Raw genomic sequence first — 230,686 nt, forward strand, 5'->3', positions numbered from 1 at the left:
CTTGCCCCATTCGCCGGGAGGGCCAGCCAGCAGCAGACCCGAGAAGACGAGGATGACGAAGATGATGCCCAGCCCGATGGCCAGCCAGGGGTTACGGATGCACCACGAGGTGAGCTTCTCGAACCAGGTCTGCGGGGTACGACCGTTACGGCCCAGACCCCAGTCGCCTTCAAGGGATCCAGTCTTCTCCACCGACCGCTCGAAGGGAATCGTGGCGTAGGGAATGATCGCCGACCCGAGGCCCGTGGCGATGCGCCGTTTGCTCCACTGCTGCGAGGCGCCGACGCCGATGACGGCGATGACGAAGCAGATGAAGATGAAGCCGTGGATGCCTCCGCCGATCCGCACTCCCACCTCGGTGGTTTGGGTGACGTATTTGAGGAACATGCCGATCAGCAGCAGAGTCCAGGTGACGGTCTCGGCGATGGCGAAGAAGGTGAAGAAACGTTTGGGAGTCACAGAAGACCATTGTCCCTTGACGGGTTGGGCGTCAGCTGAAGACCGCCGCCGACTGAGCGGAATCGTCTCAGTCCGGAGTTCCACCAAGTCGGAGTCCACTCCCCCGGTCCAGTCAGGTCACGGACACAACTGCGCGGGCCGGTGACCTCCTCGGTCACCGGCCCGCGCAGTTCGTGCCCCTCACCGAGACGGCGCGTCATCGTCGATCAGATCTCGACGAAGCTCCGCCTCGGTGACGGTGTGATTCCTCTGCTCAGCCGCGGCGGCGGCGCGAACCCAGCGTCATCGCCAGACCGAGCGCGATGAGCGCTCCGGCCGACAGGATCAGCGGCAGGGCTTCGTTGCCGGTGCGCGGCAGGTCTCCTCCGCCGCCACCGTTGCCGCCGTCACCGGCTCCGGGTCCGTCACCCTCGGCGACAACTTCGAAGGATCCGGTCAGCGGGTCTCCGCCTTCGCAGTCGACGGTGACATCGTAGGTTCCGATGTAGCTGTCGACCATCGACTCGTCGAGTCCGCGGACTCCGAATCGAGCGGTGCCGTCGTCTCCGACCTCGGCGGTCTGTTCGAACGTCTCGATCTTCCCGTTGTTCGGGGTCACCGTCATCGTCGCCGTGGTGTCAGCAGTGCAGCCGGTGGCCGCGACCTGGACGCCCTTCTCACTGACGAAGTCCGGTGCTTCGATCGTCTTCGGATCGATGCTCAGTGCTCGTTCGTCAGGAGCCTCGGTCGGCGTCTCCGTGGGCGGGTCTGTGGGATCCGTGGGCGGAGTCGTCGGTTCGGTCGGAGGATCCGTCGGCGCGTCGGTGAGGTCGTAGGCCAGCGTGTGGACGGCGAAGCCGATAGCGGGAGCGAAGATGTCGATGGACTCCTTGCTCACGTTCTCGATCGTGTCCGTGGGCTGGTGGTAGTTCGTGTCGTGCTTCTCACCGACGGTGCCGCCGAACATCTCGGCTTCCTCGGCGGTCTTCGTGCCGTCGGCACCGGAGAACAGGCCGCTGGCAGGGATGCCGTTGTCGATGAACGCCTGGTAGTCCGAGCGCCCGGAGAAGTCGGTGCCGACGTTGGGCTGGTCGATATCGGCAAAGTAGTCGGTGAAGACCTTCTCGAGTTCGGCCGAGCCTTCGGGGACGTTGACGCCGTCGGGGATCGGCACATCGGAGCCGTCGGAGTCGAGCGTGCCGACGATGTAGTTGTCAGAGCCGATCATGTCGAAGTTCATGTACGACTTGACCTTGCTCAGCTCAGCATCGTCGAGGCTTGCGACGTACTCCGTCGACCCGACGAGTCCGACCTCTTCTGCGCCCCACCAGCCGAAGCGGATGGCGTTGTCGACCTCGGTCGGCTGTTCGGCGAGCGCTTCGGCCGAAGCAAGGAGTGCCGCAGATCCGGAGCCGTTGTCGTTGACGCCCGGGCCTTCTTCGACGCCGTCGAGGTGGGCACCGAACATCTGGACGTTGTCATGGTCGCCGGCCTTGGTCTCGGCGATGACGTTCCACGTCTCCTTCGTGGTGAATTCGGTCTCGAGCGTGAAGTCGGCGGTCAGGGCCGCAGCTCCGGCGGCCGCGTCCTCTTCTGCAGCCGCATCCGCTTCATCGGCCTCTTCGGCCCCCTGGCCGAGCCCGGCCTCGGCGCCTGCCTGACTTCCGGCTTCGGTGCCTGCGGCTTCGACCTTCTCAAGGAGGTCAGTGCCGACGTTGTAGGTGACCGTCACCGTCGGGGCGCTGCCCTCCATGCGACCGCCGAGGGTGGCGTTGAGCTCTTCGTCGGGGTTGGCTTCATCGTTGTTGTAGATGATGACCGCCGCGGCACCGGCGTCGGTGGCGGCCTTGGTCTTGTCACCGAAGGCGCATTCGCCGCGGGACACGAGTACGAGCGCCCCTTCGGCGCTGTCATCGTAGTCGCTGGCCTGGCAGCCGAGCTGTCCGCCGGCGAAGTCGCTGTTGTCGTCATCGACCGGCAACACGACGGGCAGATCGGTCAAAGGCCCGGTCGTACCCTCGGTGTATTCGGCGGTCGTGACCTTGACCTCTTCTCCGTCGACCTTGACGTCGACGGTGCCGAAGTCCTGGCTCTCGACGTCGAAGGCCTGACGCTTCACGTCGAACGCTCCGGTCGCCTCGAGGGTGGATTCGACGTATTCCACGGCTTCTTCGTAGCCGGGCGTGCCCAGCGCACGGTGACCTTCGTCCGCGTGCTTGGTGGAGATATCGGAGATCTTCTGCAGATGCTCCATCACAGCGTCACCGTTGACGCCCATATCGGTGTGTTCTGTCGGTCCGGCGGTGCCCGCCGCCAATGCCGGGCTCACCCCGCCGAGGACCAGACCGGCCGTGGCGGTGACCGCCAGCCAGCTCTTCGTGCGCAACTTCATGGAGTTCCTTTCGTTCCTTTGTCTGTGTCCAGAGGAATCGCACATGACGGCGCACCGGAAGCGACCGCCACGGCATGACTGCTCGTCCATACCGGTGTCGGCCTCTTTACAGCTGCGCTTGCGGGGAAGCTCGATTCTGACGCTTCGCTATGACTCGTCATTGGTAACGAATCACATGCTTCTATAACGAAACGGTGACACAACTCACATTGGTCATTAATCTAACGCACCACAGCCGGCTTTAAGGTTACGAATTGATAACAACCGGTCACTGATTGGTTTCGCATGCGCGGACTGCCTGCGGTCCGCATGCGGATTCTCTGCGGTCGCCGCGTCCGCACCGACGGTCGCTCCCACCGCTCTCCCCCACCCCACCCCGTGCCGAAACCACACCACCGGATTAGACTTGGACCAGTGACGACCCATGACTCCGCAGGAGGGACTCCGCCCGCCTCCCCCGACAGACGGACCATTCGCCGCTGGCAGCGCTACCTCGCCAACGAAAGGCTCGAGGAGCGCGTGTATCGCAACCTCGCAGAACGCCGCAAGGGCGAGGACCGTGAGATCCTGCTCAGCCTCGCCGCCGCGGAATCCCGACACCAGGAGCACTGGATCACTCTGCTCGGCGAACACGCGGAGAAGCGCCGTTCCGCCGACCTCCTCACACGCTGCCTGGCTTTCCTCGGAGGCATGTTCGGCTCCGTGTTCGTCCTCGCCCTTGCTCAGCAGTCCGAGACGAGCTCGCCGTACGACGAAGAGGAAGCCGCCTCCGCCGAGATGGCCGCCGATGAGCGCATCCACGCCGAGGTGGTCCGTGCCCTGGCCGCCCGTTCCCGCGCCCGCCTGTCGGGGAACTTCCGCGCCGCCGTCTTCGGTGCCAACGACGGCTTGGTCTCGAACCTCGCACTTGTCCTCGGTGTCGGCGCGGCTGGAGTCTCGAACACCGTCATCCTGCTGACCGGCGTGTCCGGACTGCTCGCCGGAGCCCTGTCGATGGGCGCGGGCGAGTACATCTCGGTGCGCTCCCAGCGCGAACTCCTCGACGCCTCCACCCCCGACCCCGAATCCCGGCACGCTCTGGCCGATCTCAACATCGACGCCAACGAGCTCGCCCTCGTTTTCCGCGCCCGCGGAATGGAAGCCCGCGAGGCCGAGGCCCGCGCGCACCGCACCATCGCGGCGGCGAAGAACAAACAGGCACCGAGGCTGCCGAACCTCGACTCCGAAGTCGACCGCGACGAACTGGGCACCGGCCTCGGCGCCGCGCTGTCGAGCTTCTGCTTCTTCTCCTCCGGCGCACTCATCCCGATCCTGCCGTATATCTTCGGCATGTCCGGACTGCCCGCCGTGTTCCTGTCCGCCGGCCTCGTTGGCATCGCGCTGCTGTTCACCGGCGGCGTCGTCGGCCTGCTCTCCGGCAAATCGCCCGGCCCCCGCGCCCTGCGCCAACTCGGCATCGGCTTCGGTGCCGCCGCCGTGACCTACGCCCTCGGTCTGCTCTTCGGAGGCACCGCATGACCGACCTGCTCATCCTCGTCGACCCGGAATCCGGCACGTTCGTGCTCACCGATCTGCGTGCCGCCCAGCTGCCCGTCACTGATCTCTCCGCTCATCGCGGGGACGGCATCTTCGAAACCGTGCTGGTGAGCATGGGTGCGCAGGGTGCCACCGTGGTGTCGCGGGAACGGCACTTCACCCGGTTCCGCGCTTCCGCCTCGGCGCTGGATCTGCCCGATCCGGACCAAGGACTGTGGGATCGGGTCATCGATTCCCTCATCGCCGAGGTGGCCGCCGCCGACCCCGAGAACGTCGAATTCGGGATCCGCTACGCCCTCTCCCGCGGGGAGCAGGGTGCGGACGGGCAGTTCCGACCCCGCGGGTGGGCCTTCCCCGTCCCCGTCGACGACCACATCCGTACAGCCCGAAAGCAGGGGGTCACCGCCGTCAGCCTCGACCGCGGATTCGACGCCTATATCGGCAGCAAGGCTCCGTGGCTGCTCATCGGCGCAAAGACTCTGTCCTATGCGGTCAATCAAGCCGCCGGCCGTTATGCCTCGGCGAACAACGCCGATGAGGCCCTGTTCGTCTCCCACGACGGAATCGTGCTAGAAGGGCCGACCGCAAATCTCATCATCCGCCGAGGCGACCGACTCCTCACGCCGAATCCGGACGCAGGTCTGCTGTCGGGAACGACGCAGCGTCTGATCTTCGATCATGCGGAGGAACTGGGCCTGAGCGCCGAATATGCCGACCTGCGCCTCGACGACGTCAAGGCGGCGGATGCGGCGTGGTACGTCTCGTCGATGCGCACGGCGGTCGCGCTGCGCGAACTCGACGGGAACGCGATCTCTGTCGATGAGGATCTGACCGACCGGTTCCAGGAGATCATCCGCGGACGGTGACGCACCGAGGAGTTTGTGGGGATGACACGCCCTCGACCGTCCAGTCTCCGGGTGCTGTCGGGGATGCGCTGCCCCGAGCTCTTCAGGCTCGGGGCAGAGCGTCGGCGGGTTTCGCCGAGGGGAGAGTGAAGGCGAGAACGAGCCCGAGGATGCAGGCGGCGCAGCTGATCAGCCACACCGGCCAGAAGACGCCGGACAATCCCGGCAGCAGCGCAAGCAGGAATCCGAGGGCGCCACAGACGAACAGTCCGGTGACGACGCGCGTCTTCCACTTCCTCAGCATCGTGTGCCTTTCTCTTCACGTTTCGGCCCAGACCTTCCCTTGCCCGACCGAAGCGTGCTCTTACGCTATCTCCCCCGGCCTGCCCCGCACATCCCCCAAAAGTATGAAATGAGCGAACTTTCTCGACCTCGTTCGATCGCTGATGGCCTCGCACGCATCGTCCTGCGTTAGTGTTGTCTTCGACGGAATACTTTCCCGCGGCTCGTCGGAGTCGAGGGACGTGAGGTTCAAAGGAAAGGACACGAGCATGGGAAAGCTCGCTTGGCAGATCATCGGCGTGGGAGCGCCCATCGCAGCCGCATTCGTCGCTCGCAAGACCCTGACCTTCGCGTGGGAGAAGTCGACGAAGCGCCCGGCGCCGTCGAACCCCGTCGATGACGAGATCTCGATGTCCGAGGCTCTGGCCTGGACGATCGTCTCCGGCGTCGGTGTGGCCGTGGCTCAGCTCGTCGTTCAGCGCATCGCCGCGAACACCGTGCGCAACAGCTTCGGCGAGGAAGCCCTGCCGAAGAAGTTCCGCAAGCAGATCGAAGAGATGACCGATTGATCCTCCGCTGATCTCCAGCATCGAGACGGCCCGCGAAGCACTTGCTTCGCGGGCCGTCAGTCTGTCAGCTGCCTGTCGGCGGGGTCAGCCGGTGACGCGGTCGAGGATCTCGGCGAGGACCACGGCGTCGATCTGCCCCGGTGCCGAGGCCTGACCGATCTGCGCGAATGTTGCGCAGCTGCCGAAGTCGGCACCCATGATCCGGCTCGTCCGCCCCAGAGGTCCCATCGAGATCCCGAGCACGGGATGCGCCGCGGAGACATCCGCCGCAGCGGTCGCCTCGAGGAGACGCAGCACGTCGGCCGGCTCCTGCGGCATCATCGCCACCTTGGCCACATCCGCACCGGCCTCGCTCATCGCGGCGAACGTCCTCAGCAGGCGGTCGGCGGAGTCCGTGGCCTCGAAATTGTGGTGCGAGGCGACGACGGGTACGCCCGATTCCCGCGCCGAGGCGATGAGGGAGTCCGAATCCGCCCGGTCGATCTCGACGTCGACGGCGACGGGAACGCCCGATGCCCCGCTGCCCGGAATACCCGACGCTGCGGCGACGGCCACGGCATCAGCGTCGGCAGCAGTGCCGTCCCCCACCCCGACTTCGGCAATGCCCGCGATCAGCGCCCGCACCGCCTCGGCGTAGTCGTCTTCCGTGATCTCCACCTGCCCGCCTTCGAATCCGGTGCGCACGGTCACGAGGATCGGCAGCCCCGCTGTGAGTGCACGGGGAAGCAGTCGAAGGGCTGCCTCCGCGCGGGTGAGCGCAGAACCGGAACCGGCGGCGAGCAGCGGATCGATGCGCCATTCGACGGCATCGACGATCCCGGTCGCGGCGGCCGCGGCACAATCGGCGGCGAGCCTCTCGGCATCGATCGCCTGGGTGGGCACGATGACGGCCGGTCGGCCGGGATTGCGCGCGGCAGGCGAACCTGCGGCAGGATTGAGGAACGGCAATGATTTCATTTCTCAAGCGTAGGCGGTGACGCGGAGCGCGCGGGCAGGAGGACACGGGTGGAGACGATGCAGGTGGACAGGATCAGCGCACGCGACGGCTTCCCCCTCGAGGTCCAGGTCAGCGGGCCGAAGAACGCGCCCGCGCTGCTCCTTCTGCAGGGTCAGTCGAACTCGCACGAGTGGTGGGACGACCTGCGCGGGGACTTCGAAGCGGACTTCCGCACGATCACCTTCGACTATCGCGGAACGGGCGGCAGCCGGGGTGAGCTCGGCGAACTCTCGACGGCGAGCTTCGCCGAAGATGCCGTGGACGTGCTCGACCACCTCGGCGCGGATCGGGCCGCGATCTACGGCACGTCCATGGGCGGGCGGATCACGCAGATGCTCGCACTCAACCATCCCGAGCGGGTGAGCGCGATCGTGCTCGGGTGCACGTCACCGGGTGGGAAGCACGCCGTGAAGCGCCCCCGTGAGGTCGGCCAGGCGCTGGCCCGGCTGCGCGGTGCCGAGCACACTCAGTACCTGTTCGACCTTTTCTACACACCGGAGTGGACTGTGGCGGCGGAGTACAGCAAGATACTCGGCGATGACACGATGACGGCCGCCGAGTCATCCGCCCACCTGCGAGTGAGCGCCAACCACGATGCGTGGGACCGGCTGCCGGAGATCTCCGCTCCGACTCTGATCATGCACGGCGACGCGGACCGGATGAACCCGGTCGGAAATGCTCGGATCCTCCACGACCGGATCCCCAACTCTCAGCTGCGCATTCTGCCGGAGGGCCGACACGGATTCTTCGAAGAATTCGCCGAGGTGGTCACCCCGGCCGTGATCCGCTTCCTCACGGAATCGCCGCGGAAGCCTTGAAGGAATCACTGTGGAAGCCGTGACGGATTCGCCGCAGGTGCCTTGAGAGCAAGGCCGCCTACTGCATCAAAATCCCATATCCGGCAGCAAATTCATCAACGGCATATCTACATGCTCCAACCGATGATTATAACAATCAAGTAACGCACGGCCATCTGTTTGCCCAGGTCAGAGCGCCAGTCAAGGGTGACGCGCCGCATAATCCCAATAAGATCTCTACCGAAAATCCTGAACAAAACTACAATGGTGGATCAGATATCCGTGTGCGGTGAGGCGCGTGCGCAATTGAGCTATTCGGATCTGATCTGCGAGCACCGAACCGTGCAAACGGGGGTGAAGCCTCTCGTTCTTGCGGACTGCCAAGAATGCAAGGAGGAAGCACGTGAGCGTTGTCAAAGCGTCACACGTCTACAAAGTTTTCGGAAAGCGTGAGAACGAAGTCGTCAAACGACTCGAAGAGGGCGCTGACCGTGATGACCTGACCAAGCTCGGGACGGCCGCCGTCATCGATGCGAGCTTCGAAGTCGAGGCCGGCGAGATCTTCGTCGTCATGGGCCTGTCCGGTTCGGGCAAGTCGACCCTGATCCGCACTCTCAACGGACTCTGGGCACCCACTGCCGGATCCGTGGAGGTGCTGGGCACCGATATTGCGAAGATCGATTCGGCCGCACTGCGCAAGGTCCGCAGCGAGCACATCTCGATGGTGTTCCAGCACTTCGCACTGCTCCCGCACCGCACCGTCCGCGACAACGCCGCCTATGCACTGGAGATCCGCGGCGTCGCGAAGGCGGAGCGGGATAGGACCGCCGACCGCTGGCTCAAGGCCGTCGGCCTCGAAGGCTGGGGCGACAAGTTCCCCGAACAGCTCTCCGGCGGTATGCAGCAGCGCGTCGGCCTGGCCCGCGCGCTTGCGGCTGAGACCGACATCCTCCTCATGGACGAAGCATTCTCCGCCCTCGACCCGCTGATCCGCCGCGAGATGCAGGAACAGCTCGTCGAACTGCAGCGAGAGCTGAAGAAGACGATCATCTTCATCACCCACGACCTCAATGAGGCGATGTTCCTCGGCGACCGGATCGCGGTGATGCGCAACGGACGCATCGTCCAGGTCGGCACCCCGGAGGACATCCTCACCGACCCGGCCAACGACTACGTCGCGCAGTTCGTCCACGACGTCGACCGGGCACGCGTCCTCACCGCCAACAACGTCATGGAGAAGGCGCGTCAGACCGTGACCAACCAGAACGGTCCCCGAGTCGCCCTGCGCACCATGCGTGAGAACAGCACATCGGGCGTCTACGTCACGGACAGGGACCGCAAGTTCCTCGGCCTCGTCAGCGACCGCGACTGCATCGAGCACATCCGGACGGGCGCCACGACTCTCGACGAGATCATCAAGCCGGTCGCCAATCCCGCGTCTCCGGACGACCTGCTCATCGACCTGTTCCTCCCGACCGCGGAGATGCCTCTGCCGGTGCCCGTCACCGATGCCGACGGCGAACTCGTCGGCGTCGTGCCCCGGGCCACCCTTCTCGCCGCGCTCGGCAACCAGAACGGCAATGAAGAGCAGGCCGTGGACGCCGCTGTCGAAGACTGGCCCGAGCCGGTCGATACCGGGATCATCGACCAGGTACTGGCCGAAGGCGATGATGCCGTCGCACGGCAGACCGCCGGCGAAAGGGGTGAGCGCTGATGGAGAACATCAGAATTCCGATCGGAGCCTGGGTCGACACGGTATTCGACTGGCTCAAGGAGAACGTCGCGTGGTTCTTCGATGCCGTCACCTGGCTGTTCAACTTCCTCATCGAGGTCCTCACCGATGTGCTCGTCGACCTCCACCCGCTCGTCATCATCATCCTGCTGGCGCTCATCGGCTGGGTCTTCCGCTCATGGCAGATGGCCGTGGGCACACTCATCACCCTGTTCTTCATCATGACGATGGACCAATGGGTGGCCGCGATGCAGACCCTGGCGCTGATCATCATCGCCGCCGTCATCGCCATCATCATCGCCATCCCCGTCGGCATTCTGGCCGCACGCAGCAACAGAGCCTCAGCGGTCATCAAACCGATCCTCGACTTCATGCAGACGATGCCGGCATTCGTCTACCTCATCCCTGCCGTCACCTTCTTCGGCATCGGCGTCGTTCCCGGTCTCGTGGCAACGGTGATCTTCGCTCTGCCTCCGGGTGTGCGGTTCACTGAGCTCGGCATCCGCGGGGTCGATTCGGAGACCGTCGAAGCCGGACAGTCCTTCGGTGCGACTCCCGGCCAGATCCTCCGCGGAGTCCAGCTGCCGTTGGCCACGCCGACGATCATGGCCGGCATCAACCAGGTCATCATGCTCGCCCTGGCCATGGCCGTCATCGCCGGCATGGTCGGCGCCGACGGACTCGGAAAGAACGTCGTCGAAGCGATCGCCACCCAGAACCTGCCGCTCGGTGTCGAAGCCGGACTCGGTGTCGTGATCATCGCGGTCTACCTCGACCGCGTCACCGCGGCCCTGGGCAATGCGAAGGACTACCCGCACTCGCTCGTGGCGGGGATGCGTCGTCGCAGCGCGAAGAACAAGGCAGCTGCGGCAGCGGCCTGAGTCGATTGACCACACAGTCCTAATAGTCGATCACTAGAGAAAAGGAACACATAATGAAGAGAAGATTCCTCACCCCGTTCGTCGCTGCAGTCGCAGCCCTCGGCCTTGCTCTGACCGGTTGCTCGCAGGAAGCGTCGAAGGACGACGGCGGAGGCGGCGACAAGGGCGACATCAAGCTCGGCTACGTCACCGGCTGGACCGACGGCCAGAGCATCTCGCTCCTGCTCGAGGATCAGCTGGGCAAGATGGGCTACAACGTCGAGACTGAGACCTTCAACGACGCCGCCGTCCTGTACGCCGGTGTCGCCAACGGCGATATCGACATGTACCCCTCGTCGTGGCCCGAGGTCACACACAAGCAGTACATCGACGAGTACGGTGACAACCTCGAAGATCTCGGCGCCTACTACGACAACGCCGTCCTCACGATCGCCGTCCCGAAGTACATGAAGGACATCAACTCGATCGAAGACCTCAAGGGCAAGGGCAAGGACTTCGGCGGAGAGATCATCGGAATCGAGCCCGGTGCCGGTCTGACGAAGGCCACCAAGGCGATGATTCCCGAGTACGGCCTCGACGGCGAATACGAACTCGTCACCTCCTCGACCGCCGCCATGCTCACCGAGCTCGGCAATGCGACCGAAGCTGAGAAGGACATCGTCGTCACCCTGTGGCGTCCGTTCTGGGCGAACAACGAGTACCCGGTCAAGGACCTCGAGGACCCGAAGGGTGCGATGGGTGATCCCGAGAAGCTCCACTTCACCGCCACCAAGGGCTTCAGTGAAGAGTTCTCGGATGCCGCCGACTACATCGGCAACATCAAGCTCGATGACAAGCAGTACGGAGAGCTCGAGGACCTGGTCGTCAACAAGCACAAGGACGATGGCGAGAAGGCCATCGCCGAGTGGCTGAAGGCCAACCCTGATGCCTACGAAGGCGAGCTGCCTGACGAGGAATGATCGCTTCGCCGCGCCGGCCGCTTCGCTGAGGACGACCTCGTCTACTCGGCGGAACGCTTCCCCGCTGCACGGCGCGAGGTCATGAACATGCTGTGCCCTCCCGGTTCGGAAGAGTCGGGAGGGCACAGTCGTATGATCAGACTCGACTGAGCATCGCCGTCGACACCGGGCTCTCTGCTCGGACTGCGAACGGAGGACATCCCATGGCGACCGTCTCGGCAACCGTCGACACCTTCGTCGGCCCCCTCACCGTGGCAAGCGACGGCAGGTCGGTCGTCCGGCTCGAATGGCGCACATCCGCCGAGGCGACCGACGACTCCGCCCTGATCCCCGCTGAGGCGGCCGCCTCCTCGGATCCGATCCTCGCCGAGGCGGTCGCCCAGGTGCGGGCGTACTTCGACGGCCGCCTCGGCGATTTCGATCTGCCCCTGGACTTCGGTCAGGTCTCGGACATCGCGAGGGCCGTGCTGACGACCTTGGCCGAAAAGGTCCCGGCGGGGACCACGGTCACTTATGGTCAGCTCGCCGAAGCCAGCGGCACCGGGATTCCGGCTCGTGCCGTCGGCGGGATCATGGGGCTCAATCCGATCCCCATCATCGTCCCCTGCCACCGGGTTGTCGCCGGTGACGGACTCGGCGGGTACTCGGGCGGACTGCCCGGGCACGAACTCGAGACCAAGAGGCGCCTCCTCGAGTTCGAAGACGCCCTGCCGCAGCCGCTGTTCTGACAGCCTCGGGGTCTGCGAATCGCCCCCGACCGACGCGGCCGCCGTCTCCGCTCAGATGGGTCCGGCGGTCGAGACGGTCTCTCACGCGTCGAACAGCTCCTGTCCGACGTATCCGCCCTCGGTCGCCCCGGGCGGGATCGCCCACACGGTTGACCCGATCGGGGTCGTCCATTCGTTGAGCAGGTCCACTTCGGCGAGGCGGCGTTGGATCGGCAGGAACTGCCGCTCGATATCGGCTTGGAAGGACGCGAACAGCAGCCCGGAATCCCCGCCCGCGCCGGTCTCGTAGTTGAACGTGCGCCGGTGGATCTGCACCTCCGACCCCAGTCCGTCGCGGGCACGAGCGATATGCGCGACCGACGAGATCTTCGTCAGTCCGCGCCGATCGACGGCGGTGAAGTCCGGAACGTCGAACTCGGCCTTGCCCGACAGCGGCGCTCCGCTGTCCATGGTCCGACCGACCGCAAACTCCCGGGCCGGACGGTCGGCCTTGTCCCAAGTATCGAGGTTCATGGCGATATCGCGCAGAACCAGCGTCGTTCCCCCGCGCATCCAGGGCGGCAGGTGCGCACCGAGGTCGGCAGGCGGCTCCCCGCGAGCGGAGAACACCGGGTCGGCCGTCTCGGTGCCCTGTCCCCAGATGATCCGCGCGAAGTCCTCGGAACCGGGGCCCGGATTCGCCGTGCCATCGAGCTGACCGAAGAGATTCCTCTGGGTCTTCCCCTCCCTCGAACTGCCGTAGGCACGTCGGAAACCGTCGCGCTGCCAGGCCACCTCGGCGAACGATCGGGAGTCCTTGAACAGCATGCGTCTGGCATGTGCCAAGGTCAGCGGATCGTCGCCGCAGATCTGCAGGAGCAGGTCGCCCTTGCATCGGTCCGCATCGAGGCGATCGATCGAGAACGCTTCCAAGGGTTTGAGCCAGTCCGGGACGTGCTCCCTTCCGGCCAGGGCGACCAGCTCGGCACCGAACCCGAAGGTCACCGTCAGCCGGGCAGGGTCGACGGCGAGCTCGGATTCGGAATCGGCCAACGGCGCCCGTCCCTGCGTCAGCGCCGCCGCATCCGCGGTGAGCAGCCGCAGCCAGCGCACCGCCTCGGCGGCCTTGATCCCGGGTCTGAGTGTGAACGCGATGAAGTGCGCATAAGCCTGGGCCGAGGTCTCGACCCCGGATTGATGAGTGCCGTAGAACGGCTCGGTCTGCGGCCCGTTCGCCCCGTCCAGATCTCGCCGAGGCGGCCCTCCGTCCCCGTTGGTCGCCGCCTCCGCGCCCGGTCCGCGGCGGCCGATCCCGAACCCCGCGGCGGCTCCGACGATTCCGACACCGCCGGCGGCGGCCGCCGAGGTCAGGAGACCTCGGCGGCTGAAGCCGGAGCGATCAGGCTCAGTGGTCACCGTGATCTCCGTGATCTCCGTGGCCAGAGTCCTCGTGACTTGCGTCTTCCCCGTGGTCGGCATGGGCTGTGTCCTCGCCGTGGTCGGCTTGCTCGCTGTTGTCGGCATGCTCGCCATGGGCCGCATGAGCTTCGTCGTCGCTGGAGCCTTCGGCTTCGCCCGGTGCGTAGTCTTCCTGGGCTCCGGAGTACTCCTTGGCAACGGCCGTGACCTCGACGGCCTCGTCGTCGGCGGTGACGAGATCGAGCTTGATCTGCTCGCCCGGCTTGATCGCCTTCTTCAGTCCCATGATCATGATGTGATCGCCTCCGGGCTCGAAGCGGAGGCTTTCCCCGGCCGGGATGGTGAAGCCGCCCTTCTTCTCCTGCATGGACATTCCGCCCGAGCCGTCGCCTTCGGTTTCGTGGAGTTGGACCATCTCCGCGTCCGCGTATTTCGCCTCGACGAGGTTGATGTCGGCGTCGGTGTTGTTCTTCAGCTCCCCGAAGACTCCGGTCATTCCGTCGTCGGCGGCCTTGACCCAAGCGCCGTCGAAGCTGAGCGCTTCGGCGTCGACCGCGCTTTCCGAGGATTCAGCCGAGGTCGAGCTGCTGCCATCGGTCTGTGTCGAACCGGCGGCCTTGCTGTCGTCTTGGCCGCAGCCTGCCAGGCCGATGGCGACGGCGATGGGCAGGGCAAAGGCCAGGGTGATGTTCTTTCGCATGATGTCTGCACTTTCGTCATTCAGGTGCAGTCGAGCACATGTCGGCGCGCGCCGCGGTCGCCTGTTGGGCCAGGCAGTCCCGCGTGTTCCCCGTCGTCAGACGACGAGGATCTTCGGTCGCAGAGTCTCTGGTGCCCGAAGCTGCGGGCGCTGAGCCGCATCGCGTTCGTCCGTCTGTGTGCAGGGACCGCGGCCGGCCGGCAGCGCTTTCGTGAGCCTCTGCGCCCGTCACGGTTGCCAGCGCGCACCTCGTGCGAGTGCAAGTGCGCAGGGCACGTGTTGGCCAGTGTGCGGGCACGTGTCCTCTGCGCGCAGCGGTGTGCGCGGACGTGTTCGACTGTCACCGAGGGGCGGCCCGCCGCTGTCTGGGCGGTCGTCCGAAGATGGATGGTCACCCGGGAAACCAGGTGTGGGTCGGCGCTGCAAACGCCGATTGGGATGTCAGCCGAGCGCGGGCGGGCCGCGGCGGTAGTTCGGGCCGACCACCGCCGAGGTGACCGGCTGCGGCACCCGGAACGAAGCGCAGAGCTTGCGGAACGGTTCGTCCGCCAGGACTCCGGCCGCCTCGGCGAGGGCTCGCAATGCGCCGATCACCGGGCCCAGGGCCAGCTGCAGAATGCTGAGGACGATGTCCTCACCGCGCTTGAGGATCACGGCGGTGACGAGGACGGCGACGACGTGGGCGATGATCATCCCCACCGAGGTGGCCCCGTGGCTCGCATGCCCGAGCGCGGACGCGGCAGGACCGAGATCAAGAGTGCCAGGGGCTGGCACGATGTGCCCGGCGTGGGCGTGGAGGGCCGCCTCGGCGGAAGTGGATCCGGCACCTGCAGCTCCGGCCTGCCCGCTTCCGGATTGAGCGGTTCCCGCGTGGGCCCCCGCATGGGCGAAGGTGTGTGCGGACCAGCTCATCGTCAGGTGCATGAGCACCTGTCCGAGGCCGAGCAGGCCCGCCAGAGTCAGGTAGCCCAGGCGCCTGCCGGCGACGATCATCGCCGCCCAAAGGACGAGAACGAAGACGACCACAGTGCCCGGAATCGAGACGCCGCCACCGGCACCGAGGTGCATGAGCAGAGCAAGGAGAGTCGTGAAGAGGGCAGCGAAGAGCGCACGTACGGATTTCGTCCATCCGGTCATGGGCCCTCCTCTCAGCTCGCTCCCACATTCTACTCAATGTAGAACAATTTCGGGAAGGCGACTGACCCTACATCCGCAGCCAGGTATCGGCGGTCTTCTTGACCATGGCACCGGCATCAGCGGCAGCATCGCCCCAGGCGACGAGGTTGCCATCGGGGTCAGTGGTGGAGTCGGAAAGGACGACGACGTCGAAGTTGCACACAAGACCCGCCATCGCCGAGGCGTAGACGGCTCCGGGGGTGCCCGCCGAGGAGGCGCCAGCGTCGGCATCGCCCTCTGCCTGGGCGGCGGGGTCAGTGGTGACTTCGCCAGTTCCAGTGCCCGGCTCGCCCGCGGTGGCGTCGGCGCCGGCGATGATGATCCGGTCGACGGAGAGGTCATGCAGACCTGCGGCCAGATCGTCGACGCCTTCGAACACATCCGGACTCGCGGACCGGAGCACGAGATCCTCCTCATCGGGGACGAAGATGCTCAGCTCCTCATCAGGAGTGTCGGCGAGGTCGGCCTTCGTCGACGCGAAGATGAGCACACCGCCCACAGCGCGGGTGCGGGTGACGATATCGCCGAGGGTCTCCATGGCGTCATCGCTGGGGTAGCTGGCGTCGTCGGTGTCAATGAGGAGCAGGGCATCCATACTCCAATCGTGCCACGACCGACTTACACATTCGAAGCCGGTTCACCTCGGCTGCGGCCGACACCACCCCTGACCTGCATGGATTCAAAGAGGCTTGTCAACATTCTCGAACTGTGACGAACATCAGATTTGTGTTCGAAACTTTTATCGATCACCTATGGCATTCAACACATTATGAGCGTACACTGGATTCCAACAACAACGATGTTGGTGAACGGAATTCATCCCCATGACCCTCACTCCCGAACGCAGCTCCGATCATTCCGATCGGAACGCCGACAACTCCCCGCAGACCAGCGGTCACCCGCTGCTGGCCGACGAGGAGTGGGCAGATCTCAGCCGCTTTGCGCCCGAGGTCACCTCTTCGATCACTCAGCTGATGGGCCTCAAAGATGAGCTGCGCTCGTTCGATCGCCCCATGGGACCGGATCAGGCCATCATGCTCGCCGATGGGGTCGAGGCGATCACACGCATCAACGATGCGTTGTCGACGCTCGCACTCTCCGTCTGCGAACGCGTCGGAACACCCATCGATTTCGGCGCCAAGTCGACGAAGTCGCTCATCGAGAACCGATTCAACCTCACCGGCGCCGAGGCGAATCGCCGCACCGATATGGCCAAGAACCTCGGCGGACGCGTCGACATGGCCGGACAGGCTCTGCCGCCTCTCTACCCTGTCGTCGCGGATGCGCTCCATGCCGGCACGATCTCCGCCGCCCAGGCGTCTGTCATCGAAGACTGCATGCGCAAACTGCCCACGTGGGTCAGTCAGACGGTCCGCACCGACGTCGAGACGCGCTTGGTCGACAACGCACCCAATGTCCGTCTCAAGGATCTGCGCGAGATCTTCGGCAAGCTCATGGGCTATATCGACCCGGACGGCGCAGAGCCGAATGACTCGGCCGACCGCTCGGCGTACAACATGTCCATGCGTGCCAAGACCAACGGCGACTGGGAGCTGCGTGGACTGCTCGACCCCGTCACCGGCGGAACTCTCAACGGACTGCTGACCTCACGAATCCAGTCTGCGGGAGAAGACGGCAAGGCCGGTGCCGACAATACCGATGCCGACTCGGCGGCCGGCGCCTCTGGGATCGGGGCCGCGGGCAATCCCGACACCGTAACCGGTGCTTCTGAGGAAACGAGCTCGCCGCTTCCTGACAAAGAGCTGCTTGAGATCGTCGATGCGGTGCTCTCCGGTGACCGATATGACGCGAAGCGAGTTCCGGAACCCGATCTCAACGCAGCTCGCACGAGCGGGAATCCGACTGCCGTCCCCGGCGTCGGCGTTCGTGAGGACGGCGGTTTCGTCGACGTCAGCGCTGAACAGCCCTCGGCGCGCGAATGGATCTACGAACGATTCGCCGGCCTCGTCACGACGATCGACAAGCAGCGGACGGCTGCAGGAGCACCTTATGCTCTCGTCATCAACGCCACCGCCGAAGATCTGGCCAAAGGAACAGGACACGGAACCACGGGCGCCGACAATCCCATTCCCATCAAGGAACTGATGAGAAACGGCCTGAACGGCTCGCTGTTCTTCCACCTCATGAGCGACAGGGCCAAGACGATGCAGGTGGCCACAGAACAGCGCTTCGCCAATCGCAAACAGTTGGCAGTGATCACCGCCCGTGACCGAGGTTGCACCTTCCCCGGCTGTGACGCTCCTCCCGGTTGGTGCGATGCCAACCATGTGTTTCCATGGTCGCTCGGCGGCAAGACGGAGATCAACAATCTCGCGCTCCTGTGCAGCTATCATCACCACCTGCTCGACCGCACCGAATGGGACACGGTGATGCTCTTCGACGGGCGACCCGCCTACATTCCGCCCGCCGCAAAGGACCCGGCTCGTAAGCCGATCCTCCACGCCCGCTTCATCGCGGACGATATCGTCGACTCCCTGTTCGACAAATAGCCGCCCCTCCTTTCAGGGGACAGCTGTGCCCAGTTTCCAAGCGCAAACGCGTCCCTGCTCAGCGCCCGATTCGGGAGCGGCGAAGGCTCATATCAACATCGAGCAGCAGAAGGTCAGCCGACATTCCCGGCGCCAACAGACTGGCAGCATCATCGCGGCCCAGTGCGTGTGCAGAGTCGCCCGGCTCCGGGGCGACGCCCAGTGCGCGTGCAGAATCGCCCGGCTCCGGCAACCGACCGAGCGCACGCAGTGGAACGAGGCTCGCGGACTGCACTGCATCGAACGGGCTGAGTCCCACCTCGGTGACGGCCCGCTTCACAGCCTCGTCCATCGTCAACGTGGACCCCGCGATGGCGCCCTGAGCGCCGTCCGAGGTGACCAGACGAGCCACCGAATCCTTGACCTCGACCGGGAGCGAACCAAGGTGATAGCTCCCATCGTGCAGGCCGGTCGCCGCCATGGCGTCAGTGATGAGAGCGATGCGCCCGGGCACGAGTTCGTGGAGCATACGCGCCACCGGGGCAACCACGTGGACGCCGTCATTGATGAGTTCGACGGTGACATGCTCGGCCTCGGCCGCAGCCAGGACCGGCCCCGGAGCACGGTGATGGATGCCCGGCATCGCATTGAACGCGTGGGTGAGGATGCTCGCTCCCGCTTCGAATGCCTGCGCGGTCAGCTCGTAATCAGCGGCAGTATGACCGACTGCCACACGCACCCCCGCCGCAGAGAACCGAGCGATCGCATCGAGGGCACCGGGAAGTTCGGGGGCGATGGTGATCTGCGCGAGAGTTCCATCGGTAGCCTCGAGGATTGACTCGACCGCCTCCGGAGTCGGCGACGTGAGCACCTCGGGCGCATGCGCGCCCTTGAAATCCGGGGACAGGAACGGACCTTCGGCATGCAGACCCATGACCATCGCCCGATCGCGGACGAGTCCGGCCCCCACGCGCAGCGACCGGCACAGCCCTTCGATCGTGTCCGAGACGTATGACAGTGCAAGCCGGCCGGTGCCATGAGCCCGATGCGCATCGAGGATCGCATCGACCGCCTCGGCCCCGTCCTCGGCACTCGCACCGCCCGCGCCGTGACAGTGGATATCGACGAATGCCGGAGCCACGAATCCGCCGGCCGCGTCGATGACCTCGCCCCTCGCCGAGGCGGCCCTGTCCTTCCAGCCGTCCCCGCGGCCCCGTGCAGCGACTGTTCCGTCGGCGATCGCGATCCATGTGTCGGCGGTCTCCTCGGCGAACGTCGTCCGATCACCGTCGAGGATGCACGCATTGTGGATGACCGCCTCGGTGGGGATCTGTTCGGTCTGTGTCATCGGGGTCCTTCCATCGCTCTGCGCACGCCTCATCCAGGGTACGGAATAGCTTCACGGTCTCCCCACTGCAGGGTGCGGGCAATCCTGCCGACTCACCCCAGGGTGCCGACGAACCGGCCGCCGACCCGTCCTAAAGTGCGGACGTACCGTCTGCCGACTCACCCCAGAGTGCGGACTCGGTTCGCGTCGATGCCGAGCACATGCGTATCGAGGAACGCGAGGACGGTGCGATACCAGACCTCGGCATTCCCGCGGCCGAGGATCCAATGCCCCTCATCGGGGAAGTAGAGGAACCGATGCTGAGTATCGCCATCGGCGTCGAGCGGAGTCTTGGCCTGGGTGAGCAGGTCCAACCACAGCTCCTGCCCCTGTCCGATCGGCACCCGGTAGTCCTTGTCGCCGTGGATGACGAGCATCGGAACCTCGATATCACCGGCGTAGAGGTGCGGCGAGTACTGCGCCGACTGCTCCCGCATCGCCTGATCCCACGACGAATTGTCCGTCGTCCGCCCCATCGACGTGGTGTTCCACAGAGAGGCGTGGGTGACGATGCACTTGAACGCGCTGCCGGTGTGCCCGGCCACCCAATTGGCCATGTATCCGCCGTAGGACCCGCCGGCCAGGGCGACATGTTCGGAATCGATGTCCGCCCTCTCCCCTGCGGCCTCGGTCAGCGCCATGATGTCGGTGAAAGGTGTGCCGCCGAGCTGCTGCTGACCGCGGTCGATCATCGCCTGCCCGTAACCGGTGGAGATCGCCGGATCCGGCAACAGCACCGCATAACCGGCAGCCGCGAACGGACCCGGGTTCCACCGGTAGGTCCACGCATTCCACGAGCCCCACGGACCGCCGTGGGCGAATACGACGAGCGGATGCGGCCCCTCCCCCTCCGGCAGCACCAGCCACGCACGGATCGGCGTGCCGTCCTCGGCTGTGACCTCCACCTCGGTGAGGGTGCCTTCCTCGTCGAGCACCGTCGCCGGATTCGCGAGCTCGCTGATCACGCCGGTGCCGAGGTCGACGGAGATCGGCAGAGGTGCGACATCGATCGCCGAGGCGGTCGCCACGACCGTGTCCTCGCGCAGGGCCAGCCCCGAGAACGAATACTTCTGATCGACTCCCCCGACGAGCCGCCGAGGCTGCGCATCGTCGAGACCGCCGATGAAGATGCTGCCGCGGCCGTGATCATCGGCAGTGGCCACGATGGTCGAATCGTCCACCCAGATCGGGGAGAACCAGAAGTCGGCATCGGGCCACACGGGATTCAGTTCCGCGGTTTCGAGGTCGAGGACCATGAGTTCGGCCGCGAGGTTGGTCTGCGGAGTCCAGGATTGCACACGGGTGACCAGTGCTTTCGACCCGTCCGGGCTGATGGCCTCGATGTCGAAGCTGTGATCGGTCGCCGGCTTCGTCAGACGGTGCAGCTCGGGCTCACCGTCGAGGTCCACGCGCCAGATCTCACTGGCTTCGAGCTGGCCGGGGATCGGCTTCTCCAGCTGGACGAGGACGAAACGGGCGTCATCGTCGACAGCCCAATCGACCAATCGACCGGACGGCAGCGACAGGTAGCGGAAGTCGATGCCCGCCGGCGCACTCAGCTCGTCAGTGACTTCGGGAAAATCGGCACCCACCTCGTCGAGGGTGGCCACGGCCAGGGTCTGCCGGCCCGGCCCCAGATCATGATCCCAGCGGCGGACGGGGAACCCGGTGTGGAGTATTCCGCTGACCTTCGCATCGCTGCGTTCGGCGCTGAATTCCTGGTGGTCGTTCTCGTCGGCGGCCCACGTGTGGACGGGGAACTCGACGATGATGGTCTCCCCTTTGACCTCGATTCGGGAGAAACCGCCCTCGTGATCGGCGAGTTTGCGGGCCTCTCCGTTGTCCGGCAGCGCCCACAGGCTCGGAGACTCGGCATCTTTGCCGTCCTCGCCCTTGCGCTTGGAGGCGAAGACGATCGTGCCGTTCTCGCTCAACGCGGCAGGCCCGATGGACTGGTCGCCGCGGGTGATGCGCCGGGGCGTCTCCCCGCTGATATCGGCGAGGTGGCTGAGGGAAGAATTGCCCTCGGAGTTGAGGAACGAGTATTGGGCGATGACGCGGCCGCTCTGGTTCGTCAAGAGGCCTTGCAGGCGGCGGGCGTCGAGGAGTCGGGTCACTGCGTCGTGGGTCGTCATCTTCCCATCCTAGGTCCCAACGTCGATTCCGGGGTGGTATCCCGAGGACCCCAACTCGCCGAGGCGCCGAGGCGGCCGACCGAGTCGAGGGCCCGAGGCTGCTTACCGAATATCCCGCGCCGCCGAGGTAGCCCGTTGGATCGCGTACGTGTGACCTTCGCGGCGCAGATGACCGACTGCAAAGGCGGCTGGCCGAATCGCTGGCGCCCAACCGCCGCGTCGTTCGATGCCCACGGAAGAGTCAGCGGAAGCTCGGTGCCGGAACCTTCTCGCCGTCGATCGTCACCGTCGGGAGCATCTTCTTGAAGTCCTCCGCCACTTCGGTGTTCGTCTTCGGCGTGCGCATCTCGATCGAGATATTCACCAGACGTCCGTTGATCTTGTACCCCGTCTGCACCCCGAAGACATACGTCGGTTTCTTGTTGAGAGCCATGATCTCGGTAGGACCGAGTTCACCCTGATAGCTCCAGAACTCTCCCGCTGCCAGAGAGCCCGTCTGCTCGGCAATCACCTGCGAGTCCTGTTTGGAGAAGTTGTAGCGTCGTTTCTGGTCGACGACTTCCTGCGCACTGTCGCCGTATTCGTCGGTGCAGTTGACGAGAATGATGTCGGCTTCGGCGCTGTTCTCTCCGTGAGTGAAGACATGGAACTGTTCGGTGCTCCCGGTGCTGTCCCTCCACTCATCGCCGATCGCGAAGCTCAGCTCGACCGGGCAGCTGCTGCCGAATGACACCGAAGTCCTCGTCATCCCTTTGGGGATTCCGGCCTCGGTGGGTTTGCCTGTGGGTTCGGGTCCGGCGGTTTCCTGCACACCGATCCGCATCGGACCGGCAGACTTGTCCTCGGTGCGGATCTGGAAGACCGAACACCCGCTGAGCAGGACGGTCAGTGCGAGTGTGCCTGCGGCCGCGGCTCGCCGCACCGAGGCTGGTCTCGCCGCGACCATTCTCACCGCGGCAGGACCCCGTGAAGCCGTTCGTCTGGTCACCCGTCTCACTGCTGGTCACCCGGTTGGTGACGGTCCGGGTACCCCGCTTCCGGGCCGTTCTGATTCGGCTGTGCCTGCCCGTACCCGTGCTGAGGAGCCTGCGGTCGGGAATTCCGCTGGCCGCCGACAGGAGGCTGGCCTGTGGGCTGGGGTCCGCTGGCAGGCTGACTGCCGACGGGTGGCTGACTGCCAATGGGTGGCGGTCCGAAATTCTGCTGGCCTGAGACGGGCTGGCTGCCGATGGGCTGATTGCCGAAGTTCTGCGGTCCGGAATTCGGCTGATTGCCGACTGATGGCTGGCTGGTCGGCTGGGGTCCGCTGGCAGGCTGGCTGCCCACTGGTGCCTGACCGAAATTCTGCGGGCCCGAGTGCGCCTGACCTGACTGCGGCTGGCCTGATGGCGGCGGGCCGGAATGCTGCGGACCGGAGTTCGGCTGGCTTCCGACTGGCGGCTGCCCGTAACCCGGGTTCTGTCTTCCGCCGTTCGGTGCCTGCCGCGGCGGTTTGAACTGCGAATGCTGCCCGGAATCCGGCGGGAATCCACCGGAGACGGACTCGCCCGTCCGACGATTGACCAGATTTCCATCGACCCGCTCGAGGCGACGCTTCGACGTCCGCCGCGGCGTACCGAGGATCCGCCCCTGCAGTTCGGCCTCATTGGGCTGACGGGGCGGCAGGAATCCGGGCGCCTGCCGCGAATCCGCCTGCTGCATCGGCTGCACCGCATGCGAGCCTGCGGCGACCCGATCCATATGATCGGACATCTGCGGCACGGTCACGGGTGCGGCATCGGCGAGCACAGGGAGGACCATACGCACCGAGGTGCCCACACCCTCCTGACTGAAGAGCTGCACGGATCCGCCGTGGCGGGTGACGATCGCACGCACGAGCGAGAGGCCCATTCCCGAACCGGCGACGGCCCGGACCCGAGAACCGCGAGAGAGCTCGTCCCAGACGTTCTCCTGTTCGGCCAACGGAATGCCGCTGCCGGTATCGGCGACCTCGACGACGACCCAGCGGTGTCCGTCGATGATCTGCTCATTGGCACGCAGCTCGACGACTTCGGCCTGCGACGAGTATTTGAGAGCATTGCCCAGCAGATTGAGGATCGCGGTGAGCAGCAGATCCTCCTCTCCTGCGACATCGGGCAGCCGCCACGGAGCCCGGGCGACGGTCGCCACGATCATCCGATCCTCGGCGCCCGGCGCGGTCGAGGCATCCTCGACGGCCTGGTGAATGAGTGCATCGAGATCGACGCGAGCGTATTCGATGATCCGGGTCTCGACATCGGCGAGCTTGCGCAAGTCGGCGAGCAGTCGGGCGACCCGACGTGAGGACACGTCGACCTGCTTGGCCGCCGGCTCCACTTCGCTCAGGGTGCCGCCGTCACGGACGACCTCGCGGATGCTCGCCGCCGAGGTGCGCAGCGCCGTCAGCGGGTTCTTCAGTTCGTGGTCGAGTCGGATGAGCATCCGATTGCGCTTCGTCATCGAGTCCTCGGCCGCTGCCGTCTCGATGGATTCCCGCAGCGCGGCCTCGCGCTTCTTCAGATACCGCCAGCCGAACCACGCGCCGACGGCCAGACCGCCGAGCACGATGACGAGCAGCAGCAGGAACAGCCACACCTGGATCTCGAAGACAAGGAAGTTCGTCATAGACGGCTCTGTCCGTCCTCGCCGCGGACCTCACCGACGAAACGGTAGCCGCGCCCCTGCATGGTCGCGATCCACCGTGGTTCCGCGGCGTCTTCGCCGAGCACGCGACGCAGTTCGGCGACGCGGGAGTCCACGGCACGGGTGCCCACCGCCTCTTCGAATCCCCACAGCACTTCGAGCAGGCGGGAGCGTTCGATGAGTTCGTCCTTGTGCACCATGAGGTACTCGAGCAGGGTGAAGCCCTTCGGGGTGACGACGAGCTCACGCTGCCCCAGCCAGGCTCGGCGTCCGACACGGTCGACGCGCAGGCCGAAGCTGGACACGAGCACCGGAGCCGTGGCCAGAGGCGGGCCGTCATTGCGGGTGCGACGCAGCACGGCGCGAATGCGAGCGACGAGCTCGTGCGGGTCGAAGGGTTTGTTGAGGTAGTCGTCGGCCCCCTCTTCGAGGGCCATCGCACGCTCGACACCCTCGCCGACCTGGGTCAGCAGCAGCACCGGAACCCAGTTCTCCTCCTGGCGCAGACGGCGCAGCACCTGCCGGCCGTCGGCTCCGGGCATGAGCACATCGAGGACGCACACATCGGGTCGGTGGCGGTGGATCTCGTCGAGGGCGAGCAGTCCGTCGCTGGCGGGCAGCACCCGGAATCCGGAGCGTTCGAGGAACGGCACGACCGCTCCGAGTACGTCGGGCTCATCATCGGCGACTAAGACGAGGGGTTGGGGCTCGGTGTGCTTGTCAGCCGTCATGGTGGTCTGTTCCGGTTCCTCTCTGGCGTTCCCAGGCGATCTCTCTGGCCTCGGCACGGTCGACCGCCTCGGCGAGTTCATCTCGATACAGCATAGATCGACGCAGGTGCTTGGTGCGATAACCGGCGCGGCCGACCATGTGCGTGGCGACGGGGATCGTCACGAGCTGGAAGGAGATGACGATCGCCAGAGTCGTCACCGTCGCCCACGTCGGGAACTGGATCGCAATCGCCACACAGACGAGTATCAGGCCCAGCACCTGGGGTTTCGCACTCGCGTGCATGCGCGAGAGAAGGTCACCGAAGCGCGCGAGACCGACCGCGGCGGCCAGGGACAGGACCGCGCCGAGGAAGATGAGCACGGCCGAGATGATGTCAAGAACCACGGTTGTTCTCCTCCCCGTCACGCGCCGACATGTGCTCGGCGTCGTCGGGCCCCGGGTCGGGTCCGGTGCCCTCGCCCTCTCCGCCGCTGTCGGCGTGGGCGTCGTAGGCGGCGTCCGCGATCTCGGTGACCTCGTCGCTGGGTTGAGCCGGAGGTGTCGGCGTCGATGCGGACTGATCGTGCGGACGGGTCCGGTCGGCCGCCTCGGCGTCCTTCGCCTCCCCGCCCTCGGTCGCCCCAACACCAGTCGCTTCTGGGTTCTGCTCCTCCGCGTCACGGGGCATGTGCCAGTCGGAGGAGCTGAACTCGGACAGGGCACCCGCCTCGGCGCCGGGAGTCATCGAATCGGACTTCGACACGTACCGCGAGACGCTGACCGAACCGACGAAACCGAGCATCGCGAGCACGATCAGCACGGGCAGCAGATCCGTGCGGTCGGACAGGGCCATATACCCGCCGAGGCCGCACATGATCGAGGCGAGCACGACGTCGGTGCCGATCATGCGATCGAGGATCGACGGACCCCGGACGATCCGGAAGAGCGCAATGACCACCGAGGCGGCCAACAGCACCGAACCGGCGATGACGAGTGTGTGAAGGACGATCTCACTCATGAGCGGCCTCCTTCGGTCTCGTTCAGCGGATCCGGCCGGGCACGCAGTGCGGCGAGGTCGCGGTGCGATCCGAGCGTGCGGATGAGCAGCTCTTCGATGTAGTAGACCTGCGCCTTGGCCTTGCGCAGCTTCTCCTCGGAATCGCAGTCGAGGAAGTGCAGGTAGAGCATGCCCATGGCCCGGTCGCTGTCGATGATGATCGACCCGGGGATGAGGCTGGCGGTGTCGGCGATGAGGGTGAGCACGAGGTCCGAGCTCGTGCGCAGGTCGCAGGCGATGACGGACCCGGCTCCGACGGCTTTGCGGCGGAACGCATACCAGGCGACCTCGATGGAGGCGTGGAGGACCGAGTAGAGGAACCACAGACCGAACACCGCCGCATGCCAGACGTTGAACCGTCCGGAGAGCACGATGGGCGGGAGGTAGAACACGCGCGTGACGATGAAGGCCAGCACGATTCCGGTGACCACTGTGACCACCGTGATCGAATCCCACAGCATCAGCCACAGCAGAACCAGCGAGATCAGCAGCACGAGCTGCTGGATGATTCCGCGGCCCCGGCTCATCCGCGCCCGGTTGGGAGCCGGCGCTCGGTTCTGTCCCGGTGCGCGGTCCTGCCCCGGGTCTCGGATCTGACCCTGGTCGCGGTTCTGCCCTCTGTCTCGGTTGGGACTCATGACTCTTCACCTCCGAGCACGTTCGTGACGTAGTCGATCGGTGTCGAGAGGTTCTCGGCCGCCCGGTTCGACATGTCCCACAGTGGTTCGGCGGCGACCGTGAGAACGACGGAGGCGATCACCACCACCGAGGTGGCCACCACCATGGCAGGAGGAACGCCGATCTGAGACGTCCACTTCTTCCCCGCCAGCAGAGTCTTCTTCCGATCCGTGAACTCCTCCACGAGGTCCTCGTTCGGCTCTTCCACATCGGCCGGGTCACGCCAGAACGCGAGGTTGAAGGTACGTCCGATGACATAGAGGGTGAGCAGGCTCGTGACGGTGCCGGCGACGATGAGGACGGTCGGCAGCCACGCATGATCGTCGAAGCCGGCGAGGAAGAGCGCGACCTTGCCGATGAACCCGGAGAACGGCGGAATGCCGGAGAGGTTGAGCGCCGGGATGAAGAAGATGATCGTGATCACCGGCGAGAGCACCATGAGACCGCCCAGCGACCTCGTCGAGGTGGACCCGCCGCGCATTTCGACGAGTCCGATGGCCAGGAACAGCGCGGTCTGGACGATGATGTGGTGAACCGTGTAGTAGATCGCCGCGGACAGTCCGAAGCTCGTGCCCAGGGCCACGCCGAAGAGCATGTAACCGATGTGCGAGACCAGGGTGAAGGACACGATCCTCTTGATCTCCGACTGCGCGATGGCGCCGAAGATGCCCACGAGCATCGTCAGTCCCGCCGCGATGAGCAGCGGCACCCGCAGAGAGGACTCGGCGAACAGCAGGGTCTCTGTGCGGATGATCGCGTAGATGCCGACCTTCGTCAGCAGTCCCGCGAAGACCGCCGTCACCGGTGCCGGAGCCGTCGGATACGAGTCGGGCAGCCAGAAGGACAGCGGGAAGATCGCGGCCTTGATGCCGAAGCCCAGCAGCAGGAGGACATGGAGGATCATCTGCACATCGGCCGGCAGATCCGAGATCCGCTCGGACAGCTGCGCCATGTTCACGGTGCCGCATGCTGCGTAGATGATGCCGATCGCGGCGAGGAAGATCACCGAGGACACCAGCGAAATGATCACATAGGTGACTCCCGCACGGATCCGCTCCGCCGTGGCGCCGAGGGTGAGCAGCACATAGGAGGCGACGAGGAACATCTCGAAGCCGACGTAGAGATTGAACAGGTCTCCGGCGAGGAACGAGTTGGCAATGCCCGCGCACAGCACCAGATAGCTGGGGTTGAACACGGAGATCGGGGTTTCGTTCGAGTCGTCGTTGGCGTCCTGACTCAGTGCGTACACGAGCACGCACAGTGTGACCAGCGAGGACACGATGAGCATGAGCGAGGACAGCCGGTCGGCGACGAGCACGATGCCGGCCGGGGGCTGCCACCCGCCGATCGCAACGACCTGCGGTCCATGGGTATCGACGCCGAAGAGGATCAGCGTGGCGATGATCATGACGGCGACGAGGATCGCGATCGACACGATGTTCTGCGTCCGTGTGTGCTTGGACAGGATGAGTGCGATTCCGGCGCCGATGAGCGGCAGCAGAACGGGCAGGGGAACGAGGACGGGCAGAAGATCGATCATTCGTCGTCTCCCTGCTTCGCGCCCCGAGCTTCTTCGGCGACCTCGGCCTCCTTGGCGCTGCGGGCTTCTGTATGCGAATCCACCGCTTCCTCGGCGATGGCCTCGGCCTCGGCCGGACTCGACGCCTCCTCGATGTCGTCGACGACGTCCCCGCGCTCCGCGGGTGTGCCGTCGTCGTCGAGGTCGATGGCGCCGGTGATCGGGGACTCCGCCTCATCACCGAATTCGGTGTCGTCGTAGTCCGTGCTCGCCTCCGCCTCGGAGTCGATGAGCTTCGTGATCGCCACCTGGAGGTCGGTGTCGTCATCCTGCAGCGAATCGGCGCGCATGAGCCTCCAGGAACGGTAGATCATCGCCAGCAGGAACGCCGTCACGGCGAAGGTGATGACGATCGCGGTGAGGATGAGCGCATGCGGCAGCGGGTCGGACATGCCCTCGGTCGACAGGTTCTTCCCGTCGGTCAGGGGCGGGGAGCCGCGGCCGGCGGTGAGGATGATGAGCAGGTTCACTCCGTTGCCGAGCAGGATGAACCCGAGCAGAACGCGGGTCAGGGAGCGTTCGAGCATGAGGTAGATGCCGGCGGCGAAGAGGACGCCCATGGCCAGGACCATGATGAAGGACACGCTCATAGGCGGCCTCCTTCCGCACCGTTGTCGACGTCGAGTTCGTTGACGCGGTCGATGATCTCGGACACGGCACGGTGTTCGGCGGTGGCGCCCATGTTCTCGGAGAAGTTCACATTGTCGTGGATGCGGTTGGTCAGCATCATCTCGTCGCGTTCCTGGTGCAGGTCGACCTCGGCTCCGAGGGAGCGGAGGATGTCGAGCATGAGGCCGACGACGATGAGGTAGACGCCGATGTCGAAGAACGTCGAGGTGCCGAAGGACAGGTGGCCCAGCAGCGGCAGATCGCCCTCGAGGTAGACGGAGTCGAAGACCGTCTCACCCCAGATCCACCCGAAGATGACGGTCAGGATCGCGGTGACCAGGCCGGTGCCCAGCATGCCCGAGGGAGTGAAGGGAGCCGCCTCGGCGAGTTCGTATTTGCCTCCGGCGAGGTAGCGGACGACGAGCGCGAGACCGGCGACGAGGCCGCCGGCGAATCCACCGCCCGGATGGTTGTGGCCGGCGAAGAGGAGGTAGACGGAGAAGACGATGACGGCGTGGAAGATCAGGCGCGCGGTGACTTCGAGGATGATCGACCGGTTGCGTGGGGCCAGGGTGCGTCCGGCGATGAGCCAGGACGCGCGCTTCTGCGACAGGCCCTCCCCGCGGCCGGAGTAGTGGAGGTCGACGACGTCCTCGGCCACGGGTTGGAAGCGGATGCGACCGGCCGCCTCGGTGCCGTCCTTCTTCCTTTCGAACCGATGCAGGTGGCCTTCGCGTCCGCGCACGAAGATGAGGCCGGCGATACCGGTTCCGGCGGCCACGAGCACGGAGATCTCGCCCATCGTGTCCCAGGCGCGGATGTCGACGAGGGTGACGTTGACGATGTTCTTGCCGTGGCCGAGCTCGTAGGCGAGCTGACCGAAGTCGACGGAGATCGGATCGGCCACGCGCACTCCGGCGGCGATGAGGACCACGAGCATCATAGTGATGCCCACGGCGCCGCCGATGATCGCCCGCCAGGCGGGGGTGAGGCGGCCGGTGGACTCACCGATGCGCGCCGGCAGCCGGCGGAGGACGAGGACGAAGACGACGATCGTGATGGTCTCGACAAGCACCTGGGTCAGGGCCAGGTCGGGGGCGCCGACGAAGGCGAAGTAGGCGACCATGGCATAGCCGGAGATGCCGGTGACGACGACGGCGGTGAAGCGCTTCTTGGCCCGGGTGGCACCGATCGCGACGATGACGAGCACGGCCGCGACGATGAGATCCAGCGGGGTGTCCCAGAGCCGGAAGGTGATGTTCCACGTGTCGTTGGAGATGATCGCCAGGCCCAGTCCGGCGACGAGGACGATGTAGACCACGCCCTGGTAGAACGGCAGCGAACCGCGCTGGGTGCGGGCGGTGACCCACAGCGCCAGGGCTTCCATCCAGCCGATGAGCATCCGGTAGAGCTCGTGGAAGTCCAGTCCCGACGGCAGCGTCGCCTGGACCTTCGCGAAGGGGCGGCGGAAGATGAACAGGGCGACACCTGCGGCGACGGTCACGGCGGTGAAGGCGAGCGCCGGTTCGAATCCGTGCCACAGAGCGAGGTGGTAGTGCCCGTCACCCTCGGCCACGGCCGGCAGCCCGGCGGTCCACGCGGAGAAGTAGCCGTCGAGCAGTCCGACTCCGGGGCCGAGCGCCAGTGTCAGTGCGGTGAGGATGAGCGGGGAGACGACGAGGGTGAGCTTCTCGTCGCGGCGGGCGATATCGTCGACTCCCGGCTTCGTGGAGAACGCGCCCCAGACGAAGCGGGCCGAATAGGCGACGGTGAGGATCGAGCCGATCATGATGCCGATGAAGGCGATGACCGAAGCTTTGTCCGGTGAGGACAGGAGGGTCGAGTACGCGGCTTCTTTCGCGGCGAAGCCGAGCAGCGGAGGCAGTCCGGCCATCGAGGCGGCCGCGATCGTCGCGCACACGGCGACGACGGGGAAGGCCTTCCAACCGCCGGAGAGCTTCGTCAGATCACGAGTGCCGGCACGGTGGTCGATGATGCCGACGCACAGGAACAGGCAGGACTTGAACAGGGCATGGGCGATGAGCAGACCCAGGGCCGCCTTCGTGATGTCCGGAGTGCCGAACGAGGCCATGGTGGCGAGGAATCCGAGCTGGGAGACCGTGCCGAAGGCCAGAAGCAGTTTGAGGTCGGTCTGCTTCAGCGCCTGCCAGCCGCCGATGAACATCGTCAGCAGACCCAGGGTGAGCAGCACCTCGGACCAGCCGGGGAGGTTGTTGTAGCCCGGTGCCAAGCGCAGGACGAGGTAGATTCCCGCCTTCACCATGGCCGCGGCGTGCAGGTAGGCGCTCACCGGGGTGGGGGCGGCCATGGCGCCGGGCAGCCAGAAGTGGAACGGCATGAGCGCGGACTTCGAGACCGCTCCGACGAGGATGAGGATGACGGCGGAGACGATGATCCCGCCGGTGTCCATGCCGGACTGGGCGCGGTCGACCAGGGTCGAGATCTGCCCGGTGCCGGTAGCGGTGATGAGCAGGATCATGCCGACGAGCATGGCCAACCCGCCGGCGGTGGTGACGATGAGTGCCTGCAGGGCTGCCTGCCGCGAGCGGCGGCGGGACTGGCTGTGCCCGATGAGCAGGTAGGAGAAGACGGTGGTGCCTTCCCAGAACAGGTAGAGCATGAGCAGTTCGTCGGCGACGACGAGCCCGTACATCATTCCGGCGAAGGCCATGAAGATTCCCGCGAATCGAGCCAGTCCCGGCTCGTCGGGCGGGAAGTAGCGTGCGCAGTAGACGAAGACGAGGGCGCCGACCCCGGTGACCAGCAGCGTCATGATCCAGGAGAGCACGTCGAGGCGGAAGACTCCGCCGAGGCCGAGTTCGGGCAGCCAGTTGAGGTTCTCGACGATCGGCTGAGCGGCGGGGCCGAACAGATCGGAGATCGTCGACAGGCTCCACAGGAGTCCCGCGAAGGGAACGAGGGCGAGGAAGAAGAAGGCGTTGCGGCCGAGCAGGCGAACCAGAGGGTAGGCAATGACAGATGCCCCGAAGAAGGCGCCTGTCATGACTATCACCGGCGGCCACCTCCGTCATATGCCTGTTTGTGAGAAAGTTTCGTCAAGCCATTTTCGCACGGACAGGCATCGTTTCCCCAATCCCTGGGTGTGAGCTGAGACAGGTTCCGCCCCGGCACGGCACCGATCAAGCGCGCAGCTGTCGACTGGTCACGAGGAAGCCGTTCTCGTCGAGGCCGATGCCGTCCGAGCCGACGAGCAGCTCGGCTCCGATGGAATCGGTCAGCTCTGCCACCTTGCTGCGCATCCGTCGGAAGCGGCGTCCCGGGTTCGGCCGATAGCGCTTCGACTCGGTGTCCATCCAATGCACGTGGTACTCGATCTGCGGGGCATCGGTGTGGGCGGCGACGATCGGCGGAACCCACTCGGCCTCCATCACGCGGATTTCGAGGCTGCCGGCGGATTCGTCGATCTCACCGAGCGGGACGAGCAGGGCATAGCCGTCGAGGATGACCGGGGCGGACGGATCGAAGAGCGGGTCGTCGATGCTCGCTTGGGCCAGCACATCCTCGTCGGGGGTGGGCAGGGCCTGCTGGAAAGCGTGCGGGGCATGCCGGTGCACGAAGTCGAGAGCCACCGGCGGTTCCATCCAGTACGAGGAGTAGATGTAGAGGTCGACCTTCGCCTCGGGGTCGGGGATGATCACCCGCGTCGGCAGCCCCGGCTCATCGGCCAGGCGCACGCCCGTGTGGAGGCGGGATGCGACGGAGAGCATGAGGCTGAGCATCCGCTCCTCCTCCCGGTCCGGCATCCCGTCGGGAAAGGCCTCGTGGAGTCCGTCGGCATCGGCGAACCAGCTCGGCGGCGGAGTCGGCTGCCGGTCCCGGGGGCAGTCGATGACAATGGCGTGCTGGGCCCAGTCGGGAACCTCGAGCGCGGCGGCGTCGGCGGAGTCGAGGGTCGCCCCCGAGCTCAGTCGGGAGTGCCGGCTCAGTCGCATCTGCCCGTGCTCGTCGAGCGTGGGGCGCAGATCGGGCAGTTTGTTGTGGATGAGCGCGAGGACGTCAGAGACCTCGACGGCGTCATCGAGGAGGATGAGATGGAAACCGCGCAGATCCGCCGAGGTGGCCGTGTCCTTGGGCGCGGAGGTGTCACCGCCGTACCCGGGCCGTCCCGTCGACGGCATCCCGGTCTTCCGCCGGCTCGCGGCCTGAGAGTCCGGAGTCTGAGTCTCGGAGACTGGGGCGGGTGCACCGGTCGCGGTCGCTGCCGGAGACACAGAGGTGCCAGCGCCGTGGGCGGCCGGGTCTCCGCTCGCATTCGAAACACCCGTCGCCTGGGCACCCGTCGCTTCAGCGTCGGGGACCTGGTAGCGCTCGGCGTCGGCCTGTTCCCGGGCGGCGCGTTCAGCGGCTTCGCGTTGCAGCCGCAGTTCGCGGCGGGTGATCACATGTCCCTCCGGTAGAAGTTGAGGTGCGAGCGGGAGGCCGTCGGACCGCGCTGGCCCTGGTAGCGGTTGCCCGTGGCTTGGGAACCATAGGGATTCTCCGCCTCCGAGCCGAGTCGGAAGAAGCAGAGCTGACCGATCTTCATTCCGGGCCACAGGGTGATCGGCAGCGTCGCGACGTTCGACAGCTCCAGAGTGACGTGGCCGCTGAAACCGGGGTCGATGAATCCGGCCGTCGAGTGGGTCAGGAGGCCGAGACGCCCGAGCGAGGACTTGCCTTCGAGGCGAGCGGCGACGTCGACGGGCAGAGTCACGAGCTCATGAGTGGAGGCGAGGACGAACTCGCCCGGATGGAGGACGAAGGGCTCGCCCGGAGCGGCTTCGACGAAGCGCGTGAGTTCGGGCTGTTCGAGGCTCGGATCGATGACCGCGTACTTGTGGTTGTCGAAGAGCCGGAAGTAACGATCGAGACACACGTCGACGCTGGCCGGCTGGATCAGCGACGGGTCGTAGGGGTCGAGGGCGATGCGTCCGGAGTCGAGCTCGGCGCGGATGTCGCGGTCGGAAAGGAGAGTCACGTTTCCGATGGTAGTCGTTCCGGGCCTCACACGCTCGCGAGCGCACGACCTGGGCACGCCGAATCCGCGAAAGATTCCGACCGACACGCCCAATCTATGTCACAAAACAATAACGATTATCGGGAATTCTCCTGATTTTTACCCGTGTGTCTCCCCATAGCGGCGGATGAATGCTTTAGGGTAATGAGCTGTACGGACCCGCGCACGATGGTGCCTTCCCCTTCTTAAGCCAAGGAATGCCGGGAGTCCATCGTCTTTCGTGGGTAGACAACAATCGAAAGGCATTACTGTGAAGACCTCGCGTCTTGTGCTTGCCCCCGCAGTAGCCGTTGCATTGACAGGTCTTGCTGGCGCCCCGGCGTTCGCAGCGACAGAGTCCACCGCTACGGTCCCTCAGCAACCGCTGTGCGCCCAGGGTGATCAGCAGTCATCGAACAGCTCCGAATCGGATTCCTCGGTTCCCGACGAGTCGGACCCGCAGGCGACCCTTGCGCAGGCGCAGGTGACCCGCGCCGACATCGCTGACGACAAGAAGGGAATCGGCTTCTCCGGCACCGGATTCACTCCGGACGAGAAAGCCACGGTGACCGTCGTCGGCACCGATGGCACCGAATACTCGCCGGACAAGAAGCTCACGGTCGACGAGGACGGAAAGGTCTCCGGCACCTACTTCTTCACCGTCACCGACGGTGCTCAGGTTCCCGTCGGCGAATACTCGCTCTACCTCACCGACCTCAAGTCCGAGAAGAAGTCCTCGAAGGTGACCTTCGAGGTTGTCTCCAAGGCGTCCGAGGTCGACGACCCGGGTAAGGGCGACAACAAGGACGACGACAAGTGCGACTCCGCCACCGGTCCGATCAAGACTCCGGACGAGACTCCCAGCGAGACGGAGTCCCCGAAGCCCTCGGAGACGAAGACCGAGGAGCCCACCACGGAGGCACCCAAGCCGTCGGAGACGAAGACCGAAGAGCCGACCACGGAAGCTCCCAAGCCTTCGGAGACCAAGACCGAAGAGCCCACGACCGAGGCACCGAAGCCGAGCCCGTCAGAGACCGACGAGGCCGATGACAAGGACAAGGCTCCTGCCGACGACGTGAAGCCGGGACCCGCCGAGGCTCCGGACAAGGAGCCCACCACCGAGGCCCCCAAGCCGACCGAGACCGAAACCGAAGCTCCGAAGGACGAAGAGCCGAAGGTTGACGAGTCCGAAGGCGCAGACGATGCCGCCGAAGACGAGAAGAATGCCGAAGAAGAGGCTCCCGAGTCCACCGGTCCGGCCAGCCCCGGCACCGAGGACAAGAAGCCTGCCGCAGCCGCGCAGGCCTCGATGTTCATCGACCCGACCGAGGTCAGCTCCGAGGACTTCCTCAATGACGGCATCAAGATCGGCGTCAGCGGGGCTCAGCCCGGCGAGAAGGTCTCCATCACGGTCGAGCATGCCCAAGGCAAGGTCGATCGCTACACGATGACCAAGGAAGCCGATTCCGAAGGCAAGGTCACGTTCGGTGTCCAGGCCAAGGTCAAGGCCGTGCTCGGCACCTACAACGTGCGTGCTCAGGCCGAGAGCTTCGATGAGCCCCAGGGCGGAAGCTTCACCGTGCTCACCAACGGCACCGCCGTCGATGAAGGCGGGAACGGAAACGGCAGCGACCAGGGCGGCTCCGGCAGCGACCTGCCGCGCACCGGTGCCGAGATGACCGGACTGGCGCTCGGCGTCGGTCTGCTCGCAGTCGGTGCAGCAGCCGTCATCATCACCCGTCGGCGCATGAACGCCACCGACGATCCCGCGGAGTTCTAAGCTCCATTGAACGATGAATTGTCCCTCGCGGGGCTGCAGCTCGACGGACGCGAGATCGACCTCGGACGTCTGCGAGCAGGGACAATCCTGGGACTCATGGGCAGCCCGGACAGCACCACTTCGGTGGTGCTGTCCGTGGCGTCCCTGCCCCACGTCGCACCGCCACCACACTTCCCGACCGGACGCCGGTCGGGTCGTTCGCGTGTGCGCAGCTGGATGAAGAGCTATCTTCGCGACGCCGATGCCGGATCTGGGGAGGCGGCATCGGCAGCGGACCGATCTGCTGCGCTGACGACATTCGGACTGCGGCCCGACGTTCTGCGCCGCCGCATCGACGACCTCGACGCGACCGATCGCGCCCGCCTCGCCCTGGCCGCGGCTTGGGCGAGCGGGGCGAAATGGCTGACCCTCATCGACCCGTTCGGTTCGGTCCCCGGCCATCTGCGCACCGGACTGCGGAGTCGCTTCGCCGAACTCGTCGCCCAGCACGGCCGCGGGGTCGTCTTCAGCTCGAATTCGCTGACCGACCACTCCATCGCCGAGGCGGGAGTGGCCGATATCGAAAAGGACCAACTCGTCGCGTTCGGCTCCCTTGAGCAGATCGTCACCGAACCGCGCGGTTCCCTGCCGGCCGAGCTCAGCGGGGTCAATGTCTATTCCGGGCTGGCTCGGAAGGGATGGCTGTCCATCGGCCATTCGGCCGTGCGCGCCCGCACCGAACTCGACGGGAAGGTGTTCGTGACTCTCGGCTGGCGTGCCGCCCTCCTGTCACTGGACGAACACGACCCGGCGTTCACCTCGGCGACGGTGTTCGAATCCATCGTCACCGGACTGCGCGATCGCGGCTCCTGCCTGCAGGCGAAGCTCTCACCGGTCGACACGGAGATGGGGCTCGCCCTCGACGTCGACCTCGCCGACCTCGCTGGAGTCCCCGTCAGGCAGACGAAGCCGGAGGACTCGGCGCCATCTGACGCAACCGCCGAATCGGTTGAGGATTCATCCTCAGCCGCCGACGCGGATTCAGCCGCCGCCGATGCGGACGAGAAGCCGACCATCGGATTCGGTGTCCTGCATCCGGGACTCGGCGCGACGATCTCCGAACTGCGTGCCAACGTCAAGGTCGGCACACATGTCTTCGTCGAGGTCGACACCTCCGCGCTGCACGCCTACACGGTTGAGTGACGCGCGGCAGATAGACTGAGAGGTGCCCAGTCCCCCTCAGTCCCCAACCGAATCAGGAGCGCCATGCGAACGTCGCGCCGACTTCTGATCGCAGCGCTGACGGTCGTCGTCCTCACGGTTGCAGCCGTCCCCCTCCTCAACTTCACCGTCTACACCCCTGCGCGCGCTGCCGAGGCCTATATCTCGGCGATCGAACACGGCGATGCGCAGAGTGCCTTCTCCTACCTGTCGACGCCGACTCCGACGTCGACCTTGGCGCTGAGCGACGAGGTCCTCTCGGCGGCCCCCGATCTGCCGCGCGAACCAAAGGCCGAGACCGTCTCCGTCGACGGCGATCATGCGAAGGTCCGCCTCAGCTACATCCTCTCCTCGCAGGAGCAGACCGTCGACCTCGACATGGTGCGTCTGCCCCCCAGTGCGGGACTCTTCAATCGATGGGCTGTCGAACAGCAGGAATGGCCGGCCCTCAGTCTCGACGTCTCCGGATCATCGACGGCGACGGTCAACGGCTACGGCGTCAGTACGGGAGAAGTGCCGGTGCTGTTCCCGGCGAGCTACCTCGTCGGGTTCGATGCGACGTACCTCAAGTCCGACTCCCAACGCGCCGAGGTGACTGCCCCCGGCGACTCCCCCACCGTGAAGCTCTCGCCGGAGCCCACGGCCAAGCTCGAGCAGACCGTGGAAGAGCAGGTCACAGAGCACCTGCAGGACTGCATGAAGTCGAAGACGCTCATGCCCGCCGGCTGCATCTTCGGCTACGACACGGACAACGAGATCATCGGTGATGTGTCCTGGTCGCTCGAGCGCAGTCCGCAGATCGGGCTGACCTCGTCCGGCAACGATCTCGAGCTCACTCCTTCGACAGTCGAGGTACGAGTACAGGGACGCTACCGGGACATCGTCACTGCCGCCGAACACGACTTCGACGAGAAGCTCTCGTTCGTCCTCGGCGGCTCAGTGGTCGTCAAGTCCTCGCAGGTGAGCTTCGAGCCGCGCCGCCTCGGCGACGTCACCATCGCCTGAGCGACGGCTGCCCGGACGCGGCGGGTGGGCCTCGCTCCTCCCTCGATTCACCCCGCCACGGTGGTTGTTGGGTCGATCCACGGCGTTCAGGGAGCCGAAACCACCGTGGATCGACCCAACAATTGCACTGCGAGGGGCTTCAAGCGTGAGCCAAGGAGCCCAACCCGACCATTCTTTCCTGTGGATAAACTCCTCGCTCTGTCGTTGCAGACTGCGACCAGACCGCATATTTGCCAGCGTTGACGAGGGACGCGGCCATTTCTGCGCACTCACGCAGATTCCTGAAGACCGACGAGGAGTTTCCACAGACGCATTCTGTCGCATTCACTGTTCACTGTGTGTGAACGATCCTGTTTTTCATGCACAGGACAATTCGATCGCCTGCCGATTTCCAGACGGCTCCTATCCCTTTTATGCACCGCGATCTCACAGCGCGCGGGCTCACAGAATTCGCGCTCAAAGACGAGTCTCGCTTCCGGCAGGTCTTCCGCGGCGTGTGGGTTGAAGCCGATCCCAGCTCACGAGTTCTCTGCCCACCGTGGGCAGATCAACAGTGGTTGCAGCAACAAGTAAGGCTTTCAGCTCTTCTGCTCCTGCACCCGAATGTCATCGGCTGTTCGCTGACAGCCGCTGTACTCTACGGGCTGCCGCTGCCCAACCAGCCCAAGAACTTCGACACCCACGTCATCAGCGGCGATCGAGGTCTGCGAATTCGGCGAAAAGCCGTGAAGCTCCACCGAGGATCCGGTTTCGACATCACCGAGTTCTACAACCTGCCGCTGATCTCAGCCACCGATCTGTTCTTCGAACTTGCCCCACTGCTCAGCGAGAACGACCTGATCGCACTAGGTGATGCAGCGATCAGCCGACAGAACAGCGGGCCGCTCACCAGTCTCGATCAGCTTCGAGCCAGGGCCAGCGCAAGCCACTACCTCAAAGCTCGAAAGTCAGTGCGGCGGGCCCTGTCACTGATCCGCGAGACGGTCGATTCTCCGCGCGAGACATGGTTGAGACTGTGGATCATTGAGAACGGTTTTCCTGAGCCGGTAGTTCACCCGGAAGTGGAGTGTTCGACAGTCTCGGCGATTCTCCGCCCTGACCTCGGATACCCCGACATCAAGGTCGCCATCGAATACGAAGGTGACCATCACAGGACCTCGGCCTACCAGTTCGGTGTGGACATCGAGCGGCGGCAGCTGCTGGAGGCCGAAGGCTGGGTCGTTCTTCGAGTCTCGAAGCGAACAGACATGGACACGTTCAAGCAGATTCTGGCGACCCACCTCGACTGAGCCCCCCCCGCCCCACGCGAGACACGGCCCGTGAGAGGCAAATCACCCGATTGTTGGGTCGATCCACGGCGTTCAGAGCACTGAAACCACCGTGGATCGACCCAACAATCGCCAAGCATCGGCGCCCCCGAAGTTTCCGACCCCTGATCGGCAGAGACCGGCGAGCTGCGTCGCGCACTTCTCCGACTACTCAGAACTTGCGCAACTGCTCCGGTCAACCCCGGCCTCGGACCCCACTGAGGTCCCGCAGCAGGTCCGAGCCCTGGTGCCCGAGCGCTCAGGCACCGCGGAGGTCGAGGGTGAGTTCGTTCGGCGCCGAGTCCACGAGCTCGACGGGGATTCCCCAGTCCTGCTGGTAGAGGTGGCAGGCTGCGTGCAGCGGGATCTCTCCCCCAGGCTCACCATCGCAGGCAGCGGCCCGCGCGGTCACGTGCAGCACTCCCTCGGTGAACTCGGGATCGATGACGATATCGCGATTGAGCCCTTCAGCTCCGCCGGCCCCGGAGACGATGAGCTCCGGCGGCGTCGCAGACACCTGCAGGAACGTGGGGTCACCCCATCGGTCGTCGAGCTTCTGACCAGCCGGGACGGTGAAGCTCACGGTCAGCGACACCGGACCGGAGGCGATCTCCGTCGAGGGGCGCTTCGTCGTCAGCGCGCCTTCGTCGACCTTCTGAGCGTCCTTGGGCAGCTTCACACGAGTGAGCGCGTGCGCCGCGGACTCGACGACGATGAGTTCGGCATCATCGGGGGTTCCCTCATTGTCGATGAGGACGATGTCCGAGGGTTCGCGCAGGCCGCGCGCCAGGGTCGTGACCTCCTCGGTCTTCGGGTCGAAGCGGCGGATCGCGCCGTTGTAGGTGTCGGCGATCGCGACCGACCCGTCGGGCAGGCTGCGCACGCCCAGCGGGTGCTGCAGGCGCGCCTCGGCAGCCGGTCCGTCACGGAAGCCGAAGTCGAAGAGTCCGACGCCCACCAGCGAGGACACCTCGCCGGTGGCGGGGTCGAGGCGGCGGATCGCCGAGGTCTCGGAGTCGGCGACGAACACTTCGCCCGCGGAGCCGAGGTCGAGACCGGATGACTGGGCGAACCAGGCTGACTCCCCGTCGCCGTCGACCAGTCCTTCGTTCATCGTGCCCGAAAGGATGCGGATCGTGCCGTCCTTCGGGTCGAACGACCAGATGGTGTGGTTGCCCGCCATCGCCACGACCACCTCGGCGGTGGAGGGGACGAAGAGGACATCCCACGGCGAGGACAGCTTCACATCTCGTGCGGGTCCGTCGTATCGTCCCAGTTCACCGGGCTTGCCGCGGACATTGTCGATGGCGCCGACCATGTGCTGCTCGCCTGTGCCGGCGATGGTCGTGACCGTCTCGTTCTCGAGGTCGATGCCGCGCAGGGTGTGGTTGACGGTGTCGGCGACGACGATCTGGTAACCGACTTCGGCGGCCAGCTCGGCAGGCAGCACGGTGATGCCGCCCGGTTCGCTGAAGCTCGCCGAGGCGAAGTCGCCGTCCTCGGATCCGCGGACTCCGGTGCCGATGCGGCGGATGATCGTGGCCGCATCGTCGTCGTACTCGACGAGGCTGTGGTGCCCGGAATCGGCGACGAGGAGGTGACCCGACGGCAGGCGCGTGGCCTTTCCGGGGTAGAACAGATCCGTCTCCGGGGCCGGCGGCGGAACGTAGGGACCGTCGCCCGAATGGAGGGTGCCCTTGGCCGAGTGTTCCTCGATGAGGCCTTCGATGATCTCGGTGAGACCGGCGGCATGGCCTTCACCGGACATGGTCGCCACGAGGTAGCCCTCGGGGTCGATGACGGCCAGGGTCGGCCAGGCGCGGGCGGTGTAGGCCTGCCAAGTGACGAGGTCGGGATCGTCGAGGACGAGGTGCTCGACCTGGTAGCGCTCGACGGCCTGATCGACGGCTTCGACGGTGCGTTCGAACTCGAACTTCGGCGAGTGCACGCCGATGATGACGAGCTCCTTGGAGTACTTCTCCTCCAGGGGGCGCAGTTCGTCGAGGACGTGGAGGCAGTTGATGCAACAGAACGTCCAGAAGTCGAGGAGGACGACCTTTCCGCGCAGGTCGGCCAGGGTCAGGTCCTTGCCGCCGGAGTTCATCCACCGGCGACCGACGAGTTCGGGCGCACGGACCTTGACGTCCCGTGCCGACGAGGTGGCTGACGCGGAGCTTTCTGGACTGCTGTTGTTCATGGCTCTATGATCGCAGATCCCCGCCGAGGCGGCCTCCCCGGTGTCATCAAATGACGGCCCTGTCTCGCCCGATCAGGAGTAGTCGCGGGCGCCGAAGATGCTTGAGCCGACCCGCACGATCGTCGCCCCTTCGGCGATGGCGAGTTCGAAGTCGCCGCTCATGCCCATCGACAGTCCGGTCGCCTCGGCGGGCATGGCCCCGGTTCCGCGCAGCTTCTCGCTGATTTCACGCAGATCGGAGTAGCTGGGGCGGATCTCTTCGGGGCTGCTGCCGGGCAGGCCGATCGTCATGAGTCCGCGCAGCCGCATCCGGCCGAGTTCCCGGGTCGCGGTGATGAGTTCCTCGGCGTCTTCGGGTGCGATGCCGAACTTCGAGTCCTCGCGGGAGGTGTTGACCTGTATGAAGTAGTCGACGGTCTCATCGAGGACGTCGAGGCGGTTGTTGATCTTCTCAGCCAACGGGAGGTTGTCGACGGACTGGATGCACTGAGCGTGGCGCAGAGTGTGATTGACCTTGTTCTTCTGCAGCGGCCCGATGAGGTGGGTCTCGGGGTTGAGGTCGGCGAGCGCCTCGGCCTTGCCGGTGATCTCCTGAACCTTGTTCTCCCCGATGAGGGTGAACCCGTGCTCGAGGGCGACGCGGATCTTCTCGGCCGGCTGCGTCTTCGTGGCCAGCAGCACGCGCACATCGTCACCGCTGCGGCCGCTCGCCTCGGCGGCGGCACGGGTACGGTCGGCCACCTCGTCGAGGTTGCCGGTGATGGCTGCGATATCAGCCGCGGACAGCGAGGAAGAGGAAACAGGCGTACTCATGTCTCCAGTCTTGCATGAGCCGCAGAAAGTTTCAGGTCGCCGAGGATGCCAGAACGGCGGCCGTCTCGCGCCAGGTGTGGGGACAGGGTCAAGCCAGCCGCTGGGACGGGAAACGAAATGCGGACGATCCGGGTCGAGATCATCATGATCCTTCGACCCGGATCGTCCGCAGCTCGGTGCTGCCGTGGTGGGCGAGCTGTGCTTGTTTCAACCGGCTCGGCGCCGGTGCAGTAGCGGTTCAGCGCCGGTGCAGTGCCTACTTCGGCAGACCCTCGGCGTTCGGGTCGATGTTCTTGATCAGCGCGGAGGTGTCGAGACCGCCGAGGTCTTCGTCCATGAGCTTCTGCAGCTGTGCGTGGACGAGGGCAGCGGCCGGGAGGTCGACACCCTGGGTCTCGGCACCGGCGAGGGCGAGGCCGACGTCCTTATGCATGAGGGCGGTGGCGAAGCCGGGCTTGAACTCATTGTTCGCCGCGGCCGTCGTGGTCACGCCGGGCACCGGGTACCAGGTGCGCAGCGGCCAGGAATCGCCGGAGGAGACCTTCGCAATATCGTGGAAGACCTTCGGATCGAGGCCGAAGCGATCGGAGAGAACAGCGCCTTCGACGACGCCCTGGAGGCTGATCGAGAGCATCATGTTGTTCACGATCTTCGCGGCCTGACCTGCGGCGTCACCGCCGGCGTGGAAGATGTTGCCGGCCATCGCCTCGATGACGGGACGGGCCTCTTCGACATCGGCATCGGCGCCGCCGAGCATGAAGGTCAGGGTGCCGGCTTCGGCGCCGGTGACTCCGCCGGAGACGGGACCGTCGATGAGGCGGAATCCTGCCTTGGCCGCCTCGGCGTGGAGGAGACGAGCCGAATCGAAGTCGATCGTCGAGGAATCGATGAGCAGGGTCTTCTGGTCCGCATTGGCCAGGACGCCGTCGGGCTCGAGATAAGCGGTGCGGGCGTGCTCACCCTTGGGCAGCATCGTAAAGACGATATCGGCACCGGCGACCGCCTCGGCGATGGAATTCACGGGGTTCACCCCGTTCTTCGCGGCTGCCTCCACGGCTTCCGGGACGAGATCGAAACCCTTGACGGTGTGACCGGCCTTGACCAGGTTCGCAGTCATCGGGCGGCCCATATTTCCCAGGCCCACCCATCCAATCGTCGACATAATATGCCTCCTCGCATCATGTTCAGCTACTCTGCAGTGTTCTCTCTCACAGTACGCCAGTCGAGGTGCGGACGCCCGGCTGGGAGCCTCACCTATTCCGCACCGATTATGTGCACGTACGCAGATAGAATGGGAACACTATGGCTTCCTATGCACCCGGCAGTTCCGGTCCGCAGATCGCGCCCGAGGATCTGCTGACTCTGCTCGCCGTCGCCCGGCTGGGGAAATTCACGGCCGCTGCGCACAGCCTCGGCCTCAACCACACGACCGTGTCCAGGCGCATCGCTGCGCTTGAGAAGGCATACGGCGATCGGGTGCTCGTGGCCTCCCCCGACGGCTGGGAGCTCAGCGCCGCCGGGCGTCAGCTGCTGCCGATCGCCGAGGACATCGAGGCCGCGCTGGGCCGCATCGACGCACATTCGAACTCGGCTCTGTCCGGGACGATCCGGCTGGCCTGCCCGCAGGCCTTCGCCCTCGAGTACGCCGTTCCAGCGCTCACCGAGCTGCAGGCACAGCACCCGGGGCTGCAGATCGAACTGATCACCGCCACGCAGCGGGCCAGACAGTACCGGTCGGGTGTCGATATCGAGATCGTCGTCGGGCGGCCGGACGCCCCGCGCTCGATCGCCAAGCACATCCGCGACTATCGGCTGCAGCTCTACGCTTCGCAGGACTACATTGCTTCGCATCCGCTGCCGCAGACGCTCGATGATCTGGCCGACCACAGGATGGTCTACTACATCGAGAATTCGCTGCGGGTCGATGATCTCGACGAGGCGGCCGATGCCCTTCCCCGCGGTAAGGGCTTCTTCCGGTCCACCTCGGTGCATGCGCATGTGTTGGCGACTTCGCACGGGGCCGGGATCGGGATCCTGCCGGACTTCCTCGCCTACGGAAATTCCCGCCTGGTGCAGGTGCTGCCGGAGCTGTTCTCCAAACAGGTGTCCTATTGGGCCTCGGTCCGCCACGAGTCCCTGCGCAACGCCGGAGTCCGCAAAGTCCTAGAATCCCTCTAATTGCTACCTGACGGCGGCCCAGATACCTCGCGCGAGGTTGCTGAGCCGCCGTCGGGTAGCAATAAGGGAGGGTGGGTCAGGCGGCGACCCAACCGCCGTCGATGCTGTGGGCGCTGCCGTTGATGACCGCGGCATGCTCCCCAGCCAGGAAGAGCGCGATGGCCGCGACGTCCTCGGGTTCGGCGAGCCTCGGTACCGCGGAATGGCCGAGGAAGACCTGCTCGAGGACCTCGTCCTCGCTGATGCCGTTCGTCTTCGCCTGGTCGGCGATCTGTCCCTTGACCAGGGGCGTGAGCACATATCCGGGGTTGATCGCATTGCACGTCACTCCGTGCGGCCCGGCCTCGAGCGCGGTCGTCTTCGTCAGCCCCATGAGCCCGTGCTTCGCCGCGACATAGGCGGATTTGTTCGCCGAGGCGCGCAGACCGTGGACGGAGGAGAGGTTGATGATGCGTCCCCACCCGCGTTCGTACATCTTCGGCAGCACCGCCTTCGTGAGCACGAACGGCGCCTCGAGCATGAGAGTGTTGATCAGCTGCCAGTCCTCGAGCGGAAATTCCGTGATCGGGTGGATCCGCTGGATGCCGGCGTTGTTGACGAGGATGTCGACGTCGAGATCGGTGCCCTCCAACGCCGAGGTGTCCGCCAGGTTGACGGCCCACGCTTCGCCGCCGATGTCGTCGGCAACGGCCTGTGCCGAGTCGGCGTCGACGTCAGCGACGATGACGGCGGCTCCGGCCTGAGCGAAGGACTGGGCGATCGCTTTTCCGAGCCCGGATGCTCCGCCGGTGACGAGAGCGCGTTTGCTGGTGAGATCTCCCAAGAGATGTCCCTTTCGTGGTTCGGGTCAGTGGTACGGATCCAACTTCCTCCCTGCGGAGGGCGAGGATTCATCGAGGTGGGTGCCGCGCACGGTGGCACGCAATGAGGCGGTGCCGATAGTCACCGACACCGCCCCCTCAAGACGAGCGCTGGCTGGTTTCAGCTGGCGGTGGCAACTCCGCGGCGCACCTTGTCTGCATGGTCGAGAGAGCGCAGGTCGATGCCCTTGGTCTCGCGGGTGTACATGAGAGCGATGAACGAGATGATCGCAGCGGCCAGCAGGTAGAGCGCGATCGGGATCGAGGATCCGAAGGCGTCGAGCAGCGCGGTGGCGATGATCGGCGCGAAGGATCCGGCGACGATCGCCGTGACCTGGTATCCGGTCGAGACGCCCGAGTTGCGCATGCGTGTCGGGAACATCTCGGACATGATCGCCGGCTGACCGGCATACATGAGCGCGTGGAAGACCAGGCCGATGAGAAGGGCGAGGAAGATCATCACGGCGCTGCCGGTGTCATACATCGGGAAGGCGAAGAAGCCCCACGTCGCAGTCAGGATGATGCCCACAGCGTAGGGCAGTTTGCGTCCGATGCGGTCCGTGGCGGCACCGACGATGGGAACGAGAACCGCATGGATCGCGTGCGCGCCGAGGAGGAGGCCGAGGATTTCGGCCGATTCGATCTTCACCTGCGTGGCAAGGTAGGTGATCGAGAAGGTGACCACCAGGTAGTAGTGGATGTTCTCGACGAAGCGCAGACCCATCGCGGCGAAGACCTCACGTGGGTAGCGCTTGAACACGGCCTTGACGCCGTAGTCGACGCCCTCTTCGATTTCTTCTGACTGCACCTCGTCAAAGATCGGAGCGTCGGAGACGCGGGTGCGGATGTAGTAGCCGATGAGGACGATGACGGCAGACAGCCAGAACGAAATGCGCCAACCCCACGACAGGAAGTGCTCTTCGGTGAGCGTCGCGGTGAGGATGAACAGAACTGCAGTGGCGAGCAGGTTGCCCAAGGGAACACCGGACTGCGGGAACGACGCCCAGAAGCCGCGTTCCTTGTTCGGCGCGTGCTCGGCCACGAGGAGGACAGCGCCTCCCCATTCGCCGCCGACGGCAAAGCCCTGGACGACGCGCAGCAGCACGAGCAGGATCGGGGCGAGGTATCCGATCTGGTCGAATGTCGGCAGGCAGCCCATGAGGAACGTGGCCACACCGACGAGGACGATCGAAAGCTGCAGCAGCTTCTTGCGACCGTATTTATCGCCGAAGTGACCGAAGACGATGCCGCCGACTGGCCGGGCGATGAATCCGACCGCGTAGGTGGCGAAACCGGCCAGGATCGGAGTCAGCGGATTATCGGAAGGCGGGAACAGAATGTGGTTGAACACCAGTGTGGCGGCCGAACCGTAGAGGAAGAACTCGTACCATTCGACGACCGTTCCGGCCATCGAGGCAGCGACGACCTTGCGCAGCTGAGCACGGATCGACTTCCTCTCGGCATTGCTCTGAGAACTCATGGGACTCCTTCGTTTCCACAATCCGCGTCACCATTGAATGCGCGAATCGACTTGCTCCGGCGCCGACCGGCTGACGGCTCGGGGTACTCAGACCGCATCGGTGCGGCCGGGGAACCCCTGCTTCAGCGCAGTGTCTCGGGCGCTTGGATATTCCTCATCCAAAGATCAGTGTGCGCCACGTTACAGAGATTTTGGAAACGACCTGGCCATAATCCGAGAATTTCCGGTGCACATTCGTGCACAGCCGATGTGCGACAGTCAGATGAGACTGCCCCAAGCCCGCAAGGCCCATTGCGGCACGCACGGCAGTGCAGGACGGTCCGTCCAGCCTACGAAGAGTCGCCCCGCCAGCTGCCGATCCAACACCGCGGTCCGCACAAAGAGCACGGCCTGTTGAGCTCACCGACGGCGCGGAGGCGACTTCGCATCGCGCTCGGCCATGGACGCGAGCATCGCGTTGTAGGCGCGCAGTTCGGAGTCGTCGGTGCGGTCCTCGTTGCGATCGATGCGCTTGGCCTCCCGGTCCGAGGACTTCGCCCATTGGACGCAGACCATGATCGCGATGAAGAGGGTCGGGAACTCGCCGATACCCCACGCGATGGAACCGCCCAGCTGCTGGTCGTCGATCGCCGTATAGCCCCAGCCTGCGCCGACATTGCCGAACCAATCACCGGCGATCAGCACGTTCGAGCTCATGATCGAGATTCCGAAGAATGCGTGGAAGGCCATCGTCACCAGCAGCATCACGAGACGCATCGGATAGACGGGGCGCTTGACCCCTGGATCGATGCCGATGAGGGCCTGCGCGAAAAGATATCCGGCGCCGAGGAAGTGGGCGATCATCAGCTCGTGCCCGATATGGGTATCGAGCGCGTAGTACATGATTCCCGAGTAGTAGAAGACGACGAGCGAACCCGCGAAGTTCACACTCGCCACGATCGGGTGCGCAAAGAAGCGCAGGTACGGAGTATGGACGAGCCAGAGCACCCATTCGCGAACGCCGGCCGACCCGTCCCGCCGGGCCTTCGTTCCGCGCATGAGCATCGTGATCGGTGCGCCGAGCACCAACGGCAGGGGCACGACCATGACCAGGAGCATGTGCTCGATCATGTGCGCAGAGAACTGCACCTCACCGTAGACGCGGGGTCCGCCCGAGGTGACGTAGACGAGGAAGACCATGCCCACCAGCCAGCTGATGAGTCGCAGCACCGGCCATTTGTCACCCCGGCGGCGGAGGTTGATGAACGCCACGACGTAGGCGATCGAGGCGCCCGCTGCGATCGCGATCCACAGCGGATCCATCGACCATTCGCTGAAGTAGCGGGAGAAGCTGGGCTTCGGCGGCAGCGGATCACCGGTGAGGATCTCGGCCGGGGTGGGGTCGCCCACCGGCTCCTGCGACACCGGCGGCTGCGAGCGGGCCAAGGCCACGGCCATGCCCATCGTGACCCCGAAGAGGATGAATTCGACGGTGATGAGGCGCCAGAACTCCACCGTCGCCGAGGCGGCTGTGCCCAAGCGTGAAATGACGAACTGACGGTGCCAGAATCCGATCAGACCGAGCAAGACCGTCGCGAACGCCTTCGCGAGGATGACTTGCCCGTAGGTGGTCATGAGGTCGTCGAAGTCATGCACCCGCAGGAGCGCGTTGACGACACCGGAGAAGACGATGAGACCGAACGAGATGAGTGCGATCGTCGAATACCGCTCGACGATCGGCTTGGGGTTCTTCGAGACGGCCAGCCGTGTGCCCAACAGGGCAATGACGAAGAGTCCACCGAGCCAGAGGGCCGCACCGAGGATGTGCAGGCCGAGGCTGTTGACGGCCTGAGTGTGCCCGGAGGCCTCCGCGGAGTGGCCCATCAGCGCCAAGGGAAGGATCACGGCGACACTGAGCACTCCAGCGGCGGCGATGCCGATATGCGAGCGGGTACCGAAGCACAGGGTGGAGGCGACGGCGATGAGGACGACGATGAGCACCCACAGCTGCCCGTAGGCGATCTGAGTGACGAAGACGCCGAGCTGGTTCGAGAAATCGAGGTAGGCCTGAGCACCGACGGTGTCGACGAATGAGAAGACGAGCACGGCGACCGCGGACAGCGTCCACACCACCGAGGAGACTTCGGCGATCCGAATGGCTCTCGTCCACAACGGGTCGAGCGGAAGGTCTTCGTCCGCATTCTTCTGTCGGCGGCTGCGGCCACCCGCAGTGCGAGGAAGGATGAGGACGGCGAACATCAGGGCGCCGACGGTCAGCGACATCGCAGTATTGAAGACGAACTTCGCTGCGGGAAGGCCGAAACGGACGACGGAGCCGGGGTCATTGAGCAGCGTCGGGTTGGCTGCTCCGGTGAAGAAGAGTGCGGCCAGTCCAGCGATCGCCCCGAGGAAGACGACGATGGGGACCGCGGCACGTTGCACGAACCGTGTGATCGGTTCGAAACCTGAAGAACTCACTGTGCGCGGACCGCCCCTTCTGACATGAAACCAGGATATCGTTCGGCGTCACTGCACTGCCAACCGGGAGATCCCTTCGTGGCCGAGATCTCGGGGAGCCGCCTCGGCGAGGATGGATTCCGTCCGCTGGGACGACGAATCCGCCCCCTATTCGAAGATGTTCCGAGACAGCAAATGGCCCGGATCAGACGATCCGGGCCATTTAACACTGCTGCGTCGATCAGTTCGGGCTGCCAGCGGCACCCTTCAGCTTCGAACCAGCGGACAGCTTCACGGAGTAGCCGGCCTTGATCTGGATCTCTTCACCGGTCTGCGGGTTGCGACCCTTGCGAGCGGCACGCTCGGTACGCTCAACGGAGAGCCAGCCGGGGATGGTGAGCTTTTCGCCCTTGGCCACGACGTCGGAGAAGACGTCGAAGACACCATCGAGCACGTCCGAGACCTGCTTCTGGGTCAGGCCGGACTTCTCGGCAACTTCTGCAACGAGCTCACTGCGGTTCTTAGCCATAAAAGTGTCCTCCTTAGGACAAGTCGGTAGGTCACCGGTCCGTTTTTCCGATGACGAACTTCCTCGAGATTACCAGCTTGACTTGGTAACGCCGGGCAACTCGCCGTTGTGAGCCATTTCGCGGAAACGAACTCGGGAGAGTCCGAACTTCCGGAGGTAGCCACGCGGACGGCCGTCGACCTGGTCGCGGTTGCGAACGCGAACCGGCGAAGCATCGCGGGGAAGCTTCTGCAGGGCGAGGCGTGCCTCTTCGCGCTGCTCGTCGGTGGAGTCAGGGTGGGTCAGCTGACGCTTGAGAGTCGCGCGGCGCTCTGCATAGCGTTCAACGATGACGCGACGCTGCTTGTCTTTTGCGATCTTTGACTTCTTAGCCATGTGCGCTCAGCGCTCCTCTCGGAAATCGACGTGCTTGCGGACTACGGGATCGTACTTCTTGAGCACGATGCGGTCCGGGGTGTTGCGGCGGTTCTTGCGGGTCACGTAGGTGTACCCGGTGCCGGCCGTCGATTTGAGCTTGATGATGGGACGAACATCCTGTGCCTTAGCCATCAGAGCTTCACTCCCTTGGCGATGAGTTCGTTGACCACAGCGTCGATTCCGCGAGCGTCGATGACCTTGATGCCCTTAGCGGACAGGGTCAGCGTGACGCTGCGGCGCAGCGACGGAACGTAGTAGCGCTTTTTCTGAATGTTCGGGTTGAAGCGACGCTTCGTGCGGCGCTTCGAGTGGGACACGTTGTGTCCGAAACCAGGGACTGCCCCGGTTACCTGGCAGGTTGCTGCCATGTCTCTCCTCCAGTTCACAAGTTACCGACTCTCGAAACAAGCTCCTGCGGGATCACACGTCAGTGTTCTCCCCGCTCGCTTGCGCCGATGTCGGAAGACATCAACAAATTTTCTCGACTGTCACCGTGAAAATTGTGTACGCCAAAACAGGTCTGCCCGTTCGGGCGAGATGTCTCACCAGCGCTGAAGCCGTAGCCTGTGAGAGATGGCCGAAGCTGGAGTGCAGCGGTGGGTGAGCACCATGTTTGTCCTAGCAGATCGATCGGCGACCGGGCTGCTACGACACAACAAGAATCAATCTTACTGAGACGTCGGGTCGGAGGGCAAATTCATCTCGGTTTCCGTGATGGGGTCTTCGTCACTGATTTCGTTCATCTCGAGGGGTTCATGCGGCCTTTGTCGACGGCAGGAGGGACTTTCACAGCTGGGGTCAAGGCAACTCGGGGATTTCCGCAGTAGGCTTTCGTCGGCAACGCGTCCTGTCGGCGATCCTGTTGAACGCCTGCTCGACTCGTGCCAAGGTAAGTAGATGATTGCCACCACATCTGGCATTCAGGAGGACTGATGAGCGACGTTCCACAGAGGCCGCGCATTCGTCCGGCGACTAGCGACGACTGGCACAAGGGTTCAAGTGAATCCGCTGGTCAGAACCCGTCGTACGGGAATGAGGCGGACCATTCGTCTGCCGATTTCGACAACTCGACCTACTACGAGTATCTCGAACGGCACACGGGGGAACAGTCGATCGCGAAAGCTCGCAGCGGCAACGTCTTCGCCCCTGCCGGACACTCACCTTTCGATGACGCACACTCTGCCGGCTCACATCAGTATGCGAATTCTCAGCCGGCGCAACGGTCTGCCGGCGGTGGTGCCGGCAACGGCGTCGGCGGCTCGGCACGAAGTGGGCCTCAGACTCCTCCTCCGCCACAGTTTCCGCCCACCGTCCACAGCGATTCGTCGTCAGGCAATGGCCTGAAGATCACCGTCGTCATCATCGCCATCATCATGATTCTGGCTCTGGTGGGATTCTTCGGCATCCGATGGCTCGCACCCTCGTCGGGCACCGTCCCCGTCGACGTCGGATCCAGCGAGTCGGCAAGCCCGTCACCCAGACCGTCCGACGATCTCGTCCAGCCGACGAAGAGCCCGGAACAGCAGCTCGACGACTATACGGCAGACGGCACCGAGAAAGCCGCCGACCTCGAAGGCAAGTGGGTGACTCAGGTGAGCGCGAAGAACGTCGGCCTCGAGGCAGACGGCAAGACGTGGTCAGCGCAGGACATCCTCAACGAGTACGAGGCCAACAAGGTCAAGTATCCGGGCGCGATCCTCATCCACAGCGGCGACTGGGCCTCGTACAAGGACGGCAGCTACTGGGTCACGGTCGTCGACACCGGCTACAGCGATCCGGAACAGGCCCTCGACCAGTGCCGCTCATGGGGCCTCGACCGCAACCACTGCATAGCCAAGCGCCTCGTCAAGGACGGCAGCCCCAAGGACAACAGCGCCTACCTCGACGGATAGACCGTGAAGTCGGACCGGCCGCGTGCAAGCGGGGTGGCCCGGAGTGCTTGTGCCGGCCCGCGCGCATGGGGAGCGGCCTGGCCCGCTTGGGGAGCGGCCTGGCCCGCTTGGGGAGCGGCTCCGCCCTTGCGCGCGCCGATCGTCACTGTCCTGCCAATCGCTCGCAGCCCAGTTTGAGCTGAATAGCCCATGTTCAAACATGGGCCATCTGCTTTGGAATGGGCCGCGACCGGCAGAGCGAGAGAAATGCCCAGGCCAACTGGGCCCTGACCATCAGAGAGAGTGAAGCGCCCCGGTCTCGCACCTTGCGAAACCGGGGCGTTCGGGCCTCGTTCAAGCCCTCAGCGCCGACGAACAGCCGGCACCGGGGTGAAACCTTAGGCCAACATCAAGGTCGGGTCTTCCAGACCACGTCCGACGTCGGCGAGGAACTCCGAGATGATCTCGCCGTCGACGACACGATGATCGGCACTGACCGACAGCGTGGTGATCTCACGCGGAACGATCTCGTCGCCCACCACCCACGGCTTCTTCCGGACCTGCCCGAACGCGAGGATCGCGGCCTCACCAGGATTGATGATCGGCGTACCGGCATCGACTCCGAAGACACCGACGTTCGTGATGGTGATCGTTCCGCCGGCCTGGTCAGCCGGCGGCGTCTTGCCCGACCGTGCCAGAGCGGTGAGGTCCTGAATGCCCTGCGCCAGTTCGCCCAGACCCATGGCCTGCGCGTTCTTGATGTTCGGCACGATCAGTCCGCGCGGAGTGGCGGCGGCGATGCCGAGGTTGACGTACTTCTTCACGACGATCTCGTCGCCCTCGAGGCACGAATTGATCCGCGGATTGCGCCCCACGGCCCATGCCACGGCCTTGGCGACGATGAGCAGCGGCGAGACCTTGACGTCCTCGCCCAGGAACTTCGTCGACTTCAGCCGGCGGACCATCGCCATCGTCTCGGTGACGTCCACGTCGAGGAACTCGGTGACATGCGGCATCGTGAAGGCCGAATCGACCATGGCCTTAGCCATCATCTTCGTCACGCCCTTGAACGGGATCCGCTCTTCGAGCGCTCCCTGGTCACTCGCCGAGGCGGCCGCCGGTGCCGTCGCACCCGCAGTGGGAGCGGTCGCCTGGTTCGCGGCAGCGTGCACATCGTCGCGTGTGACGTCCCCGCGGGGACCGGTCGGGGTCACCTGGGACAGGTCGACGCCCAGATCCTTTGCAAGCTTCCGCACGGGCGGCTTCGCCAGCGGCTTGCCCGGCGAGGCAGGTGCCGATGCGGGCTGTGCCTGCGCGGCCGGAGCTGCTGCGAGTGCGGGCGGGGCCACCTCCACCGCTGGGGCTGCCGGAGCCGCCGGGGCAGCGGGCGCTGCGGCAGCGGCAGGAGCCGGGACGGAAGCGCCCTTGCGCGGACGCCGCTTCGACGAGGTCTCCTTCGCTCCATATCCGACGAGGGTGGCTCCGCCGTCGGCTTCACCGGACTCCTCGGCCGACTTCTCAGCCGAACCGGAAGCAGGCGCACCAGCGGAGGCGGGGGCCGCCTCGGCGCTGGAATCATCTCCGCCGAACCGGATGATCGGGGTGCCGACCTCGATGGTCTGACCCTCCTCGACCAATAGGGCACCAACGGTGCCGGCCTGCGGGCTGGGCAGCTCGACGAGCGACTTCGCGGTCTCGATCTCGACGAGGATCTGATTGACGGTGACGGTGTCGCCGGGGGCGACCTTCCACGCGACGATGTCGGCCTCGGTCAGGCCCTCACCGACGTCGGGAAGAGGAAATTCGAATGACATTCTTGACTCTCCTCGAAATCAGTAGGACAGGGCCCGATCGACACCATCGAAGATGCGATCGAGGTCGGGCAGGTAGTGCTCTTCCATCCGCGAGCCGGGGTACGGGGTGTGGTAACCGCCGACCCGGATGACCGGGGCTTCGAGGTTGAAGAAGCAGCGTTCGGTGATGCGTGCTGCGATCTCAGAGCCCAGCCCCAGGAAGGTCGGAGCCTCGTGGGCGACGACCAGTCGGCCGGTCTTCGTCACGGACTTCTCGATCGCGTCGAAGTCGATCGGGTTGAGGCTGCGCAGGTCGATGAGTTCGACGCTCGTGCCTTCCTCCGCGGCCGCGGTGACCACGTCCTGCGCAGTCGGAACCAGTGGACCGTAGGCGACGAGGGTGACGTCGGTGCCTTCGGATACGACTCGGGCGTCGTGCATGCCCAGCTCGCCCCGGGCGGAGGTGTCGACGTCCCCGCGCATCCAGTAGCGGCGCTTGGGTTCGAAGAACATCACCGGATCCTCGCTCTTGATTGCGTCCTGGATCATCCAGTACGCGTCATGAGCGTTCGACGGGGATATGAGCCGCAGTCCCGCATGGTGGGCGAACACGGTCTCGGGGCTCTCCGAATGGTGCTCGGGCGAGCCGATGCCGCCGCCGTAGGGCACACGGACGACCAGCGGGATGTTCTCTTTGCCCAGGGTGCGGTTGTACAGCTTCGCCACCTGGGTGACGATCTGGTCGTAGGCAGGGAAGATGAATGCGTCGAACTGGATCTCGATGACGGGACGGTAGCCGCGGATGGCCATGCCGATCGAGGTGCCGACGATGCCGGACTCGGCCAGCGGGGCATCGATGACGCGTTGGGGACCGAAGTCCTTCTGCAGTCCTTCGGTGACGCGGAAGACGCCGCCGAGCTTGCCGATGTCCTCACCGATGAGGACGACCTTCGGGTCGTCCTCCATGGCCTTGCGCATTCCGGCGGTGATCGCCTTAGAGAGGGGAAGTTTCTCCATCAGGCCTCACCCGCATCGGCGAACGAGGCCTGGTATGCCAGGAATTCGGCACGTTCCTCGTCGACGAGGGAGTGGGGTTCCGCGGTGACATGCGCGAACATCTCGACGCCGTCGGGGTTCTCCATGGTCATGCAATTGTGGCGGATACGAGCGGCCAGGGTGTCGGCCTCGGCGTCCACCTCGGCGAAGAATTCGTCGCTGGTCTCGGTGTGCTTGTCCAGGTAGGCCTTGAGACGGGTGATCGGGTCGCGGTCCTCCCAGATCTCCTCTTCGGCCTTGTCGCGGTACTTCGTCGGGTCATCGGCCGTGGTGTGGGCACCACGACGGTAGGTGAAGGCTTCGATGAGCATCGGGCCGTTGCCGGCGCGCACGGAATCGAGGCTGGCGCGGGCGACGGAGTACATCGCGATGATGTCGTTGCCATCGACGCGGATTCCGGGGACTCCGAATCCTTCGCCGCGGGTGGACAGCGGCGCCGCGGACTGGACGTGAGTGGGCTCGGAGATGGCCCACTGGTTGTTCTGGCAGAAGAACAGGACCGGCGCGTGGAAAGCTCCGGCGAAGGTCAGTGCTTCGGAGACATCGCCCTGCGAGGTCGCACCGTCGCCGAAGCAGGCGATGGAGACGGTGTCGCGCTCGATGTCTCCGGTGCCGACATCACCGTCCATGGAGATGCCCATGGCGTAGCCGGTGGCATGCAGGGTCTGCGAGCCGATGACGATGGTATAGGTGTGGAACCGGTGCTCCTGCGGATCCCAGCCGCCGTGATTCTGACCACGGAAGATGCTGAGCAGAGTTTCAGGTTCGACACCGCGGGTGTAGGCGAGGCCGTGCTCGCGGTAGGTGGGGAAGACGAAATCTTGCGGGCGAGCGGCCCGTCCCATGCCGATCTGGGCTGCTTCCTGTCCGAACAGCGGCGCCCACAGGCCCAGCTGTCCCTGACGCTGCAGGGCAGCTCCTTCGGCGTCGATGCGGCGGACCAGGACCATGTCCCGGTAGAAGCCGCGCAGATCCTCATCGGTGAGTTCTGCTGCGAAGGCGTCGTACTCACCGGATTCGACGCGATTTCCGTCTTCGGTGAGCATCTGGATCATTCTGGGTTCCGAGGACTGACTGTGGGCAGCGCCGGTTCCCACTGAAATGTTGGAGGTCATTTCAGTTCTCCTTTGTTCGAGGTCCATCTTCACCGGAGGTGACCAGTGGTGGACCGTGTCCGTCGGGCAGGCCCTCGGAGGTGAGAACTCGCCCTCGAGTGATCTGATTCACAGGTGCTATCACAATACCGAATCCACTCACTGCTTGCCACTCTCCCCATGCGGTTCGAGTATCAAAAGTGCAGGTCAGGAACAGACTATGGCCCGAGCTCGACACATGTGGCCGAGTTCCAAAGCGTTCCGTGGACAATTGTCGATCACGGCAGAGATGCTCCATCGTCCGACCAATGCACATCCGAGCACCGAGGCCGCCCGTCGTCGGATGGTCGAGCTCGGTGTCCGTGAGGTCCGTTCGTCGCCGAGGCGGCCCATCGTTTCGATGGCGAACGCCGTGTCCGCGGGACCGTCCGCGCGACCGAGTTCAGTGGCGTTTGCGCTTGCCCTGGTAGTCGCGCGTCTTCGCGAGGTCACCGGTGAAGAAGCCCGAGTTCTTCGAGGTGAAGCGGTCGAAGCCGGGATTGCCGGCCCGCAGCAGCAGGCCGATCGAAGCAGCATAGGCGACCGACGAGTGTGCCGCCCCGGCCGAAGCGAACATCTCATCGAGCTCGGCATCGGACTTGTTCGCAAGCTCGGGGACCTTGCGCAGTTCATCGGGGTCGTAGTCGACGGTGATCGTCGACCAGTTCTTCGCCGCCGGGTTCTCGTTGCCGTCGAGATCGGGCACGAGGTCCTGTTCATGTTCGATGGAGAGCACGTCGATTTCCGAATCGATGGCGAAATCGGAGACCGGAGCACCGACCGTCATCAGTGCAGTGACGTTGACATCGTCGAGGAACGCCGGGTCCGCGGCCAGAGATCCTGCGGTGATCCCTCCCTGCGAACACCCGACGAGCATGACCTCGGCGTCGCGTCCGATCCCGGCATCGGCGATCGCCTGGCGCACCATCTCACGCATCACGGTGTCATTGCCGGCCATCCCCTGCACGTTCGTCGTCAGGTCCGTCGTGTTGACCCCGGACTTCGGCGACCAGTCGGTGGTGGCCGGAACGTAGACGATATAGCGGGTCGTCCCATCGGGGCCGACGATCTCCTCGATGCGGACCTGTCCGGAATCGGCTCCGCGGTGACAGTTCGCTTCGCGGATGAAGAGGTCTTCGACATCACGCGGCGGCTCCTTGTGCGGCGGAGTCAGCCCTTTCGCCCTCCACACTTCGACGTCGGAGGGCAGCAGCAGTCCGAACGCGTTCGCACCGGCCAGGACCCAGATCGTCATCGACGTCGAGTCGTGCGGCCAGAATGCGTGGTCGCCATCGGCGTTGAGGACGAACGGCGGCAGACCCAGGAACCCGATTACGACGCCCGGAAGCACGTGCTCGATGACGGCACCGGAGACGTCGGACTGCTCGAACGCGAACGTGATCAGCGCTTCCTTCGCTTGCGCCTTCGTTTTGCCCAGGTCGATGCCGAACTGTTTGGTGATGACATCGTCGAGTCCGGTGGCGTCGAGGATCTTCGTGACCACGACGACCTGGGCACCGACGACGAGTGCGACGGGGATGACGACAGGCAGACTGAGAGCTATGACACGGCCGGCAGCGTAGCCGAGGGCGTCGAGCAGTCCGCCGAAGACTTCGCTGATCCCCTTCTCCGCCTGTCGGTAGGCAAAGGCAGCGGCCCGAACTGCGACCAGTGTGGCTTCGAGCTCGAGCACCGAGGCGGCGAGCTGGCTGTGGAATCGGATCCTGCAGGCATCGAGGTTGAGCGCAGTCACGGGGGCCGGGACCTGGGTGAGCAGAGTCGCGAGATCGAAGTCCCCGACAGCAGCGTCGACGGTCAGGTCGCCGATACCTGAGATGACGGTCTGCAGTGCGTCTCCGCTGCCATCGGCGCGTTCGTCGACGGTGATCCCCCCGCCGCCGCGCGTCGTCGAATCGATCATCGCCCGTCTCCCCTCACGCCCCGGCCCGTGCCGGCTTCTTCCGCGTGTCCCGTTCCCCGCCGGGCCCTGAGGCCACGAGTTCCCAGCGGACTCCTGCTGCCGCCGTCACTTCGGGGCTCCTGCCGTCAGCGTCCGGGTGAGCACGGCGCTGAGCAGTTGTCGCACCGCCGCATCTCCCGCGACGACCTCGCTGTCGACGGTGACGGAGTCTCCGGCGCGCTCGATGACCGGCCGAAACCAGACCCCGTCCTTTCGACGGAGGAACTCCAGTCCCGTGCCTCCCTGTCCGGATGCCCAGCTGAGCGTGAGCACGCAATCCTGTTCGACGAGTTCGGCGAGATCCTCGACGACGTGCCCGATCCGTCCCGGTTCGATCCTGCGCAGCAGCTGATGCTGCGCGAAGTCCTCAAGCCCTTCGCCCTGCAGAGCGAGGACCGCGAGCCCGACGCCCGGCCCCAGGCACAGCGCCAGGTGCACGGTTTCGGCTCCCGATGACACGACGACGCTGATGCGCGTGGTCACTCGGTCGAGTTCGGAGGCGAAGCCGCGCAGCCATGCGGTGAGGACATCGATGTCTCGCTTCGCCGTCCCCGTGACCCCGCTAGCCGTCCCCGGCGCCGCGCTGGCCGCCCCAGCGGCGACAGCCCCCGAGGCTGTGGCGGCATCCCCAACCACTGCGTCAGCCGTGCCTGGTTTTGTCCCACCCAGTTCCGTTGCGGCGCTGGCCCTCCCAACCTTCGCCGAGGCGGCTCGGGAGTCCTGTCCGACCCGGCGAGGGAGCAGATCAGGCGGCCAGAGACGACGCAGACGTTCCGGCAGCCTGATGATCCGGTCGAGGTCGACGACGATCCAGCTGTCGATTCCGGCGGTCTCTCGCGCGGCGGGTCGGGCGTTCACAGTTGGATCCGCCCTCCCACCGACACAACCTGCAGGTGGAGGTCATACGCCTCGGCGAGCTTCTCCGCCCGCTCGCCCAGACGGTCGATCGATTCCGCACACGACGCCACCCTGTCATCGAGCAGCTGTCCCGCCGGGGAATCCCAGCCGTCGATCTGACGGCAGCTCTGTGCCAGGGAGCGCAGCACCTCCGCTCGCCGTCTCCACTGCTCGCGATTGCGCTCCAGCTCGTCCGTGATCATGCCTCAGCCCTCCCACCTGTCCGTCCGGCATCTGCGACCGAATCCGGCACCCATGCCCGAATCCGGTGTCCGTACCCGAATCACTCGACCGTAGGAGGGCGCGGGGCAGGGGCGGAAGCCTCGATTTCAGGGCTGGGGAAGAGCGCCGAGCATCCACAAGGCGCTGATGGCGAAGTCATCGCCGAATCCACAGGCGGAAACGCCCGAGTCCAGCTCTCCTTCCGCGTCTACCGGCCGGTAGACCCGGACGGGTGCCGCCCCGGTTCGCCGCTCATGAGAAAATGAGGGCATGCCGACTGTTTCCCTTGCCGAAATCTCGCCCGCCATCGCTCTCGGACCGCTTGATGGTCGCTACCGCAAAGACACCGCTGACCTCGTCGATCACCTCTCCGAGGCGGCTCTCAACCGCAATCGCATCACGGTTGAGATCGAATGGTTCATCCACCTCGCCCAGAACTCGGTGATCGAGGGCGTCCGCACCCTCACCCCCGATGAGGTCGACGGACTGCGCGCCTTCGCCGCCGACTTCGACGCCGACACCATCGCCACGCTGGCCGCTCATGAAGCCGTCACCGTCCACGACGTCAAGGCCGTCGAATACACAATCAAAGAAGCCCTAGTGAAGATCGGCGCCGAGGATCTCGGTGAGCTCGTCCACTTCTGCTGCACGTCCGAAGACATCAACAACCTCTCCTGGGCGCTGGGAATCAAGGGCGCCACCGAACAGGTGTGGTTGCCGCGAGCGAAGGCCCTCATCGACGCTCTCGCCGAGTCCGCCGCGGAGCTGGCCGAGGTGCCGATGCTCGCCCACACCCACGGTCAGCCGGCCACCCCGACGACGATGGGCAAGGAACTCGCGGTCTTCGTCCACCGCCTGCGCCGCCAGTACGAACGCATCGCCGCCACAGAGTTCCTCGGCAAGATCAACGGCGCCACCGGCACCTATTCCGCTCACCTGGCGGCCGTGCCGGGAGCCGATTGGCCGCAGATCGCACGCACCTTCGTCGAAGACCGCCTCGGGCTGAGCTTCAACGCTCTGACAACACAGATCGAGTCGCACGACTGGAACGCCGAACTGTTCGCCGATATCGCTCGGTTCAACAGGATCGCGCACAACCTGGCCACCGACATGTGGACCTACATCTCGATGAACTACTTCAAGCAGATCCCCGTCGCCGGTGCGACCGGTTCGTCGACGATGCCGCACAAGGTCAACCCGATCCGGTTCGAGAACGCCGAAGCGAACCTCGAGCTCTCCTGCGCCCTGCTCGATTCCCTCGGTTCGACGCTGGTCACCTCGCGGATGCAGCGCGACCTCACCGACTCGACCTCGCAGCGCAATATCGGCGTCGCCTACGGACACTCCGTGCTCGCACTCAACAACCTGGTCAAGGGCCTCGGTGCCCTCGCGATCAACGAGGATGCTCTGGCCGCCGACCTCGACGGCAACTGGGAGGTCCTCGGCGAAGCAGTCCAGTCGGTCATGCGTGCCGCCGGGCTGCAAGGCGTGCCGGGCATGGACAACCCGTACGAAACGCTCAAGGAACTCACTCGCGGCAAGCGCATCAACCAGGCCGATCTGCAGACGTTCGTCGACGGCCTCGGCCTGACCGAGGAGCGTGCCGAACTGCTCAAGGCTCTGACGCCTGCCACCTACACCGGTGTGGCCGCTCAGCTCGCCGAGTCCGAGGTGTCTGACTGGAAGGCATTCAGCGAAGGCTGATCCAAGACGTTGACGACGCATCGCGGCCGGACTCCGAATTCGGAGTCCGGCCGCGATGCGTATGTCGCTGATCGGCCGACGCCGCCTGGCTGCAGAACTCACGTGCCGCAGCCGCGGGTCGCGCGGTTGGGCCTCGAGAGTCAGAGAGCGGGGATGTCGAAGGTCTTCGTGAACTCCGGGACCTTCTCGTCGGTTCCCATCACCTTGCCGGGTCCGCGTTCGTAGCGGATCGTGTAGGTGTCCTGCTTCTCATTCGGAACATAGGCGAGCCAGCCCTGGTGCGTTCCGCCGTCGCGGCGATTGATATCTTCCCAGGGCTCGAATCCGGCGGCCCTCATCTCGGCTTCGAGGCCGTCGGTCTGGTCGTAGCGGAAGTTCGTTCCACCGTCCTCTGAGATCTTCAAGGCTCCGGATTGGATGAGTCCGCTGTATTTCTGTCCCGGGGTGACCTTGACTTCGAGGAGGACGACTTCGCCGCCGAGTTCGATCGACGAGGCCTTCTTGGACGAGTCGAAGTTCCGCACCGCCGAGAGCACCTCGATCTTGTCCTGCATCTCCGGATCTTCGAAGCTTTCGCCGATGCTGACCTGGCCCTGGCTGCCGGACGAGGCTCCCGAGTCCGAGCCTGTGGACCCGTCGGCGGATGAAGTCGACGATGACGAAGAATTCGAGGAGTTCGATGCCGACTGATCGGAACTCGAGTCCTGACCGTTGGCTTGGTCCTGGCCGCTCTGGTCGCCCTGGTCCTGGCCGCTCTGCTCCTGACCATTCTGGTCGCCCTGATCCTGACCGTTCTGGTCCTGGTTGCCCTGGTCCTGACCGTCGGCGTTCGTCTGCTCGCCGGTCTGGTCCTGTTCGGGCTGGACGACCTGGCTGATGAGCGAGCAGCCCGAGAAGGTGAGGGTGCAGCTGAGCAGGGCCGCGGCGGTGAAGGTGGCGCGCTTCATGCGTTTCATGATGACTCCTTGATCGGTCTCTCACACCCGGGAGCAGGTCGCCCGAATGCGTGTTCTGAAACCAATCTATGAGCCCGGCACGCTCGAGATGCGCGCATCGTGTGGCAGAACGGCAACGTCTGTCACCGATCCGCCGCAGCCCCTGGAAAGCCGCTGTCGCCGGAGCTCCCTGCCACTGTGAGCGGACCCGCGCAACCTCAGCGCGAACGTCCCTCAGACGGACACGAGATGCTTGTCCTCGTCCACCTCGGCGAGGGTCTTCTTGCCCATGCTGCGGGCGAGGATGAGGGTCGGAACTCCGGCGACGACGATGACGACGGTGGCGTAGATCGCCGGCGCCAGCGTGATGCCCGTCGACGACATGAGTGCCGTGGCGATGAGCGGCGACAGCCCGCCGAAGAGGACGGTGGCGATGTTGTAGCCGATCGCCATACCGGAGAAGCGGCTCGTGCCGGTGAATTGCTCGGGCACCATGGCGGCGGCCACCGCGCTCCACCCGGCCGCGGGAATCGCGAGGAACGCAACACCGAAGACCGCCCCGCCTGAGGAGCTGCCGCCCAGCAGAGCGTAGGCGGGAATGATCGTGAACACGAAGACGGCCATGAGCACCGCCAGGGCAGGTTTGCGGCCGAATTTGTCCGAGGCGAGGCCGAAGAACGGGGTGACGACGATGGCGACGACGGCCGCAACCGTACCCAGAGCCAGGGAACCGGAGTTCGGGACCTTCGCCACCTCCTCGATGTAGGTGGGCACATAGGTGATGTTGAGGAAGTAGCTGACCGAGCCGATCGAGGAGATGAGGAAAGCGACGAGGATCGCCCGCGGCTGCTCGAGGATCGCGGTGATGAGCGGGGAGCGCTCGAGTCCGACGTCCTTCTTCTCCTTCTCCGCTTTCTGCAGCCGCTTGAAGGTCTCCGTCTCCTCCATCATCGACCGCAGCGGAACCATGAGGATGGCGAGCACTGCACCGAGGACGAACAGCAGCCGCCAGCCCCAGGAATCCATCGCTTCGGGACTGAGCGTATTCGCCAGCAGCGCACCGGATCCCACCGCCAGGAGGGCACCGACCTCGCTGTTGGCCGCGGCCCAACTCGCGGCCAGGCCGCGGCGTCCCGGGCCCGCCGACTCCATGAGGAAGACCATGATTCCGGTGTATTCCGCACCGACGGAGAATCCGGACAGGCAGCGCAGGGCCACCATGAGGACGCCCGCCCAGATGCCGATCGTGTCATAGTTCGGGATCACCGCGATTCCAAGCATCGAGATCGCCATGAGGACGGCGGAGATGATGAGCGTCGATCGCCGCCCGATCCGATCGCCCAGGTGGCCGAAGACCATCGCGCCCAACGGCCGGAAGAGGAATCCCGCCGCACCGACCCCGAGGGTCAGGAGCAGAGAATCGGTCTGGTCGCCGAAGAACTCCTTGGTCAGGGTCGTGGCGACGTAGAAGAAGATCGAGAAGTCGTACCACTCGACGACGGTGCCGAAGGCCGCGACGAACATCGACCTGCGCCGGCCTCTCTCCCGCTCTCGGCTTGTTGCCTGGGTGGGTGATGCGGGGTGGTTCCGATCCGACGCGGTCATGACCCGAGCGTACCAGCACGCTCCGACATGGAATCCCGCCGAGAACTGCTGTGTGATGCAGAGATTGCGCCGGAGGATCCAGCTGATTGATGCGGAGGATCGCAATGAGGACGATGCGGACTATGCCGGTACGGACGCCGGCAGCGAGAAAGACATTACCGACCAGTAGCATCCTGACGCCGCGGTGACTACCCTGAAGGATATGGACTCACTTCTCCAGCAGGACGTGCGCATTCCGGTGCAGAGCCGATACGGTTCCAGCGAACTCGAGGGACATCTCTTCCTCCCCGCGGTCGCCCCGCACGCAGTGCTGACGATCCACCCCGCCACCGCGACTCCGGAACGCTTCTACTTCTCCTTCGCCGAGGCGGCTGCCGCGAGAGGGTTCGCCGTGATCACCTACGGCTACCGCGGTGTGGGCGGTCGGACGGCAGCTCGCGCCCATCGGCACATCCGCATGCGCGATTGGATCGCCGAAGATGTGGCGGCCGTGGGCACGTGGGCCGAGAAGAAGTTCCCTGATCTGCCGCATACAGCACTGGGCCACAGCGTCGGCGGGCACGCCCTGCTCCTGGGGCACGGCGGTGAACGGGTGTCCGGAATCGCCACCATCGCCACTGCAATGGTGTCGGCCCGCAAGATCGCACCCCGCAGTGAGCGCTTCCGGGTGGAATTCGGGCTCGGTGTCTTCGCCAGGGTGGCCACTCGGGTATTGGGGTATATGCCCGGCAGCCGAGTGGGCCTCGGCGTAGACATCCCCGCTGCCGCTCTCTATGAATGGACGAACTGGCTGCGCCGTCCGCACTTCTTCTTCGACGACCCGAGCTTCGACGCCGAGGCGCGCGTCTCCCGGCTGCGCACGCCGGTGCTCGCCCTCGGCACTTCCGACGATCCCTGGGCGACAGAGGCGTTCATCGATGCACTCACCGATCGTCTGCGACTTGCTCCGGTGACGCGGCGGACCATTGCCCCTGCGGAGCTCGGCACCGAGACCATCGGCCATCTCGGCCTCATGCGCAGATCCGTCGCTGAAGCCTTCTGACCGGAGATCCTCGAGTGGCTCGAAACGAGAGCCGCCGCAGACAACCGCTAGAGTCCGCTTCTCGGCAGCGGCCCGACAGCTCCTCAGCGACCAGCTACACCGAACAGCGAGTCGGTGAATCGATTGCCGAACATGGCCCCCGGGTCCAGGCGGGACCGCAGGTCACAGAAGTCCGCGAAACGCGGATAGAGCTCATCAAGCTCCGCAGCCGTCCGGGTGTGGATCTTGCCCCAGTGCGGGCGGCCGCCGTGCCGGCACAGAATCTCCTCGACGACGCGGAAGTACTCGGCGAAGTCCTCCTTGATGAAGCGGTGCACGGCGATGTACATCGTCTCCCGCCCCGTCGCCGTCGACAGGGGCACATCGTCGGCGGCGGCACACCGGACCTCGAGAGGGAAGGAGATCGACCACCCCTTGGCCTCGATGACGTCACGGATCTCCCGAATCGCTTCAGGTCCGGACCCGAAGGGCAGCGCGTATTCCATCTCGTTGAACCGCACCCGCCGTGGGGTGACGAACACATCGTGGCCCGGAGCCCGGTAGGTCCGATCAGCCACGACCGACTGGGCGATGCGATTGATCGAGGGCACCACGGCCGGAACCTTCGCCCCGAGCTCGACGGCCAACCGCAGCGCTCCGTTCTCCACCACCTCTTTGTCGAGGAGGTTGAGCCAACGGTTGCGCACCCCCGCCTCGGCGAGGCGGCCCGGCCCGGCCTGCCCGGGCTCCACCCGGGTGTTCGTCTTCGTCAGCACCGAATCGGTGTGCGGGAACCAGTAGAACTCGAAATGGTCGGCCCCGCGCATCCGCTCGGCCAGCCCGTCGAGGAGCTCATCGAATCCGGCCACCCTCTCCTCGGCGATGAGGTCGAATACCGGCACGCACTGGAGCTCGACCTCGGTGATGACACCGAGGACGCCGAGGCTGACCCGCGCGAGGTCGAAGACCTCCGATTCCGCCTCGGCCGAGAGTTCGCGCACCGCACCGTCGGGGCCCATCAGGCTCAGTCCGGTGACGGTCCCGGCGAACCCCGTGAACCCGATCCCGGTGCCGTGCGTGCTCGTCGAGATCGCACCGGCCAGGGCCTGCGGGTTGACGTCTCCCTGATTCTCCAGGGCCAGGCCGACGGGTTCGAGCAGCCCGGGAATGTCCCGCAGCCGAGTGCCGGCGGCAAAGCGCACCCGCTTGCGCGCCTCATCGACGGCGATGATTCCCGACAGACCGTCGAGGCTGACCATGACGTCATCGCCGGCGGCCACGGGGGTGAAGGAATGTCCGGCCCCGACGACCCGCAGCCGGTCCCCCGCCGCCGCAGCGGCTGTGACGATTTCCGATAGTTCCTCCGCCGAGGCGGGAGTGGAGAACGTGTGCGGATGCGCGTGGACGTGCCCGGCCCAGTTCCGAAACGCGTGCCGGCCCTTCGCCGAGCCGCTTTTCGCCCCGCGTCCGGCCCGTTCGCCGCGCCCTGACTGCACTTCTCTCACAGAACGAGTCCCTCTCCTCGATAGGTGGTCCAGACAGCGCCGATGCGGTCCTGGGACACGACCTGGAAGTCATTGAGATGTTCGGCCAGCTCCCCGGCCTTGGCATGCCGGAACCACACGAGATCGCCGATGCGCAGCGCGTCCGTGCCCGGCCCGGTCAGCGGAGTCTGCACCTCTCCGGGGCCTTCGAGACCGGAATACTCGAGGCCCGGCGGCCATGCGATCGTCGGCAGACGGTCTGGAGCGGGGACTCCGGAGGCGATGAACCCGCCTTTGAAGACAGTCACCCAACCGGGACCGGGTCTGCGCACAACGGGAGACACGAAGTACGCGGCCGGACGGTGCCGGAAATGCGTGTAGCCGTCGAAGAGTCCCGGAGAGAAGAGGCCGGATCCGGCGGCGAGTTCGGTCAGTGTGCCTTCGACGGAACTGGACTCGAACGAGCCGGTTCCCCCGCCGTTGACGAATTCGAGGTCGGCGATCTCACGGACCGCGGCGATGACGGCGGCTCGTCGTTCCGCGAGTTCGGCGATCGAGGCCTTCTGCATGGCCCGCACGATCGCCTGCCTGACCGTTCGTCCGGCGTCGGCGGTGCCCGCGATCTGGCCTTCGTAGAACATCATCCCCACGAGGTCGAAACCGGGACGAGCCGCCACCTGCCGGGCCAAGGCGACGGCTGATCGGGCATCCCGGATCGGCGAGCGCCTGGCCCCGATATGGACGCGGTCGCCCAACCAGGACTCGGCCGGTCGATAGGAGGAGTCGACGTCGATGCACACCCGCACCGAGGCGGCTCCCGCCTCGGCGAGGTTCGTCGCGTCCTCCCCCGGAGCGGTCACGTCCGGGACAGTGCCGTCCGGAACGGTCACTTCCGGGGCGGAGCCCGGCCCCGCCTCGGCGAGGGATCTCCGGACGTCGTCGATGATGTCGAGGTGGTCCACGGAATCGATCATCACGGTGATGTTCGAGAGCGCATCCGCCTCGGCGATCATCCGCGCCAGGGCGGGACGGTCGAGGCTGGGATAGCCGATGACGATATCGCGGATGCCGCGGGCGTGGAGGAACAGTGCCTCGGGGACGGAATACGCGAGCACACCGGAATAGCCGGGATGGGCGAGCGCCCGGTCGATGGCGGCGGGCACGCGCAGGGACTTCGTGGCCAGCCGGATCGGCAGTCCGCGAGCGCGTTCGGCCAGGGCGTCGAGGTTGGCGTCGAAGGCGTCGAGATCGAGGACGGCGGTGGGTGCACAGGTTCCTTTCAGCGCACCCCGGAGACCACTCGACACCATATTGGGTAGTCTAGCCTGCGATGACCTACGTCACATGGATTAGGAAGCCGATGACCACAGACACCACTGCCCACGTCTCCGCAGCAGGCACCGCCGGGACCGCATCCTCGCATGTCACCGCGGCGCTGCGGGACTTCCTCGACACAGATCCGTACGAGGATGCCTCCGGTTCGGGCGAGGTGATGCGCGGCGTCGAACCGTTCACCGGCCGAGAGGTCGACCGGTTCACTCGGAACACTCCTGCCGACATCGAAGCCGCCTACGCCACGGCCCGCATCGCCGGCCCCACGTGGGCTGCCCAGTCGGTGGAGCACCGGGCGAAGGTGCTCACTCGACTGCACGCCGCACTGGCTCGGAACGAGGATCTGCTCCTCGACATCATCCAGTACGAGACCGGCAAGGCTCGCATCCACGCCTATGACGAGATCCTCGATACCTACAACGTGCTGCGCCACTACGGGGTGATGGCCGCCCGCTATCTGCGTCCCGAACGTCGGCGCGGGGCGATCCCCGTGCTCACCCGCACCGAGATCACGCACACTCCGCTGGGAGTGGTCGGGTTCATCACCCCATGGAACTACCCGCTCACCCTGGGAGCGACCGACCTGTTCGCGGCCCTGACCGCCGGCAACGCCGTCGTCCACAAACCCGATTCGACCACGACGCTGACCTCGGTGTTCATGCGCAGGCTGGCGATCGCCGCCGGTCTGCCTCCCGAGGTCTGGCAGCTCGTGCCCGGCCCGTCCTCCGAGCTCGGGCACGCGCTCATGGCCGGTGCGGACGGAATCTCGTTCACCGGTTCGACGGCCGCGGGACGGTCGATCGCCGCCGAGACGGGGCAGCGTCTGCTCCCGACCGCGCTCGAGCTCGGGGGAAAGAATCCCCTGATCGTGGCCGCCGACGCGGACCTGGAGAAGGCCGTCGAAGGTGCCGTTCGCGGGTCGTTCTCCTCGGCCGGGCAGCTGTGCATCTCGATCGAGCGGATCTACGTCCACGAGGACCTCTATGAGACCTTCTGCGCCCATTTCGCCGAGGCGGCCCGGGCCTACCGTCTCAGCGCCGAATTCGAGTACGGCCCGGACATGGGCACCCTGGCGGGGCCGAAGCAGCTCGAGACGATCACCAACCATGTCGAACAGGCCCGCAGCGTCGGCGCCACGGTCCTTGCCGGCGGACACCCAGTGCCCGATCTCGGTCCCTATTTCTACGCTCCGACAGTTCTCACGGATGTTCCCGCGTCAGCCGAGCTGCGTCGGGAGGAGACCTTCGGTCCCGTCGTCTCCGTCTATTCGGTCCCGTCCGACGCCGCGGCGATCGCTGCGGCCAATGACAGCGACTACGGACTCTCGGCATCGGTGTACTCGCGCTCCCACGGGCGTGAGATCGCGCGGCAGGTCGAGGCCGGAATGGTCAACGTCAATGAGGTCTACCCGGCCAGCTGGGGGTCCATCGACGCTCCGGCGGGCGGAGTCAAGGCCTCAGGATTGGGCCACCGGCACGGACCCGAGGGCCTCTTTCAGTTCATGCACTCGCACACGATCGCGCAGCAGCGCCTCCACCCGATCGCGCCGGCTGGACCTCTCGACCAGAAGACGTTCGCGAAGGCCATGTCCGGTGCGCTTCAGGTGATGCGGTCGCTGCGCATGAAATAATCCGCGCATGAAGCAGGGGGCGCGTCCCCGTCGGGAGGCGGCGGCCGCAGGTCAGCTGCGGTTGCCGCTCCGCCCGACGGAGCCGCCTCGGTGGTGGTCAGTTGACCTCGTCGAGGAAGTCGTGCGCCACCGGGACGGCCGCCTCGGCGCCGAATCCGCCATCCTCGACGAGGACGGCCACGGCCAGGTCTCCCTGGAATCCGGCGAACCATGAGTGAGTGCGCGGCGGGGTCTCGTCGCCGTATTCGGCCGTTCCGGTCTTGCCGTGGACGGGATCGCCGGGAACATCTTCGAGATCGGTGGCGGTTCCCTCGGTGACGACCTTGCGCATCATCTCGGAGACCTCCTTCGCCGCGTCCGCGTCGAGCGTCGGGGAGTCGCTGTCGTCGTCGGCGCCTTGGCCGCCGTCGCCGTTCTCCGCCTCCTCGACCGCATCTCCGAGGACGAGCTGCGGGGTGATCGTCTCCCCCGCCTCGACCGAGGCGGTCATCGTCGCCACGGCCAGCGGGCTCGACTGCACCTTGCCCTGACCGATCATCTGCGCGGCATGGGTGACCTCGTCATCGTCGGCCGACACCGAGGCCATCTTCGCGCCGATGGCCGAGGCGTCGCCGAGCATGCCGAGCTGGGCGGCAGCATCGGCCAACTCGCTGCCTGAGACCTTTTCGCCGGAGGAGACGAAGGCGGTGTTGCAGGAGTGTGCGAAGTCCTCGGCGAAGCTGACGTTGCCGAGCACTTCGTCTTCGGCGTTCTTGAAGCTCTTGCCGCCGACGTTCACGGTCTTCGGGCAGTCGATGTCGTCATCGGGACTCACCCCGGCGTCGAGCAGCGCCAGCCCCGAGGCGATCTTGAACACCGAGCCGGGAGCGTACTGGCCGCTCAGTGCTCGGTCCCAGGCCGCTCCTCCCGGGTCGTGGTTGGCCACGGCGAGAACATGGCCGTCGCTGGGGCGGATCGCGACGACAGCAGCGGGTTTCTTCGCGGTCGCCGCCGCCTTGTCCGCGGCGGCCTGGATGTCGACGTCGAGGGTGGTCTCGAGATCGTCGCCGTCCTTCGATTCGAAGGCGTGCAGGCTCGTCAGCTTCGTCTTCCCACCCTTGTCGTCGGTCGCATCGCCCTTGGCGAAGACTTCGACGCTGCCGGGACCTGCGAGGCGGGAGTTGAAGGTCTTCTGCAGTCCGGTGCGCCCGACGATGTCACCGGCGATGATCTCGCCCTTGGACTTCTCGATGTCATCGGCGCTGGCGGGTCCGGCCGAACCGAGTGTGGCCTGGGCGAACCCGCGGGAGCGTGTCAGGGTCTGGGTATCCTCGGTGAAGAGGATTCCCGGCAGATCGTGGATGGCGCTCTTGACCTCTTTGTAGTCGTCTTCGCGCAGGATCACGACGGGGACGAGCTGATTGTCCTCGGCGTCATCGACCGACTTCTCGAGGTCATCGGCGTCGAGGTCGAGGGAGTCGACGCCGTCATTGAGCCCCTTGACGAGCTTGCCGATGGTGTCGGGTTCGAGCCGGTTCGGGTGGATGCCGATATCGATGACCTTCCCGTCCTCCATGAGCACTTCGTCATTGGCACCGAGGATCTTCCCGCGTCCGCCTGGATTCGCGCGCAGTGCGAAGCTGCCGCCCTTGCCGAGCTTCGGGTGGATGGCCTTCTCCGTGAGATCCGCCCACCAGAAGAGTCCGCTCTTCTCCAACGGCAGCTGGGAACTGTATTCCCAGGACTCTCCGTCGTTGTTCGCCCAGGTCCAGTCGAGTGTGGCCACGGTGCGGCCATCGGCCTCGGTGATGTCGTCAACGGTGACCGACCGCAGGTCGACCCTCTTGCCCAACGACTTCGTGACCCGGTCGAACAGCCCTTGGGCGAGGTCCTTCTCATGCCAGATGTCCGAGCTCAGCTGCTCTTCGGCGAGGTCGTGAGCGGCCGCCTCGGCGGCGGAGGACTTCGTCATCGGAAGCCGGAAGAGGGCGAAGACCCCGGCTCCGGCGAGCAGCACGATAACGAGTGAGACGGCCAGCCAGACCCGGGACTTCTTCGACATGGAACCATCCTCTACCGGGGGTTCCGCAATGTCCATTGCCATGCGGCAGGTCGGGTGGGCACGCAGAGCCCGCCGCCACGTCGGTCCATGACCGATTGTTAGGTCGATCCACGGCGGTTTCGGCGCTCAGAACGCCGTGGATCGACCCAACAATGCCCACGGCATCGGTCACGGTCACGTATTCCTGCCATCCGGACCCACTAAGTGGTCAAAATGGTCACGCCGACCACGGTTTTTCGTGACCATTTCGCCCACCTAGCGTGACCATTTCGCCCACCCAGCGGTGCAGAATCCGCGGAATAGTCAGCCTGCGTCGGGGACGACGGTGTATTCGAGGACGGGACGTCCGGCCGAACCGTACCGGGGACGCCGCTCGAGCATGCCGGCGTCGGCCATGGATTCGAGATAGCGACGAGCGGTGACTCGGGAGACGCCGAGGCCTTCGGCCAACTCGGCCGCGGACTGACCCGGGTTCTCGTTGAGCAGCTTCTTCACCTCGGCCTGGACCGCATCGGGCACGCCCTTCGCAGTCGCTGCCACGGTGTGGGTGCGCAGAGCCGAGATCGCCTTGTCGACCTCGGTCTGGGTGACCTCGCCGTCGTTCGAATCCCCGCCGAGGCGGTTGCGGAAGGACGAATATGCCTCGAGTTTGGATTTGAAGACGGGGAAGGTGAAGGGCTTGATGATGTACTGGGCGACGCCGTAGGACAATGCCTCCTGCACGATCTGCATGTCCCGGGCGGCGGTGACGGCGATGATGTCGACGTCGACGCGCTGGCCGCGGATGGCGCGACAGACCTGGAGTCCGTGCCCGTCGGGCAGATTCATGTCGAGGAGGACGAGGTGGATGCCGGAGGAATCGAGGCCGTAGATCTGCCCCGTGAGAGCAGCCATCGCCTGAGTCGCATTCTTCGCCACCCCTGCGACGTGATAGCCGTCGATGCGGTCGATGTACTTCGCGTGAGCACGGGCGGCGACCACCTCATCCTCGACGACGAGCACACCGATGCTCGATTCAGGCACAGTTGAGTCCGACATGCCGCCAGTCTATCTGCACCCGTTTGACAGCGTGCCTGATCGTGTTGCAGTCCCGTCACATCGAGCTGTGGCCAGATTGACCTGCACCGGCCGAGTCCGGCAGCCATACCGTGAGCACCGCACCCTTGAATCGGTCGCAGTCCTCTCCACGGCCCTGCACGTCGACGGCTCCCCCGAGGCGGCGGATCGCCTGCACGACCAGGGACAGCCCGACCCCGCGGGTGCCCGTCTGCTGGCGCCCCTGCCCCTGGTCGGTCTCGACACCGTCGTGCTTCGTCGACCAGCCGCGTTCGAAAATCGCGTCGAGGTACTCCTCATCGATGCCCGGACCGTCGTCGCTGACTTCGATCATGAATCCGCCGGGACCGCCGGAACCGGAGAGCTCGACATGGACCCTCTTGTCTTCGGACAGAACATCCTGCCTGCTCAGAGCGTCGAAGGCATTGTCGACGAGGTTGCCGAGGATCGTGGCGAGGTCGCGATCATCTCCGCCGAGGTTGCCCGTGAGGTCCGCGGTGTCCACCGTCATCTCGATGCCCGCCTCGGCGGCTTGGGAGATCTTGGACAGCAGCAGGGCCGAGAGGACGGGGTGGTCGAAGGTCATCGACCCGTCCCCGTTGACCCGGTTGAGATCGTCGATGTCCTTGGCCGCGAAGTCGATGGCCTCGTCGACGTGCCCGGTCTCGAGCAGGGACACGACCATGTGCAGCCGGTTCGCGTATTCGTGGGTCTGCGCGCGCAGGGAATCGGAGAAGGACCGCACGGAGACGAGCTCGCCGGAGAGTTCGGCCAGCTCCGTGTGATCGCGCATGGTCACGACCCACGTATCGCTGGCCGCCTCGGTGGGCTGCTGATTGACGACGAGGACGCGGTCGTCGGTGTAGTGGATCTCGTCGCGGGCCCACCGGCCGGACGCGAGCAGATCGTGCAGCGCCTCGGGCAGGTCGAGTTCGCGCAGCGGCATCTCCTCCGCCGAGGTGGGGCCCGGGTCCGCGTCGTCACCGGCGGGAGGCATGCCCAGCAGTTCCCGGGCCTCGGTGTTGATGAGCACGATCCCGCGGGCTCGGTCGACGAGCAGCAGACCTTCGGAGACCGCCGTGAGCACGGAGGAGTAGAAGTCGAGCATGCTGCGCAGCTCGTCGGCGCCGTAGTCGCCGGTGACCCGGCGCAGGCCTCGCGATGTCACCCACGACGAGCCGATGCCGAGGATGAGGGTGAGCACGGCGATGCCGATGAGCCATTTGCCCTGTGCCATGAATCCCTCGCGGACCGAATCGGCGGAGCTGCCGACGATGACGGCGCCGACGACCGTGTCGGACCTCATTCCGTCGACGCCGACGTGTTCGGCGTAGACCGGGGTGACGACGTACATGGTGCCGTCGGCCGGGCCTCCGTCGTTGATGAAGCGCACCGTCGACTTGCCCTCCTGCAGGGCCTGTCCGTCGACGGCCTGGGCCAGCTGATCGATGGAGTCCTCGGGGATCTTCCCGGAATCCGCCGAGGCGGTCTTCGCTTCCAGCGCCTGCTGGCGTCCGGGAGAGCCCAGGGTCGGCGGGGTGAGCAGGAAGTCGATGGGCACGACCGCGGCGATGTCGAAGCCGTATTGGCTGATGACGTTGTTGAGAAGCGTCTGGACATCGTCGCGGGATTCGGTGTCGAAGTAGTCGTCTTGGCCGACCTCACCGGTGCCGACGAGGCCGAGCGACATCGAGATGTTGTCCGCGGCCGACCGCAGCAGGTCCTGTTCGCGTTTCGTGTTCAGCTGGGAGAGCTGGAGGTAGAGCAGACTCGTCGTGAGCACCATGATGCCCACGAGCATGATCGAGTTCGCGAACATGATCCGCCCGGCCGCGCTGAGGCGGACCCACCGACTCAGGCGGCCCACCGGTCCGGCGGGCCCCTTCGACAGTACGGAACGCTTCTTCTTCGGCATGGAAACCATTGTGCCACCCGGTCGAGCGCCCTCTGCCGGTTCACCCGGCGGGGTCAGAGCGCCGAGTCAGCCTGCCTGGTTAGCCTGCTTGGTCAGGCTGCCGGGTTCAGAGAGCCAGACTGATGGGCCCGGCGGGGACCGCAGAGCATACGAGCACTTCGTCGCTCTCGACTCGGGTGGCCGGTTCGATCGGGTAGAGCACGGATCCGGCGGCCAGGGACACCGAGCAGGTTCCGCAGGATCCGCCTCGGCAGGAGCTCGGTGACCGGAATCCGCGCGCTTCCAGGGATTCGAGCAGGGTTCCTTCCTGCGGTTGCCAGACGAAGCTCGTTCCCGAGTTCTCCAGGGTCACCTCGGCGGGGGAACAGGCGGCGATGGCCTCGCTCATTCCCGTGTTCGGGGAGGCGAAAGTCTCCTGGTGGACGGCGGGAACGCCGGCCTCATCGGCGGCGGCGAGCACGGCCGCGGTGAAGTCGCGGGGTCCGCAGACCATGACGTTGTCGCAGCCGGCCACCCAGTCGACGAGGTCCCGGTGTCCGGGTCGGCCTGCCGTCGCGGTGTCACGGTGGTGGGTCTCGACGGGGACGGCGCCCGAGTGGGCTCGGTCCTGCAGTCGGTTCCACAGGCACGCGGTGCGGTGGTCGCGGTCGACATGGAAGAGTCGGATCCGATCGGTGGCGGGCAGGTCGCCCAGACCGTTGCTGCGCAGCAGTCCGAGGCTCGGAGTGATGCCGATGCCCGCGGTGATCAGCGCCGTTGTGCCGCCGAAGACCCGGGAGGCGGTCATCGTTCCGTGCGGGCCGGAGGTGAGGATCCGCTGTCCCTCTTCCAATGAGGCCACAGCCCGGGAGCCCTTGCCCTGGGTGCGCACGGCGATGCGGACGATGTCGTCCTCGACGTCGGTGATCGTATAGGTCCGCCAGAACGGTGCGCCGAGGTCGAGGTGGACGCGCAGGTTCGTGCCCGGTTCGTCGAACTCGCGGATCCAGCCGAGGTCGTCGCGCAGGGACACCTCGACAATGTCGTTGCAGATCTGCTGACGCCCGACGACGGTCATGAGGCGCGGCGTGCGCGCGACCTTGACGAGTTCGCGCGGGGCTGGGCCTTCGACGGTGATCTCGTCGCCGGCTCTGACATCGCCGGTCTCGAGGATCTGCCCGTAGATTCCGCAGTGCAGATGCCCGCAGGCGGAGTTGAGCAGCCGCGGCACATTGACGTCGACCTCGGTGGTGGTCGGATTGACGGTGGTCGCCGGGCAGCGTTCGATCGTCGAGCGGATTGCCAGGCGCACCCCGCCGAGGCGGATGATCGAACCGATGAGCGCGAATTCCTCGAACGGCGCGAGTCCCTCGACGAGGACATTGCCGCGGAACCTCAGCGGATCGAGTTCATCGTTATCAGTGCCGAGGGCTGCCCGTCCTTCGTCCGTCTCGGCGATCGCGGCGACCGTGGCGGGGTTGATGAGCGAGATCCCCGAGCGCTGCGAGTCGAACATCCCCTGATCGGCGACGGCCAGGCAGCGCGGGAATGTACCCTGAGGGGGTATGCGCTCAGAGAGGAAGCTCGCCGAGGCGGCTCTGCCCTGATCATCGCCCGTGGAGAAGGTCGTCGACTCCCCCGTCGGAGCCGTCAGGGTCACGGTCGCGGAGTCATGGTCGGCCGCCTCGACGGTGGAGTTCCGATCATCAGGACCGGACTCAATCGCGGATTCGGTGTCGGTCGCCTCGGGGAGGGTTGCTGCTACCTGCCATTTCTGCAGGTCGGTGTCGTTCTTGAGCACGGTGAAGGCGGAGTACGAGTGCCAGGCGTCGGCGGGGACGTCGAGGCTGCCGTTGGTGAACGCCGCGATCCGGTCGCCGCGGATTCCGCGGTCCCTGACCACCCGAGCCTCGGTGAGCTCCTCGGCGGGGAATCCCTTGACCGGGAACCGGAACAGTCTGGCAGCACGCATACCTTCGATTGTAGGAGCCGGGCGACACGGAAGGGTCGGGGTGAGAGCAAACGCACAGCCACCTCGGCGAGGGTCGATCTTGATTCATACCCCATAGGGGTATACAGTGTGACCATGACTGAGCAACATGGATACACCCCGCAGAAGGACGCTCTCACGCGGAGGATGAAGCGGATCGAAGGTCAGGTCCGCGGCATCGGGAAGATGATCGATGACGATAAATACTGCATCGACATCCTCACCCAGGTCTCCGCCGCGACAGCCGCGCTGCACGCGGTCTCCATCAACCTCCTCGAAGAGCACATCGCTCACTGCGTGGTCGACGCCGCCGGGTCCGGCGACGAAGAGGAAGCGCGGAAGAAGGTCGAGGAGGCATCAGCCGCCATCTCCCGACTCATCAAGAGCTGAGCCGGACGGCCGCGTCCGCCCGTTCGGGGTGCGACGACGCCTGAGGCCCGGACATCGGGACACTTTCACAGCTGATAGGAGAGCACGATGACGACCACCACCATCACCGTTTCGGGAATGACCTGCGGACACTGCGAAGCCGCGGTCAAGGAAGAGCTCGGCGCACTTGCGGGCGTCTCGGACGTCGCGGTCGACCTCAACGCCGGGGGCGATTCCCCGGTGACGATCACCTCGTCGAACGAACTCGACGATGCGGCGATCCGTGCCGCCGTCGATGAGGCCGGCTACGAGGTGAAGTGATGCCCCGCGAGCTCGAGCTCGACATCACGGGCATGACCTGTGCGTCGTGTTCGGCCCGGATCGAGAAGAAGCTCACCCGCCTCGACGGGGTCACCGCGGAGGTCAACCTGCCGCTGGAGACCGCGCATGTGATCATCGATTCCGAGCTCAGCGACGACGACATCACCGCCGCCGTCGAGAAGGCCGGCTACAGCGCCACGGTGCGCAGCCCCGGCGGAGGCGGCGACGGCCCCGAGATCGTCGACTACGATCCCCGCCATCTGCGGCCGCGCTTCATCGGCTCACTCATCCTGGCGGTGCCGATCGTCGCGATCTCGATGGTCATGAGCTGGCACTTCACCGGCTGGCAGTGGATCGTCGCGATCCTCGCCCTGCCCGTCGTCACGTGGGGTGCGTGGCCGTTCCATTCGGCGGCGTTCAAGGCCGCGCGCGGTGGGTCGACGACCATGGACACCCTGGTCAGCGTCGGCATCACCGTCGCGAGCCTGTACTCCTACTTCACGCTGGGCCGGGCCGTCGCCGATGGCCATGGCTGGGCGATCCCGGGCGATTACCACGTGTGGTTCGAGGCGGCCGCGGCGATCACGGTGTTCCTGCTCATCGGCAAGCTCACCGAAGATCGGGCGAAGAACCGGGCGACGGCCGCGCTCAAGGCACTCCTCGACCTCGGCGCGAAGTCCGCGACCGTGCTGCGCGAGGGTGCCAGCACGGATGGAGTTGGCGCGGAGGGGGCTGCAGCTGATGCCGCTCCCGCGAGCGCGGGCCGTGTCGAAGTGCAGGTGCCGATCGACGAGTTGGTCGTCGGCGATGTCTTCCTCGTCCGCCCCGGCGAGAAGATCGCCACCGACGGTGAGGTGCTGACCGGTCATTCGGCCATCGACGAGGCGATGCTCACCGGCGAATCCGTGCCGGTCGAGGTCGCTCCCGGCGATTCCGTCACCGGGGCCACGATCAACACCTCCGGCGTGCTCGGGGTCCGTGCCACCCGAGTGGGTGCGGATACGACGCTGGCGGCCATGGCCGATCTCGTCTCTCGTGCACAGAACGGCAAGCCCGCCGTGCAGCGGCTGGCCGACCGGATCTCCGCGGTGTTCGTGCCGATCGTCTTCGGCATCGCCGTCGTCACCCTGCTCATCTGGGGCTTCGTCACCGGCGATTGGGCGGCTGGACTGCATGCCGCTCTCACCGTGCTCATCATCGCCTGTCCATGTGCCCTGGGCCTGGCTACGCCGACGGCTCTCGCGGTCTCGTCCGGGCGCGGATCCCGACTGGGCATCCTCGTCTCCGGGCCCGAGGCGCTCGAGTCGACGCGGTCGATCGACACGGTCGTCCTCGACAAGACCGGCACGCTGACCACCGGCGTGATGAGCCTGACCGGAACCGAGTTGTCCCCTGCGGACTTCGATGTCCTGGCCCGACTGGAATCGCGCAGCGAACATCCGATCGCCCGCGCCATCGTCGCAGCCGCCCCCGAGATCGTCGGGGCGGGTTCGGCGGGAGCTGCGGCTGGGACTGTCCCGACTGGAACCGTCCCGGCTGAGCCCGATTCGATGGGATCGGTCGAGGAATCGGCCAGGGCCGCCTCGGCGGGGTCGATGGAAGCGTCGGTGGAGTCATCGGTCACGGAATTCGACAACATCGCCGGCGGCGGACTGCGGGCCACGATCGACGGCGCCGAGGTGCTCGCCGGTCGCCCGGACCTGCTCCGGGAGCGCGGAATCGCGGTCGACTATGCGGCCGATTCGGTTCCGCGTGGGGCCACGATCGTCGCGTTGGCGATCGACGGGCGCTTCCACGGTCTGAGCTTCGTCTCCGATGAGGCCAAGCCGACGGCCAAGGCTGCGATCGCCGAACTGCATTCGCTGGGGCTGAGCACCGTGCTGCTGACCGGGGACAATGCCCAGGCCGCCGAGGTGGTCGCCGAGGCTCTCGGGATCACCGAGGTCCGTGCGGATGTCCGCCCGGAAGGCAAGGTCTCCGTGGTGAGCGAACTGCAGGAGCAGGGCCGGGCCGTGGCCATGGTCGGCGACGGGGTCAATGACGCCGCCGCTCTGGCCGGTGCGGATCTCGGCATTGCGATGGGGTCGGGCACTGATGCGGCGATGGCGGCCTCGGACGTCACCATGGTCAGGTCCGATCCGCAGCAGATTCCGCAGGCGATCAGGCTCTCACGCCGGACCTTGGGGCTGATCAAGGGCAACCTGTTCTGGGCCTTCGCCTACAACACTGCGGCGATCCCGATCGCGGCATTCGGACTGCTCGATCCGATGATCGCCGGTGCTGCAATGGCGTTCTCGTCGGTGTTCGTCATCCTCAACAGCCTCCGGCTGCTGCGCTTCAAGTAGCTGCGGTGCGAACGGCGGGGCTGGTCGGCTTCCCGCGCAGACCACACGACTGGCTCTCCCCTCGACCGCGAGAATCCCTCATGACAAGCGCCATAACTCCCTGCTCCTGCAGGGCGTTATGGCGCTTTCGGTGTCTGATGCCTCAGCAGCTGTAGGAAATGACAGTCACGCGAGGTTATGCGAGCAACGAGCTGTCTCGCATGCGAAGCACGCGGTAGGGCGACTCAGCGCATGACGGGGTAGGACTGGTTCTGGTTCTGCGTGTCTTTGCGCATCACCCAGTTGAGGTAGCTCGTGAAACCCGACACCAGCACAAATGCCGCTCCGGCATAGATGAATGCGTAACCGAAGGCACGGCCGTCCTGCCACGCTCGGGTGACGATGATCGCGAGGACGAGGGTGACGATTGCGCAGACGGCACCGACCTTGAGCGCGTCCTTGTAGGACACCGTGCTGGTGGGCTTGCCGCCTGTGGACTTCTTCTTCGGGGTGTTCGTGGGCGCCATGCCCGCCATTCTACCGGTCAGACCTGAGAGCCAACCCATCCTGTGGCCGAGATCAAGTCGTGGACTGCCCCACCTGGAAGCTCGATCCCCTCGGCACCGTGGTGGCCGTGCCTGACCGTCCATCCCCACGACACCGAGGTGGCCACAAGAAGCCTTGAACCCAACGGAGAACGCGGCGACCAGCCGATCCGGGGCCGGCCCAGACCCGCCTGCGCCGATGATCAGGTGGACTACAGGCTCCGAACAGGCAAAAATGAGGGTGTGCCAGTCACCGTCAGACGCGCCTCCGGGGAGGCGCTGTGCTCTTTTCACTCCAGCCAGGCCCCGCCTGGCCGTGAGCCATGCGCAGACGCATCGGCCCCGACGGCAACCTCTACGGGCACCACAGCAGTCGGACCAAGCCCCCTCGACAATCCCCACTCGACATCCCTCCGTCGCACCCTCCGCACCTTCACGGCGCTCCTCCTTGCGGCAGTCATGACGTTCACCGTCACAGCGTGCGGACCCGATCGCGGCCTCAAGGTCTCGCCCGAGGGCAACCCCTCCCCCTCGCTCTTCGCCCCCAACACCGAGGCCGCCGGCGAGCCGAACGAGCCGTTCTCGCTCGACGAGGTCCGCAAGGCCATCGAATCGTCGTCGGGCAACGCGGTCACCGGCAGCGCCACGGAGACGGCCGAGGTCATCGCCGATTGCAAGGACTGCCTGAAGTTCTCGTCGCCGTTCCTCAGCGGCGAACAGAAGTTCCAGCTGGTCACGGTGGCCAACCCCAAGCAGCGGGATGAGACCATCGCCGGCGCGGTCGTCAGCGAACACAGGGGCGAGCCCCGCCTCGAACTCATCGCCACCGGCAATCAACTCAAGGTCGATCCCGGCAGAAATGGGACACTGGTGGTGCAGGAGGCCATGTTCGCCGACGGGGACAAAGCATGCTGCCCATCCGGCTGGTCGGTGCAGGTGTATCGCCTGCACGACGGTAGGTTTGAACCAGGTCAACGCTTCACGCGGCTTAATGGAGAAACGTAATGCATATAGTTCTGGTCGAGGATGATGAGGTCATCCGCGAAACGACGCAGATCGGACTCGAACGATTCGACTACACGGTCTCGGCATTCGCCGACGGCCGCGAGGGGTACGAATTCGTCTCCGCCAACGGCGCCGACGTCCTCCTGCTGGATCTCATGCTGCCGACGATGAACGGCGCTTCCATCTGCCGTGCCGTGCGCGAGCGTTCGACGATCCCGATCATCATCATCTCCGCCCGCTCCGATGCCATCGACATCGTCCAGGCCCTCGAGGCCGGCGCCGACGACTATCTCACCAAGCCGTTCGACATGCAGGTGCTCAACGCCCGCATCCGTGCGGTCGTCCGCCGGTTCATCACGACCGGCACAGACCGGTTCGGCTACTCCCCCGCCCCCGAGGCGGATGAACACCACGACACCGTGATCGGCCCCGGCGGCATGGTCACCGGCGACGGCATCCCCGAGGTCCTCGGCGCCAGCCCCGGAATGGACACCCGGGATCGGCTGCGAGCGCAGCTCGAATCCGATGACACCTACCTCGGTGCCGGTGGGAAGTTCACCACCGCCCCCGAGGCGGACGACGACGAAGAGGCGATCGGCGGCGCGGTTCCGCCACGTCCGAGCGGCTCGCCCACGGTGGCCGCGGAAACGTCCGGATCCGACGGCGGGCTGGGTCCGTTCCGCACACGACTGGGCTCCCTCGTCCTCGACACCGGCCGGCTGACGGTCGAGGTCGACGGGGAGGAAGTCCACCTCACCCCGACCGAGCTGCGTGTCCTCCTGCTGCTGACCGAGCAGCCCGAGCACGTGTATTCGCGGGAGAAGATCGCGTTCACGGTCTGGGGCTACGAATGGGCCGGCGACTCCCGCGTCGTCGACGTCCACATCCAGCGCCTGCGGAAGAAGATCGGGGCGAACATGATCGAAACCGTTCGCGGATTCGGTTACCGCTTCGCAGGCTGATTAGATGTCGCTGCGCTGGAAGATCTCTCTGCTCATCGTCGCCTCGGTGATCATCGCCGTCCTGTCGTGCTCGATCGTGCTGCGCCAATCCGCGGCCCGGGCCGAGGACGACCGCATGCGGTCGACGGTGACCGAGCAGCTGACGAACGCGACAGCCATCTTCTCCGAGACCGGGGTGCTCACTCTCAACGCCCGCATCGATGATCCGGAGCTGCCCAAGGAGGCGCGCAAGTCCGCGCTCAAGGGGCAGAGCGTGACGATCCGCTCCGAGGTCGACGGTGAGGAGATCGTGTGGGCAGCGGCCCCGATCGAGGTCGGCTCGCATACCCAGGTGATCTCCGTACGCGCTTCGACCAAGGACAGCCAGGAGCTCATCGGCCGCATCGACCAGGCACTGCTGGTGGGCATGATCGGCTCCGCCCTCGTCGTCGGCGGTGTCGGCTCGATCGTCGCCGGCCGCATCTCCCGCAGGCTGACCCTGGGCGCGCAGGCCGCCCGGAAGATCGCCGGCGGGGACACGACGACGCGCATCGCCGATGTCATCGACGAATCCGATCAGGAAGTGTGGGCCTTCGCCACGGCAGTCGACACCGCTGTGGCCCGCCTGACCGAACGCATCGACTCCGAGCAGCGCTTCACCGCGGACCTCGCGCACGAGATGCGCACCCCGCTGACCGGGCTGGTCAATGCCGCGAACCTGCTCGAAGAGGATTCCCGCCCCGCCGAGCTCGTCAAGGACCGAGTCGTGCGCATGCAGGTCCTCGTCGAGGATCTCCTCGAGGTCTCCCGTCTCGACGCCGGCCGTGCCAATCCCGAGTTCACCCGCGTCGACGTCGATCAGGCGATCCGTTCCCTGCTGGGCACGATGGAGGCCTCGGGCGCCCTGGCCGGCCACCAGATCGACACTCATCTGGCGGCGCTGAATTCGACGCTGGTCACCGATGTCCGCCGCTTCGAGCGCATCGTGTCGAACCTGCTGGTCAACGCGATCAAGCACGGCGGGGATCCCATCCGCCTGGAGACGAGCACGCGCAGCATCATCGTCTCCGACTCCGGTGCCGGCTATCCGCCGGATATCGTCAACACCGGCCCGACCCGCTTCGTCTCCGCCGGAGGCGGCGGAATGGGCCTCGGCCTCGTCATCGCGCAGGGGCAGGCACGCCTGCTCGGCATCAAGCTGATCTTCAGTAACGATCCCGTAACAGGGGGCGCACGGACGGAAGTGGTCTTCCCCGACGAGGAAGCCCAGGAACGCGCGCTCCGGCAGTACGTCGAGAGCCGATCCGAATAACCTCGCCGCGGCGGGGCCCTGTTTACCGTAAGGTGCTGACCTCGGTCGATGCTTGGTTTCCAGAGGTTACGCTGAGGCCGGCCTGAGCGTCGGCTGACCGCCCATGAGTGCGACTCGTCACTTAAATATGACAGGTCCTATACATTCCCGTTACAATTTTGTGATGTTGCATTGAAGTCGTCGTAACCTCGGCGGTCTTCGCGGAATCACACCAAACGGAGTTTTATGTCAGAGTCATCATCGAGCACAGAACCACAGGTGCGTCGACGGGATCTGCACAGGCGTCGCTCATCGTCCCCATTCTCTCGCGCTCGCACGTCGAAGCGCGAGACCGGGACACCCACCGCCCCTGCTGCCGCTGACTCCGGGACACCGACCGCTTCTGCATCCGCTGCCAGCACGACCGAGACCCTGTCGCCCAGGCGCGCAGCGATGGCCGCCGAGGCACGTGCGGCACAGACATCTCCGCGGCGGAACGCGATGGCTCGTGAAGCCGCCACAGTCCCGACGACCTTCGGTTCTCCGTCCGCCTCGTCGATCCGCCGGGTCAGCGCAGGAGCCGCCGAGAGCCGCGGGTCCGATGGCGCGCTGCTGAAATCCGTGCGCAAGCGGAAGCTGCGGACCGCGTCCACCCTCGCCGCCGTCTCTGTGGCAGGCGCCGCCACTGCAGTGACCATGCTGGTCAACAATCTCAGCGGAGGTGCCGAGGTCAAGACCGACCCGTCTGCCGCCAGTGAGCCCTCTGCCATCAACGCGGAGAAGGTCAACGCCGACGTCCCCGAGGTCAAGGGCAAGTCGGCGATGGAGATCGGCGTGCCCAGCGCCAAGCAGAAGAAGGTCGAAGCCGCGTCCCGCGCAGTCGAGAAGAGCGCCCTGCCCGGCTGCGATGAGAAGCAGAACTTCGACCAGTCCGCCGGCAACGGCGAGCTGCCCGATGAGTGGCTGTGCGACCTCGGCAAGGAAGATCACCGACTCCGTGCCGACGCCGCCGTCTCCTTCGCGAAGATGAACGCCGCCTACAAGAAGGACACCGGCAAGGAACTCGAGATCACGGATTCCTACCGCGACATGGCCGGCCAGCTCTCTGTGGCCAGCCGGAAACCGGGACTGTCGGCTAAGCCGGGCACCTCGCTGCACGGATGGGGTATCGCCCTCGACCTCGGCGGCGGAGTCGCCAACAAGACCGGAGCCTGGGGCTGGCTCGTCGAGCACGGTGACGAATACGGCTGGGAGAACCCGGACTGGGCCAAGGCGAGCATGTACGAACCGTGGCACTGGGAATACACCCCGGCCCGCGACTCGATTCCCGGCAACTGACCGATCAGCAGCCCGTCCGGCAGTTGCCTCAGCGTTGCCGGATCAACTGCGCACGGCCCGCTGCGAGGCACCCTCATCCGCTTTCGAAGTGAGGTGACCTCGCCCGACGAGCGCTTCTCGCTCATCAGCGCGCCGGATCAGCTGCGCAAGGCCCGTCCGTAGCGTCGCCGATAGATGATCTGAGCGATGCGGACGAAGGGTTCGCCGAGTCGCCAGATGCCCAGCCCCGCTCGCGAGACCGACCTCAGAATGAGGAACACTCGGTCATCGGCGGTGCGGATGAGGATGCAGGACTCCTCTCCGGTGATCGGATGTCCCGGCTTCGTGCTGTAGGTGAAACCGCACCGATCCTCGGTTTCGAATACATCGATGACGCGAGACGGCTCGAGCAATCGGAACGGTCCGAGTCGCACCCGAATCGTCGGCTCCTGCCCCCGCTCCACACGGGGCGGTCGACGCGCAGTCTTTGCTGACGCACCGCTGCCGGACGCGCGGTCGCTGCTATCCGAACGTCCATCCACGTCGATATCGAAGCCGCTGCGGATCTTGACCTCCCAGTGCAGGACCTCCTCGGCGCAGCGATCGAACGTGTCCCGGCCACGGCCAACGAAGTACGCGGATTCGAAGTGACGGTATCCGTCGGGACGCTCCAACCACCTCGGCGAGAGAGGATGCGTCAGCGTTTCCGGACGCTCCTGTGGATCTTCGGCCATGTCACCAACCTAACGGACTCAAGTCGCGCGACTCACAGTCCGGACGGTGGGGTGGCGTCGCACGGCCCGCCACGTATGATGCCAAGAACGGCGGACCTCAATCGAATGTCCGCTCAGCATCTGAGCCAGGATCAAGGGAGAACCACGTGCGCACAATCAACGGCATCGACGAGTTCGAATCGCTCATCGGCCAGGAGCTCGGCACCTCCGAGTGGCTGACGATGGACCAGGACGCCATCAACACCTTCGCCGACGTCACCGGCGACCACCAGTGGATCCACGTCGACGAAGCGCGCGCGGCCGAGGGCCCCTACGGTGCGACGATCGTGCACGGATTCTTCACTCTCGCGCTGATTCCGAAGTTCTCCTCCGAGGTCTTCACCATCGAAGGCGTGTCCATCCGCGTCAACTACGGCCTCAACAAGGTCCGCTTCCTCCAGCCCGTCGTCGTCGGCTCGCGCCTGCGCGGAAAGGTCGAGGTCAAGGACGTCATCCGCGGGGATAAGGGCACGCAGGTCATCCTCCAGCAGACGATCGAGATCGATGGCCAGGAGCGGCCCGCCTGCATAGCCGAGGTGGTCACTCTCCTCGTCGAGTGAGGCTCGGCCCTCCGACGAAATTGAGTCGATAGTGGCGAAAAGTCTGAAATTCCCAACTATCTCCGACTTTTCGCCACATCCAAATCAGCTCGACTCATAACAGACCTGCACGGCGGAGATGATGTTCGACGATTCGACGGATGTCCGCCCAGTTCGAGCGTTTCGAGACTCTGAGAACGAACCACCCTTCGGCCTCCAATGCGGCGATTCGCCGATTGTCTTCAGCGAACTGCAACGGTGAGGTGCGATGATGATCGCCTTCGTACTCGATGGCGAAGCGGATTGCCGGGTATACCATGTCCGGATGCAACACCGAATCGATCAGGCCACAGTACACAGCCGGATGCACGGACGGCTCGGGAAATCCGGCGGCGATCAACTGCAGGCGAAGGCGCGTCTCCGGGGGCGAATCCACATCCTCTCGGACCAATTCGATCGCTTTCTGTGCCGTCTGGCGTCCGACCAGCCGGGAACGAGCGGCCAGTTCAGCGCGGATCTCAGCGATCGTCGTGAGTGGGCCACATTGCCATCTGCCCACAGCCGCATCGCCGAGCTCGACAAGTTGCTCGGTCGTCAGCGCTCCGGCGAGTTCCGCGAATAGTTGTGGCACCGAGATGAGCGGCAGGCCGAAGAAGTCGTCCGCCCGCAGCCGGACATAACGGTGCAGGACAGCATCCCGCCGGCGCCGGGAAGCGTTCATCTCGCCGAGCGCCACGTGCAGACGCTTATCGGCCGAGCCCGGCAAGGGCAGCCCGTACAACCGGGCCGCAGTGACATTGCACCCGACTGATCTGGGATCAATGCCGATGCCCGCAGTGAGCCTGACCTGTTCCAGCGCCCAATCATCGTCTGCCCAGATCGGGGCGATGATGTCGGTTTCGGGTTCCGTGTCTATCCACATTCCATGAGTGACCTGTACATACCGCGAGCTGGTCAGCAGCTTGTGACGGGTCACCCCACGTGCGGCCGCCTCAGCGCGAGAGAAGGGCACCGGCGCCCTCATCAGCTTCCGCGGTTTCTCAGTCCAAGGCAGGATCGGCCATTTCCTCGCAGGTTCCCTACCCGTGGGCGACAGTCCCGATACCGGTCTGGTCGAAGTTGCTGTCCTCTGCAGTCGTCCCGAGTCCATGACGACTGATCGTGCACGTTCGGGCTGCCTCACCGCTAGCGCTGGAGAACTGCCTGTGGACAGCGGTTGCGCGTCCACAGGGCGCAGCACACGAGTGGAGCACGGAGGAGAACGCTAACGAAGGACTGTTCAATCCACGCACGTACCGTGGAAATCGACCTCCGGAGAGGGTTCAGGGCCCGACAAACCTCACCAATCCCGGCCCCGGCTGAATACGAATGTGGCGAAAAGTCTGAATCCGCCGCGAATTTCGGACATTTCGCCACTATCAACTGGCGAGCGCGGGCAGGTGAGTCCACAGCCACTGCACCCCAAGTGTCACGCCCGACCGCGTCCGGCCCTCAGCTGAGGCGGAGGGCGTCGAGCTGCTGGGCGACGCGGATGTAGCCGAGGTGCGAGTACGCCTGCGGGTGATTGCCCAAGTGCATCTCGGCGACGGGGTCGTATTCCTCCGACAGCAGTCCGGTGGGCCCGAGCAGAGCGTCGACCTGCCGGAACAGATCCCAGGCATCGTCGATGCGGCCGACCTTGATGAAGGCTTCGATGAGCCACGTCGTGCAGATGTGGAACCCGCCCTCGAGTCCGGGCAGCCCGTCATCGTAGCGGTAGCGGAACACCGTCGGGCCGACCCGCAGCTCCCGCTCGATCGCGTCGACCGTGGACACGAACCGCGGGTCGTCGGCGTCGAGCAGTCCCGAGAGTCCGACGAACAGGGCCGCCGAATCCAGGTCCGTCTCACCGTAGGCGACGGTGAACGCCCCGACCTCCTCGTTGAACCCATGCGTGAGCACATCCTGGGCGATCTCCTCACGCAGCTGCCGCCACGCGCCGGGCGGCTCCCGATCGAAGCGGTCGGCGATGCGCAGCGCCCGGTCGACCGTCACCCAGCACATCACCCGCGTGTACACGTTGTGCTTCGGCGGACGTCTGGCCTCCCAGATCCCGTGATCGGCCTCGAACCACCGTTTGCCCACGGCTTCGACCATCTGACAAGTGAGCGTCCAATAATCGTCAGGCAGCTCGCCGAGGTGGTCGCTGAGTTCGTCGAGGAGCTCCGTGACCGGGCCGAACACGTCCAGTTGGACCTGGTGTTCGGCGGCGTTGCCGACCCGCACCGGCCGTGATCCGGCGTATCCGGGCAGGTGGTTGAGCACCGCCTCGGTGGTCAGAGCCGAACCGTCGACGGCATAGAGCGGATGGAGCTGTTCGGGAGAGACCGTGTGCTCAAGGATGCCCGAGAGCCAGGAGAGGAATCCTTCGGCCTCACCGGTGGAGCCGAGGGCGAGCAGGGCGCGGACGGTCATCGATCCGTCGCGCAGCCACGTGTACCGGTAGTCCCAGTTGCGGACTCCGCCGATGCCTTCGGGCAGGGAGGTCGTGGGGGCGGCGAGGACTCCGCCGGTAGGTTCGTGGCAGAGAGCGCGCAAGGTGATCGCCGACCGGATGACCTCTTCGCGGTGGTGGCCGGGCAGGGTGAGCGAGTCGACCCAGTTCGTCCAGAAGTTCAGGGCGCGTTCGCGCACATGATGCTCCCCGCCGGTGGCCATATATCCGGCGTCTCCGGTACCGGTCCCGCAGGCGAGGACGAGGACGACGGATCCGCCGGGCTTCTGCGAGGGTACGACGGTCGCCTCGGCGGTGTGGGAGTCTCCGTTCTCGATGAGCTCGAAGTCGATGCCGGGGGCGTGGAGTTCGATCGGCTCCGCGGTTCCGAGCACCGCCACCCCGTCATCGGTCCTGGTCATGCGGGTGGGAACCGTGGCGTAGTCGAGCCTGGGGGCGAAGCGGATGCGGGTGGGGGTGTCGCCGGTGAGCACGCGGACGACGATCGTGTCGTCGCTGTGTCCGTCGACGGGTGCGAGGTAGTCGACGCAGCTCAGTCCTGCCCATCGGGTCTCGAGCAGGGTCGAGTTCCCGAGGTACCGCTGGGTCAGCGGGGCCGCCCCGTTTTCGGGGGCGACGGCGAAGAATCCGGCCGCCTCGGTGCCGAGGACCTCGGAGAACATCGATGCCGAGTGCGGCAGCGGGTGCGGCATCCAGCAGATGCTGCCGGCGGGGTCGATGAGCGCGGTCGACTGTCCGTTTCCGATGAGGCTGTGCCGCTGGATCGGGGTGGCACGGCGCCCGAAGAGCCAGGATTTCCGCAGCTCGAACAGTGCACTGAGGACGATGGAGACTTCCGCCGGTGAGTCCAGTCGGAAGTCCGCGTGAGTGGGCGCGGCTTCGGCACCGACCTTGAGCCCGAGGTCGTCGGCGCCGAGTGTCTCGAGCGCGAATTCGTCGGCAGTGTCATCGCCGATGAACACGACGGCTTCCGCTCCGGTCTGGCTGCGCAGCCGGGTCAGCGCATCGGCCTTCGAGGAGGGCACGACGGACAGGTCGATGACCTGTTTGCCGCGAGTGGGGTGGATCGGGTGAGCGGACGCGAGCTTCTCGACGGCGGCTTCGATCTCACGCCGGTCGGTCTCGTCGAGTCCGCGCAGGTGCACGGCCGCGCCCGTAGTCTTGTGCTCGATGACATCGCGCGGCAGGGTGCGGGTGAGATCGGCGCGGAAGTCGGCGAGGACCGTTCGCTGCGCTTCAGTGAGGGTGTCGATGGTGAATGTGTCGGTCTCACCGCCGTGAGACCCGAACAGGTGGACCTCCCGGGGCAGGCGTGACATCGCCGCAAGGTCGCGCAGGCTGCGACCGGAGATCACCCCCGCCGAGGTGGACGGAAGCAAGGCGAGCGCGCGCAGTGAATCGACCGAGCCCTCCAAAGGGAAGGCCTGGCCGGGAACGTCGACGATGGGGGCGATCGTCCCGTCGTAATCGGTGGCCACCAGCAGGGATGGCGACCGGGAGAGTTCGAAGAGCCGCCGGAAGAGAACGGGGTCGAGTGCTCGGCTCGCTTCGGCCAAGTCGCCCAATAATTCGGAGGACCTCACCGAGGCGGCAATGGTGGCCAATCGGGATTCGGTTGCGCTCTCGTGCTCGACAGTGCTCATCTCACCTCGGATGTCTCGGTTGGCTCGGGTGCCGGTCAGGGCTCTTTCGTCACGCGGGTGTCGCTGTCCGGATCGTCCGGATCACCGGAATCGGCCGTGCGATCGGCCTCGCCGTCGGGGTCCGTTGAGTCGGGCGTGTCCGCGGCATCGGACCGGCTCGTATCGTCGGCGGCGTCAGCGGCACCCGCGGGGGCAGCGTCGGCGCGGTCGGTCGCCTCGGTGGGGGTATCGATCTGTTCGGGCAAGGCACCGAGCTTTGCCAGCTGGCGGCCCTTGCTCAGGCGGGAGTAGCCGCCGATGATGAAGATCACGCCGGCGATGAGGGTCGCCGCTCCCGTGAAGCCGAGGATCGACAGGGCCTCCATGCCGTCGCCGAAGACGAGGATGATGCCGAGCAGGACGTGGACTCCGGAGGCGATGAGGAAGTCCGAGGCCATGGGCTGGGACCGCAGCTGCCGGTAGGCCCAGAATTCGAGTGCGCCGTGCAGCAGGGCCCAGATGCTCAGGGCCGCGCGCAGTTCGGCGGGCTGGTCGGCGAGGAAGAGGAAGACGATGGCCGGGATCGCGATGACGGCCTGTCCGAAGATCGCGGTGCGCACGTTCAACGGCGAGCGCACGGCCTGGAAGACCAGGGCCACGGCGAAGAGGATGAGGTAGCCGATCGCGAGGTGGTCGACGACGTCGGTCGGCAGGCTCAGCTGCAGCGGATTGCTCGAATCGCGAGGCCAGAAGACGGTGACGATGCCGAAGGCGACGCCGAGGATTCCGCGTACGACCATGGGCCAGCCGAGTCGACTCGCTGCGGCAATGGCCTGCGGGGCGGCCTCGTTACGCGGGGCTGTGGATTCGGTGCGCGGATCTTCGGTACTCATCACGGCACCAGTCTAGGTCGCCTGCCTGAGTCTGTCCGGTCAGCGTCGACTCAGGCGCGGGGTGGCGACGGCTGCAGGGCAGGGGCGAGGCCGCGTGAGGAATGGGACGAAGGGGCAATCGCTTCATTGCATGTATTTACGTAATTACGTACTTCCAGTATTGTCGAAGCATGGAACCAACACCGTCGGCAGAAGATCGCCTTTCCGCTCTCGAACAACGAGTCGCCGAACTCGAGGCTGCGGCCGCAGAATCCTCTGCATCGCAGGAGCCCGGCGCGACGCCGCAGAAGGCGGACGGAACGTCGTCGATCAGAGCGGAATCACCGGCGCCATACGGTTTCCCGGAATCGTCAGTCCAACCCGCCGCCGGGAACACAGCCCTGCCGGGCGACACCGAGACGTTCTGGGCGCTGCACGGGCTCGTCGACCACGTCGGCGAGGAGGGCGGAGTGACCTACACCGGGTACACGACTCCTCCGGGCGGCAGCGGTCCCGTGGCGTGGCAGATGGGCCTGAGCAGCGCAGGGCTGGCGCAGATCGATTTCGCCGAGGCGGCCGGATCCTTGGCAGCGCTCGGTCACCCGGTCCGCCTGCAGCTGCTCCAAGCGATCTATGAGGGCACGAGCACGGTGGCCGAACTGGGCAAGGACGAACGGTTCGGCACGTCCGGGCAGATCTATCACCATGTGCATGCCCTCGCCGGCGCCGGCTGGTTAGAGAGCGCCCGCCGCGGGCACTGGCGCGTTCCCGCTCAGCGAGTCGTTCCGCTGCTCACCCTCGTCCTCATCGGAACGCACTGACAGAACCTCTCGCCGGCGGGCCGCACGCCCACCGCGCGACCCGAACCCGACCACCACACATTCCACCCCTGCCGACCAGGAGGAACGATGAACAGCCCCAACGCCAACCCCACATCTGCGGCTGCGGGACGGCCGCCTCGGCGAGTGTTGATTGCCGTCATTGCGGCAACCGTCACGGCCGCTGTGCTCGCGGCGATCACCCCGTGGCCGCGCGGCTTCCAAGGCACGCCGACAGGGGACGCCGAGCTCATGACCGAACTCGAGGACGCGCTCGGCAGTCAGCATTGGCAGCATGTGGCCGCGGCCCGCATCGACGGCGACGAGGTGACCTTCGCGGGCGCCGGAGCCGATGAGCACACCGAGTTCGAGATCGGCTCGATCACGAAGACATTCACGGCCGCGCTCTTCGCCGAGGCGATCGACCGGGGCGAGGTCGAGACGGACACCCGCCTCGGCGAAGTCTGGCCGAACCTGGAGGGGAAGGTCGCCGAGGTGACGCTCGAGTCGATTGCGATGCAGCGGTCGGGGCTGCCCTCCCAGGAACCCGCTCCGAGCTTCGGCGACGGGGTGATGACCATGCAGTCGAACTACGTCCACACCGACCCTTACCGCGGGGACGCCGGGGACATCGTCGCCAGCCTCAACGACCTGGACGTGGGCGAGCCGGAGCCCGAGTATTCGAACTACGGGTTCGCCGTCCTCGGCCAGGCCCTCGCCGAGGCGGCCGGGCAGGACTATTCCGAACTCGTTCGCGACCGCCTCACCGAACCTTTGGGGATGAATGAGACATTCGTCCCGGGGTCCGCTGACGGTCTGTCCCATGGGTTCACGGCATCGGGGCTGCCGGCCGCTCCGTGGACTCTCGGCGGCTCGGCGCCAGCCGGCGCGATTCGATCGACGACCCATGACCTGTCGATCTGGCTGCGAGCCGTGAGCGACGGAGCCGCGCCCGGCGCCGAGGCGGCCGAACCTCGAGCCGACTTCGAGGACGACCGCATCGGCTGGGCGTGGTTCACGACGACGCACGACGGCTCGACCATCACCTGGCACAACGGCGGCACCGGAGGGTACCGGTCGTACCTCGGATTCGACAGAGAGAGCGGTGGCGGCATCATCGTCCTGAACGACTCAGCCAACGACGTCGATGAGGCCGCGAGTCTTGTCTCGACGAAGGGAGAACGCTCATGAGTCCCGAACTCGTCTCTACTGTCATCGGGGCCCTCATCGTGGCGTGGGGCGCATTCACCGCGTGGCGAGCGCCCCGCGCAGCGTCCCGGATCGGGCTGCTCTCGGGGATGGTCACGGCGGTCGTATTCGTGCTGCTCATCCGCCTCATCACACCGTTCGGAGGCTGGGAGAGCTGGTTCTTCTACGTCTGGCTGGCCGGAATGCTCGTCATCGTCGTCTCCGTCTTCCGGGCCGCGCTCGTCTGGGCGGACCTGCCGTGGCGATCCGACGATGCGAAGGCCCGCCGGAACGAAGCGAGCGGGCTCGGCTTCTCGGCCCTGCTCGCGCTCCTCATCGCCGGCGCCCTCGTCGTTCCCGGGCTCTTCCTCTGACGGAGTGTGCCCGGCTCCGCGAACGGCCGACCACGACGGGTTGCGAAGGCCGGCGTCGGCCTGAGTCGGTCTCTACGTGCCCTACTGCCCCTTGACGGTCAGTGTGCCGCCGTTTTCGGAGACCTCGTACTTCGCCAGCGGCTCCTCGGCCGGCCCGGAGATCACCTCTCCGGTCGTGACCGAGAAGTTCGAGGAATGGCATGGGCAGACGATGGCCTCCTCGGTGACCCGAGTGACCTGGCAGCCCTGGTGGGTGCACACCGATGAGAACGCGAAGAACTCGCCTTCCTTCGGCTGAGTGACGACGTAGGTGTCCTCGATGACGGTGCCGGAACCGACGGGAACGTCGGAGGCCGGCAGACTTGAGTCCTTCGTCGGCTCCGCCTCCTCGTCAGACGAACACGCCGAGGTGGCCGCCACAGAGCCGCCGATGACCGCAACCGTTCCGGCCACGCCCGCCGTCTTCATCACCCGGCGCCGGGTCGGGTCCGCCGGTGCGGTCGAGTCGGCTTCGGCGGGGCTGTTCGGGGTCGTCGTCATCGGAATCTGCTCCTTCTCGCGGGTGCGCACAATCCGCCATGTGCTCACGCAGGCATGGACTCGTAAGTACCAGCGTACAATTGCAGTCGGTTCACCGGCTGCAGGCACCTGTCAGGATCGAATGGCACCGGACCGATCCTCGGACGATCGGGGCGATGGGCGCGGTGGGCGCGGTGGGCGCGGTGGGCCGCCTCGGCGAGGGACGATTTCAAACGGAAAAGGGGTGCGGCAGTGGCCGACGAGACGGCAGCACACCAGCGGCGCCCGGATCTGCGCATCGCGACGGGATGGGGCCTGGCCGCCTCGGTGTACGTATTCACCGTCGTCATGATGGGCACCACCCTGCCCACGCCCCTCTACCCGCTCTATGAGGAGCGGTTCGGGTTCGGCACCGCATTCACCACTCAGCTCTTCGCGATCTACACGATCGGGGTCATCGGCGCGCTCATCATCTTCGGTCGGCTCTCCGACGGACTGGGGCGACGGGCGGTGCTCAGCCTCGGGGTGATCTTCTCGATCGCCTCGGCGGTGCTCTTCCTCATCGGATCCCACATCGGCCTGCTGCTGACCGGCCGAATCCTGTCCGGTCTGGCCGCGGGGATCTTCACGTCGACCGCCACCGTCACCGTGCTCGAGAACGCGCCCGCCGGGCGCGAACGACTCGCCGGATCCTTGGCCACGGCGGCGAATATGGGCGGGCTGGGACTCGGGATCCTGTCCTCCGGACTGCTCGCCCGCTTCGCTCCCGCTCCCCTGCTCACGCCGTTCCTCGTCAACGCGCTCATGCTCGTCATCGCAGGCTTGGCGCTCATCTTCGTGCGGGACCGAACGCGCGGCGGGGCGACGGCTGTGCGGTTGCAGCTGCCGGGGATTCCCGCCTCGGCGAAGCGCATGTTCCTGGCCGCCTCACCTGGGGCGATCACCGGCTTCTCGGTGTGCGGGCTGTATTCGGCGATCGCGCCGAGCTTCATCGGGCAGACCCTGCACGTGACGTCGACCGCGATCACGGGCGCCGTCGTGTTCCTTCTCTTCGGCGCCTCGGCGACGGCGCAGGTGCTGCTGCGCGGGTTGAGCGACCGTCGGCTCATCATCGGCGGGACCGTGACCATGATCGTGAGCATGGGTGCTCTCGTATGCGCGCTCATGGCGGGGTCGCTGCCGGTGCTCATCGCCTCCGCAGCGTTGGCCGGTGCCGGGCAGGGGCTCGTGTTCATGACCGGGATGCGTGCGATCACCGCGGTGACCGCGCCGGAGCACCGCACCGAGGCGACCACCTCGTACTTCATCCTTGCGTACGTGTTCATATCGGTGCCGGCGATCGGTGCCGGATTCCTCGCCGCCGAGGTGGGACTGGCGAACGCGACCGTGATCTTCGCCGTCGCGGTGGCCGTGGTGTGCGTGTTGGGACTCGTGGCGGCCCGGAGGTTCAGGTCAGTGACGTGAACTAGGGTGGGTGCCATGACCTCCGCAGCCACGACCTCCGCCCTCGATGTCCTCCACGATATCTTCGGCTATGAAGAGTTCCGGGGTCAGCAGGCGGCCATCGTCGACCAGATCGTCGGCGGCGGGGATGCGGTCGTACTCATGCCCACCGGCGGCGGAAAATCCCTGTGCTATCAGATCCCTGCCCTGGTCAGGCCCGGTACCGGCGTGGTCATCTCCCCGCTCATCGCGCTCATGGCCGATCAGGTCGCAGCCTTGGAGAACCTCGGTGTGCGGGCGGCCTACCACAACTCATCCCTCGATTTCGATACCGCGCAGCAGGTCGAACAGCAGCTGCTCGCCGGTGAGATCGACCTGCTCTACCTCGCGCCCGAACGTCTCGTCCTACCGAGGACGATGCGGCTGCTCGAACAGGCGCAGATTTCCCTGTTCGCCATCGACGAGGCCCACTGCGTGTCTCAATGGGGCCATGACTTCCGCAGCGACTATCTGGGGCTCGGCGTTCTGGCCGAACGGTTCCCCGACGTTCCGCGCATCGCTCTGACGGCCACGGCCACTCCGGCCACCCATGCCGAACTCACCGAACGCCTCCACCTCCAGGATGCCGAGCACTTCGTCGCAAGCTTCGACCGTCCCAACATCACGTATCGGATCGAGCCGAAAGCTTCGGCGAGGTCGCAGCTGCTGAACTTCATCACCACCGAGCACCCCGGCGATTCGGGCATCGTCTACTGCCTGTCCCGGCGCGGGGTCGACCAGCTGGCCGAAGCGTTGGCGGCCCGCGGCCTCACGGCCCTGCCCTATCACGCGGGTCTGCCGAGTGAGGTACGGGCGGAGAACCAGGCGCGCTTCCTCCGCGAGGACGGCATCGTCATGGTCGCCACGATCGCCTTCGGCATGGGCATCGACAAGCCCGATGTCCGCTTCGTCGCCCACCTCGATCTGCCCCGGTCGGTCGAGGGCTACTACCAGGAGACCGGTCGAGCCGGCCGTGACGGACTGCCCGCGGATGCGTGGATGGTCTACGGCCTCGGCGATGTCGTCTCCCAACGTCGACTCATCGAATCCGGCGAAGGCGACCAGGTGTTCAAACGCCGCCAGATGAGCCACCTCGATTCGATGCTCGCCCTCTGCGAGACCGTCGACTGCCGACGTGTGCAGCTGCTGCGGTACTTCGATGAGGAATCCGCACCGTGCGGCAACTGCGACACCTGCATGACACCCCCAGTGACCTGGGACGCGACCGTGGCCGTGCAGAAGCTTCTGTCGGCCGTCATCCGCCTCGACCGAGAACGCGGGCAGCGTTTCGGTTCGGGCCAAGTCATCGATGTGCTGCGCGGCAACGACAATGACCGGTCCCGGGCCTCGGACCATGAGAGCTTGAGCGTCTGGGGCGTCGGCGAGGACCTGTCCGAGAGCCAGTGGAAGACCGTCATCCGGCAGGTGCTCGCTCGCGGCCTCCTCGAATCCCATGGTGACTACGGTGTGCTTGTGGTCGGCGAGAACGCCGGCCCCGTGCTGCGCGGAGAGGAGGAGATCTCACTGCGTGTCGACCCGGTGAAGAAAGCCGGAGCGAAGAAGGCCGGATCAAGTCGCCGAGGCGGCCCCGAGGTCGAGCTCGACCCCGCCGATGCCTCCCTGTTCGAGGCACTGCGCTCCTGGCGAGGAGAGCAGGCGAAGGAGCAGGGCGTGCCCGCCTACGTCGTGTTCCCCGATGCCACGCTCTACGGCATCGTCGAGGTCAAGCCGACGACGATCAGCGAACTCGGTCAGGTCAGCGGAGTGGGTCTGAAGAAGCTCGACCGCTACGGCGATTCCGTGCTCGAAGTGCTCGCCGCCCACGCAGGCTGAACCGCCTCGGCCCCTCAAACACCCCATTTGCTACCTGACGGCGGCCCAGCAACCTCGCGCCGGGTTGCTGGGCCGCCCTCGGGTAGTCCTGGGAGGTCAGTTGGTCTTCGTGACGGTGACGTCGATCGGGGTCGGGTTGGTGAAGATGTCGAAGACGGGGCAATGAGCGTCCACGGTCTCCTGCAGCTTCTGGTAGTCCTCGTTGCTGTCGGGTCCGGCGATGTTGACGCTCACGCGCACGGACGAGAATCCGGGGCGCACGGTCTCATCGGCGCCGAAGAGTCCCCGCACATCAAGGTCGCCTTCAGCGCTGACATCGAGTTCGTCGATGGTCAGTCCGAGGTTCTGGGCGTAGAGGCGGTAGACGACGACCTGGCAGGAGATGAGTGCGCCGAGGGCGTATTCGACGGGGTTCGGGGCGGCGTCGTCCCCGGCCAGCGGGGTCGGTTCGTCGACGGTGAAGGTGTGGCGGCCGGCGGTGATCAGTGAGGACACCGAACCGCGGGCGGTGCCCGAGGCCGAGAAAGTCAGCTGCCCGTTCTTCGCCGAGGCGGCCAGTCGTTCGTTCCATGCGTTTCCGGCCGTGGTCAGTCGCGTGGCGCGTTCTTCGTCGCTGATGGCGATGGTCGTGTCGAACTCGGTGGTTGCTGCAGTCATGAGGGTGGACTCCTGATCGAATGGTCGAGCGTGTGGTCGAGATCGTGCGGGTCGGTGCTGGTTTCAGACTAGAAACGAACACCCCACCGCGCGCTCCGCACCGTCTGCTGCCGTCGTCTGGCGTCATGAACAGGTCATAGATCGTCATCAGCCGACGCACGGTAGCCTGGACTGCAGAGAAACCCACCGGTTCCCTCCCCATGTGGAAAGCGACGATGATGACCTCTGACCGGACAGCCGCCTCGGCGAATCCAAGTGCACTCACCCGCGCAGACTGCGAACACCGCGATGCGAACGATCCCCTGCGGAAATTCCGCGGGGAATTCTTGATCCCCGAAGACACGATCTACCTCGACGGGAACTCGCTCGGTCCCCGCACGAAGGGTGCGGCCGAACGCGCCCAGGACGTCATCACCGACGAATGGGGCACGGGTCTCATCGGATCGTGGAACACCGCCGGCTGGTGGGATCTGCCGGCAAAGCTGGGTGAGAAGGTCGCCGGGCTCGTCGGCGGCGGGGCCGGGTCGACCGTCGTCACGGACACCACGTCGATCAATCTGTTCAAGGCCGCCTCGGCGGCGCTGAAGATTCAGGCCGAGGACTCCCCGGACCGGCGGGTCATCCTCACGCAGCGGGAGAACTTTCCCTCCGATATCTACATGCTCCAAGGATTGGCCGAGCAGCTCGGCGACGGATACGAGGTCCGCCTCGTCGACGATGAGGAAGTCACCGCAGGGTTCCCGACCACGATGTCCGACGAGGTGGCCCTCGTCGTCCTCACCCATGTGAACTACCGGACGGGTCGGCTCTTCGATATGGGCACGACCACCTCGGCGATCCATTCCGGCGGAGCCATGGTCATCTGGGACCTGTGCCATTCGGCCAGTGCGCTGCCCATCGATCTGGCCGGAACCGGTGCGGACATGGCGATCGGCTGCACGTACAAGTTCCTCAACGGCGGACCCGGCTCCCCCGCATTCATCTGGGTCGCCGAGGCGCTGCAGAACCGATTCAGCCACCCTCTGTCGGGGTGGTGGTCGCATGCGCAGCCCTTCGACATGGCCCCGGACTACCGGCCCGCCGACGGTATCCGCCGCTACCTCACCGGAACGCAGGGAATCCTGTCGATGTCCGTGGCGGAACTCGGCCTCGACATCCACTCGCGGATGGACATGGAACAGATCCGGGAGAAGTCCCTGGCCCTGTCGGACCTGTTCATCGACCTCGTCGATGAGCGTTTGGCCGATCACCCGGTCGAGGTTGTCACCCCACGTGCGCACGCTCATCGCGGGTCCCAGGTCTCGATCCGTCACCCGGAGGGATTCGCGGTGATGAGCGCGCTCATCGAACGCGGAATCATCGGCGACTACCGCGAGCCGGAGGTGCTGCGGTTCGGATTGACCCCGCTCTACATCGGGTTCACCGAGATGTGGGACACCGTCGAGGCCCTGCGCGATATCCTCGACAACCGACTCTGGGACACCCCGGCGCACAAGGTCCGCGGCGCCGTCACCTAATTGCTACCTGACGGCGGCGCAGCAACCTGGCGCCAGGTATCTGGGCCGTCGTCACCTGCGTTGGGACGTGACCGCTCAGGTGTCCGGAGCCGCAGAGGTTTCGATGACCTCGGCATTGACTCCGAAGTACGGTTCACCCGCCTCATTTCGCAGGCGGCTGGCGACAAGCGTCTTGAGCAGATTGCTGCCCCGCTCCCCAGTGATCGGGTCGAAATCGAGGACAGCACACCGCGCGATCGGATCCCCGATTCGCACACGCAGCGCGCCGGTGTCCGGCACGTTCACCGTCACATCCCGGCCTCGCCAGGTCTCTTCGATGAAGGGTTCGTCCGTGTCGAGGACGAGGGTGGCCCGGAAGCGGGCGGCCTCATCAAGCAGCTCATGGTGACCCGACCGATCGGCGAGTTCCCTCATCGAAGCGGTCGTGACGATCGACAGGCCAGCTCCGTAGATCACGTCTCCACGACGTGCGCGGGCCAGCCACACCGGCTTTCCCAGCCACTCGGAGGCGAGTGCCGAATGCGGGCCGTCAGTGAGTTCGAGGTCGACCGGTCGCTTCCAGTAATTGCAGGTCAGGCGCTCACCCGAGCCGGCTGGCACCCCGGTGACAGAGCGCCCGTCGGGCAGGGTGATCGTCAAAATGTCGTCGACGAGTGAGGTGGTCATGCGGATGAGCCGAGGATTCTGCACGGTCTTGAGCACCTGCCGTCGCTCGACATCGACGAAGCAGAACTCACGATCGCCGACCGGACCGTGAACGTCGACGGCTGCGCTCGGTCGAGCCTCGTGCCGTGTGCCTTTGACGTGGGCGAACCCGAGCGATGGCACTCCGAATTCCCGCGCAGAAGCAGGTGACGGCGGCCCGGATACCTGGCGCCAGGTTGCTGCGCCCCCGTCAGGTAGCAATTGGGGCATGGGGGTTGCGTCTTCCTGTGACGGCGTAGGTGCCGATGGCCACTGCTCCGATGGCCAGGACAGTGCCGCCGATGATGACGGCTCCGGGGATCGTGGCGATCGTGCCGAGCACTCCGACGGTGACTCCGGAGAAGGTCTGCATGCCGGGGCCGAACGTCGCATAGGAGCCGATGACGCGGCCGCGGATCTCGGGAGGGGCTTCGAGTTGGATGATCGCCATCTCGGTCGACTCTGCGGTGATCTTCGCGACTCCGGCGATGACGAGCATGATCACGGCCACCCACAGGTGCGAGGTCAGAGCGAAGAACAGCGAACTGAGTCCCATCGCCGCGGCAGCCAGTGCCGCGGCAGCCGGGACGGCCTTGATCCACCCGGTCGCCTCGAGCCCGAAACCGCCGAGCACCCCACCGGCACCCATCGCAAACAGCAGCACCCCATAAGCGAAGTCGCTGTCCCCACCGACCGGATTTAGGATGTCGCCGAACACCGGCATGGCCGTCTGCAGCACTGCCCCGATCGTCGTCGAGGCGAGCGCAGCGAGCAGGAGCATGCCAACGATTGCGCGGTTGTGCCGCACCTCGACGAGCACCTTCAACGACTGCAGCAGCGTCGTTCGTGCAGTGCGCACTCCACCGCTGCGCAGATGTCCGGTGAACGGGGTACGGATGAGGAAGATCGTCAGCGGCAGGTAGAAGACGATGTTGATGAAGATGCCCCAGGTGGCGCCGACTCCGAGTAGCAGGGCGGATCCGACGACCGGGCCGAAGAGGATGCCGAGGCTGCGGAACGTCGCATTGAGCCGGACCGCGCTCGGCAGCTCCTTCCGATCGACGAAGTCGTGGAGCATCATCTGCTCGGCCGGACCCCACAGACATCCGGCCAGTCCGTGGATGACGAGCAGCACGCAGGCCTGCCACAGCTGCAGAGAGTCCGTGAGGAAGAGGATCCCCCAGCACAGAGACACGACCATGAACATGATCTGTCCGATCTGGATGAGGCGGCGGCAGTCGAAGCGTTCGGCCAGAGATCCGGCATAGACGGACAGGAGCAGGAAGGGCAGCCAGTGGCTGATGAGCTGGAATCCGACGAGCGCCGGGGATTCGAACTTCTGCCACAGCACCCAATAGGTGATGACGTGCTCGATATTGTCGCCCATCATCGCCGTGCCCGATCCGACCAGATAGGGCGCAGTCTTCCAGCTGCGCAGCACGCTGAAACGGCGCGGACCGGCGGCACCGTTGTCCTCGGAGAAATCGCTCACTCCCCCATTCTCACACCCGCGGAACCGGCCGGCGTCGAGCTCTTGTCTGCTGGGATCGAGGCGAGGACAATGATCCTTGATCAAGGAGGATCACATGTCCACAGCTCAGCCGCCGACGTCCGCCCGCTCGAACTCCGCCCTTGTCGTCATCGACGTCCAGAACGGAGTGATGCAGGCCAGTTGGAACTCCGAATCCGTCGTCTCCACGATTGCCGATCTCGTCGACCGTGCCCGGAACACCGGCACCGAGGTGGTCTGGGTTCGGCACAGCTCCGGTGAGCTGCCGATCGATTCCCCGCAATGGCAGATCATCGACACGCTCTCCCCCGCCGACGGCGAATCCATCATCGAGAAGACCCACGGCAACACCTTCGAGGACACGGACTTCGAGGAGGTGCTCGCCGGAAAGGACGTCGGCCACCTCGTCGTCACCGGCGCTCAATCGGACGCCTGCGTGCGCTCGACGATCCACGGCGGCTTCGCCCGCGGCTACGACGTCACCCTCGTCACCGACGCCCACACCACCGAGAATCTCACCGAGTGGGGTGCTCCCCCACCGGAGCAGGTCGTCTCCCACACGAACCTGTATTGGCAGTTCGAATCCGGTCCCGGCAGGCACGCTCGAGTGCAGGAATCGAGCGAGGTCGACTTCACCAAACCTTGATCGTCCCAGCTCCTGCCACCCGGAAGTCTGCCATCATTAGTCCATGAGTGAAGACATTCGCAGCATCGAACTGACCCGCATCGCCGAGAACCACTACCGCGCCACCGCCCCGAGCGGAGCGAGCATCGAATTCGGCCGCGGCGAGGGTCTCATGACCCCCGTCGAACTGCTCCTGGCCGCCGTCGCCGGCTGCTCGTCGATCGACGTCGACACCGTGACCAGCCGTCACACCGAACCGACGAAGTTCGACGTCTCCGCGACCGCGGACAAGATCGACGAGGACGGAGCCTCTCGCGTGGACAACGTTCACCTCGACTTCGACCTCGCGTTCCCCGACGACGAGGAGGGCCGAAAGGCCGATGCCCGCGTCGAACGGCTCGTCGGGCTCTCTCACGACAAGTACTGCACGGTCTCACGCACGGTCGAACACCCCACGAAGGTCGACTTCAGCATTCGTCGCGACTGACGTCGCGATTCGTCACGGCAGGTCCCTCGCCGAGGCGGCCCCACGTTCCGCACAAACGTGACCGGCAGCGCCCCGTCGGGTCCCCTCAGCTCTCGGCGAGTCGCTTCTTCTCGATCTCGACGTCGAAATCGGCGGCGGGCCACTGCGGGTCGATGCCTTTGAGGACGTCAAGCAGCAGTCGCTGCACGGCCAGCCGGGCGTACCATTTCCGGTTCGCCGGCACGACGAACCAGGGAGCCGCCCCGGTGGAGGTACGGTCGAAGGCGGCCTGGTAGGCATCCATGTAGTCCGGCCACAGGAGTCGCTCGTCGACGTCTCCCGGATTGTATTTCCAGTGTTTGTCGGCACGGTCGAGCCTTTCGGCCAGGCGCTCCTTCTGCTCGTCCGGGGAGATGTGGAGCATGACCTTGACAATGTGCACCCCTGCCGCGACGAGTTCGGCTTCGAAGTCGTTGATGGCTGAGTAGCGGCGCTCGATCTCGGCGCCGTCGGCGAGTTCGCGGACGCGGCCGATGAGCACATCCTCGTAGTGGGAGCGGTCGAAGACGCCGATCATGCCGGGCCCGGGCACGCGTGGGCGGATGCGCCAGAGGAAGTCGTGGGCGAGTTCCTCGTCGGTGGGTTTCTTGAAGGCCGCGAGTTCGACACCCTGCGGGTCGACGGCGCCGACGACATGGCGGACGATTCCGCCTTTGCCGGCGGTGTCCATGGCCTGCAGGACGAGGAGAACGGCGGGGCCGGATTCCTCGTCGTGGTGAGCGGCGAAGAGGCGTTCCTGCAGATCGCTGAGCTCGGTCGACAGCGCTTCCAGATCCTTCTTCCCCGACTCCTTGTCCCCGTCGTAGCCGGGAGTGGATTCGGGGTCGACCTCGCCGAGGCGGAATCCCTCCCCGGCGCGGAGAAGTGGGGCGGGGTCGGTCGTCCAGTTGCTCGTCGGCTCACTCATGCGTTCATCTTTCCAGGTGGGAAGGGCCGCGTCCATGCCGATGAGTCACAGGTGAACGCTCACCGCCTCGGGTCCTGCGGCGGATGCGGCGGCGGCTGAGGTCCGTCGATGCCCGGCAGCGGGTTCTCGTTCGTCAGTCCGCGCCGACGCCTGTCCTCCAGGTACCTCTGGTAAGCCACATCGCGTTCGGCGGCGGTCATCTGCGGCGTGGACTTGTCCATGACATTGCGCAGCATCGCCAGAACGGTCAGCACCGCCAGGCCGGTCAGCGTCACAGCCACCCAGATCATCGTGGTGAGCAGGCTCGGCGGATTGTCGAAGACTCTCACACCGGCGAAGCCGATGAGGAAGACGAATCCGAGATACGGCAGCAGGAGCCACAGCGCGGCCTTGAAGCCGCCGATCATCATCGGCATCACCACACACATACTCCACGCCATTCCGCCGATGAAGAAGAGCAGGACGAGGAAGAAGCTCGCCGGATCGCTGTTGAGTTCCGCCGCTACTGTTCCGGGCACAGCCCGCTCGCCGAGAAACAACGGCCAGACCAGCGCCACCAACGTGACGATCACTGCGGAAGCGACCACGCTGAGCAGAATCAGCGGGACGAGACCCTCACGCCGGAACCCGTCGTCCGGTCGTTTGTGCTCCATGAACAGGAAGGGAAAGAGAAGCGCAATTACACCAGCAATGATTCCTGACCAGAGGCCATCTGCCTCAATTCTGTCGGTCATGTTCCGCTGGTACATCAGCCCAGTCGACGCGGACCAGATGAAGAAGGTGAAGAAGAGCGCACCGAAGAGGGTGAAGCCGAGGACGCGCAGAAAGTCGCGTGTCCACGTCGGGACCGGTTCCTCCTCGTGCAACGGAAGCGGACCCGGAGGCGGTGGTCCGGGCGGTGTCTCACTCATGATTTCATCCTCGCACAAGCACGGGCGACTGATACCGGCAGCGACGTTTCAGATCCGCCACCGCGAACGTCAACCGGTCAGAGACCGCCCCACAGGCCACACCCTCAGTCCGGTTTCCGGAACACCGACGGCAGCTTCTTCTTCACCCGGCGTCCGGTGTCCCGGTACGACCATTGCCGCATCGGCTGCGGCACCCGCCACTGCAGCTTCCAGGCGAGCATGCGGAACCCGAAGGCGGCGGCTGCGATGATGAGTGAGGCGATGGCACCCAACAGTCCGGTCACCTCGGCGATGATCGTCAGCCCCGAACCGAACAGGGCGGGGATGAGGTAGAGGTCGGTGCCGCGGAAGATCGCCGGATCCTCGCTGGCCACGGCGTCGCGCATGAGTCCGCCGCCGCACGCGGTCAGCGCACCCATGAGCAGCGCCGCCGGATAGTTCGCCCCGGCGGACAGTGCGATCGTCGTACCGGTGACGCTGAAGAGCCCGAGGCCCATCGCGTCGAAGGCGACGATCCAGATCCGTGCCCGGGAGATGTGGGAGCCGATGATGTAGATGAGCAGGGTCGCGATCACCGGCGGGGCGAGGTAGATCGGTTGGCCGATGGCGTTGGGCACTCGGTCGAGGAGCACATCGCGGATCATGCCGCCGCCGATTCCCGTCATCGTGCCCAGCACCAACCCGCCCGTGATATCGAAATCGCGGCGGGCGGCCAACAGCACTCCGGAGACCGCGAAGACGAAGGTGCCGGTGAGGTCGAGGGCGAGGAACAGGAACTCCTGCAGGTTCATCTCCACCTCGGCTCGTCTCGTCGCTCCGTGCCCGGTCCGGTGCCGAGCGTCCTACCAGCCACTGTAATCCGCTTCGACATCCAGTGAGCCATTTGTCTGGTGTTCCGTTCCCCATCGCCGAGGCGGCCGCTAGGCTGAGGAGATGACGCAGCCGACGCTCATCCTCGTCCACGGCGCTTTCGCCACTTCCTTCTCTTTCGCCCCGTTGCAGGCCGAACTCGCCTTCCACGGAGTGCGCTCGGCTGCGGTTGACCTGCCGGGTCACGGTTTCGCCGCCACCTTCCCGCTCGGGTATCAGGCGCCTCAGGACCTCGCCCGGTTCACCTCGGAGCCGGGATCGCTCAGGGGTGTGACCGTCGACGACAATGTCCGGGCTCTCACCGAGGCGGCGGCCCGTGCCAAGGAGCACGGACCGGTGGTCATCGTCGCCCACAGCCGCGGCGGGGCCACATTGACCGCGCTGGCGAATGCGCATCCGGAGCTCATCGACCACATGGTCTATGTCTCCGCATGGGCACCGGTGGACCTCCCGGCCGCCGAATACAATGCCGAACCCGAAATGAAGACCGTCGACAATGCGGCTCTCGCTCGGGCCCTGGCCGGTGATCCCGGGCAGTTGGGACTGCTGCGCTGCAATTTCCGCCAGGCCGACCTGGAAGTCCTCGACGGGTTGAAAGCACTCTTCTGCGCCGACGTCAGCGATGACGAATTCCGCATCTTCCTGAACTCACTGCAGCCGGATGAGAACCTCGACGCGGGAGGGCCCGAACACCGGGCGCAGGCGGGCACGTGGGGGACGATTCCGCGTACGTTTGTCCGCCTCGGCGAGGATCGGAGCGTGCCGACCGCGATGCAGGATCGCCTCATCCGCGAAGGTGATGCGCTCACCCCGGACAATCCCTACCGGGTGCGCACGCTCATGTCGTCCCACGTGGGATGGCTGATCCGCCCCGCCGAGGCGGCCATGCAGATGGCGCAGATCGCCGCCGACGTTGCCGCGGAGTCCGACAGGTAAAGCGCAGGTGCCGACGGAAGAGGCCCCGACCGTGACAGTCGGGGCCTCTCGTTCTCTGCTCAGCCGGTTCAGCTGAGTTGGAAGTTGTCCGGGTTCTTGTACGGTTCGATCTCGACGACCGGGGTGCCCTTGCCCATGAGCAGTTTGGAGATGGGGCAGCGAGCGTGGGCGCGGGCAGCGTACTTCTCGGCGTCGGTGTCCGAGACCCCTTCGATGGAGATGAACGCCTTCGGAGCGAAGTAGAAGCCGTTGCCGGAGGGTTCGTTGTGCAGTTCGACCTCGACGCGCACACGTGAGAGTGCTTCGATCTCGTTGACCGCGAGAACGACCTTGAGCGTTTCACCAAGGCAGGTCGACCAGGCCATGGCAAGGAACTGTTCCGGGTTGTTGCCCTCTTCGACCCGTGAGGTCGGGGCGGTGGACAGGTTCTGGCCGTCTTCGACGCGCACCTCGCCCGAGGTGCCGCCGAGGTTCTCGACCTTCGCGGTGTAGATCGGCGCACTCGGGCTCTTCGGCTCATCCGCATCTCCGGTCGGAGCCTGCGGCTGGGCGTATCCGGGTTTCTCAGTCATTGCACCATGCTACGACAGGCACGCAACAAGGTCACTGGCGTTTCAGTGAATGGTCAGTAACAAAACCCGCAGACCCATCCGCCGTCCCGGCGGCTCCGAATGATCACTATGAATCGGAAAACCCGTGCAACCCACCGTTTCCGCGGCGTCGTGGCAGGCATCGCCGCCGCACTCATGATGTTCGGTCTCGCAGACCTCATCGCGCGTGCCTTCACCCCGAGCGCCGCACCTCTGCTCACCCTCGGTCAGGCGATCATCCCACTGGCTCCCCCGGCGGCGATCAAACCCGTCATCGCCTTGTTCGGTGACAACGACAAACTCGTCCTCGTCCTCTCCACCGGCCTCGGTGCGATCGTCCTCGCCGGGCTCATCGGAGCACTGGCGGTTTCCCGCCGGCGCCTGGCCACGAGGCTGCTGGTTGTCGCCGGGCTCGTCCCAGTCATCGTCATCATCATCCGTCCCGAGGCGGGTGCCTTCGACGTCATTCCCACGTTCATCGGCATCGCGGCCGGCATCGCGGTCTTCGTCATGCTGCTGCGCCTCGGAACACCCCAAACCCTCGCCGAGGCGGCCGACCGTCCCGATATCGCCCCCAGTATCGCCCGCGGCTCCCAGCCGTCGGATCCGCTGAGTCGACGTCGCTTCTTCGGCCTCGCCGGGGCCCTCGGCGCCATCGGGGCCGGCACCATCGCCGCCGGCCAGACCGTTGCTTCGCTGGCTCAGGATGCCGGAGCCGCGGTGGCCAAGCTCGTTCTGCCCACCCCTGCGAAGAAGGCGGCCGCGATCCCTGCGGCCGCGAGCACCGGCGTCGACGGCACGGTCCCCTTCGTCACCGAGGCCAAGGACTTCTACCGCATCGACACGGTCCTCTCACCACCGGTCATCGACCCCGAACAGTGGTCGCTGCGCATCCACGGCATGGTCGAGAACGAGCTCACCCTGACGATGGACGACGTGCTCGACCTGCCCCTCGAAGAGCACCACATCACGCTCACCTGCGTATCCAATCCCGTCGGCGGAGAGCTCGTCGGCAATGCGACCTGGCTCGGCTATCCAGTCCGCGAACTCCTCGCCCGAGCCCGCCCGAGCTCGCAGGCCGATATGGTTCTCTCCCACTCCTTCGACGGATTCACCGCCTCGACCCCGATCGGTGCACTGACCGATGACCGTGCGGCCCTCCTGGCGGTGGGAATGAACGGCGAACCGCTCACCCCGATCCACGGGTTCCCCGCCCGCCTCGTCGTTCCCGGACTCTACGGATTCGTCTCCGCGACGAAGTGGGTGACCGAACTCGAGGTCACCCGCTTCGATGAGAAGACCGCCTACTGGACCGACCGCGGGTGGGATGCCAAAGCCCCCATCCTCGTCGCTTCCCGCATCGAGGTCCCCAAGCCGTTGGCCAAGGTCCCTGCCGGGGACATCCGGGTCGGCGGCACCGCCTGGGCACAGCGTTCAGGGATCGAGCGTGTCGAGGTCAAGCTCGACGACGGCGAGTGGACGCAGGCGGATCTCGCCGAGGAAGTCACGATCGACACCTGGCGGCAATGGCGGGCCGAATTCGCCGAGGTGGCCGCGGGCTCCCATACCGTCACCGTGCGCGCCACGGACAAGGACGGCACCGTGCAGACGTCGAAACGTCGAGATTCGATCCCGAACTCGGCCACCGGGCACCACCACATCCAATTCCGCGTCGAATAGCTGTCCCTCCGGGGCCGCCTCGGCGAAGGAATTCTCATATTTCTTCCCCATCCACCCATCCGAACCGGGCACCGCACCGAATACCCAGTACACAGCGAGCAATGGAGATCACTTCACAGCTGTGCGCGAATACGCATCACTGTTGATTAGGAGAAGAACAATGAAGACACTGCTTCGCACACGCACCGCCACCATCCTCTCGGCCGGCGCCATCGGCCTGCTGGCTCTGAGCGGCTGCGGAATGGACTCCGGATCCGGCGGGGAGGAGTCCGGTTCGGAATCGGGCAGCTCCGAATCCCAGCCCGCTGACTCGGGCGAGTCCGAGATGCCCGACGAGTCCGCCGACTCCTCCATGGCCGATTCCGACCTCGTCGGCAAGGGCTGCTCGGCTTACGCGGAAGCGAACCCGGACGGGGCCGGTTCTGTCGAGGGCATGGGACAGGACCCGGTGGCCACCGCCGCCTCGAACAACCCGATGCTCAAAACCCTGACCAAGGCGGTCTCGGGCAAGCTCAATCCCGATGTCGACCTCGTCGACACCCTCAACGGCGACGAATTCACCGTCATCGCCCCGGTCGACGACGCCTTCGCCGATGTGCCGAAGGACGACCTCGACGCCCTGGCCAAGGATTCGGACATGTTGACGAAGGTCCTGACCTACCACGTCATCCCCGGTCAGCTCTCTCCCGATGAGATCGCCGGTGAGCACGAGACCGTCGAAGGCTCGAAGGTCACAATCTCCGGTGAGGGCGAGGACATGAAGTTCGACGATGCCGGACTGGTCTGCGGCGGCGTCAAGACCGCCAACGCCACGGTCTACATGGTCGACGCCGTGATGATGCCCGGGAAGTGACGACGACACACCGAATGGTGGTGGCCGGGGAACGATCAATGCAGTCGCGATCGGGCCCCGGCCGCCGTCGTCTTCCCCTGCCCCCTGGACGCGGCACGACGCGCAGTCCGAGGGATGACATGATTGGTCAATGAGTTCAGACGATCCGACGGCGTTTCGGCACGGACCCCCGGGGTCCGACCGGCAGGAGAACCACCCACCGGCCGTTGCCGACGCCGGAATCGCCTCGGCGGAAGCGGCCACCGCATCGGATCCCAGCGGTGAGCTGCTGCTGCGGATCGCTGCAGGCGATCGGTCCGCGTTCGACGAACTCTTCACCACCCAATCGCGCATCCTCATGGCCGTGATCCTCCGGATCGTCAAGAGCCGATCACTCGCCGAGGAGGTCCTGCAGGAATGCTTCACCGAGGTGTGGACGCGGTGTTCGGGCTTCGACCCGGCCCGGGGAACGGGCAGGGCATGGCTGGTCACCCTGTGTCGCAGACGGGCCATCGACTGTGTGCGCAGCGTTCAGTCCCAGCAGGACCGTGACTTCGCCGACGGGCTGCGCACCTCCGCCGAGGCGGCTGAGGGAGTCGAGCAGACCGTAATCGATCGGGCGGAGTCGGACCGCACGGTCTCCGCGTTGAAGATCCTCCCCGAGGAACAGAGCACGCCGATCGTCATGGCCTTCTATCAGGGTCTGACCCACGCTCAGATCTCGGAGGATCTCAAGGTGCCGCTGGGTACCATCAAGTCACGGATCAGAGACGGAATGAAGAAGCTGCGAGACGAGTTGGAGGCGAGTCGATGAGCACCGATCGTGATTATCTGGCCGCCGGCCTGGCCTTGGGCGGGCTGAGCGACTCCGAGCTCGCCGAGGCTCAGGCACTTGCCGAGTCCGATGCCGACTTCCGCGCTGAGGTCGCTTCCTATTCCGACGTCATGGCCGAAGCAGCCGAGTCCGATGAACCAGTCGAGGTCAGCTCCTCGACTCGTGAGGCGATTCTGTCGATCCCCGAGAACCACGCCCAGGAGCCGGCACAGGAACCGGCTCCGGAGACGTCGTCAGCCGCCGAGGCGAAGGCCTCACCGGCCGTTGAGACCTCGGTTCCGCCCATCGTCGCTGATGCCTCCAACGATCCTCAGCCGGCACCGACGTCGCTGAGCGACCATCGAGAGGCACGCAGGCCCGCCCCCCGCGCTGAAGGCGCAGGAGATCCACAGCCTCGCCGCATCTCCTGGTTGCCGTGGGTCGCGGCCGCGGCCGCGATCGTTGTCGCCGCCGGTCTCGGCGGGACCCTCTGGCAGCAGCAACAGCGGCAGAACGCCCTGGAAGAGGAGCTGGCCGCGACTCAGCAGCAGTTGGATGATTCTGCCCGTCTCATGGAGGCCAGTGATCTGCGTACGCACACCGAGAAGCTGCCCGAGGGCGGCTCTGTCACTGTTCTCTCTTCCAAGAGCGAGCAGCTCATCCGCCTCAGCCCCAAAGACATCGGACAGCCACCGGCCGGAAAGTCGATGCAGATGTGGGTCATCGGTGCCGACGGCCCGGAAAACGCCGGCCTGATGGCGGATGAGCCGGTGACCATCACCGGCGAAAAGTTCACCGACGGCAGCGTCTTCGGTATCACCGTCGAACCCGAGGGCGGTTCGAAGCAGCCGACCACGGATCCGATCGTCGCCATCGACCTGTAGGGCCGCGAGGAGTAGGCTTCGTCGCACCGGCGAAGGAGCTGACATGTCCGATTTCGAGTGGGATCCGGAGACCTACCTGGCGCTCATGGCCGAGGAGATCCCCGATTACCCGCGCCTGCAGACCGAGGTGGCAGCTGCGGCGGCCACCGGGGCACCGAGGTCAATCCTCGATCTGGGCGTCGGCAGCGGACTGACAGCACAGCGCGTCCTCGAGGCACTCCCGGAGGCCGAGCTGCTCGGCATCGACGCGAGTTCCGAGATGCTCTCCGCTGCCGAGTCGACCCTTGACCCGGAACGCACCCGGTTGCAGCTGGGCCGCCTCGAAGAATCATTGCCGAAGGGGCCGTTCGACCTGGTCATGTCGACGCTCTCCGTCCATCATCTCGACGGCCCCGGCAAGGCCGACCTCTTCGCCCGCATCGCGGCGGTGCTCGATTCCGGCGGGAGGTTCGTCCTCGGTGACCTCATCGTGCCCGCCGATCCGGCGGACGTCGTCACACCGATCGATTGGGTCGACGACACGCCCAGCTCCCTCGAGGAGCAGCTGACCTGGTTCGCCGAGGCGGAGCTGACCACCCGCGTGCACTGGCAGCACCGGGACCTGGCCGTCGTCGTCGCCGAGAAACAGCGCTGATATCGTCGGCTCCCCTCCTCCACCAGCGGTGGGAAGACTGCATCGCAAATTCCCCACTGCGGCGGATACCGGCAGGCCACCGCACTGTCTAAGCTGGAAGGATGACGGAGGATCAGGCACCTGTGCGAACCACCAAGAGCGATGTCTACATCGTCATTGGCCTGGCCGTGTCGTCAATGCTCTTCGCAGTGCTCTACAGCGCCTCCAGCATTCAGGTTCTGAAGGCACCTCTGTGGGCTTGCTGCCTCGCATCCGTCCTCCTCACCGCACCCTTGTTGTATCGGCGCCGGTTTCCGACTCAGAGCGCATTTGCAATCTGCCTCGTCTACTCGGTAGCACTAGTCAACAGCGCCATGGAAATCGGCGTCTCCCAGATCGTCCTGTTCATGGGAATCTATTCGATCGGGCAGTGGCAGCGCAGCCGCAAGGTCGCCTTCTGGTCGCGCTTGCTGCTGTGCATCGGCATGGCGATCCTCTTCACGGTGTCGCTGACCGTCCAGTATCGGGCTCTCGGCGACTTCACCCTTCTGCAGTTCGCTGCGTCCGGTGGAGTGTCTTTCTTGACGAACGTCGCGTTCTTCGGCGGAGCGTGGCTCTTCGGCAACCGCGCATGGAGGCAGCGCAGGCTGTTGGCCGAGCTCCGCGCGGCCAACGCGGAGGTGCGTGAGCAGGAGCAGCAGCTGACCCGGCAGGCTCTCGACCTCGAACGCGTACGCATCGCAAGGGAACTCCACGATGGAGTCGCCCACCATATCGCCGGGGTCGGAATCCACGCCGCTGCCGCACGTCGCAGCCTTGAGAAGAACCCCGCCAAAGCCAAGGAATCGCTCCAGGTCATCGAATCCTCGACCCGCGAGACCGTCGACGAACTCCGCGCCCTCGTCTACACACTGCGTGACACGGACTCGGCGACCGACGACACGGCGGCCACGGACAACGCGACCGCTCCGGGAGGCCAGGCGGCGGACCTTCCCGCCGACAATGCGACGGCGGCATCAACGAAGGGCAACCCCAGCCTCGGCGATCTCCCGGAACTCATCGAATCGGCCCGACGATTCGACCAAACGGTCGAGTACGCGACGATCGGGGAGCCTCGCCCACTCACTCCGATCACCGAGATGTCGATCTATCGCGTCATTCAGGAATCCCTGACCAACTGTTCTCGCTACGCGGGCGCCAGCGCCGAGGTGGACGTACGGCTGCGCTACGGTCGCACCGACCTCGAGGTGGAGGTCAGCGATTCGCGCCCGACAGGCGGTGCGGCCACGTCTGTTTCCGCTGGTGCCCGGTCCGAAGCCGAGGGACGAACTCAGAGCGAAGGACTGGGATTGGGCATCGTCGGTATGCGGGAGAGGATGAGCGCCCTCGGCGGCAGCCTCGAAGCCGGCCCGAAGTCACGCGGCGGTTGGCTCGTCCGTGCTCGCATCCCTTACCCGCGCAGCACTGTCTGCCCGGACGACTCAGCTACTTCTGGAACTGCAGCCCCCGAGGCCCACAATCGCCCCGACAGTTCAGCAAAGGCATCCCTATGACCCGAGTCCTCCTCGTCGACGACCAGTCCATGGTCCGTACCGGCTTCCGCACGATCCTCGAAAGCGAGGACGGCATCACGGTCGTCGGTGAGGCCGAGAATGGGCAGATCGCCATCGACAAGGCCCTTGAGCTGTCCCCCGATGTCATCTGCATGGATGTGCAGATGCCGGTTATGGACGGACTCGAGGCGACAGAGGAGATCGTCCGCCGCGGCGCTGCCGGAGCGGTCCTCATGCTCACGACCTTCAACCGCGACGACTTCCTGTTCCGTGCACTCGATGCCGGCGCAAGTGGTTTTCTGCTCAAAACCGCCGAGGCCGAGCAGCTCATCGACGCAGTGACCGCCTTGGCCGCCGGAGACGGCCTGCTCTCCCCCGAGGTCACTCGCCGTGTCATCGAACGATCCGTGTCCACCCCGGAACCTGCGACGCCGACAGCTCCTGAGCTCGACCACCTCACCGACCGCGAGCTCGAGGTTCTGCAATTGGTGGCGACCGGGGCCAGCAATTCCGAGATCGCCGCGAACCTATTCGTCGGCGAGGCCACCGTGAAGACCCACGTGTCGAACCTGCTGTCGAAACTCGGCATCCGCGATCGCATCCACGCAGTGATCTGGGCGTACGAGAACGGCGTGGCGAAGGTCGGGGGCTAGACAGGTCGCCACTGCCGTTGGCGCCGTCGCTACTCCCTCTCGCTGCCACCCTATGCCGCCGCCGCGCGGCGAGCAGTCAGTCGCCGACGGTGTGGTCGATCATCTCGCGCACGATGCCCGCGTGTCCCGCGTGCCGGCCGGTCTCCAGGATCAGGTGCAGGTACACCCACCGCAACGTCAACTTTCCGCCCGGCGGTACGTAGTCGAGGCTGTGCTGGGCGGCGATCTCTCGGGAGCGGTCGCACTCCTCCAGGTAGGCACCGATGACATCGTGCAGCTTCTCGTCCGGCTCCAGCCGCAGGTCAGCCTCAGGGTCTGCGTCGGTCCACGGCGGTGTGGGCAGTTCCGCGGCGGGGATTTGCCCGATCTGCTCAGCGAACGCTCCCAACTCCACCCAACGCAGGTGTTTGATCAAGCCGCCGAGGCTGGTGCCGCTCGGCACTGGGCTGCGCCGGGCAACAGGGGTCTCGATTTCATCCTTGCGGCTGATCCGCTCGCACCGCGCCTCACATAGCGTTGAAGCATGATCACCTTGGAGAACATCAACCGCAGCTTCGGCGACAAGCAGGTGCTGCACGACCTCAGCTTCGACATCGGCGACAGCCGGATGACCGGTTTCGTCGGCTCGAACGGCTCGGGCAAGACCACGACCATGCGGATCCTGCTCGGCGTTCTCGCCGCGGACTCCGGCCGCATCCTCGTCGACGGTGATCCGATCACCGCACATCACCGCAGTGTGATCGGCTACATGCCCGAGGAGCGAGGTCTCTACCCGAAGATGCCGATCATCGATCAGCTCGTCTACCTCGCCCGCTTCCACGGCCTCACCCGCCAAGCGGCGATGAAGCGCGGCCTCGACCTTCTCGACCAGCTCGACCTCAAGGGCGAACCCACCGATACTCTCGAATCGGTCAGCCTCGGCAATCAGCAGAAGGTCCAGATCGCTGCGGCGCTCATCCACGACCCGCAAGCCCTCGTCCTCGACGAACCGTTCTCCGGCCTCGATCCTGCTGCCGTCGAACGCACCCTCGGCGTCCTCACCGCCTTCGCCTCCTCCGGCGCCCCAGTGCTCTTCTCCAGCCACCAGCTCGACCTCGTCGAACGCCTCGTCGACGATCTCGTCATCATCAACGACGGCCGCCTCGTCGCAGCAGGCACCACCGCGGAACTGCGCCGGCAGCGCAGTCTGCCCGAGTGGACGCTGCAGACCGATGCCGACCTCGGCTGGGTGCGTGGTCTGCCCGATATCTCCGTCATCGAGCTCGACGGCAATTGGGTCCGGTTCACGGCCCCGAATGCCGATGCCGCCGAGGCGGTCCTGCGCAAAGCGCTCACCGTCTCCTCGGTGTCGTCCTTCGCTCCGCACGACGTTGCCCTCAACCGTCTCTTCCAGGAGGTCACGCAGGCATGAGCACCACCGAAACGACCACCGCCGCCGACGGCACTCAAGCAGCCCGCGCCGGCAGCAGCCGGGCCGGATTCACCACCGCGATCGGACTCGTCATCGAACGCGAGATCATGGTCAGGCTGAAGTCGAAGGCCTTCATGGTCTCGATGATCTTGAGCATCGTCCTCTTCGGCGTACTCGTCGGGGTCTCCGGAGCGCTGCCCTCACTGTTCTCCTCCACGGACAAGGTGGCGGTCACCTCGGAGGGGGCGAAGGCAATCGAGGGGATCGACGATATCGAACCGGTGGCCGTCGATGACGTCGACGAGGCAACAGCCCTGATCACCTCCGAGGAGGTCGAATCCGCCGTCGTCGAATCGGAGGATTCGCCGACCGGGGTGGCGGTGCTGTCCCTGCGTTCGGCACCGGAATCGCTCATCGGCGCACTCAGTCTCACTCCTGAGGTCGAACTCCTCGATCCCGACGCCCCGGACCAGGCTCTCACCTACTTCATCGGGCTCGGCCTCGGGCTGGTGTTCTTCATGGCGGCGATGACGTTCGGGAACACGATCGCCTCGTCCGTGGTGGAGGAGAAGCAGTCGCGGATCGTCGAGATCCTGCTCGCGTCCACCTCGGCGCGGGTGCTCATGTTCGGCAAGGTCATCGCGTGTACGATCCTCGCTTTCGCGCAGATCGGGCTCACCGCGGTCGCGGTCCTCGCGGGTGCCGCCATCAGCGGAAACGACATGGTGCTGGGCAAGGTCGCCGAACCGATCGCCTGGTTCATCCCGCTCTTCATCGTCGGCTTCGTCATGGTCGCCGCCCTCTACGCGGCCGCGGCATCGATGGTCTCGCGCACCGAGGATCTGCCGTCGACGAGCACGCCGATCATGATGCTCATCTTTCTGCCCTATATGGGCGTCATCATCTTCTCGTCGAACGAAACGGTGATGGCGGTGCTGTCCTACATTCCGTTCTCCGCGGCGGTGGCAGTGCCGATGCGAGTCTTCCTCGGCTCCATCGCCTGGTGGGAGCCGCTGGTGTCTCTGCTCATCCTCATCGTCACCACCCTGCTCGCGCTGCTGCTGGCCACGAGGATCTTCGAACGCTCGATCCTCAAGTCGGGTCCGAAGCTGACGTGGGGTCAGGCGCTGAAGAAGTGACGATGCTCGGGCCGAACAGTGAGTTAACTGACGCTTCATGTTCCTTCCACTCGTTTTGCGTGAGTACTGAGTAGGTTGGAGGCCGTCCGCTCCCTCACCTCATCCACGCACCCGTCCGTGCCCAGCCTCCGGCGCTGCTCGGAACCCTCCGGCTCAATCGACTTCGTCAACGAGGCGAATCTGGACTCGCTTGTGCTCGGTATCTTCGCAGAGGGCAATTTCCCCGTTCGCTGGGAGAAGCCGAGCGCCACAATTTATAGGCGAACCCGCGCCGATCACCGGCGTCGTTCGTCATCCGCACAGGTCGACCTGGCAGAGTGGGCCCATGCAGCCCATCGAACTTCCGCTGACCACTGACCGACTGCGCCTGCGCTCGTATCGCGAGACCGACGCCGAGGCGCACCTTCCGATCTATTCTCGCGAGGACGTCTCCCGGTTCCTCCTCCAAGATCCCTGGACCCCCGAGGTGGCCGAGACCGAGATCGCCAAACGCCTCACCCGCACTGGACTCGAGACCGAATCCCGTACCCTGGCGCTGGTCATCGAGACCGCCGACGGTCTCGATTCCCTTGAAGGCTCACGCGTCATCGGCGATATCGCGCTGTGGCTCGAAGACGGCAGTGATGAGAAAGCGGAGATCGGCTGGATCCTCGATCCGGCCGCCAGCGGCCACGGCTTCGCCACCGAAGCGGCCATCGCCGTCCTCAACGTCGCCTTCGATCACTACGGCCTCCACCGGGTATTCGCACAGATGGACTCGCGGAACACAGCCTCGGCGAAGTTGGCTCGCAGGATCGGTATGCGCGAGGAAGCACATCTGCGCAAGGACTGGTGGTCGAAGGGCGAGTGGACCGACACCCTCATCTTCGGAATGCTCGCCAGTGACAGGCAGACGGCTTGAGTGATCTCTGACTCTTTGCTCAGGGGTCCGTCTACTGCCTCCTTGTCCATATGAGATTCTGAGATGGCCGTGGGGCCGAGACAGAACGCGGGTTCGGAGGGTGGCCTCGGGCAGTCGAGAGTAAAGGACACCCATGGTTTCAGCCGACGAGCACGGGGAGAACGCAGGCCTGAAAAGAGGCCTGACTGCTCGCCATATCCGTTTCATGGCCCTCGGCTCGGCCATCGGCACCGGCCTCTTCATGGGCTCCTCGGAGTCGATCCAATCGGCCGGACCTGCCGTACTTCTGGCCTACATCATCGGCGGCGCCGCCGTCTTCATGGTCATGCGCGCACTCGGCGAACTCGTCGTCCGCCACCCCGTCTCCGGCTCCTTCGGCCAATACGCCTCCCACTACCTCCACCCGTTCGCAGGGTTCCTCGTCGGCTGGACCTTCGCCTTCGAAATGGTCCTCGTCGCCGTCTTCGACGCCACCGCGATCGGCGTGTACATGGGCTTCTGGTTCCCCGAGGTGCCACGGTGGATCTGGGTGCTCGCCGTGGTGTTCTTCATTGCGGCGATCAACATGATCGGAGTGAAGGTCTTCGGTGAGCTTGAGTTCTGGTTCGCGCTCATCAAGATCGTCACGATCATCGCCCTCATCGCCTCAGGCATCGCGATCATCATCTTCGGCTTCGGCATCGCCGACCACGACCATATGGGACCGCAGGCCCTGTTCGACCACGGCGGCTTCTTCCCCAATGGGATCTGGGGTCTGCTCACTTCGTTCACCATTGTCATGTTCGCCTTCGGCGGCGTCGAAATCATCGGCGTCACCGCTGGAGAGGCGCAGAACCCGAAGAAGGTGATCCCGGCAGCCATCAATTCGGTGCCGGTGCGCATCCTGCTGTTCTACGTGCTCACCCTCGGCGTCATCATGTGCATCCTGCCGTGGAACCAGATCACCTCCGACGTCAGTCCCTTCGTCGCGATCTTCGACTCCGTCGGTTTCACGGCAGCCGCTGCCGTCCTCCAAGTCGTCCTCATCACTGCGGCGCTGTCTGCGATGAACGCCGATATCTACGGCGCCGGCCGGATGCTCCATGGGCTGGCTGAACAGGGGCAGGCCCCACGGTCCTTCGCCCGCACCTCCTGCAATGGCGTGCCCGTGATGACAGTCATCACCATGGTCGTCGCCCTGCTCGTCGGAGTGCTTCTCAATTACCTCTACCCCGACCAGGCTCTGTTCCTGCTCGGGGCACTGGCCACCTTCGCCACGCTGCTGGTCTGGCTGGTCATCCTCGCCGTCCACCTTCGGATGAAACGCGTGATCACCCGGGAGAACCGTCTGCCCAGCGAATTCCCCGTGCCTTTATGGCCCCTCGGTTCCTGGCTCACCGTGGCATTCATTCTCTTCGTGCTGGTCATGGTCGGCATCGTCCCCGACTCGCGCCCGGCGCTGTGGGTCGGCCTGCTGTGGGCTCTCGCCCTGTGGCTGTGCTACCTCGCGTTCGTCCGCGGGGACGGTCGCCGACCCCACGAACTCAGTGACGGCACCGAGCCCATGGGGTCCTCGGCGAACTGATGCCTCAGCTCGTGGCACCCCAGGCCCCGCCCCGTCTCACGGCGTCCGACGCCGAAGGGTGAGCGAACCGACGATGACGGCGCCGACGATCCAGCAGGCGATGAAGAGCACTCTCAGCCAGATATAGGCGGTGTCCTCGTCACCGGTCGACACCGCGTCCAGTGCATCGATCGCGTGCGAGAGCGGCAGCCAGTCGCCGATCACCTCGAGCACATCGGGCAGCTGATCACGCGGGAGGAAGATCCCGCCGAGCAGGATCTGCGGGAACACGAAGACGGGCATGAACTGCACGACCTGGAACTCGGTACGTGCAAAAGCGCTGGCCAGCAGGCCCAAAGCCGTACCAAGCAGCGCATCGGCGATCGCCACGACGAAGAGCAGCCAGACCGGCCCTTCGATCTCCAGACCGCACACCAGGGTCGCGTAGCCGACGGCCACGGCCGTCTGCACGACGGCAAGCAGTCCGAACGCCAAGGTGTAGCCGAGGATGAAGTCACCGCGCCCCAACGGCATCGACAGCAGCCTCTCGAGCGTTCCGCTGCGGCGTTCGCGCAGGGTCGCGATGCTGGTGACGAGGAACATGACGATGAACGGGAAGAGCGCAAGCATCGCCGGCCCGATATCGGCGAACACCTCGGTCTCATCGAAGATCCACGCCACCAGGCCGATCAGGAGGCTCGGGACGATGAGCAGCAGGGCGATCGTGCGCGGATCATTCCGGATCTGGACCAGGACGCGTCCCGTTGTCGCCAGAGTGCGCATCGGGTTCATCGCCGACCTCCCTTTTCCGCGCCGCGGACCCTGCCAACGCGACCGCCTCGCGAGAGCAGATGGGTCCCCGATCGCCGGCTCCGCCCGGAAGATCCCCTTCCAGTCGTGTCCGCTTCGATGATGTCGAGGAACGCTTCTTCCGCCGAGGCGGCCCCCGTGCTGGAGAGCAGATCGCGCGGTGTCGTATCGGCGATGATCGCGCCCTCCCGCATGAGCAGCAGTCGGTCACAGCGTGTGGCCTCATCCATGACGTGGCTCGAGACCAGCAGCGTCGTTCCCTCCTCGGCGAGGCCGCGGAAGAGGTCCCACAGATCACTGCGCAGCACAGGATCGAGACCCACGGTCGGTTCGTCGAGGACCAACAGGTCCGGGGATCCGAGCATCGCCGCGGCCAGTGACACTCGGTTGGCCTGACCTCCGGAGAGCGTCCGTGCCAGCTGATCGGCTTGCCCTGTCAGGTCCGTGCGTTCGAGGACTCGGTCGACATCGGTCTTCGGAGTGCCCTGCACTCGTGCGAAGTAGCGCAGATTCGCCCGCACGCTGAGGTCGTCATAGATGCTCGCCGACTGCGTCATATAGCCGACTCGATGGCGCAGATCTGCCGATCCGGCAGGTCGGCCCAGCACCTGGACCCGTCCGCCTGCGACGATCTGGACCCCGACGACGGCCCGCATGAGTGTCGTCTTTCCGCTGCCGCTGGGCCCCAACAGCCCGACGATCGCGCCCCTGGGCAACTCGAGGTCCAGTGAGTCGATCACTGTCTTTCGACCCCTGCGGATCGTCAGACCTCGTGCCTCCACCGAATTATTCATCATGTGCTGAATATGACACCCGAGGGCGCTTCGGTCAAGGGTTCTCAGGGAGAGATTTCATGACTGCCGCCCCACCGCTGGTGAGGCGCAATCGTGCTGGAGCCGTTCGGCTCACTTCGCGTCGCTGACCCCGTCGAGATGGCCCTGCACGGCGGGCGACAGGCGTGCAGTGAGATCGTCGACCGACATCGACGCCAGGGGTTCGAGGTCGAGGACGTGGCGAAAAATGAGCGCGCCCGCCATCTGAGTGAGGACGAGGCTGGCTCGCATGTCAGCCTCGGCACTGTCGACTCCGCTGGCCTCGATCCTGCGCGTCACCGACCCTTTGAGCTCACGCAGCAGAAACTGCCTGATCAGACGACCGGCCGCCGAGTCGCTCACTGCAGAGCGCAGAACGGTCACCCCGATCGACTTCACACTCGAGCGCTCCCAGGCGCCGAGCACGGTGCGCACCAGAGACTCGCCGAGGCGGTCATCCGGTACGTTCAATGCCGAGCGGACAATGTGGTCGGGTCGAACGGGAAGCTTCACCACCTCGGCGAAGAGGCCGGCCTTGGACTCGAAGTAATGGTGGACGAGCGCGGAGTCGACCTGGGCACGACGGGCGATGCCGCGCAGGGATGTCTTGTCGTACCCCTTTTCGGCGAATTCGGCCGAGGCGGCAGCGGTGATCGCCGTTCGCGCATCACTGCCGCTCTCCTTACGCGGGCGCCCCCTCCGACGGGGCCCCGGCTTCACATCCGCCATGTTTCCCAGAGTATCGTGAGACCAAACTGCAAAAGGTCTTCACAACGGTCCGCAGGACCGATCAAAGGTCTGGGAAACGGGCCTCTGTTTGGTCAGAACCACCTCGGCGGGGGTCCTAGCGTGGAGATAGCAGCAGTCGTATGAAAGGTTTTTCGGTTCACATGTTCAGGCAGTCGTCGAAGTTGGCCAATGTCCTCTATGACATTCGAGGACCCGTCCTCGAAGAGGCCCAGGCGATGGAAGCCGCCGGGCACACGATCCTCAAGCTCAACATCGGCAACCCTGCCCCCTTCGGATTCGAAGCCCCCGAGGCGATCGTCCAGGACATCGCCGCGAACCTTCCCGTGACGCAGGGCTATTCCGACTCGCGGGGAATCCTCTCCGCCCGCCGCGCCGTCGTCCAGTACTACGAGACCCGCGGCATCCACAATCTCGGCACCGATGAGGTCTTCCTCGGCAACGGGGTCAGCGAACTCATCACCCTGAGCCTGCAGGCGCTGTGCAACCCGGAGGACGAGATCCTCGTGCCGGGCCCCGACTATCCGCTGTGGACCGCCTCGGTGGCGCTGTCCGGCGGCACCCCGGTCCACTACCGCTGCGCGGAGGAGGACGCCTGGCAGCCGGACCTGGCCGACCTCGAATCCCGGATCACCGAGCGCACCCGCGGAATCGTCGTCATCAACCCGAACAACCCGACCGGTGCGGTGTACTCGAAGGAGACGCTGCAGAAGATCGCCGACATAGCCCGCCGCCACGGCCTCATCGTCTTCTCCGACGAGATCTACGAGAAGATCACCTACAACGGCGTCGAACTGGTCAATATGGCCACGCTCACCGGTGACGATGTTCTGTGCCTGACCTTCTCCGGACTGTCGAAGGCCTACCGGGTCGCCGGCTACCGCTCCGGCTGGCTGGCGATCACCGGACCGCTGGACGAAGCGCACAGCTACCTCGAGGGCATCAAACTGCTCGCGAATATGCGCATGTGCTCGAACGTTCCGGCCCAGCACGCCATCCAAGCGGCCCTGGGCGGAAAGCAGTCGATCGACGACCTCATCCTGCCGACCGGCCGCCTCGGCGCGCAGATGCAGGTCGCCTACGAAGGACTCAACTCGATCGACGGCGTCTCGGCCCACCGAGCCGACGGTGCGCTGTACATGTTCGCGAAGCTCGATGTCGAGAAGTTCGGCATCACCGATGACGAACAGTTCGCCCTCGACCTGCTGCGCGAACAGAAGATCCTCGTCTCTCACGGCACGGCCTTCAACTGGCCCAAGCCCGATCATTTCCGCCTCGTCACCCTGCCCTCGGTTGAGGTGCTCACCGAGGCGATCGAACGCCTCGACACGTTCCTCTCCGGCTACCGGCAGGTCGCGTCGACGACGTGCGAGCTGCCCATCGTGCGCGAGCAGGAGTACGAGGGCGCCCCCGCCGCCGGGTGAGTCCCCGCAGTGAACACCGGAGTCTTCGACGAGGCGGTTGAGTATCAACAGCTGAGGCGGTGGCTCCGGTGCCCACCGCCTGAGAGACTGGTGCCATGGCAGAGGTTGATGGTGGTCTGAGAACTGTGTCGGCATCCGCTGTGGCCGAAGTCGTGAGGGCCGTCTCCCGCGGGACCGAGTTCGACCGAGCAGCTGCTGCCCACCGTTTCGGTGACCACCCCGATCTCATCGATGCCTTCTCCGACCTCTCGGCGACCCTGGCCCGCTGGAAGCAGAAGGACCGCGAGCGCTCAGCCCTGCTCGAAAGCGCCTCGGAACTCATCCGGGTCCGGGATACCAAGAAGCTTCTGCAGAAACTCGTCGACCGCGCCCGCACACTCATCGGATGCGACATCGCCTATCTGTCCCAGTACTATCCGGACACCGATGATCTGCGCGTCCAGGCGAGTCGAGGAGCGATATCGGCCAAGCTCAAGGAGCTTCGAGTACCTCCGGGGGTCGGCCTCGCGGGCCAGGTGGTGCACGACCGCGCGGCACATTGGACTTCGAACTACGACCTCACTCGCCTGCCCCACGAACGACGCGTCGACTCCGCAGTGAAAGCCGAACACATGGAGTCGCTTCTTGGTGTGCCGATGGTCGTCGACGGTGAAGTGCTCGGTGCACTCTTCGCCGCCAACCGTTACTCACATGACTTCACGACTGACGAGATCACTCTGCTGTCGGCTCTTGCTGACCACGCCTCCGTGGTGTTGAAGACAGCGCGTCTGATGGGAGATCTCGCAGAGGCGGCTCGAGCCTCTGCGGAAGCCGAGGAGTCGGCGGCAGCTCAGGCGGGGACCCTCCGACGACTCGTCGAAGTCGAGGAGCATCTGACGCAGCTCGTCCTGCAGGGTCAAGGCGTCTCGGCCGTCATCAACGTCATCTCCGAAATGCTCGACGCGACTGTGCTCGTCGTCGACAGCGGACGCCTCGACTCTCCGAGCTTCCCCGACGACGATGACTTCTTTGAGCAAATCACAGTGGCAAGCGCTGATATACACACAGCGCTGAAACACAGCCGCGAGACGGGGCGAAGCGTGCAAGTCACAGGAGACAGTCAGCTGTATGTCGCCTCGGTGGCTGCCCATCGCCGTCAGCACAGCGGACTGTTCGTCCGCTTCAACGATCATCCCGCGGCCGGCGATGCGAATATCGTCGCTCAGGCAGCGCAATCACTGGCTCTCATCCGAATGAACGATCAAGCCCGGGCCGATGCCGAGAATCGGGTCCGAGGAGAACTCGCCGTCGATATCATTGCCGGCACACGGGACCTCAGCGAACTCGAGGCCCGATCGCGAACCAGCAGCTTCAGTCTCTCCGGCCCCTGGAGGCTGATGACCATTCAAGGTGATATCGACAGCGTCGACCGGATCGGAGTGCGACTCGTCCGCGTCGAACCACGCATTCTGCTGACTCAGCGATCCCCGGGGACCACGATTCTCATCCCCAGTGCCGTGCATCGCGAAAGGCCGACCCTCAATGCCCTGTTCGAGGCGTCAGGTGCCTTCGACAATTCGCTGATCGTCATCTCCGACACCGACTATGAACGCACCCAACTGCGCACCGCCGAGGACGAGATGTGGTCGTGCATCCGCATCCTCAACTCGCTCGGCATCCGCCAGGGAGTACATCTGATCGAAGACTTCGCTCCTTACACTGCGATGTTCGGCACTGCGCCGGAGCAGGTGGTCACGTTCATGGATCGGGTGCTCGACCCATTGCGCCGCTGGGATCGGCATCATTCGGCCGAACTCCTCTCGACACTGCGGGAGTACTTCGAGTCGGGACTTAACATCCGCAGAACGGCCAGACAGATGTCTGTCCACGTCAACACCGTCAAGCAACGTCTGGAGAGAGCAGATCTGGTGCTGGGTGAGGAATGGAGGGCCCCGGAGCAGGCGTTCCGCCTTCAAGTCGCCCTGCGCCTGGACAAGCTGAAGTCGCCCTAGTAGCAATGTGTGTCCTAAGGAGCTGTTTTCTAGCGCTAGGTCTGTCCGGAACGGACATAGGACCGTCGCGTCCGCAGTGATTGACTGATCTCTGCGGAGGAGCCGACAGCCGTTGTCGGCCGATGACGACCTGACTGGAGACACACGATGGCAGAGACCAGCCGAATTGCCGACTTCCGGAATATGCCGGTCGACGAGCGCAGGACAGCCGTCGCGGATGTGCTCGGAACTGACGTCGATCTGTTCTCCCAGGTCAATTCGGACTCCTTCGGCCCGGACGACGCCGCCAACCTCAGCGAGAACGTCTTCGGTGTGTTCTCCCTGCCACTCGGCGTGGCCACCAACTTCACTATCAACGGCACCGACGTGCTCGTTCCCATGGCAACCGAAGAAGCCTCGGTCATCGCCGCCGCCAGCAATGCGGCCCGGATCGCTCGCCCCCAGGGCGGGTTCTCCACCAGTTCGACCGAACCCGTCATGCAGGCGCAGATCCAGCTCATCAACGTTGCCGATCCACATGCCGCGCGTACACGGATCCTTGAACGCCAAGCAGAGATCATCGACCTGGCGAACGATCAGGACCCCAAGCTCGTCGAGGTCGGCGGCGGGGTCAAGGGCCTTGAGGTCCGTCTCGTCGAAGCGAGGACAGCGACCTATGTTCTCGTTCACCTCCTCGTCGACGTCCGAGACGCGATGGGGGCGAACGCCGTCAATACCATGGCGGAAGCCGTCTCCGGGACCGTGGCGGCCATCGCCGAAGGCGACGCGCTGCTGCGCATCCTCACCAACAAGGCCGACCGTCGCCTGTCCCGCGCACGCGCAGTCTTCGACAGAGACCTGCTCGGCGGGGACGAGGTCATCGACAACATCCTCCATGCCTACGAGCTCGCGGCTGCCGATCCCTATCGGGCGGCCACGCACAACAAAGGCATCATGAACGGCATCTCGGCGGTCGTCCTCGCTACCGGAAACGATACTCGCGCGGTCGAAGCGGGAGCTCATTCCCACGCGGTTGTCGATGGCCGCTACTCCTCCCTGTCGACATTCGAGAAGAATGCCGATGGCGACCTGGTCGGCACCCTCGAGATGCCGATACCCGTCGGACTCGTCGGCGGAGCCACCAGGGTTCATCCTGCTGCACGCGCCGCTCTGCAGATCGCGGAGGTCTCGACCGCCCAAGATCTCGCCGAAATGGTCGTCGCCGCCGGCTTGGCTCAGAACCTCGCCGCCCTGCGGGTCCTCGCCACCGAAGGCGTTCAGCGCGGACACATGTCCCTGCATGCGAAGAACCTCGCCGCGTCTGCCGGAGCGACAGCCGAGGAGACCACGATCATCGTCAATCGACTGATTGAGGAGAAGGCCTTCCGGTTCGATCGTGTGCAGTCCATCCTCGATGAGCTCAGGTCGGGAGGTTCGCAGTGAGTACGGATCTGCCCCAGTTATTCCGGCAGCCTGCCCTGCCTTCTCATGTTTCGATCTGCGAGGTCAGTCCTCGCGACGGGCTGCAGGCAGAGTCCACCACACTTCCTGTCCCCGTGCGACTCGAGCTCATTCATCGGCTCACCGAGGCGGGACTGACCTCCATCGAGGCCGGAAGCTTCGTCTCCCCACGGGCGGTTCCACAGATGGCCGATACCCGTTCGGTTCTCGACGGCCTTGATCTCGACTCTGCAGCGACCTATCCCGTGCTCGTCCCGAATCGACGCGGTCTCGACGATGCCATCGCCGCGGGAGCGGTCGATGTCTCAGTATTCCTCAGCGTCACTGAGTCCTTCTCGCAGGCCAACCTCGGCGATTCGCTCCAGGCAACCACAGAGCGCGGCCTCGAGGTGGCACGGGCGGCGACCACAGCCGGTCTGAGAGTGCGCGGATATCTGTCGATGGTCTTCGGCGACCCCTGGGAAGGTGCAGTCGACCCGCAGGACGTCGCCAGCGCTGCTCGACGCCTCGTCGATGCAGGATGCACGACGGTCTCGCTGGGCGACACGATCGGAACGGCGACCCCCGGTCATGTGACCGCTGTCCTTGATAGCCTGGTCAGCGCCGGGATTCCGATCGACAGTGTCGCCCTGCACACCCACAACACCTACGGTCAGGCACTCGCGAATGTCTATTCCGCATTGCAGGCCGGAGTTCGACAGTTCGACGCATCGGCAGGAGGAATCGGAGGATGCCCGTTCGCACGTACCGCGTCCGGGAATCTGGCCACCGAAGATCTCCTCTGGATGCTCGATGGACTCGGAATATCTACCGGAGTCGACATCGAAGCGGTGGCCGCCACCAGTCAGTGGCTGAGCGACCAGCTCGGCACTCCGCTCCCGTCCGCAACACCCTCGGCTGTCCTCAGCCGATAGCTCGATCGTTCACGTTCCCGACACTCGTCGGCCGACAGAAAGCAGGCAACGATGCCGCAATTGCTTGAGGTGTGGAATGACACCGTCGACCCCAGACATCTCATCGGTGGGATCGCCATCGGTGTCGGGATCGCGGTCCCGGCCTACCTCCTCGCCGATCATTTCTTCGCTTCCAACGGCGATGAGGCGCTCGGACACTCTTATGCCCTGCTCATCGGCATCGTCGGCTGCATCGTCGGTGCCGTGATCGCCGGACTCCTCTTCAAGCCCAAGCGAGTGATCACGACTTCGGCTGCCGATACGCGCAACCGTCAGGAAGTCATCGACGAAATCGTCGAGGAGTACGGAGAGCTCGGCGATCCGCGCGAGCTGGGTTCTGCAACCCAGGCCGAAGTCCGAGCACTCGGCCTTTTCGATGCCCTCGTCGACAACCATGAGGCCCGGGCCCAGAAGAAGGGCAAGGAGCAATGAGCGCAGAACTCATCGAACCTATCCTGTGGGCGATCGGAATGGCGCTTCTGGCGGGGGTGCTCTTCACCGGGATCGGACTGATCTCCGGCACTGATGAGACCGCGATCGTTGCACCACTGGCACTCCTCGTCATCCTCATCGGGGTTCCACCTTCCGGGGTCATCGCCTTCTTCCTCGCGGCGATCATCGCCAAACACATCTCGCACGCGGTACCGACCACTCTGCTGGGCATACCCGGCGACACCACGGCGGTTCCGATGCTGCGTGAAGCACAGCTGCTGAGGTCGCTCGGCATACCTCACATCGCGCTGCAGAAGGCGATCTCCGGCGGTGTTGTCTCAGTCGCCATCGCCGTTCCTCTGTCGATCGTCTTCGCCCTCGTGCTCACTCCCTTCGCCGAGGCGATCGGAGCCGCCGCCCCCTGGATCTTCATCGCCGCAGCGATCCTCGTCGCCTACACCTCGAAGGGCAGACTCGCAGCAGTCGCCGCGCTCATCCCCTTCGTCCTGCTCATCGTCGGCCTGCAGGCTTTCATCATGGAGCAGAAGGAGGCGACGTTCACGACGTCGTTCTTCCTCGGCATCGCCACCGGGCCGCTCATCTTCGACCTGTTCGCTGCGCTCTCCCCCGCCGGACGCCGTTCGATGCAGCAGTCGGGCAAGCGGGAATTCAATCTTGCTCCCGACGTCCGGCCTGCAGGGGGATCGAGGATGCCGAACCCATTCAAAGTGCTGACCGGAAAGCAACTGGCATACACCAGCGGTTCAGCGGCGATCACCAGCGCGACCTTCGTCTTCTCCCCCGTGGCCATGGCTGTGCTCATGGGCGAGATCGTCGGAAGCCGGATCAAGAACGGGTACGAACGACTCACCACCGTCATCACTGTCCGCAACGGGACCACAGAGTCGACCTATATCGCCGAGACTCTCATCCCACTCATCGCGATCGGCCTGCCCCTGTCACCGATGGCGGCCGGTCCCGCAGGACCGCTGTTCAACGCTCCGCCCGTCTACACCCTCGATGCTGAGACGGGAACGACGAATAATCTCCACGACCTGCTCACGACCGGTCAGTTCGCACTCTTCTCCGTGATCGCCGCCGTCATCGCGGTCGCCATCGCCTACCCCTTCGTGATGACGAACGCCCACCGCGCGGCGACCTGGGTGATGAAGTCGGTCTCCCACGAAGCGATCATCGCCGGCTTTGCAGCTCTCATCTGCGTCATTTGCCTCTATGAAGGCGGACTGCTCGCCCTGGGGGTGACGCTCACCGTCGGCCTCGTCGGCGGTCTGTTCAACCGGATGATCGGCATGCACGCCGGGGTCCAGTTCATGGGCTACTACGTCGCCGTGCTCACCGTGCCCGCCATCCTCGCGCTGTGAGAAGGCGGCTCAACCCACTGTAAACCGCGGTGAGACCTCGACTCACCTAGCTCTGAGACCGAGCGTCACCGCCACTGCCGGGTGACCGTGCGGACGTCGGCGACCACCTCGGCGATGGCGGAATTGTGCGCATCGACGATCGGATCGTGACGGGCGCTCCCCTGTGGCCTCGAGGACCGGGAGACGAGCAGAACGTCACGGCGGCAGTCGCTGAGCGGCATCGGGATGACGGTGATGTCCGGGTCGGTCGACAGTGATGATTCGGGGATCATCGCCACCGCCAAACCGGCCGAGATCATCCGGTTGATGGCCGCATAGTCGTCCATCCGCATCCCCACGCGGGGTTCGAAGCCGGCAGACAGACAGAAGGAGCGGACCACCTCGTCGATGGCGTCACCGGGGTCGATGCTGAACGCCCAGGTCTGTGAGACGAGCGCTGTGAGGTCCGGCAGTCCGTGATCGTCCACGCTGATCGGACCGATCGAGCGCGGCACGCACAGGAACAGCCGCTCCGAATACAGGTGGGCGGCATTGAGCGTTGCCGGGATCCACGTCCGGTCGAGGTCGGTCGACACGAGCAGCGCGAGGTCGAGGTCCCCGGACTCGAGTCGGGAGACGAGCTTCGCGTGCTCGTCCATCGTCACGTCGAGGGCCGCAGTGAGGATGTCGGTCCGGTCGCCGGCGACTGCCTCGTCTCGGGTCTGCCACCTGGACCGGGCCTGCAGCTGATCGTGCAGGCGGGGGATGACGCGGGCCCCGACGGTGGGTACGGCCCCGATGCGCACCGGCACGGCTTGGGACTCCCGCCACAGTGCCACCTCGGCGCCGAGGCGCTGGCACAGACCGAGGATCTCCACCGCCCGAGTCACGACGAGGCTGCCCACCGTCGTCGGCTGCGATCCGCGCGGAGTGCGATCGAGCAGAGTGGCGCCCAGGGCGCGCTCGAGATTGCGCAGATGATGATTGACCGTCGGCTGGCTCCATTGCAGCGCGGCGGCGGCCGCGGCGACGGATCCGGTCTCGGCGACGGCACGCAGAGCGGTGAGCCCGCGAGTATCCAGAGGTTCCATTGATCTCCCCCGTTGAGTTCAATACTGACTATAGAGCAAGGGAGGAAAGTTGCTATTCTCTCCTACCTGCTCGCCTCCTTAATCTGGAGGCATGACCGTGCACCAGGACTCCCCCATGCCCCCGGCCCCGCACTCCTCCTCGGGGTCGCCGATGCATCCTGCCCTCACGCATTCCCGCGCGCCCTATGCCGAAGCGCTGGCGCACGCGGCCGACCGCAATTCGCTGTTCCTGTCCACACCCGGACACGGAGGCACGATCGAGGGCATCTCCGCAGGTCAGGCCGAATTCTTCGGCGAGCACACCCTCTCCCTGGACATCCCTCCGCTCTTCGACGGAATCGACCTCGGCGTCGATACCCCGAAGGACGAAGCGCTGCGCCTGGCCGCCGAGGCCTGGGGCGCCCGCCGCACCTGGTTCCTCACCAACGGCTCCTCGCAGGGCAACCGCATGGCCGCCCTTGCCATCGGCACCCTCGGGTCCGGCGTCGTCGCCCAGCGCAGCGCGCATTCGAGCTTCATCGACGGCATCGTGCTGGCCGGACTCAACCCCGGCTTCGTCTACCCCAACGTCGACGAAGTCAACGGCATCGCCCACGGCGTCTCCCCCGATGCCCTGCGCCAAGCCATCCGCAATCACCCCGAACCGGTGACCGCCGTCTACCTCGTGACCCCGAGCTACTTCGGTGCCGTCGCCGACGTCGAATCCCTCGCCGAGGTGGCCCACGAAGCGGGTGCGGCGCTGATCATCGACGCCGCCTGGGGCGCCCACTTCGGCTTCCACCCGGACCTTCCGGCCTCCCCCGTCACCCAGGGCGCCGACATCGTCATCATGAGCACGCACAAGCTCGCGGGCTCGCTCACGCAGTCCGCGCTGCTCCACCTCGGCAACACCGAATTCGCCGATCGCCTCGAGCCGGCGCTGGCACGCGCTTTCATGATGACGGCCTCGACGAGCGAGAACGCACACCTCATGGCCTCGATCGACCTGGCCCGCCGCGCGCTCATGACATCGACCGAGGCGATCACGGATTCCTTGGACAACATCCGCCAGATCCGCGCGCAGATCGAAGCCACCGACCGCTACCACCTGCTGTCCGGCGAGTTCCTCGGCCATGCCGATGTCGTCGACATCGACCCGTTCCGCCTGCCCATCGGCATCACCGCCACCGGACTCGACGGCCACACGGTGCGCAAACGCCTGGCCGAGGAATTCGACATCTTCCCCGAGATGTCGACAGCGACCACCCTCGTCGCCCTCATCGGCATCGGAAAGTCTCCGGACATCGGCCGCCTCATCGATGCCCTGGAGACTATGCGCCTCGAGACCGCGGGCTCCGCCACGGCGACGAGCCCGGCAGCCGCCCTCCCGCAGCTGCCGACGGCCGGTCGACTGGCGACGACCCCGCGCGAGGCCTACTTCGCGGATTCCGAACTCGTCACCGCCGTCGAGGCGGTCGGACGGGTGAGCGTGAGCTCGCTGGCTGCATACCCGCCCGGGATCCCCAATGTCCTGCCCGGTGAAGAGATCACCGCCGAAACCATCGACTTCCTCCAGGCCGTGGCGGCGAGTCCGTCCGGTCACGTCCGCGGTGCCGTCGATCCCGGCCTCGAGACCTATCGCGTCGTCAGGGACTGAGTGCCCCCTGCGGGGGTCCGTGAACGGCCCCCGCGGCTCTGCGTCGCAGTCATCTGCGACTCCACATGGCCTCGCAGCACTTCAATCGATGACTGCTTCATGACCGATTCCTGACTTGTATAATGACTCCGGATGCGAAATTCCGATGAGTGCGCTACCGTCCTTGTTGTGGGCATCCAGCATTGCACACTGGTCCGCCCTGCATTCGAGCGATCTTCCCCTCCCGCTGTTCCACCGACACGATGCGGGCGCCCGATCGACTCCCAGTGAACCAGGACACGATGGACAAGAACGAACATCTCCCCGGAGACTCTCTCGCCGATTTCACGGAAGATGAGCTCTTCTCACTCATCGACGTGGGAAGCTCCGGGGCTTTCTCAGAGTTCTACCGTCGCCACATCGCCTCCGCCACGGTTTTGGCCGCCGCGGATTCTGCGAACCCGCGCTCCCGAGCCGACGCCGCTTTCCTTGCGATCCTGAAATCCCTGCTCGACGGCACCGCCGACAGGTCCTCGGGGTTCACGGCCTTGATCCGTGACGAGATCGTCCGTAGTTCCGACAGCGACTCTGCCGCTTCCTCATCCGAGCTCACTGAGGCGGAACCGGAGGACCTGTCCTCCTTCGCCGTCATCGCCTCCGCGTTCTCTTCGCTGCCCGACAATTGGCAGCGCATACTGTGGCTGCGAGAAGTCGAGGGCCAGTCGGCACAGTCCGCCGCTGAACTCCTCGACATCACCTCGGCCACGGCGGATCGACTCACGGCTCGGGCCCGAGAGGAGCTCGAAAGCACCTGGACGCAGACTCGCCCCGCGGATGGGCCGCTGTCGATCGCTGACCGCGCCGAGCTCATTCCGGCGCTGCTCACCTCGCCGATACTCATCGAACGCCTCTCCGATACTTTCGTCGCGGCACCCGGGCCGGATCTTGACGCCGAGGCAGCAGCCGCAGAGTCGGTCGACACCGGCGAGCTCCCCGCCGCCGCCGAATCCACCGACCCCGCGGAATCGGTCGGCACCGACGAACTCGTCGCAGCAGCCGAGTCGTCCGATGCCGCAGCCGAATCGCCCGACGCTGCAGATTCCAGCGAGCCCGTTGCCACAGATTCCAGCGAGCCCGTTGCCACAGATTCCGGCGAGCCCGATGATGATGCCGCTGCCGATAGCTCAGTTTCTCCCGCTGTCGTCCCCATCTCCGAAACTCCGAAGGAGACCGGCGAATCATCGGCAGAGACCATCGATGAACCGGCCGACCATGACGAGGTCCCGAAGTTCACCCTGCCGAAGCCGGTGCTCGTACCCCTCATTGCAGTGTGCCTCGGCCTGCTCTGCACTCTTCTCGGGTTCGCGATCCTGCCGAGCGGGGATTCCGGACCCGGTCCCCGCACAAACAGCACCGCAGGCTCCGGTTCGGCCTCTGAGCCGAAGAGCACCACCGACGACAGCGATGAAACACGAGCTTCAGACGGCTCCGGGGGTTCCACATCTGCCGACCCGGCACACGGAGCCGATACCGATGCCCCGAGTTCGCGCGACGAGGACCGCGACACGGATTCCGATACGTCCCCGCGGCCGGGAGACAAAGCCTCCGAGTTGCCCGCCGACTCCCCCGGCTCGAGCGGGACCGATGCTCCATCGAAGTCCTCCGACTCTGATGACCCCACTGCCCCAGACGAGCCGTCGGCCCCGGATGAGCCGGAGTCACCCGACTCGCCCTCCCAACCGGAGTCCCCCGACGAGCCCGAAACACCATCCGAGCCGGATCCCACCGAGGATCCCGGGACGCCGTCCGAGCCGGATCCCACCGAGGATCCCGGGACGCCGTCCGAGCCCGAGTCGCCCGAAGAGCCGGAAACGCCATCCGAACCCGAATCTCCGAGCGACCCCGGCGCACCGTCCGAGCCTGAGTCTCCCGGCACGCCGTAGGAATCGGCAACATCCGTCGCACCGAGCCTGTCGGCTTCAGTCGACAACGTCACTGGACAAGCTACACTGCGAATTAGACAACATCTTCATTGCGTATTTTCTGGACCACTGGCCGATTTTCAACGTAGGCAACTACCATCGGACGCATTCGGCGTGAACGGTGTCACAATTTTTATTGACACTCCCTGAGTACCAGGCAAGGATGTTCTGCATTGTCGAAATCCGACAGCAACTGCCGCGCAGAGCTCGCTCCATTCCGGCGACTCGGCCCTGCAACTTGCCTAGCAGCAGCTGAAGCGAGGAACCACTGATGTCAGAAGGCCACGACAGACCCGCGCAGAAAGACAAGAAGCCGACCCGCAAGGAACGGCGTGCCATAAAGAAACAGAAGCGGTTTGAGGCCGATGACTGCATCGTCGTCGAAACGAAATCGATCCGCACCGCCATCGGCGGCACCACAGTCGGCAACTTCATGGAATGGTTCGACTTCGGCGTCTACGGCTACCTGGCCGTGACGATGACCTCCGTGTTCACCTCGGGTATGGACGAGCAGATGGGTCTGCTCGTGACCCTATTCGGCTTCGCCGTGTCCTTCCTCGTCCGCCCACTCGGCGGCATGGTGCTCGGCCCGCTGGGCGACAAGATCGGTCGGCAGAAGGTCCTGTTCTTCACGATGGCCACGATGGCCACCGCCACCGCCCTCATCGGCGTCCTGCCCACCTCGGCTCAGGTCGGCCTGTGGGTGATCATCCCCCTCTACCTGCTCAAGATGATCCAGGGATTCTCCACCGGCGGCGAGTACGCCGGCGCCACCACCTACGTCTCCGAATTCGCTCCAGACAAGTCCCGTGGCTACTGGGCCTCGTGGCTCGATGTCGGCTCCTACCTGGGCTTCGCCGCCGGTGCCGGAACCGTGGCGATCACGACCGTGATCAGCACGTCCATCTACGGCGAAAACGCCATGCTCGACGGCGGTTGGAGGATCCCGTTCCTCCTCGCCATTCCGCTCGGCATCGTCGCCATCTGGTTCCGTCTGAAGATCCCGGAGACCCCGAGCTTCGAATCGAGCGAGGAAGCCGGCCGCGACATCAAGGTCAAGGACGACAAGTACGCCCGCCACGGCCTCATCGGTGTCATCCGCCACTTCTGGAAAGAGATCCTCATCGGCATCGCCGTCGTCGCAGGATCCCAGACGGTCGGCTATGCGCTGACGAGCTTCATGCCCACCTATCTGGAGGAGACCGTCAAGGTCTCGAACGTCCAGGCAGCCGTGGCCACAATCCCGGTCCTTGTCGTCATGTCGCTGTGCCTGCCGCTCATCGGCAAGCTCTCCGACAAGATGGGACGCAAGTTCATCTTCCTCGCGGCCGCGATCATGACGATCATCCTCATCGTTCCCGCCTTCGCCGTCATGCAGATCGGTGAGATGTGGGCGGTGATGGTGGCCCTGTTCATGGTCGCCCTGCCCGCGGGGTTCTACATCGCCTGCCTGGCCTCGACGCTGCCGGCTCTGTTCCCGACCGCGTCGCGCTACGGTGCGATGGGCCTGACGTTCAACCTCGGCGTCTCCCTGTTCGGCGGCACCACGCCGCTGTTCGCCCAGGCTCTCATCGACATGACCGGCAATTCGTATATGCCCGCGTTCTACATCCTGTTCTTCTCGGTCGTCGCGCTCGTCGCCGTGCTGCTCATGAAGGAATCGGCGCACAAGCCGTTGCCGGGCTCGTTCCCGACGGTGAACACCCACGAAGAGGCCGAAGAACTGGCTCGCACTCAGACGGACAACCCGGATCTGGACATCGAGTCCATGCCGATCCTCGACGTCGACCCCGACAAGGCACCCGCCTGATCGAAGTCGATACCTGATCGGCAGAGCTCGCCGATCGAATACATAAGACGCTGGGGCGTCCCGTTACGGGGCGGCCCAGCGTCGTCTTGAACGACGTGTGCATGAGCGGGTTCAAGATTCATATGTGGTGATCTCCATCAGTGCGTATGAATCTTGAACCCGCGGGTGATGACACGCCCCAGAACGTGGCGGAGGTCAGCCGTCGGCTTCGGCTGGGACGCGCTTGAAGAAGTAGAGGTTCGACGTGACGAGGTCGGCCACCTCGGCGGCCCGGCCCTCCTCGATGAGGTCGACGATGGCAGGCAGCTCGCGTGCGGAATCGAGTGCGATGGCCCCGATCTGATCCTCGCGCCGATAGAGGCGCGACTGATCGCGCAGGCGCAGGCTGATCGCGGCGGCACGCCCGCCGAGGCCGTGCTCGAGCAGAGCCTCATGGAACCTGCGGTCCTGGGTATAGAACTCCGCGAATTCGCCGGCCACTGCCGCCGCCAGGGTCGCCTCGGCCAGGCCGCGCAGTCGGGCAACCGCGTCTGCCTTGGTCGTTGCTTCGCCTGCCGCGTCCGCACCTGCCCGCTGGTAACGTCCGACGATGTCATCGCTGCCCGCCTCGGCCAGGTGGCGGACGGCCGGAACTGCGAGGAGGACGCGGATGGCGATGATCTCCTCGAGGTCCGCCTCGGTGATGGTGACCAGACGGAAGCCGCGATTGGGCACGGCTTCGACGGTCCCCTCGGTCACGAGCGCCATCATCGCCTCACGGACGGGGCTGAGTGACATGCCGAGCTGCTTGGCCAGGCCGGCTGCCGAATAGATGCGATCCTCGGCGAGTTCGCCTGAGGTGATGGCGTCGCGGATGATGCCCAGTGCCTGCTCGCGCAGCGATTCGGCCTGCGGTCTCACTCGCTCCATCTCACACTCCTCTTCGAATCGCGGTCGGCAGCCCGACGGTTCACACCGCTTCCGGCGTATTTCTGCGGCGACGATCTGCTCGCCGACTATTGACAGCATAACCGTGAGATCGCACCATTGAAGCAAGTAGTCGGTAATCGATTACCCAACCGGACTCCCCCAGCGGAGCCGTTCCCACAGTGACGTTCCTGCAATGAAGGAGGAACCCATGACTGCCGAACCCGTACCCGGCACACCCGCACCGACCACGCGCCCGACCGACACAGCGGCAGATCCGCTGCTCCAGCCCTTCGAGCTCGGCAGCCTCACGCTGCGCAATCGCATCGTCTCGACCTCGCATGAGCCCGCCTACACCGAGCTCGGCATGCCGAAGGACCGCTACCGGCTCTATCACCGGGAAAAGGCCCGCGGCGGTGTCGGTCTGACGATGATCGGCGGTTCGGCCATCGTGTCCAAGGACTCCCCCGCCGCGTTCGGCAATATCGACCTGTCCACCGACGAGGTGGTTCCGTGGCTGTCCGCGATCGCCGGAGACTGCCACGACGAAGGCACGGCGATCATGATCCAGGCGACCCACTTGGGCCACCGGTCATCGAACTTCGCCGGCGACTGGCTGCCGCTGGTCTCGGCCTCTCGGACGCGGGAGGCGGCGCACCGGTCGTTCACGAAGGCGCTCGAGGACTTCGATATGGATCGCATCGTCGCGGACTTCGCGGCCGCTGCCGAACGCGTGGCCGCCGCCGGGTTCGACGGGCTCGAGGTCATGCACGCCGGGCACCTGCTCGACTCCTTCCTCGCCCCGTGGCTCAATGACCGCGACGACGAGTTCTCCGGCGAACTGGCCAATCTGATCAAGTTCCCGATGCGCATCATCGACGCGGTGCGCGCCTCAGTTCCGGACGACTTCGTCCTCGGCATCCGCATGGCCGTCGACGAACGCCGCGAGGACGGCATGGACGAAGCGAGGGCCACCGAGATCCTGCGGACCTACACCGATCACGGCATCGACTTCCTCAACCTCAATGTCGGAATGATCAACTCGGACCGCCAGCTCGCCGAGGCGATCCCCGGCATGGGCACCCCCTCGGCGCCGTGGCTCGAAACCTGCCGCCGCATCCGCGAAGCCATCGACATCCCAGTCCTCCACGCCGCGCGCATCTCCGATGCCGCGACCGCCCGGTTCGCGATCGCCGACGGGTGCCTCGACCTCGTCGGAATGACCCGGGCACAGCTGGCCGATCCGCACCTCGCGCGCAAGGTCGCCGAAGGACGCGAGGACGATATCCGACCCTGCGTGGGCGCCAACATGTGCCTCGACTCGATCTACACCTCCGGTTCGGCCACCTGCATCCACAATCCGGCCAGCGGTCGCGAGGCCGATCTGCCGCAGGAGGTTCCCCGCGATGTCACGACCGGTCCCAAGCATGTCGTCATCATCGGCGCCGGTCCCGCCGGGCTCGAAGCTGCCCGTGTCGCCGCCGTGCGCGGGCACCGGGTGACCCTCATCGAGGCCGAGGACGCCCCCGGCGGGCAGGTCCGCCTCGCCGCCCGCTCGCAGCGCCGCCGCGACCTCATCGGCATCATCGACTGGCGCGTCCAGCAGTGCAGGAAGCACGGCGTCGACCTGCGACTGAACACCTTCGCCGAGGCGGACGACATCCTCGGCCTCGACCCCGACGTCGTCATCGTCGCCACCGGAGGGGTCCCCGATGCCGGGCATCCCTTCCGGGAGCAGGGGCCCAGCTTCGACGTCTGGGACGTCATGGACGACCGGCTCAAGTCGAAGCAGCGGGTCCTCGTCTTCGACGACCATGGGTTCTATCCGGCCCTCGACGCCGTCGAACGCTTGGCGCGGGCCGGTCAGCAGGTCACTTACGTCAGCCCCGAACGCACGATCGGCATCGACGTGGGGTCGATGAACTCCCCTGCCTACCTCCAGGTGTTCTCCGAATTCGGAGTCGAGGTCCGCCTCGGCGAGCGACTCACGCAGAAGCCGCGGATCGAGGGGAAGGAGATCGTGGCGATGCTGCGCAACGAGTACTCGGATCGGGAGACGGAGATCGTCTCCGATGCGGTGGTCGTCGATTTCGGGACAACACCCAATGACGAGATCTATGTCGAGCTCAAGTCGCAGTCAACGAACCACGGGGCGACGGATCTTGAGGCGTGGGTGCGGGGACGGCCGCAGCCGCATTCCAGAGCCGGCTCGGATCCCGGGTCCACCGGCACCGAGGCGGGGCCGAGGTTTTCGCTGTATCGGATCGGTGATGCCGTCGCCTCACGCAATGTGCATGCGGCGGTGCTGGAAGGACTGAGAGTGGGAATGGGTCTGTGAACACGATCTGCACCAGCGTCGATTTCCACACGGCCGGCGAACCGTTCCGGATCGTCGCCGACCCTCCTGTCGAGATTCCCGGCGCGAGCGTGGCGCAGCGGCGGGCGCTGGCGGTGCCGGGCTCGGAGCTCGACGATCTGCGCAGGCTGCTGTGCTTCGAACCGCGCGGACATGCGGATATGTACGGCGGCTTCATCACCCCACCCGATGATGGCGGAGCCGATTTCGGGGTGCTGTTCTGGCACAAGGACGGCTTCTCCACCGCCTGCGGTCACGGGACGATGGCGCTGGGGGCCTGGGCGGTGTCCTCCAGGATCGTTGCAGCCGATCCGTCTGGGACCACCGAAGTCACGATCGACGTTCCCTCGGGTCGGGTGCGGGCACAGGTGCACACGGATGCCGAGGGCAGGGCCACCTCGGTGGACTTCGTCAATGTGCCCAGCCGTCTTGTCGCCTCGCGGATCACGGTGTCCACGAGCCGCGGCCCGATCTCGGCCGACCTCGCGTGGGGCGGGGCGATCTATGCCCTCGTCGATGCGGCTGACCTCGGCGCACCCAGCCTGGAGGTCGTGCCCGAGAATCTCACCGCTCTGATCTCTCTGGGTCGAGAGGTCAAGGCAGGTCTCGCCGATCACCCGGACACGGTCCACCCCGAGGATGAGCGTCTCTCCGGGGTGTACGGCACGATCTTCGTCGACCGGTTCGGCGCTCTGCCCAGCGGCGAACTGCACCAGCGCAATGTCACGATCTTCGCCGATGGCCAAGTGGACCGCTCGCCCTGCGGGTCGGGAACGGCGGCTCGAGTCGCCGCTCTCCACGCCAAGGGTGAGCTCCGATCAAGGCAGAGCCTGGTCCACGAGTCGATCGTGGGCACGCGACTTCGGGCGAAGGTCCTCGAAGAGACCGCCGGCGGCGTCATCCCGGTCGTCACCGGCAGCGCCCACCGGGTGGCCACCTCGACGTTCGAGGTCGACCCGCTCGATGACCTTGTGCCCGGGTTCGTGCTGCGGTGAGTTCCGGTTCTTCCTCGATCAGTACTTGAGGAGGAGATCAGTGTTCGAGGATGATTTTTCCGCTCGTCGCCCGGGATTCGAGCGCCGTGAATGCGGCGGCCACCTCGGTGAGGGGGAACCGGTCTCCGATGTGGACGGTGAGGTCTCCGCTGCGGATCCATTCGAAGATCTCGTCGGTGCGTGAGCGCAGCTCCTCAGGCGTCCTGACGTGGTCGACGACGGTCGGCCGAGTGAGAAAGAGGGACCCGGAAGCGCTGAGCGTGTTGACGTCGACGGCCGGGACGGGGCCGCTGGCATTGCCGACGACAACGAGGGTGCCGCGGGTGCGCAGAGCCTTGAGATCGCCGTCGAACGTTGTTGCGCCGACGCCGTCGAAGATCACCGAGGCGCCTTCTCCGTCTGAGACCTCCCGGACCTTCTCCGCGAAGTCGTCGTAGCCGAAGACGTGGGCGGCACCATTGGCTCGGGCGATCTCGGCCTTCTCTTCGGTCGAGGTCGTGCCGATCACGGTGGCGCCCTTGACGGCTGCGATCTGCGTGAGCATCTGACCGAGCCCGCCTGCCGCGGCGTGGATGACGACGACATCGCCGGCCGAGATGGGGAAGGTGCTCGTGGTCAGGTAGTGGGCAGTGATGCCCTGCATGAGAGCGGCAGCAGCGGTCTCGTCGTCGATGTCGTCCGGCAGCGGCACGGCCTTGTCCGCCCGGACGAGGGCAGTGGACGAGAAGCTGCCCTGTCCGCCGGTCATCCAGCCGACGCGATCGCCGACGGAGAAGCCGTCGACTCCGGCACCCACGGCGGTGACCGTGCCGACTCCTTCGACACCGGGGGCGAACGGCGCTGTGACCGGCGTTCCTCCGCGGCGTTGGACGACGTCGATGAAGTTCACCCCGGCCAGGTTCAGGCTGACCTGCAGCTGCCCGTCGGCCGGAGCAGAGGGTGTTGCCGACGCGTCGTCGGTGACCACGTACTTCTCGGGTCCTCCGTGTTCGTTGACGATGATCGACGTCATTGCTGCCTCCTCGAAGTCGGATTCGATCCGGACTATAGTCCGTATATGGACGACATTAACGGACCGCAGTCCGGTTATGGAAGAGGGAACGAGAAGTTTCTCCCTCTGGTCGCCTCGCAGGCTCCTCTCCGCGCCGATGCACAGCGCAATCGGAGGAAGATCCTCGATGCCGCGGCTGCCCTCCTGACCGACAGGGGAGTCGACGGACTGACGATGGATGAGCTGGCCCGGCGGGCCGGAGTCGGCAAGGGCACTCTCTACCGCAATTTCACCGACAAGCCCGGCATCGCCTCAGCTCTGCTCGACGACCGGGTCCGGGACATGCACGCTCGCATGCTCCAGGGTCCGCCGCCCTTGGGTCCGGGGGCTCCGGGAGGCGAGCGCCTCGGCGCCTTCGTCGATGCGTACCTGCGTCACATCGCCGGCAACCTCGACCTCGTCCTCCTCACCGAGAGCAGCTCACCGAAGGGTCGTTTCGACCGACAGAGCTACCCGTTCTGGCGGCGCCACGTGGAGATCCTCATTGCCGAGATGTGGACGACCGGGACGCTCGAACGCTCAGACGCGAACCCCTCCGATCCGATCGCCACCCGCGCCGAGGCGGTCATGGCGGTTCTGTCCGCAGCCCAGCTCGATCAATGGCTGAACAGACAGGGCCATTCGCTCGACGAGCTCATTCCGCAGATCCAGACGATCGCCACCGCCATCGCCGCTCGGTAGGGACCGACACGCCGCGTCCCGGACCACCGCGACAAGCAATATTGCGAATAGAATGACAGGTGTAATCCAGGTCACACTGCGAAGGGGTGGGTGTGGGCAAGTACATCCTCCGGCGTGTGCTGCTGATGATTCCGATCGTCCTCGGCGTCGCCACGCTGTCCTTCATCCTCATGAAGCTGGCTCCCGGCGATCCCGCAGCCGCATACCTCGGCGATAAAGCCACTCCGGAGAACGTCGCTCAGCTTCGTCAGGCCTGGGGCCTGAACGAACCGATGATCATCCAGTACTTCCAGTTCCTCGCAGGCCTCCTCGTCGGTGACTTCGGACAGTCATTCATCTTCCAGACCTCCGTCCTCGAGCTGCTGAAGCTGCGGATGCCGGCGACCCTGCTGCTCATGCTCGTGTCCTTGGTGTTCGCTGTCGTCATCTCCGTCCCGCTGTCGCTGTGGGTGGCCGCGAAGAGATCGGCCGCCTCGGCGATCGTGTCCAGGGTCTTCGCCGCCACCGTCCAAGGCATGCCGGCGTTCTTCGTCGGCACCCTGCTCATCCTCGTCCTCGGCGTGAACCTCGGAGTCTTCCCAGTCGGCGGCTACGGCAGCAACTTCGGTGAGCACGTCTACTCCCTCGTTCTGCCCGGCCTCGCCGTCGCTCTGACGATCTGCCCCGTACTCATCCGCAGCCTCACAGCGGCACTGAACGATTCGATGTCGGCCGAATACACGAACTTCGCCCTGTCGAAGGGCCTGAGCAGGAAGCGGACAGTCTTCGACTATGCCTTCCGCAATGCCGGAATCACGGGGGTCTCGATCCTCGGCATCCAGGTCGGCCACCTCGTCGGCGGTGCCCTCGTCGTCGAGAACGTCTTCGCGATCCCCGGCGTCGGCTCACTCCTCATGGAAGCCGTCCTCGCCCGTGACTACGACGTCGTGCAGGCATTGACCGTGATCTTCGGTGTCCTCGTCGTCCTCGTCTACCTGCTCACCGACATCGTCTACAGCATCGTCGATCCACGCGTGCGGTTGGGGGCATGATGACCGAACCGATGACCTCCCCGACTGCGACCGGCGCAGGTGGCCCGGGCGGCAAACCACCGCGGACTCGCGGCGGCACGGCGTCCCGGGCGACGCCGACTGCGCGATTCTCTCTTCCGCTTCCGGCGTTCATGCGGCGGCACAATCTGCAGCTGTGGATCGGTGGGATCACCCTCGGCGCAATGGTGCTGCTGCTCGCCATCGGACCGCTCTTCGTCACCGACGACCCCAATCGGCAGGACCTGCTCAACACCTTCGCCCCGTCATCGGCCGCACACCCATTGGGCACCGATCAGCTCGGGCGAGACGTCCTCTCCCGCTTCCTTCATGGTGGCCGCGTCGACCTCATCGTCGCCGTCGTGGCCGTCATCGTACCCTTCATCCTGGGCACCGTCCTCGGTTCACTGGCCGGCTACTTCGGCCGATGGGTCGACATCGTCATCATGCGTCTGGCCGATATCGTCTCGGCCTTCCCGTTCTACGTCCTGGTCATCGTGCTCGTCTTCGTCATGGGCAACGGAATGGGCAGCATCTTCGTCGCCATCAGCGCCGTTTCCTGGGTGGCCTACGCTCGCATCGTCCGCGGCGAGGTGCTCGTCCTCAGAGAGCAGGAGTTCATCTCCGCCTGCCGCGCTTCGGGCCTGAGCACACCAAGGATCCTCACCCGCCACATCATTCCGAACACCGTCAGCCAGGGCGTCATCTATGCGATGAGTGACATCGTGCTCAACATCGGCGTCGTCGTCACCCTCAGCTACTTCGGCATGGGCATCGTCCCGCCGACCGCCGACTGGGGTCAGATGATGAACGATGGTCAGCAGTACATGGGCACCGGCAACTACGGCCTCATCCTGTGGCCGGGATTCGCCGTCGTCATCGTGTCCTTCGCACTGGCGCTCATCGGCGACGGCCTGACGAACACGCTGAAGCCGAAGAGGTGACCATGCCCATCCTCGAAGTGGACTCCCTCACCGTCGACATCGACGGAGAGGCCGGACGACGCCGGATCCTCGACGATGTGTCGATCAGTCTCGAGGCCGGTGAGCCGATGGGGCTCGTCGGCGAATCGGGATCGGGTAAGTCGATGACGCTGCGCAGCATCCTCGGAATGCTCCCACCCGGTGCCACCGTCGTCGACGGAGAGATCCGGTTCGACGGTCGCAATGTCCTCAGCTCCGGGCCGGGTGGGCGATTCGATCAGCGCATCCGCGGCACGGGCATCTCGATGGTGTTCCAGGAACCTGCCATCGCCCTCAACCCGGTGATGAAGGTCGGCCGTCAGATCACCGATGCCATCGCCGAACGCAGAGGGATGTCGAAGAAGCAGGCCCACGACCTCGCCGTCGAGCTCATGGACCGTGTCGGCATCGCCGAACCGGACCGCAGAGCCAGGAACTACCCGTTCCAGCTCTCCGGCGGTATGCGTCAGCGCGTGATGATCGCAGCGGCGCTGGCCCAGGAGCCGCAGGTTCTGCTCTGCGACGAACCGACGACGGCGCTCGACGTGACGATCCAGGCGCAGGTGCTCGATCTCTTCCGCACCATGCAGCAGGATGAGGGGCTCGGCCTGCTCTATGTCACCCATGACCTCGCGGTCGTCGCTCAGCTGTGCTCGTCGATCAGTGTGATGAAGGACGGGCAGATCGTCGAACACGGTGTGCTGCAGGAGGTCTTCGACGATCCCCAGAAGGAGTACACGCGTCGACTGCTGACAGCGACTCCGCGCATCGATGAGGACGTTGACGATGCGGGCCTTGCCGAGGAGACACGATGACCGAGACTCAGCCTTCGTCGGCGCCGGTGCGCGGTCTGCGCGCCGAGAACGTCACCGTCACCTTCGGACGTGGTGACCGCGCCTTCACCGCGGTCGATTCCGCCGACCTGCAGGTCCGCCCCGGCGAGATCGTCGGACTCGTCGGCGAATCGGGTTCGGGAAAATCGACGCTGTCACGAGTCATCTGCGGACTCCAGCGCGACTACGACGGCACGGTGAGCGTCGACGGTCGGGAGTTCGCACAGAAACGCACGAGCGCACAGTGGCGGATCGTGCAGATGGTCTTCCAGGACCCTTTCGCCTCCCTCGATCCCCGCTACACGGTGCGGGCGACGCTCGCCGAGGTGATCCGCCACCATCGTCTCGCCTCCGGACCTGCGCTGCGGGCCAGGTGTGCGGAACTGATGGAGATGGTGCGGCTGCCCGAGGAGTTCCTCGACCGCACCCCGACCGCCATGTCGGGAGGCCAGAGGCAGAGGGTGGCGATCGCTCGAGCGCTGGCCGTCGAACCCAGCATCATCGTCGCCGACGAAGCCGTCTCCGCCCTCGACGTCAGTGTTCAGGCGGAGATCGTCGCGCTCTTCGCCCGGCTGCGCGAGGAACTCGACCTATCAATTCTCTTCATTTCCCATGACCTGGCCGTCGTCAGGAAGCTGTGCGAGCGGATCTACGTCATCCACAACGGCCGCCTCGTCGAGGAGAACACGACCGAGGAGATCTTCACGTCTCCGCGCGACGACTATACGAAGACGCTGCTGAGGGCGATACCGACCTTCCACAGCGCCTATCTCGATCGTCTCCGAGGAGGGGAAGGGTGATGGCCAGACGATTCACTGCGGTGACGGCAGCACTCTGCGCCTGCCTTCTGATCCTCGCAGGGTGCAGTTCGGGAGGAGAGAAGACCGCTCGCCCCGGCGGCGACCTCGTCTTCGCTCGCGCCGCCGATGCGACGACTCTGCTGCCACCGACGACGACCCAGAATGAGGACATCTGGACGCTGCAGCAGGTCTACGAGACTCTCACTCTCAACAAACCCGACGGGTCCGGGGTCGAACCGGGGCTGGCAACCGATTGGGAGGAATCGAAGGACAAGATGTCCTGGACCTTCCATCTGCGCGAGGGAGTGAAGTTCCACAGCGGCAAGACACTCGACGCCGACGATGTCGTCTTCTCCCTGAACTATGCGCGGGATCAGGAAGATGAGAACAACCTCTGGGCCGCCGAATTCGACCCGATCAAAGACGTGAAGAAGGTCGACGACCAGACGGTGCGCATCGACCTGAAACAGCCATGGGGTCCCCTGCCGAGCTATATGGCGCTGTTCGCCGCATCGATCTACCCCGACGACTTCGGCGGACACGACGCCGAGTACATGGCCTCACATGCAGACGGAACTGGCCCGTTCAAGGTCGGCAAGTGGAATAAGGGGCAGAGCCTCGAACTGGTGAAGAACCCGAACTACTGGGAAGAGGGCGTCCCCTCTCTGGATTCCGTGACCTTCAACGTCGTCGCCGACGACAATACCCGTCGCCTGCAGCTGCAGGGCGGGCAGGCCGATATCAATCAGGAGCCTGCTCCGTTGAGCATGAGTCAGCTCTCGCGCTCACAGGACATCAACGCCCAGGCGTTCACCTCGACGAAGATCCTCTATTTCAACATCAACAACAAGGAGAAGGGACTCGACGATCCCAAGCTGCGACGTGCCATGTCGTATGCTGTCGATCGCAGGTCCATCGTCGAGGTGGTCTACGCCGGTTACGCTGAGCCCGCGACCTCGTTCATCTCACCGGGACTTGCCGGTCATTCGGACAAGGTCGACAGCAGCCAGTTCGACATGGAGAAGGCCAAGCAGCTGGTCAAGGAGTCGGACCATCCGGACGGAATCGACATCACCATCCAGATTCCCTCGGGTGTCGCCGATCGTGAGCTGTTGGCGCAGATCGCCCAACAGGCGTGGCAGGACATCGGCCTGACCGTCCACGTCCAAAAGCTCGACGATGCGACGCTGACGACGAATCGGACGAACGGCAACTTCCAAGTCCAAGTCAGCTACGCGACTTCCGATGTCTCCGACACGTCACAGATGATCAACTTCCTCGCCGTCACCGACGACTCCGGAGTTCGTTCGGGCTATTCCGACCCCGATGTGGAGAAATGGGCTGAGCAGGCCGTGGCCGAAGAAGACCAGGACCGGCAGAAAGAGCTGTACGCCAAGATCCAGCAGAAAGTCGCCGAGGATGCCCCGATCGTTCCAATCGCCTACCAGAAGGCCCTGTTCGGGATGAGCAGAGACGTCGTAGGCTTCGAACCCTACGTCCTCGGCACCTACGGCCTGAAGGAGACAAAGCTCAAGCACTGAGCCGGCATCACCTCTCGACGACGAGATCGGTCAAAGGGGTCGAGCAGCAGGGCAGAAACTTGCCCGCGGCGATCTCCTTCGGCCGGATGCCTCCGGCGTGCTTCATCTCGACCTCCCCGCTGACGAGCACGGACTTGCAGGTTCCGCACGCGCCCTGCGAGCAGGATGAGGGCACCGACAGTCCGGCGTCCAGAGCAGAGTCGAGCACGGTCGTGGACTCATCGCAGTCGACCACGCGCCCGGAGATCGCGAACTCGACGGCGTGGCTCACTCCAGTGCCGTCGGCGGCGGCTCCGGCAGCTTTGGCTCTCGCACCGGCCTTGGCCAAACGGTCGGCTGGTGAAGTGGCGAAGACGAACGACTCCTCGTGCATTCGCGCCGCTGCTACCCCCGCCTCGGCGAGCAGGGGTCGCACGGCCTCCATATACGGTCCCGGTCCACACACGAAGGTTTCGCGGTCGGCCGCGTCGGGGACCACCTCGGCGAGGGTATTCTCATTGATCCGGCCGCGCCGACCAGCCCAGGTCTCCACCTCGGAATCCCTGGAGCACAGGATGGTGACGCTGACTCCGGCGACCTCGGCGAGCTGTTCGAGCTCGGCGCGGAAGATGATGTCGAGCGGCGTCGAGGCGCTGTGGACGAAGGCGATGTCGGCGCCGGACCCTCCCTGTCGGGCGAGCAGGCTGCGCACCATCGACATGATCGGGGTGATTCCGGAGCCGGCGGAGAGGAAGAGGTGTCGTTCGGCCTGGTGGAAGCTCGTGCTGAACAGTCCGTAGGGCCCGTCCGCGTGCAGCCGATCGCCGACCTGAACGGTATCGTGCAGATGATTCGACACCGCTCCCCCGGGCACGCGCTTGACCGTGATGGTGAAGATATTCGTGCCGAAGGGCGCCGAGGAGATCGAATAGCAGCGCTCGAGGCCGAGCTCGGGGATGCGCATCGTCACGTACTGACCGGGGGCGAAGTCGACGGCGGCCATCCATCCGGCCCGCAGCTCGAAGGTCTTCACGTCGTGGGTCACCTGAGTGATGCCGGTGACCTCGACGGGACCGGTGAGCAGCTCCGGGTCGAGCTGAAGTTCAGCGAGCGCGGGCTCGACTGCCGTGTCGAGGACCGGCGTATCGAGGACTGGCGGGGCGACGGCTGCGAGTATAGGCCGCCTGCCCCGAGTGGGCACCCGGAATGTCGCCTTGCCCACGGGCGTGGATGCTGCCTGGGCGAATGTCGAATGACGGTACCTCATCGCCGATCAGCTCCTTCCAGCTTCACAGTCCGCTGTTCCCGGTGAGCCTTGAGACGTTCGATGTACCAGGTCACGAAGTCATCGACCTGCGATTCCGTCGGCGCGTAAGGACCCGGCACATATGCGGGCGATGAGATTCCCAGGTGCCCACGCTCGCAGAAGGTCGCGTCCTGCTCGTTCGTCTTGATCCACACCGTGGTGAGGTTGTCGAGGTCGTAGTCGACGCCCTCCTCCGCATCGGCATGGACGAGCCAGGTCGTGCGCACCAGCGTCTTGTCCTCGGCCAACGGCAACAGGCTGAAGGTCACCACATGGTCGCCCATCGCGTGGAACCACATGTTCGGCTGCACATGCAGCGACGCCCGCCCCAGAACGAAGGTGTCGAGGTCTCCCAACAATTTCGCCGAGGCGGCCGATCCGTCCATCGTGTACGACTCGCCCTTCCCGTCGAGCGCGGCCCGTTCGATCCGGAACCCGGTGGGTCGTCCGCTCAGTTCCTCGACGAGGGCATAGGGCAGGCCGTTGCGGTCGCAGCTGGCGTGCAGCTGGTCCTCCGCGTCGAGGTAGCGCTGGTAGGCCGGTTGCAGACGCTTGGGAATCTCGTCGGGATCGTAGCCGTAGGTGGGGAAGAACGTGCAGGTCAGCTCCGGGTGTCCGGCTTCGCAGTGGTAGCACTCGCGGTTGTTCTCCATGACGAGCTTCCAGTTCGAGTCCTCGATGAGGTCACTCTGCGCGGCCACCTTCGTCCCGGCGATGTCATGCCCGGCCAGATAGGGCTCGATGACCTCGGCCACCTCGTCGATGTCGTCCGGTGGGGTGGGGCTGAGGCAGATGAAGATCAGCCCGCCGATGACGCGGAGGTTCACCGAGCGCAGCGAGAAGCAGGACCGATCAAAACCGGGAGCTTGGACACCGGCGGAGATGAGTTCGCCCGACGGCGTGTACGTCCACTGGTGGTATCCGCAGACGATGTTGCCCACGGAACCGCACAGATCATTGAGCAGCCGCGTGCCCCGGTGGCGGCAGACATTGTGGTGTGCCCGGATCTCACCGTCGTCATCGCGGATGACGATGACCGAATAGGCACCGATGTCGATCGTGAGGTAGTCGCCGGGCTCTGGTACTTCGGCGCTTGATGCAACGAAGATCCACGTCGAGGCGAAGATCGCCTCGATATCGCGCGCGAAGAATTCCGGACTGATGTAGAACGGCGCCGCCAGCGAATAGCCGGGCACACGTTCGTCGATGAGCCGGTCGATATCGGTCCTGCCGTGCCCGCCCGATCCGGCGGCCGCACCGGGCTCATTCATGCCGGAATCGGTCCGCTTCTGCTCTGGTGCCAGAGTCAATTCGTCCACCACCTCGTCGTCGCGTCTCGACCGCGTCTCGTGTCGGCCCCTTCGCCGGCCGCGGCCCGGGAGTTCGTGCTCCTGCTCCCAGTGTCCGCCAGAGGTTTGGTGAAGAAAAGCAAATCTTCTTCATCCGAAACGTGCAATACTATTGCATGATCGATCCGCGTCTCCACGTCCTTCGGGTCCTTGCCGAAGTCGGCACTCTCACCGAGGCGGCACACCGCCTCGGATATACCCCTTCGGCCGTATCGCACCAGCTCAGAGGCTTATCGAAGGAGCTCGGTGTCCGTGTCGTCGAACCGCGCGGACGCGGCCTCGTCCTCACTCGTGCCGGTCAGCTCCTCCTCGAACGCTCGCAGGAGCTCTTCATCCGGTGGGAGGAGATCCGCGGTGAACTCGACGGCCTCGACTCCGGTCTCGATACACGCAGCAGACGGTTGCGTCTATGCGGGTTCTCCACTGCCGCGGCCGCGCTGCTTCCACCGACGGCCCTGACCGTGATGGAGCGGTTCCCCGGCGCCGAGGTCACGATCATCGAAGCCGACCCCGAGGAGTGCTTCGACCTTCTCGTCTCCGAGCACGCCGATGTCGCCGTGGTCGTCGCCACCGATCCGCTGCCGCCGCGCAGCGATCCCCGTTTCGAGCAGTCGGCGCTGTTCAGCGATCGCCTCGATCTGCTGGTCCCCGTGGGACACCCTCTGGCAGAGAAATCAGCGGTGGCGCTGAGCGAAGCCGCCGAGGAGTCCTGGATCCTCGATCGGGCGGGTTCGCCTTATCACCGCTTGGTGCGCACGGCATGTGCGGCAGCCGGCTTCCAACCGGAACAGGCCCACCAGTCACGCGAGTGGGAGACGGGGGCATCGTTGGTCTCGGCGGGACTCGGGGTCGCACTCATCCCTCGACTGGCACGCCTGCCGGACGGCTTCGATGTGGTGCGCGTGCCGCTGCGCGGGGATCCGGTGCCGTCGCGGAAGATCCTCTCGGGCATCCGCCGCGGCTCGGGCACTCAGCCGATCATCGCCTCGGCGTTGGAGGTCCTCCGGGAGTCTGCTGAAACTGCGGCCCGCCAGGGGGCATGACCATCCAGACCTGCGGTCGCATTCTGCGTCGCTTTCTGGCGACGACGGTGGTCAGCACGATCCCGGCGATCAGCACCAGAACGGACACGACAGCGACGACGAATCCGGTGATGAAGAAGCCCGACGCGAAATCGTCGAAGGCGTCGACGTTCCCGCCGCCGCCGAGGAGGAACAGGAACATGGGAATGACGAGGATGCACACCCCCACGCCCAGACCGAGGACTCCGGCGATGATGAGGAGGATTCCCGGCACCACGGATGGCTTCTTCGCAGGCGCCCCACCCGGCGGGAACCCACCGGGCTGGATCATTTGCGGGTGATGCGTCATCCGGTCCTCCTTCGTCACCCCCGATCCTATCGGGGACCGGAGACCACACCATGACCTGCGCGTAAAGTTGAAGCGCACACTCACCGATCGCACACCGGTCAATGAACCCAGCAGATCGGGCCTCGCGTCGAAAGGACGGCATCACGATGGACGACACGACTGCCGACGACCGATCCGGAACCGGATCCGATCCATCATCACCCGAGGGCACGGCCGCCTCGGCGATCGGGGGAAGCCTGCGGCGGACGATCGGTCTGAGCGAACTCGTCTTCTTCGGTCTCGTCTTCATCGGTCCCGCGGCCGCAGTCGGTGTGTTCGGCACGCTCGACGCCCGGTCCGGCGGCGCGGTGGCGCTGGTCTATATCGTCGCGACGATCGTCATGGCCTTCACCGCGGTCAGCTATATGCGCATGTCACGGGAGGTTCCCCGGGCGGGCACGGTCTTCGCCTACGCCTCGGCGGGCATCGGGAAACCGGCCGGCTTCGTCGCGGGGTGGATGATCCTCCTCGACTATCTCTTCATCCCTTCGGTCGCCTATCTGTTCACCGGGATCGCCCTCAACTCGATCTTCCCGGCCCTGCCCGTCTGGGTGTTCGTGGCCGTGGCCGTCGTCCTCACCACCGGCCTCAACCTCGCCGGAGTGAAGATCGCCTCCCGTGTGATCACCGGAGTCGTCCTCGCCGAGGTGGCCGTCCTCGGCCTGGTTCTCATCCTCGGCATCGCCTACCTCGTCCAGAATGGGCCGACGCGGGGATGGCTGACCCCGCTGACCGGTGTCGATGCGTTCTCCGTGACCGCGGTGCTCGCGGCCGTGTCCGTGGCCGTCCTGTCCTACCTCGGCTTCGATTCGCTCGCGACGTTCTCCGAGGAGGCCAAGGGCGGGCCGCGGATCGTCGGCCGGGCCACGCTCATCTGCCTCGTCCTGGCCGGTGTCTTCTTCGTCGCGCAGACCTGGGTGGGCAGTCTGCTCTCACCGTTGACTCCGGCGGACCTGCAGGCCGACCCCGCGCTCGAGGGGGCCGCCTACTACAGCGCCGTCGACTCGACGCTCGGCTCGTGGCTGCACTGGCTGCTCGCTCTGGCCAAGGCCGTGGGCGCGGCGTTCTCCGCGATGATCGGCCAGGCCGCCGGCTCCCGCATCCTCATGGACATGGGACGGTCCCGGCAGGTGCCGAAATTCCTCGCCGAGGTGGCCCCGAAGACCGGTGTGCCGTGGAAGGGGATCCTCGTGGCCGCCGGGGGAAACGTCATCGTGGCAGGGTGGGCAGCGACCCGGGCCGATGGTCTCGACCAGCTGACCTCGATCGTCAATGTCGGTGCACTGACGGCGTTCGTGTTCCTCCAGGCCTCGGTGGTCGGGTACTTCCTCGTGAAAAAGCAGGGCAGCGAGGCTCCGAACTGGTTCAAACACGGAGTCATTCCCATCAGCGGCGCCGGACTGCTCATTGCCGTGCTCGTCAGCGCGAATCCGCTGGCCCTGCTCATCGGAGCAATCTGGGTGATCATCGGCATTGCGGTGTTCGCGGTGAACAACCGGCGGCGAACCCACGGTTGAGCCGCCTCGGCGCGGGGGTCGTCAGTCCTGCAGGCGGGTCGTTCCGTCGTGGCTGCCGGAGGTGTTGAGCTGTTTGGCGTAGCAGCTGTCGGGGTCGAGTCCGTGCGATGAGCACCAGGACAGGGCGTCTTCGGGGTCGTCGTATCCGATGCCGACGACGGTGACCCAGAAGTCGTCTTCCTTGAAGCTGCCGAAGTCGCCGGACCAGATGAGCTTCACGCGGGGGAATTCTTCGCGCAGTCCTTCGAATTCTTCGAGGATCGATTCTTCGTCCCAGGTCTTTCCTTCGGCTTCGAGGCCGACCTTCTTCGAGCTCAGCTGCGGCACCCATTTGCCGTTGAGTTCGCTCTTCGCTGTCTTCCCGTCGGAGTCGGCGAGCTGTTCGAGTGCCTTCTTCGGGTCGTCGGGCAGCGCCGATTCGGTCTCGGTGGGTTCGGGTGGCTGGCCGGCCGCGGCCGAACCGTCGTCGCTGGCGGAGTTCGTCGGCTCAGTCGTGGAGGCGACGGACTCGGGATCATCGGAGTCCTTCGAGAAGAAGGTCGCCGCGCCCCATCCGATGCCACCGGCGAGGACGATGCCGACGATGACGAGAAGAGCGATGAGTCCTCCGCGCTTCTTCTGCGCGGGCTGTCCGGCGCGCTGAAACGGTCCCGGACCATAGCCAGGTGGCGGCGGGGGCGGTTGCTGGTGAGGAGGCTGGCCGACGCCGTAAGGCGGGCCGCTCTGCGAGTGCGGGGTCTGGATATAGGGGCGATGCGGCTGAGGTGACTGTGGAGGAGTCGGCGGAGTGTTCCAACCGTTGCCCGACTGGGGTCCTGACTGCGGGCTCGGCGGGGGTCCCGGTTGGGATCCGGGCTGCGAGGACCACTGGCTTCCCGACCGGTCGTTGACGTCCCATTCGTTCTCATCCCCGCGCCCGGGAGGGTTCGTACTCATCCGTAACTCCAGATCGATCACGCCGTATTTCAGAAAAAGTCCCAATATAGAACTTCTCTTGCATTAACAGCCTAATATAAGTTGTGAACTACACATGCTTGATCTGCTCAGTTGATTGTTTCGATTTGAACTACATTGCGCAGCTGTCAGGCAACTGCACTTGAGGACTGGGTATGCACGACGAATCCGACGAGACGACACCGACCGCCGCCGAGGATCCGAAGGATCAGACCGCCGAAGACCAGGCTGCTGAGGACCAGGAGAGTCCCGAATCGTCTGATGAGGCGGGCACCGAGGCCCCGGAATCTCCCCAGGCTCAAGATGATGACGCTACCGAAGTGATGGATTCTGTCGGATCCGACTCCACCTCCGATCCTGCCTCCGATGCCGAGAGCTCGGAAACGATCGGTTCTGCAGATTCAGCAGGGGCCGACAGTTCCGATTCCACCGAGGAGACCGCTCGCTGGGCACCGCCCGAAGACGGATCACCCACCGCCGGACAGACAGCCGACCCATACGCTCAAGGGCCCGGCACCAACCAACCCGATCCCTACCAGCAGAGCCCCGACCAGCAGAATGCCTACCAGCAGAGCCCCGACCAGCAGAATGCCTACCAGCAGGGCGCCTATCAGCAGGGCGCGTACCTGCAAGGCTCGGGCCCTTACCAACAGGACGCTTACCAACAGGGGCTCTACCCACAGGGCTCCGGCCCCTACCAGCGAGCCCCTCACCAGCAGGGCCCCGACCCGACCGGCCAATCCGGTCCGATGCCCTACCCCGCACCACCGGGTTACCCTGCGAACGCACCGAAGTCGAAGTTCGCCTCGGCGCTGGGGAAGGGATCCACGTGGAAAACCGCGCTGATCCCACCGGGGATCGCTCTGCTCGGCGGCATCATCGTCTCCATCATCCTCACTATCATCCTCACGTCGATGTCGGAGTTCGACTCCGTGACGGAGGAGACCGGACTCAACCTCGACAGCCTCAACTACGCCCTGCCGTTCATCCTCATGGCGCTGTCGCTGTTCGGTTCGGCGGCGCTGCGCCTGGACATCAACGCCCCTGACAGCTTCAATGCCCAGCTGAGCATCTTCACCACCGGAGCACCTCTGGTGGTCACCATCGTCATTGTGGGTCTGCTGTGGTGGATGACGAAGATCAGCGAACGCCGATCCCCCGCGCCCAATCGGGTGTCCACGTGGATCCGCATCGGGGTCGCGACTCTGGCGATGACGCTCGTGCTCTTCCTCTTCCAGGTCATCTTCGCCGCCCGCGCCTCCGCTCTCGAGGAGGAAGGGTCGTTCACCTTCTCCTTCTCCGCGGTCACCGCCCGATCGTTCTTCCTGCCGCTGCTCGTCATCCTCATCACGAGTATCGCCGGCCGGGTCGCCGGGCATTTCAAGGGCACCGAGGCGATCGGTGCACCATTCCTGCGCTGGGCCGTTCCGCCACTGCTGGTGACGTGGATCCACTTCGCCCTCACCGTGGCCGTGTTCTCGATCGTCGCACTCTTCGTCCTGCCGCTGTCCGTCGAGATGCCGGGCCAGCTGGTCCCGCTGACGTTCGTCAACATGGGCCTCATCCTCACCTCGCTGACCCACCTCGGCGGAATCAGCGCCACCGCCCAGGGCGACTTGGGCTTCTACTCGGACACCTTCTCCGAAAGCCTCACCCTGTTCAGCCGCGAGGCTCCCGACCTGCTGTGGCTGGGACTGCTCGTCGTTGCGGTCACCGTGCTGATCGCCACGGTCGTCGCCACCGTCACGCGTCGACCGGCCTGGACCGTGATCGAGCAGGACAAGCAGCAGTGGTCGAGTGCGTGGAAGCTGCCGGTGGCGTTCTGCCTCGTCTGGGGCCTGCTGTCGCTGCTGGCCATTCCCGCGAACATGTCGATGTCCGGATCCGCCGAGGCGGCCATGTTCTTCGGCGGTTCCGGTGCGGCTCGTGCGGGGATCGGTCCCCTGGCCTGGACATTCCTCATCTTCGCTCTCTGGGGTGGGATCATCGAGGTGCTCTCGCGCACCCTCGGCCCACGTCTCGCCCTCACCTTCCCCGCGGTGGCACGGATCGCCGCCGGGCGGACGGTGCACCCGCACTGGGGACCGTATCTGGGAATGAGCGAACCGCAGTTCGCGTTCGTCCATCCCGATCTGGCTCAGGCTTCAGCTCCGGCACCGCCGCCGGTCGCTCCGGGACCCGGCGAAGTCGGACCGCACGGGCCCGCCGGTTATCAGGGCCAGCCGGCATCGCCGGACGCGTTCGGCTCGCAGGGTCAGGGGCAGGGTCAGCCGCAGGCCCATCCGGGAAGCCAACCTGGCAGTCATCCGGGCGCTCCGCAGCAGGGACTGCAACAGGGCCCCCAGCAGTTCTCCGCCCCGGGCGCTACGCAGCAAGGCCCGCAGCAGGGTCCACCGCCGCCTCCGACTCCGTCCGACCAGCAGGCTTATGCCTGGCCGCAGGGTTCGGCCGGTCAGCAGTCGTACTCGGCTCCGCAGGGAATGTACGCCGCGCAGCCGTACGCGGGTCCGGCCCAACCCTTCGACAAGAAGAAGGCGAAGCTCGTCTCAGTCGTCGCCGGCGGTGCCGCCCTCCTCCTTGTGGCCGCGATCATCGTCGTCACCCAGCTCAACGGGCACATGTTCGGCCCCGAGGCGACGGTGGAGAAGTACTTCTCGGAGCTCTCCGACGGTGACGCCGAAGGTGCACTCAAGGTCGCCGACGTCGACGTTCCGCAGGAGTCACGCACCCTGCTGACCAACGACGTCCTCGGCGGCTCGAAGGCACTGCCCGACGATGTCACCGTCGAAGACGCCGAGATCTCAGGAGACACGGCGACGGTCGCAGTCACCTACGATGTCGGCGGTTCCAAGGGCAACAGCACCCTGACCCTGCACAAAGCGGGGAAGAAGGCGCTGTTCTTCGACGACTGGGCGCTCAAGAGCCCGGACCTGCTCACTCTCACCGTCGACACTCCCGGCCTCAAGAAGGTCAAGGTCAACGGAATCGACGTCGACAGCGACGGGTCGACCCTGTCCCTGCCGGCCTTCCCCGGTCTCTACACGATCGACCTGGCCGAGAAGTCCGATCTCATCACCGCCGACGCGGTCGAGGTGCGGGCGTTCCTCGGCGATGACGCGAACATGGAGGGCGAGGAGACGCCGGTACTCTCAGCCCACCCCTCGGACGCGTTCCGCACCGAGGTCGACAAACAGGTCAAGACCCTCATCGACAGCTGCGCGAAGAAGTCCGTCGCCCAGCCCGACGGGTGCCCGTTCGGATCCTCACTGGCCGAAAGCTATGACGCCACCGGACTCACCTGGTCGATCTCGTCGTATCCGACGGTGACCGTCGCCGATGACTCCTTGGGTGCCGACCAGTACTCGAACCCGGAGGACGCGACCGGTCCGAACGGCGGTCCGGCGTGGCTGATCTCCTCGAACACGTCCGGTGAGGCCCTCGTGACCGGCACCTACGACATGTTCGACGAGTCCGAACCCTTCGATGACACCGTGTCCTTCGACCTCAACGGCACCGCCGAGATTGTCGACGGCAAGATCGTCATCACCGTCAGCGACAACCCCTGGGACTGGTGACCGACGCGGCGTGGCCCGGCCCCAGCCGGGGCACGCCGTTCAGTCCAGGGACACGCTGGTCGACACGCGGTTCAGTCGACGAAGATCGCCGAGGCGGTGCTGCCGATCCGTTCCACGAGCCCTCGTCCTTCATCGACGTAGGCGGCGCACTCATCGTCGGGGACCATCGCCCCACCGGTGAGCCACACCAAGTGGATGCCCGGCGCCGATTCGGCCCCTGCGTCGCCCATCCGCCACGGGATGGTCAGTCCGGCGGTTGCCGAGGGTTCGACGTCGATGCCTTCGGTTTCGTGGAGCACCCCGACTCCGGCCCGGATGACCTCGTCGGGGATCGCAGCGAAACCGGAGATCAGCGGCCCGATCGTCGGTCCGATGAAGCGTGACGGGCGGGCGACCGCCAACCCGTCGGCCGCGGTGGCTCCGGTCAGGCCGATGTCCTGCACGGAGATGTCGCTGTGCCGGCCGGTGCGCACGCCGAGGAACATCGCTGGGGCCTGACTGGATTCGACGAAGATGCAGCGCACCGCCGTACCGAAGACACGTCGGAGTCCGAAGGTCACTCCCCCGGGCCCGCCTCCAATTCCGCACGGCAGATAGACAGTGAGCGGATTGCGATCATCTATGGTCACGCCGACGGCCGCGAACTGGCGTTTCAGTCGCAGCGCTGCCACCGAGTATCCGGCGAAGAGGCTCACCGAGTCCTCATCGTCGACGAAGTGCGTGTTCGCGGCGGCTTCCGCCGAGGCGCGGCCGGCTTCGACGGCTTCGACGAAGTCGCCGGCGTGTTCGATGACGTCGACGCCGTGGTCGCGCAGCATCGTCTTCTTCCATTCCCGGGCATCGGCGGACATATGCACCGAGGCGGCGAACCCGAGGCGAGCGCTCAGGATTCCGATCGACAGCCCGAGGTTGCCGGTCGACCCGACGACGATGCGGTGATTCGCAGCGATGTCACGGAACTGAACACTCGAATAGGTGGCGGGATCGAGTGGGTCGAGGCCATGGTCGGCGGCGACCGCCTCGGCGAATTCAAGCACCTCGTGGAAGCCGCCACGGGCCTTGATCGACCCGCTCACCGGCAGACTGTCGTCGCGCTTGAGCCACAGCCGTCCGACCAGGTCGGATCCGAACAGGTCGTCGAGGCGACGCTGCGCCGCCGGTGCCGGCATCAGGGTCGATTCGATCATTCCGCCGCCGGCTTCCGGGAACGCCTCGGCGAATTCGGCCGGGACCGTCGATGTCTCCGGGAAGGTCGTCGCGAACCAGGGGGCGAAGCAGTCGAACCGGGCCGCCGCGGAATCCATGACCGCGCCGAGATCGGGCAGGGCCGCCTCGGTGGGGGTGGAGCGGAGCCACGTCGTCGGTCGGCCCGATGCCAGGGATCGGATGATCTCGTCGGTGCTGAGGTCGTCAGGCAGTGCGGACATGCACCGATCGTAGCCCGGCAGGGTGCGGGCCTCAGTTCTTGACGATCTTCTTCGCGGATTCGAGGACATCGGCGAGTTCGTTCAGCCATGTCGCGTAGCCGTCATAGGTGTAGGCGCGTTTGTCGTCCCAGGTGCCCAGCTGTCCTGCCTCGACTGCGGGCAGTCGTCTGTAGACCGGATTGTCCTCGTAGTCGGTCGAGGCGTCGTGGACGAGGACGACGTCGGCCGGGTAGTCCGACATCTTCTCCCAGGAGACTTCGGCCCAGCTCCTGTCTCCCGTGGCGTCGGGTCCGACGAGGGTGAGCCCATCTTCGGTGAGCATCTCGGCGATGCCCAGGGAGTTCGAGGTGTAGTTGATCTCGGCGGTGAAGTTCGCCAGCAGAACTGTCAGATCGTCCTGCTTCTTCGCCACAGTGCGGATGCGTGCTCGAGCGTCATCGAAGGCCTTGCGCTTGTCCGCGATATCGCCGGTCTCCGTGTCCTTGCCCAGTGCCTTCGCGATGGCCGCATACTGGGCGAGCATCGCATCGGGACTCTGCCCACCGAGTTTGACCGGGACGAAGGGCACGAGCTCGCTGACCTGGCCCTTCACCTTCTCGTCCCACCAGGTCCACCCGTCTCCTGCCTCATTGCCGTAGGCGACGAGGATGTCCGGCTCGGCGACGGCGAGGGCTTCGATATCGAGTTCCATATCGGTGCCGACAACTTCAACGCCTTCTTGGTCGAAAGCCTTGCCCGGGGATTCGTTCTGCCCGAAGCCGAAGACCGCGACCGGCGTGACGCCGTACTGTGCAAGGCCGGCCGCCGAATAGAAGTCCGCGGCGATGCGCTTCGCCGGACGGTCGATTTCGATCGTCAGTCCGTCATATCCTTCCGGCGAATACCTGAAGTTCGGGGCGCTGTCAGCAGCACCGGAAGCGCCGCCTCCCGCCTCACCGTCGGCCTCGCCCCGGCAGGCGACGAGGGCGAACGGGACGAGAACGGACAGGGCAAGGAGCTGACGACGACGCATCGAGAGCCTTTCGGTGAGCGTCCCCGCGGGGACGGAATTGGTGCGCCTGTAGTGACGCCGGGACCACCGTAGCATTATTTGGAAAGGCTAGCCTTACTAAATTAGAGTAGAGTAGCGTTGCGGATGTTCCGACTTCCACGACAGCTGCACACACGAACAGAACGCGTCCCCGCGGGGACGACCTTACGACCACGTGGTCGCTGAGGATGCGAAGGAGTATCAGTGTCACGAGCCCCCATCGGCGCCTTCGAAGCAGAGGTCCTCGCCGTCGACGATCTCAGCCCGTGCTTCCGTCGGGTGACGTTCGGGGGTGCGGGACTCGAAGACTTCGGCCCGAACACCCACCCTCGTGATCTGCGGATCAAACTCGTCATCCCGCCTCAACGCTCCGCCGCACCGACGTTCGATCTGCCGGCATTCCTCACCGAGCAGGAAGCCGCCGGGGTGTCCTGGTACCAGGCCTGGCTGCAGGTCAGCCCCGAGGAGCGCGGTGCGATGCGCACCTACACCGTGCGCGAATGGAACGATGCCGACCGCCGACTCGTCATCGACATGGTCCTCCACACCGATGAGCACGGCCATTCGGGCCCCGCAGCCGAATGGGCCGAGGCCGCCGAGGTGGGGCACCGTCTCCACATCATCGGCCCCTCCCGCACTTCGGAGACGCCGTGCGCCGGGATCGAATTCGCCCCCGGCGATGCCCACCAGATCCTGCTCGCCGGCGACGAGACCGCCGTACCCGCCATCGCCTCGATCCTCGATTCGCTCAAGGACAGCCGGGCCCGAGGGAAAGCCGTTCTCGAGGTCCCCAGCGCCGAGGACATCATCGACATGACTGCTCCCGCAGGCTTCGAGATCGAATGGCTGCCGCGCGGGGAAGCCGAATTCGGACAGCTGCTCGAACCCGCCGTCCGCGAGGCGGTCCGTTCGGAGACCCGGATCCCCGCCGAGGTCGGAGCCGGATCCGCAGGGTCAGCGGGCACCACAGATGGTCCGGTCCGAGAACTCGACGACGTCAACATCGACGAGGAGATCCTCTGGGATGTTCCCGCGGCCCTCACCGAGGCGGCTCAGGGAAGTTCGAGTGCCACGGAGAAGGACGACCGTCCCTTCTATGCCTGGATCGCCGGTGAGGCCGGGCCGGTCAAGCGTCTGCGCCGCTACCTCGTCCAGGAAGTCGGAGTCGACCGCAAGCAGATCGCGTTCATGGGCTACTGGCGTCAGGGCAAGGCCGAAGGCTGAGTCCTCAGACCCGGTTCAGCTGAGCCGTCGCCGTCAGCACCGTCATCTGTGCCTTCGTCGTCGGCAGCATTGGCTCCACCACAGATCGAGTCTTCGGGCACGAAAACGACGCGTGCGGGTCGGGTTCTGACATTTGCCGACCGCCCGACTGCGTTCAGATCTCGGCGAGCATCTTCCCTGGGTTGAGGATGCCCAGCGGGTCGAGCGCGTTCTTCACGGCCAGCTGGATCCGTCGCGATCCTTCGTCGAGTTCATTCGGCAGCCAAGCGCGCTTGAGGAACCCGACCCCGTGTTCGCCGGTGATCGTGCCGCCGAGTTCGAGGCCGATGCGCATGATCTCAGCGAACACCCTTTCGGCCTTCGCCGTCTCGGCCGCATCGCCGGAGTCGAAGAACACCGATGGGTGCATATTTCCGTCGCCGGCGTGCGCGACGAGGGCGATCTCGAGTCCGGATGATGACCGCAGCTCGGCCAGTCGGTCGCAGAATTCGGGCACGGCGGTGCGCGGCAGGCACACATCGTCGAGCAGCTGACCGCCACCGTGGGCGGTGGCGAACTTCTCATAGGCCGGCTGGATCATCCGCCGCGCGGTGATGAGTGCCGCGGAGTCGCTCGGGTCGTCGGAGTACGCGACGTCGAGGGCACCGCAGCGCTGGGCCACCTCGGTGAAGGCCGACATTGCAGCTTCCGCATCGGTCGGGTTGTCGTCGACCTGCATGATGAGCATCGAACCGGCGTCACCGTCGAGGCCGAAGTCGCCGTAGTCGTTGAGCATGCGCAGGCTTGCCCCGTCGAGGAATTCGAACAGGCTCGGCACCCCGCCGTCGGCCATGAAGTCGGCGACGGTCTGCAGTCCGCTGCGCTCATCCGGGAAGGTCGCGATCGCGGTGAACGGCTCGGGCAGGGCGGGCACGAGGCGCAGCGTCGCCTCGACGACGATGCCCAGGGTGCCTTCGGAGCCGATGAAGAGGTGACGCATATCGAGCCCGGCCACGCCCTTGGCCGTCTGCGGGCCGAGCGTGGTGATGGACCCGTCGGCCAGAACGACCTTGAGTGAGCGGACATAATCCCTGGTCACACCATATTTAACGCAGCAGAGTCCGCCGGCGTTCGTCGCGATGTTTCCGCCGATCGAGGACAGGGCCACCGACCCCGGATCCGGCGGGTAGGACAGTCCGAACGGGGCGAGGTGGTCCTTGAGGTCCTGGTTGATGATGCCCGGTTGGACGGTGACGAGGCGTTCGGCCTCGTTGACGGCCACGACGTCCTTCATCTTAGACACGTTGAGCAGGATCGCTCCTGGTGAGGCGTTCGCGCCTCCCGAGATCCCGGATCTCGCCCCCTGCGGGACGACCGGCACCCGGTGTGCGCTGGCGAAGGCCATGACCTCTTGGACGTCTTCCGCCGAGGCGGCCCTGACCAGGGCGATCGCCCCTTCACGCGGGCAGAACAGGGCTTCGTCGCTGGAGTGGGCGTCGATGACGTCCGGGTCAGTCGTCAGCGCACCCGGACTCAGTTTCGCTGTGAGATGCTCGAGTGCCGCCGGGTCGAGGGCGGGGAAGTCGGGTGCGGTGGACGTCGGGGTCGTCAATTGTGCTCCTCGGATCGGTGGGGCGAAGGCGGACGGCGGGCGAGTACGGAACGGTCGGCCGCCTCGGCGAGGTGTGGTACCGCGAGGACCGTCACTTCAGTTTCGCGTCCAGGTTATCCGGTGCGGGAGCGGCTCTGAGGATGAGGGTGACGATGCCCGCGGCGACCATGGCTGCGCCGACGACCCACATGCCCGCGTTCTGGGTGCCGGTGAGGTCGGCCAGCCAGCCGGTGATGTAGGGGGCGAAGAAGCCCGCGGAGTTGCCGAGCGAGTTGATGAGCGCGAGGCCCGCTGCGGCGCCGGCTCCGGCGAGGAAGGTCTGCGGCAGCGGCCAGAAGGTCGGCAGGGCCGCGCAGATCGCCATGCAGGTGATCGTCACGGCGATCATCGTCGTGAACGGCGAGGACAGGTAGAGGGCTATCGGGATCGCCACTCCGCCGATGAACAGCGGCAGGGCGACATGCCAGACTCGTTCGCCGGTGCGGTCGCCGTGGCGGGACCAGAAGTACATGGCCAAGGCGCCGAAGATGTAGGGGATGGCCGTGATGAGGCCGATCTCGACGATCGAGTATTCGACGCCGAAGGACTCCTGGAAGCCGGCGATGATCGTGGGGAGGAAGAAGCTCATGGCGTAGAGGCCGTAGACCATGCCGAAGTAGACGAAGGACAGGGCCCACACGCGCGGCTGCAGCAGCGAGCGGCGGACCGGGTAGTGGAAGGTCTCTTCCTTGCTCTTCTCCTCGGCGTCCATCGTCGCCTGCAGCCAGTTGCGCTCTTCGGCGCTCAGCCACTTCGCATCGCGCGGACGGTCGGTGAGGTAGAAGATGCACATGATGCCGAGCAGAATCGCGGGCACACCTTCGATGATGAACATGAAGCGCCAACCGGCGAAGTCCTCGAAGATCGCGTTGCCGCTGGAGATCAGCCACGACGACAGGGGCGACCCGACGACGCTGGAGAGCGGAATGGCGAGCATGAAGAGGGCCGTGGCCCGGGCGCGCATCGAGGTCGGGAACCAGTATGTGAGGTAGAGGATGATGCCGGGGAAGAATCCCGCCTCGGCAACGCCGAGGAGGAACCGCAGGACGTAGAGCCATCCGTGGTTGGGCACGAAGGCCATGGCCGCCGCGACGATTCCCCAGCTGATGAGGATGCGGGCGAGCCAGATGCGTGCGCCGAACTTGTGCAGAGCGAGGTTCGAGGGCACTTCGAGGATGAGGTAGCCGAAGAAGAAGATGCCTGCGGCGAACCCGAACTGCGTCGCGTTCATTGCGAGGTCTTCGTTCATCCCGCCCGGCCCGGCGATGCCGATGTTCGTCCGATCGAGGTAGTTGATGAAGTACATCGCGATGACGAACGGGATGAGACGGATGAGGACCTTGCGCAGGGTCCTCTTCTCCAGTGCCGAACCGGCGGGGGTCTGTCCGCTCACAGGCGGGCTCACCTCGGATGACATGGGATCTCCTTCGATCAGGTCGGGCCACGGTGGTGGCGCGGGGATGCGCCGCGAACATGGTCGTCGGCGCATGATGGCAACACATTACGACAGCAGGGGCGGCTGACCTAGCGTTCGCAGCAAAAGTACCGAATACCGGGACGGGGACTTCAATCGACTCATTCAAGCCGGCGCGCGGATGTCGAACCGTGCTCGACTCGACATCCGCGTTCCGCCTTGAACGACGTTTCGGTTGCCCGCTCACCGTCGGGCAACTGATCGGTACGATGAAGTCACTGAGGCGCGGATACCACTGCAAGGGGGCGACATGCAGCCGATAACGGAACTCGAAGCCGAAACCCTGCGCGACTACTACGGCAAGTTCGCCCGCCTCGAAGCAGCCGGTACCTCCCCGATCTATACCGCTTGGGCTGAAGGCGTGGCCGCCGATGACGAGGTCATCGCCCTGTTGCTCGAGCTTCCCCGACCGAAGCGCCAAGCCAACCTTCTCTTCGCCGCGGCCCGCCACCTCGGCGCCGGTGAGGGCACCTATGCTGACCTGCGCGCATGGCTGCTCAGACATTGGGACGACGTTCGGGAGCTCATGCTTGCCCGGTCGACACAGACGAACGAGGCCGGTCGCTGTGCGACGCTGCTCCCCGCGCTCGCACGGATTCCCGGCCCGCTCGCGCTCATGGAGGTCGGCGCCTCGGCGGGGCTCTGCCTCTATCCCGACCGATACAGCTACCGATTCACCGTCACCGGGTCGTCCGGTTCAGATTCCGCGCAGTCGACGACGCTCGACCCTGCGGATGGTCCGAGCGCGGTCGTGCTCGACTGCGAACTGACGAATGTCTCGGTGCCAGAGCGCCTCCCCGAGGTCGCGTGGCGCGCCGGAATCGATCTCAATCCCCTTGATATCACCGATGGTGACCAGCGGGAATGGCTGACGTCGCTGATCTGGCCCGAACATGAGGCGAGGCGGGAGCGCCTCCTCGCCGCTGCCTCGATCGCGGCCGCCGATCCCCCGCATCTCGTCCGCGGCGACCTGCTCGACACCGTCGAATCCCTGCTTGCCGAGGTGCCCGCCGGGACCCAGCCGGTCGTCTTCCACAGCGCGGTGCTGGCCTATGTCGACGCCGAGGTGCGTGCCTGCTTCGCTTCGCTCATGCGATCGCGTGATGACGTCGTGTGGATCAGCAACGAGGGAGCGGGCGTCCTGCCTGACACTCCTGCGCAGCTCGAGACGCTCGGGGTCGAAGCCGATGGGCGATTCGTCCTCAGCGTCGACGGCCGAGCTGTCGCTCTGGCTGGACCGCACGGGCAGAGCTTCACCGGCCTGCCGCAGTCCTGATGCGCGGCCCGGACCCCTCGTTCAAGCCGCAACGCGGATGTCACGCCGTGCACGGGTAGACATCTGCGCGCCGCTTTGATCGACGCGTCGAGGCGCCGCCGCACCCCCACATTCACGCCCAACCGACGACGAGGCGGGCCGCCTCGGCGGGGATCATCGGATCGACTCCGGTGAGGTCGGCAAAGCGGCGCAGACGATTCGCCACCGTATTGCGATGGCAGAACAGCTGCGCGGCAGACGCACCGATGCTCCCCGAAGCGAGGTAGACCTGCACCGCCTCGATGAGGCGCTCCCGCTCGATCGGACCGCAGGCGGCCAGCGCGGACTCGACATCGGCGAGGATCGGATTGCCGGCGGCATTGAGCGACCGTGCGGCCAACCGCGCCCACCCGCTGCGCCACGTCATCGCAGACGTCTCATCAGCGGCGATGACATCAGCGAGGTCACGTGCGGTCAGCGCCGACCGCCGCAGGGTGCCGATCCCTTCGGCGCGCACATACCCCACCCTCGCCTCGGCGATCCTGGTGGCGAGCGCCGTCGTCGGATGACCGGCACCGCCCGGCACCGGACTGAAAGCGATGAAAACCTCGCCGAGGTGGTGCGTGAACATGGTCCCGCCCGCGCGGACATGATCGGAGATGATCACCCGCAGGGCCCGGACATCGTCCCCGGTGGCGGCGACGACGAGCAGCGGTGAGTCCACATCGAGTCCGAGGCCGGTCGCGATCCTCGACAGACGCTCACTCGTCGGATCGGGATCATCGAAGAGGCTTGCGATGAGTCCGGCATGCACCGAATCCTCTTCCGCGCGCATCCGAGTGCGCTCGGCGGTATAGGCCTGTTGGACCTGGGAGACGTACTCATCGACGGTGGACAGGACGATGCCGGTGTGCCTGATGACGAGTTCCGCATCCTCCTGGTTCGCCACTCGGGTGAGCACTTCCCAGAGCACATTGAAGTCATGGCGGATCGCGGTCATGAGCGCCTCGAGCGGGATGCCCGCACGAGCCCGCGACACTCCGACCTCGGTCGAAACCGACACTGGCCCGTCGAACCCACCGGATCGCAGTCCCTCGATGAGGGTGGAGAAGGAGGCCCGACCGGTCCGCCGCAGCTCCGAGACCGGAATCGGGGCGGGATCGTAGCCGGAGACCGTGACGACGCGGGTCATGAATCGCTCGGTCAGCTCGTCGAGGTCGAGAGCGTCGAGGAGTTCCAGCCAGCGGCGTTCGTCTCCGGGCTCCGGACGGTCCCGAAGCTGTCGTGTGCCCGCAAATCCGTCATGTTCATCCATCACAGCATCCAGAATATGTGCATATGCACAAGCAAGGTCCAAATTTCGGCGACAAATGTGCCTGGATCAGGACATGTGGCACTCTGTAAGGTCGATACCTGCCGGTCGAACACCTCGATCGACCGCTGCACCACCCGCACCCGGACTCGGCCGACCAGGCCCAGGTCCCCGGACTCGACGGAGAGAACCATGAGCGAGCAGAACACCACGGCGTCCGCCGAGCTCAATGCCACAACGGAACTGAGCGTCAAGGACGCGAACAAGGTCGCCGCCGGCGCCCTGATCGGCACCGCCCTCGAGTGGTACGACTTCTTCCTCTTCTCGGCAGCGGCCGCCCTGGTCTTCAACGTCCAGTACTTCACCAGCGAGAACGCCACGGCCGCCGCCATGGCCTCCTTCGCCACCTTCGGTGTCGGACTGGCAGCTCGTCCCATCGGCGGTCTGATCTTCGGCCGCATGGGCGACAAGATCGGTCGGCGCAAGGTCCTGCTCATCACGATCATCGGCATCGGCATCGTCACCGGCCTCATCGGCCTCCTGCCGACCTATGCTGCGATCGGCTTCGCCGCTCCCGCCCTGCTCGTGCTCCTGCGCATCCTCCAGGGTCTCTTCGTCGGCGGCGAGTGGTCGGGCGCGATGACCCTCGTCGTCGAGAACGCCCCGCTCCACCTGCGTGCCCGTTATGCGGCGATCCCGCAGATCGGCTCCCCGATCGGCACGATCCTGTCCTCCGGCGGCTTCTTCGTCATGACCTTGGTGTTCTCACAGGACAGCTTCGACTCATTCGGCTGGAGGATCCCGTTCCTCGTGGCCCTGCCGCTGCTCGTCGTCGCCGTCTACCTTCGCTCCCGCCTTGAAGAGTCCCCGGTCTTCCGTCAGCTCGAAGAGTCCGGCGAGGTCGAGAAGAGCCCCATCCGCACCACCTTCCGTGACTCGTGGAAGCAGATCATCATCGGCATGGCCGCGGCTCTCCTCGGCGTCGGCGGCTTCTACCTCGTCACCGCTTTCTGCGTCTGGTACGGCGTCAACGTCCTCGGCTACGACGATTCGCTCCTCCTGCTCGGCAGCATGGTCGCGGCCGCCGTCGAAATCCTCGCCCTGATCTGGGGCGGTGCCCTGGGAACGAAGTACGGAGCCTCGAAGGTCATCCTCTGGGGTGGAATCGCCTCGGCGGTCGTCGCGGTTCCCGCGTTCTTCATGTTCGAGTCCGGCAACCCGGTCCTCGTCGTCATCGCCATGACCCTGGCCGTGTCCACCCTGTCCCTGCCCTACGCGGCCTCGGGCACCGTGCTCACCGGACTGTTCCCCGCCACCACCCGCTACACGGGTGTGGGCATGGCGCAGAACGCCGCAGGCATGCTCTCCGGGTTCATCCCGCTGCTGGCCACGAGCTTCGTCGCCTCCGCCGGCGACCACTGGTGGCCGGCCGCCGCAATGCTCGTCTTCCTCTCCCTGTTCACGGCTTTCGCCGGCTTTGTCGCTCCTCGGATGAGCGTCGACCTGCCCGGCTTCAAACACTGAGAACCGCACAGCGCTGAGAACCCAGCGCAGCACCGGGCCGGGAGACCCGGACCTCACACCGTTCGATCGTCGAAAGGACACCCAATGTCGCGTTCCGCCGGCCACCTCATCGTCGACACCCTGGAGAGCGCGGGCATCGAGCGCGTCTACGCGGTCCCCGGTGAGTCCTACCTCGACGTCCTCGACGGACTGTATGACGCGGACATCGAGACCGTCGTGTGCCGGCAGGAGGGCGGTGCGGGGTTGATGGCGCTGGCCGAATCCCGGCTGACCGGCCGTCCCGGAATCGCCATGGTCACCCGCGGTCCAGGGGCGGCGAATGCGATGATCTCAGTCCACACCGCCTGGCAGGACGCAACCGCGCTCGTCCTGTTCGTCGGCCTCGTCCCCCTCAACGATCGCTCCCGCGAATCCTTCCAGGAGTTCAGCCTGTCCGAGTGGTTCTCCTCGACGGCGAAGCGCGTGCTCACCATCGATGATGCGGACCGCGCGGGTGAGATCACCGCCGATGCGCTACGCATCGCCGCATCCGGTCGCCCCGGCCCCGTCGTCGTCGGCCTGCCCGAGGATGTCCTCGTCCGGCTCACCGAGGCCCCCACTCCGGCCCTCCCCGAGGTGGCCCCACCGACCCCTGCCCCCGCCGTCATCGATGGCTTGGCTTCGCGAATCGCGGCCGCGAAGCGTCCCGCGTTCGTCCTCGGCGGGGATGGGTGGCACAACGGCTGCGGAGCCGAGCTGGCAGGTCTGGCCGCCTCGGCAGGGGTGCCGATCTTCTGCGATTGGCGCGCCTACGATGCGATTCCGCATTCCTCGCCGGCGTGGGCGGGGTGGCTCGGCTACGGTCGCGCCGATGCGGTGGCGGCCGGTTTCGCCGAGGCGGACCTCGTCGTCTTCGTCGGCTGCGCCCGCTCCGATGTCTTAAGCGACGGGTACACGATCGGCTTCGCCGCCGAGACCGTTCTCGTCTCCCTCGATATGGAGGCCACCCAGCACGCAGGCCGCATCGATGAGCACATCATCGCCTCCCCGGCCTCCTTCACTCGAGCCTTGACCAGGACCGAAGCCGGCGCGGCTCGGGATGCGAGCCAGCTGCGCGGAACCCGAACGGACGAGTGGATGCAGGGGCGCACGGACGTGCAGTTCCGATTCGCCGCTCACCGCCCCGACGCCGAGGCGGCACCGGAGAACGCGGACCGTGCCGGGGTCGATCTCGGGGTGGCATTCGGGATTCTCGATGACCGCCTCGGCGGGGAGGCGATCCTCACCTACGGGGCGGGCAATGCGACGATCTGGGGGCACCGGTTCATCCGGCATGAGCGCCCGTCCAGCCTCGTCGGAGCCCGCAACGGGGCGATGGGTCTCGCCGTTCCCGCCGCGGTGGCCGCTTCTCTGGCGTACCCGGAGCGGCGTGCGGTCGCGATCTGCGGTGACGGGGACTTCCTCATGAACGGCCAAGAGATCGCCACGGCCTTCGCCCACGGCGGATCACCGCTCATCATCGTCGTCGACAACGGCGTGTACGGCACGATCGTGTCCCACCAGGAGAATCACTATCCGGGGCGGCCCTCGGGCACGCGCATGGTCAACCCGAACTTCGCGGCATGGATGTCGGCATTCGATCTCAGCAGCTCCGGGGCTGCCTCGGCGAGCGATGCGTCCTCGACCGGCACCGGCTCGTCCAAGTCCGGGCTGACCGGGCACGGGGAGCGCGTCGAAACGACGGAGGAATTCGGGCCGGCGCTCGACAGAGCGCTTGCCCACGACGGGCCCGCGCTCATCCATGTGCTCATCGACCCGGCGACGATGCCTCCGGCCGCCGACGAAACCGCCTGATCAATCCTGGTGCCCGCCGCGGTGGGCACCTCTCTTCTGACTCCGGCACCGCCGGCGCCGCACCCCTCCATCCCGCCGTCGCGGGTCACCCCGCCCGCGACACCGTCTCGAAAGGACCCCTCATGACCGTTTCACCCTCCCTGATCAGCGCCGATCGCGAAGCCGAGTTCCTCGCCGATTGGGCCGTGCATTCACGATTCGGTGCGGTCGAAGGCACGAACGGAGTCGACCGTCAGGCGGCGAGCGCCGCCGATGGACAGCAGCGGAAATGGTTCGAAGAGCTGCTCGTCAAGCACGGTTTCAGCGTCCACCGGGATGCGATCGGCAATCAGTTCGGGCTCCTCGAGCTCATTCCCGGTGCCCCGTATGTGCTGACTGGTTCACACATGGACTCGCAGCCGACAGCTGGCCGTTTCGACGGCGCCTACGGGGTGCTGGCTTCGGCGCATGCGTGTTTCGCGATCGCCGATGAGCTGCGGGCGGACCCGTCGAAGGCGAAGTTCAACCTCGCCGTGGTCAACTGGTTCAACGAAGAGGGCTCCCGGTTCAAGCCCTCGATGATGGGATCCAATGTCTTCACCGGCAAGGCCGAGCTGGAGGCGGCCCTGACCACGCGTGATGCTGCGGGAGTCACAGTAGCCGAGGCGCTCGACGCGATCGGTGAGCGCGGGGACTTCACCGTTCCCGAGATCGCCTCGTATGCGGAGATCCATGTCCAGCAGGGTCGGAGCATGGAAGAGGACGGGGTGACGATCGGCCTGGTCAACGCCACGTGGGCGGCCCACAAGTACGAGTTCAAGGTCACCGGTGCTCAAGCGCACAGCGGGTCGACTCTCATGGCCGATCGGCAGGATGCTCTGCTCGGTGCGGCGCGTCTGGTCGTGGCTGCACGTGAACTCGTCGACGACTTCGAGCCTGGTGCTCTGCACACCGCATGCGGGCAACTCACGGTGTACCCGAATTCTCCGGTCGTCGTCGCCAGCGAGGTCAGCCTGCTGCTCGATCTGCGCTCCCCCAGCGCCGAGGTGATCGCCTCCGCCCATGAGAAGCTCATGTCCACGATCGCCCAGGTCAGCGAGGACGATCGGGTGGAGATAGAGATCGTCGCCGAACACAGCTGGGATCAGAACCCGTACTCCGAGGACGGGGTCGAGCTGGCACGGTCGGCTGCGAATGATCTGGGACTCACCTCGGCGACGGTGATGACCGTAGCCGGACATGATTCGACGAATATGAAGGACGAGGTGCCCACCGTCATGCTCTTCATTCCCAGCGTCGACGGGGTCTCGCACAGCCTGGCCGAGTTCACGAAGGACGAAGATCTCGTCTCGGGTCTCCATCACCTCACCGAGGTGGTTCGCCGGCTCGCCGCCGGCGCCCTGGCCTGACGGTCGGAGTCAGTCGATGGCGTCGACGTCCTGGTTGTCGTCGACGAGCTTCTCGGCCAGCGGCTCCCACTTGTCGTAGGCGTCGGGGTAGCCCGAATGCTGCACTTCCTGTGCGGCGTCACCGGGGTCGATGCTCTCCCAGTTGTCGATCTGGGTCAGCCCTGGATTGTCGGTTCCGGAGTCGACTCCGTAGAAGGCTTTCGATGCGTACACGGTGTCAGTGACTTCGTCGACCGATCCCCAGTTCATCGAGGGACGCTGCTGGAAGGCGCCGGCTGAATCTCGGTCTCCGCCGTCGAGGTCGTTGAGGCTGGATTCCTGCAGTGCGGTCATCACTGCGATCTCCTGCGCCTGTTCGGAGAGATCCGCGCCCTTGCCGACGCCGATGATCGTGCGCGCATTGTCGATCTGCTCCTCGCTCAGCTCATCGGGGTCGTCGATTCCTCCGGTCGAGCCGGCGTCGGACTGGGCTGCTTCACCCTCCTGGCTGACGCCTCCGGAGATCGGTCCGGCCGCAGCCGAGGTCGCCGTTGCCATGGTGACTCCCCCGGCGAGGACGGCGGCGGACAGTGCAGTCACCGCAAGAGTGCGCGCACGTTTCATCTGTTCTCACTTTCTCTTGATCGGGTCATCGACCCGGTCGGCGATTCCTGGTGCGCGGCACACGTCGTTTGTTCTGCGGCATTTGGTCTGTGGTCGGCACAGGAACACCAAAGCAGAAGGTGCCGTGGAATCGCCCCACACAACACTGACGGACCGATCGGCGCTGTTCAATGCAGAGAGACTTCGAGGTGACTTACTCTCATCGCAACGAATCGTCACGGATCCGTGTGCATGCGATCAGAGTTCGCTGAACGCCATGCGGTCACCAGCGGCGCTCTCACCGTCCCGTGATCGGGGTCTCGATCGGCTCGTCGGGCCGTTTGCAGGCCTGGGCCAGGGAAACTTCAGGAGCCGGACGTGACCTGGGCCTCATCGATCCCGTCCCTCCGGTCTGACATCCTCGGCGCAGGCATCGTCGCCGCGCCCCTGAGTGGGACGCGGCGACGAATCGGTGCTCGAGCGCGGAACGCTGCCCGCTGTTCAATGCCGGATCACGGGCCGATCTGATCACAGTCCGTTCAGACGGTAGGGCACGAAGCTGTCGTCCTGGTCGTACGGGTAGGAGACGTCGTGGGCGACCGAGCCGAGCGAACCGTTCTCCTCGAGGGCATGGTAGGCCGTCTTGTCGTCATTGGCCCAACCGTTGAAGATGACGACGTGGCCGTTGGCGCCCTCGGTGCCGGGGCCGCCCTTGAGCAGGATGTCACCGGGCTGGAGTTCGTCCTTGCTGATCTCGTGGGAGACGTCGGGCAGGGTCACGGTGCTGAGGCTGTCGTCGAGCCCCCATGCCATCGAGACGAATCCGGAGCAGTCTGTGCGGTAGTTCTTGCCCTCGGGGTCGGGGTGGTAGGCACCCATGTCATAGGGCACTCCCTGGTCGACCCAGGTCTGGGCGCGACTGATGATCTCGTCGCGGCGGTCATCTGACTGCGCCGAGGCGGTTCTGCCGGATTCTGCCTGTGCAGCCGAGGACTGTGCAGTGGAGGACTGAGCGGCGGGTGTCTGGTCGGCCTGTGCCGGTGCGGTGGTCATCATGGTTCCTCCGGCGAGGATTCCCGCGGTGAGAACGGTGGTCGTGAGTGTGCGCGAAATTGTCATCTTCTCTCCTGATGCTTCTCGTATGTGCACTTGTGACGTCGGAACATTCGGTTTCGGGGCACGGCCGGAGTACGGCTTTGGGGCGTATCAGCTGATCGGGTCGACGTCCTGGTTGCCCTCGACGAGCTCGGTCGCCAGGGGCTCCCACTTGTCGTATTCGGCGGGGAACGCGGAACCCTGCACTGCCTGTGCGGCGGCTCCCGGGGACAGCGTCTCCCACCCCGGGACCTGGATGAGGCCGCGGTTCGCGCCCTCGGGGTTGACTCCGTAAAACGACTTCGACGAGTAGATCGGGTCGGTCACCTGAGCCAGAGTGCCCCACCCCATGGAGGGACGCTGTTGGAACAGACCAGCGGAGTCGCGGTCACCCCCGTCGACGTTGATGAGACTCGACTCCTGCAGGGCCGTCATCACGGCGATCTTCTGCGCCTGTGTCGACAGTTCTGCACCCTTGCCGACAGCGATGATCGTGCGAGCATTGTCGATCTGCTCTTGAGTGAGCTGCGTGGCGTCCTGGGTGCTCGGGACCTTGCCGCCGTCGAGGGCCTTGCTGGTGAACGGAGCGGCCTCCTTGGAGACGGGGGCCGGCTCTGCAGACGCAGCGGTCGCCATGGAGGCACCGCCGGCGATAACAGCCGCGGAAAGGGCTGTCACCGCGAACTTGCGTACGAGTTTCATCAGTTCCCACTTTCCAGTTGTATCGGGCGTCGGGTCCTCTCGGCTTCCTCCCACCGAGTTCCACGTGACCCTGCTCTCATGCCCGCAATCCAGGCTGTCGGATCGGAAGAGCGTGCTCAACAAACAGACCGTCGATGGAGAGGCAATGGGATTTCAACTCGCTTTGAACTGCAGGTTTCCCTGTCCTCAGCGTTCCCTGAACGGATACCGGATGGAGCCGGGGCTACGCTGTTTCCATGACCGCAAAGCTGCCCGTCGACGCCGCGCAGGCCATCAGGTCCTACCTGCGTATTGCCGATCGGATCCTGCCAGACGGCATCATCGCCTGCGGGGTTACCGGGTCCATCGCGCTTGGCGCTTATCGTCCGGGGTGCAGCGACATCGACCTCGTCGCGGTCATCGCCGAGGATTGGCGCACGCGGCCGGATCTCATCCGGAGACTGCGCCTGCTTCACCTCTCACAGGTACCCCGTCTGACGGTGGGAGCAGTGCGCGGGCGAGGAGTGAGTGCGTGCTGCAATACCGTCTTCATCGCCGAGTCCGAGGTCAGTCGCCCCGTCACCGAAATCCGGCCGATCGCCTCCCATACCGGTGAGATATTCGATGCGAACGGCGCGTTCGACGTCAATCCGGTGGTCTGGAAGGAGCTCGTCGACGGCGGGATCACGGTTCGGGGACGACCGATCGCCGAGTGGGATGTCGATGCGCAGCCGGAGGCGCTTCGCCCGTGGATCAGTAGGAATCTGCGCGAGTACTGGACTCCGTTGGCCGCACAGCTGCGCGTCCGTCCGTCGCGCACCCCGGGAACGCTGCTTCGTCGACTCGTGACGTCCCCGCGGGGACTTTCAGCCGGCACCGTCGCGTGGTGTGTACTCGGTCCCGCGCGGATGCATCATACGCTTGCAACCGGTGAGATCATCGGCAAGGAGGAAGCAGGACGCCGCGCGCTGACCGCATTTCCTCAGCACGCCCCCATCACCGAGGTGGCCCTGGCCAAAGTGCGCGGCGCGCGGATTCCGTCCGCACCGTCACGACGGCAGTGGCGGGGGCTGACCGCCTCGGCGATGGATGACATCATCGCTGCCGCCCTCGACTGAGTCCGGCAGCGCGAACTCTACTTCGCGATGAAGTGGAGGCGCTTATTGACGAACTCGCCCATCCCAATCGGACCCATCTCACGACCGAAGCCGGACCGCTTCACCCCGCCGAACGGCAACTCAGCAGCCTCCGCCGCAATCGTGTTCACATGCGTCATCCCCACCTCGAGGCGCGCGGCCACCCGATCGGCACGCCCCTCATCAGTGGAGAACACGGACCCACCCAAACCAAGGGCACAATCATTCGCAAGCTCGAGGGCCTCCTCATCGCTGGAGACCCTGTACACGGTGGCCACAGGCCCGAAGATCTCTTCGCCATACGACTGCGAGTCCCTAGGCACATCGACGAGCACGGTCGGCGCATAATAAGCAGCCGGACCCTCACCCAGCTCACCACCGACGAGCACCCGGGCACCCTCAGCCACGGCCTTGGTCACCTGTGCGTCAACGGTCTCGGCGGCAGAACGGCTCGACAACGGCACATACTCGCCCTCACCCAGGCTCATCGGATCTCCTGGTTTCAACCCGGTGCCCAACTTCACGAGCTCAGCAACGAAATCGTCATAGATGTCGTCCATGACGATCAGCCGCTTATTCGAATTGCACACCTGTCCGGCATTATAGGTCCGGAACTCCCACGCTTCACGAGCCACAGCAGCAACATCAGAGGCGTCGAGGACGACCATCGGGTCGATCCCACCGAGCTCCAACACGGCTTTCTTCAGGTTCTGCCCCGCCTGAGCGCCGATGATCGCTCCGGCCCGCTCCGACCCGGTCAGGGAGACTCCCTGAACCCGGGGGTCGGCAATCATCGACGCGATCTGATCATGGTTGGCGAAAAGGTGTGAGTACCCACCCTCGGGTACGCCGGCGGCGCGGAAGATCTCCTCGATCAGCAGCGCCGACCGCCCACAGATGTCAGCGTGTTTGAGCATGATCGTGTTGCCCAGCACAAGATTCGGGGCAGCGAACCGAGCGACCTGATAATAGGGGAAGTTCCACGGCATCACACCCAACAGGGCACCGATCGGCAGCGCTTCGATCCGGGCAGTGCCGGGGATGGTCGACGGGATCTGATAATCCGTGGCCAGACTGGGTCCGTGGATGCCGTAGTAGTCGATGATGTCGGCGGCGAACTCGACCTCATCGACGGACTCGGCATACGACTTGCCCATCTCCACCGAGATCGTCCTGGCGAGTTCGTCCTTGCGTTCATGGAAGATCTCCGCCGCCCTGCGCACAATCGACGCCCGTTCCTGAATGTCGGTCTCCTTCCACGTCAGGTACGTAGTGTGGGCGCCAGCGACGGTGGATTCGATCTCGGCGTCGGTCGCCTCGGCGAAGGTCTCGACGATTTCGCCGGTGGCGGGATTCTCAACACGATAGTTCGACATTGCTGCTCCTTAGCTGGCTCCGGTCGGAATCGCATCTGCGCGACCGGAGACGGTCAATGGTGAGGATTTCAGATGGGCGGTCGGTGCTGCGGTCAGTGCAACGCGCCCGGATATGGGGATCATGAGGCGATGAATGGCGTCGCTGCGGCCCCATCACCGCAGTCAGTTATCACCCATACCATCGACGGAAGCGCCCGGATCGGCGCGAACGATCATTCCGACATGATCGTAATACAGGTCACGGAGATTCGCCGAGGCGGCCGCCCAGTGACGAGGAGATCGATTCGTCGCCGTGCCCACCCGACCGATGGTGCCGTGACCGTCCTCAGCGCACGACTTCGCGGTGTGTGGTGTCGAGTCGCCGCGTCCATCCTCGGCCGTCGAGGTGTTCGAGCAGAGGGATGACGACGCGTCGGGTCGTCCCCAGCGCCTGCCTCGCCTGGCTCGTCGTGAAACGCTGATCGAGGCCGGCGAGGATCCGCATCGCCTGCGCGGGGGTACGCGGGGACACGATGATTCCGTCGCCGAGGCGCAGGATCCGTCCTGCCTTCTCCGCGACCGCGAGCTCCCGCACTCCGAGACCGAGTTCGCGCAGGTCGTCGGCTTCCGGAGCGGCGAACGGATCGGCTGCGAGTCGACGTTCGATCTCGGCGATCCCGGATTCGGCGGCACCGAGTCCCGCGGTATGCCCGGGCGGACGAACCATTCCGTCGGCGGTCTCGAGTCCGGCTCGGGAGATGATCACGTTCAACAGTGCGCGAATCGCGGCACCCGTGCCATCGGGCAGGGGCACTGTCGGCTGCACCTTCCCCTTCGATGAATCATCGCGATTGGTCGCGCCGGACCGTCTGCGGCTCGGGTCCGGGGTCCGGCGCAGTGATTCGGCAACGGCCTTGACCGGCACTCCCGCGGCCATCGGCGAGGCGGCGAGCTCGCGGCTGACCAGTGATTTCGCCGACTCGACCCAAGCGGTCAGCCTCGGCGAGTGGACGAACCAGCCGCCCACATCCTCAACGTCGGCAGGCAAGGATTCGTCGACGGGCACCTGTAGACCGAACCGGGTGAGGACGGTGCGTTCGACGGCTCCGCGGCGGGCCACCTCGGCGAGGATGTCGCCTTCGACGGGACGGTCGGCGAGCTCCCGAGCCCGCCTGGCGCCGTCGCCTCGTCGGGACAGTTCAGGCGGATCGACATCGAGCACGAGGAGTCCTGCGAAGACGTTGCGGCTGCCCGGGGCGCGAAGCACGATCCGGTCGCTGACCTGCACGGGAAGTGGTCGGTCGAGGGTGAGCCGGGCGTGATCGGCGTCGAAAGCGCGGAGTCGTGCGGGCACGGCGGCGGTGCCGATATGGGCCATGAGTTCGTGGATGCCGAAATCGAGTGGCTCGCCCATGGTGCGGCGCACGTCGATCGTGTCGATGATCGTCCAAGCTCCGGCAGTGAGCAAGGCGTCGCCGCGGTGGAGGTCGTCGGCGGGAACGTCGCGGAGGTTGACGGCCACGCGAGCCTGTGGGGCCACCTCGGTGGTGGTGGAATTCCGGGATTGCAGACCGCGCACACCCACGGTCCGGTCGATGGTCGCACCGCGCAGTTCGACGGTATCGCCGGTGGTCAGGGTGCCTGCGGTGAGGGTTCCGGTGACGACGGTGCCGGCGCCCCTAATCGTGAACGCGCGGTCGACCCACAGTCGAACCCTCCCCGAGGCGGCCGGGGACTTGGCCGTGGCCGTGACCTCGTCGAGAACGCTGATGAGTTCGGGCAGGCCTTCTCCGGTCGTGGCCGAGACCGTGACGATCGGCGCAGCTTCGAGCGTTGTTCCACGCAGTTGCGCGCTGACCTGGGCTTTTGTAGCGTCGACGGAGTCGGGGGCGAGGTCGGCGCGGGTGATGACGACGAGGCCGTGGGTGATGCCGAGGGCATTGATCGCGTCGCGGTGGTCACTCGATTGGGCTTGCCAGCCTTTGTCGGCGGCGATGACGAAGCAGGCGATAGGGGCGGGGCCGAGCCCGGCGAGCATGTTCGCAAGGAACTTCTCGTGTCCGGGGACGTCGACGAAGGCGAGTTCACGCCCCGACGGCAGGGTCGTCCAGGCGAAACCGAGGTCGATGGTCAGCCCGCGCTTCTTCTCTTCGGCCCACCGATCGGGTTCCATTCCGGTCAGGGCATTGACCAGCGTCGACTTCCCATGATCGACGTGTCCGGCGGTGGCGATGACGAAAGTGTCAGGCATTGTCAGCACGGACTCGCTTGATGGCGGCAGCGATGCGGTTGTCTTCGCTTTCGGGTACGCAGCGCAGGTCGACCAAGCATCGTCCCTGGTGGACGCGGGCGACGATCGCAGGATCGCCGCGGCGCAGCGGCTCGGCGAAGGCTTCGGGCAGTTCGACTGCCCAGCCGGACAGGGGCACTCCGGGGGCTCCCCCGCCGCCGACTCGTCCGTCGTGGTCGACGATCGTGGCACCGACCGCCTCGGCGAGAGTTTCGGTGCGTTTCCGCAGGTGAACTGTGTCGATGTGGAGGGCGTCGTGGATCGGGTTCGCGGTGTGAGTGATCGTGGCTTCGAGGGCGGCGAGGGTGAGTTTGTCGGTGCGCATCGCTCTGGCCAGAGGGTGTTTGGCCAGTGTCTGCACTGCTTCGGTGCGGCCGAGGATGAGTCCGGCCTGCGGGCCGCCGAGGAGTTTGTCGCCGGAGACGATGACGAGGTCGGCGCCGGCGCGCAGGGCGGTGTCGATATCGGGTTCGTCGGGCAATGCCGAGTCGGGAGTGAAGAGTCCGGAGCCGAGGTCGACGATGAGCGGCAGGTTGTGCTCGTCGGCGAGTCCGCGCAGTTCAGCCACGTCGACGGAGGAGGTGAATCCTTCGACGCGGAAGTTGCTCGTGTGCACCTTGAGCAGGCAGGACGTGTCGTCGCTGATGGCCTCGGCGTAGTCGGCCACGTGGGTGCGGTTCGTCGTGCCGACCTCGCGCAGGCTGGCGCCGGTCGTCGTCATGAGGTCGGTGAGGCGGAACCCGGCACCGATTTCGATGAGTTCGCCGCGGCCGAGGATGATCTCGCCGGAACCTGTGCCGCGGCCGCGCACCGCAGTGACGGCCAGCAGCAGGGCGGCCGCACCGTTGTTGACCACGAGAGCATCCTCGGCAGCCGGGCTCGCCTGCAACAGGGCGGCCTTCGCTCCGGTGCCCCGCTTGCTGCGTTTGCCGGTGCCGAGGTCCATTTCGACGTCGACATATCCGGCCGCCTCGGTGATCGCCTGGGTTGCCGCAGGTGAGAGCGGTGCCCGGCCGAGGTTCGTATGGACGAGGATGCCGGTGGCGTTGAGCACCGGGGTCAGGGACGAGGCCGAACGGGAACCGAGCCTGGAGGTGATGGTGGGGACCACCTCGGCGACGGGGATCTCACCGGTCCGGGCGGAGTTCTGCACCTCGGAGATGATGGCCTTGATGGTTGCCTGGTTGAGGCGCTCACCTGCGGCGATGATCTCGGGAAGGGCGAGGAGATGATCCGTGCGCGGAATGGACCGGCGCGGGTCAGGTTCGACCATGGGGCGGCCTCCTCGGTGCAGGGTCACGGCGGCGCCGCTTGGTCGGCGGGACCGCGAAACGGTTGGCGGAGGCGGACGGGAATCGAACCCGCCAGACCGAGATACTCGGTCTCACTGGTTTTGAAGACCAGGGCGCCCACCAGGACACGGACGCCTCCATCGGTCATCCTATCGTGGGACGGCGGGTGGTCACAGCGGTCAGAGGAGGGGGCGTTCGTCGCGATGTGGACGCCCATCGGACCTGGTGACGGTTCTGTCAGATGAGTGTTAGTCTCCGGGTATGGCTGAGATTCATGACCGTCTGACCTCGTTCGCTCACGGTGGAGGATGTGCCTGCAAAATCCCTCCCGGCGAGCTCGAGGATGCGGTGCGCGGGTTGGTCGGTCAGTCCGGTCCCGATGTCCTCGTCGGCCTCGACGACGGCGATGATGCCTCGGCGGTGCGGGTCCGAGACGACCTCGCGGTGCTCTCGACGGCGGACTTCTTCACCCCTGTCATCGACAATGCCTACGACTGGGGGCGCATCGCCGCGGCCAATGCCCTGTCCGACATCTACGCGATGGGCGGGACCCCGGTCACGGCGATCAACCTCGTCGGATGGCCGCGGGAGAAGCTGCCGATGGAGCTGCTCACCGAGGTTCTGCGCGGCGGGCTCGATGTTGCGGCGCAGGCGAACTGCCCCGTCGCCGGCGGTCATTCGATCGACGATCCCGAGCCGAAGTACGGGATGGCCGTGACCGGTGTGGCCCACCCGGACGAACTCATGCGCAACGATTCCGCCGAGGCGGGGCTGCCCCTGACATTGACCAAGCCAATCGGCGTTGGGATTCTCAACAATCGGCACAAAGTCACTGGTGAGACCTTCGACGAGGCGATCGCCACGATGACCGCGCTCAATGCCGAAGCGTCACGGGCGGCCGTGGCTGCAGGCGTACGAGCGGCCACGGATGTCACCGGTTTCGGTCTGCTCGGGCACCTGTTCAAGATGGCCCGAGCCTCAGGAGTCGGAGCCGTCATCGATGCGGCTGCAGTGCCCCGCCTCGGCGGTGTCGATGAGTCGATCGCTGACGGGTATGTGTCCGGCGGAACCAGGCGAAACCTCGACTGGGTGCGGCCTCATCTGACCGCGGATGACGGCGTGAGCGAGGACGACCTGCTGCTTCTCGCCGATGCGCAGACCTCGGGCGGGCTGCTCGTCGTCGGCGAACTGCCTGATCACCCGATCATCGGCGAGATCGCCGCCGGCTCGGGCGTCCACGTGCGGTGAGGTCTTGGCCAGGTGCGGGACTTCGTTTGTGAGCGAGTTCCAAGCATGATTTCATTTGCAGTCATCGGGTCATTGCTATCGTCAGGATCATGGGCCTACAAGACTGGATCTACGGGCGCACAGACAAGCAGCGAGCCAAACGGGCCGAGAAGATACGACAGGAATTCGGTTCGGATCCTGACCTGACCCCGGCCATGCTGGAGGTGCTGACCAAGGCAAACGACATGCCGAATGAACCGAAGGTCGCACTGTACAAGGAGGCGGTTCCGGCAGGAATCGAACCGACTCGAGTGTCTGTGGGATATCAGGACGAAGAAGGGATCCATCAGGTCGCCGTCCTCTTTCCCGGTGGCCTGAGCATCCTCAGCCAGAAGCGCGGAAAACAGAAGAATGGGGAGCCGCATCCGATCGCTGGGGCGCAGGTGCCGTTCTGGGGAATCCAGTCCGTTGAGGTTCACACTCTCCAGAATGCGGATACCGGTCTCCTCATCTCCGGAAGCGACGGCCAGCGATCCTACCGACTGGGCTATGTGATCACCGATGCCGCAGAGATCAAGTCTCTCGCTGAGGAAATCGAGGCAGGTCGTCAGGCCGATGCCAGGCGCCAGGCTGAGGCGCAGTCGCAGTCAGACCAGCCGAAAGTCAACATCAACTCATCTCTGTCGGCGGAAGAACAGCTCACGGCGCTGCGGCAGATGCGAGAGATGACCAATATGCCCGACGACGCCTACGAGGCGGCGGTTCGCCAGATCAAAGAGAGCATGACTACTGGGGAGTGACGTCCTCGTCGCGGAACTGACTGACGCTGACCATTGGCACTGCCGCCGACTTCCGAAGGATCAGTCACCCTTGGTGCCACAACACCCTGATGCAACGGGGTGATTTGGCACCAGCGGTGAGGGGTGGTTGCCCGTCCGCGCGTCTACCGCCCGGTGGTGATGGAGTCGTCGGTGATGCCGCGAGCCCGACGCTCTTCGAGGCGAGTGCGCTGCGGTTCGACGACGTGACGCGGGTCCTTCGTCGATTCGATGCCGGCCTCGAGCACTCCGAAACGCGTGTACGCCGAGGCGGCAGCGAGAGCCGCACCGGAGACGACTGACAGCCCACGCAGCACGGCACGCGTCTTCCAGCTCCGTTTGCCGACGCCGGCTGATTCACCGGTACTGCCCACAGCATCGGCAAGCGCTCCGGCCGCGCCAGTCACGCCACCGGATCCAGCACCGCGTGCCAGCTTCTTCGCGAACACACGTGCCCCCACCTCGACGGCGGCGGTGCCGACGGCTCCGGCGATGAGCAGCTTCTCGGCCCGATGCAGCTTGTGTCCTGGTTCGCCGTCGTCCAGCGGATCGACCTCGGCCGGGTGCATGCGCTTCCTCATCGCCGACATCGCATAAGCTTCTCCGGCGGTGCCGGTGAGCGCGAGCAGTCGGGCCGGGCCGGTCTCGGCTACCGGTGCCAATGCCATCGCGGCGCCTCCGGCGGCCATCGACGCCGAGGACACGAACACGTACGGCAGACCATTGCGGCCGGCGGCGTTCCAGGTCGGAACGGCCGTCGCCCCCAAAAGCACGGCGGTATAGGCAGCCAGCGGGGTGGCAAAGAACGCGGACTCGATTGCGGCAGGAGTCTCCATGCCATGGAGCACCTTGCGCAGCGGGCCCAGGGGCAGCAGCTTCTCACCCGTGATTCGGTCGAGTTCGATCGCGAAGGTCACACCCGATCCGACGCCGAAGCCCGAGAGGATCCACGTGCCCAAGCTCATCGGCGACGACACTTTGACCACGCGCATCATATTGAGGAATCGTTCGGGCCTGCCGAGGTCGGCCACGAGAGCGGCACCGCCTACACCGGTCGCCGCGATTGCAGTCATCCGAGATGCGATGCGCAGACCCGGCCGGTCGGTCAGCTGCGCGCCGAAGCCGAGCAGAGACGAACCGCCGGCCAGACCGCCGAGGAACAGGTACGCCCCGATCTCATCGCCCCACGGCGGAGCCTTGACGATCGGTCGACCGTAGTACGACGTGAACTCGACGTCCTCGACCATCGGCATCTCACGGTTGCCGTCGGCACCGCGATTCTTCCACCCGCCGCCACGACCGTTGCCGCCGCGACCGCCCCGACGCCCACCGGAACCGTCAGGTCCGCTGGGACCTCCACGGCCGCCTCGGCGACGTTTTCTGCGTCCGCCTTCCGGCTCGGGTGGGCGGTAGGAATCGTATTCTGATGTGCTCATGAACGGCGGCTCCCGAGGAACGCGAGTCCGGCCGCGGCGACCATGCCCAGCGCCGCGATCCCGGCGTTGGCGTACATCTTCGGCAGGTCCTTCGTCGCGACCCGCGGGTCCGGCGGCAGGCCGTAGACCTCGGGTTCGTCGAGGAGGAGGAACACGGATCCGGTGCCGCCGACCCCGTCGTTCGGGTTCGCCCCGTAGAGGCGAGCCTCGGTCAGTCCCTTCGCGTGGAGTTCGGCCACGCGGTCGTGTGCCTGGTCGACCATGTCCTGACGGTCGCCGAACTTGATCGACTGGGTCGGGCAGGTCTGCGCGCAGGCGGGTTCCTGACCCTCGACGAGGCGGTCGTAGCAGAGGGTGCACTTGTTCGCGGTGCCCGCGTTCGGCACGTCCATGTCCGCGGCCTTGCGATCATCCCGATCGGTGGGGGTGTTGATCGTGCCGTCGTCTCGGCGTTCGATGACGCCGAAGGGGCAGCCGGCCACGCAGGTTCCGCAGCCGTTGCAGACGTCGTTCTGGACGACGACGGTGTCGAATTCGGTGCGGAAGAGCGCACCGGTCGGGCAGACGTCGAGGCAGCCGGCGTGCGTGCAGTGTTTGCACACGTCGGAGGACATCAGCCAGCGGAAGTCCGCGGTGTCCGGGGGTGTCGTGTCGACGTTCGACAGGTCGGTCGGCTCCAGGGCACCCGGTGCCAGCAGATCGACGTTGAGGTCGGGGGTCGTCGGCAGACCGGCGGAGGTTCGGCCCTCGGCCGCCGCACCCAAGGCCCCGTCCAGCGGCTGCGCGGCGGCAGACTCATCGGTGCGCGGGCGGATCGTGGGCATGCCGAGATTGACGAGCTTGCGCCCGGATTCCCGTGCCTTCTCGATGCGTTCGGAATCCTGTTCGATGAACGCGACGTGCCGCCACGTGTTCGCCCCGAGGCTGCCCGTGTTGTCGTACGAGGAACCGAGCAGTTCGAAGGTGCCGTCCTGCGGGTTGCGGTTCCACTCCTTGCACGCGACTTCGCAGGCCTTGCAGCCGATGCAGATCGAGGTGTCGGTGAAGAATCCCTTGCGGTTGTGCGCGGAATCGTGCCAGTGCCCGTCCGCCAACGTGCCATCATCGATCGTCGGTGTCGACATCAGTCGTCCTCCTCCTCGTTCTCCTGCCGATCCCGAGCCGCGCGGGCGCGAGCTTCCGCTTCGGCCACCTCGGTTTCGGCGATCGCACTGCCGTCGGCGTGCCGGCCGTGGTCGGGGTCGCCGTCGCTGGGGTCCCCGTCGTCGGCGCGGTTCGACACCGCCGTCTCGGCGGGTTCGGCCGCCTCGGTGGGTTCGATGGTGATCCTACCGCTGCGATCATCGGCACTGTCGACCGTCGCCGAGGCGGTCGTGCCGTCACCGTCGGAGACTCCATCGCGTCCCCCGTCCAGGGTCCTGCCCGGGGTGACGCCGACGGCCGAATCGCCGCCTCGGTGAGCGTGTCCACCGGCGCTGCGTCCCTGTCCGGCGTGATGGGAGGCCTCGACATCCTCGGCTTGAACGGTGACCTGCTGGTTGCCGGATTCGGGGCTGAGTCCCGCCTCGCGTTGGTACTTCTCGACGAAGTCGACGAGTTCGGGTCCGCGGGGACGGCGGCCGGGCATGATCGTTCCGGCCACGTACTTGCTGTTCTGGATGTAGACGTTGGGGTCCATCGTCACACCCAGCAGGTCGTTGGCGGAATCGCCTTCGACGACGGCACCCTGACCGCCCACGCCCCAGTGGTAGGGCAGGCCGATCTGGTGGACGGTCTTCCCGCCGATCGTCAGTGGGGTCATCCGCTTCGTCACGAGGACGCGGGCCTCGATCGCCGCCCGCGGGGGAGACCAAGGTCGCCCATCCATAGGGCTCGAGTCCCACCTCGGCGGCGAGTTCAGGTGAGATCTCGCAGAACATCTCCGGCTGCAGCTCCGACAGGTACGGCAGCCACCGGGACATGCCTCCGGCGGTGTGGTGCTCGGTGAGTCGGTAGGTCGTGAACACATAGGGGAAGACCTCGGATCCGGGCACCCCGGCACCGGGGGCGGACAGGTTGTCCTCACGGCGCATAACCATCCGAGTCGGGCTGTTCTGCTGGGAGTACAGCGGGTTCGGAACAGTCGATTCCTGTGGTTCGTAGTGAGTGGGAATAGGTCCGTCGATCATGCCGCTGGGTGCGAACAGCCACCCCTTGCCGTCGGCCTGCATGATGAACGGATCGTCACCGTCGAGGTGTGCAGGGCCCCCCGTAGGCCTGATCCGACTTGGCCGCCGGTGCTCGATCGACGGGGAAGTCGGGCACATCCTTACCGGTCCACTTCCCGGTCTCGTCGTCCCACCACACGAACTTCTTCCGCTCTGACCAGGGGGTTCCGTCGGGTGCGGCCGAGGCACGGTTGTACAGGATCCGGCGGTTCGCCGGCCAGGCCCACGCCCATTCGGCGGCGGTCTCATCCTGCTCATCCCGCGGTTTGCGGCGGGCGGCCATGTTCTGGCCTCCCGCGTATACGCCGGCGTAGATCCAGCAGCCTCCGGCGGTGGCCCCGTCGTCGGTCATCTGGTTGAAGTTGTCCAAGGGCTCGCCGTCGCGGTCGCCGCCGATGAAGTAGCCGTTGATCTCCTTGACGACCGCTTCGGCGTCGACTTCGCCCTCCTCGTCGACCGGGTAGTCCCAGGTCATGTCGAGCAGCGGCCGATCGCGGGGGTCGTCGGAGTCTTTCAGCTTCTCGCGCACGGCTTGGCCGAGTTCGTAGAAGAAGTCGAGTTCGCTCTGTGCGTCCCCGGGCGGGTTGACGGCCTTGTGGCGCCACTGCACGAGACGCTGGGTCTGCGTGAACGTGCCGGCCTTCTCCGTGTGGTTGGCTGCGGGGAGGAAGAACATCTCGGTGTCGATGTCCTCGGTCTTCAGCTCCCCGGTCTCGATCTCGGGGCCGTCCTTCCACCAGGTGGCGGATTCGATGAGGCTGAAGTCGCGGACGACCATCCACTTCAGGTGGCTCATGGCCATGCGCTGCATGCGCCCGTTGGCCGAGCCCACGGCCGGGTTCTGCCCAAGCAGGAAGTACCCGTCGACTCCGTCGTTGAGCATGCGCACCGCGGTCTGGTAGGTGCCGTGGGCGCCGTTGATGCGCGGCAGATAGTCGAAGGCGAAGTCATTGTCTGCCGTCGCCGCATCGCCCCACCAGGCCTTGAGCAGGTTGGTGGCGTAGGCACGGCCGTTGGCCCAGTAGCCCTTATGGGTCTCCGGGGTGCCCACGGCTGCGACGTAATCGTCGAAGGCGTCGTGGACCCCGGCGCTGGGCATCGGCAGGTAGCCGGGCAGCAGATTGAACAGGGTGGGAATGTCCGTCGACCCCTGGATCGTCGCGTGCCCGCGCAGCGCCATGATTCCGCCGCCCGGTCGGCCCATGTTGCCCAGCAGGAGCTGGAGGATCGAGGCGGTGCGGATGAATTGCGCGCCGAGGCTGTGCTGAGTCCAGCCGACCGCGTAGGCGAAGCACGTGGTCCGTTCCCGGCCCGAGTTCTCGGTCACCGATTCGTAGAGGTAGTCGAAGTCGGCGGGTTTGATTCCGCAGTTCTCCTCGACCATCTCAGGCGTGTAGCGCGAGTAGTGGTGCCGCAAGATCTGGAAGACCGACTTCGGGTTCTCGAGGCTCGGGTCCGTCAACGGAGCACCGTGCTCATCCGTCTGGTACGACCACGTCGAGTTCTCGTACGAGTTCGTGTCCGGGTCGAAACCGGAGAACAGTCCGTCGAGATCCTCAGTGTCGACATAGTCGTCGCTGATGAGGTTCGCGGCGTTGGTGTAGGCGCGCACGTACTCGTCGAAGTAGCGGCCCTCGCTCAGCACACGGTTGATGAGCGCACCGAGCAGCACGATGTCGGAGCCGGCCCGAATGGGCACGTGCTTATCGGCGATTGCGGTGGTGCGCGTGAAACGAGGATCGACGTGGATGATGCGGGCACCCCGGGCCTTGGCCTCGCTCACCCATTGGAAGCCCACCGGGTGGCACTCGGCCATATTGGAACCCTGGATGATGATGCAGTCCGCATTCGCCATATCCTGGACGGGTTGTGTGGCGCCGCCGCGCCCGAACGAAGTTCCCAAACTGGGAACGGTGGCGGAGTGTCAAATACGCGCCTGGTTCTCGATCTGTATCGCCCCGGCCGCGGTGTAGAGCTTCTTGGCGAGGTAGTTCTCCTCGTTGTCGATGGTCGCCCCGCCGAGGCTGGCGATGCCCATCGTCCGCCGCAGCGGGTGGCCTTTGTCGTCGAAGTCCTCCCAGTGGTTGCGGCGGGCCTCGATGAATCGATCGGCGATCATGTCGATCGCCGTCGGCAGGTCGATCTTCGTCCAGTCCTTGGCCTTCGGGGCCCGGTAGAGGACGTCGGTGACACGACCGGGAGCGTTGACGAGCTGTTCGCTGGCTGCGCCCTTCGGGCACAGGCGGCCGCGAGAGATCGGTGAGTCCGGGTCGCCTTCGATCTGCACGACCTTGTCATCCTTGACGAAGATCTTCTGCCCGCAGCCGACGGCGCAATAGGGGCACACGGATTGGACGACCTTGTCGGCCGTGACCGTGCGTGGAGTGGTGTCCCGAGTCTGCTGGGACACGACGGATTCGCCGCGTCCCGTCTTATCCGACGTGCGCAGCTGCCGGAGTACCGGCCACTCGAGGAAGCTGAACCGAGCCATGGCACCACCTTAGCCCCTCACGGGGCGGAAATGCACCAGGTGAGACCGGGTTTTCGGCCTCGTCCCAGGAGGTGGGAATCACCCGGTTCGCCGAGGCGGCTGCGCGGTCAGGATCGACCGCGCAGCCGCCTCGGTGCTGGGTGCCGTGTTCGGGTTCCTGAACTCGGAGGTCAGGTTGTGGAGCTTGGAGTTCAGGTCGTTCAGCTCAGACCCGACGGGCCAGGAGGATCGCGTCCTCGAGTTCGGCGGGTTCGCCGGACGGTGAGGTCACCTGACGGGTGCGGGTGTCGGCGAGTTCGATCTCCCACCGGTGCGGGCTGGCGCCGATGAGGAGGGCGAAGTCCCCGTTCGGGCTGACCAGCTCATGGTGGTGGTCCATGCCGTGCTCGAACTTCTCGCTGTGTTCGGCCGCCCACGGCGGCATCGTCGCATGGGAGACCAGCAGGAGAGCCCCGCCCGGTGCCACGTGCGCGGCGACGCGGGTGAGGAGCTCTTCCCGGGTGTCGGGCAACCGGGTGTGGAGGAAGGATCCGGTGACGAGGTCGAAGCCGCCTCGGCGATCGGGGTCGTCCGGTTCCCAGGCGGAGACGTCGGCGACGGCGAATTCGGCGGAGATTCCGCGGGATTCGGCCGCCCGGCGGGCTCGGTCGATGGCCGTGGTCGACAGATCGATGCCGGTGGCATCCCAGCCGTTCTCGGACATCCAGACGACGTCCGCGCCTTCGCCGCAGCCGACGTCGAGGACGCGGCCGGGGGTCATTTCGGAGACGACGGCCACGAGGGCCTCGTTCGGGTTGCCGGACCAGATGGCGTCGTCGGAGTCGGCGTAGCGCTCTTCCCAGGCGGCCACGGAATCGGGCACGCCTGAGTTGTCGGCGTTGTCAGGGTGGGAGTGGTCGTTGTGGCTGCTGGTTGCGATCACTTGTCGACGCCCGGATCGGCGGGGATCGAATCGGGTGAGGCGCTGTCGGCGCCGTCAGTCTCTGCGGCAGCGGCGGCTTCCTGCTTGGCCAGTTCGGCACGGACTTCGTCCATATCGAGACCCTTGACTGCGGTGATGACCTGTTCGAGCTGCGGGGCGGCGAGCGCGCCGGGCTGGGCGAAGACGACGATGCCCTGGCGGAAGGCGACGAGGGTCGGGATCGAGGAGATCGCGAAGAGTCCGGCCAGCTGCTGCTGGGCTTCGGTGTCGATCTTGCCGAAGACGATGTCGGGGTTGGCCTCGGCGGCCTGTTCGAAGACCGGGGCGAACTGCTTGCAGGGGCCGCACCAATCGGCCCAGAAGTCGAGGAGGATGATCTCGTTGTCGTTGATGGTCGACTCGAAGTTGTCTTGCGTGATTTCGATCGTAGACATGCCGTCCAGTCTAGGAGCCGCGGATGAATATCGCCTGGACGGAGGTCACATGACGGGGCCGATGTCGGGGACGACGGGGCGGCCGAAACGGAGCTGACAACCGCCACGACGGGGATCAACTCGGCGGGTGCCCGATGTTCACCTGCCGAGGTCCGTGATCGGTTCGTCGTCGATGATGGCGGTGAACACGGCGTCCGCCTCGGCGGATTTGACCACCCGGTTGGGATTTTCCGGTGCGGGTGTCCACGGCATGATCTCGAAGGTGATGTCGTCCTCGGGTACGGAAGCCACGGTCGTGGCCAGGGAGGCGAGCGCTCGCATGGAGTCGAGTTCGTCGTCGACGCCGATCGTCGAGGTCACAGCGTCGAGGAATCCGTACAGGCGGTCGGGCCGGGTGAGGACCTGGCCGCTCTTGGCGCGGTCGATGATGGCCCCCATGACCATCTGCTGGTTGCCCATCCGTGAGATGTCGCTGCCATCGCCCACGGCGTGCCGTGTCCGGGCCAGGGCGAGAGCATCGTCACCGCCGATCGTCTGGTGGCCGGCAGGCAGGTCGAGGTTCGCCTTCGGATCCGTGAGCGGTTCGTCGAGGTCGACGGTGATCCCGTCGAGCGCGTCGACGATCGCTGAGAATCCGTCGAAGTCGACGTTGATGAAGTGGTCGACGCGCACCCCGGTGAGTTCCTCCGCCGCTGATACGGAGCAGGCCGGCCCCGCGTTGAGGGCCGAATTGATCATCCCGTGCATGGACGCTGACGCGCCGTGGCCGGTGTCGTCGCAGGCGGGAATGTCCATGATCGTGTCACGTGGGATCTGCACGGCGTCGATGCGGCCGCCGTCGGCGGCGACGTGAGCGAGGATCATCGCATCGCTGCGGGCACCCTCGGCGCTGCCGAATCCTTGCCCCGAGGCGGCCCCGGAGTTCGCGCCTTCACCTGTGCCCGAGTCATCGGAGGCGTCCTTCGCCGAGGCGAGATCGCGAGTGTCGGATCCGATGATGAGGACGTTCGTCTCATCCGTGAGCTTCTCGGGAACGTCGCCGCCGTGGGCGCGCAGCGGGGACGAGGAGATATTCGCGCCGAGGTTGTGCACCGCCACCGCGATCGTCACGGGGGCACCGATGATGAGGACCGCAGCCACGGCGACGAAGGTGCGCCGGCGCCGGTACTTCGCGGCGAGGCGTCGCTGTCGGCGGGGTCCTGGCGGCGGTGACGATTCTTCGTTGTCCACGGTTCGGGTGCTCCTGCGTCCGGGGTCACGGCGGATTGCATACAAAACGGAATGTATACAATCCTAGATGCCTGCGCGGTCGAGTGCACATCGCTGTGTTCCATCTCTCGACTGAAATCATTCGGCCGAAATCACCCGCAGAGCGATCACTCTGTTAAGCTGGAATCGTTCTCGCACAGAAATGTGCGGAGCAGATGGTGTTCCAAGTGTAGGTAGATTCGCTTCTCACCATGTGTTTGTCCATCGGCGTGTGTCTGCCTTCCGCGCCCCTCATGATTTTTCCCAGTTCAGTCGTCTGACGACTTCCGTCCAGCACCTTCGAGTGCATGATCGAAACCGAGTATCCCCACGATTTCGTCTGAGACAGAGACCTCACATCAGAGAACTCATCCTCACCAGCGATTCCGAGTCCTCGGTTCACCCACAGATTTTCGTTGGATCTGCGTCTGAAGATCCAGTCCAGCCAGCGGGAAAGCCGGATCCAGCAATGGGTCCGACCATCACGATCGCAGCAGCGGTCATCAGTTAAAAAATAAGGATACAAAGATTATGGCAACAGGTACCGTGAAATGGTTCAACGCGGAAAAGGGTTTCGGATTCATCCAGCCTGACGACGGTTCGGCTGACGTGTTCACTCACTTCTCCGCGATCGAAGCCTCCGGCTACCGCGAGCTCACCGAGGGTCAGAACGTCGAGTTCGATTCTGAGATGGGCTCCAAGGGCCTGCAGGCGACTCGCGTCCGCGGCCTCTGAGACTCTTTGAGAGTCTCACCTAGAGACTTCTGAGATTCACCGGCGACCCTGCGTTCACCCATTTGGTGTGAACGCAGGGTCGCTGTCATCTCCTCCCCAATTGCTACCCGACGGGGGCCCAGATACCTCGCGCGAGGTTGCTGGGCCGCCGTCAGGTAGCAATTAGTGGTGGGCTAGGAAAGTGCAGAAGTCCTCGACTCCGCTGAGCTCGATGTCGTTCCGCCGTCTGGTTTCCCACGCCGAGCGGGTCAGGCGCCAGCGCTGGATGCGTCCCGGCTCGCCTCTGCGGATGTCCCAGTCGACGCCGTTGCGCTCGTATCCCAAAGCTTCAGACACCTTGTTCGATCCGATGTTGTCGACGAACGCATCGGAACCGGCCTCACTCGCCCCGAGCCCCGCGAACGCAAGATGGAGCAGAGCACTGCGCATCTCCGTGCCGAGGCCGCGACCGCGCACATCCGTCGACAGCCAGGAGAATGACGCGAACGTCCCGCAGGAGTCGAACTTCTCCGCTATGAGGTCCTGCATCCCCACGGCCTCACCATCGACGAGGACAGCGAAGGCCAACCGGAAATCAGAGGGAGAGAACCGCCCCCGACCACGCCATACGCTCTGGAGCCACCTGCTCACCCGCACGTCCGGGTCGGATTCGTAGAACGACATCGGATCGTCGTAGGGGGCGGGTTCCGCGAAGACCTTGCCGTCCCGCACAAGAGGGGTGAGCGCCGCAAGCATCTCATCGGCGGCACCGACGAGCTCGAGTCGGGGAGTCTTCACCCGGATCTGCAACGGCGGGTAGCCGATCATGCAACCAACCTAGGCCAGCCGGCCCGAATCCACAATGGTCCGACGACTCCGGGTAGCGTGGGGTTCGACTCCAGGATGCCGATTACAGGTGGTGGCCCATGACCGAACCCGATCGCCCGACCCCGACGACCGTCGTCTTCGACCTCGGCAATGTGCTCATCGGCTGGGACCAGACAGGGCCTCTGGCCGATCGCATGAGCGCCGATGAATGGCATTCCTTCGCCGAGGCGGCCGACTTCCCCACGCTCAATACTGCAGCTGACTCCGGCGTTCCGATCACCGATATCGTCGCCCGAGCCGCCGAGGCGGACCCCCGCCACTGTGAGATCGTCGCCGGCTACTACGAGAACTTCGACAAGTCCCTGACCGGTCCGATCGACGGCATGGCCGAGATCGTCGCAGATCTCAAGGCCGCCGACGTCCGCCTGCTCGGGCTGTCGAACTGGTCGGCTGAGACCATCCACCATGCCCCTGTCGTCGCCCCGGCGATCAGCGAACTCGAAGACATCGTCGTCTCCGGTCGAGTCGGTCTGGTCAAACCCGATCCGGCGATCTTCGAACTGACCCGGGACCGATTCGACCTCGACCCGGCCCGGACGGTCTTCGTCGATGATCTACCCGCCAACGTGGAGGCAGCTGAACGACTCGGCTTCATCGGCCACGTGTTCTCAGGAGCCGCCACACTGCGCACGGACCTGTCCGAACGGGGTCTGCTCGCTCAATAGGGTGCTCAACTCGCGCCGCCCGGGCAACACCCCTGAACGGGCTCCTCACCCGCTGATCCTGTGAGAAATGTCCGCGTCTTCACCGTCAGTGCGTCGAACGCTGGGCCGAAGTCGAATGTCACCCCTGATCGCGCCAAGATGCTGCTCAACGTCCGCACCTACGACACTGCGGTGCGCAAGAGAGTCATCGCGTCGATCGAGCGGATCGGCCGCGGCGAATGCGAGGCCGCCGGAACCCCGAAGGAACCGACGTTCGAGTACTTCGACCAGTTCCCGCTGACGGACAACAGTGAGGCCGTCAATGACACCATCACCGAGGCGCTCACGGAGTTCTTCGGCACCGAGGCGGTGCTCGAGGCGACCCCGGCGACTGCGTCGGAGGACTTCAGCGAACTGCCGAATGCCTTCGGCATTCCCTACGCCTACTGGTTCGTGGGTTCCTTCGATGCCGAGAACTACCAGGCCGCCGAGGAGGCCGGAACCGTGCTCACGGATGTTCCGGCCAATCATTCGCCGTTCTTCGCCCCCGAACTCGAGCCGACTCTCGAGATCGCGACGAAGGCGCAGGTCGTCGGCGCTTTGGCCTACCTCGGCGGTTGAGCCTACCTACTTCGACCGCCGATCCCGAGCAGTCTCCACGTGGCCTGTGATCGGTCGCGCGGAGACAGCAGGCTCCCTCGTCGGGTGAGTCACTCGTCGATCGTGCGCACGACGTGTGCCGGTGAGCCGACGACGACGGCGCGAGCCGGAACGTCTCTGGTCACCACAGACGCCGCGGCGACGACGGCGTCATCACCGATGGTGATGCCTGGCAGGACGGTCACGTTCGACCCGATCCAGACATTGCGTCCGATGACGATCGGAGACGGGTGCATGTCCGCACGACGGTCCGGCTCCATCCCATGGTTGAGGGTGGCGAGAACCGTGTTGTGTCCGATGAGCGTGTCATCGCCGATCGTGATCCCGCCCTGGTCCTGAAAGCTGCACCCGGAGTTGATGAAGATCCGCTGCCCTAAAGTGATGTTCTTCCCGAAGTCCGTGTGGAACGGGGGAAACATGGTCACAGTCGGATCGACCGGGCGTCCCGTCAGCTCGGCCAGCAGCGCGCGAACCTCATCGGGTTCGTGGTAGCTGCCGTTGATTTCCGCCGTGATGCGCAGGGCTTCCTGGCTGGTGCGGTGCATGACCTCATGCAGAGGCGAGCCGCCCGTGATCGTCTCTCCGGCGTCAAGTGCTTTCAGCAGATCTGCTGTGTCTACGGTGTCACCTTTCCTGTGCTGACAGACGATGAGATCAGGGCCGCAGCAGGACCTTGACGGCTTCACGACTGTCCATGGCCGAATAGGCGGCCGCCGCGTCGTCGAGACTCATCGTCTGGTCGAAGACCTTACCCGGGTCGATCTCTCGGTTCCAGATGAGTTCGATGAGGTCCGGCAGGAAGCGACGAACCGGCGCGGGCCCGCCGTGCAGATGAACCAGACCGAAGAACAGTTCTCCTCCAGGCAGTTCGACGTCGTGTGAGACACCGACATAGCCGACATGACCGCCGGGTCGGGTCGACCGGATCGCCTGCATCATCGATTCCTGTGAGCCGACTGCCTCGATGGCGCTGTGGACGCCGAGGCTGTCGGTGAGCTCTCTGATCTTCGCCACGCCCTCGTCGCCGCGTTCTTCGACGATGTGGGTGGCACCGAATTCGCGGGCGAGGTTCTGCCTGTCGACGTGACGGCTCATGGCGATGATCGTCTCCGCTCCCATCTGCTTGGCGGCGAGGACTCCCATCAGTCCGACAGCGCCGTCGCCGATGACGGCGACCGACTTACCGGGACCCACCTCGGCGGCATCTGCAGCGAACCACCCGGTGCCGAGCACATCGGATGCGGCCAGCAGCGACGGGATGAGATCGTCATCAGGCTGTCCCGGCGTGGCGACCAGGGTGCCGTCGGCATGGGGAATGCGAGCGAATTCGGCCTGGGTGCCGATCCCGCCGTCGACGAAGATTCCGTTGACGCAGCGGGACTGGTAGCCGGCGGTGCAGATCGGGCAGGTGTTATCGGAGATGACGAATGATCCGACGACGAAGTCACCGGGTGCAACGGTGCGAACCTCGTCGCCGACTTCCTCGACGATGCCGACGTATTCGTGGCCCATGAGCTGCTGATCCGGTGCGTCCGCACCGCGGTAGGGCCACAGGTCCGATCCGCAGACGCACGCGGCCACGATCCGGATGACGGCATCAGTGGGTGCCTCGATGGTCGGATCGGGTCGTTCTTCGACCCGGACGTCGCCGGGCCCGTGCATGATCACTCCGCGCATTGTTCTCTCCTTGAGAAGTTCGGTTGTTCGCTGCTGTTCGGTTCTGGTCGTGGGGCTCAGCCTCGCGGACGATTCAGGTCCGCCTCGTCCACGTGCTCGAGCCAGGTGGTCGTCTGAGCGGGATCCTCGGCGTTCTCGAGCATGGCGATGTGTTCCATGAATGTCTCGGGGGCGGCTCCGTGCCAGTGTTCCTCGCCTGCCGGACAGTAGACGGTCTGCCCCGGGCGGGCCTCGATAACGTCACCGTCGCGTGTGCCGAACAGAGCGGTTCCGCTGGTCACATGCAGAGTCTGACCCTTGGCGTGCGAATGCCATGCGGTGTGTGCGCCAGGGGAGAATCGAACCCGTGCGACGACCATGGTCTGGCCGTCCTCCTGCGGGGAGGCGATGGGATCGACCCACACATCGCCGCTGAATTGCTCGGGCGGGTTCTTCGCTGTCGGTGTCGTTGGGAGAATGCGGTGGCTCATGATCGGTGTCCCTTGTTCTCAGGAAGTTGGTTCTCGGGTCGTCGTTCGGTCTCGGTCGTCGGCGCCGCCCACGAGGCGAGCAGACGCAGCTTCTGCTCCGATTCCGAGCCAGGTTCTGCTGTGTAGATGAGGAGGGCGAGGCCGTCTTCGGCGGTGATCCGCAGCTCCTCGAAGGCGAGGACGAGCTCGCCCACGACCGGATGGTTGAAGCGCTTCATCCCCGTCCCGTGCGTGCGGACATCATGTTGAGCCCACAGGATTCGGAACGTCTCGCTCTGAGTCGACAGTTCCCCGACGAGGTCCTGGATTCCGCGATTGTGGGGATCCCTTCCTGCCGCGCTGCGGATGATCGCCACGCACATCTGTGCGAAGAGTTCCCAGTCCGGATAGAAGTCCTTCGATGCGGGATCGAGGAACTGGAATCGCGCCAGGTTCGGTGTCCGTCCGCCATCCCCGATGACCGGCGAGTAGAAGGCTCGGCCGAGTTCGTTGACGGCGACCATGTCCTGCATATCGTTGCGGACGAAGGCGATCGATTCCTTGATCGAATCGAGCATCCAGAACAGCGTCTCGTGCGGTGGACGCTGAGCGGTCACGGGACGTCGTCTGCGACCCGAGGTCGGAATGCCGTCGGCGGCACGGGCGAGATCAACGAGGTGGCCCCGCTCGGTGTCGTTAAGCAGCAGAGCCTCGGCGAGCGCTTCGAGGACAGCCGCGGAAGCCCCTCCGATCGCGCCCCGTTCGAGTTTTGAGTAGTACTCGACGCTCAGTCCGGCCAGGGCCGCGACCTCGCTGCGGCGCAGGCCCGGCACTCGCCTCGTGCCGTGGGTGGGAAGGCCCACCCGATCAGGGGTGATCTTCGCCCGCCGTGACATGAGGAATTCGCGTACTTCGGCCCGGTTGTCCATATTCTCCAGGCTAGACGCGTTCTCATCTGAGAGGGATACCCTGTCAGGGCACCTCTGCGCATCACTACTGCAGCACCGAGCGTGTCTACGGTTGTGGGTGGGGCATTCGGTCGCGATCGTAGGTGATCGTCGTGTACCCGTGTGGAACCGGTGTGCCGTCCTCGTCGACTCCGACGAATACGATCTTCTCGATGCTGAGGATCGTCTTCCGGGTGATCATATTGCGCACCCTCGCCTTCATCGTCAGCGACGTACGCCCGAACTGGGTTGCGATGAGCCCCATCTCGATGAGATCGCCTTCCCTCGCCGAAGCCTGGAAGTCGATCTCCGAGATCAGCTTCGTCACAACTCGATGGTTGCCGAGCTGGATGATCGCGTAGATCGCGGCCTCCTCGTCGATCCACCTCAGCAGGCTGCCGCCGAAGAGGGAGCCGTTGGCGTTGAGGTCCTCAGGCCGCACCCATTTGCGGGTATAGAAGTTCATCCGCTCCACATCGTGGCGGGCGGAGCTCTCTGTGGGCTGTGCCGTCGCTGTCATGCGATCAGAGTAGCGAGGAGTTGTTTCGCCCTCGTTTCGATCACGTCACCGCTGTGCGACGTCGTCTTTCAATTGTCGAAGTCATCCTTCGCGTTCGAAATCGTCCTTCATGGTCGTGAGCGTCCGGCGAATGTTCAATCGCTGGAAGTCCGCGAAGCTCCTCCCACGTGTGACGATGTGGTCGAAGACCCAGGCCAGCCAGTCGGGCCAACCGCGACGATCGTCTGTCCACGACTCCGTCACTCGAGTCGCCCCACCGAGGTCCTCGAACTCGTAGGCCCAGCTCGCGTTCGCTCCTTCGATGCTGGGAGTTCGGGGTCCGATCCGGCGCACGGTGAAGGCGAACCGTTTGCCGGGCACAGATTCGGTGACGACGCATTCGGTCACCCACGTCGCCGGCCCGCGACGGTTCGTGCCTTCGAAGACGTCGCCTGTCTGCAGCGGACCTGCAGTCGTGCGCGTGCTTGCGCCCGTGTTCTCCGGACTCCATCGGGCCATCTGGGTCGGATCGGCGACCTGCTCCCAGAGTGCGGCGGCGTCGGCTTTGATCACCATACTGTCGCTGACCTGCATCGTTCGCGTCATCGTCGTCCCTTCTCATTGTGGTCGTGCACGCACCAGGAGCCGGCCGAGCACGTGGCCCCATTCAAACACGGGTCCTGAGCTAGCCTGGGCACATGGCCGACTCCGCGACGAACGACGAGATCATCGCCTTCCGCCTCCGCGCTCATCACCTCGATGAGCGACTCAGCCGCAACTCACTCCTTGACGCCGCGGGAGCCTGCGGCATCCAGAACAGCCCACCGGGATCCGCGCTGACCGCACTCCATGCGCGGGGCGCCGACCGCATCCGACGACAGCGAACGCGACCGGACCAGATCCGAACTGCTGCGCCGTTGACTGCACTGCTATCAACCGTCGACTAAGCATGACGATCGCAACCTTCGGCACCGTCCCGACGTCGGTGAAGAGCGCAGTGACCGCTGAGGCAGAGGCGATCGGCGCACTGCGCGAGTCAGACGCCGTCGACATCGAATTCGCGTCAGTTTGAGATCATTCGGCGAGTTCGCTGATCAGCACGCGAGCGAGGGCTCCGAGTCGGAATCGCTCGGGAATCACGGTTCTGATGCCCTGTTCATGCAGCGGTGCTGCGGTGACGTCGCCGACTGCTGCGGCCACCACCGATTCGTTGAACGCCTCGATCACGGCCGACAGCAGTCCCTGTTCCTCGGCCGCGGTGAGAAATGCTGCCGCCCCGGGTGCTGAGGTGAAGGCCACGGCATCGCACCTGCGCTCCGCGACGAGTCGGACCGCGTCGATCACGGCGGCCGGATCGGGTGCCGGACCCCAGCGGTAGATGACGAGGGAGCGGACATCGGCGCCAGCTGCGGCGAAGGCCTCATCAAGTCCGTCGGCGCCGGCACCGTGATGCTGTACGGCAATGCGCTCACCATCTACGCCCTCGCCGAGAAGGACCTGCTGGATCTCTGCGCTCGTCTCGGATTCCGCGACCCAGTGAGCGCTCAGTCCGGCCCCCTGAATCGCTCCGCGCGCCTTGGGGCCGCGGGCGTATATCCGTGCTCCGGCGAGCATCGAGTGCCACTCCTCGTGCAGACCCGCGGCTTCAGCCACGTCACCCCAGCCGGTGAATCCGACGCCGGTCGTGACCACGACGATGTCCGGCCGGGCCTCGATGAGTTCACGGGTGCGTGTGACGAGTTCAGGGTCATCGATGTGAGGAATGACGGAAAGGGTCGGGGCGTGCACGATCTTGGCACCGTGACGCTCGAGGGCGGAGGCGAGCTGTTCCGCGCGCCGCTGAGCTGTGAGCACGATGCGACGTCCGACCAGCTCGTCGCCGATGTCAGTTTGGGGCTGGTTCATGCTCATATCCTGGTCGCGCAGTCTCGCCGGGGCAACTTCCGGCCTTCGAGAGCAGCCTGGTGGGCGAGCATCTCATCCTTGAGTCCCTGGACGACGGCGGCGATCGCCGGTCGCCGCATCGAATCGGGTCTGAGCACCATCCAGTAGGGCAGTCGCTCGGCCACCGAATCGGGGAAGAGTCGCACGAGGTCGGGGTGACGGTCGGCCATGAAACACGGGAGGAAGCCGATTCCGGCACCCGCACGCGTCGCTTCGACGTGAACGAAGACGTTCGTCGAGGTCAGTGCATCCTTCATCTCGGGAAACAGCCGCCTCGGCGCATCGAGGTCGTCGACCTGGAGCATGGAATCGACGAAATAGACGAGCCGGTGGTCGCTGACTTCCTCCACCGAGGCGGGGGTGCCGTTGGCCGCGAGATAGTCACGCGAGGCGTAGAGACCGAGTTCGTAGTCACCGAGCTCGACCGCCTCTGCCCGATGCACGCGCGGTTCGCCGACGACGACCTCGATATCGAGACCGGACCGCTGCTGCAGGGCCTGCCTGGTGACGGTGACGATCTCGACGCTCAGCCCGGGATGCCGACGTCGCAGCTTCGCGACCGCCGGGGAGGCGACATAGGCGCTGAACCCATCCGTCGCGGTCATCCGCACCACTCCGGACACCGTCTCCGGGCCCTGGCCGGGACTCTCGAGTTCAGCGACCGCGGTCTCCATCTGTTCGGCCACCGCAACGGCTCGTTCCCCGAGGTCGGTCAGCTCCCATCCGTCATCCGAGCGAGCCAGCACGCGTCCGCCCAAGGACTTCTCCAAGGCGGCGATGCGGCGGGAGACCGTCGAGTGGGTGAGACCGAGGTTGTGTGCCGCCGTCGTGAATTTGGCGGTGCGGGAGACGGCCAGCAGCACGAGCAGATCGTTGGGAGTGGTGTCCATACCTGCCATAGTGGCACACCGGCAGCAAGCGCGGCCTCGTCAGCGCATGTGGTCCTGCGACGGCGAACGCGTCCATCTAAGAAGCACGACGATCAGACAGATGAGGAACACGATCCCCGAGGTGACCAGTCCGGTGACGAGGATGCCGATATCGGCAGGCAGATCCACGTCCTCGGCCGGTTTGGTCGGTGCCTTCCCCTCCGGATCGATGAGGACGGAAATCGTGTCGCCCTCATCGAAGTCGTCGTATCCGTCCTTGCCGCGGTAGATCAGCGGTTCGGCGACGGGGGTGCCGTCGGTGCGCTCGAGGCTGTAGGTATGAACATAGACCTGTCGCGACCTGGGCGGATTGGAACTGTGTACGGTCTTCTGTTCGACTTGATGATCGGCGACGACCACCTCGGTGAGCTCGCCGGCTTGCGACAAAGCGAGATCCTCGCCGAGCATCACAGTGCCGATGAGCGCAATGGCCACGAATGGTCCGGTGTACCAGTACGCCGGCGTGTGTCCCATGAACCTGCGCATCGCCAGAGTGACGCCGAGGAACACGAAGCATCCGACGATGATCGTGAACAGCAGTTGGTCCGGATACAGGTATCCGATCGTGAAGACCGCACCCGTGCCGACGAAGAAGACAGCACCGGTGATGATGATGGTCAGCGGATTCCGGCTGCCCTGGTTCCAGCGGCGCTCACTCTTCCCGCCGTCACCCCACTTGCCGCGCATCCAGTAGGCGTCCATTCAAGCCCCGCTCGTCACTGCGGCATGTTGACGAATCGGGACTTCGCGCCCTGGAACGCCACGGGGATGTCCATCGTCGGACCGGCACGGTGCTTGGCGACGATGATGTCGGCCTCACCGGCACGTTCGTGTTCCTTGTCGTACATGTCCTCACGGTGGATGAGGAGGACCATATCCGCATCCTGCTCGATCGAACCGGACTCACGCAGATCCGAAATCATCGGCCGCTTGTCCGTGCGCTGCTCGCTGCCGCGGTTGAGCTGAGACAGTGCGATGACCGGAACCTCGAGCTCCTTGGCCAGCAGCTTGAGCGAACGGGAGAACTCAGAGACCTCCTGCTGACGGGACTCGACGCGCTTGCCCGAGGACATCAGCTGCAGGTAGTCGACGCAGACCATCTGCAGATTGTGCTGCTGTTTGAGCCGGCGGCACTTCGCGCGGATCTCCGTCAGCGCCATATTCGGCGAATCGTCGACGAACAGCGGCGCATTGTTGATCCGAGCCTCGGTCGCAGCCAGGGTCGTCCAGTCGTGGGGACTGAGTTCGCCGCGCCGCAGATTCTGCAGCGGAATCTCCGACTCGGCCGAGAGCAGACGCATGACGAGCTCGTTCTTGCCCATCTCGAGCGAGAAGAACACAGCGGCCGCATCGTTGTGGATCGCAGCCGAACGGATGAAGTCGAGCGCCAGAGTCGACTTTCCGACACCGGGACGGGCGGCGATGACGATCATCGTGCCCGGATGCAGACCGTTGGTGAGGTTGTCGAACTCGGTGAAGCCGGTGGGCACACCCGCGGTCTGGCCATCGGTGTTGCCGTTGCGTTCGATCTCCTGGGCCACCTCGCCGAGGATGTCGGAGAGGATGACGTAATCCTCGGTCGTATGGCGTTCGGTGACCTTGTAGATCTCCGCCTGCGCGGAGTTCACGACGTCATCGGTGTCGCCTTCGGCGTCGTAGCCCATCTGCACGATGCGGGTGCCGGCCTCGACGAGGCGGCGCAGCACAGCCTGTTCGCTGACGATCGCGGCATAGTAGCCGGCGTTGGCGGCGGTCGGGACGGATGAGATGAGGGTGTGCAGGTAGGCGGCACCGCCGACGCGGGCGAGGTCACCGGTCTTCGTCAGGTAGTTCGCCACCGTCACCGAGTCCGCGGGCTCACCGCGGGAGTAGAGGTCGAGGACCGCCTCGTAGATGGTTTCGTGCGCGGGCTTGTAGAAGTCGTCGCCCTTCATCGTCTCGACACAGTCGGCGATGGCGTCCTTCGACAGAAGCATCGCACCGAGCACGCTCTGCTCGGCCTCGACGTCCTGCGGAGGGGTCCTCAGACCGTCATAGCCCTGGTCGTTGCTCACTCGATTTCCTCTTCCTCACAGCATCGGATCGCCCACCCTCATGTGGTGCGCTCCAACTGTACCCGGAGACCCGTTCCCGGTCCCATCGACCCGATACCCGTAAGCGTAGGACGCGGCACTGACACAGAACCTTCAGTCCCGAGTCCTTCCGGCCGTGGCCACGGAGTGCAGAATCGGCTTCGTCAGCTGCAGCCCGCCGCGGATGATGACGATGCCGATGACCACTGTGAGCAGGATCGTGAGGAACGTGACCGGTTCGAACACGAGCGCGGCTCCCGCCAGGGGCAGGACCAGCATGAGCCCGAGCCCTCCGGCCAGCAGGGACACCCAGATCGCCGGGGCCATGACGGCCCGCACCAGCGCCCGATGCAGCAGCTGGGGATCGGCGCCGGCCGCATAGAGGTCGGAGAAGGTGTCGGCCCTGTCGTAGATGTCGGCGACCTGGTTGATCACCGCCGAGACGGCAATGAGCACGATGGCGATGCCCATGACGAGCAGCACCCCGGTGAACAGGTCGTGGAAGAGGTTGATATCGGATTCGGACATGGTTCCCGGCGAGTCCTCCGCGGCGTCGAGGCCGAGCTGCATCAGCGCCACTCCGGATCCGCAGACGGCCGCGGTGAATGAGGCCATCGCCAGTCCGGACACGCGTCGCCAGAACCGCTTCGGCTCGTCGGAGACCAGGCGAGCTGCGATGAGACGCTCCGAAGTCTTGGCGCGACCGCCGGACAGGTGAGCGAACCAGCGGACGAGGAGTCCGCCGAGGAGGTCGACGACGACAAGCCCGAGAACGAAGAATCCGACCATAGCGGCCAGGATGATCCCCATGCCCAATCCGCCGGCCTGCGTGAGCGCGTACACGACCGGCAGCAGGCAGATCACGAGCACCGTGGCGATGACCTTGGCTACAGGGAACTTCCGCTCCAGGCTCTTCGTCCGCACCCCCAACGGAGAGACCGCGACCTTGCGCAGACCCAGCAGAGCCGATCCCGCACAGACCATGGCCAGGAAGACGACCACGACGAGGATGAGCCACGCGGGCATGAGCATGTTCTGGTACCCGATGGGTTCACCCATGAAGTGGATGAAGCTGACCGGCAGGGCCAGTCCCAGGTAGCCGACCACCCCGAGGACGATGCCTGCCAGGGCGGGAATCAGCGGTTCGGCCACGGCGAGTGCGGTGATCTGCGAGCGTCGGGCTCCGAGCAGCGACATCGTCGAGAGACGTTCGTCCTGTCGGCGTGCCGACAGCGTCGCCGAGGCCGAAGCCAGGGTGGAGGCGGGGATGATCAGCAGACCCGTGGCCAGCCCTGCCAGGGTCTTGTACATGATGTCGAATCCCTGTGCCGCGGGATCGGGGCTCGGCGGGATCTGGAAGAACATCCATGCCCCGGCCGCCACGGTGAGGAACAGCGTGGCGCATGCGAAGAACGCGGCGGCCACGAGCACCGAGCTCGCCGAGGTCAGCGATCTCCGTCCGAGGACGAGGGGAACTGCTGCGAAGGACGTGGACATCGTGTCTCCTCTCAGGCCACGGCCGCCTCGGCGGTGTCCCGGTTCTCGGGGGCCGCCTCGGCGAGGGTGCGGTTGTCGGGGTCGATCTCGGTGACTCGGCGGACGAGCGGGCGGGTGACCTGCAGTCCCAGCCACACCATCGCGACCCCGGCCACGAGGACGGCTGCGACGGTCCCGATGGTGAACGGGTCGCCGAGGTCGCTCACCGAAGCCATGAGCCAGGCGAGGATCCCGCCGAGGAACAGGGAGAGGACGGTGACCAGCAGGATCGGCGACATCACGGCGTTGACGGTCACCCGGTGCATCATCTGCTGGGTCATTCCGCCGGCGTGGAGTTCGCGGTAGGTCTGAGCACGGTCCAGGATGTCTGCGGCCTGGTTGATCGTGGCCGAGACGATGACGAGGACGAAGGCGATGACCAGGGTGAGGATGAGTCCGGTGAAGATATCGTCGCCGAGGTGGACGTACGGTCCCATGACGGCTCGGTCCTCCGCGGTGAAGTCCTCCTGACCGCTGCGCATCATCGCTGTTCCCGCCCCGCCGACGACGGCGATGAAGGTGATCATCGCCAGCCCGGCGACCCGGCGCCAGTACTGTCCGGGGGCATCGGCGATCATTCCTGCCGCCATCACCGAGTCGGGACCGCGGGCGATTCTGCCGGCGATGCCGGCGTGGACGCGGATGCACAGGACGCCGAGGACGCTGATGAGCAGGAGGGTGATGCCGATCGTGGCGATGCTGTACATGATCGTCACCGCCATCGGCAGCTCCATCTGGGTGGAGACATAGGTCGCGATGGCCACGATGAGGATGAGCACGATGGCCGTGATGATGCGGGCCAGGGGGAATCTTCGGGGCAGCGACCGGGTGCGCACGCCCAGCGGGGAGACCTGGATCTTGCGCAGGCCGATGAGCGAGGCGATCAGGCAGACCGCCAGGAGGCCCACGATGACCGCGGCGAGCAGCCATACCGGCATGAGCAGTGCCTGGTAGCCCAAAGGTTCGCCGACGAACGTGATGAAACTCAGCGGCCAGGCGACCAGCAGATAGCCGCCGATTCCGGCGAAGATGCCCAGCGAGGCGGGGATGAAGGGTTCGGCGACGGCGATGAGGCGGATCGTGCTGCGTTGCGCCCCGAGCAGGGACAGGGTCGAGAGTCGTTCGTCCTGACGGCGGGCGCTCAATTTCGCCGAGGCGACCCCGAGGCTGGTCGCGGGCACGATGAGGAAGACCGTGGCGAGGACGGCGAGGAGCTGGTAGAGCTCGGCCACCTCGGCGTATCCGGAGACCTCGGGGCGATCGATGAATGCCCAGGCGCCAGCGGCCACGGTGAGGAAGATCGTCGCGCAGGAGAAGAAGGCGATCCCGACAAGGCGCGACGTCATCGAAGTCAGGGACTGTTTGGACAGGAGGAGGGGAAGGATTTTCATCACTGGGCGGCTTCCTGCATTGCCGAATCGGCGACGATGCGGCCGTCTGCGAGTCGCACGACTCGGGAGCAGCGGGCGGCGACGTTCTCATCGTGGGTGACGACGACCAGGGTGGAGCCGCGGCCGACGGTGGAGCCCAGCAGCTCGGTGAGAACCTCGTTCGAGGTTCGGGAGTCGAGGGCGCCGGTCGGTTCGTCGGCGAAGGTGACGACGGGTTGGGTGACCTGGGCGCGGGCGATCGCCACTCGCTGCGCCTGGCCTCCGGAGAGCTGTCCGATCCGTTTGTTCAGATGCTCACTCAAACCGAGACGGTCGAGCCAGGCCCGGGCATGCTGGGTGGCGTCCGAGCGGTTCATGCCGGCGAGCATGGCGGCGAGCGCGACATTGTCCACGGCGGTGAGTTCGGGCAGGAGCAGCCCCTGCTGGAAGACGAAGCCGAAGACTTCGCGACGCAGAGCTGTGCGGCCGGATTCTTTGAGAGAGGTGATCTCGGCGGCGGCGCTGCGATCGGTCGGGTTCAGGCGGATGCGACCTTCGTCGGGGCTGATGATGCCGGCCAGGCAGTGCAGAAGGGTCGTCTTGCCGGAGCCGGAGGGTCCCATGATGGCCAGGGATTCGCCGAGGCCGATCGTGAGGTCGACTCCGGCCAGAGCGTATGTCTGGTTGAAGTGCTTCGTGATGTTGCCGGCGGTGATGATGGCGGGGTGCTGGAGTGCTGGCAACTGGTTGGCTGGCTGCGGTACAGCGTTCGGTGAAGAAGTCATGTCTCTATGCTTTCGCCCAACGCTCCTTGGCACTATGCGGTCAGCCCATCAGCCGATGCGGGATTTCCCAACCTCCATTGACGGAAACCCCCTGTGCGGCAGTTCGTGCCGACGACAACGCTCCGAGATGCCATTGACAGGCAAGTTAACACTTGCCTATTGTTATGAGCGTGGCTGATATCTACCGGGCCATCGCCGACCCGACGAGGCGCACGATTCTCGATGAACTCTGCGAACGAGACGACCAGACGCTGTTCGAAATCTGCGCACGCCTGACCAACAAGCACAACCTCGGCCTGTCGCGGCAGGCCGTGTCCCAACATCTCGAAACGCTGGAATCCGCCGGACTGGTCCGGTCGAGGAAAGAGGGTCGTTTCAAGTTCCACCAGATCGATCCCACCCCTCTGAAAGAAATCACCGCTCGCTGGCCACGCAATGCGGCTCAATCCTCGCCCGGCACATCAAACGCTACAAATCGACAATCCACCGAAACAGAGGAGCCGTCATGAAGGTCAACTGGACATCCATCTTCGTCACCGATCAGCAGAAGGCCCTGGACTTCTACACGTCCACACTCGGTTTCGTCCTCAAACACGACATCGACATGGGCGGCCCCCGGTGGCTGACCGTGGTCTCACCCGAGGATCCGGACGGGGTCGAGATCGTCCTCGAACCCAATTCGCACCCAGCGGTGGCGCCCTTCACCGAGGCGCTCGTGGCCGATGGCATCCCGATGAATCAGTTCGCCGTCGATGATGTTCAGGCCGAATACGAACGGCTGAGCAGCCTCGGTGTCACCTTCAGCCAGGAACCCACGACGATGGGACCGATCACCACGGCCGTGCTCGATGACACGGTCGGCAATCTCATCCAACTCGTCCACCAGGCTGAGGGCGCACAGGGCTGAGCCTGAACAAGCCGATCGGGCCTCCTTGTTCGGTCCCCGGATCTTCTCATTCGCACGGCACGAGCCCGCCTCGGCGCGAGTCTGGCGTTCTCACCCCGGCAGGAGCACGATGACGGTGTGGATCACGAGGCCGACCAGCGCGCCGATGACGGTGCCGTTGATGCGGATGTACTGGAGGTCACGGCCGACGTAGAGCTCGATGCGCTCGGCGGCTTCCTTCGCGTCCCAGCGCTCGATGGTGTCGGAGATGACGCTGGCGATCTCGGGGCCGAAGCTCTCGGCCAGATCACCGGCAGTGGTGGCGATCCGGTCATCGATGCGGCGGGAGAATTCCGAGTCCGCCTGCAGCCGTTCGGCGAATTCGCCGATGAGCTGCCAGATGCGGGCGCGGACTTCGCCGCCTTCGTCGATGATGGCCTCGCGCAGCAGCTGTTTGAGCGAACCCCAGATCTCGAGGACGGAGTCGACGACTCCCTCCTGGCTGAGCAGCTCGTTGATGATCTCCTCGGCGCGCTGCGACAGAGTTGAATCGGATTCGAGGTCGTCGGAGAGGTCGACGAGCCAGGCATCCAGAGCCTGCCGAGCTTTGTGGTATTCGTTGTCGCGAACGTCGGCGACCCAGCCGAGCACTTCGCGCTGCAGCCGGTTCGCCAGCTGTTCGTTGACGAAATCGGGAACCCACGACGGCGCCCGGTTATGGACGATCTCGTCGATGACCTGGGGATTGTCACGCAGCCAGGAGTAGGCCTCGGCGACGATGAGGTCGACGAGTTTGTGATGAGCACCGTCGAGCACGATCTGGCGCAGCAGCTGCGCGAGGACCGGGGTCTTCCTCGTGGCCACCAGCCGAGGGATGATGACGTTCCTGGTCAGCGCCTTGATGGAGTCGTCATCGATGCGCGCGAGCACATACTCGAGACCTCCTGCGGCACGGTCGACGACGATATCGCGGTTGCCGGGCTTGGCCAGCCATTTCCCGGCTCTGTGGGAGATCTCAGCGGATCGGATCTTCGTCGACACCGCCTCGGCGTGGAGGAAATTCGCGGCGACGAAGGCCGACAGACTCGCTCCGAGGGTGTCCTTCTTGCGCGGGATGATCGCGGTGTGCGGGATCGGCAGACCCAAGGGGTGGCGGAAGAGCGCGGTGACGGCGAACCAGTCGGCGATCGCGCCGATCATCGCGGCCTCGGAGGCGCGGGAGACGAATCCCCACACACCGGTGTTGTCGGTGAAGAGGTGGGTGGAGAGGAAGATGAGGGTCGCGAGGATGAGCAGCGAGAGCGCGAGCGTGCGCATCTTCTTCAGCCCGCGAGCGCGCTCTTGATCTTCCGGCGTCAGCTCAGCCGGCCCGCCGTTCCCGCTTCCGGCGCCGAAGCGCGGTACGGATGGTGTCTTCTCGATCGACATCGTTACCCCCTGCTCCACGACTTTAGCGAAACCCGGCCCCTCCACACGCATCCGCAGGCAGGTTCGCACCTGGGAATTCTGCACCGTCCCTGCCAAAACGTCGTGGCAACGGCACAGCCCACCGGTGCAACGGGTGGGTATGCGAGTCCCGCGAGGGTGCGCGGCGAACGAGGCGATGCGACAGCAACGGTGAGGGATGCGCCGCCCCTGACTCCAGCAACACGCACGCTACGCCACTGCGCCCACCGACCGGGCCGGTGCCACGCGGTACAAACACGACACGTAGAGTGAGAAGGGTCTGGTCACCGCTGTCCTGCACGGGGACCATGTCCCCTCTGGGCCCGCCTCCGCCCTTTGGAAACGGTCACCGTTTCCTCCGGGACCACCGCGGCCCTCACCACAGGCGCAGCGATCTGACCGGATCGAAGCAATCCGTACCCGACATTCAGGAGCAGTCGTGCCAGCGACACCCGCCGAGGCCACCATCTCCGAGATCACGAATCTCATCACCTTCGACACCACGAGCCGAGACTCGAATCTTCCGCTCATCGACCACGTCGAAGCCCGCCTCCAGGCCGCCGGCATCGAATCACGCCGGATCCCCAACCCGGAGGGCACGAAGGCGAACCTCCTCGCGACCATCCCCGCTGCGGACGGCACGACCACCGGCGGCATCGTCCTGTCCGGACACACCGACGTCGTCCCCGTCGACGGCCAGGACTGGTCCTCGGACCCGTTCAAGCCCGAAATCCGCGACGGTAAGTACTTCGCCCGCGGCAGCGCCGACATGAAGTCCTTCATCGGCGTCATCCTCTCCCGCCTCGAAGCGCTCAAGTCCGCACAGCTGAGCGAACCCGTCCACCTCGCCTTCTCCTATGACGAAGAGATCGGCTGTGTGGGCGCTATCTCCCTCGTCGAGGCCATCACCGAGGAGGGCCTGGCACCTCGCGGCTGCGTCGTCGGCGAACCCTCGAGCATGCGCGTCATCCGCGGCCACAAGTCGATGAACGTCTTCCGCGTCGACTTCCACGGCGTTGCCGCCCACTCCTCGCTCACCCCCGAAGGCGTCAACGCCATCGCCTATGCCTCCGAATTCGTCGCCTTCGTCCATGCTGTGGCCGCCGAATTCCGCACCGAGGGGCCCTTCGACGAGGCTTATGTCGTGCCCTTCACCTCGGTCACGGCGAACACGTTCACCGGCGGCATCGCCGTGAACACGATCCCCGCCGAGGCGACCGTGCAGTTCGAGTTCCGATCGCTGGGTTCCGTCGATCGCGAGGCCCTCATCGGCCGCTTCCGTGCCGAGGCCGAGCGCTTGGGACGGGCCATGGCCGCGGAGAACGAGACCGCCGGAGTCGACTTCACGATCGAAGCCGAAGCTCCCGGCTGTGAGACCCCGGCCGATGCGGACATCGTCTCGCTCACCGCGAACTGGGGCGGAATCGCCACCGATGACAAGGTCACCTACGGCACCGAGGCGGGTCTGTTCTCCGAGGCCGGCATCCCGACCGTCGTCTGCGGTCCCGGAGACATCGCTCAGGCTCACGCTCCCGACGAGTTCATCGAGCTCGACCAGATCGCAGCCTGCGAATCGTTCATCGACGCCCTCATCGCCGACCTGTCCGCGAGCTGAGGCCCGGTCGGCCGACTCAGCCACATAGCACAGTCGGCCTACCCAGCCGCACGATCGCTGCGAATCGAGACCGCCCAGTCGTATACTGCAGACAGGAACGCTCACCCCAGTCGAGGAGGAACCATGGCATACGAATTCTCGGTCGGCGATCACGTCGGCTGGAACTCCGAGGCCGGGCTGGTCTCCGGCCACATCACGAAGGTCCACACCGCCGATTTCGACTACAAGGGCCACCGACGTCGCGCCTCGCCCGATGACCCTCAATACGAGATCAAGAGCGACAAGACCGATCACATCGCCGCCCACAAAGGCGGCGCGCTGCATCTCCTCGACGACGAATGACGGACACCGCCGACCTGCCGGACTTCCTCACGGTCGGGCATTCGAATCGCTCACTGAACGAGTTCATCGAACTGCTCACCGACACCGGCACCGAGGCGATCGTCGACGTCCGCCGACTGCCCGGTTCGAATAGGAACCCCTGGTTCAACGCCGAAACCTTGGTCAACGACCTTGCCGAGCACAGCATCGAGCTGCGCCGGCTCGAAGGGCTGACCGGTCGCCGGCCCGTCAGCCACACGGTGCCCTTCGAGACGAATGCCTGGTGGCAGAACCGCAGCTTCCACAACTATGCCGACCACTGCCTGTCCGAGGAGTTCCGGACCGACCTCGACACCCTCATCGAATGGTCGAAGATCCAGCGCCTGGCGATCATGTGCTCCGAAGCCGTGTGGTGGCGCTGTCACCGTCGGATCATCGCCGACCAGCTGCTTGCGCGGGAGTTCCCGGTCTCGCACATCCTCGGTGCCGGCCATGTCGATGAGGCGAAGTTCAGCGAGGGTGCGCGAGTCGGCGACGACGGCGAACTCACTTACCCCGCCGAGGCTGATACGGCTGATACCTGACCCGCGTTCGCCCACTTCGCCGAAGCCGACGACAGCGCCAAACCGAGCTCTTCCGCGAGTGTCACTCACCAGCACCGGCACATCGGACCGTTGCAACGCGGGGTTGAGCGAGTTCCACGACGATGTAGGAGCAGCACGACGTTATGTCGGGAACGAGTAGGAATGCTCAGCCACCGGCTGTCGGTTCAGTCGACTTCCGGCGCACCCGCCTGCGAGCACAGGCCACTCCGCACAGAACCACGCCCACGAAAAACGCCGAGGCGGCACCTGAAATCAGGTGCCGCCTCGGCGGTGGTGTGGTGGGATTGATCCGATCCGGGAAGGACCGGGCGGATCCTCACCACGTCCGAATCATTCGGACGAAAGCCCGGATCAGGCCTTGCCGATGACCTCGAACTTGATCTTCGCGGTGATCTCGTCGCCGACGCGCACAACAGCGTTGTAGCTGCCGGGGGTCTTGACGTGACCGGTCAGAGCCACCTGACGGCGATCGAAGTCGCGTCCGGTCGCGGTCTGCAGGGCCTCGGCCACGAGGGCGGGGGTGACGGCGCCGAAGAGGCGACCGTTCTTGCCGGCCTTCATGTCGATGCGAGCCGTGGTCGACTCGAGTTCGCCCTTGACCTTGATGGCTTCGTCGTGATCGGCGATCTGCTTGGCCTTGCGGGCCTTGCGCAGAGCCTCGATGTGCTTCTCAGCGCCGGCGGACCAGGCGGAAGCCCAGCCACGAGGCAGAAGCAGGTTGCGTGCGTATCCGGCACGAACCTCGACGACGTCGCCGGCGGCACCGAGGCCGTCGACTTCCTGGTTCAGAATCACTTTGCGGTTAGGCATGTCTGTCTCCCTCCGATCAGCGAGCTGAGCTCGAGTAGGGCAGAAGTGCCATCTCGCGGGCGTTCTTGACGGCCTTTGCGATGACGCGCTGTTCCTGCACGGTCACACCGGTGACGCGACGTGCACGGATCTTGCCGCGGTCGGAAATGAACTTACGGAGCGTAGCGGTGTCCTTGTAGTGGATGTTCGCCGCTTCGCCCTTCTTGAGCGGATTAGCCTTCTTCTTGATAGGCTTCCGGATCTCTGGCTTTGCCATGAGTATCTCCTGTTGACGAATGTCTCGAAATGTCTTCAGACGTGGATCAGAACGGTGGTTCATCGGCGCCGGGGTTGCCCCAGCCGCCGCTGCCGCTCTGCGGGTTCGATGATGCCCACGGGTCATTGGCGGGTGCGTTGTTGCCGCCCTGGCTGTAACCGCCCTGGCGCTGTCCACCCTGCTGAGGGTTGTTGCCCCAACCGGAGGACTGCTGGTTGCCGAAGCCGCCCTGCTGGCCGCCTCCGCCCTGGCCTCCTCCACCGAAGCCGCCGCCACCGCCGAAGTTTCCTCCGCCGCTGGGGTTGTTCTTCGTCACCTGAGCGGTGGCGCGTCGCAGGCTGGGGCCGACTTCGTCGACGTCCAGCTCCATGACCGTGCGCTTCTCGCCTTCCTTGGTTTCGAAGGACCGGGACTTCAGTCGGCCCTGAACGATGACCCGCGTACCGCGCTGCAGAGATTCGGCGACGTTCTCTCCCATTTCACGCCATACCGAGCAGCGCAGGAACAGGGTCTCCCCGTCCTTGAACTCGTTGGCCTGACGGTCGAAGATACGCGGCGTCGAGGCCACGGTGAAGTTAGCGACTGCCGCACCGTTAGGTGTGAAGCGCAGTTCGGGATCGCTGGTGAGGTTCCCGACGACCGTGATGACTGTTTCGCCTGCCATTGAATCTCCTAGAAGCGAGGTAGCTTAGATGCCTTACTTGGCGTCCGGGCGGAGGATCTTCGTGCGCAGAACGGACTCGTTGAGTCCGAGCTGACGGTCGAGTTCCTTGGTCGTTGCAGGCTCGGCGTGGAAATCAACCACGACGTAGTAGCCTTCGGACTTCTTCTGGATCTCGTACGCGAAGCGACGACGTCCCCAGATGTCCACGTTGTCGACGGTGCCGTTCTCAGCCGGGACAACCTTGATCAGGTTGTTCACGGTGTCAGCCAGCGTCCGCTCTTCGAGGTCGTTATCAAGAATGAGCATGAGCTCGTACTTACGCATATGTCACCCACCTCCTCTGGTCTTTGCGGCCATGGTCGGTCCATGGCAGGAGGGTATATGCATGTCCGTCCCGAATCCGTGATGGTCACGAAATGGGAACAGACCTCACTAGTCTAATCGACCGGTGCGCTGGCTGTCATGTTCATCCGCGTGGTCTTCCTTACCTCGCCGAGGCGGCCCCGCCGTGGCCGTGGCACCGCGGATTCCGCGCCGGTAGAGGTTCTCACCGGACATGATGACGACGAGGACGAGGGCCAGCAGCCGCAGCAGGGTGAACAGGGCGACGAAAGTGGAGTCGAGCCCCTCGTCGGCTTCGAACCCGGACACATCACCGAGTTGGATGGCGATGGCGAAGACCGCCTCGGCCAGGGTCCAGACGATGAGCACCCACCAGCGGCGGATGGACAGGGCGATGAAGGGCAGCAGCCACAGACTGTCCCAAGGCATGAGGCCCGGTGCCAGAAGCAGGCAGCCGCCGATGAGCAGGCATGCGGAGACTGCCGGGTCGAGACCGGTGCTGCGGACCATGTAGAGGGAGACGGCGACGGCGAGGACGACCCCGGCGCTGACGATGATCCACAGCGGAGCCCAGACGGACACGTCCCCGAGTTCGGCCATGAGCAGGATCGAGGCGAAGGAGCCGGCGTCGACCGCATCGGAGTACCAGTGGATGATCCGGTCGATCGCGCTCAGGTCGACGACAAGCAGCACCGCCGAGGTGAGCGTGGCCGCGGCGAGCATCATCCGCGGATTGCGCGGCGTCAGTCCTCGAGCGGGGTTCGGCCCGGCCAGAGTCAGGGCCAGGAGCACGAGGAGGGCGAGCGGGTTGATGAACGTCGCGATGCCCAGGAGCACACCGGCCAGCCAAACGCGCGAGCGCAGCGGAGGCGTTCCGAAGAAGACGACCATCGCCCACACCGCCAGTGCGAGGGCGATCGGGTCGAGTGTCGAGCCGAGGGTGAAGAGGATGAGCGGGGAGGCGAAGACCGCAATCAGCCACCCCCGGAAGCGGGCGAGGACGAGGAGTCCGGCTCCGAGGGCCGCAATGCCTGCGGTGTTGAGCAGGAGTACGACGACCATGAACAGGGAGACGTCGGTGGCGAAGAGGTGGACCAGGTCGACCAGTCGGGCTTCCAAGGGGGCCAACGCGGCCGCTCCACCGTGTGCACGTCCGAGCACCTCGGGATTGGTGTCACCGAGGAAAGCCGTGGACAGGGGTCCAGCGCACATCCTCGCCGAGGCGGACGGCTGTTCGTATCCCGAGCTCAGGCACGGGCCCTGCAGAGCCAGAGCGAGGAAGGTGGTGATGCCGAGGACCGCAGCCAGCACAGAAGCTTGGGCGCTGCGGAATCGACGGCCGGCAGCACCGAGGTGAATGCCGACCGGACCGCCGAGCAGAGGCTCGGCGATCCGGGTGCTGGACTTCGAGGGCATGACTAGATGCTACTAGCCGTTCTCACCAGGCGACTTCGGTGGCTCGATGGGGAGACCGCCTTCCGTCCCATCACCAGGGGGATCTTCCTTCGGCGGATCGTCCTTTGGTGGGTCGTCCTTTGGTGGGTCGTCCTTTGGTGGGTCGTCCTTTGGTGGGTCGTCCTTCGAACCGTCTGCCGAGCCGTCGGAGTCCTTCGAACCTTCGTCGGAGCCGTCCTTCGAGCCTTCTTCCTTGCCCTTCTCGTCTCCGTCGGAATCCTTGTCCTTGTTCTCGTCGTCCTTGGGAGTCTCGATCGGAGCCTTGGGCTCCTCCTTCTCCTCGTCCCCATCGCTGCCGTCGTTGCTGCCCGACGGTGCTTTCGGCTCGGGCTTAGGAGCCGGGGCCGGGTTGGAGTTCTTCGGCTTCGGCTTCTCAGGCAGCTCGCCGCGCGCCGGGAACTGTTCCACCTTCTCACCCTGGAGAGCCGTCTGCATGTAGTCCGTCCATACCTGCACGGGGAACGAACCACCGGTGACTTCGCCGCGACCGCCGAAGGAGCCGATAGACACGGACTTGCCATCGACCTCGCGATAGAGCACCACCGAGGTGGCGAGGTTCGGTGTGTAACCGGAGAACCATGCGGCCTTGTTCTCGTTCGTCGTACCGGTCTTGCCGGCGGCAGGACGACCGAGGTTCTGGGCGTAGCTGCCCGAACCGCCCTGAACGACCTGGCTCAGGGCGTACGAGGTCTCGGCACCAACGGCCTTGTCGAAGACGCGCTTGCCCTTGGTTTCGGCCTTGTACACTTCCTCGTCCTCGGCACCCTTCGTGACCTTCTTGATCGAGTGGGTCTCGTGGTGGACGCCGTTCGCCGCGAACGTCGCGTAGGCCGATGCCATATCGATCGGCTTGACGCTGGGCGTTCCGAGCACATTCGAGGGGTTCGGGGTCAGTCCGATCGAGCAGCCTCCGGTGTCCCCGGCTTTCATCTCCTTATCGGTGCAGTTCTCGCTCAAGCCCGCACGTTCGGCGACGTCGACGGTCTTGTCCGGCCCGACCTGCACGTTGAGTGCCGCATAGGCGGTATTGATCGAGGACTGTGTCGCCTTGAGCAGACTGACGGGTCCGTAACTCGAGCCACCGAAGTTGTTGACCGTCCACGGCGTGCCGTCGTTGTTCAGCGTTGTCGGACTCGCTCCGGGATACGAATCGGTCAGACGCACGCCGTTCTCCAGACCGGCGACGAGCGCGAAGGGCTTGAACGTCGAACCGGCCTGCACATGACTCTGCGTCGATGCGTTGAACGCCTGATCGAGGTAGTTCTTGCCGCCGTAGAAGGCTTCGATTCCGCCGTCATCCGGGTCGATGGAGACGAGTCCGGCCTGCATGCCTTCCGGCTGATCCTGCGGGAGCGTCTTGATCGCCTTTTCCGCGGCCTTCATCCGATCCTTGTCGAATGTGGTGACGATGTTGTAGCCTCCGCGGTCGAGCTGAGCTTCGTCGATATCAAGCTTGCGCAGCGCTTCACGGCGGACGAAGTCCCACATGTAGCCCTTCTGACCCGACAGGGAGGACTCCTTGTTCTGCTTCCGCACCTCGGGCATCTCGACCTTCGCGGCCTGCTCCTCGGTGATGAAACCTTCGTCGACCATGTTCTCGACCACGTAGTTGAAGCGGTCTTCGTACATCTCTGGGTTGTCCGAGGGGTCGGCGGCACCTGGGCGCTGGATCATCGCGGCCAGCAGAGCGGACTCGCTGACGTCGAGTTCCGAGGCCGGCTTGTCGAAGTAGTTCTGAGCTGCCACTTCGACGCCGTAGGAGCGACGGCCGAGGTAGATGGTGTTGAGGTAGTTCGCGAGGATCTCGTCCTTCGACTGCTGCTGGTCGATCTTGAGCGAGATGAACATCTCCTTGATCTTGCGATCAAGCGAGTGCTCGTTCGTGAGGTAGAAGTTCTTCACGTACTGCTGGGTGATCGTGGAACCGCCGCCCGCGTACTGGTTCGTGGCCACGCCGACGACGGCGCGGGAGAGACCCTTGATCGAGATGCCGCGGTTCTCGTAGAACGAGGTGTCCTCGGCGGCGATCGCGGCCTTCTGCATGGGTTCGGAGATCTCGTCGATCTCAACGGACTTGCGATCTTCGACCTTGTACTGGCCGATCGGCGTCTTGCCGTCGCTGTAGTAGATCGTCGAGGTCTGACCGGTGGCCTCGAGGTTCGGCTCGGGGATGTCCGTTGCGGCATATCCGACGGCGAAAGCCACGCACAGGGCGATGACGAGGCTGAGCCCGCCGACGACGAGTACGCGGATGCTCGGCAGGAAGCGAGTCCATCCGCTCACACCCGCTCTGGGGTAGTTGAGCAGATTCTTCGTATTCCTGCCGATGTTCTTGGCTGTGTGTTGTCCCTTAGCCACCCAAGGTCCTCCAGGTCAGTCAGCCTGCCGCAATGCGTGGCGACGAGGTCCGAAAAAGGTCAAAGACGCCAATCAGTCTCGCACGCATTCATTAGTAGAGGATGAAAAAGTGCTGAGCCTGGCACCCTGCCGACACGCCAGGTTACCGAACAGCTCTCTGAGTAACCCCGTATTCGGCATCTCACCAGGCATTTTAATTCACTGCCGCAGAATCAACCATGACGAGTGCGTGTTTGCTCACATTCAAACGTGCGCCCGCAGATCAGTGCTCGGCGTCGCCAGCCAGGGCACCTCGACCATGCGCGCGTACCTTCTCGTTCAAGCGTGCCCGCACTTTTCCACAGGTGCCGCCAGCCGCGACTCTCGTTCAAGCGGCCCAGCGCTTCGCCGCAGGTATACGGGCTGAAAAGTGCTGGGCCGCTTGAACGAGGGCCGCCGCGCGCTCAGCTCTTGAGGTCGAAGTCCGTATCGGCGTACTCGTTGCCCTCGACGACGGGTTCGCCGCTGAACGGATGCAGCTGGTCTTCGCGGGCCCGCAGCTCGACGCGACGGATCTTGCCGGAGATCGTCTTCGGCAGCTCGGCGAACTCGAGGCGTCGGATGCGCTTGTACGGTGCCAGGTGCTCACGGCAGTAGGCGAGGATCGACCGTGCTGTATCGGCATCGGCAGCGAACTTACTCGACACGACGACATACGCCTTGGGCACAGCCAGTCGCACCGGATCCGGCGAGGGCACAACAGCCGCCTCGGCTACGGCCTCGTGTTCGATGAGCACGCTTTCGAGCTCGAAGGGGGAGAGTCGGTAGTCGCTGGCTTTGAACACATCGTCGGCGCGGCCGACATAGGTGATGTAGCCGTCCTCGTCGCGGGAAGCCACGTCGCCGGTGTGGTAGACACCGCCTTCGAAGGCCTCGGCGGTCTTCTCCGGATTGCTCCAGTACCCGGTGGTCAGACCGATGGGCCGAGGATCGAGGCGCAGGCAGATCTCACCCTCGTCGCCTTCCTCACCGGTCGCCGGGTCGATGAGCACGACATCGAAACCGGGCAGCGCCTTGCCCATCGAACCGTACTTGAGTTCCTGATCGGGCGAATTGCCGATCTGCAGGGTCGACTCGGTCTGGCCGAAGCCGTCGCGGATGAGCACGCCCCATTCGCTGTGCACGCGGTCGATGATCTCGGGGTTGAGCGGCTCACCGGCGCCGAGGGCCTTCGTCGGAGGATTCTTCAGATGGCTCAGGTCGGCCTGGATGAGCATGCGCCACACGGTCGGGGGCGCGCAGAAGCTCGTCACTCCCACTCGGTCCATGATCTCCATGAGGGCGTTGGCGTCGAAGCGCGAGTAGTTGTAGAGGAAGACGCAGGCCTCGGCGATCCACGGGGTGAAGATATTCGACCAGGCGTGCTTGGCCCACCCGGGCGAGGCGACGTTGAGGTGGACGTCGCCGGGTGTCAGCCCCATCCAGTACATCGTCGAGAGGTGACCGACGGGGTAGGAGACATGGGTGTGCGCGACCATCTTCGCCTTCGAAGTGGTGCCCGAGGTGAAGTAGAGCAGCATCAGGTCATCGGCGCGCGAAGTGCCCTGTGGGTCGAATTCGATGCTCTCATCATCGGCATCGGAGTAGCTGTAGTCCTGCTGGCGGGTGGGCTCCCCGCCGACGACGATGCGGACGACCTCGACATCGACGTCATCGAACTTCGCGGCATCCTCGGCGCCGGCGACGACGAACTCGGCCTGACCGCGCTCGGCACGGTCGGTGAGGTCGATGGGGCCCAGCTGTGTGGTGGCGGGCATGAGCACGGCACCGAGCTTGATCCCGGCGAGCATCGTCTCCCACAGCTCGACCTGGTTGTTGAGCATGACCATGACATGGTCGCCGCGCTTGATCCCGGCCCGGCGGAAGTGATTCGCCACCTGGTTCGACCGTGCGGAAAGCTCGGCGAAGCTCCACTTGCCCTCGGATCCATCCTGTTCGACGATCCACAGGGCCGGGTTGTCGTTGTTCTCGGCGATCTTGTCGAACCAGTCGAGTGCGAAGTTGAAGTGTGTGAGACGCGGCCATTCGAACTTTTCGCGGGCGGCGTCGTAGTCGCTGCGGAGCTCGATCAGCTTGTCTCGGGCCGCGCGGAAGTCCTCGGTCACTGTCATTGTGGTCTCCTCACTTATCGCCACCGTCACAGCCTGTGACGTCACGCACAAATCTAAACGATATTGAAGTTACCAGCACCGATCAGTCGGTGAGCAGGCGGGGGTCGGTCACTGACCGTGGGTCTCCCACCAGGATCGCAGTTCCGCCTCCGCACGTTCGGGCCCGAGCGGTCCGTGCTCCATCCGCAGTTCGAGCAGGTGCTTGTAAGCCCTGCCCACCAGCGGCGATGGTTCGATATCGAGGATCGCCATGATCTGCCGACCGTCGAGGTCCGGACGGATCGAATCGAGTTCCTCCTGCTTCGCCAGGGCCTCGATGCGCTCTTCCAGGTCGTCATAGGCGAACGCCAGCCGATCGGCCTTGCGCTTGTTGCGAGTGGTGACGTCCGCGCGGGTGAGGATGTGCAGGCGTGAGAGCAGCCGTCCTGCGTCCGTGACATAGCGGCGCACCGCAGAATCCGTCCACCCGGCATCGCCGTACCCGTAGAAGCGCAGGTGCAGTTCGACGAGGCGGCCGACCGCCTTCGTCGTGTCCTTGTCGAAGCGCAGCGCCTTCATCCGCTTGGCCGTGAGCTTTGCACCCACCGCATCGTGATGGTAGAAGGTCACGGCGCCTCCGGGCTGGAAGCGGCGAGTGGCGGGTTTGCCGACATCGTGCATGAGAGCCGCGAAACGGACGACGAAGTCCGGCACGCGCAGACGCTGCGGATCGTCGTCGGCCATCCCGGCTTCCTCTTGGACCGCTGCATACCGGCCCTCGAGTTCGACGGCCTGGCGCAGCACGGTCAGCGAATGCTGGTAGACGTCCTTGTGCCGATGATGCTCGTCGGTCTCGAGCTGCAGTCCGGACACCTCGGGCAGAACGTGTTCGGCGATGCCGGTGCGCACCAGCAGGTCGATTCCGGCGACCGGATCGATGCCGGTGATGAGCTTGACGAGTTCGACCTGGACGCGTTCGGCGGAGATGATGTCGATCCGATCGGCCATCGCCGTCATCGCCTCTTCCACCTCGGGCACGGGGTCGAGTCCGAGCTGAGAGGTGAACCGAGCCGCACGCATCATGCGCAGCGGATCATCGGAGAACGAGTCCGCGGCGGCACCGGGGGTGCGGATGCGACCGGCGATGAGGTCGTCGAATCCCTGATGGGGGTCGACGAAGGTCTTCGAGGGCAGACGGATCGCCATCGCCCCGATCGTGAAATCGCGGCGGACGAGGTCGGCGTCGAGGTCCGTGCCGAAGGCGACCACCGGTTTGCGCGAGTCCTCCTCGTAGGCTTCGGCGCGGTAGGTCGTGATCTCGATCTGCACACCGGACTTCACGGCCCCGATGGTGCCGAATTCGCGTCCGATGTCCCAGTGAGTGTCGACCCAGTCGGAGATCAGCCGAAGGATGTCGTCGGGGCGGGCATCGGTGGTGAAGTCGAGGTCGGGCATGGGGCGACCGAGCAGCGCATCACGGACGGAACCGCCGACGAGGGCGAGTTCGAAACCGGCTGAGGAGAACCTCTGACCCAGCGGGCCGAGGATGTGCTCGAGTTCGTCGAGCTTGTCGTGCAGTCGGTTGTGCGCGGTCTGCGGATCCACCGAGCTCCTTCGGTTCTTCAGATTTCTGCTCTTGCCCGTGGGAACTCGCCTCCCGCGTCCAGGCGCGAGTTCCGGTCCCCATAAGACTACCGGGAGCCGATGACACGAAACTTCCAAGCTTCGCCTACTAAGGTAGGAGAATGACCACACCGATGCCCAAGCCGGGACCCCGCACGTCCCGCCGCACCACAGTGGAGGAGATCTCCGCCGGTGGCATCGTTGTCGACTTCTCTCACCCGTTGCTGACCGTGGCCGTCATCGCGCGCATCAATCGCGCCGGCCGGATCGAATGGTGCCTTCCCAAGGGACATCTCGAGGGAACTGAGACCCCCGCCGAGGCGGCCCGCCGTGAGGTCGAAGAGGAGACCGGGATCGCGGGGCAGATCATCTGTCCCCTGGGAACCGTCGACTACTGGTTCACCGTGACCGGAATCCGGATCCACAAACTCGTCCACCATTTCCTGCTGCGTGCACAGTCGGGGACTCTGACCGTGGATAATGATCCTGACCAAGAAGCGATCGATGCGGCGTGGGTGCCCTTCAATGACCTGCGTTCGCGGCTGTCGTTCGCCAATGAGCGCCGAATCGTCGCCGCCGCCCGACCGATGGTGTCCCGACTGGAGCAGTGAAACCCATTCCGATCCGCCGTATGCGATTCCTCACCGCCCTGCTGAGCACACTCCTGCTGCTCGCAGGGTCAGTTTTCGCATATCCGCTGCTCACCGCCGCGCCGGCAGCCGCCAGCACCGATGCGAACAAGGACTCCGATGCCGATAAGGACGAAGTCTCGATCACCCTCGACGAGGTGACTCCCTGGATCGATGACAAAGGCACGCTGACCGTGCGGGGCACGATCTCGAACACGACGAAGAAAGCGGTCGAGAAGCCGAACCTGAGTCTGCAGATGTCGACCCGCAAGCTCGATTCCGAATCCCGCCTTGATTCCTGGAAGCAGGGACAGGCGCAGCACCGCACCGTCGCCGACCTCGAACATGATGGCACCGAGGCCAGAGAGAAGGCGAAGAAGGACAACGACGCCGATTCCGATGACGACTCGGGAAGCACCCTCGACACCTCGTTCGAGGACACCATCGATCCCGGCGCCACCGCGGAGTTCACCTTCCGTGTTCCCGCCGACGACCTCGAGCTGAGCAAGTCCTCACCCGTGAGTTCCTGGGGCCCGCGGGGGCTGGCGGTCCAGCTCGGCGACGAAACCGGTCTGCGGGCTTCTGCCCTCGGCTTCACCACGTGGTACCCGGACCCGGAGTTCGATCAGACGAAGATCAGCGTGCTCGCTCCCGTCACCCTGCCCGGCCATTCCGAGGGCGGACTCATCCCAGCCGACCGACTCAATGCCGCCATCGCCGAAGGCGGTTCGCTCGACACGATCGCGAAGCTCCTGAAACACAAGGAACTCGCGCTGGCGGTCGATCCGCGCGTCATCGCCTCCTTCGAAGCCGCGATCGCCGAACCTCCGGCCGCCGACGCGCCGGAGGAGGAGACCGAAGAACCCAGTGCGGGCAAAGGCGATGAGACCCAGTCGCCGCCGGTCGGGGCACCGGAGAACGATGACGCCGATTCCAGCGCCGCCGAGCTCGAAGCCCCAGAAGAACAGCGCAAACGCCTCGGCTCCTGGTATCAGGACTTCATGGAGGCGGCGCAGAAGCACACGATCGTCGCTCTGCCCTATGGAGATCCCGACCTCAGCGCTCTGCGCGGGACCAAGATCGACCGGCTCTCCACCTTCGCTCAGAAGCAGCGTGAGATCGTCAAAGACGTCTTCCCCGATGCCCGCACGGACATCGCTTGGCCGGTGGCCGGAAGTGCGACGAAGAACGGCCTGCGTGCCCTGAAGAAGTCCGGCAATTCCACCGCGATCATCAGCGATGCTCAGCAGCCCTCGATCACCGGCATCCACGATGATGCGCATTCGCAGACGACGATCACCGATGACGGGGAGTCGACGATCGACACCCTCGTCTCCGATTCGAAGCTCACGGATATGAGCGCCGAGGCGATCGCCGCGGACAACCCGGCCGGGGCACTGTCCGAGCTCGTCGCGGAATCTGCGGTGATCCAATCCGAGGCTCCCTACCGCACCCGGAGCCTGTTCGTTCCACTCCCGCGCGCGGCCGCCTCGGCGAATTGGGAGCAGACCGTCGACGATCTGAGCTCGGCACCGTGGATCGCCCCCACTGGGGTCGATGAGATCCTCGACTCCGGATCCGAGTCGCGCGGACTGCTGCGGACGGATTCCGACGCTCCGCACATCCGGAAGAGAGCCGTGAAATCCCTGGCCGAGACCCGGGCGAACCAAGAGGACTTCAACAGCGTGTTCAGCGACCGGGAGAGCGCCGATATCCGGCTCGACCGTGAACTGCTCACGTGCACCTCGGCGGCGTGGACGCTGGGCCGGAACGCGAACATCTGCGCCGGGCAGGCCCGTGAGCAGAGCGAGAAGCTCATGGACAGCCTCCGTCTGCGCAAGGGATCGTCCGTCCTCCTCGTCACCGGTGAGAAGACGACGATTCCGGTCACGATAGTCAATGATTCCCCCGCCGAGGCGACCCTGCGGATCCGGATGAAGCCGAACACTCCGCAGCTGCGGGCGCAGGAGACGGAGACCGTGAAGGTGCCCGCCGCGGAGACGATGCGTGTGGACGTGCCCGTCGAAGGACTCGCCAACGCCGATGTGCCGACGACGATCGAGATGGTCACCGCCGACGAGGTGGTCCTGCCCAAACACGAATCACTCATGGTGCGGGTCCGCGCCGATTGGGAGAACATCGGCACCGCTGTGATCGGATTGGGCTTGGCCGTAGTGTTCGTCATCGGCCTGATCAAGACCATTTCCCGCGGGCGCCCGAAGATCCCCGAACAGCAGCTGGCCGATGCCATGGCCCGCGCCAAGACCGACGACGACCCTGAAAAGAGGTAGAGCGTGTCCAGCTTCTCATCCCTGGCCCGGTCCTCGGCGATCATGACCGCCGGCACCATGACCTCTCGTGTGCTCGGCTTCGTCAAAGCCTCGATGCTGGCCACCGCGATCGGCGTCACCGCAGTTCAGGCCGATGCCTTCGACATTGCGAACAAGGTGCCGAACACGCTCTACATGCTGCTGGCAGGCGGCGTGGTCAATGCTGTGCTCGTCCCGCAGATCGTGCGTGCCTCCAAACGAGAGGACGCCGGTACCGACTTCACGAATCGGCTGCTGACGCTGTCTTTCCTGCTCCTCGCGGGCGTGAGCATCATCGCCACCGCCGCGGCTCCGCTGCTGGTCTGGCTCTACTCGTCGGGGTGGAGCGATGAGCAGATGGCGCTGGCCACCGCCTTCGCATTCTGGTGTCTGCCGCAGCTGTTCTTCTACGGTCTCTATACGCTGCTCGGCCAAGTGCTCAATGCGAAATCGTCGTTCGGCCCCTATATGTGGGCACCCGTGCTCAACAACGTCGTCGCGATCGCCGGTCTCGCCGCTTTCATCCTCATCTTCGGCACGAACAACGCCTCACCGCACGATCTCGACACCTGGAGCCCGGACAAGATCGCCCTCATCGCGGGCACGGCCACCCTCGGCGTCGCGGCACAGGCCCTCATCCTCATCTGGCCGCTCAAGCGGATCGGCTTCAAGTACAAGCCGACCTTCGGGTTCCGCGGGGTCGGTCTCGGCACGGCCGGAAAGGTCGCGTTCTGGACGTTCTCGGCCATGCTCATCGGTCAGATCGGGTTCCTTGTCATCTCCCGCGTCGCCTCGGGGGCGTCGATCCCCGGCGACGGAAACGCCTCGAACGCCGCATATACGACCGCCTACCTCGTCTTCATGCTCCCGCATTCCCTCATCGCGGTCTCTCTGGCCACGGCTCTGTTCACCTCCCTGGCCAAGGACGCAGCGAACAATGACACCGAGGCCGTCGTCGGCGACTTCTCGATGGGCGTGCGGATGGTCGGCTTCGTCAACTCCTTCGCCGCCGTGGCCTTCATCGTCCTCGCCACCCCCGTCGCAATGATCATCGCCGGTGAGGGACGGGAGCAGGCCACGGCCATCGGACTGGTCATCATCACGATGGTCTTCGGGCTCATTCCCTTCAGCGCGAACTACCTCGCGCAGCGAGTCTTCTACGCCTACGAGGACGCGAAGACTCCGTTCCTCATCCAGCTGCCGCAGATCATCTTCCAGTCCCTGGCGGTGCTCTCGGCGACGATCTTCCCCAAGTCGGTGACGGTGGCGATCATCGGCCTCGTCATGAGCCTCGGGTACCTCACAGCGATGATCATCTCGTTCGCGGTGCTGAAGAAGCGCCTCGGCGCCATCGATCTGCGGGAGATCCTCACTTCGCATCTCAAGTTCCTCCTCGCAGCGATCGTCGCCGGAGGGGCGGGGTTCGGCCTGCTCTACTTCTTCCCGGACTTCGCCTTGGCAGGACGGTGGCAGGCGTTCATCACCACGGCCATCGTCGGCACCGTGATGCTGCTGTTCTTCATCGGAGCTTGTTATTTGCTCAAAGTCAGAGAGTTGCATTCGATTATTGGCGTGGTAGCTGGAAAACTAAGGAAAACAGCCTGAGCCCTTTGAATCCCCACCGGAGGTGGTCGCCCTGATCGATATCGAACCCGGCATGGTGGTGGCCGGCCGTTATGTCGTATCGACCGTCGACCGCCGGTGGCTTCCCGAGAAACCCGAAGTCGGTGCCGTCTGCACCGGACTCGATGCCATCCTCGATGAACCCGTGCTCATCCTCGTCGCTGATGCCGATGGTTCCAACGATGTTCTCGAGGCCGCCCGTCGCGTATCGATTCTCGGCGACCCGCGCATCGCCCCGACGCTCGACGTCGGACATTCCAACGGGCTGGACTACATCGTCATCAAACGCATCGCGGTGACGCCGTTCAACCAGATCCTGCCGCGTTCGCCGCTGCCCGTCGATGCCGCGTGCGCACTCATCGGCGAGGTCGGCTCGGCGCTCGTCACCTCGGCCAGGCGGGGACTGTTCCACATGTTCCTGCGGCCGAGCGTTGTCGGTCTGACCTCGAAGGGTGCGGTGATCATCGCAGGCATCGGCATCGATGCGGCGCTGGCGCTGGACACCGGGCTCGTCGAGCAGAAGGACTACACGCCCACGAAGGCGTCACGGCGAGACGCTCTGGCTCTCGTCCAGCTCTTCTATACGGCTCTGACCGGGTTCTGGCCCGGCGAGGAGTCGTTCGACGGCATTCCTCCTGCGGAGAAGGAGAATGCCCGGATCGCCCGGGCCCAGGCTCTCAACCCCGAGGTCCCGGACAAGCTCGATGATTTCGTCAGCGGAATCATCACGGGCTCGGATCCCGGCCCGGGTTCGGTCGCCGAGGTGCTCGGCTACATCGACGACTGGGATCCCGAGCTGTTGCGCTATGTCAATCGAGCTCCGGTGGCGGAGAACGAGAACCTCTTCGATCAGTCGCCGCGCAGCTTCGACGAAGCCACCAGCCTGCCCGCACCTCGTTCGAAGACCATCGGGCCCGGTCCTGAGGGCGCGGCCAGCGCCAGCGAAGATCAGGTGCAGGCTGCCCTCGTGCGGATCGGCATCACCCGTCCGGGAACGCGGGGACTGGCTGCCGGAGTGGTCGGACACACCACCGGCCGGTACGCCGACCGGATGCAGATGCGCGAAGCTTCGAGCTTCCCGATCGCCAAGGAACAGCTCGACAGTGCCGCCCAGGACTGGGAGGAATGGCAGCCGGAGCAGACGTATTCGGAGTATTCGGAGTACGCAGAGCACGAATACGACGAGAACCTCACGAGCCCGATCATGAGCCGGGAAGACGATTCGGATCCCGATACTCAGGCACTCGAGATCGTGCCAGAGAACGATGACGAGGGTGATGAGAACGATACCCGGGTGATCATGGACGACGAGGATGAGGACGACGGGTCCTGGTTCCTCGGCGGTATGTTCGAAACCAACGAGCAGCAGCGGGAACATCAGCGACGCGAGTATGAACGCGAACGTCGGATCGCGAAGGCCAAGGAGGACGAGGCGCGCAGGCGTCTCGCCGCTTTCGAGGCGAGTTCGACCGCCCGTCAGCAGGAAGCCAATGCTGCCGCCCCGCCGAAGGAGATGCGTCGGCTGTCACCGGACTCCGTTGACGATCGCAGTGCTGCCGATGATCAGAACTCCGTAAATGAGCCCAGCACCGAGGCGGCCACGGGCTCCTCATCCATCCGTCCAGCCGAGCGCAAGGCCGGCAAACCGCGCCAGCAGCACAGCGATTCCACCGACGCAGCACAGGCTGCGTCTGCGAAGCACCGGAACAAGGCCGCCGGGGCAGCTGGTGCTGCCGTGGCCGGAGCCGCGGCGGCGGGAGCTGCAGCGGGCGCCGGCGTCGGGGCGAAAGCCCATGCCGACAAGTCCAGCGGTTCCACGTCCGGTACCTCCGAATCCGGTGCATCCAAGCCCGCGGGCTCGGCCGGTGGTGCAGGCAGCGGAGCGACGAAGACCGCCGCTGGGACGGGTGCGAATACCGCAACGGTTGGCGCCGCAGCCGCGGCCGGCAGCGGCGGCGCGGGCTCTGGCAGCAGCGCTGCCTCCGGCGGTTCCGGCAGCGGATCGGGAGGATCAGGTCCCGAGGAGCGTGACCCCGCGGCCACTCGGAAGCCCTTCCTGTGGCTGGTTCTCGGTCTCGCGGTCGTTGCGGCAATCGTGCTCGGCATCGTCATCATCGGATTCAACTCGGGAGAAGAGGAGCCCACCCCGGTCTCCGAAACCTCTGCGCCGAGCGAGCAGCCGACGAAGAAGGAAGAGAAGAAGACTCCGAAAGCCGATCCGCCGAAGATCGAAAACGTCGAATCTCTCGACCCCGAGGGCGATGGATCGGAACACGACAGTGAAGTCGAGAACGTCATTCCCAAGACCGAAGGGTCCTGGAACACCGACAGGTACAACTCAGCGAGCTTCGGCAATCTCAAATCAGGTGTCGGTCTGCTCTTCGAGTTCGAGGACGAGACCACCATCAGCAGGGTCAAGGTGGCGTCGGGGAACTCCGGAGGCAAGTTCGAGATCCGCGACGGAGACGACCCAGAGGACGCGAAGGTCATCGGCGAAGGCGTCTTCGATGCCGAAGGCGCTGTCACCGTGGAATTCGATGAGGAGGTCGAGACCGACAAGCTCATCCTCTGGATCACCGACCTGCCGCAGACCGACGGCGGCTTCAAGGCCACCATCAGCTCCGTCAAGTTCTCATGAACCAACGGATGGATCTCGCCCCTGTTGCAGGTGCGGAATAGTCCCCGGCACCGTACCGTTATAGATACGAACGTCATTCGGCGCGGCGCTCAACGGCCCGCCGAGCAGAGCAGAGAGAAGCAGGGACCTTTTCACATGACTGATACTCAACTGGTGATCATAGGATCGGGGCCGGCCGGTTACACCGCAGCCGTCTACGCAGCCCGCGCGAACCTCTCACCGGTCGTCATCGCCGGATCGGTGACCGCAGGCGGCGAACTGATGAACACCACCGATGTCGAGAACTTTCCCGGATTCCCCGCCGGTGTGCAGGGTCCGGAACTCATGGAGAGCATGCGTGAGCAGGCCGAGAAGTTCGGAGCCGAAGTCATCTACGACGACGTCGAGACCCTCAAGCTCAACCCGGGTGCTCACGAGATCGAGACAGCTCTGGGTGCGCGCTACACCGCAAAGGCGGTGATCCTTGCAACCGGTTCGGCATATCGCGAGCTCGGCCTCCCGAACGAAAAGAAGCTCTCCGGTCACGGAGTCAGCTGGTGCGCTACCTGTGACGGCTTCTTCTTCCGCGACCAGCACATCGCTGTCATCGGCGGTGGCGACTCAGCTCTCGAGGAGGCGACCTTCCTCACCCGTTTCGCATCCAAGGTCACTCTCGTTCACCGCCGGCAGGAGCTGCGTGCTTCGCAGGCCATGCAGGATCGTGCGAACGCCGATGAGAAGCTCGAGTTCCTTCTCGACTCCGAAGTCGCCGAAGTCCATGGTGAGGACTCGCTCACCGGTCTGACCATCAGGAACACCGTCACAGGGGAGACCTCTGAGCTTCCCGTGACCGGCATGTTCGTCGCCATCGGATCCGACCCGCGTACCAGCCTGTTCGCCGATCAGCTCGAGATGCGCGCCGACGGATATCTCAGCGTCGACGGCCGCACCTCGAAGACGTCCGTCGAAGGCGTCTTCGCTGCCGGCGACGTCATCGACTCCGTCTACCGTCAGGCGATCACTGCCGCGGGATCGGGATGTTCGGCAGCGCTCGACGCCGAACATTACCTCGGTGATCTCGAGGCGGCCTCCAAGCCGGCTGTGGCCGAAGCAGCTGCAGCCGAAGCTCCTGTCGCTTCCTGACCCCGAAGCGTCCGCTCGCACCTCTGCCTACCGAACAGATCAGCCCGAGCGGATCCGCAGGGGAATGAAAGCCCCAGTCCCACTGTTCTGCTAGAGACATTGGTTGTGAAGGAAGGTTACTCATGTCGACAGAAGTCACTGACGCAACGTTCGAAGAGAACGTACTGAAGTCCGACAAGCCCGTGCTCGTCGATTTCTGGGCTCCTTGGTGCGGCCCCTGCCGTATGGTCAGCCCGATCGTTGACCAGATCGCTGAAGAGCACGGAGACAAGCTCAACGTGGTCAAGGTCAACACCGACGAGAACCTTGAGACCGCGAGCACCTACGGAATCACGTCGATTCCGGCGCTCTACGTGTTCAAGGACGGCGAGGTCGCCAAGACGATCATCGGCGCACGTCCGAAGCCGGCCCTTGAGGATGAGCTCTCCGACTTCATCTGATCGAGTTCTAAGGCGCCTGTTGTAATATCAACAGGCGCCTTAGGCATTTCCGGGCGCCGCCCGACACTGACCCAAGAACCGCATCATCGAAGATTGGCAACGCATTGACGAACACGAACTTACCGCGCTACACGCGTGGCGACATTTCCGAGATGCTGCCTAATATCAAAACACAGATGGCCCGGTTGGGACTCCATGTCGGAGATGCCGAGACCGCGGATTTCGATCGAGCCTTTGAACTCGGAGTCAGGCAGTTCCAGCAGGACCGCGGGATCCTCTGCGACGGTGTACTGGGCCCTGAGACGTTTTCAGAGCTCGAGCAGGCTCGATATCAGCTCGGCGACCGAGTCCTCCGATTTGACCCCGTCAGGGTCCTTACGGGCGATGATGTCGTCAACCTCCAGACCAAGCTCGCGGGGCTGGGCTTCTATCCGGGCCGAATCGACGCAGAATACGCCGCCCTCACCGAGACGGCGGTCAAAGAGCTGCAGATGAGCCTCGGCACCAAAGTCGATGGCGTGACCGGTCCGCAGACTCTGCGCGGACTCGACGCGATCGACCGTAATCAGGACACCGGCAACCTCTTTGCTCTTCAGGAGCGCGCACGCGTAGCGGCTTCGGGAACTTCGCTCGTGGGCCGAACCTTCGTCATCGAGGCGGCAACTACAGTTGTAGATTTCCAGAATCTGCCGATGACCGATGAGCAGGCGGCTCTCGAGCGTCAGATCACTTCAGATATAGCAAGTCGACTTGTCGGTCGACTGGAAGCGATCGGAGCCGGGGCGCTCCTTCTGGAAGGGGATGCCGTCGAGGTCAATCGAGCAGACACGCTTGGGGCATCGGCGGTTGTTACCGTGACTGCGGATGTCAGCAAGTCCAAGGATGCCAATGGCATTGCCACCTTCTACTTCGGACACGAACGACAGTCGGATATGAATTCGCCGACGGGGCAGAAGCTCGCGGAGCTCATTCAAGGCGAGGTTGTCGCACGTACTGGAATGCTGGACTGCCGGACACACGCTCGCACCTGGTCCTCGCTCAAGAGACTGCGAACTCCCAAGGTTCATGTCGTCAGCGGTTACCTTACGAATCAAGACGACCTCGAGAACCTGCAGGATCCACACGTCCGCGATGCGATCGCGGATGGAATCGCAGCAGCCCTCCAGCGCCTCTACATCCTCGAGGACAAGGACCCACAGACCGGAACCCTCAGTCTCGACGCAATCAAGGCTCTGAACTAGTCCCCATACGATCAGAACTCAGTCTTCAGTGCCGTGCTCCCTACAAGGAGGGCGGCGCTTCGCATTCCTTATATCTGTCCCAACGCGGTCAGACACTCTCCGTACCCCTCAACGCATGACTGTTCTCTGAGAGAATAGCTTCACGAGCTGTCGCGCCGGGGCAATCACCCTCAGCGACCAGGGACGCCCAGTATGAGTGAGACCGCGGGGCGAGAGGTCAAGCACGCTAACGAACCGACTACACACGAGCCCCGGTTCCGCTTGCGCGCCTAGCGACTTCATCAGCAGCTCACCAGATTGTCACTATGGCCCACTGACTGTTTCGGTCAAAGAATTGTCCTGGACGACTTGGAACGATTACGCGAGGACTTCTCCCGCCGACTGCAGACGGCCCTCCAGACGGCGCTACAGTCGTTTCACGTGAAACAGCGGAGAAACCTGGGCCGAGGCGGCCTATCTCAATCAGTCATCACTCTTCAAGCCGCGTTCGGCTAAATCGCAAGAATCACGAGATCGCATTCTATCGTTTGACCAGATTTCGAATTGCAGCCCACGACTCGATGAACTAGGTGGAGTCAGATAGAAACGCCGTGTACGAGCTAAACCACTGAACCATCGAACCAACACCTAGTGATTATCTCTGTTTCACGTGAAACCTAGGAGTCTAAGACCGCATAGTACATTTCATAAACTGCCCATCAAGGCCCCATACAAGACTGAGCACGCATACGGTCTACCTAGATGAATCACAATCGCAACAATCGAACTGTACGCAGAAATGCCAACCAACTCCATTTCTGAAGACGAACTCGGAGAATTGGCAACACTAACAATGGTGCTTTCAAACTCAGAGGAACTGCTGCTACGTTATCAAGCCGACCCCACTGAGAGGCCTTACAGTCACGCTTTGACCGGAAATAGTGACGATAGTGGGTAGTTAAAGACAGCACCCACGTATGTTTCACGTGGAACGGATAGAGTTTCAGCTGCCACCGGTGAATCTATCAAGCTAGGGACACGCTGACAGGTGCGTGTAGGCCACTTCATCTCAACACCTTGCCAACCAATCTTCATCCTCGACCAACTCCCCAGGAGCTACTCGAGAGGCGTACTACTAGCGCGGCGAAAATCGTACACCGTATTCTCGCACAATCATGTTCCACGTGAAACGAGTCCATCTCGACGCAGAACAGCCATTGAATACCACTACATCGGCGGGGATTCCTTGTGCCCTTCGCTTCCCCTGCTCCATCAGGAATCAGATCTCTGCACATCCGACTCGTAGGTCTGCCGGCACTCGCTACTAAACAACCGAACCGAACTTATCAAGTACAACGCCTCCAATAGAGATTGCTCCGGCTCTAACCCGGCAACGACCGAACGCTGCATAGGACGTCACGATTCTCTTCAGTAAGAGGCGATTTGCGCTCCCACCCTGATAGTTCGTTTCACGTGAAACGATTCTAATCATCGATACATAACCCACACCGATAGAACGGAACCGGTTGAACCAAGCAGAAGAATGATTGTGACCTTGGTAAATGCCTGACTATTAGGTGGTGGAGAAGGCGGAGAGCTATGTGGGTTAGGAAGATTTAGGCCGAAATACTCCATTAGCCGTCTCGAGTCTGTCGTTCACATTGCAAGTATTTGTCCAACCAGTTGTCGAAATCTGAGGTCTGTTCCTCGGTGCGCCAACTGGTCACCATCGCCTACGTTTCATGTGAAACAAACGACACCATTCGATTCTTCCTGCCTCAACTCAGCAGAGGAGGCCTGCCTCAACTCAGCAGAGGAGGTGGGAAGGACGGTAGGAGCTCGCCGCCTCTGAGGCGCTCCGCGCAGAAAGAATAGTCCTCAGCCGATCGAGCAATGACTAGCACTAGAGCACAGGGATATATCAACAGAATCGCGTTCGCGGCGTTACCGTCCCTTCGACTGACTCGGACTACTCAGTGAATCCGCTCAGGCATTCCACTAATCGCACTAACAGAAACTCTCGAGCTCATACCCCATGAACAGGCTCATATCCCAGATAGTCGTCAGGATAGCGAAGGTGTTCGAGGCATATCCTGA

Annotated in this window: 199 protein-coding genes, 1 tRNA gene and 1 pseudogene (1 of these 201 only partly in view); 91 read left to right on the plus strand and 110 right to left on the minus strand. The window is 65.2% G+C overall.

What is annotated here, in order from left to right; genetic code table 11:
* Positions 1 to 459, minus strand: partial view of a DUF3817 domain-containing protein gene (locus GUY30_RS16670; protein ID WP_098731896.1) — the 5' portion only. It extends 3 nt beyond the left edge of the window; the window shows 459 of its 462 coding nt (coding positions 1-459); it begins with the start codon at positions 457 to 459; the stop codon falls past the left edge of the window.
* Positions 460 to 712: 253 nt separating this feature from the next.
* The gene (locus GUY30_RS16675; protein ID WP_167200058.1) at positions 713 to 2,830 is read right to left on the minus strand and encodes a M28 family peptidase; all 2,118 of its coding nucleotides are present in this window, start codon (positions 2,828 to 2,830) and stop codon (positions 713 to 715) included.
* A 414-nt stretch (positions 2,831 to 3,244) separates the two neighbouring features.
* On the opposite strand from GUY30_RS16675, the gene GUY30_RS16680 reads away from it, so the two are divergent.
* Together GUY30_RS16680 and GUY30_RS16685 are read left to right on the plus strand one after the other, a co-directional pair.
* The gene (locus GUY30_RS16680) at positions 3,245 to 4,348 is read left to right on the plus strand and encodes a VIT1/CCC1 transporter family protein (protein WP_167200061.1); all 1,104 of its coding nucleotides are present in this window, start codon (positions 3,245 to 3,247) and stop codon (positions 4,346 to 4,348) included.
* On the plus strand, positions 4,345 to 5,232 hold the full coding sequence (locus tag GUY30_RS16685) for an aminotransferase class IV (RefSeq protein WP_167200064.1): 888 nt from the start codon (positions 4,345 to 4,347) through the stop codon (positions 5,230 to 5,232). The genes GUY30_RS16680 and GUY30_RS16685 overlap by 4 nt, the downstream gene beginning before the upstream one ends.
* A gap of 82 nt (positions 5,233 to 5,314) precedes the next feature.
* On the opposite strand, the gene GUY30_RS16690 is transcribed toward GUY30_RS16685, so the two are convergent.
* Entirely contained in the window at positions 5,315 to 5,515 is a 201-nt protein-coding gene (locus tag GUY30_RS16690) for a hypothetical protein (RefSeq protein WP_025777086.1), read from the minus strand.
* Positions 5,516 to 5,762: 247 nt separating this feature from the next.
* Here GUY30_RS16690 and GUY30_RS16695 point away from each other — a divergent pair, with 247 nt between their 5' ends.
* Entirely contained in the window at positions 5,763 to 6,062 is a 300-nt protein-coding gene (locus GUY30_RS16695; RefSeq protein WP_167200067.1) for a DUF4235 domain-containing protein, read from the plus strand.
* Between the two features lie 84 nt (positions 6,063 to 6,146).
* Here GUY30_RS16695 and GUY30_RS16700 read toward each other — a convergent pair whose 3' ends face one another.
* Complete coding sequence (locus GUY30_RS16700) at positions 6,147 to 7,019, minus strand: type I 3-dehydroquinate dehydratase (RefSeq protein ID WP_167200069.1); 873 nt, start codon at positions 7,017 to 7,019, stop codon at positions 6,147 to 6,149.
* 57 nt (positions 7,020 to 7,076) lie between these two features.
* Between GUY30_RS16700 and GUY30_RS16705 the strand changes: the two genes are divergently transcribed.
* The 5 genes from GUY30_RS16705 to GUY30_RS16725 all read left to right on the plus strand — a co-directional run bounded on the left by GUY30_RS16705 (position 7,077) and on the right by GUY30_RS16725 (position 12,156).
* A complete protein-coding gene (locus GUY30_RS16705) occupies positions 7,077 to 7,877 on the plus strand; it encodes an alpha/beta fold hydrolase (RefSeq protein WP_167201184.1) in 801 nt (266 codons plus the stop codon).
* A 382-nt stretch (positions 7,878 to 8,259) separates the two neighbouring features.
* On the plus strand, positions 8,260 to 9,570 hold the full coding sequence (locus GUY30_RS16710) for a quaternary amine ABC transporter ATP-binding protein (RefSeq protein WP_167200073.1): 1,311 nt from the start codon (positions 8,260 to 8,262) through the stop codon (positions 9,568 to 9,570).
* Positions 9,570 to 10,469 carry an ABC transporter permease gene (locus GUY30_RS16715; RefSeq protein WP_167200076.1) on the plus strand — a complete coding sequence of 300 codons (900 nt, stop codon included), beginning with the start codon at positions 9,570 to 9,572 and terminating at the stop codon, positions 10,467 to 10,469. The genes GUY30_RS16710 and GUY30_RS16715 overlap by 1 nt, the downstream gene beginning before the upstream one ends.
* Before the next feature lie 53 nt (positions 10,470 to 10,522).
* Positions 10,523 to 11,428: a glycine betaine ABC transporter substrate-binding protein gene (locus GUY30_RS16720; RefSeq protein WP_167200079.1), complete on the plus strand. Its 906-nt coding sequence runs from the start codon at positions 10,523 to 10,525 to the stop codon at positions 11,426 to 11,428.
* A gap of 203 nt (positions 11,429 to 11,631) precedes the next feature.
* Positions 11,632 to 12,156, plus strand: coding sequence for a methylated-DNA--[protein]-cysteine S-methyltransferase (locus GUY30_RS16725; protein WP_167200082.1), 525 nt, complete (start codon positions 11,632 to 11,634; stop codon positions 12,154 to 12,156).
* Positions 12,157 to 12,237: 81 nt separating this feature from the next.
* Here GUY30_RS16725 and GUY30_RS16730 read toward each other — a convergent pair whose 3' ends face one another.
* From GUY30_RS16730 to GUY30_RS16745, 4 genes are all read right to left on the minus strand, one after another.
* Positions 12,238 to 13,614 (minus strand): Dyp-type peroxidase, encoded by a 1,377-nt coding sequence (locus tag GUY30_RS16730; protein ID WP_167200085.1) that lies wholly within the window; start codon positions 13,612 to 13,614, stop codon positions 12,238 to 12,240.
* Positions 13,541 to 14,254, minus strand: a complete 714-nt coding sequence (locus GUY30_RS16735; RefSeq protein ID WP_167200088.1) for a copper chaperone PCu(A)C — start codon at positions 14,252 to 14,254, stop codon at positions 13,541 to 13,543. The genes GUY30_RS16730 and GUY30_RS16735 overlap by 74 nt, the downstream gene beginning before the upstream one ends.
* 441 nt (positions 14,255 to 14,695) lie before the next feature.
* On the minus strand, positions 14,696 to 15,391 hold the full coding sequence (locus GUY30_RS16740; protein ID WP_167200091.1) for a hypothetical protein: 696 nt from the start codon (positions 15,389 to 15,391) through the stop codon (positions 14,696 to 14,698).
* Positions 15,392 to 15,458: 67 nt separating this feature from the next.
* Positions 15,459 to 16,025 carry a hypothetical protein gene (locus tag GUY30_RS16745; RefSeq protein WP_167200094.1) on the minus strand — a complete coding sequence of 189 codons (567 nt, stop codon included), beginning with the start codon at positions 16,023 to 16,025 and terminating at the stop codon, positions 15,459 to 15,461.
* Positions 16,026 to 16,254: 229 nt separating this feature from the next.
* Between GUY30_RS16745 and GUY30_RS16750 the strand changes: the two genes are divergently transcribed.
* Positions 16,255 to 17,940, plus strand: a complete 1,686-nt coding sequence (locus GUY30_RS16750) for an HNH endonuclease signature motif containing protein (RefSeq protein ID WP_167200097.1) — start codon at positions 16,255 to 16,257, stop codon at positions 17,938 to 17,940.
* Between the two features lie 58 nt (positions 17,941 to 17,998).
* Here GUY30_RS16750 and GUY30_RS16755 read toward each other — a convergent pair whose 3' ends face one another.
* The 13 genes from GUY30_RS16755 to dcd all read right to left on the minus strand — a co-directional run bounded on the left by GUY30_RS16755 (position 17,999) and on the right by dcd (position 33,735).
* Positions 17,999 to 19,267 (minus strand): N-acetylglucosamine-6-phosphate deacetylase, encoded by a 1,269-nt coding sequence (locus GUY30_RS16755; protein ID WP_167200100.1) that lies wholly within the window; start codon positions 19,265 to 19,267, stop codon positions 17,999 to 18,001.
* A gap of 158 nt (positions 19,268 to 19,425) precedes the next feature.
* Positions 19,426 to 21,441, minus strand: a complete 2,016-nt coding sequence (locus tag GUY30_RS16760) for a S9 family peptidase (RefSeq protein ID WP_167200102.1) — start codon at positions 21,439 to 21,441, stop codon at positions 19,426 to 19,428.
* Between the two features lie 241 nt (positions 21,442 to 21,682).
* Positions 21,683 to 22,387 (minus strand): DcrB/PsbP domain-containing protein, encoded by a 705-nt coding sequence (locus GUY30_RS16765; RefSeq protein WP_167200105.1) that lies wholly within the window; start codon positions 22,385 to 22,387, stop codon positions 21,683 to 21,685.
* Between the two features lie 47 nt (positions 22,388 to 22,434).
* Positions 22,435 to 24,084, minus strand: coding sequence for a sensor histidine kinase (locus GUY30_RS16770; protein WP_228281501.1), 1,650 nt, complete (start codon positions 24,082 to 24,084; stop codon positions 22,435 to 22,437).
* Positions 24,081 to 24,833, minus strand: a complete 753-nt coding sequence (locus GUY30_RS16775; protein ID WP_167200108.1) for a response regulator transcription factor — start codon at positions 24,831 to 24,833, stop codon at positions 24,081 to 24,083. Before GUY30_RS16775 ends, GUY30_RS16770 begins: the two co-directional genes overlap by 4 nt.
* Positions 24,823 to 25,218, minus strand: coding sequence for a monovalent cation/H(+) antiporter subunit G (gene mnhG, locus GUY30_RS16780; RefSeq protein WP_167200111.1), 396 nt, complete (start codon positions 25,216 to 25,218; stop codon positions 24,823 to 24,825). Before mnhG ends, GUY30_RS16775 begins: the two co-directional genes overlap by 11 nt.
* Positions 25,208 to 25,831 (minus strand): MrpF/PhaF family protein, encoded by a 624-nt coding sequence (locus GUY30_RS16785; RefSeq protein WP_167200114.1) that lies wholly within the window; start codon positions 25,829 to 25,831, stop codon positions 25,208 to 25,210. The genes mnhG and GUY30_RS16785 overlap by 11 nt, the downstream gene beginning before the upstream one ends.
* Positions 25,828 to 26,508: a Na+/H+ antiporter subunit E gene (locus GUY30_RS16790; RefSeq protein WP_228281502.1), complete on the minus strand. Its 681-nt coding sequence runs from the start codon at positions 26,506 to 26,508 to the stop codon at positions 25,828 to 25,830. The genes GUY30_RS16785 and GUY30_RS16790 overlap by 4 nt, the downstream gene beginning before the upstream one ends.
* Entirely contained in the window at positions 26,505 to 28,088 is a 1,584-nt protein-coding gene (locus GUY30_RS16795; protein ID WP_208091447.1) for a Na+/H+ antiporter subunit D, read from the minus strand. The genes GUY30_RS16790 and GUY30_RS16795 overlap by 4 nt, the downstream gene beginning before the upstream one ends.
* On the minus strand, positions 28,085 to 28,717 hold the full coding sequence (locus tag GUY30_RS16800) for a Na(+)/H(+) antiporter subunit C (RefSeq protein WP_167200117.1): 633 nt from the start codon (positions 28,715 to 28,717) through the stop codon (positions 28,085 to 28,087). Before GUY30_RS16800 ends, GUY30_RS16795 begins: the two co-directional genes overlap by 4 nt.
* Entirely contained in the window at positions 28,714 to 31,761 is a 3,048-nt protein-coding gene (locus tag GUY30_RS16805; protein ID WP_167201190.1) for a Na+/H+ antiporter subunit A, read from the minus strand. Before GUY30_RS16805 ends, GUY30_RS16800 begins: the two co-directional genes overlap by 4 nt.
* A gap of 136 nt (positions 31,762 to 31,897) precedes the next feature.
* Positions 31,898 to 33,160 carry a hypothetical protein gene (locus tag GUY30_RS16810; RefSeq protein ID WP_228281503.1) on the minus strand — a complete coding sequence of 421 codons (1,263 nt, stop codon included), beginning with the start codon at positions 33,158 to 33,160 and terminating at the stop codon, positions 31,898 to 31,900.
* Positions 33,157 to 33,735, minus strand: coding sequence for a dCTP deaminase (gene dcd / locus GUY30_RS16815; protein WP_167200120.1), 579 nt, complete (start codon positions 33,733 to 33,735; stop codon positions 33,157 to 33,159). The genes GUY30_RS16810 and dcd overlap by 4 nt, the downstream gene beginning before the upstream one ends.
* A gap of 289 nt (positions 33,736 to 34,024) precedes the next feature.
* On the opposite strand from dcd, the gene GUY30_RS16820 reads away from it, so the two are divergent.
* The 4 genes from GUY30_RS16820 to GUY30_RS16835 all read left to right on the plus strand — a co-directional run bounded on the left by GUY30_RS16820 (position 34,025) and on the right by GUY30_RS16835 (position 39,027).
* Complete coding sequence (locus GUY30_RS16820; protein ID WP_167200124.1) at positions 34,025 to 35,533, plus strand: LPXTG cell wall anchor domain-containing protein; 1,509 nt, start codon at positions 34,025 to 34,027, stop codon at positions 35,531 to 35,533.
* Between the two features lie 6 nt (positions 35,534 to 35,539).
* Entirely contained in the window at positions 35,540 to 36,715 is a 1,176-nt protein-coding gene (locus tag GUY30_RS16825) for an ABC transporter (RefSeq protein WP_167200126.1), read from the plus strand.
* A gap of 63 nt (positions 36,716 to 36,778) precedes the next feature.
* The gene (locus tag GUY30_RS16830) at positions 36,779 to 37,738 is read left to right on the plus strand and encodes a hypothetical protein (protein ID WP_167200128.1); all 960 of its coding nucleotides are present in this window, start codon (positions 36,779 to 36,781) and stop codon (positions 37,736 to 37,738) included.
* A 359-nt stretch (positions 37,739 to 38,097) separates the two neighbouring features.
* Positions 38,098 to 39,027 (plus strand): putative endonuclease domain-containing protein, encoded by a 930-nt coding sequence (locus tag GUY30_RS16835; protein ID WP_167200130.1) that lies wholly within the window; start codon positions 38,098 to 38,100, stop codon positions 39,025 to 39,027.
* Between the two features lie 277 nt (positions 39,028 to 39,304).
* Here the strand turns inward: GUY30_RS16835 and GUY30_RS16840 are convergent, their stop codons facing one another.
* The 3 genes from GUY30_RS16840 to mmsB all read right to left on the minus strand — a co-directional run bounded on the left by GUY30_RS16840 (position 39,305) and on the right by mmsB (position 43,217).
* Entirely contained in the window at positions 39,305 to 41,242 is a 1,938-nt protein-coding gene (locus GUY30_RS16840; RefSeq protein ID WP_167200132.1) for an NHL domain-containing thioredoxin family protein, read from the minus strand.
* Between the two features lie 72 nt (positions 41,243 to 41,314).
* On the minus strand, positions 41,315 to 42,055 hold the full coding sequence (locus GUY30_RS16845) for a YggS family pyridoxal phosphate-dependent enzyme (RefSeq protein ID WP_167200134.1): 741 nt from the start codon (positions 42,053 to 42,055) through the stop codon (positions 41,315 to 41,317).
* Positions 42,056 to 42,311: 256 nt separating this feature from the next.
* Positions 42,312 to 43,217, minus strand: coding sequence for a 3-hydroxyisobutyrate dehydrogenase (gene mmsB, locus GUY30_RS16850; RefSeq protein ID WP_167200137.1), 906 nt, complete (start codon positions 43,215 to 43,217; stop codon positions 42,312 to 42,314).
* Between the two features lie 140 nt (positions 43,218 to 43,357).
* On the opposite strand from mmsB, the gene GUY30_RS16855 reads away from it, so the two are divergent.
* Complete coding sequence (locus GUY30_RS16855; RefSeq protein WP_167200139.1) at positions 43,358 to 44,233, plus strand: LysR family transcriptional regulator; 876 nt, start codon at positions 43,358 to 43,360, stop codon at positions 44,231 to 44,233.
* A gap of 76 nt (positions 44,234 to 44,309) precedes the next feature.
* Here GUY30_RS16855 and GUY30_RS16860 read toward each other — a convergent pair whose 3' ends face one another.
* The 7 genes from GUY30_RS16860 to rpmB all read right to left on the minus strand — a co-directional run bounded on the left by GUY30_RS16860 (position 44,310) and on the right by rpmB (position 50,323).
* Positions 44,310 to 45,056: a 3-hydroxybutyrate dehydrogenase gene (locus GUY30_RS16860; RefSeq protein WP_167200141.1), complete on the minus strand. Its 747-nt coding sequence runs from the start codon at positions 45,054 to 45,056 to the stop codon at positions 44,310 to 44,312.
* A 158-nt stretch (positions 45,057 to 45,214) separates the two neighbouring features.
* Complete coding sequence (locus GUY30_RS16865; protein ID WP_323127761.1) at positions 45,215 to 46,573, minus strand: MFS transporter; 1,359 nt, start codon at positions 46,571 to 46,573, stop codon at positions 45,215 to 45,217.
* A 399-nt stretch (positions 46,574 to 46,972) separates the two neighbouring features.
* Complete coding sequence (locus GUY30_RS16870) at positions 46,973 to 49,030, minus strand: bifunctional copper resistance protein CopD/cytochrome c oxidase assembly protein (RefSeq protein WP_167200144.1); 2,058 nt, start codon at positions 49,028 to 49,030, stop codon at positions 46,973 to 46,975.
* Positions 49,031 to 49,250: 220 nt separating this feature from the next.
* Positions 49,251 to 49,538, minus strand: coding sequence for an HU family DNA-binding protein (locus GUY30_RS16875; protein WP_025779153.1), 288 nt, complete (start codon positions 49,536 to 49,538; stop codon positions 49,251 to 49,253).
* A 69-nt stretch (positions 49,539 to 49,607) separates the two neighbouring features.
* Positions 49,608 to 49,913, minus strand: coding sequence for a 30S ribosomal protein S14 (gene rpsN / locus GUY30_RS16880; protein WP_025779151.1), 306 nt, complete (start codon positions 49,911 to 49,913; stop codon positions 49,608 to 49,610).
* A gap of 6 nt (positions 49,914 to 49,919) precedes the next feature.
* Positions 49,920 to 50,087, minus strand: coding sequence for a 50S ribosomal protein L33 (gene rpmG / locus GUY30_RS16885; RefSeq protein WP_092010042.1), 168 nt, complete (start codon positions 50,085 to 50,087; stop codon positions 49,920 to 49,922).
* Complete coding sequence (gene rpmB, locus GUY30_RS16890; protein WP_039211930.1) at positions 50,087 to 50,323, minus strand: 50S ribosomal protein L28; 237 nt, start codon at positions 50,321 to 50,323, stop codon at positions 50,087 to 50,089. Before rpmB ends, rpmG begins: the two co-directional genes overlap by 1 nt.
* A 564-nt stretch (positions 50,324 to 50,887) precedes the next feature.
* On the opposite strand from rpmB, the gene GUY30_RS16895 reads away from it, so the two are divergent.
* On the plus strand, positions 50,888 to 51,847 hold the full coding sequence (locus GUY30_RS16895; protein WP_167200146.1) for a protein kinase: 960 nt from the start codon (positions 50,888 to 50,890) through the stop codon (positions 51,845 to 51,847).
* A gap of 377 nt (positions 51,848 to 52,224) precedes the next feature.
* Here the strand turns inward: GUY30_RS16895 and GUY30_RS16900 are convergent, their stop codons facing one another.
* The 6 genes from GUY30_RS16900 to GUY30_RS16925 all read right to left on the minus strand — a co-directional run bounded on the left by GUY30_RS16900 (position 52,225) and on the right by GUY30_RS16925 (position 58,868).
* A complete protein-coding gene (locus GUY30_RS16900; RefSeq protein WP_167200149.1) occupies positions 52,225 to 53,640 on the minus strand; it encodes a dihydrolipoamide acetyltransferase family protein in 1,416 nt (471 codons plus the stop codon).
* An 18-nt stretch (positions 53,641 to 53,658) separates the two neighbouring features.
* Positions 53,659 to 54,636 (minus strand): alpha-ketoacid dehydrogenase subunit beta, encoded by a 978-nt coding sequence (locus tag GUY30_RS16905; protein WP_167200151.1) that lies wholly within the window; start codon positions 54,634 to 54,636, stop codon positions 53,659 to 53,661.
* Positions 54,636 to 55,790 (minus strand): pyruvate dehydrogenase (acetyl-transferring) E1 component subunit alpha, encoded by a 1,155-nt coding sequence (gene pdhA / locus GUY30_RS16910; RefSeq protein WP_167200153.1) that lies wholly within the window; start codon positions 55,788 to 55,790, stop codon positions 54,636 to 54,638. The genes GUY30_RS16905 and pdhA overlap by 1 nt, the downstream gene beginning before the upstream one ends.
* Positions 55,791 to 56,211: 421 nt before the next feature.
* Positions 56,212 to 57,729, minus strand: coding sequence for a hypothetical protein (locus GUY30_RS16915; protein ID WP_167200155.1), 1,518 nt, complete (start codon positions 57,727 to 57,729; stop codon positions 56,212 to 56,214).
* Between the two features lie 105 nt (positions 57,730 to 57,834).
* Complete coding sequence (locus GUY30_RS16920) at positions 57,835 to 58,626, minus strand: hypothetical protein (protein ID WP_167200157.1); 792 nt, start codon at positions 58,624 to 58,626, stop codon at positions 57,835 to 57,837.
* Entirely contained in the window at positions 58,623 to 58,868 is a 246-nt protein-coding gene (locus GUY30_RS16925) for a hypothetical protein (RefSeq protein WP_167200159.1), read from the minus strand. Before GUY30_RS16925 ends, GUY30_RS16920 begins: the two co-directional genes overlap by 4 nt.
* A 289-nt stretch (positions 58,869 to 59,157) precedes the next feature.
* Between GUY30_RS16925 and purB the strand changes: the two genes are divergently transcribed.
* Entirely contained in the window at positions 59,158 to 60,591 is a 1,434-nt protein-coding gene (gene purB / locus GUY30_RS16930; RefSeq protein WP_167200161.1) for an adenylosuccinate lyase, read from the plus strand.
* A 140-nt stretch (positions 60,592 to 60,731) separates the two neighbouring features.
* Here the strand turns inward: purB and GUY30_RS16935 are convergent, their stop codons facing one another.
* Both GUY30_RS16935 and GUY30_RS16940 read right to left on the minus strand, forming a co-directional pair.
* Complete coding sequence (locus GUY30_RS16935; RefSeq protein ID WP_167200164.1) at positions 60,732 to 61,547, minus strand: transcriptional regulator; 816 nt, start codon at positions 61,545 to 61,547, stop codon at positions 60,732 to 60,734.
* A 213-nt stretch (positions 61,548 to 61,760) separates the two neighbouring features.
* Positions 61,761 to 63,131, minus strand: a complete 1,371-nt coding sequence (locus GUY30_RS16940; RefSeq protein WP_062240618.1) for an MFS transporter — start codon at positions 63,129 to 63,131, stop codon at positions 61,761 to 61,763.
* 202 nt (positions 63,132 to 63,333) lie between these two features.
* Between GUY30_RS16940 and GUY30_RS16945 the strand changes: the two genes are divergently transcribed.
* A complete protein-coding gene (locus GUY30_RS16945; protein WP_167200167.1) occupies positions 63,334 to 64,173 on the plus strand; it encodes an alpha/beta hydrolase family protein in 840 nt (279 codons plus the stop codon).
* A gap of 83 nt (positions 64,174 to 64,256) precedes the next feature.
* Here the strand turns inward: GUY30_RS16945 and GUY30_RS16950 are convergent, their stop codons facing one another.
* Both GUY30_RS16950 and GUY30_RS16955 read right to left on the minus strand, forming a co-directional pair.
* Positions 64,257 to 65,657: a D-arabinono-1,4-lactone oxidase gene (locus tag GUY30_RS16950; RefSeq protein ID WP_228281504.1), complete on the minus strand. Its 1,401-nt coding sequence runs from the start codon at positions 65,655 to 65,657 to the stop codon at positions 64,257 to 64,259.
* Positions 65,654 to 66,946, minus strand: coding sequence for an amino acid deaminase/aldolase (locus GUY30_RS16955; protein WP_167200171.1), 1,293 nt, complete (start codon positions 66,944 to 66,946; stop codon positions 65,654 to 65,656). Before GUY30_RS16955 ends, GUY30_RS16950 begins: the two co-directional genes overlap by 4 nt.
* A gap of 50 nt (positions 66,947 to 66,996) precedes the next feature.
* Between GUY30_RS16955 and GUY30_RS16960 the strand changes: the two genes are divergently transcribed.
* Entirely contained in the window at positions 66,997 to 68,598 is a 1,602-nt protein-coding gene (locus tag GUY30_RS16960) for a succinic semialdehyde dehydrogenase (protein WP_167200174.1), read from the plus strand.
* 97 nt (positions 68,599 to 68,695) lie between these two features.
* Here the strand turns inward: GUY30_RS16960 and GUY30_RS16965 are convergent, their stop codons facing one another.
* The 4 genes from GUY30_RS16965 to GUY30_RS16980 form a co-directional block, all read right to left on the minus strand.
* Positions 68,696 to 70,639, minus strand: a complete 1,944-nt coding sequence (locus GUY30_RS16965) for a penicillin-binding transpeptidase domain-containing protein (protein ID WP_167200177.1) — start codon at positions 70,637 to 70,639, stop codon at positions 68,696 to 68,698.
* A 303-nt stretch (positions 70,640 to 70,942) separates the two neighbouring features.
* The gene (locus GUY30_RS16970; protein WP_167200180.1) at positions 70,943 to 71,677 is read right to left on the minus strand and encodes a response regulator; all 735 of its coding nucleotides are present in this window, start codon (positions 71,675 to 71,677) and stop codon (positions 70,943 to 70,945) included.
* A 55-nt stretch (positions 71,678 to 71,732) separates the two neighbouring features.
* Positions 71,733 to 73,610 carry a sensor histidine kinase gene (locus GUY30_RS16975; protein ID WP_167200183.1) on the minus strand — a complete coding sequence of 626 codons (1,878 nt, stop codon included), beginning with the start codon at positions 73,608 to 73,610 and terminating at the stop codon, positions 71,733 to 71,735.
* A gap of 106 nt (positions 73,611 to 73,716) precedes the next feature.
* Positions 73,717 to 75,561, minus strand: a complete 1,845-nt coding sequence (locus GUY30_RS16980) for an MOSC domain-containing protein (protein ID WP_167200186.1) — start codon at positions 75,559 to 75,561, stop codon at positions 73,717 to 73,719.
* Positions 75,562 to 75,675: 114 nt separating this feature from the next.
* Here GUY30_RS16980 and GUY30_RS16985 point away from each other — a divergent pair, with 114 nt between their 5' ends.
* From GUY30_RS16985 to GUY30_RS16995, 3 genes are all read left to right on the plus strand, one after another.
* Complete coding sequence (locus tag GUY30_RS16985) at positions 75,676 to 75,969, plus strand: metal-sensitive transcriptional regulator (protein ID WP_039211903.1); 294 nt, start codon at positions 75,676 to 75,678, stop codon at positions 75,967 to 75,969.
* Between the two features lie 87 nt (positions 75,970 to 76,056).
* Positions 76,057 to 76,269, plus strand: a complete 213-nt coding sequence (locus GUY30_RS16990; RefSeq protein ID WP_039211901.1) for a heavy-metal-associated domain-containing protein — start codon at positions 76,057 to 76,059, stop codon at positions 76,267 to 76,269.
* Positions 76,269 to 78,614 (plus strand): heavy metal translocating P-type ATPase, encoded by a 2,346-nt coding sequence (locus GUY30_RS16995; protein WP_167200189.1) that lies wholly within the window; start codon positions 76,269 to 76,271, stop codon positions 78,612 to 78,614. Before GUY30_RS16990 ends, GUY30_RS16995 begins: the two co-directional genes overlap by 1 nt.
* Positions 78,615 to 78,838: 224 nt before the next feature.
* Here the strand turns inward: GUY30_RS16995 and GUY30_RS17000 are convergent, their stop codons facing one another.
* A complete protein-coding gene (locus GUY30_RS17000; RefSeq protein ID WP_167200192.1) occupies positions 78,839 to 79,120 on the minus strand; it encodes a hypothetical protein in 282 nt (93 codons plus the stop codon).
* Between the two features lie 477 nt (positions 79,121 to 79,597).
* Here GUY30_RS17000 and GUY30_RS17005 point away from each other — a divergent pair, with 477 nt between their 5' ends.
* The 4 genes from GUY30_RS17005 to GUY30_RS17020 all read left to right on the plus strand — a co-directional run bounded on the left by GUY30_RS17005 (position 79,598) and on the right by GUY30_RS17020 (position 83,713).
* Positions 79,598 to 80,143 carry a hypothetical protein gene (locus tag GUY30_RS17005; RefSeq protein ID WP_062863002.1) on the plus strand — a complete coding sequence of 182 codons (546 nt, stop codon included), beginning with the start codon at positions 79,598 to 79,600 and terminating at the stop codon, positions 80,141 to 80,143.
* Positions 80,143 to 81,105 carry a response regulator transcription factor gene (locus GUY30_RS17010; RefSeq protein ID WP_062862665.1) on the plus strand — a complete coding sequence of 321 codons (963 nt, stop codon included), beginning with the start codon at positions 80,143 to 80,145 and terminating at the stop codon, positions 81,103 to 81,105. The genes GUY30_RS17005 and GUY30_RS17010 overlap by 1 nt, the downstream gene beginning before the upstream one ends.
* Before the next feature lie 4 nt (positions 81,106 to 81,109).
* Positions 81,110 to 82,396 (plus strand): sensor histidine kinase, encoded by a 1,287-nt coding sequence (locus GUY30_RS17015; protein ID WP_062862666.1) that lies wholly within the window; start codon positions 81,110 to 81,112, stop codon positions 82,394 to 82,396.
* Between the two features lie 225 nt (positions 82,397 to 82,621).
* A complete protein-coding gene (locus tag GUY30_RS17020) occupies positions 82,622 to 83,713 on the plus strand; it encodes a M15 family metallopeptidase (RefSeq protein ID WP_167200195.1) in 1,092 nt (363 codons plus the stop codon).
* A 137-nt stretch (positions 83,714 to 83,850) separates the two neighbouring features.
* On the opposite strand, the gene GUY30_RS17025 is transcribed toward GUY30_RS17020, so the two are convergent.
* Positions 83,851 to 84,426 (minus strand): DUF1990 domain-containing protein, encoded by a 576-nt coding sequence (locus tag GUY30_RS17025; RefSeq protein WP_167200199.1) that lies wholly within the window; start codon positions 84,424 to 84,426, stop codon positions 83,851 to 83,853.
* Between the two features lie 146 nt (positions 84,427 to 84,572).
* Here GUY30_RS17025 and GUY30_RS17030 point away from each other — a divergent pair, with 146 nt between their 5' ends.
* A complete protein-coding gene (locus GUY30_RS17030) occupies positions 84,573 to 85,025 on the plus strand; it encodes a MaoC family dehydratase (RefSeq protein ID WP_167200202.1) in 453 nt (150 codons plus the stop codon).
* A 94-nt stretch (positions 85,026 to 85,119) separates the two neighbouring features.
* Here GUY30_RS17030 and GUY30_RS17035 read toward each other — a convergent pair whose 3' ends face one another.
* The 3 genes from GUY30_RS17035 to GUY30_RS17045 all read right to left on the minus strand — a co-directional run bounded on the left by GUY30_RS17035 (position 85,120) and on the right by GUY30_RS17045 (position 90,013).
* Entirely contained in the window at positions 85,120 to 85,926 is an 807-nt protein-coding gene (locus tag GUY30_RS17035) for a putative endonuclease domain-containing protein (RefSeq protein ID WP_167200205.1), read from the minus strand.
* Positions 85,927 to 86,495: 569 nt separating this feature from the next.
* Positions 86,496 to 89,141: a trehalose-phosphatase gene (gene otsB / locus GUY30_RS17040; protein WP_167200221.1), complete on the minus strand. Its 2,646-nt coding sequence runs from the start codon at positions 89,139 to 89,141 to the stop codon at positions 86,496 to 86,498.
* A 35-nt stretch (positions 89,142 to 89,176) separates the two neighbouring features.
* Positions 89,177 to 90,013 (minus strand): HdeD family acid-resistance protein, encoded by an 837-nt coding sequence (locus GUY30_RS17045; RefSeq protein WP_208091448.1) that lies wholly within the window; start codon positions 90,011 to 90,013, stop codon positions 89,177 to 89,179.
* Between the two features lie 170 nt (positions 90,014 to 90,183).
* Here GUY30_RS17045 and GUY30_RS17050 point away from each other — a divergent pair, with 170 nt between their 5' ends.
* The 3 genes from GUY30_RS17050 (at position 90,184) to GUY30_RS17060 (ending at position 92,372) form a co-directional block, all read left to right on the plus strand.
* Positions 90,184 to 90,813 (plus strand): ArsR/SmtB family transcription factor, encoded by a 630-nt coding sequence (locus GUY30_RS17050; protein ID WP_167200224.1) that lies wholly within the window; start codon positions 90,184 to 90,186, stop codon positions 90,811 to 90,813.
* 87 nt (positions 90,814 to 90,900) lie between these two features.
* Positions 90,901 to 92,001: a serine hydrolase domain-containing protein gene (locus GUY30_RS17055; protein WP_167200227.1), complete on the plus strand. Its 1,101-nt coding sequence runs from the start codon at positions 90,901 to 90,903 to the stop codon at positions 91,999 to 92,001.
* A complete protein-coding gene (locus GUY30_RS17060; RefSeq protein ID WP_167200230.1) occupies positions 91,998 to 92,372 on the plus strand; it encodes a hypothetical protein in 375 nt (124 codons plus the stop codon). The genes GUY30_RS17055 and GUY30_RS17060 overlap by 4 nt, the downstream gene beginning before the upstream one ends.
* Before the next feature lie 81 nt (positions 92,373 to 92,453).
* Here GUY30_RS17060 and GUY30_RS17065 read toward each other — a convergent pair whose 3' ends face one another.
* Positions 92,454 to 92,960 carry a Rieske (2Fe-2S) protein gene (locus GUY30_RS17065; protein WP_167200233.1) on the minus strand — a complete coding sequence of 169 codons (507 nt, stop codon included), beginning with the start codon at positions 92,958 to 92,960 and terminating at the stop codon, positions 92,454 to 92,456.
* Between the two features lie 183 nt (positions 92,961 to 93,143).
* Between GUY30_RS17065 and GUY30_RS17070 the strand changes: the two genes are divergently transcribed.
* Both GUY30_RS17070 and recQ read left to right on the plus strand, forming a co-directional pair.
* Positions 93,144 to 94,355: an MFS transporter gene (locus GUY30_RS17070; RefSeq protein WP_208091449.1), complete on the plus strand. Its 1,212-nt coding sequence runs from the start codon at positions 93,144 to 93,146 to the stop codon at positions 94,353 to 94,355.
* A 15-nt stretch (positions 94,356 to 94,370) separates the two neighbouring features.
* Complete coding sequence (gene recQ / locus GUY30_RS17075) at positions 94,371 to 96,206, plus strand: DNA helicase RecQ (protein ID WP_167200236.1); 1,836 nt, start codon at positions 94,371 to 94,373, stop codon at positions 96,204 to 96,206.
* Between the two features lie 96 nt (positions 96,207 to 96,302).
* Here the strand turns inward: recQ and GUY30_RS17080 are convergent, their stop codons facing one another.
* Positions 96,303 to 96,863 (minus strand): OsmC family protein, encoded by a 561-nt coding sequence (locus GUY30_RS17080; protein WP_167200239.1) that lies wholly within the window; start codon positions 96,861 to 96,863, stop codon positions 96,303 to 96,305.
* 215 nt (positions 96,864 to 97,078) lie between these two features.
* Here GUY30_RS17080 and kynU point away from each other — a divergent pair, with 215 nt between their 5' ends.
* A complete protein-coding gene (gene kynU / locus GUY30_RS17085) occupies positions 97,079 to 98,380 on the plus strand; it encodes a kynureninase (RefSeq protein ID WP_228281507.1) in 1,302 nt (433 codons plus the stop codon).
* A gap of 75 nt (positions 98,381 to 98,455) precedes the next feature.
* Here kynU and GUY30_RS17090 read toward each other — a convergent pair whose 3' ends face one another.
* Both GUY30_RS17090 and GUY30_RS17095 read right to left on the minus strand, forming a co-directional pair.
* Positions 98,456 to 99,208 carry an MOSC domain-containing protein gene (locus GUY30_RS17090; protein ID WP_228281509.1) on the minus strand — a complete coding sequence of 251 codons (753 nt, stop codon included), beginning with the start codon at positions 99,206 to 99,208 and terminating at the stop codon, positions 98,456 to 98,458.
* Positions 99,209 to 99,275: 67 nt separating this feature from the next.
* Positions 99,276 to 100,556, minus strand: a complete 1,281-nt coding sequence (locus GUY30_RS17095; RefSeq protein WP_167200244.1) for an MFS transporter — start codon at positions 100,554 to 100,556, stop codon at positions 99,276 to 99,278.
* Between the two features lie 94 nt (positions 100,557 to 100,650).
* Between GUY30_RS17095 and GUY30_RS17100 the strand changes: the two genes are divergently transcribed.
* Together GUY30_RS17100 and GUY30_RS17105 are read left to right on the plus strand one after the other, a co-directional pair.
* A complete protein-coding gene (locus GUY30_RS17100; protein ID WP_167200246.1) occupies positions 100,651 to 101,220 on the plus strand; it encodes an isochorismatase family protein in 570 nt (189 codons plus the stop codon).
* 43 nt (positions 101,221 to 101,263) lie between these two features.
* Positions 101,264 to 101,686, plus strand: coding sequence for an OsmC family protein (locus GUY30_RS17105; protein WP_039211873.1), 423 nt, complete (start codon positions 101,264 to 101,266; stop codon positions 101,684 to 101,686).
* Between the two features lie 85 nt (positions 101,687 to 101,771).
* Here GUY30_RS17105 and GUY30_RS17110 read toward each other — a convergent pair whose 3' ends face one another.
* The 3 genes from GUY30_RS17110 to GUY30_RS17120 all read right to left on the minus strand — a co-directional run bounded on the left by GUY30_RS17110 (position 101,772) and on the right by GUY30_RS17120 (position 104,334).
* A complete protein-coding gene (locus GUY30_RS17110; RefSeq protein WP_167200249.1) occupies positions 101,772 to 102,632 on the minus strand; it encodes a PPK2 family polyphosphate kinase in 861 nt (286 codons plus the stop codon).
* Positions 102,633 to 102,691: 59 nt separating this feature from the next.
* Complete coding sequence (locus tag GUY30_RS17115; protein WP_167200252.1) at positions 102,692 to 103,543, minus strand: hypothetical protein; 852 nt, start codon at positions 103,541 to 103,543, stop codon at positions 102,692 to 102,694.
* Positions 103,544 to 103,647: 104 nt separating this feature from the next.
* Complete coding sequence (locus GUY30_RS17120) at positions 103,648 to 104,334, minus strand: trimeric intracellular cation channel family protein (protein ID WP_167200255.1); 687 nt, start codon at positions 104,332 to 104,334, stop codon at positions 103,648 to 103,650.
* Positions 104,335 to 104,476: 142 nt separating this feature from the next.
* Between GUY30_RS17120 and GUY30_RS17125 the strand changes: the two genes are divergently transcribed.
* On the plus strand, positions 104,477 to 105,349 hold the full coding sequence (locus tag GUY30_RS17125) for an alpha/beta hydrolase (protein WP_167200258.1): 873 nt from the start codon (positions 104,477 to 104,479) through the stop codon (positions 105,347 to 105,349).
* A 68-nt stretch (positions 105,350 to 105,417) separates the two neighbouring features.
* On the opposite strand, the gene GUY30_RS17130 is transcribed toward GUY30_RS17125, so the two are convergent.
* On the minus strand, positions 105,418 to 105,921 hold the full coding sequence (locus GUY30_RS17130) for an OsmC family protein (RefSeq protein ID WP_167200263.1): 504 nt from the start codon (positions 105,919 to 105,921) through the stop codon (positions 105,418 to 105,420).
* Positions 105,922 to 106,029: 108 nt separating this feature from the next.
* Between GUY30_RS17130 and GUY30_RS17135 the strand changes: the two genes are divergently transcribed.
* From GUY30_RS17135 to GUY30_RS17165, 7 genes are all read left to right on the plus strand, one after another.
* Positions 106,030 to 107,619, plus strand: a complete 1,590-nt coding sequence (locus tag GUY30_RS17135) for a molybdopterin-dependent oxidoreductase (protein ID WP_228281511.1) — start codon at positions 106,030 to 106,032, stop codon at positions 107,617 to 107,619.
* Between the two features lie 160 nt (positions 107,620 to 107,779).
* Complete coding sequence (locus GUY30_RS17140; protein ID WP_228281513.1) at positions 107,780 to 108,472, plus strand: fasciclin domain-containing protein; 693 nt, start codon at positions 107,780 to 107,782, stop codon at positions 108,470 to 108,472.
* Between the two features lie 130 nt (positions 108,473 to 108,602).
* A complete protein-coding gene (locus tag GUY30_RS17145; RefSeq protein ID WP_167200266.1) occupies positions 108,603 to 109,265 on the plus strand; it encodes a sigma-70 family RNA polymerase sigma factor in 663 nt (220 codons plus the stop codon).
* Positions 109,262 to 110,149: an anti-sigma factor gene (locus GUY30_RS17150; RefSeq protein WP_167200269.1), complete on the plus strand. Its 888-nt coding sequence runs from the start codon at positions 109,262 to 109,264 to the stop codon at positions 110,147 to 110,149. Before GUY30_RS17145 ends, GUY30_RS17150 begins: the two co-directional genes overlap by 4 nt.
* A gap of 43 nt (positions 110,150 to 110,192) precedes the next feature.
* A complete protein-coding gene (locus GUY30_RS17155; protein ID WP_167200272.1) occupies positions 110,193 to 110,783 on the plus strand; it encodes a class I SAM-dependent methyltransferase in 591 nt (196 codons plus the stop codon).
* A gap of 101 nt (positions 110,784 to 110,884) precedes the next feature.
* Positions 110,885 to 112,315, plus strand: coding sequence for a sensor histidine kinase (locus tag GUY30_RS17160; RefSeq protein ID WP_167200275.1), 1,431 nt, complete (start codon positions 110,885 to 110,887; stop codon positions 112,313 to 112,315).
* A complete protein-coding gene (locus GUY30_RS17165; RefSeq protein ID WP_167200278.1) occupies positions 112,312 to 112,968 on the plus strand; it encodes a response regulator in 657 nt (218 codons plus the stop codon). The genes GUY30_RS17160 and GUY30_RS17165 overlap by 4 nt, the downstream gene beginning before the upstream one ends.
* 76 nt (positions 112,969 to 113,044) lie before the next feature.
* On the opposite strand, the gene GUY30_RS17170 is transcribed toward GUY30_RS17165, so the two are convergent.
* Positions 113,045 to 113,545, minus strand: coding sequence for a DinB family protein (locus tag GUY30_RS17170; protein ID WP_208091450.1), 501 nt, complete (start codon positions 113,543 to 113,545; stop codon positions 113,045 to 113,047).
* Here GUY30_RS17170 and GUY30_RS17175 point away from each other — a divergent pair.
* The 4 genes from GUY30_RS17175 to GUY30_RS17190 all read left to right on the plus strand — a co-directional run bounded on the left by GUY30_RS17175 (position 113,492) and on the right by GUY30_RS17190 (position 117,983).
* Positions 113,492 to 114,379 carry an ABC transporter ATP-binding protein gene (locus tag GUY30_RS17175; protein ID WP_167200281.1) on the plus strand — a complete coding sequence of 296 codons (888 nt, stop codon included), beginning with the start codon at positions 113,492 to 113,494 and terminating at the stop codon, positions 114,377 to 114,379. The two genes, GUY30_RS17170 and GUY30_RS17175, sit on opposite strands and share 54 nt — an antisense overlap.
* A complete protein-coding gene (locus GUY30_RS17180) occupies positions 114,376 to 115,518 on the plus strand; it encodes an ABC transporter permease (protein ID WP_167200284.1) in 1,143 nt (380 codons plus the stop codon). The genes GUY30_RS17175 and GUY30_RS17180 overlap by 4 nt, the downstream gene beginning before the upstream one ends.
* 325 nt (positions 115,519 to 115,843) lie before the next feature.
* Entirely contained in the window at positions 115,844 to 116,419 is a 576-nt protein-coding gene (locus GUY30_RS17185) for a GNAT family N-acetyltransferase (RefSeq protein ID WP_167200287.1), read from the plus strand.
* A 133-nt stretch (positions 116,420 to 116,552) separates the two neighbouring features.
* On the plus strand, positions 116,553 to 117,983 hold the full coding sequence (locus tag GUY30_RS17190; protein ID WP_167200291.1) for an amino acid permease: 1,431 nt from the start codon (positions 116,553 to 116,555) through the stop codon (positions 117,981 to 117,983).
* Positions 117,984 to 118,019: 36 nt separating this feature from the next.
* Here GUY30_RS17190 and GUY30_RS17195 read toward each other — a convergent pair whose 3' ends face one another.
* From GUY30_RS17195 to GUY30_RS17205, 3 genes are all read right to left on the minus strand, one after another.
* Positions 118,020 to 118,754 carry an ABC transporter permease gene (locus GUY30_RS17195; protein WP_062240557.1) on the minus strand — a complete coding sequence of 245 codons (735 nt, stop codon included), beginning with the start codon at positions 118,752 to 118,754 and terminating at the stop codon, positions 118,020 to 118,022.
* On the minus strand, positions 118,751 to 119,512 hold the full coding sequence (locus GUY30_RS17200; protein ID WP_407645291.1) for an ABC transporter ATP-binding protein: 762 nt from the start codon (positions 119,510 to 119,512) through the stop codon (positions 118,751 to 118,753). Before GUY30_RS17200 ends, GUY30_RS17195 begins: the two co-directional genes overlap by 4 nt.
* 165 nt (positions 119,513 to 119,677) lie before the next feature.
* The gene (locus tag GUY30_RS17205) at positions 119,678 to 120,313 is read right to left on the minus strand and encodes a TetR/AcrR family transcriptional regulator (protein ID WP_167200297.1); all 636 of its coding nucleotides are present in this window, start codon (positions 120,311 to 120,313) and stop codon (positions 119,678 to 119,680) included.
* Positions 120,314 to 120,474: 161 nt separating this feature from the next.
* On the opposite strand from GUY30_RS17205, the gene GUY30_RS17210 reads away from it, so the two are divergent.
* The 6 genes from GUY30_RS17210 (at position 120,475) to GUY30_RS17235 (ending at position 127,953) form a co-directional block, all read left to right on the plus strand.
* Positions 120,475 to 121,755 carry a pyridoxal phosphate-dependent aminotransferase gene (locus tag GUY30_RS17210; protein ID WP_208091451.1) on the plus strand — a complete coding sequence of 427 codons (1,281 nt, stop codon included), beginning with the start codon at positions 120,475 to 120,477 and terminating at the stop codon, positions 121,753 to 121,755.
* A 95-nt stretch (positions 121,756 to 121,850) separates the two neighbouring features.
* On the plus strand, positions 121,851 to 123,746 hold the full coding sequence (locus tag GUY30_RS17215) for a helix-turn-helix domain-containing protein (protein WP_167200303.1): 1,896 nt from the start codon (positions 121,851 to 121,853) through the stop codon (positions 123,744 to 123,746).
* A 147-nt stretch (positions 123,747 to 123,893) separates the two neighbouring features.
* Positions 123,894 to 125,168: a hydroxymethylglutaryl-CoA reductase, degradative gene (locus tag GUY30_RS17220; RefSeq protein WP_167200306.1), complete on the plus strand. Its 1,275-nt coding sequence runs from the start codon at positions 123,894 to 123,896 to the stop codon at positions 125,166 to 125,168.
* The gene (locus tag GUY30_RS17225) at positions 125,165 to 126,100 is read left to right on the plus strand and encodes a hydroxymethylglutaryl-CoA lyase (RefSeq protein WP_167200309.1); all 936 of its coding nucleotides are present in this window, start codon (positions 125,165 to 125,167) and stop codon (positions 126,098 to 126,100) included. Before GUY30_RS17220 ends, GUY30_RS17225 begins: the two co-directional genes overlap by 4 nt.
* 51 nt (positions 126,101 to 126,151) lie before the next feature.
* Positions 126,152 to 126,571 carry a hypothetical protein gene (locus GUY30_RS17230; RefSeq protein ID WP_167200311.1) on the plus strand — a complete coding sequence of 140 codons (420 nt, stop codon included), beginning with the start codon at positions 126,152 to 126,154 and terminating at the stop codon, positions 126,569 to 126,571.
* Positions 126,568 to 127,953 (plus strand): tripartite tricarboxylate transporter permease, encoded by a 1,386-nt coding sequence (locus GUY30_RS17235; protein WP_167200315.1) that lies wholly within the window; start codon positions 126,568 to 126,570, stop codon positions 127,951 to 127,953. The genes GUY30_RS17230 and GUY30_RS17235 overlap by 4 nt, the downstream gene beginning before the upstream one ends.
* Before the next feature lie 65 nt (positions 127,954 to 128,018).
* Here the strand turns inward: GUY30_RS17235 and GUY30_RS17240 are convergent, their stop codons facing one another.
* The gene (locus GUY30_RS17240) at positions 128,019 to 129,023 is read right to left on the minus strand and encodes a LysR family transcriptional regulator (protein ID WP_167200318.1); all 1,005 of its coding nucleotides are present in this window, start codon (positions 129,021 to 129,023) and stop codon (positions 128,019 to 128,021) included.
* A 91-nt stretch (positions 129,024 to 129,114) separates the two neighbouring features.
* Between GUY30_RS17240 and GUY30_RS17245 the strand changes: the two genes are divergently transcribed.
* The 3 genes from GUY30_RS17245 (at position 129,115) to GUY30_RS17255 (ending at position 134,430) form a co-directional block, all read left to right on the plus strand.
* A complete protein-coding gene (locus GUY30_RS17245; RefSeq protein WP_323127762.1) occupies positions 129,115 to 130,659 on the plus strand; it encodes an aminotransferase class I/II-fold pyridoxal phosphate-dependent enzyme in 1,545 nt (514 codons plus the stop codon).
* Positions 130,660 to 130,940: 281 nt separating this feature from the next.
* Positions 130,941 to 132,581 (plus strand): sigma-70 family RNA polymerase sigma factor, encoded by a 1,641-nt coding sequence (locus GUY30_RS17250; RefSeq protein WP_167200321.1) that lies wholly within the window; start codon positions 130,941 to 130,943, stop codon positions 132,579 to 132,581.
* Positions 132,582 to 132,891: 310 nt separating this feature from the next.
* Positions 132,892 to 134,430 carry an MFS transporter gene (locus GUY30_RS17255; RefSeq protein WP_167200324.1) on the plus strand — a complete coding sequence of 513 codons (1,539 nt, stop codon included), beginning with the start codon at positions 132,892 to 132,894 and terminating at the stop codon, positions 134,428 to 134,430.
* A gap of 195 nt (positions 134,431 to 134,625) precedes the next feature.
* Here the strand turns inward: GUY30_RS17255 and GUY30_RS17260 are convergent, their stop codons facing one another.
* Complete coding sequence (locus GUY30_RS17260; protein WP_228281514.1) at positions 134,626 to 135,339, minus strand: GntR family transcriptional regulator; 714 nt, start codon at positions 135,337 to 135,339, stop codon at positions 134,626 to 134,628.
* A gap of 208 nt (positions 135,340 to 135,547) precedes the next feature.
* Here GUY30_RS17260 and GUY30_RS17265 point away from each other — a divergent pair, with 208 nt between their 5' ends.
* Both GUY30_RS17265 and GUY30_RS17270 read left to right on the plus strand, forming a co-directional pair.
* On the plus strand, positions 135,548 to 137,674 hold the full coding sequence (locus GUY30_RS17265) for an oxidoreductase (protein ID WP_167200330.1): 2,127 nt from the start codon (positions 135,548 to 135,550) through the stop codon (positions 137,672 to 137,674).
* A complete protein-coding gene (locus GUY30_RS17270; RefSeq protein WP_323127763.1) occupies positions 137,671 to 138,687 on the plus strand; it encodes a proline racemase family protein in 1,017 nt (338 codons plus the stop codon). The genes GUY30_RS17265 and GUY30_RS17270 overlap by 4 nt, the downstream gene beginning before the upstream one ends.
* 37 nt (positions 138,688 to 138,724) lie before the next feature.
* On the opposite strand, the gene GUY30_RS17275 is transcribed toward GUY30_RS17270, so the two are convergent.
* Positions 138,725 to 139,699, minus strand: a complete 975-nt coding sequence (locus GUY30_RS17275) for a quinone oxidoreductase family protein (protein WP_167200333.1) — start codon at positions 139,697 to 139,699, stop codon at positions 138,725 to 138,727.
* A 45-nt stretch (positions 139,700 to 139,744) separates the two neighbouring features.
* Here GUY30_RS17275 and GUY30_RS17280 point away from each other — a divergent pair, with 45 nt between their 5' ends.
* From GUY30_RS17280 to GUY30_RS17305, 6 genes are all read left to right on the plus strand, one after another.
* Positions 139,745 to 140,419 (plus strand): TetR/AcrR family transcriptional regulator, encoded by a 675-nt coding sequence (locus GUY30_RS17280; protein ID WP_167200336.1) that lies wholly within the window; start codon positions 139,745 to 139,747, stop codon positions 140,417 to 140,419.
* A gap of 92 nt (positions 140,420 to 140,511) precedes the next feature.
* Entirely contained in the window at positions 140,512 to 141,450 is a 939-nt protein-coding gene (locus tag GUY30_RS17285; RefSeq protein WP_167200339.1) for an ABC transporter permease, read from the plus strand.
* A gap of 11 nt (positions 141,451 to 141,461) precedes the next feature.
* Positions 141,462 to 142,391: an ABC transporter permease gene (locus GUY30_RS17290; protein WP_167200342.1), complete on the plus strand. Its 930-nt coding sequence runs from the start codon at positions 141,462 to 141,464 to the stop codon at positions 142,389 to 142,391.
* 2 nt (positions 142,392 to 142,393) lie between these two features.
* A complete protein-coding gene (locus tag GUY30_RS17295) occupies positions 142,394 to 143,224 on the plus strand; it encodes an ABC transporter ATP-binding protein (RefSeq protein WP_167200345.1) in 831 nt (276 codons plus the stop codon).
* Positions 143,221 to 144,042 carry an ABC transporter ATP-binding protein gene (locus GUY30_RS17300; RefSeq protein ID WP_167200348.1) on the plus strand — a complete coding sequence of 274 codons (822 nt, stop codon included), beginning with the start codon at positions 143,221 to 143,223 and terminating at the stop codon, positions 144,040 to 144,042. Before GUY30_RS17295 ends, GUY30_RS17300 begins: the two co-directional genes overlap by 4 nt.
* Positions 144,042 to 145,583 carry an ABC transporter substrate-binding protein gene (locus GUY30_RS17305; RefSeq protein WP_167200351.1) on the plus strand — a complete coding sequence of 514 codons (1,542 nt, stop codon included), beginning with the start codon at positions 144,042 to 144,044 and terminating at the stop codon, positions 145,581 to 145,583. Before GUY30_RS17300 ends, GUY30_RS17305 begins: the two co-directional genes overlap by 1 nt.
* A gap of 7 nt (positions 145,584 to 145,590) precedes the next feature.
* Here the strand turns inward: GUY30_RS17305 and GUY30_RS17310 are convergent, their stop codons facing one another.
* Both GUY30_RS17310 and GUY30_RS17315 read right to left on the minus strand, forming a co-directional pair.
* Positions 145,591 to 146,829 (minus strand): FAD-binding oxidoreductase, encoded by a 1,239-nt coding sequence (locus GUY30_RS17310; protein WP_167200354.1) that lies wholly within the window; start codon positions 146,827 to 146,829, stop codon positions 145,591 to 145,593.
* Complete coding sequence (locus GUY30_RS17315) at positions 146,826 to 148,178, minus strand: aromatic ring-hydroxylating oxygenase subunit alpha (RefSeq protein ID WP_228281515.1); 1,353 nt, start codon at positions 148,176 to 148,178, stop codon at positions 146,826 to 146,828. Before GUY30_RS17315 ends, GUY30_RS17310 begins: the two co-directional genes overlap by 4 nt.
* 155 nt (positions 148,179 to 148,333) lie before the next feature.
* Between GUY30_RS17315 and GUY30_RS17320 the strand changes: the two genes are divergently transcribed.
* A complete protein-coding gene (locus GUY30_RS17320) occupies positions 148,334 to 149,260 on the plus strand; it encodes a LysR family transcriptional regulator (RefSeq protein ID WP_167200357.1) in 927 nt (308 codons plus the stop codon).
* On the opposite strand, the gene GUY30_RS17325 is transcribed toward GUY30_RS17320, so the two are convergent.
* Complete coding sequence (locus GUY30_RS17325; RefSeq protein ID WP_167200360.1) at positions 149,196 to 149,588, minus strand: hypothetical protein; 393 nt, start codon at positions 149,586 to 149,588, stop codon at positions 149,196 to 149,198. The two genes, GUY30_RS17320 and GUY30_RS17325, sit on opposite strands and share 65 nt — an antisense overlap.
* A 146-nt stretch (positions 149,589 to 149,734) precedes the next feature.
* Between GUY30_RS17325 and GUY30_RS17330 the strand changes: the two genes are divergently transcribed.
* Complete coding sequence (locus GUY30_RS17330; protein ID WP_167200363.1) at positions 149,735 to 151,144, plus strand: APC family permease; 1,410 nt, start codon at positions 149,735 to 149,737, stop codon at positions 151,142 to 151,144.
* 21 nt (positions 151,145 to 151,165) lie between these two features.
* Here the strand turns inward: GUY30_RS17330 and GUY30_RS17995 are convergent, their stop codons facing one another.
* Positions 151,166 to 152,080 (minus strand): flagellar basal body-associated FliL family protein, encoded by a 915-nt coding sequence (locus GUY30_RS17995; RefSeq protein WP_228281516.1) that lies wholly within the window; start codon positions 152,078 to 152,080, stop codon positions 151,166 to 151,168.
* Between the two features lie 173 nt (positions 152,081 to 152,253).
* Between GUY30_RS17995 and GUY30_RS17340 the strand changes: the two genes are divergently transcribed.
* On the plus strand, positions 152,254 to 155,673 hold the full coding sequence (locus GUY30_RS17340; protein WP_228281517.1) for a hypothetical protein: 3,420 nt from the start codon (positions 152,254 to 152,256) through the stop codon (positions 155,671 to 155,673).
* Between the two features lie 71 nt (positions 155,674 to 155,744).
* Here GUY30_RS17340 and GUY30_RS17345 read toward each other — a convergent pair whose 3' ends face one another.
* Positions 155,745 to 157,100: a D-serine ammonia-lyase gene (locus tag GUY30_RS17345; RefSeq protein ID WP_167200366.1), complete on the minus strand. Its 1,356-nt coding sequence runs from the start codon at positions 157,098 to 157,100 to the stop codon at positions 155,745 to 155,747.
* 31 nt (positions 157,101 to 157,131) lie between these two features.
* Positions 157,132 to 158,112, minus strand: coding sequence for an ABC transporter substrate-binding protein (locus tag GUY30_RS17350; RefSeq protein ID WP_167200369.1), 981 nt, complete (start codon positions 158,110 to 158,112; stop codon positions 157,132 to 157,134).
* A 222-nt stretch (positions 158,113 to 158,334) separates the two neighbouring features.
* Here GUY30_RS17350 and GUY30_RS17355 point away from each other — a divergent pair, with 222 nt between their 5' ends.
* Positions 158,335 to 159,354 (plus strand): siderophore-interacting protein, encoded by a 1,020-nt coding sequence (locus GUY30_RS17355; RefSeq protein WP_167200372.1) that lies wholly within the window; start codon positions 158,335 to 158,337, stop codon positions 159,352 to 159,354.
* 154 nt (positions 159,355 to 159,508) lie between these two features.
* On the opposite strand, the gene GUY30_RS17360 is transcribed toward GUY30_RS17355, so the two are convergent.
* Positions 159,509 to 160,945, minus strand: coding sequence for an FAD-binding oxidoreductase (locus GUY30_RS17360; RefSeq protein ID WP_167200375.1), 1,437 nt, complete (start codon positions 160,943 to 160,945; stop codon positions 159,509 to 159,511).
* Between the two features lie 91 nt (positions 160,946 to 161,036).
* Entirely contained in the window at positions 161,037 to 162,401 is a 1,365-nt protein-coding gene (locus GUY30_RS17365) for an MFS transporter (RefSeq protein ID WP_167200378.1), read from the minus strand.
* Between the two features lie 307 nt (positions 162,402 to 162,708).
* On the opposite strand from GUY30_RS17365, the gene GUY30_RS17370 reads away from it, so the two are divergent.
* Positions 162,709 to 163,734 (plus strand): DUF2332 domain-containing protein, encoded by a 1,026-nt coding sequence (locus GUY30_RS17370; protein ID WP_167200381.1) that lies wholly within the window; start codon positions 162,709 to 162,711, stop codon positions 163,732 to 163,734.
* Positions 163,735 to 163,846: 112 nt separating this feature from the next.
* Here GUY30_RS17370 and GUY30_RS17375 read toward each other — a convergent pair whose 3' ends face one another.
* Positions 163,847 to 165,028 carry a PucR family transcriptional regulator gene (locus GUY30_RS17375; RefSeq protein ID WP_167200384.1) on the minus strand — a complete coding sequence of 394 codons (1,182 nt, stop codon included), beginning with the start codon at positions 165,026 to 165,028 and terminating at the stop codon, positions 163,847 to 163,849.
* A 189-nt stretch (positions 165,029 to 165,217) separates the two neighbouring features.
* Here GUY30_RS17375 and GUY30_RS17380 point away from each other — a divergent pair, with 189 nt between their 5' ends.
* The 3 genes from GUY30_RS17380 to GUY30_RS17390 all read left to right on the plus strand — a co-directional run bounded on the left by GUY30_RS17380 (position 165,218) and on the right by GUY30_RS17390 (position 169,770).
* Positions 165,218 to 166,549, plus strand: a complete 1,332-nt coding sequence (locus tag GUY30_RS17380; RefSeq protein WP_167200387.1) for an MFS transporter — start codon at positions 165,218 to 165,220, stop codon at positions 166,547 to 166,549.
* 84 nt (positions 166,550 to 166,633) lie between these two features.
* Positions 166,634 to 168,382 carry a thiamine pyrophosphate-dependent enzyme gene (locus tag GUY30_RS17385; RefSeq protein ID WP_167200390.1) on the plus strand — a complete coding sequence of 583 codons (1,749 nt, stop codon included), beginning with the start codon at positions 166,634 to 166,636 and terminating at the stop codon, positions 168,380 to 168,382.
* 122 nt (positions 168,383 to 168,504) lie between these two features.
* The gene (locus GUY30_RS17390; protein ID WP_167200393.1) at positions 168,505 to 169,770 is read left to right on the plus strand and encodes a M20 family metallo-hydrolase; all 1,266 of its coding nucleotides are present in this window, start codon (positions 168,505 to 168,507) and stop codon (positions 169,768 to 169,770) included.
* Positions 169,771 to 169,779: 9 nt separating this feature from the next.
* Here the strand turns inward: GUY30_RS17390 and GUY30_RS17395 are convergent, their stop codons facing one another.
* The 3 genes from GUY30_RS17395 to GUY30_RS17405 form a co-directional block, all read right to left on the minus strand.
* The gene (locus GUY30_RS17395; protein WP_228281518.1) at positions 169,780 to 170,349 is read right to left on the minus strand and encodes a hypothetical protein; all 570 of its coding nucleotides are present in this window, start codon (positions 170,347 to 170,349) and stop codon (positions 169,780 to 169,782) included.
* A 531-nt stretch (positions 170,350 to 170,880) separates the two neighbouring features.
* A complete protein-coding gene (locus GUY30_RS17400) occupies positions 170,881 to 171,471 on the minus strand; it encodes an NlpC/P60 family protein (protein WP_167200399.1) in 591 nt (196 codons plus the stop codon).
* Positions 171,472 to 171,558: 87 nt separating this feature from the next.
* Positions 171,559 to 172,149, minus strand: coding sequence for a hypothetical protein (locus tag GUY30_RS17405; RefSeq protein ID WP_167200402.1), 591 nt, complete (start codon positions 172,147 to 172,149; stop codon positions 171,559 to 171,561).
* 236 nt (positions 172,150 to 172,385) lie between these two features.
* Between GUY30_RS17405 and GUY30_RS17410 the strand changes: the two genes are divergently transcribed.
* Positions 172,386 to 173,246, plus strand: coding sequence for a DUF4111 domain-containing protein (locus GUY30_RS17410; protein WP_167200405.1), 861 nt, complete (start codon positions 172,386 to 172,388; stop codon positions 173,244 to 173,246).
* A 17-nt stretch (positions 173,247 to 173,263) separates the two neighbouring features.
* Here GUY30_RS17410 and GUY30_RS17415 read toward each other — a convergent pair whose 3' ends face one another.
* The 4 genes from GUY30_RS17415 to GUY30_RS17430 form a co-directional block, all read right to left on the minus strand.
* Positions 173,264 to 174,640, minus strand: a complete 1,377-nt coding sequence (locus GUY30_RS17415) for an NAD-dependent succinate-semialdehyde dehydrogenase (RefSeq protein ID WP_167200408.1) — start codon at positions 174,638 to 174,640, stop codon at positions 173,264 to 173,266.
* Positions 174,641 to 174,965: 325 nt separating this feature from the next.
* Entirely contained in the window at positions 174,966 to 176,870 is a 1,905-nt protein-coding gene (gene selB, locus GUY30_RS17420; protein ID WP_167200411.1) for a selenocysteine-specific translation elongation factor, read from the minus strand.
* Positions 176,863 to 178,182 (minus strand): L-seryl-tRNA(Sec) selenium transferase, encoded by a 1,320-nt coding sequence (gene selA / locus GUY30_RS17425; RefSeq protein WP_167200414.1) that lies wholly within the window; start codon positions 178,180 to 178,182, stop codon positions 176,863 to 176,865. The genes selB and selA overlap by 8 nt, the downstream gene beginning before the upstream one ends.
* Positions 178,183 to 178,245: 63 nt before the next feature.
* A tRNA-Sec gene (locus GUY30_RS17430) sits at positions 178,246 to 178,340 on the minus strand.
* 122 nt (positions 178,341 to 178,462) lie between these two features.
* On the opposite strand from GUY30_RS17430, the gene selD reads away from it, so the two are divergent.
* Together selD and GUY30_RS17440 are read left to right on the plus strand one after the other, a co-directional pair.
* A complete protein-coding gene (gene selD, locus GUY30_RS17435) occupies positions 178,463 to 179,449 on the plus strand; it encodes a selenide, water dikinase SelD (RefSeq protein ID WP_167200417.1) in 987 nt (328 codons plus the stop codon).
* 194 nt (positions 179,450 to 179,643) lie between these two features.
* Positions 179,644 to 180,228 (plus strand): hypothetical protein, encoded by a 585-nt coding sequence (locus GUY30_RS17440; RefSeq protein WP_167200420.1) that lies wholly within the window; start codon positions 179,644 to 179,646, stop codon positions 180,226 to 180,228.
* A 143-nt stretch (positions 180,229 to 180,371) separates the two neighbouring features.
* Here GUY30_RS17440 and nrfD read toward each other — a convergent pair whose 3' ends face one another.
* The 6 genes and pseudogenes from nrfD to GUY30_RS17475 all read right to left on the minus strand — a co-directional run bounded on the left by nrfD (position 180,372) and on the right by GUY30_RS17475 (position 188,966).
* A complete protein-coding gene (gene nrfD, locus GUY30_RS17445) occupies positions 180,372 to 181,682 on the minus strand; it encodes an NrfD/PsrC family molybdoenzyme membrane anchor subunit (RefSeq protein WP_167200423.1) in 1,311 nt (436 codons plus the stop codon).
* Positions 181,679 to 182,806 (minus strand): 4Fe-4S dicluster domain-containing protein, encoded by a 1,128-nt coding sequence (locus tag GUY30_RS17450; RefSeq protein ID WP_167200426.1) that lies wholly within the window; start codon positions 182,804 to 182,806, stop codon positions 181,679 to 181,681. The genes nrfD and GUY30_RS17450 overlap by 4 nt, the downstream gene beginning before the upstream one ends.
* Before the next feature lie 401 nt (positions 182,807 to 183,207).
* Positions 183,208 to 186,380, minus strand: a pseudogene (fdnG, locus tag GUY30_RS18075) (formate dehydrogenase-N subunit alpha); the annotation flags it as partial.
* Between the two features lie 205 nt (positions 186,381 to 186,585).
* Positions 186,586 to 187,302, minus strand: a complete 717-nt coding sequence (locus GUY30_RS17465) for a class I SAM-dependent methyltransferase (protein ID WP_228281521.1) — start codon at positions 187,300 to 187,302, stop codon at positions 186,586 to 186,588.
* A complete protein-coding gene (gene trxA, locus GUY30_RS17470; RefSeq protein ID WP_167200429.1) occupies positions 187,299 to 187,736 on the minus strand; it encodes a thioredoxin in 438 nt (145 codons plus the stop codon). The genes GUY30_RS17465 and trxA (GUY30_RS17470) overlap by 4 nt, the downstream gene beginning before the upstream one ends.
* A gap of 138 nt (positions 187,737 to 187,874) precedes the next feature.
* The gene (locus GUY30_RS17475; RefSeq protein WP_167200432.1) at positions 187,875 to 188,966 is read right to left on the minus strand and encodes an LCP family protein; all 1,092 of its coding nucleotides are present in this window, start codon (positions 188,964 to 188,966) and stop codon (positions 187,875 to 187,877) included.
* Positions 188,967 to 189,515: 549 nt separating this feature from the next.
* On the opposite strand from GUY30_RS17475, the gene GUY30_RS17480 reads away from it, so the two are divergent.
* Positions 189,516 to 189,719: a cold-shock protein gene (locus GUY30_RS17480; RefSeq protein ID WP_062240453.1), complete on the plus strand. Its 204-nt coding sequence runs from the start codon at positions 189,516 to 189,518 to the stop codon at positions 189,717 to 189,719.
* Positions 189,720 to 189,881: 162 nt separating this feature from the next.
* Here the strand turns inward: GUY30_RS17480 and GUY30_RS17485 are convergent, their stop codons facing one another.
* Positions 189,882 to 190,526 carry a GNAT family N-acetyltransferase gene (locus tag GUY30_RS17485; RefSeq protein WP_167200435.1) on the minus strand — a complete coding sequence of 215 codons (645 nt, stop codon included), beginning with the start codon at positions 190,524 to 190,526 and terminating at the stop codon, positions 189,882 to 189,884.
* Positions 190,527 to 190,624: 98 nt separating this feature from the next.
* Between GUY30_RS17485 and GUY30_RS17490 the strand changes: the two genes are divergently transcribed.
* Positions 190,625 to 191,251: an HAD-IA family hydrolase gene (locus GUY30_RS17490; RefSeq protein WP_167200438.1), complete on the plus strand. Its 627-nt coding sequence runs from the start codon at positions 190,625 to 190,627 to the stop codon at positions 191,249 to 191,251.
* 60 nt (positions 191,252 to 191,311) lie between these two features.
* Positions 191,312 to 191,851: a zinc-binding metallopeptidase family protein gene (locus GUY30_RS17495; protein WP_167200441.1), complete on the plus strand. Its 540-nt coding sequence runs from the start codon at positions 191,312 to 191,314 to the stop codon at positions 191,849 to 191,851.
* 89 nt (positions 191,852 to 191,940) lie between these two features.
* On the opposite strand, the gene GUY30_RS17500 is transcribed toward GUY30_RS17495, so the two are convergent.
* The 6 genes from GUY30_RS17500 to GUY30_RS17525 form a co-directional block, all read right to left on the minus strand.
* Positions 191,941 to 192,435, minus strand: coding sequence for a DapH/DapD/GlmU-related protein (locus GUY30_RS17500; protein ID WP_167200444.1), 495 nt, complete (start codon positions 192,433 to 192,435; stop codon positions 191,941 to 191,943).
* 109 nt (positions 192,436 to 192,544) lie between these two features.
* Complete coding sequence (locus GUY30_RS17505; RefSeq protein ID WP_167200447.1) at positions 192,545 to 193,567, minus strand: zinc-dependent alcohol dehydrogenase family protein; 1,023 nt, start codon at positions 193,565 to 193,567, stop codon at positions 192,545 to 192,547.
* A 56-nt stretch (positions 193,568 to 193,623) separates the two neighbouring features.
* Positions 193,624 to 194,037 carry a (R)-mandelonitrile lyase gene (locus GUY30_RS17510; protein WP_167200450.1) on the minus strand — a complete coding sequence of 138 codons (414 nt, stop codon included), beginning with the start codon at positions 194,035 to 194,037 and terminating at the stop codon, positions 193,624 to 193,626.
* Positions 194,034 to 194,945 carry a helix-turn-helix domain-containing protein gene (locus GUY30_RS17515; RefSeq protein WP_167200453.1) on the minus strand — a complete coding sequence of 304 codons (912 nt, stop codon included), beginning with the start codon at positions 194,943 to 194,945 and terminating at the stop codon, positions 194,034 to 194,036. The genes GUY30_RS17510 and GUY30_RS17515 overlap by 4 nt, the downstream gene beginning before the upstream one ends.
* An 85-nt stretch (positions 194,946 to 195,030) precedes the next feature.
* Positions 195,031 to 195,429 carry an acyl-CoA thioesterase gene (locus GUY30_RS17520; RefSeq protein ID WP_167201219.1) on the minus strand — a complete coding sequence of 133 codons (399 nt, stop codon included), beginning with the start codon at positions 195,427 to 195,429 and terminating at the stop codon, positions 195,031 to 195,033.
* A gap of 135 nt (positions 195,430 to 195,564) precedes the next feature.
* Complete coding sequence (locus GUY30_RS17525; RefSeq protein ID WP_167200456.1) at positions 195,565 to 196,068, minus strand: SRPBCC family protein; 504 nt, start codon at positions 196,066 to 196,068, stop codon at positions 195,565 to 195,567.
* Positions 196,069 to 196,160: 92 nt separating this feature from the next.
* Here GUY30_RS17525 and GUY30_RS17815 point away from each other — a divergent pair, with 92 nt between their 5' ends.
* Together GUY30_RS17815 and GUY30_RS18080 are read left to right on the plus strand one after the other, a co-directional pair.
* Complete coding sequence (locus tag GUY30_RS17815; RefSeq protein WP_208091452.1) at positions 196,161 to 196,409, plus strand: hypothetical protein; 249 nt, start codon at positions 196,161 to 196,163, stop codon at positions 196,407 to 196,409.
* 2 nt (positions 196,410 to 196,411) lie between these two features.
* Positions 196,412 to 196,534 (plus strand): hypothetical protein, encoded by a 123-nt coding sequence (locus tag GUY30_RS18080; protein ID WP_266096034.1) that lies wholly within the window; start codon positions 196,412 to 196,414, stop codon positions 196,532 to 196,534.
* A 2-nt stretch (positions 196,535 to 196,536) separates the two neighbouring features.
* Here GUY30_RS18080 and GUY30_RS17535 read toward each other — a convergent pair whose 3' ends face one another.
* From GUY30_RS17535 to GUY30_RS17565, 7 genes are all read right to left on the minus strand, one after another.
* A complete protein-coding gene (locus GUY30_RS17535; RefSeq protein ID WP_167200459.1) occupies positions 196,537 to 197,367 on the minus strand; it encodes a uroporphyrinogen-III synthase in 831 nt (276 codons plus the stop codon).
* A gap of 2 nt (positions 197,368 to 197,369) precedes the next feature.
* Positions 197,370 to 198,296, minus strand: a complete 927-nt coding sequence (locus tag GUY30_RS17540; protein ID WP_167200462.1) for a LysR family transcriptional regulator — start codon at positions 198,294 to 198,296, stop codon at positions 197,370 to 197,372.
* Between the two features lie 39 nt (positions 198,297 to 198,335).
* Complete coding sequence (locus GUY30_RS17545; protein ID WP_167200465.1) at positions 198,336 to 199,037, minus strand: hypothetical protein; 702 nt, start codon at positions 199,035 to 199,037, stop codon at positions 198,336 to 198,338.
* Positions 199,038 to 199,051: 14 nt separating this feature from the next.
* On the minus strand, positions 199,052 to 200,389 hold the full coding sequence (gene dnaB, locus GUY30_RS17550; RefSeq protein WP_039211746.1) for a replicative DNA helicase: 1,338 nt from the start codon (positions 200,387 to 200,389) through the stop codon (positions 199,052 to 199,054).
* 132 nt (positions 200,390 to 200,521) lie between these two features.
* Complete coding sequence (locus GUY30_RS17555; protein ID WP_167200468.1) at positions 200,522 to 201,904, minus strand: FtsX-like permease family protein; 1,383 nt, start codon at positions 201,902 to 201,904, stop codon at positions 200,522 to 200,524.
* A gap of 11 nt (positions 201,905 to 201,915) precedes the next feature.
* Positions 201,916 to 203,334, minus strand: a complete 1,419-nt coding sequence (locus tag GUY30_RS17560; protein ID WP_208091453.1) for an FtsX-like permease family protein — start codon at positions 203,332 to 203,334, stop codon at positions 201,916 to 201,918.
* Entirely contained in the window at positions 203,334 to 204,098 is a 765-nt protein-coding gene (locus GUY30_RS17565) for an ABC transporter ATP-binding protein (protein WP_167200471.1), read from the minus strand. The genes GUY30_RS17560 and GUY30_RS17565 overlap by 1 nt, the downstream gene beginning before the upstream one ends.
* Before the next feature lie 170 nt (positions 204,099 to 204,268).
* On the opposite strand from GUY30_RS17565, the gene GUY30_RS17570 reads away from it, so the two are divergent.
* Entirely contained in the window at positions 204,269 to 204,607 is a 339-nt protein-coding gene (locus GUY30_RS17570) for an ArsR/SmtB family transcription factor (RefSeq protein ID WP_208091454.1), read from the plus strand.
* Complete coding sequence (locus GUY30_RS17575) at positions 204,604 to 205,005, plus strand: VOC family protein (protein ID WP_167200474.1); 402 nt, start codon at positions 204,604 to 204,606, stop codon at positions 205,003 to 205,005. Before GUY30_RS17570 ends, GUY30_RS17575 begins: the two co-directional genes overlap by 4 nt.
* Before the next feature lie 90 nt (positions 205,006 to 205,095).
* On the opposite strand, the gene GUY30_RS17580 is transcribed toward GUY30_RS17575, so the two are convergent.
* Entirely contained in the window at positions 205,096 to 206,412 is a 1,317-nt protein-coding gene (locus GUY30_RS17580) for a DUF445 domain-containing protein (RefSeq protein WP_167200477.1), read from the minus strand.
* A gap of 457 nt (positions 206,413 to 206,869) precedes the next feature.
* On the opposite strand from GUY30_RS17580, the gene argE reads away from it, so the two are divergent.
* The 3 genes from argE (at position 206,870) to GUY30_RS17595 (ending at position 208,950) form a co-directional block, all read left to right on the plus strand.
* Positions 206,870 to 208,045: an acetylornithine deacetylase gene (gene argE, locus GUY30_RS17585; protein WP_167200480.1), complete on the plus strand. Its 1,176-nt coding sequence runs from the start codon at positions 206,870 to 206,872 to the stop codon at positions 208,043 to 208,045.
* A gap of 123 nt (positions 208,046 to 208,168) precedes the next feature.
* A complete protein-coding gene (locus GUY30_RS17590; protein WP_167200482.1) occupies positions 208,169 to 208,387 on the plus strand; it encodes a hypervirulence associated TUDOR domain-containing protein in 219 nt (72 codons plus the stop codon).
* Complete coding sequence (locus GUY30_RS17595; RefSeq protein ID WP_167200485.1) at positions 208,384 to 208,950, plus strand: DUF488 domain-containing protein; 567 nt, start codon at positions 208,384 to 208,386, stop codon at positions 208,948 to 208,950. Before GUY30_RS17590 ends, GUY30_RS17595 begins: the two co-directional genes overlap by 4 nt.
* A 372-nt stretch (positions 208,951 to 209,322) precedes the next feature.
* Here GUY30_RS17595 and rplI read toward each other — a convergent pair whose 3' ends face one another.
* From rplI to GUY30_RS17635, 8 genes are all read right to left on the minus strand, one after another.
* The gene (gene rplI, locus GUY30_RS17600; RefSeq protein WP_167200488.1) at positions 209,323 to 209,781 is read right to left on the minus strand and encodes a 50S ribosomal protein L9; all 459 of its coding nucleotides are present in this window, start codon (positions 209,779 to 209,781) and stop codon (positions 209,323 to 209,325) included.
* Between the two features lie 16 nt (positions 209,782 to 209,797).
* Entirely contained in the window at positions 209,798 to 210,037 is a 240-nt protein-coding gene (gene rpsR, locus GUY30_RS17605) for a 30S ribosomal protein S18 (protein WP_025779604.1), read from the minus strand.
* A 46-nt stretch (positions 210,038 to 210,083) separates the two neighbouring features.
* Positions 210,084 to 210,701, minus strand: coding sequence for a single-stranded DNA-binding protein (locus GUY30_RS17610; protein ID WP_167200491.1), 618 nt, complete (start codon positions 210,699 to 210,701; stop codon positions 210,084 to 210,086).
* Between the two features lie 33 nt (positions 210,702 to 210,734).
* Positions 210,735 to 211,025, minus strand: a complete 291-nt coding sequence (gene rpsF, locus GUY30_RS17615; protein WP_025779601.1) for a 30S ribosomal protein S6 — start codon at positions 211,023 to 211,025, stop codon at positions 210,735 to 210,737.
* 108 nt (positions 211,026 to 211,133) lie between these two features.
* Positions 211,134 to 212,459, minus strand: coding sequence for a glycosyltransferase family protein (locus GUY30_RS17620; RefSeq protein WP_167200494.1), 1,326 nt, complete (start codon positions 212,457 to 212,459; stop codon positions 211,134 to 211,136).
* A 12-nt stretch (positions 212,460 to 212,471) separates the two neighbouring features.
* The gene (locus GUY30_RS17625; RefSeq protein WP_228281522.1) at positions 212,472 to 214,856 is read right to left on the minus strand and encodes a transglycosylase domain-containing protein; all 2,385 of its coding nucleotides are present in this window, start codon (positions 214,854 to 214,856) and stop codon (positions 212,472 to 212,474) included.
* A gap of 443 nt (positions 214,857 to 215,299) precedes the next feature.
* Complete coding sequence (locus tag GUY30_RS17630) at positions 215,300 to 217,006, minus strand: AMP-binding protein (RefSeq protein ID WP_167200497.1); 1,707 nt, start codon at positions 217,004 to 217,006, stop codon at positions 215,300 to 215,302.
* Positions 217,007 to 217,114: 108 nt separating this feature from the next.
* Entirely contained in the window at positions 217,115 to 218,590 is a 1,476-nt protein-coding gene (locus GUY30_RS17635) for a CCA tRNA nucleotidyltransferase (protein ID WP_167200501.1), read from the minus strand.
* 140 nt (positions 218,591 to 218,730) lie between these two features.
* Between GUY30_RS17635 and GUY30_RS17640 the strand changes: the two genes are divergently transcribed.
* The 7 genes from GUY30_RS17640 (at position 218,731) to GUY30_RS17670 (ending at position 228,610) form a co-directional block, all read left to right on the plus strand.
* The gene (locus GUY30_RS17640) at positions 218,731 to 219,219 is read left to right on the plus strand and encodes an NUDIX domain-containing protein (protein WP_025779589.1); all 489 of its coding nucleotides are present in this window, start codon (positions 218,731 to 218,733) and stop codon (positions 219,217 to 219,219) included.
* Complete coding sequence (locus GUY30_RS17645) at positions 219,216 to 221,528, plus strand: DUF6049 family protein (protein ID WP_228281523.1); 2,313 nt, start codon at positions 219,216 to 219,218, stop codon at positions 221,526 to 221,528. The genes GUY30_RS17640 and GUY30_RS17645 overlap by 4 nt, the downstream gene beginning before the upstream one ends.
* A 3-nt stretch (positions 221,529 to 221,531) precedes the next feature.
* Positions 221,532 to 223,151 carry a murein biosynthesis integral membrane protein MurJ gene (gene murJ, locus GUY30_RS17650; RefSeq protein WP_167200504.1) on the plus strand — a complete coding sequence of 540 codons (1,620 nt, stop codon included), beginning with the start codon at positions 221,532 to 221,534 and terminating at the stop codon, positions 223,149 to 223,151.
* Between the two features lie 22 nt (positions 223,152 to 223,173).
* The gene (locus tag GUY30_RS17655) at positions 223,174 to 225,807 is read left to right on the plus strand and encodes a protein kinase family protein (RefSeq protein WP_167200507.1); all 2,634 of its coding nucleotides are present in this window, start codon (positions 223,174 to 223,176) and stop codon (positions 225,805 to 225,807) included.
* 135 nt (positions 225,808 to 225,942) lie between these two features.
* Complete coding sequence (gene trxB / locus GUY30_RS17660; RefSeq protein ID WP_167200510.1) at positions 225,943 to 226,929, plus strand: thioredoxin-disulfide reductase; 987 nt, start codon at positions 225,943 to 225,945, stop codon at positions 226,927 to 226,929.
* A gap of 122 nt (positions 226,930 to 227,051) precedes the next feature.
* The gene (trxA, locus tag GUY30_RS17665; protein ID WP_039211718.1) at positions 227,052 to 227,369 is read left to right on the plus strand and encodes a thioredoxin; all 318 of its coding nucleotides are present in this window, start codon (positions 227,052 to 227,054) and stop codon (positions 227,367 to 227,369) included.
* 152 nt (positions 227,370 to 227,521) lie between these two features.
* Entirely contained in the window at positions 227,522 to 228,610 is a 1,089-nt protein-coding gene (locus GUY30_RS17670; protein ID WP_228281525.1) for an N-acetylmuramoyl-L-alanine amidase, read from the plus strand.
* Positions 228,611 to 230,686: the final 2,076 nt, after the last annotated feature.

This window comes from Brevibacterium pigmentatum, assembly GCF_011617465.1.
Lineage (GTDB): Bacteria > Actinomycetota > Actinomycetes > Actinomycetales > Brevibacteriaceae > Brevibacterium > Brevibacterium pigmentatum.

Bases quoted from the DNA above. Each gene is read 5' to 3' on its own strand.
- GUY30_RS16675 (WP_167200058.1), bottom strand. From the start codon at position 2,830: ATGAAGTTGCGCACGAAGAGCTGGCTGGCGGTCACCGCCACGGCCGGT.
- GUY30_RS16685 (WP_167200064.1), top strand. From the start codon at position 4,345: ATGACCGACCTGCTCATCCTCGTCGACCCGGAATCCGGCACGTTCGTG.
- GUY30_RS16690 (WP_025777086.1), bottom strand. From the start codon at position 5,515: ATGCTGAGGAAGTGGAAGACGCGCGTCGTCACCGGACTGTTCGTCTGT.
- GUY30_RS16695 (WP_167200067.1), top strand. From the start codon at position 5,763: ATGGGAAAGCTCGCTTGGCAGATCATCGGCGTGGGAGCGCCCATCGCA.
- GUY30_RS16700 (WP_167200069.1), bottom strand. From the start codon at position 7,019: ATGAAATCATTGCCGTTCCTCAATCCTGCCGCAGGTTCGCCTGCCGCG.
- GUY30_RS16705 (WP_167201184.1), top strand. From the start codon at position 7,077: ATGCAGGTGGACAGGATCAGCGCACGCGACGGCTTCCCCCTCGAGGTC.
- GUY30_RS16715 (WP_167200076.1), top strand. From the start codon at position 9,570: ATGGAGAACATCAGAATTCCGATCGGAGCCTGGGTCGACACGGTATTC.
- GUY30_RS16720 (WP_167200079.1), top strand. From the start codon at position 10,523: ATGAAGAGAAGATTCCTCACCCCGTTCGTCGCTGCAGTCGCAGCCCTC.
- GUY30_RS16725 (WP_167200082.1), top strand. From the start codon at position 11,632: ATGGCGACCGTCTCGGCAACCGTCGACACCTTCGTCGGCCCCCTCACC.
- GUY30_RS16730 (WP_167200085.1), bottom strand. From the start codon at position 13,614: ATGCCGACCACGGGGAAGACGCAAGTCACGAGGACTCTGGCCACGGAG.
- GUY30_RS16735 (WP_167200088.1), bottom strand. From the start codon at position 14,254: ATGCGAAAGAACATCACCCTGGCCTTTGCCCTGCCCATCGCCGTCGCC.
- GUY30_RS16740 (WP_167200091.1), bottom strand. From the start codon at position 15,391: ATGACCGGATGGACGAAATCCGTACGTGCGCTCTTCGCTGCCCTCTTC.
- GUY30_RS16745 (WP_167200094.1), bottom strand. From the start codon at position 16,025: ATGGATGCCCTGCTCCTCATTGACACCGACGACGCCAGCTACCCCAGC.
- GUY30_RS16750 (WP_167200097.1), top strand. From the start codon at position 16,255: ATGACCCTCACTCCCGAACGCAGCTCCGATCATTCCGATCGGAACGCC.
- GUY30_RS16755 (WP_167200100.1), bottom strand. From the start codon at position 19,267: ATGACACAGACCGAACAGATCCCCACCGAGGCGGTCATCCACAATGCG.
- GUY30_RS16760 (WP_167200102.1), bottom strand. From the start codon at position 21,441: ATGACGACCCACGACGCAGTGACCCGACTCCTCGACGCCCGCCGCCTG.
- GUY30_RS16765 (WP_167200105.1), bottom strand. From the start codon at position 22,387: ATGGTCGCGGCGAGACCAGCCTCGGTGCGGCGAGCCGCGGCCGCAGGC.
- GUY30_RS16770 (WP_228281501.1), bottom strand. From the start codon at position 24,084: ATGACGAACTTCCTTGTCTTCGAGATCCAGGTGTGGCTGTTCCTGCTG.
- GUY30_RS16775 (WP_167200108.1), bottom strand. From the start codon at position 24,833: ATGACGGCTGACAAGCACACCGAGCCCCAACCCCTCGTCTTAGTCGCC.
- GUY30_RS16785 (WP_167200114.1), bottom strand. From the start codon at position 25,831: ATGAGTGAGATCGTCCTTCACACACTCGTCATCGCCGGTTCGGTGCTG.
- GUY30_RS16790 (WP_228281502.1), bottom strand. From the start codon at position 26,508: ATGAGTCCCAACCGAGACAGAGGGCAGAACCGCGACCAGGGTCAGATC.
- GUY30_RS16795 (WP_208091447.1), bottom strand. From the start codon at position 28,088: ATGATCGATCTTCTGCCCGTCCTCGTTCCCCTGCCCGTTCTGCTGCCG.
- GUY30_RS16800 (WP_167200117.1), bottom strand. From the start codon at position 28,717: ATGAGCGTGTCCTTCATCATGGTCCTGGCCATGGGCGTCCTCTTCGCC.
- GUY30_RS16805 (WP_167201190.1), bottom strand. From the start codon at position 31,761: ATGACAGGCGCCTTCTTCGGGGCATCTGTCATTGCCTACCCTCTGGTT.
- GUY30_RS16830 (WP_167200128.1), top strand. From the start codon at position 36,779: ATGCGAACGTCGCGCCGACTTCTGATCGCAGCGCTGACGGTCGTCGTC.
- GUY30_RS16835 (WP_167200130.1), top strand. From the start codon at position 38,098: ATGCACAGGACAATTCGATCGCCTGCCGATTTCCAGACGGCTCCTATC.
- GUY30_RS16840 (WP_167200132.1), bottom strand. From the start codon at position 41,242: ATGAACAACAGCAGTCCAGAAAGCTCCGCGTCAGCCACCTCGTCGGCA.
- GUY30_RS16845 (WP_167200134.1), bottom strand. From the start codon at position 42,055: ATGAGTACGCCTGTTTCCTCTTCCTCGCTGTCCGCGGCTGATATCGCA.
- mmsB (WP_167200137.1), bottom strand. From the start codon at position 43,217: ATGTCGACGATTGGATGGGTGGGCCTGGGAAATATGGGCCGCCCGATG.
- GUY30_RS16855 (WP_167200139.1), top strand. From the start codon at position 43,358: ATGGCTTCCTATGCACCCGGCAGTTCCGGTCCGCAGATCGCGCCCGAG.
- GUY30_RS16865 (WP_323127761.1), bottom strand. From the start codon at position 46,573: ATGAGTTCTCAGAGCAATGCCGAGAGGAAGTCGATCCGTGCTCAGCTG.
- GUY30_RS16875 (WP_025779153.1), bottom strand. From the start codon at position 49,538: ATGGCTAAGAACCGCAGTGAGCTCGTTGCAGAAGTTGCCGAGAAGTCC.
- rpsN (WP_025779151.1), bottom strand. From the start codon at position 49,913: ATGGCTAAGAAGTCAAAGATCGCAAAAGACAAGCAGCGTCGCGTCATC.
- rpmG (WP_092010042.1), bottom strand. From the start codon at position 50,087: ATGGCTAAGGCACAGGATGTTCGTCCCATCATCAAGCTCAAATCGACG.
- rpmB (WP_039211930.1), bottom strand. From the start codon at position 50,323: ATGGCAGCAACCTGCCAGGTAACCGGGGCAGTCCCTGGTTTCGGACAC.
- GUY30_RS16895 (WP_167200146.1), top strand. From the start codon at position 50,888: ATGAGCGACGTTCCACAGAGGCCGCGCATTCGTCCGGCGACTAGCGAC.
- GUY30_RS16900 (WP_167200149.1), bottom strand. From the start codon at position 53,640: ATGTCATTCGAATTTCCTCTTCCCGACGTCGGTGAGGGCCTGACCGAG.
- GUY30_RS16905 (WP_167200151.1), bottom strand. From the start codon at position 54,636: ATGGAGAAACTTCCCCTCTCTAAGGCGATCACCGCCGGAATGCGCAAG.
- pdhA (WP_167200153.1), bottom strand. From the start codon at position 55,790: ATGACCTCCAACATTTCAGTGGGAACCGGCGCTGCCCACAGTCAGTCC.
- GUY30_RS16915 (WP_167200155.1), bottom strand. From the start codon at position 57,729: ATGATCGATTCGACGACGCGCGGCGGCGGGGGGATCACCGTCGACGAA.
- GUY30_RS16925 (WP_167200159.1), bottom strand. From the start codon at position 58,868: ATGATCACGGACGAGCTGGAGCGCAATCGCGAGCAGTGGAGACGGCGA.
- purB (WP_167200161.1), top strand. From the start codon at position 59,158: ATGCCGACTGTTTCCCTTGCCGAAATCTCGCCCGCCATCGCTCTCGGA.
- GUY30_RS16935 (WP_167200164.1), bottom strand. From the start codon at position 61,547: ATGAAACGCATGAAGCGCGCCACCTTCACCGCCGCGGCCCTGCTCAGC.
- GUY30_RS16940 (WP_062240618.1), bottom strand. From the start codon at position 63,131: ATGACCGCGTCGGATCGGAACCACCCCGCATCACCCACCCAGGCAACA.
- GUY30_RS16945 (WP_167200167.1), top strand. From the start codon at position 63,334: ATGGACTCACTTCTCCAGCAGGACGTGCGCATTCCGGTGCAGAGCCGA.
- GUY30_RS16955 (WP_167200171.1), bottom strand. From the start codon at position 66,946: ATGGTGTCGAGTGGTCTCCGGGGTGCGCTGAAAGGAACCTGTGCACCC.
- GUY30_RS16960 (WP_167200174.1), top strand. From the start codon at position 66,997: ATGACCACAGACACCACTGCCCACGTCTCCGCAGCAGGCACCGCCGGG.
- GUY30_RS16965 (WP_167200177.1), bottom strand. From the start codon at position 70,639: ATGTCGAAGAAGTCCCGGGTCTGGCTGGCCGTCTCACTCGTTATCGTG.
- GUY30_RS16970 (WP_167200180.1), bottom strand. From the start codon at position 71,677: ATGTCGGACTCAACTGTGCCTGAATCGAGCATCGGTGTGCTCGTCGTC.
- GUY30_RS16975 (WP_167200183.1), bottom strand. From the start codon at position 73,610: ATGCCGAAGAAGAAGCGTTCCGTACTGTCGAAGGGGCCCGCCGGACCG.
- GUY30_RS16980 (WP_167200186.1), bottom strand. From the start codon at position 75,561: ATGCGTGCTGCCAGACTGTTCCGGTTCCCGGTCAAGGGATTCCCCGCC.
- GUY30_RS16985 (WP_039211903.1), top strand. From the start codon at position 75,676: ATGACTGAGCAACATGGATACACCCCGCAGAAGGACGCTCTCACGCGG.
- GUY30_RS16990 (WP_039211901.1), top strand. From the start codon at position 76,057: ATGACGACCACCACCATCACCGTTTCGGGAATGACCTGCGGACACTGC.
- GUY30_RS16995 (WP_167200189.1), top strand. From the start codon at position 76,269: ATGCCCCGCGAGCTCGAGCTCGACATCACGGGCATGACCTGTGCGTCG.
- GUY30_RS17000 (WP_167200192.1), bottom strand. From the start codon at position 79,120: ATGGCGCCCACGAACACCCCGAAGAAGAAGTCCACAGGCGGCAAGCCC.
- GUY30_RS17005 (WP_062863002.1), top strand. From the start codon at position 79,598: ATGACGTTCACCGTCACAGCGTGCGGACCCGATCGCGGCCTCAAGGTC.
- GUY30_RS17010 (WP_062862665.1), top strand. From the start codon at position 80,143: ATGCATATAGTTCTGGTCGAGGATGATGAGGTCATCCGCGAAACGACG.
- GUY30_RS17015 (WP_062862666.1), top strand. From the start codon at position 81,110: ATGTCGCTGCGCTGGAAGATCTCTCTGCTCATCGTCGCCTCGGTGATC.
- GUY30_RS17020 (WP_167200195.1), top strand. From the start codon at position 82,622: ATGTCAGAGTCATCATCGAGCACAGAACCACAGGTGCGTCGACGGGAT.
- GUY30_RS17025 (WP_167200199.1), bottom strand. From the start codon at position 84,426: ATGGCCGAAGATCCACAGGAGCGTCCGGAAACGCTGACGCATCCTCTC.
- GUY30_RS17035 (WP_167200205.1), bottom strand. From the start codon at position 85,926: ATGTGGATAGACACGGAACCCGAAACCGACATCATCGCCCCGATCTGG.
- otsB (WP_167200221.1), bottom strand. From the start codon at position 89,141: ATGAGCACTGTCGAGCACGAGAGCGCAACCGAATCCCGATTGGCCACC.
- GUY30_RS17045 (WP_208091448.1), bottom strand. From the start codon at position 90,013: ATGAGTACCGAAGATCCGCGCACCGAATCCACAGCCCCGCGTAACGAG.
- GUY30_RS17050 (WP_167200224.1), top strand. From the start codon at position 90,184: ATGGAACCAACACCGTCGGCAGAAGATCGCCTTTCCGCTCTCGAACAA.
- GUY30_RS17055 (WP_167200227.1), top strand. From the start codon at position 90,901: ATGAACAGCCCCAACGCCAACCCCACATCTGCGGCTGCGGGACGGCCG.
- GUY30_RS17060 (WP_167200230.1), top strand. From the start codon at position 91,998: ATGAGTCCCGAACTCGTCTCTACTGTCATCGGGGCCCTCATCGTGGCG.
- recQ (WP_167200236.1), top strand. From the start codon at position 94,371: ATGACCTCCGCAGCCACGACCTCCGCCCTCGATGTCCTCCACGATATC.
- GUY30_RS17080 (WP_167200239.1), bottom strand. From the start codon at position 96,863: ATGACTGCAGCAACCACCGAGTTCGACACGACCATCGCCATCAGCGAC.
- kynU (WP_228281507.1), top strand. From the start codon at position 97,079: ATGATGACCTCTGACCGGACAGCCGCCTCGGCGAATCCAAGTGCACTC.
- GUY30_RS17100 (WP_167200246.1), top strand. From the start codon at position 100,651: ATGTCCACAGCTCAGCCGCCGACGTCCGCCCGCTCGAACTCCGCCCTT.
- GUY30_RS17105 (WP_039211873.1), top strand. From the start codon at position 101,264: ATGAGTGAAGACATTCGCAGCATCGAACTGACCCGCATCGCCGAGAAC.
- GUY30_RS17110 (WP_167200249.1), bottom strand. From the start codon at position 102,632: ATGAGTGAGCCGACGAGCAACTGGACGACCGACCCCGCCCCACTTCTC.
- GUY30_RS17115 (WP_167200252.1), bottom strand. From the start codon at position 103,543: ATGAGTGAGACACCGCCCGGACCACCGCCTCCGGGTCCGCTTCCGTTG.
- GUY30_RS17120 (WP_167200255.1), bottom strand. From the start codon at position 104,334: ATGAACCTGCAGGAGTTCCTGTTCCTCGCCCTCGACCTCACCGGCACC.
- GUY30_RS17125 (WP_167200258.1), top strand. From the start codon at position 104,477: ATGACGCAGCCGACGCTCATCCTCGTCCACGGCGCTTTCGCCACTTCC.
- GUY30_RS17130 (WP_167200263.1), bottom strand. From the start codon at position 105,921: ATGACTGAGAAACCCGGATACGCCCAGCCGCAGGCTCCGACCGGAGAT.
- GUY30_RS17135 (WP_228281511.1), top strand. From the start codon at position 106,030: ATGAATCGGAAAACCCGTGCAACCCACCGTTTCCGCGGCGTCGTGGCA.
- GUY30_RS17140 (WP_228281513.1), top strand. From the start codon at position 107,780: ATGAAGACACTGCTTCGCACACGCACCGCCACCATCCTCTCGGCCGGC.
- GUY30_RS17145 (WP_167200266.1), top strand. From the start codon at position 108,603: ATGAGTTCAGACGATCCGACGGCGTTTCGGCACGGACCCCCGGGGTCC.
- GUY30_RS17150 (WP_167200269.1), top strand. From the start codon at position 109,262: ATGAGCACCGATCGTGATTATCTGGCCGCCGGCCTGGCCTTGGGCGGG.
- GUY30_RS17155 (WP_167200272.1), top strand. From the start codon at position 110,193: ATGTCCGATTTCGAGTGGGATCCGGAGACCTACCTGGCGCTCATGGCC.
- GUY30_RS17160 (WP_167200275.1), top strand. From the start codon at position 110,885: ATGACGGAGGATCAGGCACCTGTGCGAACCACCAAGAGCGATGTCTAC.
- GUY30_RS17165 (WP_167200278.1), top strand. From the start codon at position 112,312: ATGACCCGAGTCCTCCTCGTCGACGACCAGTCCATGGTCCGTACCGGC.
- GUY30_RS17175 (WP_167200281.1), top strand. From the start codon at position 113,492: ATGATCACCTTGGAGAACATCAACCGCAGCTTCGGCGACAAGCAGGTG.
- GUY30_RS17180 (WP_167200284.1), top strand. From the start codon at position 114,376: ATGAGCACCACCGAAACGACCACCGCCGCCGACGGCACTCAAGCAGCC.
- GUY30_RS17185 (WP_167200287.1), top strand. From the start codon at position 115,844: ATGCAGCCCATCGAACTTCCGCTGACCACTGACCGACTGCGCCTGCGC.
- GUY30_RS17190 (WP_167200291.1), top strand. From the start codon at position 116,553: ATGGTTTCAGCCGACGAGCACGGGGAGAACGCAGGCCTGAAAAGAGGC.
- GUY30_RS17195 (WP_062240557.1), bottom strand. From the start codon at position 118,754: ATGAACCCGATGCGCACTCTGGCGACAACGGGACGCGTCCTGGTCCAG.
- GUY30_RS17205 (WP_167200297.1), bottom strand. From the start codon at position 120,313: ATGGCGGATGTGAAGCCGGGGCCCCGTCGGAGGGGGCGCCCGCGTAAG.
- GUY30_RS17210 (WP_208091451.1), top strand. From the start codon at position 120,475: ATGTTCAGGCAGTCGTCGAAGTTGGCCAATGTCCTCTATGACATTCGA.
- GUY30_RS17215 (WP_167200303.1), top strand. From the start codon at position 121,851: ATGGCAGAGGTTGATGGTGGTCTGAGAACTGTGTCGGCATCCGCTGTG.
- GUY30_RS17220 (WP_167200306.1), top strand. From the start codon at position 123,894: ATGGCAGAGACCAGCCGAATTGCCGACTTCCGGAATATGCCGGTCGAC.
- GUY30_RS17230 (WP_167200311.1), top strand. From the start codon at position 126,152: ATGCCGCAATTGCTTGAGGTGTGGAATGACACCGTCGACCCCAGACAT.
- GUY30_RS17235 (WP_167200315.1), top strand. From the start codon at position 126,568: ATGAGCGCAGAACTCATCGAACCTATCCTGTGGGCGATCGGAATGGCG.
- GUY30_RS17240 (WP_167200318.1), bottom strand. From the start codon at position 129,023: ATGGAACCTCTGGATACTCGCGGGCTCACCGCTCTGCGTGCCGTCGCC.
- GUY30_RS17245 (WP_323127762.1), top strand. From the start codon at position 129,115: ATGACCGTGCACCAGGACTCCCCCATGCCCCCGGCCCCGCACTCCTCC.
- GUY30_RS17250 (WP_167200321.1), top strand. From the start codon at position 130,941: ATGGACAAGAACGAACATCTCCCCGGAGACTCTCTCGCCGATTTCACG.
- GUY30_RS17255 (WP_167200324.1), top strand. From the start codon at position 132,892: ATGTCAGAAGGCCACGACAGACCCGCGCAGAAAGACAAGAAGCCGACC.
- GUY30_RS17260 (WP_228281514.1), bottom strand. From the start codon at position 135,339: ATGGAGCGAGTGAGACCGCAGGCCGAATCGCTGCGCGAGCAGGCACTG.
- GUY30_RS17265 (WP_167200330.1), top strand. From the start codon at position 135,548: ATGACTGCCGAACCCGTACCCGGCACACCCGCACCGACCACGCGCCCG.
- GUY30_RS17275 (WP_167200333.1), bottom strand. From the start codon at position 139,699: ATGACGTCGATCATCGTCAACGAACACGGAGGACCCGAGAAGTACGTG.
- GUY30_RS17280 (WP_167200336.1), top strand. From the start codon at position 139,745: ATGGACGACATTAACGGACCGCAGTCCGGTTATGGAAGAGGGAACGAG.
- GUY30_RS17290 (WP_167200342.1), top strand. From the start codon at position 141,462: ATGACCTCCCCGACTGCGACCGGCGCAGGTGGCCCGGGCGGCAAACCA.
- GUY30_RS17295 (WP_167200345.1), top strand. From the start codon at position 142,394: ATGCCCATCCTCGAAGTGGACTCCCTCACCGTCGACATCGACGGAGAG.
- GUY30_RS17300 (WP_167200348.1), top strand. From the start codon at position 143,221: ATGACCGAGACTCAGCCTTCGTCGGCGCCGGTGCGCGGTCTGCGCGCC.
- GUY30_RS17305 (WP_167200351.1), top strand. From the start codon at position 144,042: ATGGCCAGACGATTCACTGCGGTGACGGCAGCACTCTGCGCCTGCCTT.
- GUY30_RS17310 (WP_167200354.1), bottom strand. From the start codon at position 146,829: ATGAGGTACCGTCATTCGACATTCGCCCAGGCAGCATCCACGCCCGTG.
- GUY30_RS17320 (WP_167200357.1), top strand. From the start codon at position 148,334: ATGATCGATCCGCGTCTCCACGTCCTTCGGGTCCTTGCCGAAGTCGGC.
- GUY30_RS17325 (WP_167200360.1), bottom strand. From the start codon at position 149,588: ATGACGCATCACCCGCAAATGATCCAGCCCGGTGGGTTCCCGCCGGGT.
- GUY30_RS17330 (WP_167200363.1), top strand. From the start codon at position 149,735: ATGGACGACACGACTGCCGACGACCGATCCGGAACCGGATCCGATCCA.
- GUY30_RS17995 (WP_228281516.1), bottom strand. From the start codon at position 152,080: ATGAGTACGAACCCTCCCGGGCGCGGGGATGAGAACGAATGGGACGTC.
- GUY30_RS17340 (WP_228281517.1), top strand. From the start codon at position 152,254: ATGCACGACGAATCCGACGAGACGACACCGACCGCCGCCGAGGATCCG.
- GUY30_RS17345 (WP_167200366.1), bottom strand. From the start codon at position 157,100: ATGTCCGCACTGCCTGACGACCTCAGCACCGACGAGATCATCCGATCC.
- GUY30_RS17350 (WP_167200369.1), bottom strand. From the start codon at position 158,112: ATGCGTCGTCGTCAGCTCCTTGCCCTGTCCGTTCTCGTCCCGTTCGCC.
- GUY30_RS17365 (WP_167200378.1), bottom strand. From the start codon at position 162,401: ATGTCATCCGAGGTGAGCCCGCCTGTGAGCGGACAGACCCCCGCCGGT.
- GUY30_RS17370 (WP_167200381.1), top strand. From the start codon at position 162,709: ATGCAGCCGATAACGGAACTCGAAGCCGAAACCCTGCGCGACTACTAC.
- GUY30_RS17375 (WP_167200384.1), bottom strand. From the start codon at position 165,028: ATGGATGAACATGACGGATTTGCGGGCACACGACAGCTTCGGGACCGT.
- GUY30_RS17380 (WP_167200387.1), top strand. From the start codon at position 165,218: ATGAGCGAGCAGAACACCACGGCGTCCGCCGAGCTCAATGCCACAACG.
- GUY30_RS17385 (WP_167200390.1), top strand. From the start codon at position 166,634: ATGTCGCGTTCCGCCGGCCACCTCATCGTCGACACCCTGGAGAGCGCG.
- GUY30_RS17390 (WP_167200393.1), top strand. From the start codon at position 168,505: ATGACCGTTTCACCCTCCCTGATCAGCGCCGATCGCGAAGCCGAGTTC.
- GUY30_RS17400 (WP_167200399.1), bottom strand. From the start codon at position 171,471: ATGACAATTTCGCGCACACTCACGACCACCGTTCTCACCGCGGGAATC.
- GUY30_RS17405 (WP_167200402.1), bottom strand. From the start codon at position 172,149: ATGAAACTCGTACGCAAGTTCGCGGTGACAGCCCTTTCCGCGGCTGTT.
- GUY30_RS17410 (WP_167200405.1), top strand. From the start codon at position 172,386: ATGACCGCAAAGCTGCCCGTCGACGCCGCGCAGGCCATCAGGTCCTAC.
- GUY30_RS17415 (WP_167200408.1), bottom strand. From the start codon at position 174,640: ATGTCGAACTATCGTGTTGAGAATCCCGCCACCGGCGAAATCGTCGAG.
- selB (WP_167200411.1), bottom strand. From the start codon at position 176,870: ATGCCTGACACTTTCGTCATCGCCACCGCCGGACACGTCGATCATGGG.
- selA (WP_167200414.1), bottom strand. From the start codon at position 178,182: ATGGTCGAACCTGACCCGCGCCGGTCCATTCCGCGCACGGATCATCTC.
- selD (WP_167200417.1), top strand. From the start codon at position 178,463: ATGGCTGAGATTCATGACCGTCTGACCTCGTTCGCTCACGGTGGAGGA.
- GUY30_RS17440 (WP_167200420.1), top strand. From the start codon at position 179,644: ATGCTGGAGGTGCTGACCAAGGCAAACGACATGCCGAATGAACCGAAG.
- nrfD (WP_167200423.1), bottom strand. From the start codon at position 181,682: ATGAGCACATCAGAATACGATTCCTACCGCCCACCCGAGCCGGAAGGC.
- GUY30_RS17450 (WP_167200426.1), bottom strand. From the start codon at position 182,806: ATGTCGACACCGACGATCGATGATGGCACGTTGGCGGACGGGCACTGG.
- trxA (WP_167200429.1), bottom strand. From the start codon at position 187,736: ATGTCTACGATCGAAATCACGCAAGACAACTTCGAGTCGACCATCAAC.
- GUY30_RS17480 (WP_062240453.1), top strand. From the start codon at position 189,516: ATGGCAACAGGTACCGTGAAATGGTTCAACGCGGAAAAGGGTTTCGGA.
- GUY30_RS17485 (WP_167200435.1), bottom strand. From the start codon at position 190,526: ATGATCGGCTACCCGCCGTTGCAGATCCGGGTGAAGACTCCCCGACTC.
- GUY30_RS17490 (WP_167200438.1), top strand. From the start codon at position 190,625: ATGACCGAACCCGATCGCCCGACCCCGACGACCGTCGTCTTCGACCTC.
- GUY30_RS17500 (WP_167200444.1), bottom strand. From the start codon at position 192,435: ATGCACCGCACCAGCCAGGAAGCCCTGCGCATCACGGCGGAAATCAAC.
- GUY30_RS17505 (WP_167200447.1), bottom strand. From the start codon at position 193,567: ATGCGCGGAGTGATCATGCACGGGCCCGGCGACGTCCGGGTCGAAGAA.
- GUY30_RS17510 (WP_167200450.1), bottom strand. From the start codon at position 194,037: ATGAGCCACCGCATTCTCCCAACGACACCGACAGCGAAGAACCCGCCC.
- GUY30_RS17515 (WP_167200453.1), bottom strand. From the start codon at position 194,945: ATGGACAACCGGGCCGAAGTACGCGAATTCCTCATGTCACGGCGGGCG.
- GUY30_RS17520 (WP_167201219.1), bottom strand. From the start codon at position 195,429: ATGAACTTCTATACCCGCAAATGGGTGCGGCCTGAGGACCTCAACGCC.
- GUY30_RS17525 (WP_167200456.1), bottom strand. From the start codon at position 196,068: ATGACGCGAACGATGCAGGTCAGCGACAGTATGGTGATCAAAGCCGAC.
- GUY30_RS17815 (WP_208091452.1), top strand. From the start codon at position 196,161: ATGGCCGACTCCGCGACGAACGACGAGATCATCGCCTTCCGCCTCCGC.
- GUY30_RS18080 (WP_266096034.1), top strand. From the start codon at position 196,412: ATGACGATCGCAACCTTCGGCACCGTCCCGACGTCGGTGAAGAGCGCA.
- GUY30_RS17535 (WP_167200459.1), bottom strand. From the start codon at position 197,367: ATGAACCAGCCCCAAACTGACATCGGCGACGAGCTGGTCGGACGTCGC.
- GUY30_RS17540 (WP_167200462.1), bottom strand. From the start codon at position 198,296: ATGGACACCACTCCCAACGATCTGCTCGTGCTGCTGGCCGTCTCCCGC.
- GUY30_RS17545 (WP_167200465.1), bottom strand. From the start codon at position 199,037: ATGGACGCCTACTGGATGCGCGGCAAGTGGGGTGACGGCGGGAAGAGT.
- GUY30_RS17555 (WP_167200468.1), bottom strand. From the start codon at position 201,904: ATGTCCACGTCCTTCGCAGCAGTTCCCCTCGTCCTCGGACGGAGATCG.
- GUY30_RS17560 (WP_208091453.1), bottom strand. From the start codon at position 203,334: ATGAAAATCCTTCCCCTCCTCCTGTCCAAACAGTCCCTGACTTCGATG.
- GUY30_RS17565 (WP_167200471.1), bottom strand. From the start codon at position 204,098: ATGACTTCTTCACCGAACGCTGTACCGCAGCCAGCCAACCAGTTGCCA.
- GUY30_RS17575 (WP_167200474.1), top strand. From the start codon at position 204,604: ATGAAGGTCAACTGGACATCCATCTTCGTCACCGATCAGCAGAAGGCC.
- GUY30_RS17580 (WP_167200477.1), bottom strand. From the start codon at position 206,412: ATGTCGATCGAGAAGACACCATCCGTACCGCGCTTCGGCGCCGGAAGC.
- GUY30_RS17590 (WP_167200482.1), top strand. From the start codon at position 208,169: ATGGCATACGAATTCTCGGTCGGCGATCACGTCGGCTGGAACTCCGAG.
- GUY30_RS17595 (WP_167200485.1), top strand. From the start codon at position 208,384: ATGACGGACACCGCCGACCTGCCGGACTTCCTCACGGTCGGGCATTCG.
- rplI (WP_167200488.1), bottom strand. From the start codon at position 209,781: ATGCCTAACCGCAAAGTGATTCTGAACCAGGAAGTCGACGGCCTCGGT.
- rpsR (WP_025779604.1), bottom strand. From the start codon at position 210,037: ATGGCAAAGCCAGAGATCCGGAAGCCTATCAAGAAGAAGGCTAATCCG.
- GUY30_RS17610 (WP_167200491.1), bottom strand. From the start codon at position 210,701: ATGGCAGGCGAAACAGTCATCACGGTCGTCGGGAACCTCACCAGCGAT.
- rpsF (WP_025779601.1), bottom strand. From the start codon at position 211,025: ATGCGTAAGTACGAGCTCATGCTCATTCTTGATAACGACCTCGAAGAG.
- GUY30_RS17620 (WP_167200494.1), bottom strand. From the start codon at position 212,459: ATGCCCTCGAAGTCCAGCACCCGGATCGCCGAGCCTCTGCTCGGCGGT.
- GUY30_RS17630 (WP_167200497.1), bottom strand. From the start codon at position 217,006: ATGACAGTGACCGAGGACTTCCGCGCGGCCCGAGACAAGCTGATCGAG.
- GUY30_RS17640 (WP_025779589.1), top strand. From the start codon at position 218,731: ATGACCACACCGATGCCCAAGCCGGGACCCCGCACGTCCCGCCGCACC.
- trxB (WP_167200510.1), top strand. From the start codon at position 225,943: ATGACTGATACTCAACTGGTGATCATAGGATCGGGGCCGGCCGGTTAC.
- trxA (WP_039211718.1), top strand. From the start codon at position 227,052: ATGTCGACAGAAGTCACTGACGCAACGTTCGAAGAGAACGTACTGAAG.
- GUY30_RS17670 (WP_228281525.1), top strand. From the start codon at position 227,522: ATGCTGCCTAATATCAAAACACAGATGGCCCGGTTGGGACTCCATGTC.